Origin of the sequence: Segeticoccus rhizosphaerae (assembly GCF_005222685.1) — a bacterium.
GTDB lineage: Bacteria > Actinomycetota > Actinomycetes > Actinomycetales > Dermatophilaceae > Segeticoccus > Segeticoccus rhizosphaerae.
Genome location: NZ_SWMA01000001.1, coordinates 1 through 230,686, shown reverse-complemented (window position 1 = coordinate 230,686; position 230,686 = coordinate 1). Strand labels below are relative to the sequence as shown.

Sequence of the window (230,686 nt, the reverse complement as noted above, 5' to 3'; positions counted from 1 at the left end):
GCCCGGGCCGCGGTGAGGGCGATGGTCGTGGACGATCCGCACTCCTACGAACGCCGCTGGCGCAGTGTGACCTGGCGTCACGCCGCCCTGACCCACTCCTTGCTCGCCGCCTCCCGGGTGGGGCCGGTGCGCCGTCGCCTCGTGCCCTGGGCGCAGGCCCGCCCCGGGGCCTTCGCCTGGGCGGTCAACAGCCTGGCCGCCCCAAGTGCTCCGCCCGCGACGGTCACCACGACCTGATTCGTGCTATAGGCTCCCTGCGTAGTTGCAGTGCTTGCACGTCCCGTCCGGCTGAGTCAGGCCAGTCCTGCCCAGACGGCGTTCCCTCGGGAGGCGGCGCACGATCACCGCGACGCGCGGGCCCCACTCCGGGGGTCCGTCCGAACGCTTCACGAAGGAAACAGATTCATGGCAACAGGCACGGTCAAGTGGTTCAACGCCGAGAAGGGCTTCGGCTTCATCGCTCCCGAGGACGGGTCGGCTGACGTCTTCGCGCACTACTCCGCGATCCAGTCCAGCGGCTACCGCTCGCTCGACGAGAACCAGAAGGTGGAGTTCGACATCACCCAGGGCCCGAAGGGCCCGCAGGCGGAGAACATCCGCCCGCTCTGATCCTCGGCGCCCGCCACGGGCACTGACTCAGCATCGAACGCCCCGGCCACCACGGCCGGGGCGTTCGTGCGTCGGTCACCAGAGCAGTCCGTGCTGGGCCAGGTCCGCCTCCACCTGCAGGCGGTCGATCGAGCGCAACGGCGAAGCCTGGGGCATCGGCAGCTCCAAGGCGGTGCAGCAGCACCGCAGCGTGTCGTCGTAGGCGAGACCCACGGCCTGGAGTCGGTGCGCCTTCGCGGGGAGGTTCGAGCGCTCGATGCGCCGGTAGTCGCGCTCCAGTCGCCGCAGGTCGTCCACCAGCCGCTCCAGACTGGGGCCCACCACCGGGGGGTCCGGCTCCCGGCGCAGCAGGCGGAGCGCACGACCAGACGGGCGGGGAGGATGACGCAGCAGGCGGTCGGCCAGCCAGAAGGTCAGGGCAGGCGCGACACAGCACAACGCGTAGAGCACCAGCACCGGCATGATTCCTCCACGGTCCGCACGGCACCTCCATCGTCCCACCCCGGCGCGGGGAAGGCGAGGGCGTTTCGCGCGGGGAGGCCCTCAGCTGCCGAGGGCGCGCTGACCGGATCCGGCGGCGGCCATCGTGTCGATGACCACGTCGATCGGGGTCGTCTTCGCCAGCAGCCTGACCTGCTGGCCGTCGGCGGCGTGCTGCACATCGCTCGACTGCTCGGCGGTGAAGAGCAGTACCGCCGGTGACGGCTTCAGCGCGATCAGGTGCGGCAGCACCTCCAGCCCGTCCATCACCGGAAGGTCCACATCGAGCAGGACCACGTCCAGCACATGGTCCCGCGCCGCCGCCAGCGCCTGCTCACCGTCGCTGGCCACGAGGGTGTGCCCGAACCGGGAATCTCCTTCGAGCAGGCTCCATAGCACCCGTCGCAGGGGCTCGTGGTCGTCGACGATGAGGGCCACCAGTGCGTCCTCGGAGCGCCGGTAGGCCGGTGTCTCCTCGCGGCGCCCCGGGACCGGTTCAGGGTTGAACTGCCGGCGCCCTCTCAACACGAGCGTGAGGGCGAAGGTCACGATCACGGCGAGGAGGATCCATCCTCCAAGCACGTAGACCCACGTCATCCGATTCTCTCCTGGCGATCACGGTGTCGATCATCATGGTGTCGAGCCCTGTCGAGCCCTGTCGAGCCCTGTTGAACCCTGTCGAGCCCTCTCGAGCACGGTGGAGCACGGCAGTGACCATGACGGTTCCCTCTGCGGTCCCGCGTGAGGGTACCGCCATTGTCCTCCTCGGCGCTCCTTCGCCCCAGCGCGGCTTCAGCCGTGTCGAGCAGGCTCGGGCCCGAGCGGGCGGGGCACCTTCGCCGGGCGGCACACGTTGCCTCACCAGCCGGCCCTGACGGACCACCCCGGCGCGCACCCCACTCCCGCCCCCCGTCCGCGAAGGAGCGACCACCATGGAACAGCCGGGCACGAGCCTGCAGCGCAGACAGGGGGTCGACCTGGTCCCCGGCGAGCGCCTCGGGGACATCCTCGAGCTCCTTGACGACCTGTCCGTGATCAACCGCGCCAGCGAGGGACTGCTGCAGCAGGTGCAGTCCCTGACCGGACTGCGCCTGGGTGAGCTGCAGAGCCTGCTGTCGGTCTCCCAGGGTGCCGAGCACGTCCGAGCCGTCGCGGCGGCGACCGGGCAGGTCGACGAGGCCGCGACCGCCACCATCGAGTCCCTCGTGGGACGCGGTCTCGTGGCGCGGCACCGCCACCCGAGTGCCCCGGCGGGCGCCGCCCCGCAGCTGCTCCACGTCACCGACCTCGGCGGCGCCGCGCTGCAACAGGCCGAGGGCATCCAAGTGCGGGTGCTCGAGGCCGTCGTCCTCGCCCTCGGACAGCGGCAGACCAGCCAGCTGCGCACCAGCATCCAGGCACTGGCAGCGGTCATGGACGGCGGCCAGGAGACGCCGCGGCCGAGCCTCGAGGCAGTTCCGGCTGCCACCGACGACACTGACGACACTGACGACGCGGCGGACCTGGTGGAGACGGCGGATCCGGGGCCGGCCGACTGGCCACCAGACATCCGCACCTGCTGAGCAGGGGCGGCCGGGTCACACTCGCTCAGCCCTCGTCGACGTCTCCCGCCTCGTCCCGTTCGTCCCGGTCGGCCCACTCCAGCAGGCTGTCCAGCGCGTATGCCGTGTCGTCGATGTCGGCGTGCAGGTCGCCGCGCCGCGCGAACCGCTCCGGCACCGTCGCGATGGTGAGTTCACGCGGCTGCACGTCGTCCACCTCGTCCCAGGTGATCGGCGTCGAGACCGTGGCGTCGGGAAACCCACGCACCGAGTAGGCGGCGGCGATCGTGTGGTCCCGGGCGTTCTGGTTGTAGTCGACGAACAGCTTGCGCGGGTCCCTGTCCTTGCGCCACCAGGTCGTCGTGACGTCGTCGGGCGCCCGGCGCTCCACCTCCCTGGCGAAGGCGAGCGCGGCGCGACGCACGTCGTCGAATCCCCACCGCGGCTCGATGCGCACGTAGACGTGCATCCCCGACCCTCCGGAGGTCTTCGGCCACCCCACGATCCCGAGTTCGTCGAGCACCTCGTGCACGACGTGCGCGACCCGTCGGACCGTGTCGAACTCGCAGTCGGGCATCGGGTCGAGGTCGATCCGCCACTCGTCGGGGCGCTCGGTGTCGTCCCGCCGGGAGTTCCACGGATGGAACTCGACCGTGGACATCTGCACGGCCCAGATGACGCTGGCGAGCTCCGTGACGCACAGCTCGTCGGCATACCGGTCGTAGCGGGGGAAGTGGAGGCGGACGGTCTCCACCCAGTCCGGGGCACCACGAGGCAGCCGCTTCTGGTGGACCTTCTCCCCCTCGATGCCCTCGGGGAAGCGGTGCATCATGCAGGGGCGATCACGCAGCGCGCGCACGATGCCGTCGCCCACGGCGAGGTAGTAGCGCGCGAGGTCGAGCTTCGTGGCGCCGAGGGCGGGGAAGTAGACCCGCTCCGGGTTGGAGATCCGCACGGTGCGCTCCCCGACCTCGAGCTCGATCGCCGGAGACGACCCTGTCCTGGCTGCCATGGCACCCAACCTACGCGGCCATGTGCATGACCTCCCAGAGGTGACCGTCGGGGTCCTGGAAGCTCCACCCGTACATCGTGCCGTCCTCCATCGGGTCCTGGGAGGAGCGCCCTCCGGCCTCGAGCGCGGTGGCGACGAGCCGATCGACCTCGTCGCGGCTCTGTGCCGAGATGCAGAGGATGACCTCACCCCGTGAGTCGGGCTGGGCCACCGGCGCAGGGGTGAACGTCGCGAAGAAGTCGCGGGCCAGCAGCATGACGTAGGCCTCGTCGCTGACGACCATGCAGGCAGCCCGGTCGTCGGTGAACGCGGTGTTGAACTCGAAACCCAGGCGGGAGAAGAAGTCGATGGACCTCGTCAGGTTCGACACGGGGAGGTTGACGAAGATTGTGCGAGCCATGGCTGGGGCACCCTCTCGGTGTAGTGGCGTCACCCCACCACGTTCGATGGGGTCCGGTGCCCATACAGACCGCTCCGGCACGGGAAGTCATCGTCCCCCTGGTCATCCGCGAGAACCCCCGGTCGGAAGCGATGAGTTCTGGTGGCCGGAGGAGTCCACCAACCAGAGCACGAGCCGTAGAGTGGACGAGGACCCAGGAGGCCCACGTGAGCCAGACCACGAGCACGCCACCCCAGAGCACGGACACGCCACCGGTGGATCTTGACGAGTTCCCTCGGCTGGCCGACCCCTACCGCCGCGAGCTGACCGCGCACTGCTACCGGATGCTGGGCTCGGTCCACGACGCCGAGGACCTGGTGCAGGAGACCTATCTGCGGGCGTGGCGGTCCTACCACAAGTTCGAGGGACGCTCCTCGATGCGCACCTGGCTCTACCGGATCGCCACCAACGTCTGCCTGACCGCGCTCGAGGGCCGCGCGAAGCGGCCCCTGCCCACCGGGCTGGGTGCGCCCGGCAGCGATGCCGCGGACCCGCTCGTCGAGCGTGCCGAGGTGCCGTGGCTGGAGCCGGCACCGGAGTCCGTGGTCGGGAGCATCTCGGCCGACCCGGCCGAGGTGGCCGCCTCCCGCGAGACGATCCGGCTGGCCTTCATCGCGGCCCTGCAGTACCTCCCGCCCCGGCAGCGCGCCGTGCTGGTCCTGCGCGATGTCCTCAGGTGGCGGGCCGCCGAGGTGGCCGAGGCCATCGGCACCACGACGGTCGCGGTCAACAGCACCCTGCAGCGGGCCCGCAAGCAGCTGGCCGATGCCTCGCCGCGCGAGGAGGCCCTCGCCGAACCCACCTCACCGGAGCAGCGGGAGCTGCTCGACCGCTACGTCACCGCGTTCTGGGAGAAGGACGTCGACGCCATCGTCGCGATGTTCACCGACGACGCCGTGTGGGAGATGCCGCCGTTCACCGGCTGGTACCAGGGCGCCGAAAACATCGGCCGGCTGATCGGCGGCCAGTGCCCCGGCCAGCGCGAGGACATGCCGATGGTCGCGACGACCGCGAACGGCCAGCCCGCCTTCGGCCTCTACATGCGGACGCAGGACGGCACGTTCGCGCCGTTCCACCTGCAGGTCCTGACCCTCACCAAGGACGGGGTCAGTCACGTGGCTGCGTTCTTCGACACGTCGCTCTTCGCCACGTTCGGCCTCCCGGACCGTCTGCCGGCGGGGACGCGTCCGGGCGCCTGAGCCACGTGCCCACCGGTCGGACCGCCTCGCTGGAGGCGGCCCTCGCCCTGCTCGAGCGGTCCATCGGCTACACGCGCGGCTCCTTGGCGCTCGTGACACCGCGGCTGCTGGACCGGCCCACACCCTGCTCCGACTGGGACCTGCTGGCCCTGCTGCGTCACATGGACGACTCGTTGCAGGCCCTGCTCGAGGCCACGGACCGGGGGTATGTCGCCCTGTCACCACCGGGAGACGGCGAGCCGGTCGGCCTGCTGCTGGAACGGATCCGGACGCGGGCCTGCTCGGTGCTCGGAGGATGGACCCACCAAGACGGCGCGGCCCTGGTGTCCATCGCCGGTTCTCCCCTGTCGGCAGCACTGACGGCGACCGCCGGGGCGCTGGAGGTCGCGGTGCACGGTTGGGACGTCGCCACCGCCTGCGGCCACGACGCCCCCCTGCCCTCCGCGCTCGCCGAGGAACTGCTCGACCTGGCTCCCCGACTGGTCACCGACGCGGACCGTCCGGCTCGGTTCGCCCCGCCGGTGACGCCCTCCGGGTCACCGAGCGACCGGCTGCTGGGATTCCTCGGGCGCAGGAGCCCCCCGGAGCCGGGCGGGCGGTTGGGCGACGCGCCGACCTGAGTCACGTCATACGGGCCCCGACTCGGCGAACTCCTTGGGCCGGCCCCTGCCGCGGGAGTCGACGATGTCACGGATCTCGTCGGTGGCGAAGCCGCTGCGCACGCCCCAGTAGTAGGCCGTCAGGCCGAGGGCCATCTCGAGGAGGGTGCCCCACGGGAACGCCAGCGGAGGGTTGTCGAGGGGACCGTAGAAGCCGTAGTAGGAGATCGGGACGGTCCCGAGCAACAGCCACAGCAGCCAGGCCGAACGCTCGATGTGCAGGCGTCCCTCGGCGTTGGAGAGGGCCCACATGATGACGCAGAACGCCACCAACGCGACGGTGAAGGCGATGAAGTAGGTCCAGAAGGACCAGCCGCCCTTGCTCTGGCCACCCGAAGCCGTCAGGACCCAGCCGCCCTCCCGGGCGATCCAGATCCAGGCCGCCATGAAGACCGCGCCCAGCACGGCCGCGGGAGTCGGCGCCATCCAACCGTGCTTCCACGCGTAGTACCACGCGAACAGCGGCAGCCCGATGAACGTCGCGGTGAACACGTTGGCGAGGGTGGAGAAGCCGGCCCAGTAGAGGATGAGGACTGCGGCGAGGTAGCCGACCGGCGACCAGAAACCGGCCGCCTTGAGGAAGAACGGACGCGGCAGCTCGGGTGCCGTCTTGCGCATCACGGGGAGGCCGACGCCACCCATGACGTAGGTGAGCACTGCTGCGGCGCTGATGAATCCGACCAGCTGGTACCAGCTGGGCGCCGGCACGAAGAAGACACAACCGACCACGGTCGACACGATGAGCGCGATCCACGGGATGCCGAACTTGTTGTTGTTCTGGAACATCGGGGGGATGTTGCGGTGGACGGCCAGCCCGTATCCCGTGCGGGTGGCGGTGCCGAGATAGACCCACCCGGTCGCCAGCGGTGACACCGCGGCGTCGATCAACAGCAGCGTGCCGAGCGCGGTCAGGGCGGCCAGGTTCGCGGAGTCGAGCGCGTGGAAGAACGGTCCGTCGGCCCACGACCCGGTCTCGAGCAGGTTCCAGTCGCCGGGAGACAGCCCCATGCTGGCCCAGCGGATCGCGCCGATGAAGGCGACCTGCAGGAGGGTGTAGATCACCATGGGTATGACGATCGACCCGAAGGTGGCGAGCGGCACGTTGCGTTGCGGGTTGCGCACCTCGCCGCCGTAGTCGAGGGCCTGGCGGAATCCCAGCAGGGAGAAGATGATTCCGCTGGAGGCGATGGCGTGGAAGATGGGCGCCACCCCCATCGGCGCGAAGCCACCGAACGCATGGAAGTTGCTGCTGTCGAGGATGTAGAACAGGCCGAGGAAGGTCAGGGTCGGCAGGACGAGCTTCCAGATGGTCACCCACCGGTTCGACTCGGACAGGAACTTGGCACCGAAGTAGTTGAGGATGAAGAACAGGATCATCAACAGGATCCCGAACACGATCCCGTTGGGCCAGGCGAGGATGTCGACGCCGTTCTGTTTGGTCAGGAAGTTCATCGACGGCCACTTGCCACCCAGGTAGGTGATGACCGCGATGGCCTCGATCGGCGGGATCGTCACGGCCGACAGCCAGTAGGCCCATCCGATGATCCACCCGGCGAAGGAGCCGTGGGTCAGGTAGGTGTAGCGCACGATGGCGCCCGAGCGGGGCAGCATCGAGCCGATCTCGGCGTAGGCGAGGGCGATCAGACCGACCAGGAAGGAGGCGATGATCCAGGCGAGGATCGCGGCCGGCCCCGCCACACCGGCGGCCGAGAGCACGGCGAACAACCAGCCCGACCCGATCTGGGCGCTCACGCCGAGCAGCAACAGCTGCGTGAACGACATCGTGCGCTTCAGCCCCAGGTCGGCTGACTCGAACTGACCCAGACCTGCATCTTCTTCTACATCTGCCATCCCCCCAGAGTGCTCCTCGTCACACTCCGCTGCAGCGGACACGCGTCACAGATTTTCACGGCGAGTTTCAGACAAGTGCACAACGACCTGCGACACTGCTGCACGGAGGTTGCTCTCCGGATGGGCGGCGAAGGACGGTATGAGGCCCGAGTTCCAGGACATCGTGGACGACGTCTCCCGCATCCTCGGCGGCCCGGCCACGCTCGAGGACCGCGACTTCAACCTCATCGCCTTCTGCTCGCAGCATGCCGCCCAGATCGACCAGATCCGACAGCAGTCCATCCTGGAGCGGCACTCGACTGACGCGGTGCGAGCGCTGTTCGAGCAGTTCGGGATCGCCACCAGCGAGCAGCCGGTGCGGGTGCCGGCGATGCCCGAGTCGGGCGTGCTGCCCCGGCTGTGCCTGCCGGCCCGGTGGAACGGCGTCACCTACGGCTACGTGTGGCTGCTCGACGAGAACCCGGACCACGACGCGGCGCAGGAGCAGAGCGCCCTCGCCCTGGCCGAGCGGGCCGGCGCCCTGCTGGCGCAGCAGGTGCGGGTCCGGGAGGAGCTCGACTTCAAGCTCCAGGACGTGTTGTCGCCCGAACCGGAGATCGCCGAGATCGCGGCGGCGGACATCGACGACCGGGGCATCATCGCCCGCGGCGTGCCGGTGGCGGCGGTCGAGCTCCGGCTGGCCACGCAGGGGGCCGCCCAGCCCGTCCCGATGAACCTGTGGAGCCTGCCCCGATCGGTGCTGGCCTGGGCCGGCGACGAGCACACCACGCTCGTGGTGCCGCTGCACGGCCAGGACCTCGGACCCGCGCGCGCCGTCGCCGAACGGGCGAGGGAGCTGTATGCCGAGCGCCTGCCGCCGGGTGCCCAGGTCGACGTCGTCGCCGGCATCGGCGCGCCGCGGCCGGACCTCAGCGAGGCGCGCGGCAGCTGGCAGGAGGCCCGGCTGGCCAGCCAGGCCGCCCAGTCCGTCTCGGCGCTGCGCCCGGTGGCGGTGTGGCCGGAGCTCGGCGTCTACCGGTTGCTCGCGTGCGGTCCCCAGGCAGCCCTGTCCAGCGCCGTCCTCGACCACTCCGTGCATCGCCTGCTCGACTGCGGGGACGACGACCTGGTCCACACGGCAGCGACCTACCTGGACACCGGCGGCAACGTGCACGCGGTGGCGGAGGCGCTGCGGATCCACCGGCAGACCGTCTATCACCGGTTGCAGCGGATCGAGCAGGTGACCGGCCTGACGCTGTCCCGGGGGCAGGACCGGCTCGTGCTCCACCTGGGCCTGACGATGGCGCCGCTCATCGGGGGTCCGGGCGGACCCAACGGGCACGGCGCGGGGCGGTGATCCGGCGGGGCCCGGGCGGGAGCAACGCCGGTCTGGCGCGCTCCCACCCCGGGTGGGTCAGTCCGGTAGGCCCACCTTGTCGACCCTGCGGTGGTAGTACATCCCGGCCAGGCCACCGAGCAGGGCGCCGATGAGGCTCGCCAGCGCGAGGATGATCAGCACGATGATGCCGCCCGTGGTCAGCGTGCCCTGGTCGACCGGCCAGCGCGGGAAGCTGTTGAGCGTGCTGAGGATGTCGTACTTCGGTCCCCAGAGGGCGGCCGCCCCCGCGACGATCGCAGCGATCACGATCGCCCAGAGCCAGACCACCAGGCCCTGCCGGATCCCGTTGAACCGGGCCATCCTGCCGGCCACGTAGCCGCCGACGTAGTAGGACACGACGATGATGACCAGCAGCGCGATGCCACCGGCGAGCCCGATCGAGCCCAGGTTGTCCGAGGCCTGGCGGGTCACTTCGTCGAGGTTGGCGTCCGTGACCCCGATCTGTGCGCCGACGGCCGCCACGAGGGCGGTCAGCAGCACCGCGAGCCCGGTGGCGGCGAGCCAGCCGAAGAAGCCGGCACCGATCTTGACCCCGCCGAAGTCCTCCTTCTGCCGCGCGATGACGCTGTGCCGGTCCGGCACCGCCGGACGTTCGGTGTATCCCGCGGCGGTGCGGCCGGAGTAGCCGACGTCACGCTCGTCGGCGGCGGCTCGGGTGTCCACGGGCCGGGTGTCGTCCCGCCGGACGTCGTCGCGCGAGAGCTCGGCGCGTCGGGCTTCCTCACCTCGACGGTCCGTGTCACGTGCTCCTGGGGCAGGCACGGCCTGGGTGTCGGCCGAACGGCTGCCGGAAGCCCCGGTCTCCTCCACCGGCGCGTCCGCGGCCTGGTCGTAGGCCTCGTGCCGTCCTCTTCCCGCCGGTGCGGTGGCCGTCGCGCGATCTCCCTCGCCGTATGCCGTGCGCTCGGCCGGAGCCGTGCCGGGCACGTTTCCCCGCCCCGTGAGCCGCTCGCCGAGCGTGCGGTGGTCCTGCTCGTTCAGAGGGCGCCCCGTGGGCAGGTCGGTCGATCCTTCGCCCTCCGGACGATTGGCGCCGGTGTTGGTGCTCATCGGTCCTCCCTAGCTTGGTCCCGAGCGTTCGGTCCTCACCGTATGCACCGATTACCCCCAAACAGGCATCACATGCCCACCGGATCTCGGCGCCGCCTCGAAGACACTCTCTGACAAGGGCGAAATTCTCCGGGTCACCGCGCTGTTGTCTGGCGTATGCGAGCTATCACCTATGACCATTACGGCGACCCCGACGTCCTGCAGCTGACCGACCAGCCCGAGCCGAAGGTCGGCCCCGGTGAAGTGCGGATCAGGGTGCGCAGCGCCGGGGTCAACCCGGTCGACTGGAAGCTGATGGCGGGCTACCTCGACCCGATGATGGAGGTGCTCTACCCCGTCGTTCCCGGCTGGGACGTCGCTGGGGTTGTCGAGTCGGTCGGGTTGGACACCCCGGAGTTCGCGCCCGGTGACGAGGTGATCGCCTACGTGCGCAAGGACTTCGTGCACGGGGGCACCTTCGCCGACTACGTCACGGCACCGGTCAGGACGGTCGCCGCCAAGCCCGCGGCGCTGGACTGGGACCAAGCGGCCGGGCTCCCGCTGGCGGGACTCACGGCATACCAGCTGTTGACGCGTCTCGGCGTGGGCGAGGGCGAGACGGTCCTCATCCACGCCGCGGCCGGCGGCGTGGGCGCCCTCGCCACCCAGATCGCTCGTACGTTCGGCGCGAGGGTCATCGGCACGGCCTCCGACTCCAACCACGACTACCTGCGCGGCCTCGGCGCCGAACCCGTGGCCTACGGCGACGGACTGGCCGACCGGGTGCGGGCGCTCGCGCCGAAGGGGGTCGACGTGGTCGTCGACTTCGTCGGCGACGTGCTCGACGTCACCCGCGCCGTGCTGCGGCCCGGCGGGCGCCACGGCTCGGTGGCCGACCACTCGGTGGGCGAGGCCGGCGGTCTCGTCTTCTGGGCCCGTCCGAGCGCCTCCGACCTGCAGGAGCTGGCCAGATTGGCCGACTCCGGGGAGCTCGAAGTCACCGTGGCCGAGACCTTCCCGCTCGAGGAGGCCGCCGCGGCCCTGAACCGGAGCAAGGTGGGCCACGGTCGGGGCAAGATCGTCGTGCGGGTCAGCCGCGACGAATGAGCGGCTCCAGCGACTCGACCGACTCGAGGCGTCCGTCGCGCAGCACATAGCGGGACACGCCCCGAGCGGGCGCGCTCGCGTGCAGCGAGAGTGCGACTCGGTGGCCGGCGTTGACGAGTTCGTGGACGTGCGAACCCCCGAAGGCCCTGCCCTCGTGGCCGAGCCGTTCCTCGTGCACGCCCCCGAACCAGCTGTGCTCGGTGAGCTCACCACGCACGACGAGGTGCGCGCCGTGTGCCCCACGGTGGTCGTGCCAGCCGCTCCCCGCGCCCACCGGCCAGCTGACGAGCCAGACCTGCAGGTATGGCGTCTCGACGAGTTCGCGGCGCTGGCGCCGGTCGGCGCGCAGGTCGAGCAACTCGGGCAGCTCCGGGTCGCTCCCGAACAGGTGCAGGGTGCGCAGCAGCTGCGCCCCGGAGAAGTGGTCGACGCCTGGGGTGCGACCGGTCAGGGTGGTCATGCTGATACCTCGTTCATGGGGGTGGGCCTTCGGGTGCTGGGGCGCGGTGTGGGCGCCGGGCGTGCGGGTGCGTGGGTCTCAGGCACACCAGCGGAGCAGGAGGCAGCGGCGCATGGCATGCATGCGCGGCGTTCGCTGCGTCGAGCCCGAAGACATACCAGCAGTGGAACACATGGGCCCTGTCGAGGTCCACGTGAAAGGGGCCGTGTCTCGCACCGCGGACGGGTCCGGCCACCACGCCCTTGCATCGCACGATCGCGCGTTGCTTAACGAATCGCGCGTTGCCTTGACGACCTGCCGGGGAGAGGATGGGCGCACCGGGACGCCCCCGGCCACCACCGCGCGACCCGAGGAGACCCATGATCTTCATCACCGCGAAGTTCCGCGTCCGTCCCGAGGACGCCGATCGCTGGCCCGAGATCTCCGGCGAGTTCACCCGAGCGACCCGCGCCGAGCAGGGGTGCCTCTGGTTCGACTGGTCGCGCAGCCTGCGGGACGACACGGAATACGTGCTGGTGGAGGCGTTTCGGGACGGTGACGCCGGTGCCGCCCACGTGCAGTCCGAGCACTTCAAGAAGGCCCAGCAGACCCTGCCGCAGCACCTCGTGGCCACGCCCAAGGTCATCAACGCCTCGCTCGAGCAGGACGACTGGTCCGAGCTCGGCGAGATGAAGGTCGGGGACTAACCGGTCGCCTCGCCCTTCGCGAGCCCCGCCGGCTTGCCCGTGGGCGGGCTGGGGCGCCAGCCAGGTGGCGCGAACAGGTAGCCGAGCCGGTCGTGCCAGTTCTCGGCGTAGTGCACGTCGCGGAACGCCGCGGCGAACTCGCCGTACTGCAGGCGCAACGGATTGTGCGTGTTCACCGGCTTGGTGACGCCATAGCGTGGTGCCTCCACCTCCTCGGCGTAGCTGCCGAACAGCCGGTCCCAGATGATCAGGATGCCGCCGTAGTTGCGGTCCAGGTAGCCCGGGTTGACCGCGTGGTGCACGCGGTGGTGGGACGGGGTGTTGAACACGAGCTCGATCGGCTGCCACAGCTTCGGGATCGTCTCGGTGTGGACCCAGAACTGGTAGATCAGGTTGACCGAGAAGCAGAAGAAGATCATCCATGGCGAGACCCCCAACAGGGGCAACGGGATCCAGAAGATCAGCTCCCCCCAGGGGTTCCACTTCTGGCGCAGGGCCACGGAGTAGTTGAAGTACTCCGAGCTGTGGTGCGCCTGGTGAGCCGCCCACAGGATCCGGATCCGGTGCGAGCTGCGGTGATAGCTGTACCAGAGCAGGTCGACGGCAAGGATCGTGCCGACCCAGGTGCTCCAGTGGTGCGGGTCCAGCCGCATCGGCGTCAGGACAAACAGGACGGCGTAGAGGAGCAGCGCGGCGAACCTGGCGCCGAGGTTGACCACCATGGAGCCGACGCCCATGACCAGGTTGGTCCACGTGTCGCGCCGCTCGTAGCCCCGCCGCTGCGGGCCCTCGCCGTTGTCGAGGAAGCGCAGCGCCACCAGCTCGATCGCGATGAACAGCAGGAAGAACGGGACCGCGTAGGAGACCGGGTCACGCAGCTCGTCGGTGAAGGCCATCTCGGCGCTCCTTCCTGCGGACTCTGGCGCATCGGAGCCGAAGGACTACCCACCAGTAACGCTACGCCGCGATCGGGGCCCGGGGGAAGGGAACGAGCAGGTTTGAATCGCAACTCGCGCTGGCACACACGGGGTGTTCGGCCGGACACGCCGCCATGCCCACCTCGCGAGCCGGAGCAGTGCCAGCGTGGGTTGCGAAACTGGACGGCGCTGGCGCTCGCCGGTCAGACGGCTTCGACGCGAGTAGGCTCTGGCTGGTGGTCTACGACGAGGACTTGGCCGACCGCATCCGAGAGGTGATCGGTCGCGAGCCGGACCTGGCGGAGAAACGGATGTTCGGTGGGTTGGCCTTCCTCATCGGCGGCCACCTGGCAGTCGCCGCCAACCACGAAGGGGCGGGGTCCGGCCAAGCCAGCTTCGTCGCCGGTGCCCGTGTGCCCGTGTGCCCGTGTGCGGGCATGGTCGTCACAGTCAGGTGTCAGCCCTCGTCCGAAAGGACGATCGCGCGCTCGACCCGGCGGTCGGGCACCAGCCACAGGACGGCGACGGCCGTGTAGATGGCCAGACCGAGCCACGGGGTCACCCACGACAGGCCGATGCCAGCGAGGTAGAGGGCGGGCGAGAGCTTGCCCTTGAGGTCCCGGCCGAGCATCCCGCGCACCGCCGACTCGCTTCCCTCGGCCCGCAGGACGGTCGTCTGCATGACGTACCACGCGACCGCGCACAGCAGCAGGTCGATGCCGTAGACCACCACGGGCACGGTCGCGAATTCGGTGCTGTCCATCCACGCGGTCGTGAACGGGATGAGCGAGAGCCAGAAGAGCAGGTGCAGGTTGGCCCACAGCACGACTCCGTCGATCCGCCGGACCAGATGGAAGAAGTGGTGGTGGTTGTTCCAGTAGATGCCGATGTAGACGAAGCTCAACAGGTAGGTGAGCAGGCTCGTCGCCACCGCGCCGAGGCCGTGGAAGGTGGCCGCCTCCGGCGCCTTGAGCTCGAGCACCATGATCGTGATGAGGATGGCGAGCACCCCGTCGCTGAAGGCCTCGATCCGGTTGGTCCTCATCGCCGGTCTCCGTCCGGACGGGGCTGTTCCTCGACTGCCCGTGCCTGCGCAGGCCGGGGCGTGCACAGCGTAGACCCGCTCAGGAGGGCGCTCAGGTCAGCGGACCACCAACCCGCTTGGCCACCGACGGCGCCACCGGCACGGACTCGGGATTCCCCGGGTGCGCGCGGGGACTGCCGAACCGGGACTCGATCGGCAGCTCGCCCTGCCAGACGCCGGCCGTGGGCTCGGTGGCCGGTGGCCCGCTGCGCGCCTTGGCGGTCCAGTTGTCGTCACCGATCTGCAGCGACAGCACCAACGTCGCCGCGAGCTCCTTGGGCAGGTGGCGGCGCACCTCCTCGCGGCGGCCGGGCAGCAGCCGGTCGCTGAGAGCGTCCAGCGCAGCGATCGCCTCGTCCCCCTTCAGCACCGTCGCCACACCGTTGACGACGGCGGAGCGGTAGTTGGCGCTGGAGTCGAAGAGGCTGTCGGCGTAGACCAGCCCGTCAAGGTGGATCACGCTCAGTGCGACCGGGCTGCCCGCAGCGGCGGCGCGCAGGGCCCCGGCACCGGTGGACCCGTGCACGATGATGCGGTCACCGTCGCGTCCGGCCATCACGGGGACCACCAGGGGCGCGCCGTCCTGCACGGTGGAGAGGGTGGCGGCGAAGGAGTCGTCGAGGATCGCGTCGAGGGCCCGGCGCTCGGCGCTGGCTCGTTCGGGATGGCGTCGGATGGCGGTCATGGGCACCAGCGTGCGCGCCCATAGTGGCCTCGTTCACGAACCAGTATTGACAGATTCAGCAGACCACTATCCAATGGGCGGGGTGCCTCGCCCCGCCATCGGTGTCCACCTCCGACTCGACCTCGACCCGGAGGTGCGCCCGATCCGGCGCCGGGTGGCCGAGGGGGTCCTCGCCGCCATCGCCGCGGGTCGGCTGCACGACGGCGACGCACTGCCCTCGACCCGCACCGTCGCCCGGACGCACGGGCTCCCTCGCTCCGCCGTGGTGGAGGCCTACGACGAGCTCGTGGGCGCCACGATCCTCGCGTCGCGGCACGGCAGCGGCACGGTGGTCTCGGCGGGCGCGACCCACCTCGTGCGCCACGGAGCACGCAGCGGGGTGCGACCGCCGTCCCCGCGGCAGGAGCGGCGCGCCGCCACGGGGTCCGGTGCCAGCCCAACGCTCGACCTGCGGCCGGGCACGCCCGACACCAGCCTGATCCGGGCCGCCGGCTGGAACCGGGCCTGGCGCGCCGCGATCGTCCCGAGCGGCACGAGCGCCCCGGAGGAGCAGGAGTCCGGTGAGGCGCTGCGGCTCGCGCTGGTGGACCATATCCGCCGGTTCCGCGGGATCTCCACGACTCCCGACCGCATCGGGCTGCATCCGACCGTGCGCTCCGCCGTCACCGACCTGGCGCACCGTGGCGGCCTGGTGGGCGCCAGCGTCGTGATGGAGGACCCGGGCTATCCCGCGGCCCGGGAAGGCTTGCGGCGAAGCGGCGCCGACGTCCGGCCCGTACCCGTTGACGATCAAGGGCTACTGGTGGCCCGGGTGCGCGACACCGATGCCGCGGTCTACGTCACGCCGGCGCACCAGTACCCGACCGGCTCCGCGATGAGCCTGCCCCGTCGGGTGGCGCTGGTGCAGTGGGCGCTCGACCACGACGGACTGGTCATCGAGGACGACTACGACGGCGAGTTCCGCTACGACGCAGACCCGGTGCCAGCGCTCGCGTCGTTGCACGGCGGCGGCGAGCGCGTGGCCTACATCGGCACCTCGTCCAAGATCCTCACCCCGGAGCTGCGCATCGCCTGGACTGTCCTGCCCCCGCACCTGGCGAGCCCGGCACCGTCCGTCGAGCGGGTCCGCCCGCTGGTGTCCGGATTCGCCGTCCGCGCCCTCACCCACCTGCTCGTGCACGGCGAGGTCGGTCGCCACCACGCTCGGGCCATGCGCACGTATGCCGCCCGCCGGGCGATGCTGATCCGGCACCTTCGCGAGCTGGCGCCCTTGGTGGAGGTGACCGGCGTCAGCGCCGGATTGCACGTGCTGGCGCGTCTGCCCGCGTTTGTCGACGACGCGGAGGTCGCGGCCGCGCTGGGCGCCTCGGGCTATCTGGTCGCGCCGCTCTCCGACTACGCCGTTCGCCCACAGCCGCCAGGTCTGGTGATCGGCTACGCCATGTTGCCCGAGAGCCGGGCCCGCGACTTCGTCCGCGCCCTGGCCTCCGCCCTCCCGTGACCGCCGCCGGTTGCGGCGCGAGAGTGGGGGCGGCCCCCCAGCGCCTTCCGTAGAAGGGTGTCCGTGTTCGTCAGAGGGGTCTTCAGTGTTCGTCGCCGAATTGGGCCACGGCCGTGGTGATCTCGGCCCTGCTCTTCTTCGCGGCAACCAGAAGGTGCAGGAGGACCCGCGCCTTGTAGGGGTGCAGGAACCCGCCACTGACCAGGCCACGGGAGAGCAGGTCGCGCTCCGAGCCCGGGGCGCCGTAGGTGTGTGCCAGCACCGGTCCTGCGCCGGTGCGCGAACTCAGCACGACCGGCATCTGGGCAGCCAGGTCACCGAGCAACGGGGCCATGGCACCTGGGACGTGGCCGACGCCGAACCCGGCGACGACCAGCCCGTCATACCGATCCTCGGCGCCGGCGAGCGCCGAGCCATCGTCGTCGAACACCGCAGTGTGCAACCCGATCCTCGTCGCCCGCAGGGACTCCCGGGACCAACCGATGACCGGCCGGCTCGCAGTCGCGGGAACGAGGAACCGTGCCTCCCCCTCGACCACGTGCCCGACCGGACCGGTGTCGGGGGAGGCGAAGGTCGCCGTGCTCGTGCTGTGCGTCTTGCGGACCCGGACGGCCGCGTGGATCTCGTCGTTGAAGGCGACCAGCGCACCGCGGCCCCTGGCTGCCGGGGAAGCAGCGACCCGCACCGCCGCCAGGAGGTTGGCCGATCCGTCCGCTCCGGGCAGGGTCGGGTTGCGCATGGCGCCGGTGACGACGAGGGGAAGCTCGTGACTCCAGACGGCATCGATGAGGAAGGAGCTCTCCTCGAGCGTGTCGGTCCCTTGGGTCAGCACGATCCCGGTCGCCCCCGCCGTGACCGCCTCGTCTGCCGCGGCCACCACGTCGAGGACGTCGTCGAACGTGAGGTCGGCGCTTGGCACCCGGCGCAGGTCGCGCACCTGCACCTGCACGTCGTCGCCGAAGCCGTTCAGTCCCGAGACCAGCTCCTGCCCGCCCAGCCGGGCCACCGCTCCCCCGGCGCCGCCGGACATCGAGATGGTGCCGCCGAGGGTGAAGAGGACCACGCGCGCATCAGTCACGCGGTCACCGTAGTGCCCAGGGGCCGAACGGTCAGGCGGCGACGAAGACGACCTTGCAGGCGAAGTCGTTCAGCAGGTAGGGACGGGCCAAGGTCCGGCCGCGCTCGTCGACCATGGTGATGGCCTGCCCCGACGGAAGCAGCCTGCCGCCGCCCGTGGTGTAGATGCTGATCTCGTCGAAGTAGACCACCCCGAATCCGGCCAGGGGGTGCGCCGGCTGGTTGAGGTCGTCGCGTGTCACACCCATGTCGACGGTGACCGCCGGGGGATATCCCGTGTCCACGGTGAAGTTCATCGTCTGTGCCGTGGTCTCGTTGGCGAGGAAGTAATGGGCCGTGCCCGGTGGCTTGGTGTCGAGGCACAGCGAGCCACTGAGGACGTCGCCGGGCCGGACCGAGAGACCCACCTGCCCGACTCCTTGTGCCCACAGCTGGCTGGTGACGTTCTGCGCGGAGTCCACCGTCATCTCGACGTGGACGTCCAGGAAGCCCAGCCCCACGAAGGTGTGGAAGCGGTTGAGACCCAACGCACTGGCGCTGAAGTGCAGGTCCGGCACGGTCCAGGTCACGAACAATGCGGTGAAGGGTGCCGAGAGGCTGGTCAGGCTGTAGCCGCAGGACTCGATCGGCGCCGGTCCCAGCGCGGGCACCGGCGCCGGCCGAGAACCGGCCTCGGTGGGGCGCTCGTCGATGGCCGTGTCCGCGCGAGGCTCAGTGTGCCCCTGCCCGGCAGTGGCGGTATCCGCACGGGGCTCGACGTGCTCGAAACCGCGGTAGCGGCGTGCCTGCCGGTCCCAGAGGGCAGCCATCCCCGGCTGGGTCTGCGGGTCGGGGCGCAGCGGCAGCCCGTGCCGGTGCAGGTCCGCCGTGCTTGCCGCGAACGGGTCGAACTCCTTCGGGGGAGCTGGGCGGAGCCGAAGGCCCTTGCGGTCGGAGGTCTGCTGTTCAGCCATGGCGTGCTCCCGAGAAACGACCCGGGTCCGGCGACCCGGAATCTTCTCACGGTAGGCCCGGCACCGCCGTCCCGCAGGCGTTTGGCGCAGTCTCCGACTGAGCGGACGGCATACCCGCGCAAAGTCGCTTGCCCGGGGAGACCCGGATCTGGTCGGGTGGTGCCATGGACGGCCTGCCCGAGTTGCTCGTCGCCGACGCCGCCGCGTGGCGGTCCTGGCTGGACGAGCACCACGCCACCTCGCCAGGTGTGTGGCTGGTCCTGCACAAGAAGGGCGGCCGGGTGACGAGCCTGACGTACGCCGAGGCGCTCGACGAGGCGCTGTGCTACGGCTGGATCGACGGCCAGGTTGCGAGACGGGACGAGGAGAGCCACCTCCAACGGATGACTCGTCGAGGGCCGAGGAGCATGTGGTCTGCACGCAACGTCCGCCACATCGACCGGCTCGAACAGGAGGGTCGGATGCAACCGGCCGGCCGGGCCGCGGTGGAGGCGGCGAAGGCCGACGGGCGCTGGGAGCGTGCCTACGCCGGGCCGGCAGACGCGCAGGTCCCCGCCGATCTCGCCGCGGCGATCGCGGCAGATCCGCAGGCCCAGGCGATGTTCGACGTGCTGACCGCCACCAATCGCTTCGCGTTGATCCACCGGGTCAACTCCGTCAAGCGAGCCGAGACACGCGCACGCAAGATCGCCGGGTTCGTGGAGATGCTGGCCCGGCACGAGACGCCCCATCCGCAGAAGCGTCGGCCCGACTGAGCCCGACAGGACCGCCAAGCGGGGCTGTCGTCACATCTCCTCGTGCGTGTCCGGGTCACCGTCGAAAAGCCGGCCGTCGGGACGACCGAGTCCCGTGATGGCCGCCATCTCGGCGTCGTTCAGCTCGAAGCCGAACACGTCGAGGTTTTCTCGCTGACGCTCCGGGCTCGACGACTTGGGCAGCGGGATCGCCCCCAGCTGCACGTGCCACCGCAGGACGACCTGCGCGGGTGTCACGTCGTGGGCCTGCGCGGCCTCCACCACGGCCGGCTCGCCGAACGGCGCGTTGCGCTTGCCGATCGGGCTCCACGACTCGGTCTGGATGCCCAGCGAGGCGCCCACGATCCGCATCTCCTGCTGGGGGAAGTACGGGTGCAGCTCGATCTGGTTCACGGCAGGGGTGACCCCGGTCGCCTCGATGACGTCCTCGAGGTGCTTGCGGGTGAAGTTGCTGACCCCGATGGAGCGGACGAGGCCTCGCCCTTGCAGGTCCACCAGCGCCTCCCACGCCTCGACGTACTTGCCGACGCTCGGGTTGGGCCAGTGGATGAGCACGAGGTCGACGTAGTCGAGCCCCATCCTGTCCAAGGAGTCCTCGACCGACTTCGTGGCGAGCGCCCTCTCGTGGTGCCGACCGGGGATCTTGGTCGTGATCTGGACGTCCTCGCGCGGCACACCGGACCGGCGCAGGGCCTCTCCGACCTCTTCTTCGTTGCCGTAGTTGACCGCGCTGTCGATCAGGCGGTAACCCACCTCGAGAGCGCTTCGCATCACCTCGATGCCTTCGTCGCCGGTGACCTGAGACGTGCCGAAGCCGATGGCGGGCAGGGTGTTTCCGTCATTGAGTGTGTGCCGTGCAATCTCGGGAGACATGGCCCCAAGGTACGCTGCCCGACCCTGCCCGGCGATCCGACGGCGCAACCCGGACCGCGTCCGGAGACTGCCTCAGCGGGTGAGCAGCGCTGCCACGACCTCGCGGAACGCCGCGGTGTGCCGATCGATGTCCTCTCGGCTGGTGTCGGGGCACATGAGCGCCATGTTGTGGAAAGGGGTCATCAGGATGCCGCGGTTGCACATGGCCAGGTGCAGGTAGGCGTCCAGCTCCTCGTCGGCGGCCGCAGCCGACTCCTCCCCGCTGCGGGGCGCCGGTGCAGCGAAGCGGTATTCGGCCCGCGCCCCGACCTGAGCGACCGACCAGGGCAGGCCCAGCTCGTCGATCGTCTCCTGGACCCCCACGACGAAGGCATCGGCCAGCCCGATCATCCGCTCGAACGCCTCCGGCGTGAGCACCTCGTCCAGGGTGGCCCGCATGGCCGCGGTGGACAGGGCATTGCCCGCGAGGGTGCCACCGACCCCACCGACGTCGACGATGTCGGCATCACCAGCATCGGTGTGACGCGTGACCGCAGCAGCCACGGACGCACTGAGCCCGTAGGCGCCGCAGGGAATCCCGCCGCCGATCGACTTGCCGACCACGAGGATGTCAGGTTCGAGGCCCCAGGCTCGCGTGGCGCCGCCCCAGCCGGCCGAGAAGGTGTGCGTCTCGTCGATCATGAGCAGCGCGCCATACCTCGTCGCGAGCTCGCGGACACCTTCGAGGAAGCCTGGCTCCGGGAGCACGATGCCGATGTTGGTGAGCGCCGGCTCGGTCAGGACCGCGGCGACGTCGCCGTGCGCCAGCTCGCGCTCCACGGAGGCCAGGTCGTTCCACGTGGCAGCCCGCGTCGTCAGCTCCAGCGGGACCGGCGGCCCCACGTTGCCGGGGCGGCTCTCGGTCTTGCCGTCCGGCCCCGGCAGGGCAAACGCCTCGTCGACCGAGCCGTGGTAGCAGTGGCCGAACACCAGGATCTTCGGCCGCCCGGTCGTCAGCCGGGCAAGGCGGACTGCCCACCGGTTGGCGTCGGTGGTCGACAAGGTGAAGGACCACAACGGCATACCGAAGCGCCTGGTCAGCTCTGCGCCGACCCACTGCGCGTCCCCGGTCGGCAGCATCGTGGTGATCCCACCGAGCTCCGCCAGGCGGCGCTTTACCCCCGCGGTCGTCGCGACCGGGGAGTGGCCCGCCATGGCACCGGTGTCGCCGAGGGCGAAGTCCACGTAGGTGTGCCCGTCCACGTCGGCGATCCGGTTGCCGCGCGCCGAGTCGAGGTAGAGCGGGAATCCGCCTGACCACATGTTCATCCACGTCATCGGAACGCGCCCGAACAGGTTGGTGGCTCCGGCATACAACTTCTCGCTGCGCGGGTTCCGGGCGACATAGGTGCCCTGCTCGACCTGGAGGACCCGCGCCAACCGTCCGCGGTCAAGCATGCTCATGCGGAGACGCTAGCGCCCCGAGGAGACCGCGGGACAGACGCTGCCCACCCCGTGAACACCGCGACGCGGGAAAGGACGGGGCAACTCGGGCTCAGCGGGGCTCGAGACCGATCGAACGCTGGAAGGGCTCGAGACCGTGCACCTCGAGCGGGTACTCGCAACGAACGAGGTCGTCGGGGCGCAGCACCAGGCCCTGCAGCAGCGCCAGCTCGCCCTCCCGTCGCTGCCTCCGCATCATGCCGTTCTCGCGATAGCCGACCTTGCGACTGACGGCCAGGGAGGCGGGGTTGTCGACGAAGGCTGCCGAAGTCACCTCGACGCCCTCCAGGTGGTCGAAGACGAACGCGCAGATGACCTGGCGCATCACCGTGCCGATGCCCCGGCCCTGGAAGCGCTGCCCGAGCCAGGAGCCGGTCTCACCGGTGCGGGTCACGAGGTAGTTCGTGGTGTCGAAGCCCTGGCTGCCGACCAGCTCGCCCTCGTGCCAGACACCCAGATGCAGGGACCAGGCCCGCGGGGAGAACGTCGCCCTGGCCCGCCAGTGGAACTGGGCGGTGTTGCGCGCCAGCTCTCCCCGTGGCGCTTGGCTCCAGGGAAAGTAGAACGGCATCTGGTCCGCGGGGTGGATGCCCTCCTCGGCCAGCGCGCACAGGACAGGCAGGTCATCGTCGGTGAGGCCGCGCAGCTCCGTCGGGCCCGCGGTGATCCGCAGCCCGAGCGAGGGGAGGAGGTCGACGACGGTGCCCATGGGGGCGAGTGTGTCGGAGGCTCGGCCGCCGCGCCAGCACGAATTCTCGCCGGCGTACCCGTCACGTCGGTCGCGCATCGACGTCGCGGCCCCGAGCCAGGAGTCGTTGTCGGTGGTCGGTCATAGAGTCGCGCGCGTGAGCTTGGACTACACGAAGACGGCACGGCGGCACGGCTGGAGCCAGGTCCCCGCAGGCGTCGTGCGCGCACTCGGGCAGGCGCTCGACAGTGCGGTGATCCATGCCTCACCGCCGGTCGGGGCGGGCTTCGGCGGTCAGTATGCCGGGGACGTGCGGCTCGCGGACGGGCGTCGGGTCTTCGTCAAGGCGGCTCCGCCCTGGATCGCCTACCAGGCGTCGTGCCTCGAGCTCGAGGCGGCCGTGTTGCGCCGGCTGCCTTCGTCGGTGCCCCACTGCCGACCCCTTGCCCGCGTCTCGCGCGACGGCTGGGCGCTGCTCGCCCTGGAGCACGTGGACGGGACGATGCCCGGGTTCCCGTGGAGCCTCGAGCACCTGGACGCGGTCTACGCGTCCTGTCTCGCACTCTCCCGGGTCCGTGCGCCGACGACCTACACCGAGCGGCCGTGGGGTCCCTACTTCCACCGCGGCGACCGCCACGGCGCGGACATCCGCGAGATCCGCAGCGGCTCGTGCCGGCGTCCCGCCGCGCACGGCGACAACCCGTGGCTGGACGCGATGGTCTCGGCCCATGGTGCCGAGCTGGCTGATCTCGCCGATGCGAGCCGGACGATCACCGGCCCCCACCTGCTGCACCAGGACGTCCGGCCCGACAACATCCTTGTCGACCGGCGCGGCCGGGCGCGTCTGGTCGACTGGAACTGGGTATGTCTCGGGCCAGCATGGGTCGATTTCGTCGGCCTGTTGCCGATGGCGCACCGTCAAGGTCTCGACGTCACGCCGTGGCTCGAAGCGCGACTCTTCACCGGGGCCACCGACGACGTGATCGACGCGGTCCTCGCTGCCATCGCGGTGAAGATGCTCGGTGGTCAGCACGAGCCGCTGCCGCCCGGGATGCCCGAGACGTTGTGGCAGCACAAGCTGCTGCAGGCCCACGATGCGGTGCTGCTGCTCGCCGACCGTCGCGGGTGGAAGGTCCGATCGATGGAACGTGGCCCCGGTGCGACCAGGCCGGAAGCCACAGCCGACTCGACCGACCGGCGATCTGTGGAGCCCGCCACCGCTCCGGCCTGACATTCATACCCGGACACACGCGTCCTTGTGCCCCGCATGCCGCGTGCCCACGGGGCCTCGGAGCCTCGGAGCCTCGGAGCCTCGGAGGATGCGCCGGCCCGCCTTCCCTGGCTGGCCGAACGGCACCCCGTCGGCCGGCGGACATAGGTGCGTCCCCGCCCTGAGGGGGCGGGGTGGGGGCGGGGTGGTCAGGGTTGCCAGCCGTAGTGGCCGTCGTGTTCGACGGGTCTCAGGTCGCGGTCGTGGACGATGGTGTGGTGCCGCGGGCACAGCAGGTAGAGGTTGTCCAGGTCGGTGTCTCCGTCGCGGGACCACCAGACCCCGTGATGGGCGGCGCACCACTGCGCGGGCATGGAGCAGCCTTGGTAGGTGCAGCCCTTCTGGGTCAGCCACAACGCGCGGCGTTGCGCGGGGGTGGCCAACCGGACCTGCCGGCCCATGTCCAGCACTTCCCCGTCGCTCCCGAGCAGGGTCGGGATCAGGTCGGCCTGGCACGCCAACCGGCGCACCGCCCGCACGCTCAGCTGTTCCCCGGTCATCGTGCGCCCCAGCCCGCGCAGCTCACCGACCAGCTGCTCCCACGAGATCGTGATCACCACCTTCGCGTTGCCGGTGGTGGCCGCCTGCCCGGGCGAGGTCATGCCTCGCTGAACAATGGCCATCAACGCATCTGAGCGCCGCTGCTGCGGCGACCGCGGGTCCGGCCCGTCACCGTCCGGCGCCGGCTTGGCCAGCGGTCCGATCGCGGCCCGCACGAACGCCGCGCCCTCGGAGTCCAGCCGCCACACGAACTCCGCCAGTCCCCCGGCGACCGCCCGCTCGGACAACCCCCGACCCCGGCGCTGCCTCTCCTCGAAGTCGTCACTGTCCTGCTCGGGCCGGGCGCACTCCACCAGGTAGCGCAACACCTGCCGCAGCTGCCGCTCGGTCCCGCTCATCGCGACCGGCAGGATGATCTCTTGGTCGGCCACATACTCCTCGAACGTCAGGAACGGCTCGACCTGCTCCAGCGCCCGCAGCACCCGGTCCGCCTTGCGCACCGGCACCTCCCCCGCCCGCACCGCCGCGGCCAACGGGGCATGCTTGGCCTCCTCGCACGCCTTGGCCACCCGCACCACCTGGTGCGCCGCAGCCGAGTCCAACCCGGGGCTGTGCGCGGCCACGTAGTCCGCGCCCGAGGAGTGCTCCTCCCGTTCCGGCGTCGCCCGGCCGGCCGCATCGCCCACCACCGCCACCATCAGCCGCTCCGCGTCCCGGCGCACCGCGGCCAACCCCTCCAACACCATCCCCAGCTCGTCCTGCTGCAGCCGCCACGACGGCTCCCCCACGGCGGTCGCCAACGCGGCCGCCGCCGCGACCACCCCACCCAACACCGGACGCCCCTCACTCTGGGCAACGGGCGCCGCCGATTCTGCCGGGTCAGCGTGGTCCGCGCCTGCCGCCGTACGCCCGCCAGACAGCGTCCCGGCAGCGGCCGTCTCGGGCGGCTGCGGGTACGCCTCCGCAGCGGACTGGGCTTCGAACATGTATCCAGACTACCCGTCCCAACCGACAACCGGGATACTTATCAACAACGAATCCTCATATTTATCAGTCGAATTCGCCCTACGCTTATCCACATCTCCTTCCGCGAACGCCCCGCTGTCCACACACCCCGAGCCCTCTTCACAACACCGGCGCCGTCGTCCAGCAGAGGAGGCACGGTTGGCCTTCGCTCACCGTCAGAGTCGAGATAGGCACCGCAAACCGAGACGGCTAGCTCAGGTCTGTGGCGACCCGATGTTGACCATCCAGCCGATGCCGAACTGGTCCACGCACATGCCGAATTCGTCGCCCCACACCTGCTTCTCCAACGGCACCGTCACCGTGCCACCGGCGGACAGCTTCTCCCAGTAGCTCCGCAGCTGGTCGGCGTCGTCCCCACTCAGGCTCACCGAGATGTTGGTGCCGGCGTGGTGCTCCATGCCTTCGGGGGTGTCGGCTCCCATGATCGTGTAGCCCGCCTCGGTCTCGAGCATGCCGTGCATGATCTTGTCCTTGTCGGCGTCCGAGGTCTGCGGTCCACCGGCCTCGCCGAAGGTGTTGAGCGCGAGGGTGCCACCGAAGACACTCTCGTAGAACTCCATCGCCTGGCGGGCATTGTCGGTGAAGCCGATGTAGGGGTTGAGTCGAGAGGCCATCGCGTGCTCCTGTCGTCGAGTGTCGGACCTCCCAGACTAGTTCCGCAGCCGAGACCCGCACCATGGATTTCTGGCCGGGGCCATCGGCACCATGGATTTCTGGCCCGGGCCATCGGGCGAGGGGTCGACAGGGGGTCGACGCCCGGCAAAATGCCGGTAAGACCAGCCTGACCGAGCGGCTGCTGCACACGGCCGGGGTCATTGACGAAGTCGGCAGCATCGATGACACCGCCGCGCAGGTGCACGTGCTGAGCAAGCGGCTACCGACCCTCACCCACAGCGAGGGCGTGCTGGTGAGCCGGTTCGCTTGGCACCGGCCCGTCCACCGCACCACGCCGACCCGCTTGTGAGGGCCCCGACTCCTGCCGCCCGGCTTGACCCGCCGACGACCAGAGCAGCCGGATCGCCACCAGGCCCAGCACCAAGGACCCCGCCCCTGCCGGGTCCTTGAGGAAGACGAGCCAGTAGCCCAGCGCCGGAGGCGCCGCCACGACGCCGCCGATGATGTCGGACCTGTGCACGATGAACGGGTCGGGCGTCTCGTTGGCGTCGCCCTTGGTGACGACCGTGCCGTCATCCTTGGTGTCGACCAGGCGGTGGGTGATGACGCCACCGTCGTGCCGGAACGAGACGGTCTGGCCGACGTGGTAGTCACCCTCGTGCACGAGCACCGCGCTGCGCGGCGTGATGGTCGGGGTCATCGATCCGGTCCGCACGGCATACAAGGCGTATGGCGCCCGCAGACCGATGAACAGCACCGCACCCAGGCAGACCGCCAGCAGCAGCCAACCCGCCACGGACCACACCGAACCGCGCGATCGAGCCATCGTCTCCTCCACTGTGCCGCGGCGAACAGGTCTGTGACGGCCGGTTGGCCGTCACAGCGGGTGAGGCCGGGTCGGCGGCCCCACCCGCGGACGGGGTCAGGCTCCGGGAGCCTGACCCGGCTGGGTGGCCACGATCTGGTAGGGCAGCCCGCTGTTCGTGGGGGCATCCACCGGGTAGCGGTTGAAGTTCGTGCCCTGGGAGTCGTTGTTGAGCCGCCCGTCGTAGGCGAAGGTGAAGTCCATCCGGCCGCTGCCGCCGGGGGCGAGGTTCGACGCGAGCTTGTACTGCGTCCCGAGCGGGCAGGCGTCCGGGCGTCCGTCGGGTGCCGCGGTGTAACAGGTGACCCCGTGGAGCAGGTTGTCGGACGCGAAGACCTGACCGGCACTGGTGGAGGAGATCTTGAGGTGTCCGTAGGAGCCGAGGTCGTTGAGGGCGTACAGAGCGATGTCGTTCGGGAAGACGACCCAGATGTCCTGGTTGCCTGTGCCGGTGTTCTTGTAGGTGGCCTTGACGGTCTGCGCCTCACCCGGCATCAGGTTGGTGAAGTTGACGTTGAGCAGGTCTGCCCCCGTGCCGCCTCCGGTCTCCACCTTGACGGTGCCGATGGTGCCGCTGATGGCTCCGTTCGCGGTGTCGCTGAAGTAGGCGCCGGTGGTGCCGGACGCTGCGACGGCGAGCCCGCCGGCGACCGCCAGGGTCGCCGTGGCTGCCGCGAGTCGTGCTTTGACGCTGGTGTTCATGGTGCTCCCTCGTGTTCGTCTGCCCTGGCTGGGCGTTGGGAACGTTAGGGATTCGGTGCGTTCGCGTCTGGCGTTTGACACACTCGTCGGCTCTGCCGTGCGTGGGTGTATCCCCAAGAGGGGACGAGATGTCGCCGCCGCTGCGACATTGTTATGTGTTGCACGAGATCTCCGAACAATGAGGCGCTGCAGCCGAGCCGATGCTTGCATCGCCCCTGTGACCGCCACCATCGAGCAACGAGGCATCGACCAGCGACGACTCGGGCCAGACCGTCCTGCCTTGTCCACCCGCGAGCGGGACGTGCTGTGCCTCTACGTGTCCGGCCTGCCGTCGAAGTCCGTCGCACGGCGACTCGGCATCAAGGAGGGCTCGGTGAAGGAGTACCTCAAGCGGGTGCGTCGCAAGTACGCGCTCCTCAGCCGGTCGGCCGGCACCAAGCTGGAGCTCTACCACCGTGCTTGCGAGGACGGCCTGGTTCCGTCGGCGCTGCCCGTCTGGCACGGGGACAGCCGACCCGGCGCCGGGACGGACAGAGACCGACCGCAGTGACCGCGTGCCACCCGCCGCGGCCTCAAGCCGTTCAGTCCCGCACGGCGGAGCCGGTGCTCTGCCACCACCGTGCGGTCGTGCGCCACCGGGACGTGGCGGCATCGTCCTTGGCCCACACCTCCAGGATCGGATGTCCCGACATCCCCGCGGCGTAGGAGACCGTGCCGGCGAGCGCCGGGTCGTCCCGCCCGATGCGAGTCAGGTCGGCGCCGGTGGGGAGGGCGCCGGCATGGCTCAGCGCGAGCAGCGCAGCGCGCTGGCGGTCACGGTCAGGATCTTCCAGCCACGGCACGAGAGCCGGCGCCTGCGCCGGCGTGGCGACATAGGTCAGCAGCGTCAACGCACGTGAGCGAAGTGGCCGGCAGGCGTCGCTCGTCGCTATGACGAGTGCACCGTCGGCCGCCGCCTGCCGGTGAGGGCTCATCATCAACAGCAGTCCGGCGTGACGCTGTCGCTCGATGAACCAGCTGGACAGAGCTTCCTGCGCCAGCCGGAGGTACATCCCATCTGCCGGCAGACCACGTTCGAGGCTCGCTGCCTCGAACGCGACCAGCACACGACGAGAGGCCTCCCGATCGTCCACGAGGCGTTGAGGGCGGCCAGCACCCGGCGCCAGCGGGCCCGCGGGGTTCCTCGGTTGAGCTGTCCCGGCCCTATCGGACCAGGCCAGCCGCGAGCCGATCATCTGCGAGATCGCCACTCCCTGGCCGTCTTGCTCCGCAGCAGCGAGCTCGTCCAGGGTGCGCGCAAGGCGTCTGGCCTCCCCCGAGGGCAGCAGGCCGGTGGTCACCAGGTTGAGGACTGCGTGAGTCGCACCGACCCGCACGGTCCGTGCGCCCTCACGAAGGTGGCCGAGGAGCAGGCGCGTGGTCTCGACGTCGCCGACCTCGCCGAGCAGGGCGACCAGGTCGGCGACCCCCTGCGCCCCGGGTTCCCGCACGACGGCGTTGGTGCACCGGGTGACCAGTGCGGTCAGCCGGGGCGTGGCGATCAGCCGGGTGAGCGCATCGATCCGCGTGGTGTAGGCGGGTCCGACGCCACGCATGGTCTCCCGCAGGAGCCGCAGCACCAGCTCCTCCATCAGGGAGGTCGGCAGGACGACCCCCGCCTCGCCCGACATCAGCTCGGCCAGGTCGAGCCAGTCGCCACCGCTGGGCTCGTGGCCGAGCCGGGAGTAGACGGCGTCCACCCTGGTCTGCGTGGCCGAGGGCGATGCTCCTCTCACTGCGCGAGTGCGCTGGCCCGGGCAGGCGAGCACCCTCCGCAACGAGGAGTGCGCAGCACGCAAGGAACCGTAGGCGAGGCCGAGCTCCTCGGCATAGGCCATCAGGACGGGTTTGGGCACGACGACCCGACCGTTCTCCCAAGCGGAGACGCGGGCCGCGTCGGCCGTCAGTCCTCTCGCTCGCAGACGGGCCGCGAAGAGGCTCTGCGAACGAACCTCGCGGTCGTGGTGTCGCAGGCGGCTGCTGCGCAGGAGCCAGGCGACCCTGCTGCCCACATCGACGACCGGCGCGTCGAACGGGGTGGTGTCGAGTGGCAACGCCGCTGGCCGACCACGTCTTGGACCCATCCGTCCACCTCCGTCCCACGATGTATGGGGCCATGATGCAGGAAGGGACTGACGGTCAGCCTCGCGGGCGCGCCCAGCCCCACCCCCACGAGCGGACCGTCTAATCTTGCTGAGGTGCTGCGTCGGTGGATTGCTTGGTGTGCCGTCGCCGCCATCGTCGTTCTGGGGACCTCCTTCGGCATCTCCCTGAACACCCGCCACCATCCGTCGGTCGCGATCAAGCCCTCCGGGCAGGTGGTGTTCATCTCGGTCCCCGCACTCAAGTGGGACTCCACCACCCACAAGGAACATCCGCAGGTCTACGCCATGACGCGCCGTGGCGCCGTGGGAGGGGTCCTGGTGCGCAACTACCGCGGGCACAGTTGCAGCAAGAACTCCTGGCTGACCGTCTCGGCCGTGGCACGCACCGGAGTCTTTCCGGGGCCGGACGCGACGGAGCCGGGTGAGGAGCCTGGGCCGTGCCCACCGATTCCCCGGCCGCTGCAGGAAGGCCCCTCGGCATACTTCCCGACGTGGGCCGATATTCGTCGGGCCACCCACAACGTCAACCCCAAGGTCGATCTCGGCCTCCTGGGCTCATCGTTCGACCTCTCCGACAAGTGCATCATGGCGGCCGGCCCCGCCGCCGCCATCGGCGCTGCCAACCGCACCGGCACGGTGCGCCACTACGTCGCCGACCCCCGCCAGGTGGACTTCAATGCCTGCGCCCTCACCCTGGTCAGCCTCGGTACGCCCAGCGCGGAGCTGCTTCCCTCCCTCCTGAAGCGCATCCCCGACAACGCCACCGTCATCGTGGCCGGGATTGCGGACGACAGGTCGCCCGAGCACCTGCGGGGCGCAGTGATCACAGGACCGGGAATCCCGCACGGCCGGCTCACGTCGCTGAACACCCGTCAGCCGGGAGTGGTGACCACCGCCGATCTTGCGCGACTCCTTCTGCTCCAGGCCCCGAACGTCGGACCGCCGAAAACAGAGGCGAGGCAGCCCCTCGTCCTGCCGACGACAGACGTGGACGGCCCCTTCGACTCCGTGAAAGACCTGGGGAAGCAACTTTCGGTTGAGTACTCCGTAGCTCAAACCTTCTTCCTGAGATCCCTGACCATCGCGGGCCTCATCCTCGCTGTCGGTGTCTTCGCGGTGGTGGTTTACCGACGATGGGCCCACCGCAACAGTGTGTCGGTGCAGCGGTCACGGCCACTGCGTGGCCTGGGCGCCTGGATCGCGGGGGCCATGTCGTCGATCCCCGCATCGACCTTCCTGGTCGGCCTGGTCCCGTGGTGGGACGCGCCACATCCGGGTCTCGCGCTCACGGCCGGGGTCCTCGCCATCGCCGTGACCATTTCTGCCATCGGCTACTTCGGGCCGTGGCGGCGGTGGCGCCCCGGGCCGATGTGCGTGATCCTCGGCATCACCGCCCTGACCGTCGCACTCGACGTCGTCCACGGCTCCCGTCTGCAGTTCACCTCCATGCTGGGGCTCCAGCCCGTCTACGGCGGCAGGTTCTACGGCGTGGGCAACGTCGGATTCGCCATGATGGCGACCGCCGCCCTGGTGTTCGCCGCCATCCTGGCCGGACATGCCCGCGTTGCCGGGCACGCGAGCGGTGCGGGCCACCGGTGGTTGGCCGCCCTGACGGTCCTGATCGTGGGAGTTCCCGTCATCATCGTCGACGGCTACCCGGAGTGGGGGGCGGACGGCGGCGGACCTGCCGCCCTGCTGCCGGCCTTCGCCTACCTCGCCATGAACGCGGGAGGCCTCAAGGTCACATGGCAACGGGTGGCCGTCATCGGCAGCTCGACCGCGGGCATCGTCGCTCTGGTGGCGTTCGCCGACTACCTACGTCCGCCGAGCTACCGCACCCACCTCGGCGAGTTCGTGGCGGGCCTCCTTGAAGACGGTCGATGGGGTGGCGTGGGGCAGATCGTCGAGGGCAACTGGAAGCTGCTGACGTCAGCCTGGTACGTGCCGTTGAGCCCCCTTCTCCTGGTCCTCGCGATCGCGCTCCTCGTCGCGCCGCCGCTGCGGTGGTTGCGCCCCGTCCAACGGCTCTGGGAGAGCGTGCCGTTCCTCGGCCACGGCTTGGCTGCGGCCACCATCTGCTGGACCCTCGGCTTCTTCGCCAACGACTCCGGCGCAGGCATCCCGCCGATCGGGCTGTTCGTCCTCGCGCCGTTGTTGTTCGCCCTCGGGATCCGCTCCGGGGGCTCGCCGGCTGACCGGGCGGCCGAAGGCCCGGCTGGCGGTGTCCGGGACGTGGCGCTGGCCCGCCGCTCGCCCCTGGACGGCCTGCTGCACCGGAGACGGCGTGGCAGAGTGGACCCCTGACACCGAGGAGGTGGTCGATGGCGTCAGAGGAAGAGGCGCACTCGGGCGGTGGTGACAGCCTGCTCACGGTCGTGGTCGCCCTGGTCGCCAACGCGCTCATCGCCGCAGCGAAGAGCCTCGTGGCCGTCATGACCGGCTCCGCCTCCATGGTCGCCGAGGCCGCGCACTCCTGGTCGGACACGGGCAACGAGGTCTTCCTGCTGGTCGCCGAGAAGAAGTCGGCGAAGCCTGCCGACGAGGCCCATCCGCTGGGTCACGGTCGCGAGGCCTACGTCTGGTCGATGTTCGCGGCCTTCGGCCTCTTCATGGTGGGCGCCGTGGTCTCCATCGGTCACGGCATACAGCAGCTCATCGGCGGCCACGAAGGTGAGACCTCCTACGTGTGGGCCTACGTCGTGCTGGCCATCTCCTTCATCCTCGAGGGAGTCTCCTTCCTGCAGGCCCTGCGGCAGACGAGGGGTGCGGCCGGCTCGGTGGGCCTGCACCCGCTGCGCTACGTCACCGCGACATCCAATCCCACGCTGCGAGCCGTCTTCGCGGAGGACGGTGCGGCCCTGATCGGAGTCGTTCTCGCGGCCCTCGGCATCGGGCTGCACCAAGCCACCGGCAACGCGATGTATGACGCGCTGGGCTCCATCGCCGTGGGGTTGCTGCTGGCGGCCGTGGCCATGTTCCTCATCGGTCGCAACCGAGACTTCCTCACGGGTCAGGCCGCCAGCCGGCGGGTTCGGAACCAGGCGCTCAGAGCGCTTATGGCCATGGACGAGGTCGACCACGTCACCTTCCTGCACCTGGAGTACGTCGGGCCGGGGCGGCTCTTCCTCGTGGCCGCGGTCGACCTGACCGGCAACCCGCCCGAGGACCAGCTGGCCACGCTGATGCAGACGGTCGAATCACGACTGGCGCGCCGCGACATGGTCGAGCGCGCGGTGCTCACGCTCTCCGCTCCGGGCGAACCGTCGCTGGAGCCAAGCAGTTCCGAGGAATCGAGGCCGCTTCGTTGCCTTGGGTAACGTTTCGGCAAGGACTTTCGGGCACCCTCGACAGAGGCGGCAGGCTGTGCCAGTCTCTGCCCAGCAACCCGCCCGGGCTGCTACCGCGATGTATTCGTCGCCGCAGAGTGTGTAGTCGGGGGACTCGTCTGCCGTCAGGCAGTGGTCGATGGTGCTCATCGTGGTGTGACTCGACCCTGGAGGAACTCGTGAGACGACGCGCACCCAGCGTCCTGATCGGACTGGTCACATCGGCTGCCGCAGTGACGGCCCTGTCCATCCCTGCGGCAGCAGCGAGTCCGGCCCCGCAGGTGGCTTCGCCCGATCACCAGACCAACGCCCAGCACAAGCTGGACGACCGCCCGGCGGCCCCGATCCAGAAGCAACGGGCCGAGCAGCGAAAGGCTGCCGAGCTGGTGGCCAGCGGCAAGGCGAAGGTCCAGAAGAAGAACGGCGTCGACGTCGTCAAGGTGGCCCCCGGACAGTGGGCCCAGTACGGCGTGCAGGAATCGACCGACATCCTGACGTTCCTGGTCGACTTCGGGGACGGGACGGGCTACAGCAGCCCGACAGGCAACACGTGTGACATGAACCCCAAGGGGGGTCCGGTCCACAACAACATCCCGAAGCCGGACCGCAGCATGGACAACACGACGTACTGGGAGCCCGACTTCAACCGCGAGCACTACCTGGACATGTTCTACAAGGGCCTGCCCGACCAGGGCGGCGAGTCCTTCAAGGGCTTCTACCAGGAGCTGTCCAGCGGTCGGTTCGAGATCGGCGGCGACGTCAGCGACTGGGTGAAGATCCCGGACGGTGAGGCGTGCTTCGGCGAGAACGAGTCCAACGATGACATGACCGCCTTCACCCAGCAGGCGGCCGACGCGTGGGTCGCCGACCAGGAGGCGAAGGGCAAGTCCGACGCCGACGTCGCGGACTACCTGGCGCAGTTCGACCAGTGGGATCGCTACGACTACGACGGTGACGGCAACTACAACGAGCCGGACGGCTACATCGACCACTTCCAGTCGATCCGCGCCGGTGAGGACGAGTCCGCCGGCGCACCCTCGTGGGCCATCTGGGCACACCGTTGGTACGTCGGTGTCAAGGACATCGGCAGCACCGGCCCGGACGCCAACAAGCTGGGTGGTGTGCAGATCGGCAACACCGGCTACTGGATCGGTGACTACACCACCGAGCCGGAGAACGGTGGCCTCGGTGTCTTTGCCCACGAGTTCGCGCACGACCTCGGGCTGCCGGACGAGTACGACACGGCGGGCGGCGACAACGGCACCGGCTTCTGGACGCTGATGAGCTCCGGGTCGTGGATGGGCCACGGCAAGGACTCGATCGGCACCACCCCGAGCCACATGAACGCGTGGGACAAGCTGCAGCTCGGCTGGTTGGACTACGACGTCGCCAGGGCCGGCACCAAGTCTTCACACACGCTCGGTGTCGCCGAGCACGCCACGAAGAAGGCCCAGGCGCTCGTGGTGCTGCTGCCGGACAAGTCGGTGACCACCAACCTGGGCGCCACTGCCCCGGAGGGCGAGAAGTACCTCTACTCCGGCACCGGTGACGACCGCACGGCCGACGCGACCAGCCCCTCGTTCACCGTCCCGGTGGGCGGCGGGCTCACCGCCAAGGTCAACTACGACCTCGAGCTCGACTGGGACTACGGCTACCTGATGGTCTCCACCGACGGCGGTGCGAGCTTCACCCCGGTGGCGACCAACCGGTCGACGTCGACCAACCCCAACGGCAACAACCACGGCTACGGCATCACCGGCACCAGCGGCAAGCAGTGGGTCGACCTGACCGCCGACCTGAGCGACTACGCCGGCCAGGACGTGCAGGTGCGGTTCGAGACGGTCAACGACGCCGCCGCGCACAACCTCGGCCTGTTGGTCGACGACGTGCACGTGGGTGACGCCCTGTCGGCCGGTTTCGAGGGCGATGACTCCGGTTGGACGCTGGACAAGTTCATCACCACCACCGGTGAATACACCAAGCAGTTCAAGAACTACTACGTCGCCGAGAACCGGCAGTACGTGGGCTACGACACCACGCTGGCGCAGGGCCCGTACAACTTCGGGTTCGGTGCCAGCAAGCCCAACTGGGTGGAGCACTTCCCCTACCAGAACGGCCTGCTCGTCTGGTACTGGGACACCGCCTACGGTGACAACAACACCTCTCAGCACCCGGGACACGGCCTGATTCTGCCGGTCGACTCACACCCCCAGGCGCTGAAGTGGAGTGACACCGGCGACGTGCTGCGCAACCGGTTCCAGCCGTTCGACGCGACCTTCGGCCTGGAGGCCACCGACCCGGTGACCTTCCACCAGGAGTACTGCGCCGACCGGGCCGACGACGGTTCCTGCGCCGAGGTCAAGACGCAGACCGCGGACGTGCCGTCTCGTGCCGGCGTTGCAGTGTTCGACGACTCCGACCCGATGGCCTACTACGACGCGGACAACCCCCAGGGCAGCGTGCAGGTCCGTGGCTCCGGCATGAAGCTGCAGGTCGTCGGCACCAACCAGAACGGGATGATGAACGTCAACCTCAAGTGACTTCAGCCCGGCCGCGCCGGGCACCCCGACAACTTCATAGCAACACGGGACCTTCCCGGCCGGACGAGCTTCGGGCTCGACCGGCCGGGAAGGCTCTTGTTGGGGCCGTGGTGCCGCCGAGCTCTACCCGTGGGCAACCGCGTGCAGGTCCCCTGAGGTCGCGATGGCTCGCAGCCGGGCGTCGGCCCGGTCGGCCACAGGGTTCTGCCCGCGGCGTCCGGCCAGCTCGACCAGGGCCAGCAGGTCGGCGGCACGTGCCCGCTCCAGCAGTCTTCCGGCACCACCCGGCTCGTCCAGCCCGTCGAGGTGACCTGCCACCTCGAGGTAGCCCTCCACGACGCCTCCCACCAGATCGGGGTCTCGGTCGAACCGCAGCAGGTTGCCCAGGTCCGCGAACGGCATACCGGCGTGGGCGAACTCCCAGTCGAGCAGGCCGGTCAGCGCCCCCGTCTCCGGGTCGATGAGTAGGTTCTTGGGGTTGAAGTCGCTGTGCACGAGGCAGACCCTCTCAGTCTCGTCCAGCACGTCCTGCGCACGCTCGGCGACTGCCTGCAAGCGGCGGTAGTCGTCGTCCGACCACTCCGCGATGGCCGACGAGTCACGCTGGTGGGACACGAAATCCAGCAGGTCGACGCCCTCCTTCCAGGGCTCGATGGTCAGGTCACCGTCGACGAACTGCCCGCGGCGGCGCATCGGCATCTGGGCGAGACGACCGAGGGTTCGGCCCAGCTCCTGACCCACGGTGGTGCGGCCTCGCTGGTCGAGCCGTGGCAGCAGCAGGTCGAGCCGCTCCCCGGGCAGGAACGAGGTGACCAGCAGGCCCGGCTCGTCGGCGCCCGGGTCGGGCCGCCGCATGTCGAGCACCTCGGGCACGGGCAACAGACCTCGCACCAGCCGCAGCACCGCGGCATCGGTCTCGACAGCAGCGATCCCGCGACGCGCACCGCGCTGGGCGTAGATCCGCACGACCGTGCGCTCCCCGTCCGCTTCTGCCACGAACGTCTCGCCGCTGTAACCGCCGTCGAGGGGCTGCATTCCGAAGCCGTGCATGGGGGCCATCCTGACAGTCGGATCAAACCCTGGTCAGGGGTGGGCAGGACTCCTACGGTGAGGTCATGACCACCGTTCCCCGCACCGTTCCGCTGGCACCCGAGCTCGAGGTCTCGCAGTGGTTCGGTGAGCCGACGCCGCTGGAGTCGTTGCGAGGGCGCGTGGTGCTCATCGAGGCGTTCCAGATGCTGTGTCCCGGCTGCATCCGCTACGGCCTGCCGCAGGCACAGAAGGTGCGTCGGATGTTCCCGCGGGTGGCGGTGGTCGGGCTGCACACCGTCTTCGAGCACCACGAGGTGACGGGTCCGGACGCCCTCGAGGTCTTCCTCCACGAGTTCGGTATCCACTTCCCCGTGGCCGTGGACCGGCAGGACGACCACACTCTGCCCGCGACCATGCGCCGCTACGGCCTCGAAGGCACCCCCACGACCCTGGTGATCGACAAGACGGGGCGGCTCCGGTTCGTGCACCTCGGCCAGGTCGACGACCTGGCACTCGGGGTGCTGCTGGGTCAGCTGCTCACCGAGGAGCCGGCGCCGGACGGCCCCCCGCCGGACTGAGCCGCGTCATCGGTTCCGGTTCACCGCGCCCCCGGACCTGACGACCGTGGAGGTCCGAGCTTCGGGGCTACGCTGAGGGCATGCCCCGGTCCAGGTGGTCCTTCCGCTCACGGGCCTCGATCCTGTCCATCTGCTCGACCGGCTCGATCCTGTCGATCGGGAGTGTCGGCTCCGTGCTGTCGATCGGCTCCATCGGCTCCTTCGCGTCGATCGGCTCGATCGGCTCCTCCATGAGCATGCTGTCGGCGCTGTCCAACATGTCCCGCGGGTCTGCCATGTCGCACCAGTCCGACCTGTCGGTGATGTCGGCCCAGTCGCAGCGTGCGGTCAAGGGCTACCGCACCTCCGGTCGGCGGTGACGAGCGCTCCCGGGTCACTGCTCGAGCCGGCCACCTCGATCCGCAGCACCCTGCGGACGACCCGGTGATCGAAGCACGGTCCGGTCCCCGGACCACGGCGTCAGCGGTCGAAAGCGTTGGCGGCGGGACCCCCGGGTGACCTACGCTCCTGACATGTGCCACGCGCAGCGGACGACGACGCCGGACCCCTCCGGCGCCGCCAGGCTGCACTGAATGCACTGACTGCACCCTTCCGCCCCGGAGCTCGGCTCCGGGGCCTTGTCGTCCCCTGGCCGGCTCCTCACCACGCCAGGAGACCGACATGAACCACTCCAACCCCATCGCCCTGGATCACCGCGACCTGGGCCAGGACATGGGGATCTTCGCCGGCGACCCGCTCATCGGGTCCGGGCTGCCGCTCTGGCTCCCGGCCGGCGCCATCATCCGGGCGGAGCTGGAACGCCTCGCCCGGGAGATCGCCAGGGCCGACGGCTGCCAGGGCGTCTACTCCCCGGTGCTCGGCAAGCGCGCCCTCTTCGAACGGTCGGGCCACTGGGCGAAGTTCAGCGATGACATCTTCCCGCCCATGCCGGTCGGTGGAGACGAGCTGGTGCTGCGGCCGGCAAACTGCCCGCACCACGCCCTCATCTACGCGGCCTCCCGCCACTCCTACCGCGAGCTGCCGATCCGCCTGCACGAGCTCGCGCCGATGTTCCGCGCCGAACGCTCCGGTGTCGTGGCCGGCCTGAGCCGGGTCCGGCAGATCAACCTCGACGACACCCACGTCTTCGCTCGACCCGACCAGATCGCCGGGGAGGCAGCCCGCGCCCTGCGCTCGGCACTGCGCGCCCAGGAGACTCTCGGTCTCCCCGTCGGCTACGTGCGACTCTCCAGAGGCGGGGACGACCCGGCATACCTCGGCTCTGCCGAGCAGTGGGAGCAGGCGGAGCAGGCGCTGCGCGAGGCAGCCCGCGCCGTCGGGCTCGCCGACCGCGGGCTCGAACTGCTCGAAGCCGAGGGCGAGGCCGCGTTCTACGGGCCCAAGCTCGACCTGCAGGTCCGCGACGGGCGTGGGCACGAGGAGACCATCGCCACCGTCCAGCTCGACTTCAACCAACCCGAGCGTTTCGACCTGTCCTACGACGCCGCAGACGGTTCCCGCCAGCGCGTCGTCATGATCCACCGTGGCACCGTGGGGGCGATGGAACGCGTCGTGGCTTCGCTGCTCGAGCGCTACCAGGGCCGCCTCCCGCTCTGGCTCGCACCGGTCCAGCTGTGCGTCCTGCCCGTCGGTCCGCAGCAGGACGAGGCTGCCCGGATGCTGTATGACGAGCTGGTCGCCGCCGGTCTTCGCCCCCGTCTCGAGGTCGACGGCTCGCTCGGCGCGCGGATCAGGGCCAGCCGGGGGCGGCGCGACTGCCTCATCGCGGTCCTCGGCGCGACAGAGGTGGAGTCCGGCTCGGTGCAGGTCATCGACGTCGCCGCGGGCTTCAGGGGCCCGGTCGATCGCGCTGACCTCGTGCCGCAGTTGCGGCGCGCGCACGAAAGCCGGTGCCAGACTGTGTGTCGAGATCTGCGCGGTGGTTCCGACGTCCCGGGTGAGAGGCCGTCCGGCCCCTCCTGAACCTCGAAGGAGAACACCATGAAGTACGTCATCCTGATCCACTCCAACCCCCAGCCGTGGGGCCACCCCACCGGCGACTTCATCGCCGAGCAGAAGGCGCTGCCCACCGAGCAGCGAGAGGCACTCGAAGCGGGCTTCGAGAAGGTGATGAGCGAGATGTCCGAGCGCGGCGAGCTGGTCAGCGCCGAGGCCCTCGGTGACCCGGCGAACGCTCGCCTCTACCGGTGGGCGGACGGCGACCCCCTCGTCACGGACGGGCCCTACGCCGAGGCGAAGGAGCACTTGGCCGGCTTCTTCCTCATCGACGTCGGGGACCAGGCGCGCGCCGAGGCGATCGCGGCGAAGTTCTCCGGCCCGGGCGAGACGATCGAGCTGCGGCCCACCATGTGGCCGGGTGGCGACGACCAGTGAACCCGCAGCTCCTCGAGGACGTGTGGCGACGCGAGTCGTCGCACGTGCTCGGGGCGCTGCTGCGCCGGCACGGTGACTTCGGGGACTGCGAGGACGCCGCGCAGGAGGCGCTGGCGGCGGCCGCGCAGCAGTGGCCGCGGGACGGCATACCGGACAACCCACGGGGATGGCTGGTGCGGGTGGCTTCCCGTCGCCTGATCGATCACGCTCGGGCCGCCCGCGCGCGGGTGGCCCGCGAGCAGGCCGCCGCGGTGGCGCAGCCGCGCGACGCCGAGCAGGCTCCGCCCGCCGACGCCGACCGCGCCCCCGGGACGGACGACACGCTGCAGCTCTTCCTGCTGTGCTGCCACCCGGCGTTGAGCCGACCGTCCCAGGTCGCCCTGACCCTGCGCGCCGTCGCCGGCCTGAGCACCGCGCAGATCGCGAGCGCCTTCCTGGTGCCCGAGGCCACGCTGGCCCAGCGGGTGAGCCGGGCCAAGGCGACCCTCCGCTCGGCGGGCGCGCGCTTCGAGGCACCGGCCGAGCCTGACGTCCCCGGTCGCGTGGCCGCGGTGCTGGACGTCCTCCACCTGGTCTTCAACGAGGGGCACACCCGCAGTGGAGGCGACACGCTGCTCGACCGCACCTTGGCCCTGGAGGCGATCCGGCTCACCCGACGACTGCGCGGGCTGCTGCCCGACCACGACGAGGTCGCGGGTGCGCTCGCGCTGATGCTGCTCACGCACGCTCGCGCCGATGCTCGGACCGACGACCGCGGTGACCTCGTGCCCATGGCGGAGCAGGACCGCGCCCGGTGGGACCGGGCGTTGATCACCGAAGGTGTGGCCCTCCTCGAGGAAGTGCTGCCACGAGGACACGTCGGCCGCTATCAGCTGCAGGCGTCGATCGCCGCCGTGCATGCCGAGGCAACGAGCGCCGAGGAGACCGACTGGCTGCAGATCAGCCTGCTCTACGAGATGCTCGAAAAGGTCGCACCCAGTCCCGCGGTCGTACTCAATCGTGCTGTTGCAGAAGGGATGTCGCTCGGGCCAACCCAAGGGCTCGCCCTCATCGAGCCCTTGTTGGCCGATCCCGCGATGCGGCGCCACCACCGCACGTATGCCGTGCAGGCCCACCTGCTGGAGATGGCCGGCAGGCCTGATGAGGCGGTCTCGGCCTACCGCAGGGCCGCGCAGCTGACCGGGAGCCAGCCCGAGCAGCGCTACCTCAATCGTCGCGCGGCCCGGGTGCAACGCCAAGGGATCTCGCCACCAGGTGAGCGCCGCTCAGTCGAACAACTGTGAGTCGAGGCGCCCTCCACTCCGCGCTCGGGGATGCCGCACGGGCGCCATCGCCCGGGTGAGCTCCCGCGCCGTGCCGATCGCGGAGTCGAGGCGTACGCTCACCAGAATGGATGTGGGACTGCACCTCGCGAACTTCACCTGGTCGGGCGGTCCGCACCGCTTGGTCGACGACCTCCGCAGGACCGCCAAACTGGCCGAGGACGTGGGCTTCCGCAAGCTCTCGGTGATGGATCACGTCTGGCAGATCGGGCCGGTGGGGCCCCGCGAACACGAGATGCTCGAGGCCTACACCACGCTGGGCTACCTCGCGGCGGTCACCGAGCGCATCGAGCTGCTTGCCTGGGTCACGGCCGCCGTCTACCGCGAGCCGGGCCTGCTGGCCAAGGAGGTCACCACCCTCGACGTGCTCTCACGTGGTCGGGCCTGGCTCGGCATCGGCGCCGCCTGGAACGAGGAGGAGTGCCAGGGCCTCGGGCTGCCCTTCCCCCCGACTGCAGAGCGGTTCGAGCGGCTCGAGGAGACGGTGCAGATCTGTCTGCAGATGTGGAGCGACAGCGAGGAGCCGTATGACGGCACTCACTACCAGCTCGGTCGCACCCTGAACTCGCCGCAGGCCGTGCAACGGCCGCACCCACCGATCCTCATCGGCGGTGGTGGTGAGAAGAAGACGCTGCGGCTGGTCGCGCAGTACGCCCAAGCCTGCAACCTGTTCGACGACCCGTCGTTGGAGCACAAGCTGGACGTGCTGCGCGGCCACTGCGAGGACGTGGGCCGTGACTACGACGACATCGCCAAGACGGTGATGCTGCCGATCGATCCGGGCCAGCACGGTGAGCACGTCGACGCCGTCCTCGCGCACCTGCAGGACCTCGCGGCGCTCGGGGTGAGCCACGTGCACAGCCGGGTTGGCGACGGGTCGGACCCGTCCTGGCTCGAGCTCTTCGGCGAGCGGATCATCCCCGAGGCCGCGCGGCTCTGACCAAGCCTTCCCGCCGCCCGTGCGAGCGAGTCGTCCAGAAGTGTCACAGCCGGGGCTGCTGTCTTGTCATGTGGGGGTAACGGTCAATCTCACGAGATGGGAGTCAGTGATGAGGATCTTGGTCGCCGGGGCGACAGGTGCGATCGGGCGGCAGCTCGTGCCCCGACTGGTCACGGCAGGACACGAGGTGCACGGCATGACGCGCAGCGAGTCGAAGCAGGACCTCCTGCGCGGGCTCGGAGCGGTGCCGGTGGTCGCGGACGCGCTGGATCCCGACCAGGTCGCGGAGGCGGTCGGCCGGGCGCGTCCGGAGGTGATCGTGCACGAGCTGACCGCCATCGGCGGGTTGGACCTGCGTCAGATGGACCGCAGCTTCGCGGCGACCAACAGGCTGCGCACGGAGGGCACGGACAACCTGCTGTCGGCGGGGCAGGCGGTGGGCGTGCGACGGTTCGTGGCACAGAGCTACTTCGCGGCCTACGCGCGCACCGGCGGTCCGGTCAAGAACGAGGACGACGCGGTCGACCCGTCGCCGGCGCGCGAGATGCGTGAGACCGTGGCGGCGATCCTGCACCTCGAGGAGGCCGTCCTCGGCGCGCAGTGGACGGAGGGAATCGTGCTGCGCTATGGCGGTTTCTACGGGCCCGGCACGTCCCTCGCACCCGGCGGCGACCAGACCGAGATGGTGCGCAAGCGGAGGTTCCCGCTGGTCGGCGACGGTGCCGGCGTGTGGTCGTTCATCCACGTCGCGGACGCCGCAGACGCGACCGCAGCTGCCGTCGAGCGCGGCACCCGCGGCATCTACAACATCGTCGACGACGAACCGGCTCCGGTCGCCGAGTGGTTGCCGGCCCTGGCGCAGACCCTGGGCGCCAAGGCGCCGATGCGCGTGCCACGGTTCGTCGGGCGCCTGTTCGCGGGCGAGACGGGCGTGGTGATGATGACCGAGCTCCGCGGCGCCTCCAACGCCAAGGCCAAGCGCGAGCTCGTATGGCGTCCGGCGCACCCGAGCTGGCGGCAGGGGTTCGCGGCGTGACCGAGCGGGAGCAGTTGCTCGACGAGCTGCGGCCGGTCGCCTTTGCGATCGCCTACCGGATGCTCGGCAGCGTGACCGAGGCGGAGGACGTGGTGCAGGAGGCGCTGCTGCGGGTGCACCAGGCCCTTGATGCCGGGGAGCAGATCGCCTCCCCTCGAGCGTTCGTGGCCACGGTGAGCACCCGGCTCTCGATCAACGAGCTGCGATCTGCCCGCGCACGCCGCGAACGCTACGTCGGCGACTGGCTCCCGGAGCCGATCATCACCGACCGCGGGGATGACCCCGCGACGCACGCCGAGCGGGCCGACTCGTTGTCGCTCGCCGTGCTGGTGCTGCTGGAGAGCCTCTCTCCCGAGCAGCGAGCCGTGCTGTTGCTGCGCGACGTCTTCGACTACGACTACCCGGAGATCGCGGCGATCGTCGGCAAGAACGAGGACAACGTGCGCCAGCTCGCCACCCGCGCCCGACGCCACGTCAGGATGGGCAGACCGCGGTTCCAGACCACGCGAGAGCAACGTGACGAGCTGGCCCGGCGCTTCTTCGCGGCCGCCGAGCAGGGCGACCTCGCCGGCCTCGAGTCGCTGCTGGCGCACGACGTGTCACTGACCGGTGACGGCGGCGGCAAGGCTCCTGCGCTGGCACGGTCGCAACGCGGGCGCAGCCGCGTCGCACGCACGGTCGTCAACTGGATGCGTCTCGCACAGGGTCTGCCCCAGGTGTCGTCGCGCCTGGTCGACGTCAACGGCGGTCCGGGCGCGATCTACCTCGACGGCGAGCAGCGGCTGATCACCGTGTTGGCGCTCGAGGTCACCGATGGCCAGATCACCGGCATCAGCGCGATCGCCAACCCCGACAAGCTGGCGCACCTGGGGCCGGTCGCCGACCTCGGAGCGCTCCTGCGCTCTCGGGGATGACCTGGACGCACGGGCCGCTCGGAACGTCCCCGGGACGGAGAACGCGTGCCCCCGACCTCTCGAGTGCTTCCTGGGGGCCGTCCGCACGCGCGGCGAAATTGGCGGGCGTCCCGGCGCCGCCGATGGCTACCGTGGTGGTGTGAGCACTGTCGATCCCCAGATCCAAGCCATGCCGGTTCCCGCCCGCAGGCTGATGCTGGTCCATGCCCATCCCGACGACGAGTCGAGCCAGACCGGTGCCACGATGGCGCACTATGCGGCCGCGGGGGCCGCCGTCACCCTCGTCACCTGCACCCTCGGGGAGCTCGGTGAGGTGGTGGTCCCCGAGCTCGCCCACTTGCACGCCGATCGGGACGACGCCCTCGCACCGTGCCGGCTGGAGGAGCTCACCAAGGCGATGGCCGAGCTCGGTGTGACCGACTTCGTCCGGCTGGGCGGGGACGGCCGCTGGCGCGACTCGGGAATGGCCTACGACGAGAAGCGCGGGGTGGTCCCGGCGAAGGACGTGCATGACGAGTCCTTCTGGCGCGCAGACCTGCTGGAGGCTGCCAATGAGCTGGTCACCGTGATCCGCGACCGTCGCCCCCAGGTGCTGATCACCTATGACGAGAACGGCCACTACGGGCATCCCGACCACATCCAGGCGCACCGCGTCGCGATGTATGCCGTGTCGCTGGCCGGGATCCCCTCCTACCGGAAGGACCTGGGCACCCCGTGGCAGGTGCAGCGGACGCTGTGGACGGCGATGTCCGAGAGCATGGTCCGCACCATGATCACCCAGGCGCGGGCGGCCGGTGAGTCCGACGAGTTCTTCGACTCGTTCGACCTCGACTCCGACGAGCCGCCGATGATGAGCGTCCGCGACTCCGACATCGCGGTGCGCATCGACGGATACCCTTATGCCGCACGACGTTTCGCGGCGCTGCGCGCGCATGCCACCCAGATCCCGGCCGACGAGTTCTTCTTCAAGCTCCAGGACGCACCCCCGGGGCCGATGTGGGAGGAGTGCTTCCGCTTGGCGGGCGGCCTCCCGTTCGACGGCCCCGAGGCCGACGACGTCTTCGCCGGCCTCGGGGTCTGACTCGTGTCCCACCACCTCACCACCTACCGACTGGCGCCCGCGGTGAACAACGACCGCGCGGAGGAGAAGTGAGTCACATCCGCCCGACTGGTGGAAGAGACTGGCGCGGCTGGGTGTTGACGTGTGTGACGGGATGCCGACTCGAGACCGGCCCCGTCCGTCCGGGCAAACCGGAGCCGCCACGCCGATCGTTGTTGAGGAGGAACAGTGAAGTCGCAGACGCGCCACGCAGGAGCCAAGACCGTCACCACGCGGTTCCAGCGTTGGTTGGAGCAGAACCGTGCCTACGGTGAGGTCATCGAGCGCTACGCCCACCCCGGCAAGAAGGGCTGAGGCAGTCGCTCACGGGCTGGGATGATCAGCCGAAATCACCGGGTCGCTCGATCGAGCGGCCCGGTTCTTCGTGCCGCGACGCCGCACCGTGACTCAGTCGCCGGCGAGGTCGAGTCCGAGCCATCGCGCAAGGCGGTCGAGCTCTGCGGCGACCTCGGTCGACATCGCGGCCGTGAAGGGCACGTCCTCGTGGATGGCTCCGACCCGCAGCACGCCGGCCCGTCGGTCGGCGGTCGCATCGACCTTCCCGACGAGCCGGTCACCGTGCAGCACCGGCATCGCCCAGTATCCCCAACGCCGTTTGGCGACAGGCTTGTACATCTCGAGCTGGTAGTCGAACTCGAAGAGGTCGGCCATCCTTTCGCGGTCGAAGACCAGCCGGTCCAGCGGCGAGAGCAGGACGGTCCGGCCCCGGAACGAGCCATCGAGGTATGACGGGTCGAGCCGCCACTGCCCCTTGGTTCCCTCCACCACGGCGGGCTCGCCGACCGGGCCGAGGTCGTGCGGCTCGCGCGGCGTCTTGACGCCACGGACCCGCGCCAGCCCGAGCGAATGCAGCTGCCGGCTGCTGCGGATCCGCATCGCCTCTTCCAGCGGCACGGTGGGGCCGTCCGGGTAGACCCGCTCGGCCAGGTCCCACAGCGGGTCGCGCCCGTCCCGGCCGGCGAGTGCCACCTCACCACGGCGGACCAGCTGGTGCAGCAGCACCCTCAGGCTGCGGTTGTTGTTCCAGCCGCTGGACTCCCACGGCACCAAGGTCGCGTCCGGGAGGGCCGAGGTCGGTAGCGGACCGTCGTCATACAGGATGGCGAGGATCTCGCGACGCGCATCGTCGTTGACCGCCACCCAGTCGCGCGTCTCCTCCTGCCACGGTTGCATCGGTCCGGTCCCGCGCCAGAGCTCCATCTCGGCGCGGTGGAGCGGGAGGTCATCAACGGGTTGCAGTCCGGCTTCCAGCTCCACGAGTCTCCCGGCCGAGACGGCTTCATCGAGGTCGCCGACCCGATAGGCGTTCCCGAGCCGGCTCCACGCGACCAGCTCGGCGCTGGGCACGACTGCGGCGGTCGGCTCGACCTGGATGAGGGTGAGGTGGCGCAGCACGTCGAGCAGCTCCCGCGGCCGTGGTGCCGAGAGCAGCTGTGCGCGCACCGCGATCCGGCGTGCCCGGGCGCGGGTGAGCCGGTGCACCGGCCGCTCCCTCACGACGAGCGGGTGGCCTCGTCGAGGACGGCCGCGAGCTCGGCCGGCCGGGTGATCATGGGCCAGTGCCCCGAATCGAGGTCGACGTAGGAGAGGTGCTCCACGCGGCTCAGCTCGGGCAGGTCTCCGGCGGCGATCCACTCCTTGGCCTCGTCCGGGCCGAACTCGGGGCAGACCAGCTGCACCGGGACGGCATAACGGCCCTCATCGGTCAACCGGACCACTCCCTTCGACACGCCTTCGGGCACCGGGACCGCGCCGGACGCGAGCCGCGCCTTCGCCGCGTCGTCCAGGTCGGCTGAGTCGGGACCTTCGAACTTCTCCCAGCCCGGGAACGGCATGACCCCGTCGGTGGTCTCGAAGAAGTCGGCGTAGGCCTCCCCGTCGGCGTTGGGAAAGCCACCGATGAGGGACAGTCCGGAGACCGCGGCAACGCGTTGGTCGGCGGCGATCCACGCGAGGGTGCAGGCGGCCGAGTGGCCAACGACCAACGGGCGGTCGCTGGCGTCGACGGCCGCGACCATGGCGGCCACCTGGTCGTCCAGGGTCGCGCTCGTCGAGCCGTCGTCGGCCCCGGGGAGCGACACCGCGACGGGGTGGTGCCCCCGGCGTTCGAGCTCGGCGGTCACGTCGGCCCAGATCGACTCGCGTAGCCACAGTCCGGCGATCAGGATGATGTCCATGCCGCCGAGAGTACGACGCGTCCCGGACACTCCACTTCCTCATCGATCGTCGCGCTCGAGCCAGAGTGTTGCAGCGTCACCCTCCGTCGAGGGCGGCGACGAGGGATCGCACGGTCGGCGCCGGTATGCCGTGGGCGTCGGCCGCGCGCAGCACCGCACCACCGATCGCGTCGAGCTCGAGCGGTCGACCGTTTTCGAGGTCACGCAGCATCGAGGACTTGCCGTCGGCCCGGAACGCGTCCACGAGAGCGAGGATCGCGTCGGCGTCGGACGGCCCACCGGACGCGCCGCTCACGGCTGCGATCTGCCGTGCGGTGGCGACCAGCTCGTCGTGGTGAGCGGTGCGCACCTCGCCCACGGTCGCCCGGTGGCGGGTGGTGAGCAGCGCGGTCGTGGCGAGGAAGGACAGCTTGGACCAGAGGATCGTGGTCTCGTCGGCGTCCGTGACCACCTCGAATCCCGCGGCGGACAGGTCATCGGCAACGGGACGGATCCGGCCCGCAGGGGTCGTGTCGCTGGCCAGTGAGACGCGCGCGAAGGGGCTGTCCTGCTCGATGGTCCCTGGCGACACCCGCGTCGACTCGACGTGGATGACGCCGGCCACGACGCTCCCCGGGTCGTACGCCCGGCGGAGCATCGCGACGTGGTCGATCCCGTTGAGCAGCGGGATCACGAGGGCGTTCCCGACGGCCGGGCGCGGCAGGCGGGTCAGGGCCTCGCGCAGCGAGGTGGCCTTGGTCGCGACGAAGCAGGCGTCCACGGAGCGGTCCAGCACCGTGGCCGCGTCGACAGCAGCCGTGAAGTCACCGAAGATCCCGCTTCGGACGCGGATCCCGTCCTCCCTCAGATGCTCCACGGTCTCCTCGCGGGCGAGGCAGACCACCTCGTGGCCGTGTCGGGCCAGGACCGCCGCGAGCAGTCCACCGACACCTCCGGGACCCAGCACGGCATACGACGTCATGGGCCCACCATGCTCCGACCACGCGCTGCCGGCAAGGTCGTCGGACGGCGCCGCGTGGCGCTTGGCGCCGGAGGGCCGGGCGGCTCGGCGCACTACGATGCCGTCATGACGACCGACCCTGCCACGTTGCCCCCGTTCCACCTGGCGATCCCGGTGCATGACATCGAGGCCGCCCGCCACTTCTACGGCGAGGTGCTGGGCTTCGCTCGAGGTCGGTCGGACGAGCGGTGGACCGACTGGAACATGGCGGGACACCAGGTGGTCACCCACCAGGTCGACGGGCACCGGGCTCCCGTCGCCGGCACCAACCCGGTCGACGGGCATGACGTGCCCGTGCCGCACTTCGGGCTGGTGCTCGACGTCGCACGGTTCCGTGACCTGGCCGATCGGCTGACCGAGCAGGGCACCGACTTCGTCATTGCTCCCTATGTGAGGTTCGAGGGCACGCCGGGCGAGCAGTGGACCATGTTCTTCCTCGACCCGTCGGGAAACGCCATGGAGTTCAAGGCCTTCCAGGATCCCGCCCAGCTCTTCGCTGTCTGAGGCGGCGCCGTTTCCGGCGGCGCGTCGGTGACCAGCGCCCGAACGCCATCGATGCCGTTCAGGACGGCATGGTCAACGCATCGCCGAGCACGGTCCGAGAGTGCAGCACGGTGTTGCCCTCGCGGATGCTGTCAACCAGCCCACACTCACGCAGCACCGCGAGGTGACGCCGCAGCCCCGGCCAGTGTGGCGCGAGCGCAGCCTCCCAGAACTCCTGCGCGGCCTCGGCGATCCGGTCGATGGCGACGGCCGGCCGCGCGAGCATGTCCTCGAGGGCAGGATCCTTGATGGCCCGCTGATCGGCGCGGACGTAGTCCCAGAGGCTGCCGTAGCAGCGGGCGTCCCGGCCTAGGCTGCTGCCATGGTCGCTCGCACCCCTATCGGCGTGGCTGCCTTGGTGCGCGACGGCTACGTGCTTCTGGCCCATCGCCATCCATCACGGCAGTGGTACCCCGACTGCTGGGACCTCGTCGGCGGGCATGTCGAGCCGGGCGAGCAGCCTGTCGAAGCCGTCGTCCGGGAATGTCTCGAAGAGCTCGGCGTCGATGTCCACGATCCCCAGCCCATCCCGATGCCCTTCAGTGATCCCACGCTCGACCTGCACGCGTTTCTCGTCACGCGCTGGGATGGCGAGCCACACAACGTCGCACCCGAGGAGCACGACGACCTCCGATGGTTCCAGCCGTGCGAGCTCGCCGACCTCACGATGGCCGACGCGGGCGCCCTGCCCGGCATCTTCGGCGCGATCGAGGCCGCAACCCGGTAGTGACGCCGCTCCGGTGGCTCCACGGGTGAGCGTCTCTGCTCAGAAGCTGCTGGCCATGTTGGTGAAGCGCGAGTAGTGCCCCTGAAAGGCAACCACGATCGTGTCGGTGGGGCCATTGCGGTGCTTGGCGACGATCAGGTCGGCCTCCCCCTCCCGCGGAGACTCCTTCTCATACAACGAATCTCGGTGAATCAGGATGACCATGTCGGCATCTTGCTCGATGCTGCCAGATTCGCGAAGGTCGCTCATTTGGGGCTTCTTGTCGGTGCGCTGCTCACTGCCACGGTTGAGCTGCGAGATCGCGATGACCGGCACCTCGAGCTCCTTGGCGAGCAGCTTGAGCGCACGGGAGAACTCAGAGACCTCCTGCTGGCGGGACTCGACCCGCTTGCCCGAGCTCATCAGCTGCAGGTAGTCGATGATCACCAGCTTGAGGTTGTTGCGCTGCTTGAGCCGTCGGCACTTGGCCCGGATCTCCATCAGCGACATGTTGGGCGAGTCGTCGATGAACAGCGGTGCGTCCGACACCTCACCCATGGTGCGGGCCAGCCGCGTCCAGTCCTCGTCGCGCATCGTGCCCTTGCGCATGTGCTGCAGCTGGATCTGCGCCTCGGCAGACAGCAGCCGCATGGTGATCTCGGTCCGGCTCATCTCCAGGCTGAAGACGACGGTCGCCATCTTGTGCTTGATGGCGGCCGACCGGGCCACATCCAGTCCCAGAGTCGACTTGCCGACGGCCGGTCTCGCCGCGACAACGATCATCTGACCGGGGTGCAGGCCGTTGGTCAGGGCGTCGAGGTCGGTGAACCCGGTGGGCACCCCGATCATCTCCCCCGCAGAGCCGGACGCGTGCTCGATCTCGTCGACGGTCGCCTCGATGACGTCGCCGAGGATCGCGTAGTCCTCGCCACCGCGCTTGTCCGCGACGGCGTAGACCTCCGCCTGCGCCGCGTTGACGATGTCCTCCACGTCACCGCCGCCGGTGCCGTAACCCATCTGCACGATCCGGGTGCCGGCGTCGACCAACCGCCGCAGCACGGCACGCTCGGCCACGATCTGTGCGTAGTAGCCGGCGTTGGCCGCGGTCGGCACTGACGAGATCAGCTGGTGCAGGTAGGCCTGCCCACCGACCCGCGACAGGTCGCCCCGCTTGGTCAGCTCGTCCGCGACGGTGATCGCGTCGGCAGGCTCACCCCGCCCGTAGAGGTCGAGGATCGCGTCGAAGATCAGCTCGTGCGCGGGTCGGTAGAAGTCGACGCCCTTGAGCACCTCGATGCAGTCGGCGATCGCGTCCTTGGACAGCAGCATGCCGCCGACCACGCTCTGCTCCGCGTGCACGTCCTGCGGCGGCACCATGCCCTGGTCACGGTCGGACGGTCCGTCGTAGGTCTGTGACTCCAGCTCCGCGATCGACACACGCACCCCTTTCACCGAGGACCCAGCGGCTCACAGCGCAACCCGCACGCCACGACCGAGACCGCGAACAACCGTTCGAGGACAGCACAGCACCCCGCACCGACAGTCACCGTCGAGGTATGTCGACACGGCCGTTTCGCAGGCGAGTCACCCACGCTAGGACCCCGGTGCCTTCCGGGCCAACGCGCGTCGGCGTGTCGTCCTCGGGGCCCTGTGGACAGGCGTGTGGACAAGGTGTGCACCACGCCGTGGATGGCTGTGCACGGCCTGTGGACAACGCGGTGGACAAGGGTGAGGGCGGTCGGCCGGCACCCGGTGTGGCGTGCGTCGACGTCATCCACCGCCTGTGGACAACAGAAAGTTGCCGGTGGCCCGGCGCGTCTCGGGCCGCCGTCGGCTGACCGGAAGCCAAGCCAGAAGTCAGGACAGGCGGACGCCCGAAGTGGGCGAACAGGGCCGGCCGGTACGCGCGGGTTAGGAGGTGGCGATCCCCGCCACGGGCTCCTCATCGGGCCCCGCGTCCCCGCGAGTCGAGGCCCCCGGTGCCAGCCCGGACCCCACCTGGTCCGCAAGCATGAAGTGCCGGCTGCGCGGCATACCACTGCGTCCCCTGGCGAGCGGCTTCACGGCCAGCACCTGGTTGATCCCGATCCGGTTGTCCTCGAACGCCAGGGCCGACCCGGCCATGTAGAGGCGCCACACCCGCGCCCGGCCGGCGCTGGTGAGCTTGACCGCGCGGTCCCAGTCGCCCTCGAGGTTCTTGACCCACTCGCGCAGGGTTAGGGCGTAGTGCTCGCGCAACGACTCCACGTCGCGCACCTCGAAGCCGGCCTCCTGGATCGCGGCGACCATCACGCCGATCGGCTCGAGCTCGCCGTCGGGGAAGACGTAGCGCTCGATGAAGGACGTCTTGGATGCGGTCTCGGCTCGCGGCCCGGGCCGGCGGGCGATCGCGTGGTTGAGCAGCCGCCCGCCCGGTCGCAGCAGCGCATAGAGGTCCTTGGTGTAGGTCGGCAGCATGGCAAGGCCCACGTGCTCGGCCATGCCGATGCTGGCGATCGCGTCGTAGGGTCCGTCCTCGACGTCGCGGTAGTCCTGCACCCGGATCTCGACCTTGTCCTGCAGTCCCTCCTGCCGCACCCGCTCCCGGGCGAAGGCGGCCTGCTCGTGGGAGAGGGTGACGCCGACGGCCTGCACGCCATACTTCTTGGCGGCGTTGATCACGAACGTGCCCCAGCCGCAGCCCACGTCGAGCACGCGCATGCCCTCCTCGAGGCCGAGCTTGCGGGCGACGAGGTCGCACTTGCCGATCTGGGCGTCGGCGAGGTCGTAGTCCACGCTCGGTCCCTCGGGCCAGTAGCCGCAGGAGTAGACCATCGAGGATCCGAGCACGATGGAGTAGAACTCGTTGCCGACGTCGTAGTGGTGGGCGATGGCCTCGGCGTCGCGCTTCTTGGAGTGCAGGCCGCCGTGCAGCCGTGACTCCTCGGCCGGCGGCTTCGGCGGTGGCCCGACCACGCCGAGGCGCACTGCCGCCCGCATGATCTGCCGCTTGACGTCGCGGTCGACGACGATGCTCGGGCCCTCCTCGGACCCGGCAAACTTGTCGAGCGCCTGGAGTGTCTCCAGCAGGTCACCCTCGACCTCGATGTCCCCCGCCACGTAGGCACGGGCGAACCCGAGCTCGTTGGGAGCCCACATCAGCCGCCGCAGTGCCTTGCGCCGCTTGAACACCACCTGTGCCGGGGCGTCCGGAGGGCCGAACTCACTGCCGTCCCAGCAGGTCACGTGGATCGTGTCGTGGCTGCCGAGCGTGGAACCCACCAACGGCTTGATGACCTCAGCGACGGTCATGCATGCATCACCTCTCCGGACTCGCGCGAGTGAACTCGTGTTCACCTCAAGGCTACGCCCGACCCTGACCCCCTCGCAGGTCGGTTCTCTCGCGGCGGAAACCACCGTCGGCGGTGGGACGTCGGGCCGGCGCCGGCCGTCGCCTACCCTGCACGGGTGAGCGACCGCGCCAGTCCCCCGGGCCACGGCGACGACGAGGGGCGAGAATGGAGCGGCGCGACCCCGCCGCCGAGGAGCCGCGGCCAAGGACACAGCGGCGACCGGGGGCGTCGGGGAGCGCAACCACAGTCCCAGCACCGCGAGATCCTGCGCCTCGCGGTCCCGGCGTTCCTCGCCCTCGTCGCCGAACCGATGTTCCTGCTGGCCGACTCGGCGATCATCGGCCACCTCGGCACGACCCAGCTGGCGGGCCTCGGGGTGGCGTCGGCTGCCCTCGTCACGGCGGCCAACATCTTCGTCTTCCTGGCCTACGGCACCACCTCGATCGTGGCTCGCCAGATCGGTGCCGGCTCCGAGCGGACCGCCGTCACCGCAGGCATCGCGGGGGTGTGGCTGGCGGTGGGTCTCGGCCTCGTCACGGCGGTGGTGGTCGCGCTCGCCGCCACCCCGATCGCCCACCTCTTCGGCGCCAGTCCCGAGGCGCTCGAGCACGCGGTGAGCTACCTGCGGGTGTCCGCGATCGGCATACCGGGCATGCTCGTGGTCCTCGCGGTGACCGGGGTGCTGCGCGGGATGCAGGACACCCGGACGCCGTTGGTCGCGTCGGTGGTGGGGTTCGGTTCCAACATCGTGCTCAACGTGCTGTTCGTCTACGGGCTGGGCCTGGGCATCGCCGGTTCCGCGCTCGGCACGGTCATCGCCCAAACCGGTATGGCGACCGGCCTGGTCATCGTCGTCACGAGCCACGCACGTGCGATCGACGCTTCCCTGCACCCGCACCCCGGCCGGGTGCTGCATGCGGCACGGGAGGGTGTGCCACTACTCGTGCGGACCCTCGCGCTGCGGGCCGTGATCGTGGTGACCACCTGGGTGGCGGCCGGGCTCGGCGACGTGCCCCTCGCGGCCCACACCGTCGCCATGACCGTGTGGAGCTTCCTCACCTTCGCCCTGGACGCGCTCGCCATCGCCGGGCAGGCGCTCACCGGCAAGGCCCTGGGCGCCGGTGACGTGGCAGGGGCCCGGTCGGCGACGCGGACCATGGTCTGGTGGGGAGTGTGGGGCGGCCTCGCCCTGGGCCTGCTCGTGCTGGCCGGGCACACCGTCGTGCCAGACCTTTTCACCACCGACCGGGCTGTGCAGTCGGCTCTGTCTGCGGCGCTGGTCGTGGTCGCCCTGTCCCAGCCGATCTCCGGCGTGGTCTTCGTCCTCGACGGCGTCCTCATCGGGGCCGGAGACGGCCGGTGGCTCGCGGTGGCGCAGGTGGTCATGCTCGTGCTCTACCTGCCTCTGGTCCTGTGGGTGCACGCGTCGACCGGCTCCCTGCTCGCGGGCGCCGATCAGGTTGCGGCCGAAGCGCACGCGCTGGTCGTCTTGTGGTGGGTCTTCGTGGGTTTCATGGTGATTCGCGGGATCCTGCTGGGTTGGCGAGCCAGGGGTGACAGCTGGCTCGTGACCGGCGCGACCCGCTGAGCGGCTTGATCGGCACGCCGTTCGACCAGCACGCCGTCATTCGGGAGTGACGGTGGTGCCGGCATGTCCGGCGGCCATCGCCACGGCGTCCTCGAGCCGGCCGATCGCCGCCGTCATCCCGGTGTGCTCGACGAATCGGCAGACAGCATCGACCTTTGGCCCCATCGACCCGGCCGGAAACCCTTCTGCCCGAAGCTGTTCGGCGGTGGCGTGCGCGATCGGCGCCTGCTCGTCGGTGCCGAAGCCGTGCATGACCGCAGGCACGTCGGTGAGCACCAGCAACTGGTCGGCGTGCAGCGACTCCGCCAGCAGGGCCGCGGTCAGGTCCTTGTCGACGACGGCCTCGACACCGCGCAGCCAGCCGTCCTCGCCACGCACCACCGGCACCCCGCCGCCGCCCGCGCAGATCACCAGCGTGCCGGCGTCCATCAGCTGTCGCACCAGCTCGGACTCGATCACCGCCAGCGGTCGCGGCGACGCCACCACCCGGCGCCACTTCTCGCCGTCGGGCCGGACCTGCCACCCGAGGCGGTCCGCCAGCTGCTTGGCCTCAAGCTCGTCATACACCTCCCCCACGAACTTGGTGGGATCGTCGAACGCGGGGTCGTCCCTGCGGACCAGGGTCTGGTTGATGATGCTCGCGATCGGCCGGCCCGGCAACGCGTTCTCCAACGACTGCAACAACCAGTAGCCGATCAGCCCCTGGGTGAGCGCGCCGAGCGCATCGAACGGGTAGGGCGCGGTGAGCCGATGGTCGGCCGCGCTCTCCATCGCCAGCACCCCGACCTGCGGTCCGTTGCCGTGGGTGATGACCAGGTCGTGGTCGCGGGCCAAGGGCACCAGGGCGTTGACTGCGCGCACGATGTTGTCCAGCTGGGCATCGGCGTCGGGGACCTGTCCCCGGCGCAGCAGCGCGTTGCCCCCGAGCGCCACCACGATCCGCTTGCCCACCGCGCCAGTATGCCGAGTCGCGGCTCCCACGGTCCTGGCATCGCAGGTCACGGGTCGGACAAGGTCGGTCGCCGGTGCACCATCCCGGCGCCCACCGTCGCAGCTCGTCGGGAAGCAGACTGGGCTGGATGAGGGCAGGTCAGGAGCGGCGCAGGTAGAAGGCGAGGGCGGCAGCGTAGGACACCCCGCCGAACGCCGCGAGGCCGCCGAACACCCAGACCCCGCTGTCCCACTGGAGGAACAGCGAGACGAAGAAGCCGGCGAGCACGGCCAGCAGCATGAGGTTGCCCATCGCCACGGTCGCCCGGGCGTTGATCGCCTGCTGTCGCTCGTCGACGCCCTCGCCGGCGAGGATGGTCTCCTCCTCGGTGCGGCCGCGTCGCCAGGTCAGCCACCCGGCATACGTGAGCATGATGGCCAGTCCGAAGACGCCGAACCACACCTGGCCGGTGACGACCCCCACGGCCAGGTAGGCGAGCCCGCCCACCAGGCACACCGCCATCACGCCCCGGTAGCCGCGACGACGCTGTTCACTGTTGGTCATCGAAGATCTCCTCCACCGTCAGGTCGAACTGCCGCGCGATGCGCAGAGCGAGCTTGAGCGACGGGTCGTAGCGCCCGGTCTCGATCGCGATGACGGTCTGGCGCGACACGTCCAGGTGCTCGCCCAGGGCCGCCTGGGACAGACCGAGGCTCTGCCTCAGCTCCCGCACCCGGTTCTGCATGTGTGAAGGGTGCTTGACACCAAGGACAAATGTCAAGCACCCTTGACTGTATTAAGCACACTTGACACTGTGCAGCTCGGGCGGCCACGCCCGATCCCGTCTCGAGGGAGGTCCCATGAACATCCTGGCCACCGCCTGCGCCCGACTGCGACTGCCGCTGTTGCTGGCCGGCGCCGTGCTCACCCTCTCGCCTCGCCTCGGCCACGTCGTCACGCTCGGCTGGCACCCGCCGGTCTGGCTGGGCGTCGGCACCGTGCTCGCGGGGTTCGCGCTGTATGCGCGTCTGGTGCCGCGCCGCGGCAGGGCACACCCCGTGCTGACTCCCGTCCGGGGGCACTGGCTCGCGCTCCACAGCCCGGCCGACCATGTCCCCAGCCACGGGGTCGTCGCCTACGGGCAGAGCCACGCCGTCGACCTCGTGCACGTGCCCACCTCCGGCGCAGACGCAGGGCGCTCGCCCAGCGAACGGCGTTGGCGATCCTGGCACCCGAGGCCGGAGACGTTCAGCGGGTTCGGCGAGCCGGTGGTCGCAGTCGCCGACGGTGAGGTGGTCGCCGTCTCCGACTGGCAACCCGACGCCCGGGCCTGGTTCGGCCCGGTCGGGCTGGCGGTGTTCATGCTGCTCGGCGCGATCCGCGAGCTCGGAGGCTCCCGCTTCGTCCTGGGCAACCGCGTCGTCATCCGCATCGCCCCGGACACCTATGCGGTCGTCGCGCACCTGCGTCGGCACAGTGCGCGGGTGCGCAGAGGTGACCGCGTCCTGGCCGGCCAGCAGATAGCGGAGGTCGGCAACACCGGCAACTCGACCGAACCGCACGTGCATGTCCAGCTGCAGGACCATCCGTGGCCGTGGTTCGCGGCCGGTTTGCCGATGACCTTCATCCGCCCCGACGGGACGACCGGGATGCCGGCTGCCCGGGAGCCCGTGCCGCAGGCGGAGCCTGCCGCCCCTCCGCGGACCCGCCCAGTCGCGACGGCACGTTGAACGGCGTCACCACCTGCACGGGGGCCGGCCAGGAGGTCGGCGCCCCGGGCAGGAGGTGGTGGAAGCGCAGCACCTGCTCGCAGGCCAGCCGCAGGTCGCTCCGCAGGTCGTGGTGCAACACCGCGGAGAGCCCGCCGGCTCGCAGCAGCCAGGCGTTGTCCTCGTCGAGGTCGTGTGCCAGATAGGCGTGCGGGTGGACGCCGGCACGGTCCAGCTCGCCCCGGATGCCGAGGTTTCCGCCGCCGATCGAGTAGACCGCGGCCAGGTCGCGTCGCTCGCGCAACAGCTCTCGGACCAGACCGGTCATCCCCTCGTCCAGCCCGTCCGCGTCGGAGAGCACGATGACCTCACGCGTCGGGTCCACCCGGGCCAGCGTGGCCTCGAATCCGGCGAGCCGCTCCTGCTCGCCGAAGAAGGTGGAGCGGGACAACGTCACCAGCACGGCGCCGCGCCGTCGGCCGAGCCACTGCTGAAGCAGGTATGCCGCGGTGTCACCCGCGGCGGCGTTGTCGAGCCCCACGTATGCCGTCCGCCTGCTCGCCTGCAGGTCGGTCACCAAGGTCACCACCGGGATGCGGCGCTCGACCAGGCGATTCACGGCCTCGACCACGCCGGGGTCGTCCGGCGCCTTGAGGAGGAGTCCCTGGCAGTCCGGGCCACGCGTGCTCAGACGGTCGAGGATGTCGACCAGATCAGCCGCGGCCCCCCTCTCGCGCAGGTGGAAGCGCGCACGTACCGTGGCCGGCCGTAGACCCGGCAGCTCCTGCTCGAGAGCCTTCCGCACCGCAGCGCTGAAGCGGCTCGGCGCCAGCATCACCAGGTCCAGCAGGAGGGTGCGACCGGCCAACCGCAACTGGGTCTGCTGCCGGTCCAGTTCCAACAGCGCCTGCTCGACCTGGGACACCGCCCGAGCGCTCACGCCGGCCCGCCCGTGCAGCACGCGGTCGACGGTGGCGGCGCTGACACCGGCTTGTTGTGCGATGTCCGCGACGCGGTGCGGCCCATGGGGGCCACGGCGACCTCTGGCCATCCCCTGATCGTAGGGTCTGAGACAACACCGGCTCCGCTCGTCATGAGGGTTTTTTGAGGTCATTTCGGCGGTCTCCCGACGTGGTTCTCGCTGCATGCTGGGAGCAGATCCCCGTGTGCATCCGCAGCATCTCGTCAGGAGGACCCGTGACCACCCCCTCACCCGCCGCCATCGCCGGTCGGCTCCGCGCCGAAGACTGCCACCTCGAGGACCTGCTCGCGGTGCTCGCCGAGCCGACCGAACTGTCCGACTACCCCCATGCCTCGCGCGTCGATCAAGGGGTCGTCGTCTACGCGTCTGACCGCTTGCGCGGTGTGATCACCGATCCGGCCCGTCGCACGGAAGTCGAGGGCGAGGTCGCGCGAGCGCTGTCCGACGGACCCGGCATTGTGGTGTTCGAGGGCGCCTTCGCTCCGGAGGTGGTGGACCGCACCACCTCGGCCTTCCAGCAGCTCATCACCGATCAGAACGCCTCGGGTGTCCGGGCCGGCGACCACTTCGCCAAGCCGGGGGCGAACGACCGGGTCTGGAACGCACTGGAGAAGCTGGCGGTCGCCGATCCCGAGTCGTTCGTCGACTACTACGCCAACGACCTGCTCGCTCTCGCTGCCTCCGCCTGGCTCGGCCCGGCATACCAGGTCACCTCGCAGGTCAACGTCGTCAACCCGGGCGGCGCGGGACAGACGGTCCACCGCGACTACCATCTGGGGTTCCAGTCGCCCGAGGTGTCAGCCGCCTACCCCGCGCACGTCCACGCCCTGTCGCCGGTGCTGACCCTCCAGGGCGCCGTCGCACACTGCGACATGCCGGTCGAGACGGGACCCACGCTCTACCTGCCGCATTCGCAGAAGTACTCGCACGGCTACCTGGCCTACTGGCTTCCGGAGTTCCAGGACTACTTCGTCCAGCACCATGTGCAGCTCCCACTCACCAAGGGCGACGCGGTGTTCTTCAATCCTGCGCTGTTCCACGCCGCCGGGTCGAACCACTCGGCCGGCGTGCACCGGATGGCCAACCTGCTGCAGGTCTCGTCGGCCTTCGGACGCGCCATGGAGACCGTCGACCGCACGCGCGTAGTGTTGTCCGTCTATCCGGCCTTGTTGGCCCGCAAGGCAATCGGTGCCAGCCGCCGCGACCTCGCCAACGCGGTGGCTGCCAGCGCCGAGGGCTACGCCTTCCCTACCAACCTCGATCGAGACCAGCCGGTCGATGGTATGTCGCCCCGCACCCAGGCGCAGACCGTCCTGGACGCGCTGGACGCCTCCGCCTCACCGGAGGAGCTCGGTGGTCAACTCGCTCAGCAGGCTTGGCGGACGCGCAGCAACTGACGCCGCGTCGGCTCGAATCATGCTGGACAAGCAGTGGATCCGCGCACGATGAGCGCCGGAGCGACGACGACGGTCTCACCCGCCGCGCTCCGGGATCCGGCCGCCGCCCCGTCTAGCCGAGCAGCCAACGCGTCCATGGTGGCCGTGGCCAGCGCCGCCGGGTCCTGGCTGACCGAGGTGAGATCCACCGTCGCCAGACGCGCCAGCGGGCTGTCGTCGTATCCCACCAGGGACAGGTCGCCGGGCACGTCCACACCATGGCGGAGCGCAGCATTCAACACACCCACGGCACACCGGTCGTTGAAGGTCACCACCGCGCTCGGGCGACGAGTCCGAGGCTTCCCGAGCAGGTCCTGCCCGGCGCCCATCCCGGAGGCTTCGTGGTCACCACCGGCCCGCACGTCGACGGCGGCCCCCAGCCCGTGTCTGCGCATGGCCTCCCGGTAACCGCGCCGTCGCGCAGTGGCGATCGGCCCACGCGGTCCGTCGACGTAGGCGATCGCCTCGTGCCCGAGCCCGACCAGGTGGTCCACCGCCGCTGCCATGCCCGGGCGGTCCGCCGCCAGCACACCGTCGAAGCCGTCTCCTGCCGGCCGGCCCACCGCCGCCACCGGGCAGAGTCTGGCCAGCGCCCTCAGCTGGCTCTCGGGCATCGTGGGGCCCAGCAGAGCCAGGCCCTCGCAACGGAAGTCCACCAGCGTCTCCACGGCTCGGCGCTCTCCACGAGCCGAGGTCACGGTCGACAGGACGAGGTCGTAGCCGTGCCGCGTGGCCTCCGCGTCCAACTGGTCGACGAGCTCGGCGTGGAACGTGCTGCTCACGTCGAGCAGCACGCCGACCAGCCGGCTGCGGTGACTGGCCAGCACACTGGCAGTGCGGTCGGGGCGGTATCCGAGTGTCTCCGCCGCGAGCCGCACCGCCTCGCGGGCGCCGGCACTCGGTCCCGGACGGTCGCGCAGGACCAGCGACGCCGTCGCGGTCGACACCCCCGCCCGGGTGGCCACGTCGGCCAGGCGAGCACGCGGCATACACGCCCTCCTCTCCTGCTCCGGCACCTATGTCCGGACAAAGCCTTGACACCCGGACGGACACGGTCCACGCTTTCTTAAAGCGCTTTATACCAGATCACGTGCGCGGGTGACACGAGGAGAGCATGGACATGACGCAGCAACGCATCGGTGTCGCGGTCATCGGAGCCGGCATGGCCGGCCGCGCGCACTGCGCCGGATACCGAACAGCACCCACGCTGTTCGATCCTCGGTTACCACCCATTCACTACGCAGCGGTCATCGATGCCAACGAGGCCGTCGCCCGCGACGCAGCGATGCGCTATGGCTTCGAGCGATCCGGCACCGACTGGCGGGAGCTGCTCGAGGCCGACGATGTCGACGTGGTCAGCGTCGTCGTCGCCAACCACCTGCACCGGGAGATCGCCGAGTCCCTGCTCGATGCCGGCAAGCACGTGCTCTGCGAGAAGCCGCTTGCTGCGACCCTGGACGACGCACGGGCGATGGTCGACGCCGCGGAGAAGCACCGTGACCAGGTGGCCGCCACCGGCTTCGTCTACCGCCGCCAGCCGGCCGTGGCCGCGGCGCGAGACCTACTCACCCAGCGACTGGGCGAGGCATCGCACTTCAACGGACGCTACTGGTGCGACTATGCCCTCGACCCCCGGGCTCCGATGACGTGGCGCTACAAGGGAGGGGCGGGCACTGGTGCGCTCGCCGACATCGGGAGCCACCTGATCGACACCGCCGAGTTCATCTGCGGCCCGATCGCCACTGTCGGCGGCGCTGCTCTCGCCACGCGCGTCACCGAACGAGCCGTTCCGGTCGGCACGACCTACGGCCATGCCCGCGCCGAGCTCAGCGACGTGCTGGAACCAGTGGAGAATGATGACGTCGCCACCTTCACCGCCACCTTCGCGTCCGGAGCGGTCGGCACCTTCTCGATCTCCCGCATCGCCCCAGGACACGCGAACTCACTCGCATTCGACCTGATGGCGTCGAGGGGCTCGCTGAGCTGGGACATGGACCGGCCCGCGGAGTTCTCGGTCCTCAGTGACCTCGCGGACGACGGCTTCGACGGGCCACGGACCGTGCTCGTGGGGCCGGCTCACCCCTACGTACGCGGCGGCCTGCCGATGGACTTCCCGGGCGTGTCCTACGGGGTCGGTGACCTGTTCGGCTACCAGGCTCGGGCACTGCTCGAGCAGGTCGCCGGCATCGACGGTTTGCCGCGCTGTGCGCCCTTCGCCGACGGCGTTCGAGACCTGACCGTCATCGACGCGGTGCGGCGCTCCGCCGTCACCGGCGGCGCCGCCGTCGACGTCCCGGCCTGACCAGCATCCTCACTTCGTCGAAAGGAACTTCGCCATGCACCTCGGCGCCTACACCGCCTGCCTGCACCACCTGCCGTTGCCCGAGGCGCTCGCCACGCTGCGCGAGCTCGCCCTCACGAGCGCCGAGATCAACTCCGGCGGCTTCATCGGGACGCCGCACCTGCCCGTCGGGGAGCTTCGGGCCAGCGAGGAGGCACGGCAGGACTACCTCGGCACCTTCGCCGATGCGGGCATCACCCTCACCGCTCTGAACTGCAACGGCAACCCGCTGCATGCTGACCCGGAGGTGCGTTCCAAGCACAGCCAGGACGTGCTCGACTCGATCGAGCTCGCCGCGCTGCTCGGCGTGAAGCGTGTCGTCACGATGTCCGGCCTGCCGGGTGTGGATGCGCACGCCTCCTTGCCCAGCTGGACGGTATTGCCGTGGGAGAGCTCCTCGCTCGATGCGCGTGACTACCAGTGGAACGAGGTCGCGATTCCCTGGTGGAAGCAGGTCCAGGCCCGCGCGGCCGACGCCGACGTCAAGGTGGCGATCGAGATGCACCCGCACAACCTGGTCTACAACCCCGGCACCCTCGAGCGGCTGGTCACCGAAGTCGACGCCACCCACATCGGCGCCGAGATGGACCCGAGCCACCTGTTCTGGCAGGGCATCGACCCGGTCCTCGCCGTGCGCTCTCTCGGCGAGCTCGTCGTCAACGCGGCCGCCAAGGACACCCGCATCAACGAGGCAGCGAAGGTCAACGGGGTCCTCGACGACCGGTTCACCCGGGTCGCACCGGACGATCCCGCCTACCTCCCTCTCGGCGGCCGCTACTCGCTGAGTCGCTGGCCGGAGCAGTCGTCGTGGGACTTTGTCGCCGTGGGACGCGGCCACGACACGGCATACTGGACCGAGTTCCTGCGTGCGCTGAAAGAGGTGGATCCTGACATGGCCGTCAACATCGAGCACGAGGACCAGGAGCTCGACCAGATGGAGGGCCTGCGCACGGCCGCGAGGACGCTGCTCGACGCCGAGACCGCCCTGTGACCGACGGCTCCTCGGGTGGTCGGCCAGCACCGGCGGAATCGCTGCGGATCGGGATCCTCGGTGCCGCCCGGATCGCCGAGTTGTCCATCGTCAAGCCGGCGGCTGCCACCGGGCACCGGTTGTATGCCGTCGCCGCACGTGACGAGAGCCGGGCGAAGGAGTTTGCCGACCGGCACGGGGTGGAGCGCGTCCACGCCTGCTACGCGGACGTGCTCGCTGACCCCGAGGTCGAGGCGGTCTACAACCCGCTGGCAAACGGGTTGCACGGGCCGTGGAACCAGCGCTCCCTGGACGCCGGCAAGCACGTGCTCAGCGAGAAGCCCTCCGCCGCCAACGCGGCCGAGGCGCGGCTCGTGCGGACCGCCGCGCAGCGAGCGGGCACGGTCTTCATGGAGGCCTTCCACTACCCCTACCACCCGCTCTTCGAGCGGGTCTGCGAGCTGATCGACGCTGGCGCCGTCGGCGAGCTGCGCCACCTCGAGGCGGTATTGCGGATGCCCGCCCCCGACAAGGCCGACCCGCGCTGGCGGCTCGACCTGGCCGGCGGATCCACCATGGACCTCGGCTGCTACAGCCTGTCCTGCCTGCACCTGCTCGGGCAGAGGTATGCCGGTGGGTCACCTCGTGTCCTGTCGGGTCGAGCCCGGGAACGGCCCGGCCTGGACGGGGTGGACGAGTGTCTCTTTGCGGACCTCGAGTTCCCTTCCGGGGTGACGGGTGTCGCCGGCAGCGACATGGCAGCGAGCGAGTGGGACTTCCACCTGACCGTCACCGGAAGCACCGGGGAGATCCACGTCCCCGACTTCCCGCGCCCGCACCTCGACGACTCGCTCGTCCTGCGCGCTGCCGACGGTGAGCGCGTCGAGCACCTGGGCCGGCGATCCAGCTACACCTACCAGCTCGAGGCCTTCGCGGCCGCGGTGCGCACAGGGACACCGGTCATCACCGACGCCGAGTTTTCGGTGCGGTCCATGGAGCTCGTCGATGCGGCCTACGCCGCGGCCGGCCTGCCCCCACGTCGACCGACCCCGGTGTGACACCCTCCGGGCGGACCTCCGTGGCAATACCGTCGCCCACACCGACCGAGACGTCACGAACATTCACCACGGCGCTGGTCGCACGAGGCACGAGACCGAGCAGGAGAGAGGAACCGAGATGGGACTGCTGGACGAGAAGGTCGTGCTCGTCGTGGGCGGCACAACCGGCGTAGGTGCCGGGGTGGCTCGCGCGGCTGCGCGCGAGGGTGCCATCGTCGTCGTGAGCGGCCGCCGCGTGGAGCCCGGCGAGGCGCTCGTCGGTGAGCTCCAAGCCGCCGGCGCCGAGGCGGCATACGTGCAGGGCGACGTGGGTGACCCTGCGAGTGCCCGCGCCATGGTGCAGCAGGTGATCGAGCGCTTCGGACGCACCGACTGTCTGGTCAACTCCGCCGGCCTGACCTCGCGGGGGACGTTGCTGGACACCACGCCCGAGCTGTTCGACCAGCACGTGGCGGTCAACCTGCGCGGCCCGTTCTTCACCATGCAGGCTGCCGTGGCCGACATGGTGCGCCGCGGCGCGCCGGGCACCATCGTCAACGTCATCTCGTCCTCGGAGCTGGGTGGCCAGCCGTACCTCGCGCCCTACGTCGCTGCCAAGGCCGGGCTGGCGGGGCTGACCCGCAACGTGGCCCACGCGCACCGGTGGGACCGGATCCGCATCAACGGCCTGGACATCGGGTGGACCGAGACCGAGGGTGAGGACGCGACCCAACGTCAGTTCCACGGCGCCGGGGACGACTGGGTCGAACGGGCGAACAACTCGCTCCCGATGGGCAAACTCGGTCAGGTCGACGAGATCGCCGACTTCGTGGTCTTCCTGCTCTCCGCGCGAAGCGGGGTCGTGACCGGATCGGTGATCGACTGGGACCAGAACGTCGCCGGCTGCCACGACTGACACGCTTGGTCGGTGGGCTGTCGCGTCAGGGACCCACCACCCTCCAAGGGCTCGGTGCCGAGTGGTCAGCCAGGGGACTCGAAGGTGGGTGGCGTCGACCAGCGCGAGAGATAGTCGGTCATGGTCTCGCGCATGAAGACACTCGACTCCCTGGCCCGGTCCTCCCAGGCGAACACGCTCGAGCTCATCACCCCGTCGAAGCCGACCTTCTCCAAGGTGGAGAAGAACTCGTTGAAGTCGACCTCGCCCTGGCCGATGTCGAGGTGCTGGTGCACGGTGACCTTGGCCCCCGGAGGGTTGACGATGTAGCGCTGCCCGGAGCTCGCGGTGTGCGAGAAGCTGTCGGCGACGTGCACCATGGTCAACAGGTCTCCGGCACGCTCCATGATGCCTGCGCAGTCGTCGCCCTGGTGGAAGGTGTGCGGGGCGCAGTACAGGAAGGACACGAGGGGGCTGTTGATGCCCCGGACCAGGTCCACGGCCCGTATGCCGTCCTCCTCCCAGTCATAGGGGTGCGGCTCCAGCGCCAGCCGGATTCCCTCCTGCTCGAAGACCGGCAGCAGCTCCTCCATCGACCGCCAGAACTGCCCCTCGCAGCGCACCACGTCCTGGTTGCTGCCGTTGAACTCGCTGTTCATCGTGTCGACCCCGAGGTCGCTGGTGATCTGGATCGCGCGCTTCCAGTAGCGCACTGCTGCCTGGCGATCGTCCTCGTCGGGGCCGCTCCACCGGTAGAGCGGCAGCACCGAGGAGATGCCGACTCCCGCTGCCCGCAGCGCCGTCCGGAACTTCTCCACCGTGCCGTCATCCACCCGCGGGTGGTTGTAGAAAGGGGTGAAGTCCTCGCGGGGGGACAGCTCGATCCACTCGTAGCCGAGGCCGGCGACGACGCCCGGCAGCTCGAGCAGGGGGACGTCGCGCAGCATGTAGGGGTCGAGGGCGAGCTTCACGGGGCCACCGGCCGTTGCGGCAGCTCCACGGTCACGGGCTGGCCCTTGGCGAGCGACTCCATTCCGGCGGTGCAGACCACGGTCGCGGCGTAGCCGTCCCAGGACGTCGGGCCCACGACCTCGCCCCGACGTGAGGCGTCCACCCAGGCCTGGACCTCGAGGTCGTAGGCGCGCTCGAAGCGGACCCGGAAGTCGGCCGGAATGCTGCCGCCCCAGCTGCCCCCGCCTTCACCGTTGCCTGTGCTGTAGAGGCCACTCCAGTTGGCACCGGCGATGACCGAGCCGCGCTCGCCCACCGCCTCGCAGCGCACCTCGTAGCCGACCTGGTTCTTGACGAACAGCTCGGAGGTGACGATCGCTCCACCCGCCATGGTGAAGAGCGCCACCTGCGGGTCGACGACGCCCTCGGGCTGCGCACCCGTGGGCGTCGGTGAGAGGACAGTGATCTCGGCGATCTCCTCATCGAAGAGAAACCGGGCGACATCCACCTCGTGCACCATCGAGTCCCGCACGATCATCTCCGAGCGGAAGCCCTGGGGCACGTCCTTGTTGCGGTGAGTGTTGTGCACGAGCAGCAGCCGTCCGATCGCGCCGGAGTCGACGGCCCGCTTCAGCTGCACGTATTCCGGGTCGAACCTGCGCATGAACCCCACCTGCACCAGGGGTCGCCCGCCCCTGGCCTCTGCCTCGACCAGGCGCAGAGACGAGTCCGAGTCCATGGTCAATGGCTTCTCGCACAGGACCGGCTTGCCGTGGTCGAGGCAGGCGAGCACCTGCTCCTCGTGGACGAACCCCGGGGACGCGATGATCACCGCGTCGACCTGGTCGTCGGCGACCAGCGCCAGCGGGTCGGCGATCGCCCGCACACCATCGAACCGCCCGGCCAGGTCGGCCGCCCGATCCTCGTCCGGATCCGACACCGCCACAAGGCTGGCACCGGCGATCCGGCGCTCGATCCGTTCGGCATGGTCGGCGCCCATCATCCCGACGCCGACCACCCCGACGCGCAGGGCTTGCACCGCCATCTAGCTCTCCTTCGCAGGATTGACATCAGCTGGCTCATCGGAGGCCTGCTCCTCGGCATCGGGTGCGCGCACCTTGCCGTGACCCACCTTGCTCGGCGTGACGATCCTGCCCGGATCAGCGCCGCGCAGCTCGTGACTGAGCTCCGCCAGCTCCTGGCCACCGGCCATCTCAGCGGTGAGCTGGTCGAGACTGAGCTCGTCCCGAGGGGCGTCGAGCGCGACACGGCCCAGCTTGAGGATGATGAAGTGGTTGCCCACGAGATAGGCGTGGTGTGGGTTGTGGGTGATGAAGATGACCCCCAGACCGGCGTCTCGGGCCTTGACGATGTACTTCAGCACCACTCCCGACTGCTTGACTCCCAGTGCAGCGGTCGGCTCGTCGAGGATGATGACGCGGGCGCCGAAGTAGATGGCACGGGCGATCGCCACGCACTGGCGCTGCCCGCCGGAGAGTCCGGCGACCGGCCGGTCCAGGTCGGGGATCTCGATCCCCATCTTGGTCAGCTCCTCGTTGCAGATCCGCTTCATCTGCCCGATGTCCAGGCTGATGCCCTTGCGGATCTCGTTGCCGAGGAAGAAGTTGCGCCACACCGACATCAACGGCGCCAGGGCGAGGTCCTGGTAGACCGTGGCGATGCCGGTGTTCTGCGCGACCCGGGGCGAGCCGAAGCGGCGCGCGATCCCGTTGACCTTCATCACGCCGTCGGTGTAGTCGTGCAGACCCGAGACGATCTTGATCAGGGTGGACTTGCCCGCCCCGTTGTCGCCGAGGACGCACGTCACCTCCCCCTGACGCACGCGCATGTTGATGTCGCGCAGGGCCCGGACGTTGCCGTAGCTCTTGCCGACGTCCTCCATTTCGAGGATCGGCGTGCCGTCGTCAGAGGAGGAGGGCTCCTGCCGGTTCTCCGTGAGAGTGCTCATCGTTGATCAGCCTTCTTCTTGACATAGACGTTGGCGACGCAGGCGAACAACAACATCGCGCCCAGGAACGTCTTGAACCAGTCGGGGTTCCACCCGGCATACGAGATGCCGAGTTGGGTCATGCCGAAGATCAGCGCACCGAGCGAGGCACCGACCACGGAGCCGTAGCCTCCGGAGAGCAGGCAGCCGCCGATGACGGCGGCGATGATGTAGATGAACTCGTTGCCGATGCCCGCTCCCGACTGCACGTTGTTGTAGTTGAACAGCATGTGCATCCCAGTCAGCCAGGCCCCGAATCCGACGCCCATGAACAGGAGGACCTTCGTGCGGGTGACCGGGACGCCGACGGCGCGCGCGGCAGCGGCATCGCCGCCAGCCGCGAAGATCCAGTTGCCTGCGCGGGTCCGCAGCAACAGGTAGCCACCGACGATGGTGAACAGCACCCAGTACAAGACGGTGATGCTCAGGTCCACCGGGCCGATCTTCAGGCTGGAGGCGAACACCGCCTTGGCGCTGTTCCATCCCTGCATGTCGCTGATCGTGTTGGACGAGACGCCACCGGTGACAAGCCTGGTGACGGCCAGGTTGACGCCTTGGAGCACGAAGAACGTGCCCAGGGTGACCAGGAAGCTGGGCAACCCGGTCGCGTGCAGCAGCCAGCCGTTGAAGGCACCGATGGCGAGCGAGATCAGCAGTGCGAGGAAGACCCCGAGCCACACGTTGAGCCCGAAGTTCCAGCTCAACAGCGCCGCCGCGAGACCAGACGTCGTGACGGCGACGCCCGCGGAGAGGTCGAACTCGCCACCGATCATGAGCAGTGCAACCGGCACAGCCATCAGGCCGATGGTCGAGCTGCCGTAGAGGATCGTCCCGATGTTGTCGACGCTCCGGAAGGCCGGTGCAGCCGCGAGGAAGATGACGGCGATGATGATGACCCCGAGCAAGGCGCCGATCTCCGGACGCGACAGCAGGGTCGCCGTGACGGACCGGTGCGTGACCCGGTCGTCAGTGGATGGCGGTGCGACGACGGCCATGACCACTCACCGGGTACCCTTCTCGGCGTACTTGGCGACCTTGGCGATGTTGCTCTTGTCGATGAACGAGGGACCAGTCAGCACCGCCTGCCCACCGCCGATGGTGTTGCCGTTGGTGTTGTACAGCCACAGGGCGTCGACGGCCAAGTACCCCTGCAGGTAGGGCTGCTGGTCGACCGCCCACTGAACGTCGCCGCTCTGGATCGCACCGACGAGTTCCTTGTTGGTGTCGAACGTGGCCACCTTGGCCTTGCTGCTGCCTTGGCTCAGCGCCTTGACCGCGTCGAGCGCGATCGGGGCCCCGAGCGTCATGACCGTGTCGATGGACTTGTCTTGGGTCAGCCGAGCGTTCAGGGTGCTCGTCACCGCGCTGTTGTCCGCCCCGTTGACGTAGACCCGCTTGACCTTGCCAGAGCCGGCCAGTCCCGCGATGACGCCGTCGCAGCGATCCTCGAGCTGCTGCTGCCCCTGATCCTGGATCACACAGAGCACGTTCTTGGCGCCCTCCTTCTTCAGCCGTTCTCCGGCCGCACGGCCGGAGACCTTCTCGTTCTGGCCGAAGTAGCCCAGCGCACCGAGGCTGAACGCATCGTCCCCACCGGCGTTGAACATGGTGACGGGGATGCCGGCGTTGACGGCCTTCTTGATCGTGGGCCCGATGGCGCCGGTATTCGGGTCGGTGACCGCGATCCCGTCGACCTTCTTGTCGATTGCCGCCTGGATCAGCTGAGCCTGCTTGGACGCGTCGTTGCTGTTGGAGTACTGCAGGTCGACGTTGTCCTTCTGGGCGGCGGCTTCTCCACCCTTGCGGATGATGTCCCAGAAGGTGTCGCCGGGCTGCTGGTGGGTGATCATCGCGATGGTCATCCGTGGGGTGTTCGCCTTGCCAGCGGCAGCTCCGGTGTCTCCGGTGGCCTGTGGCTTGCCTCCGGAAGAGCTGCACGCAGCCAGGCTGAGCGCAACCGTGACGCCCAGTGCGGCCGCAGCCGCGCGGTTGGAGCGGATCATGGTGTCCTGCCTTTCGATACAGGCACCGCCGTGAGCGGCGATGTCACTGGAGGGGATGGGTTGAGTTGCGTCATCGGAGTGGCCCACAAGCCTGGAGCGTCTTGAGTGTTCGGGTCGCGATCGGGAGGGGCTGGTCAGGCTCGCAGGGATACATGTCCTGCTCGACGATGGCGACGACCTCACGGTCGAGATCGGCCACCGCCTCGAGGACGGCCCCCAGGTCGGGTATGCCGCGCGGGGGCTCGCACATCGCACCGAGGCGCACTGCCTCACCGAAGCCGATGCCGTCGGCGTGCACGCGCTCCACCACGGCCGGGTCGATCTGCTTGAGGTGCACGTAGCCGATCCGGTCGGGGTGGCTACGGATGAGCTCCAGGTTGTCCCCGCCGCAGTAGGACACGTGGCCGGTGTCGAGGCAGAGGCTCACCAGGTCGGGGTCGGTCTCGGCGAGGAACCGCTCGATGTGAGGTTGGGTGTCGACGTGGCTGTCGGCGTGCGGGTGGAACTGGATCTGCAGCCCGAACTCGTCCCGGATGGCGCCTGCCAGCCGATTCATCTGCTGCGCGTATGACGCCCACTCGCGATCGCTGAGCGTCGCCTCCTCGATCACGTCACCGGTGGCCGGGTCGCGCCAGAAGTCGGGGATGACCACGAGGTGCTCGGCGCCCATCGCCGCGGTGAGCCGAGCGGCGGCCGCGACGGCTGCCCAGGTCGAGTGCCAAGACTCGGTCCGGTGCAGGTGCTCGAAGATCGTGCCGGCGGTCATGGTCAACCCGCGTCGTCCGAGCTCGTCGCGCAGTCGCTCGGGCTCGGTGGGCAGGTAGCCATAGGGCCCGAGCTCGATCCGCATGTAGCCGGCCTCGACGGCCTCGTCGAGGAAACGCTGCCACGGCGTCTGCAACGGGTCGTCCGCATACCAGACGCCCCAGCTGTCCGGGGCGGTGCCGATGAAGGCCGGTGTCGTCATCTCAGACTCCCCCTCCGGGGTCCTTGCTGTCCGTGGGCCGCAGGTAGCCACGCTGACTGGCCTTGTGCTCGGCATATTCGACATAGGCGTCCCGGGTGGAGTCGAGCTCGGACACCTGGCTGACGGGCACGTCCCACCAGGCCTTCGAATCAGGAGCGTAGACCAGCGGATCGGTCTCGACGTGGATGACGACCGGCCCGCCGTCCGGCGGCGCCGCCTTGGCCTCGGCGACGGCATCCTCCAGCTCCTTGCGGGAGTGCACCTCGATGACGTGGGCGCCGAGGCTGCGGGCGTTGGCGGCCAGGTCGACCGGCAGGTGGTCCCCGTCGAGCCGCCCGTCATCGGTGCGGAAGCGGTACTGCGTCCCGAACCGCTGCGACCCCAACGACTCCGACAGGGAACCGATCGAGTGGAAGCCGTGGTTCTGGACCAGGACCACGATGACCTTGACCCGCTCCTGCACGGCGGTCACGAGCTCGGTGGGCATCATCAGGTAGCCACCGTCGCCGACCATGGCGAAGACGTCGCGCGACTCGTCGGACAGTCGGATCCCCAGCGCGGCCGGGACCTCGTATCCCATGCAGGAGTATCCGTATTCGACGTGGTAACCCTTGCGGTCCCGCACCCGCCACAGCTTGTGCAGGTCGCCGGGCATCGAACCGGCCGCACACAAGACGACGTCGCGAGGATCGCTGTGCTCGTTGATGACACCGATGACCTCGCCCTGGGTCAGCAGGCCGGGCGCGAGCGCGTCGGTGACCTCATCGGACGGGTGGTAGGCCCGCTCCACCTGCTCGTCCCACTCCTGCCAGAGCGACGCCTGCTCCTGCCGGTATGCCGGGTCGACGACGTATCCGTCCAGGGCTGCGGTGAGTTCCGTGAGGGCTTCGCGCGCGTCGCCGACGACGGTGAGGCCAGCGTGCTTGGCCGCGTCGAAGTCCGCGATGTTGAGGTTGACGAAGCGGACTCCCTCGTCCTGGAAGACCGTTCGCGACGCGGTCGTGAAATCGGCGTAGCGGGTCCCCACCCCGATTACCACGTCGGCGCGGGCGGCGATCGCGTTGGCAGCGGTGGTGCCGGTCGAACCGACCGCTCCCAGCTGCTGAGGGTGGCCGTGGGGGAGCGATCCCTTGCCTGCCTGGCTCTCACCGACCGGGATCCCGGTCGCGTCCACCAACTGCGCCAGGGCCGCCTCGGCCCGTGAGTAGTGGACTCCGCCACCGGCCACGATCATCGGGCGCCGGGCGGTGCGGACGATCTCCGCCGCCTCGTCGATGCGGGCCCGTTCCGCAGGCGGCCGTGCGACGTGCCAGGTGCGCTCGGTGAACAGCTCGACGGGCCAGTCATGCGCCTCGGCCTGCACATCCTGGGGCAGAGCGAGGGTGACCGCGCCGGACTCGACAGGATCCGTGAGCACCCGCATGGCCGACAAGAGCGCCGACGGGAGCTGCTCCGGCCGGACGACCCGGTCGAAGTGGCGCGAGAGCGGACGGAACGCGTCGTTGACGGTGACGTCCCCGCCATACGTCGTCTCCAGCTCCTGCAGCACCGGCGCCGAGACGCGCGTGGCGAAGGTGTCGGACGGGAGCAGCAGCACGGGGATCCGGTTGACCGTGGCAAGCGCCGCACCGGTCAGCATGTTGGTGGAGCCCGGGCCGATGGAGGCCGTGCAGGCCCAGGTCTGCAACCGGTCCTTCTGTCGCGCGTAGGCGACCGCGCTGTGCACCATCGCCTGCTCGTTGCGGGCGAGGACGTAGGGCAGCTCGGGGTGCCCGCCGGCCGCGAGCTCCTGCTGCAGGAGCGCCTGCCCGATCCCCGCGACGTTGCCGTGGCCGAAGATGCCGAAGGCACCGGCGAAGAGACGCTGGCGTTCCCCGTCGCGTTCGGACCACTGGGCCGCGAGGAAGCGCACCGTGGCCTGGGCGACGGTGAGCCGCACGGTGCCGGGGCCGGTCATCGAGTCCCCCCGAACGGCAGTCTCGGGTCGACCTGTTGGGACGTCCAGGTGTCACGGACCCAGCCGTGCGCGGGGTCGTCGCAGATCAGCCACGCGCGCTCGGCGCCGGGGCCGGCCATCACGTTGAGGTAGTAGAGGTCGTAGCCCGGCGGTGCCATCGAGGGCCCGTGCCAGCCGTGCGGGACGAGCACGACGTCGCCGCTGCGCACCTCAGCCAGCACGTCGATCGGCCGGTCGGCGGTCCCGTAGACCCGGTGGTAGGCAACCGCACGCGGTGCTCTGCCCTCCGTGGTCCCGGCGCTGTGGTCACCACCATTTCCACCGGGCCGGCCCGCATGGTCACTCGGGCCACCGCGCTGGGTCTGCAGCTCGAAGTAGTAGATCTCCTCGAGTGCGGTCTCCTCGCCGGGCCGCTCCTCGTCGTGCTTGTGCGGCGGGTAGGACGACCAGTTGCCTGCCGGCGTGATCACCTCGCAGGCGATGATCGAGTCCGCGTCGAGCACGGCAGGCACACCGAAGTTGCGCACCTCCCGCGAGGCGACTCCTGCACCTCGCAGCTCTATCGGGACATCGGCAACAGGCAGGTGCCGCGGGGGCTTCGGCGCAGAACCTGGCGTGACCTGGGCGAGCGCCAGAGCGACGCGAGCCCGACCACCGCCGGCTGCGGCCAGCTCGAGCCGCGAGTCACGACCGACGTAGGCCACGTCGGTGGCTCCGGCGAAGACGCTCTCACGGCCTGCGAGCACGATCTCGTGCCCCCCGGCAGCATCGTCGACCCGCACTGCCACCGACCCGGACAGCGGCACCACGATCACTTCCCGCTCTCCCGTGTCGAGCGCCCGCGAGTCGTCTCCGCTCAGCGTGGCGACCTGCAGACCGGTGTGTTGCCAGCCCTCGCGGGCATCGGTGACCTCGACCTCCCAGCCGACGGACCCGCTGGTCCCGGCCGGCAGCACCCATGAGGCGTTGTCGCGGGCGGCGGCACTCACGGCCGTGCTCCCGTGTGCACCAGCTTGGTCGCGATGTCGACCGCCGCCCCGACGTCACCGCCGGGCGGGTAGAGCAGCGCCCGTCCCACGACCAGTCCGCGCGCTGCCGGGAGCGACAGCGCCCTCGCCCAGGCGGCGTAGGTGTCCGCGGGGTCGCCGGCGGGGTCGCCACCCAGCAACAGCGTGGGCAGCGTCGTGGCGTCGAGGACCCGCTCGAGCTCGTCGACGACCGGCAGCTTCAGCCAGGTGTGGGCACTGGTGGCCCCGAGGCCGCTCGCGATGTGGACCGACTTGATGGTGTTGTCGGGGTCGAGCAGGTTGGTCACGCGCTCGTCGGTGCGCACCGAGAGGAACGGCTCGATCATCGCCATCAGCCCACGCGCCGCAAGGGCGTTGACGGCGTGCGCCGTGGCCTCGAGCGTCGAGACGGTGCCGGGATCGTCGAGGCAGATGCGGGTGAGCGTCTTGCCTCCGTCCAGACCGGCCGCCTCGATCGCCTCGGCGGTGTATGCCGTGAAGCGGTCGTCCAACTCGAACGAGGCACCCTGCAGCCCACCGCGATTCATCGACCCGATCACGACCTTGCCCTCCAGCGCACCCATCAGGAGCAGGTCGTCCAGGACGTCCGGCGTGCCGAGGACGCCGTCCACGCCCGGACGACCCAGTGCGGTGGCCAACCGGTCGAGCAGGTCGGTGCGGCTGCCCATGGCCAACGCGTTGCCGCGCACACCGAGGGAGCCGCGGGCCGGGTGGTCGGCGGCCACCAGCAGCAGTTGGCCGTCGTCACCGACGAGTGGTCGCCGCCTGCGGCCTGCCCAGGCCTCGGTGATGCGGTGGGGCTCACGGGCGCGCACCTCGGTGATCTTCGCGGCATCCATCATGAGCCCTCTCCCCTCCGCTGCAGTCCGTGTCCGGCGAGGACCTGCGAGACCTCGGCGAGGTCGGGCATCGCCGTGGAGCACTCGAGCCGGGAGGCGACGATCGCGCCGGCGACGTTGGCGAACTCCAGGGTCCGGCGCAGTTCCCAGCCGGACAGGAGCCCGTGCACGAGCGCTCCCCCGAACGCGTCACCTGCTCCCAGGCCGTTCACCACGTCGACGGGAAACGGTGGCACCTCGACCCGCTCGTCGCGCGTCTTCGCGAGGACACCCTTCGGGCCCTGCTTGACGATGGCCAGGTGAACTCCTCGGTCCAGCAACGCGTCGGCCGCACGCTCGGGCTCCGTCTCGCCGACCGCGACCTCGCACTCCTCGCTGTTGCCGACCGCGACGGTGATGTGTTCGAGGGCCTTGGACACCTGGGCGCTGGCCTCGTCCGGGTGGGGCCAGAACATCGGCCGGTAGTCGAGGTCCAGCACCGTGTGCTCCCGTCGCCCGCGCGCCTCCCAGGCTGCGAAGTGGGCGGATCGGCTCGGTTCCTGGGACAGGCCGGTGACGGTGGCCCAGAAGATGGAAGCGGCGCGAATCGCTTCCAGCGGAAGGGTTTCCGGCTCGATCATCAGGTCGGGTGCGATCGGGTAGCGGTAGAAGTAGAGGGGGAAGTTGTCGGGCGGGAAGATCTCGCAGAACGTCACCGGTGTCGGGGGTCCGTCCGCGCCGATGCTGGTGATGTATGCCGGGTCGACGCCGAGGCGCGCGGCCTCCTGGCGCACGTATCGGCCGAAGGGATCGGGTGCGACGCGGGTGATGAGCGCGACGTCCCGGCCGTAGCGGGCGGCGCCGACCGCCACGTTGGTCGCGCTGCCCCCGAGGAACTTGCGGAAGGTTCGCACGTCCTCGAGGCCCACCCCGTGGTCGACGGGGTAGATGTCGACGCCGGTGCGGCCCATCGTGATCAGGTCGTGAGCCATCAGCCGGTCGCCGCCTCAGCCAGCGCCTTGAGGTGCGCGATGGAGGCCCGGCTGTCCGCCATCGGATCAGGCGACCTAGGCAACCCGGACGACCCGGATGACCCAGCGGGGTCTTCGAGCAGCACGGTGTCCTGCTCGAGGACGTACCACCCGGCATACCCGCTCTTCTCCAGGGAGGTGACGATGGCGCCAACGTCGATGTCCCCCTTGCCGAGCGGGACGTACATGCCACCGGCCACCGCGTCGGTGTAGCTGACCGAACCGTCCTGGACGCGCCGCGCCCAGGACAGCAGGACGTCCTTGAGGTGGACGTGGGGAATGCGGTCGGGATGGGAGGCTGCCAGAGCGACCGGGTCGCCACCGCCGATCAGCAGGTGGCCGGTGTCGAGGCAGATGCCGATCGACGAGCCGTCCAGCACCCGCTGTGTCTCGACGCCGCTCTCGACCATGGTGCCGACATGAGGGTGGAGCGCGGCGGTCAGGCCGTGGCGCGAGGCCAACTCGGCGATCCGGTCGAGGTTGCCGAGCAACCGGGACCATCCTGCGTCGTCGAGGACCGGCCTCGCGTCATAGCCGACAGCCCCGGTGGCAGCCGCGAGGACCAGTGTCCCCGCGTGCGCGGCGACCAGCCCGTCGACCGCGGCCTGCACCTGGGGCAACGGGTCGTGGTCCGCCTCGTGCAGCACCACCGGCACGAACTGCCCCACCGCCGCGAGACCGTAGCGTTCCAGCGTCGCCGCCTTGTCGGCGGGTGCGTCGGGCAGGAACCCGTCAGGGCCGAACTCCGTTGCGGTGATGCCGATCTCACCCATCTGAGTGAGGACGGCGTCGAGCCCGAGCTGGTAACCCCAGCCGGGCACCTCACAGACGCCCCAGGAGATCGGGGCGGCGGCGATGCGCTCGGTGAGAGGTGTGTTCACGGTGCGTTCTTGATCTCGGTGAGGGCAACGGGGCGGCGTTCGGCCCGGGACAGCTCGCAGGCCTCCGCTGTGCGGAAGGCCTGCAATGCGTCGGCGACCGTGCACGGGCTGGGCACAGCCCCTGCGGCCAGCCGGATGAACTCGGTGAGCTCGGCGCGGTAGGCCGGGAGGAATCGCTCCATGAACGACCACTTCTGGGGTCCGCGCGGGAAGTCGACACCTGGCTCTGCGGAGCGCAGGGCGAGCGAGTCGTCGAGGCCGACTCCGATGGCACCCTTCTCGCCCAGGACCTCCAGGCGCACGTCGTGCCCCGCGCCGTTGTAGCGGGTCGAGGACACCAGCACCATGGTGTCGTCCTCGAGGGTCAGCACGGCGGCCCCGGTGTCCACGTCGCCGGCCTCGGCGAAATAGGCCTCGCCCTTGTTGCCACCGGTGGCATACACAGACTTGACCTCGACGCCCAGGACAAAGCGCAGGATGTCGAAGTCGTGGATGTTGCAGTCGCGGAAGATCCCACCGCTGGTGGGGATGTAGCCGGCGTGCGGTGGTGACTGGTCGTGCGTGTTGGCCCGGACCGTGTGGATGAAGCCGAGCTCGCCCGACCGGACGGCCTCCCGAGCCCGCAGGTAGCCGACGTCGAACCGCCGCTGGAAACCCACGTGCACCGGCACGTCGCTGGTCGCCACGAGGTCAGCCAACTCGATCGTCTCCGCGAGGGTGGCGGCCACCGGCTTCTCGCAGAACGTCGGCACGCCTGCCGCGACGCCCTGCCGAAGCAACGGAGCGTGCCCCAGGGTGCCCGTGGTGATCACGAAGGCGTCGATCCCGGAGGCGAGCATGGTCTCGACATCCGGGGCCAGACCCAACCCCTGGGACTCGGCCACCCGCCGGGCTGCGGCGCCGTCGACGTCGGTCACCACCACCTCGTCCACGGCGTCGAGAGCGTGCAGCGTCTCCGCGTGGAAGGCGCCGATCCGCCCGGCTCCAGCCAACCCGACTCGCATGGTGCATTCTCCTGCTCTGCTGCGTCGCGTGGTCCCCATCACTCTGGCCGACCCCCATCCACCTGTCAATACTTTGTCCTAACATTCTGATGTCCCTATGACAGGACGGTTTGGCGTATTCTCTGGGTCATGTCGGCCCAGCTTCTTGCGGTGCAGATCGATCGGGCCTCGCCTGTGCCGCTCTACCACCAGCTCGCCGAACAGCTCAGCGCCGCAGTCGCCGACGGCACGCTCCAGCCGGGGGACCCGTTCGAGAACGAGGTCGCCCTCAGCGCCCGGCTCCAGCTGTCTCGGCCCACGGTGCGTCGGGCGATCCGCGAGCTCGTCGACCAGGGCCTCCTGGTCCGCCGCCGCGGGGTCGGGACGCACGTGGCGGGGCGCATGGTCCACCGCCGGCTGAAGCTCAGCAGCCTGTATGACGACCTGGCCCGAGAGGGGCGCGACCCTCGCACCACGATCCTCGAGCACGAGATCAGGGAGGACGAGCGGGCCGCGATCGCGCTCGACCTCCCTCCGGACACCCCCTTGCTGTCCATCGTGCGGCTCCGCTCGGCGGGTGACTCACCCCTGGCGATCCTGCACAACTGGCTGCCACCGGCCTACTCGGACCTCACCCGGGAGGACCTCGAGACGTCCGGGCTGTATGCCCTGCTGCGTGATCGCGGCGGTCGCCCCGTCGTCGCCCACCAGAGCGTGGGCGCCCGGATGCCCACGGCCACCGAGCGCCGGCACCTGAAGATCCGGGGCAGTCACCCGCTGCTGACCATGACGCGCAGTGCGTTCGACGCGGGCGGCAACGCGGTCGAGTTCGGCGACCACTGCTATCGCGCCCAGGACTACACCGTCGACCTCATGGTCGACGAGCGCTGAGGCGTCTGGAACCCCGCCGGCGACCCCATGCAGAGGCGAGACCACGCGCCTTGCCGCGCCTCCGCCATACCCTCTCCACCATTGAGGAGGGCCGGCCATGGCGCGCCACGGGGAGACGCCCTGGTACGACCTGGGCGTCTCCCCGGTGAGTCCTGCTGCTACTTGACGGACTCGTTGTACTGCTTGATGGCCGGCAGCAGCGCGTTGGCCGCGTCGGTCATCGACTTCTTCGCGTCGGCGCCGTTGATCGCCTTCTCCAGGCCGTCCTCGGACAGCTTGCGCGACTGGGGCATGACGCCGAGCAGGCAGCCCTGGGTGGCCTTGGACAGCTTGGTCTGCTCGAGCTGCTTGACGGCCACGTCGAACTGCGGGTACTGCTTGCGCCACTTGACGTCCATCGGCTCCTGCAGCGCCTTCTTCGACGCCGGGAAGTAGCCGGTGCCGGTGTGCCAGATCGCCTGGTTCTTGGGCTCCGCGAGGAACTTCACGAACTCCCAGGAGGCCTCCTTCTCGGCGTCGCTGTGGCCGACACCGTCGATCCACAGCGAGGCGCCGCCGATGATCGGGCCGCCGTCACCCGGCTTCAGCTTGGGGTAGAAGCCGACGCCCAGCTCGAAGTTGCCGGCCTTGGCGGCCTCGGTGAAGGAGCCGACCTGACCGGTGGACTCCAAGGTGATCGCGGTCTGGCCCGAGCTGAAGGCCTTCTGCGCCTGGGACGTGTCGCGGCCGGTGTTGGCGGCCAGCCCGTCCTTGACCATCTTCTGCCACCAGCTCACGATCTTGACCGTGTCTGGCGAGTCGAACATCACCTTGGTGGCCTTGCCGTCGCGGCCGTTGCCGTTGTCGCAGTAGAGCTGGTTGTCGGTGGCGATGAACTGCTCGAGCAGCCAGCCGTAGATGGCGGCACCGAAACCGTACGGCGCCGGGCCACCGTTCTTCTTCGACAGCTTCTCGGCGTCCTTGCGGATCTCCGCGAGGGTGGTCGGCGGCTTGTTGGGGTCGAGCCCGGCCTTCTTGAAGAGCGTCTTGTTGTAGTAGAGCACCGGCATCGAGGTGTTGAACGGCATCGAGTACAGCTTGCCGTCGATCGAGTAGTAGCCGGTGATGTTGGGCTGCAGGTCGCTGACGTCGAGCTTGTCGCGGTCGATGAACTGCTGCATCGGCACCGTCTGCTTGGCGTCGATCATGAACCGCGTGCCGATGTCGTAGATCTGCACCAGGTCGGGCGTCGACTTGGACTGGATCGACGCCTTGTACTTGGCGATGCCGTCGTCGTACTTGCCCACGTAGGTGGGCTCGACCTGGATCTTGCCCTTGTTCTGCTTGTTGAAGTCCTTGACCAGCTTGTTCAGGACCTCGGCGTTCGTGCCGTCCATCGAGTGCCAGAAGCTGACCTTCTGCACCTTGCCGGTCTCGAGCGCGCCGGTCTGCGGGGCGCTCACCTCGTCGCCTGAGCCGCCTCCGTCGCCGCCGCAGGCGCTGAGCAGCAACGACACGCTGGCCGCGCCGCTGATGAGGGCCACGCCGAGCCGGCGCCTCGTGCTGTGTGTCCGGATCACTGTTGTCTCCTTGGGGTTGGGCCGGTCGGCCTTCGGTGGTCGCTCACTTGACGGCGCCTGCGGTCAGGCCCCGCACGATGAACCGCTGGCCGAAGACGACCAGCAGCAGGGTCGGCAGGAGGGCCAGCACGACACCGGCGAGGACCATGCCTGGGTCCTGGGTGTCGGAGGACTGCAGCTGGCCGATGCCGATCTGGATGGTCTGGTGCTCCGAGCGGGTCGTGATCAGCAGCGGCCAGAAGTACTGGTTCCACGCGGACAGGGCGCAGTAGATCGACAGCGCGGCCAGCGTCGGCTTGGACAGCGGCGTGAGGATCGACCACAGGAACCGCAGGTGTCCCGCCCCGTCCACCCGGGCGGCGTCGCGCAACTCGGTCGGGAAGGCGAGGAACGACTGCCGCAGCAGGAAGGTCCCGAACCCGGAGGCGAGGAACGGCAGCGCCAGCCCGGCGATCGTGTCGGAGAGGCCGAGTCCGGTGACGAACAGGTAGTTGGGGATGATGATCGACTCGTAGGGGATCATCATCGTCGCGAGAAAGACCCCGAACCAGAAGTTGCGCGCGCGCAGGGGAAGGAAGACGAACGCGTATGCCGCGAGCACACTGGTCAGTACCTGACCGATGGTGATGGCAGCCGTCTGCATGATGCTGTTGAGGTACTGCCGGCCGAGCGGGACGATGTCGAGCGCGTTGCTGTAGTTCTGCGGGTGAATGCCGTGCTTCGGCCACAACGCCGGTGGGTAGGAGTTGGTGTCCTGGGTGTTCATGAAGCTGCCGATGATCCCGTAGTAGACGGGGAACAGCACGATCAGGAACAGCACGATGATGCCGACGTAGGTGAGGGGCCCCGCACCCCTGCCGACACCGCGGGAGTGACGGCGCCGACGCGCGGGCCGGTCGGTCCGTGGAGTCTGGGCGGCTGTGGTGGTCATCGGTAGAACACCCTCCGCTCGAGCACCCCGAACTGGATCGCGGTGATCACCAGCACCACCAGCAGCAGCACCATCGCCTGCGCCGACGCGTAGCCGAAGTTGGAGTTGTTGTAGGCGAAGGCCTGCTCGTAGATCGAGTAGACCAGGGTCGTCGTGTTGTTCTCCGGCCCGCCCTTGGTGAGGATGTAGATCTGCCCGAAGCTCTGCAGCGAGTGGATCGTCCCCGTGACGATGAGGAAGAACAGCTGCGGGGTGATCAGGGGGATGACGACCGACCGCTGCAGCCGCAGGCCGGTGGCGCCGTCGAGCCGGGCTGCTTCGAGGACGTCCTCGGGCATCGCCCCGAGTCCGGCGCTGAGGATCAGCAGGTTGTAGCCGAGCTGCATCCACACCGTTGCGAGGGAGACCGAGATGAGCGCCATGTCGGGGTCGGTCAACCATCCGAAGGGGCCGATCCCGACATACGACAACAGGCCGTTGATCACGCCGGAGGCGGGGTTGTAGAGCACGCCGAAGATGACCGACGCGGTCGCCACCGAGAAGGCGAACGGGAGCGCGAAGGCTGAGCGGAAGAACCGCAGTCCGCGGATCCTCTCCTGCAGCAGCAGCGCGATGGCGAGGGCGATCAGGATGCTGGGCAGGACGGTCAGCAGCGTGAATCCGGCGGTGACGCCGATGACCTTGGCGAACGCCGGGTCGGAGAACATGTGCCGGTAGTGCTCGAGGCCGACGAAGCCGCCGGGGCGCCCGATGATGTCGGTGCCCTGCATCGAGATGATGATCGACTTGACCAGCGGCCAGAACATGAAGACGCCGAAGACCGCGAGAGCCGGCAGCAGGTAGAGCATGGCCATCGCCGCGGCGCCGCGAGGGCGGCGCGACCTGCGGGGTGCTGCTGGCCTGGCTTCCTCGGTCAGCACGGTCGTCTGGGTCACGCGGGACGTGGTCCCTCGTCACGGCGGCAGCCTGCCGCACCACACATGACCCACATGTTTACGCATGATGCTGCATCAGGGTTCCGCTGTGAACCTGCGACACCCCGCAGCCGGAGAATTTTCACCATCGTTACGTGGGGGGTGTGGCCAGCAGACACCGAGGGCGCGACACCCGGCATACCGGGTGTCGCGCCCTTGCGTGATGGGTCGGCGCGTGACCGCCGTCATGCGACGGCCGGTGGTGCGTTTCCTCAGCCGGCGACGACCTCGAGGCCGACCTTGGCCTGCACCTCGGGGTGCACGCGGACCAGGACCTGGTGGGCTCCGGTGGTCTTGATCGGGTTGGGAACCTCGATCTTGCGGCGGTCGAGCTGTGGGCCGCCGGCGGCCTTGACCGCGGCCGCGATCTCGGCCGTCGTCACGGCGCCGAAGAGTCGACCGCTCGCGCCGGCCTTCGCCTCGACCGTCACCGTGCGGGCCTCGAGGTCGCCCTTGATCTGCTGGGCCTCCTCGAGGGTGGCGACGGCGCGGGTCTCGCGGGCCTTCTGGATCGCGGCGACCTGCTTCTCGCCACCCTTGGTCCACGGCGTGGCGAGGCTGCGGGGGACGAGGTAGTTGCGGGCGTAGCCGTCCTTGACCTCGACGACGTCACCGGCGGTGCCGAGACCCGACACCTCGTGAGTGAGGATCAGTTTCATCATGCATCCTTTAATGAGTCCGCGACGGGGTCCCCGCCAAGTATCGGAGCGAGGAACGAGCGGAGAACTTGGTGGGGTGATTACCGAGCCGAGGACGAGTAGGGCAGCAGCGCCATCTCGCGGGCGTTCTTGACCGCGGTGGCGATCAGCCGCTGCTCCTGGACGGACACGCCGGTCACCCGGCGAGCGCGGATCTTGCCGCGGTCGGAGATGAACTTGCGCAGCAGCGCGGTGTCCTTGTAGTCGATGTTCTCGACCTTCGCCGCCTTCAGCGGGTTGGCCTTCTTCTTGGGCTTGCGCACAACGGGCTTGGCCATCGTGGTGCTCTCCTTAGTGGGAAAGAGCCCGAGCGTGGTGCTCGGGATAGCGAGTTGAGTTGGTGTGGAGTTGACGAAGCCCCTAGAAGGGCGGCTCGTCATACGAGGGACCCGAGCCCCAGCCGCCCGGCTGGCCGCCCTGCTGACCACCTTGGGCCGGCGCACTCTGGCCGCCGCCGGAGGGGCCGGTGGCCCACGGGTCGCTGGACTGCTGGCCACCGGACTGCTGGCCACCGGACTGCTGGCCCTGCTGGCCGCCGAAGCCGCCGGACTGTTGCCCGCCGAAGCCGCCGCCACCACCGCGCTGGGTCTTGTTGACCTTGGCCGTGGCGTACTTGAGGGAGGGACCGACCTCGTCGGCCTCCATCTCGACCACGGTCCGCTGCTGGCCGTCCTTCTCGTAGGACCGCTGCTTCAGCCGCCCCGAGACGATGACGCGGGCGCCGCGCTGGAGCGACTCGGCGACGTTCTCGGCCGCGTCACGCCAGATGGAGCAGCGCATGAACAGCGTCTCGCCGTCCTTCCACTCGTTGCTCTGCCGGTCGAACATGCGCGGCGTCGAGGCAACGGTGAAGTTGGCCACGGCCGCGCCGGACGGGGTGAACCGCAGCTCGGGGTCGGCCGTGAGGTTGCCGATGATCGTGATGACGGTGTCGCCAGCCATATCGAGTCCCTACTTGAGTCAGGCGCCGAGGCGCAGGAGCTTGGTCCGCAGGACGGACTCGTTGAGCCCGAGCTGGCGGTCCAGTTCTTTGGCGGTGGCCGACTCGGCCGACATGTTGATGACGGCGTAGATGCCCTCGGACTTCTTCTTGATGTCGTACGCCAACCGGCGACGACCCCAGAGGTCCACGTTGTCCACGGTCCCGCCGTCCTTGGTGACGACGGAGAGGAACTTGTCGAGCGACGGCTGGATCGTGCGCTCCTCGAGATCGGGGTCGAGGATGATCATGAGCTCGTACTGACGCATGCGTTAACCCACCTCCTTTGGTCTTGGCGGTCACGGTCTCTCCGTGACAGGAGGGTTGCAGCGTCCCACCACGGCATACTGTGCCATCTGTCGGTGACAGCCCGTCCGGGCCGTCCACAGGCAGGCGGTCAGGGGTGCCGGGGCGAACCGGATGAGGATACCCGCCGGCCACCCGCCATACGAAATCCGACGCCTTCTCCGCTCCTGTCGTGGGGCGCGAGCTCGACCGGGGTGGGGGGCTCACCGGGACCGGCGAAGGGGTCGAAGCGCAGGATCGTCCCGCCGGGGTGCAGGCGTGCGTCGGACCGATACCACTCGCCGAGGCGGCTCCTGGCCGTGTTCAGGCCCGCCGTCCTCCCCTGGCTCCCCGCCGGGTCCCCGACTCCTTCGGCTGCGTCCGCGGCCACCAGCAGTGCCGCGACCTCGTCGGTCATGGCCAGCACCGCGTCCTCGATCGGCGCGTCCGGCCCGGACATCGCGCCCCAGACGTCCCAGAGCAGCAGCTCGTCGCCCTGCAGGTGGGCGAGCTCGCGCAGCACGTAGTCCTGCAGGAACCACGGTCCCTCCGGGACCACGCCCGGTCCGGCGCCGAACCTGGTCACGTCGAGGTCGCCGGACCGCCAGGCCAGCCACGCCTCGGCCGCGGTCATGAAGGGCGACTGCGGCCCCGTCGGCAGGTCCATCGGACCCGCCACCAGCCCGTCGGCCTCGGTCACCTCGGGGTCGAACCGCCGCCACCGGCCACCGGACGGGCCCTGCTCCCATGCCTCGACCACGAAGTGGTCATGCCAGTAGTCGTCCGCGAAGTAGCCCGCGAAGCCGATCCGTCCGCGCGCCGGGACCCCGTGCTGACGCAGCACGGCGCGCGGCATACGGGCCGGGATCGCTGTATGCCGTGTGCTCGGCCCACCGGGAGGGTGTCGCCCGGGTGGACGGGATGGTTCGAGGGGTCTTGGTCGCTTGCGGGTTTCCAGTCGTCGTCACGTCGGACAGCGTGGGCCCTGCCCCAGGGTCAAGGTCCAGCGTCGGGCTCGAAGGGCTGGACGATCTCGACGACCGGTCCGGCGCCCGGCCGGTCGTCCCACTCGACCGGGTAGACCTCGCGGGGCGGGCCGACCGCGGTGCCGCGCTCGGCCGTCCACCGTTCGACCGCATCGAAGGCGTGCAGGATGTGCGGGTAGCGGCACCCCGCCGCCGGGAGCGGGGTGAACGACTCGCGGTGCGACCGTTCCACCCGCAGCGCGACCTCCCGGCCGGGCGAGGCGAAGCCCCCGTAGGGGACACACACCTCGATCGGACCGTCGTCGTCCGGGGTGACCGCTCCGTGGTAGATCACCCACCACTCCACGCCCCGCGTCGCGCCACTGCCGTCGAGGTGCGACCGCAGATGATCTCGCAGCCGCCCCATGGTGGGGACCAGGTCCGCCTGGGTCACGTGCGCGGTGCTGGTGGCGACCAACCGGTCGGGGACCGACCGCGCGGTGACCTCGTGCTCCGGTGCGGCCTCCTCCAGCAAGGAGGACCGCAGGTAGTCCACGAGGCCGCGGCGCTCGGCGACGACCGATTCCTGCTCGCGCCACCACTCCATCAGTGCCGTCACGGCCTCGGCCGGGGCGGCTGGCCCGGTCGACGGCTCGGGCTCGGTCGACGGCTCGGGCTCGGCCGGGCCGAGCACGGCACCGATCCGGGCCAGCGGCATGCCGGCGCGCCGCAGCAGGCCGATCCGCCGCGCGCGCAGCACCTGCCCCGGCCGGTAGTGGCGGTAGCCGCTGGTGGGATCGACGTGAGCCGGGCGCAGCAGCCCCGACTCGGCATACAGGCGCAGGGCCTTCGGCGACAGTCCGGTGGCGCGCGCGAAGGAGCTGATCGTCATCGACGGGTGATCGCCCTCGCCCCCGGTCATCGTGACGCCTCGGGCGCTCGCTGGAAGCGACGGGGTGGGTATGCCGTGGGGCCGCGCCAGACCTGGTAGCCGAGCCAGGCGACGGCCACGATCCGGGCGACCAGGAAGATCGCGTAGTCCCGGCCGGGAAGGGCGCGGTTGGCGTCGAAGGCCTGCGCGGCATACAGCCAGGTCGCGAGGAACGCCGTCACCTCCACCGAGGCCCAGATCAGGTGGTCCCGCCAGCGCAACCCGCACAGCGCGATGAGGGGGAGCAGCCACAGCACCGACTGGAGGGTGACCGACTTGCCGGTCACGAGGACGATGGCGACCATCACGAAGGACACCTGCGCGACGGTGGGACGGCGTCCGGGGCCCATCGCGAAGGTCGCACCCACCGCGACGGCGGCGATCCAGCCCAGCACCGCGAGCATGGTAACGACGGTCACCGGCAGCTCCCGGCCGAAGAGCGTGGGGATCAGCCACGGGGAGCCGTAGCTGACCGCGCCGTCCCACCAGCTGACGTAGGCCGAGAAGACCGGGTCGGTGCGCCCTGAGCCGGGACTGGCGACGACCAGCGGTACGAGGACGACCAGGAGTGTGACGACCGCCGCCAGGGCCAGCCTGGCGAAGCGCTGCACGTGGCCGTCCCGCCAGGCCACGATGCCGATGGCCAGGATGATGACCAGCGGGTAGGTGCGGGCCAGCGCGGCGAGCGCCAGCGCCACCCCGGCCAGTGCCGGCGAACGCCTGCTCCAGGCCAGCAGACCCAACGAGGCCAGCAGCACGCCCAGCAGGTCGAGCGATACCAGCCCGGCGGTCACCAGGACGGGGCTCAGCGCGACGTGCGCGGCGCGCCACGGGGTTTCCGGCACGGTGGCTGCGGTGACCACGACCAGCAGGATGAGCAGGATGGTGACGGCGACGGCAGCGAGCGCAAAAAACCACTGCTGGTGGACGGAGCCGGTCCGCCCCGACGGCACGAGCAGGCCGATGAACCACGTGGCGAAGCCGGTGACGACCGGCTCACCCGGCGAGGCACCGCTGGATAGGTAGGGGGTCGCGTGCGAGCCGACCCCGGGGAGGCTGAGCGGCAGGTCGGAGTAGCACATGTGCCAGTACTGGTCGGGGTCCTTCCAGCCGTAGAGGAGGCAGTGCGCCTTCTCGGCGACCCCCAGGCTGATGAACACACTCGACAGCGCGGCGAGCACGGCCGCGGCCGGCTGCCAGGTCCGCGACACGCGCGCGAAGCTTCCCAGCGGACCGCCGACGAGCTCGGTGGCCGCGGCCACGACCCGGTCCTGCCGCGACGGGGCCAGACCCGGATCGGTCGAGGGCATGTGGGCAGACTACGGCGCTGGGACGAGCGCGTCGTCCGGCACCGCCTTCTCCTCGCCGGCGGGAGACGTGGTGCTCGGCTCGGGGGACAGCGGAGCCGGTGGCGGCTCGGTCCGCGTGTGGTCGCGGCTGCCCGCGTCCCCACCGCGGGCGGTGCTGGTCGTGCTCGGCTCCGACGTGCTCGACGCGGTCGCTGTGTTCGGCGCAGAGTTGGACGTCGGAGGCGGCGGCGCGGTCTCGGTCGAGGTCGACGACGAGCTCGACGAGGTGGCCGCGGTGGTCGCCGTCGACGTCACGGTGGTCGTCACCTCCGTGGTGGTCGGCGCCTCCGAGGTGGACGCGGTGGTCGGCGCCGTCGTGGGCACCTTGTCGTCGTTGACGCCGGCTCGCGGCGGGAACTGCTCGACCTTCTCGCCCTTGAGCGCCCCGATCATGAAGTCGGTCCAGATGCTCGTCGGGTAGGTGCTGCCGGTGAGCCCCCCGAAGCCGCCGATCTCCTGCATCGGCTTCGGGGTGCCGTTGACGTCGTTGTACATGCCGACCGCTGCCGTCAGCTGCGGCGTGAACCCGTTGAACCACACCGACAGGTTGGCGCTGGAGGTGCCGGTCTTGCCGGCCGCGGGACGGCCGAGCCGCTGGGCGGTGCGGCCGCTGCCCTGCTGGATGACCTGCTCCATCGCGTTGGTCGTGTCGGCCATGACGTCCTTGTCGAAGACCCCCTGGGTCTGCGGCTTGGCCCGGTAGTCGATGGCACCGTCGACCGACTTCACGCTGCTGACCAGGTATGGCGTGCCTCGTTTGCCCTGCGCGGCGATCGTCGCGTAGGCGGTCGCCATGTTGGTCACGGTGGGCGACGCGGTGCCAAGGATGTTGGCGGCGTTGGGCAGCAGGCCGGGCGTGTCCTTCGGCAGGCCGGCGTCGATGGCTGCCTGCATGGTCTTGTCGGGGCCGACCTGGAGGTTGAGCTGGACGAAGACGGTGTTGACCGAGTGCGCCGTGGCGGTCACCAGGTTGATGTCGCCGAACTGCTCGTTCTGGAAGTTGGTGACCTTGCCCCGGGGGTTGCTCGCGCTCTCGAACTCCGGGAAGTACTGCGGGCTGTAACCCGGGAAGCGGTCGTGGGTGCTGATGTCACCCTGCAGACCGGCGATCAGACCGAACGGCTTGAACGTCGAACCCGCCTGCATGTGGGCTTGCGTGGCCGCGTTGAACTGGCTCTTGGAGTAGTCCTTCCCGCCATACATCGCCACGATCGCGCCATCACCCGGCTTGATCGCGGTCAGCCCGACGCGCAGGTGCTCGGTGTTCTTGCCGGTCGGCATGTCCTTGTCGACCGCAGCGACGGCGGCCTCCTGTGCCTGCTTGTCGATGGTCGTCGTGACCCGCAACCCGCCGCGGTCGATGTCGGCGTCGCTCAGCTTGAGCTTGTTCTTGAGCTCGTTGCGCACCTCGGCGGTGATATAGCCCTTCGGGCCCGCGTCCCCCGAGCGCTGCGGCTTCTTGACGTCCGGGAAGTGGGCACGCGCCTTCTGCTGCGGCGTGATCCAGCCTTCGGACGCCATACCGTTGATGACGTACTGCCAGCGCGCCTTGGCGTCGGCGGCAGCCTTCGGGCCGTTGGCCGGGTCGTAGTAGGTCGGCCCGCGGACGACGCCTGCAAGGAACGCGCTCTCGTTGAGGTCGAGCTGCGAGGCGTTCTTGTGGAAGTAGGCCTGGGCGGCGAACTGGATGCCGTAGGCGCCGCGACCGTAGTAGATGGTGTTGAGGTAGTTGGCCAGGATCGTGTCCTTGGACTGCTGCCGGTCCACCTTGATCGAGATGATCGCCTCACGCCACTTGCGCGAGATCGTCTGGTCGGAGCTGAGGAAGTAGTTCTTGACGTACTGCTGGGTGATCGTCGAGCCGCCCTGGGTCGAGCCGCCGGTGAGGTTGTTCCACAGCGCCCGGGCCATGCCGGTCGGCGAGATGCCCCTGTTCTCGTAGAAGCTGCGGTCCTCGGCGGCCAGGATCGCCTTCTGCATGGTGTCGGGGATCTGTGTGATCGGCACCGACTCGCGGGCGCCGCCGGCCGCGCTGATCCGGTCCATCACGGTCTTGCCGTCGGAGTAGTAGACGATCGAGCTCTGGGCGTTGGCCAGCTGGTTGGGGGTGGGGACGTCGATGACCAGGTAGCTCACCACGAAGGCGCCGATGCCGAGGACGATCAGCGTCAGCAGACCCCACAGGGATCCGAGAAGGGCCTTGCGCTTCTTCGAGCGCTTCTGGCCCTTCTTGGTGGCCGACGGCTTGCTCGAGCTGGGGTTCACGGGCCTACTTCCGGACGGGTGAGCGGTTCAGCAGGGATCGGGAGCGGGTCCCCTGCCGCCAGTATGTCGGCGTTCAGTATGCCGTTGCGGGACCCGCCGCGGCGTGAGCGGACTGGCGCACGCGGTCGTCACCGTCTACCATCGTGCTTAGCGATATATCGATCCGATATATCGCCGTGGTCCCTGGTCACGATCAATCCAACGACGGACGGGCGGGTGAGTTCCGGTGAGGCAACCCCACAAAGTTCTCCGCTGCGCTCCGATACTTCGCGGGGACCCCGCGTGAGCAGGCGCAGTGCCATCCTCGAGCTCGCCGTCCTCGGGCTGCTGCACGACGCCCCGATGCACGGCTACGAGCTGCGCAAGCAGCTGTCCTCCGTGCTCGGTGCGTTCCGCGTCGTCTCCTACGGCACGCTCTACCCGTGCCTGCGTTCGCTGCTCGAGCGCGGCTGGATCGCCGAGGCCGGCTCCGCCGGGCCGGGCGCGGCGCAGTCCGATAAGTCAGCGGGGCTCGGAGCTGGTGGCGGCCGCGGCAAGCGGGCGCGGATCGTCTACGAGCTGACGCCCGAGGGCAAGGACCAGTTCCAGGAGCTGCTGACTCGCTCGGGTCCGTCGGCCTGGGAGGACGGCACGTTCGACGTGCACTTCGCGTTCTTCGGGCGCACCGACACCGACGTGCGGCTGCGCATCCTCGAAGGTCGGCGCAGCCGGCTCGAGGAGCGCCTCGACGACCTGCGGGCCTCCAGCCGGCAGCGTCGCGAGCGCGCCGACGCCTACACCGCCGAGCTGCAGAGGCACGGCTTCGATTCCACCGAACGAGAGGTCCGTTGGCTCACCGAGCTGATCGAGACCGAGCGTTCGGCACACGCTGCGGGCGCCTCCGCCGCGGACCCTGCCGGCTCGCCGGCGACCACCCGGGCGACCGACCGTCATACGTCGGAAGCCAACTCACCTGATTCCCACCTCAAGGAGTAACCCATGGGTTCCATCCGCGTCGCCATCGTCGGCGTCGGCAACTGCGCCAGCTCGCTGGTGCAGGGCGTCGTGTACTACAAGGACGCCGCGCCGGGCACGGACGTCCCCGGCCTCATGCACGTGACGTTCGGCGACTACCACGTCAGCGACGTCGAGTTCGTGGCGGCCTTCGACGTGGACGCCAAGAAGGTCGGCTTCGACCTGTCCGAGGCCATCACCGCCTCGGAGAACAACACGATCAAGATCGCCGACGTGCCGCCGACCGGTGTCACCGTGCAGCGGGGCGTGACCAAGGACGGTCTCGGCAAGTACTACTCGGAGACCATCGAGGAGTCCGACGCCGAGCCGGTCGACATCGTGCAGACGTTGAAGGACAACAAGGTCGACGTGCTCGTGTCCTACCTGCCGGTGGGCTCGGAGCAGGCCGACAAGTTCTATGCGCAGTGCGCGATCGACGCTGGTGTGGCCTTCGTCAACGCGCTGCCGGTCTTCATCGCATCCGACCCGGAGTGGGCGGCGAAGTTCGAGAAGGCGGGCATCCCGATCATCGGGGACGACATCAAGAGCCAGGTCGGCGCCACGATCACCCACCGGGTGATGGCCAAGCTGTTCGAGGACCGCGGCGTGGTGCTCGACCGCACCTACCAGCTCAACGTCGGCGGCAACATGGACTTCAAGAACATGCTCGAGCGCGAGCGGTTGGAGTCCAAGAAGGTCTCCAAGACCCAGAGCGTCACCTCCAACCTGCACGGTCCGCTGGGTGGGAAGAAGAGTGACCGCAACGTCCACATCGGCCCGTCCGACTACGTCGCGTGGCTCGACGACCGCAAGTGGGCCTACGTCCGGCTCGAGGGCCGCGCGTTCGGCGACGTGCCGCTCAACCTGGAGTACAAGCTCGAGGTCTGGGACTCCCCCAACAGCGCCGGCATCATCATCGACGCGATCCGGGCGGCCAAGATCGGCCTCGACCGCGGCATCGGCGGCCCGCTGCTCTCCCCGGCGGCCTACCTGATGAAGTCCCCGCCGGAGCAGCGCCCCGACGACATCGGCCGGGCGCAGGTGGAGGCATTCATCCAGGGCTCCGTCGAGCGCTGACGAAGCGCGACCTCAGGCTCGAGCGCTGAGGCTCCAGCCAGCACAGCGAGCGCAGGTGAGGGGCGGGGCCATCCGGCCCCGCCCCTCACCCATCCTTGGGTGGCGAACGTCAAGCCACGCTGGCGAACTCACCAGAATCCACCCGTATGACGCCTGGTCGCCAATGTTCGCCAGCGTGAGCCGACGCCTCATTGACCATGCTCGCGCTTCTTGGCGGCAGGGTCGCTCCGCTCAATCCTCGCCGTCCGGCGTCGCCGCTCAGGGCAGCCCTGCCGGCACTGGGACCGCCTCACCCCGCTGTTGAGCTGCGAGGCCCCGAAGGCACCAGAGCACGTACTCGGGGCGGTGCATGACCTTCTCCCACGTAAAGCGCAGCACGATCCATCCGCGCACGACCAGGTCGTCGTAGCGTTCGCAGTCCGCGTCATGCTCGGACCGCCCGGCATGGAACTCGTAGCTGTCCGCCTCCAGGACCACCCGCGTCCGACGATCTCCGAGGTCGACCATCGCGAAGAAGCCCGGTTGAGCGATCTGGAGCTGTGGCGTGAACCGAAAGTGCGGGACCTCCAGGGCGATCGACCGTAGGACCGACTCGAAGGGGTTCGCCGCCCGATGATCGGCGGTCGTCGCAACCTTGCGCGCTTTGGCGGAACCACGTCCACGAAGCTCGCTGGCTTCCTGGACGAGGACCCGCTTGCGAACAAGTCCGGAGCGCAGTGCTGAGTCGGCCACCGCGAGGGCGACGTCAAACGGCAGATCCATGGCGCAGTCGAGCACCGTCCGCGTCGGCTCCGTAACGCCGTCGACCACGTCCCGCTCCGCAAGATCCCTCCAGTGCGGTCTCACCTCGCGCTGGTCCTCACTCCTGACCGTTCGGTGGCGTCCCACTGTGACCTGCGCTCGCGACGGCACGAACTTGACCTTCCAGCCCCAGTGCATCGCGGCGCTCAGGTGCGACAACGTGGCCGACATCTGGTGTGCCCGGGCCAGGTGATCGCTCGCGGTCGGCAGGGCATAGCGACCGCGCCGCGTGCGAACGATGCTGCCTGCCCGGACGGCAGCCGCGATCTGCCGATCTGTGGCGACCACCAGGAGCTGCGGCCGGCCGCAGATGCCACCCTCGCGCGCGAGGACCTCGATCAGTTGCACCCCAGCAACTTGCCCGACGGCGGCGAGGTCGCGCAGAAGTTGTCCACATCCCTGGCCCACGCCTCCCTACGCCGACTGGCGGCGCTAGACCGGCACACGGCGTCAAGCCGCGCTGGCAAACCAGGGCGAGCCAGCGCCATACAGGCTCCATCGATCACCTTTGCCAGCGCGGCTTGACGCCTCGGAAGGTGGCAGGCGCAGCGGGGACGGGGTGCCAGCGCGACTTGCGATGTGTCACCCCCCGCGCGCCCGTTGGCGCACGGGTGATCAGTGGAGGTCGGGCGCGGGCTCGGTGGGGCGGCGGCGCAGCAGGCGCCAGGCGGACAGGGCAGCCCCGCCGGCCAGCGCGATGTCGGTGACGATGAAGACCATCCGCGAGACGACTGCGATGCCGAGCGCCTCCCCCGACGCCATCACGCCGGCGAGCGCGCTGACGATGATCGCCTCCCGGACACCGGCCCCCGACGGCGCGACGACGATGACCAGGCCGGCTCCCATCGCGAGGGCGAATCCGCCCAGGCAGCGCAGGAACCCGTCCCACCCCGTCGCTCCAACAGCGTCGGCCAGCAGCCACAGGGAGACTCCGTAGCACAGCCAGGTCGCCAGCAGCCACCCGAACGCCTCGCCCACCCCGCGCCACGACAGCGCACGCGGCAGGGGCGCCCGCCGCAACGCCCGCAGCAGGAGGTTGACGAGGCGGGTCAGCACCCACGGGAGCGAACAGGCCAGCGCAACCGGCACCAGCGCCAGCAGGAACCACGTGTATGACGAGTCCGCCGCGGCCAGCGCCGGGAGCCCGATCACACCGACGGTCAGCGCGCTCGAGATGGTCAGGCCGATCCAGCACAGGGACGCCGTGAAGGTCCGTGCGCGCGGAACTCCGGAGCGAGTGGCGAGCTCCATCTGCACCACGACCGACCAGACGCTGCCGGGGAGGTACTTGCCGAGCTGGCCGACCAGGAAGATGCGGCCCGCATCGACCACCCGGAGGGGGTGTCCCTCGTCGGCGAGCAGCGCCCGCCACGACAGCATCGCGGTCACGCTGCCGACCAGCACGGCGACGGTCGACAGGGCGAGGCCGGAGACCGGGATGGCGCGAATCGCGACACGCACCTCGGCCCACTGCGTCACGATCGCGTAGACAAGGGCCGCGACGACCAGGACCGCCAGCACCGGACGGAGGACCTTGACCAGTCGCGACAGGCTCGGCCTCACCCATCCACCACGTCGACTCGGCACCGCAGCTGCGGCATGTCCCTCCTCGGTGTCCGCGTGTTTGTAGCGTAGTGGCCATGACCCACGCCCCCCACACCGTCGTCATCGGCGGCGGCATCGTCGGTCTGGCCGTGTCCGAGCGGCTGACCCGCGACCACCCCGGTCGGCACGTCACGGTGCTGGAGAAGGAGGACGGGTGGGCGCGGCACCAGACCGGGCGCAACAGCGGGGTGATCCACTCCGGGCTCTACTACGCCCCCGGCTCACGCAAGGCCGTGATGTGCCGGGCGGGTGCGGCGTCGATGGTGCGGTTCGCGCGTGAGGAGAAGATCGCCCACGAGATCTGCGGCAAGCTCGTGGTTGCGGCCTCCGACGACGAGCTGCCCGGGTTGCGGCGGCTCGCCGAGCGGGGTCGGGCCAACGGCATCGAGGTGCACGAGCTCACGCCGCGCCAAGCCAGGGAGCACGAGCCGCACGTGAATGCCGTTGCGGCGCTGCATGTCCCGAGCACCGGAATCATCGACTACAGCGCGGTCTGCCAGGCCCTCGTCACCCGGTTGGAGCAGGCGGGCGCCACCCTCACCCGGGGTGCGGAGGCCCTCGGCGCCACCCGCACCGGCGACCGGCTGCGCCTGGCCACATCCGTCGGCACCCTGGAGGCGGACGCGGTGGTCAACTGCGCGGGGTTGCAGAGCGACCTGGTCGCGCGGCGGCTGGGAGCCGACCCGAGTGCCCGGATCGTGCCGTTCCGCGGTGAGTACTTCGAGCTGCGGCCCGACCGGCGCCACCTCGTCCGGGCGCTCATCTACCCGGTGCCCGACCCGAGCTTCCCGTTCCTCGGCGTGCACCTGACGCGTGGGGTGGACGGCGGGGTCCACGCCGGCCCCAACGCGGTGCTCGCCTTCGCACGCGAGGGCTACGGCTGGCGGCGGATCGTGCCCCGCGAACTGGCGCAGACCCTGGGCTTTCCGGGCTTCTGGCGGCTCGCTGCCCATCACGCACGACCGGGAGCCGCCGAGATGGCCCGGTCGGCGTCGCGTCACCTGTTCGCCGAGAGCCTGCGCCGGCTGGTGCCGGAGGTCCGCGACGACGACCTCGTCCCCGCCACGCCGGGCGTGCGCGCCCAGGCGCTCCGCCGCGACGGATCGCTGGTGGACGACTTCCTCATCGAACGGTCACCCGGCGTGGTCAACGTGCTCAACGCGCCGTCACCCGCAGCAACGAGCGCCTTCGAGATCGCCGACCACGTCGTCGGGCTGCTGCCGGCGGACTGAGCCGGGCACGCGTCATACGAGCCGGTATGCCGGGTGGGCGGTCGCGGGCGGTGCGGATCCTGCAGGCCCGGGGGTGGGTTCCGGTGGACCGGGCTCTGCGGGCCCCGGGGGACCGGGAGGAACCGGCTCGGGTCGGCCGGGCTCGCCTGGACCAGGTGGCGTGGGCGCGGGCGGCGTTGGCTGGGGTGGGCGGGGCTCGCCCGGCCCGGGGGGTGTGGGCGCGGGCGGAGTCGGCTCCGGCGGACCGGGCGGGGTCGGCTCTGGAGGGCGCGGCTCGCCCGGCCCCGGCGTCGGCGGGCCCGGGGGTGCGGGATCGGGCGGTTCGGGGAGGGTGCCGACGGCGCCGCCGGCTCGTCCCTCCTGCTCAGCGAGCCCTTGCACACCGACACCTGGCGCACTCACCCCAGAAGGGTAGCGAGGATCGCGGCTCCACGGCACCCCTCGAGGGTCGCCCGGTGACGTCAGCCTGTGCGCACCGAGACTGGGTGGCGTCGTATCCTACGGAGCCGACGCTCCATAGACCGTCGCACTTCGTCCCAGCGCAGAAAGCAGCCGTGCCATGCCCGTGTTCCGCAAGGACGGACGAAAGATCCTGTTCGTGCACGTGCCGAAGACCGGCGGTTCCACCATCGAGCGGGTCTTCAAGAACAGTGGCTACGTCACGACCTACCTCGACGGCCGGATGGGTCGGGACAACATGAACCACCTCCGCCGGAGCACACCGCAGCACATGGAGGCGGAGCTGCTGCGGATGTTGTTTCGGATCGACCGTTTCGACCTCGTGTTCATGATGGTGCGCGACCCCGTGCGCCGGTTGCAGTCGGAGTACCTGTGGCGCACCCGCCGCAGGGAGGTCGGGGTGGACGGGGCACGCGTGGAGGCGTGGGCACAGCAGAACTTCGCGAAATGCAAGGTCGACCCGCACCTGCACGACAACCACATTCGGCCCCAGGCGGACTTCTACCTGCAGGAGGCCGAGGTGCACTACTTCGAGGACGGCCTCAGCGCCATCGTCGAAAAGCTCGACCAGACCCACGACCTCGGGTTGACGCGCGACGTCCCACGGGTGAGAGAGGGCGCGCACAGCGCCGGTTACTCCAGCAAGGACGTCGAGATCACGCCGTCGCTGCTGACGCAGATCCAGGAGTTCTACCGGGCCGACTACGAGCGGTTCGGCTATACCGCCTGACCGCCGAGCAGCGTCCCGGGGTGGACTCAGTCAGCGACCCCACGCAGACCCTCGAGTGCGCGCGGCACGTCGTTGACCACGACCCCGTCGACCCCCGCCTCGAAGAGGTCTCGCGCGTCCTCGAGGTCGGGGCACCAGCACATGACCTCGAGCCCGGCACGGTGCGCCACGTCCACGGCGTAGTCGTTGGAGACCTGCGGCAGCTTCGGTTCCACGCTCCGGCGCAGGAATGACCCCACCTGGGCGCTGACCACCTCGACGTGGAGCTGCGCCGCCGCCGCGATGGCCTTGCGCAGCGGGAAGGTGAACCACGTCAGAAGGCCCAAGGGCACCTCGGGCGCGCGTTCGCGCACCAGGAGGACGACCGAGGCGTCGAAGGACGAGAGCAGGAACGGCCGCTCCCGCGAGATCTGCCTGGCCAACGGCGCGACCATCGCGGCCGTGGTCTGGTCGGGTGGCCGCAGGGCGTCCTCGAGGCAGCTCTTGACGTCGAGGTTGACGCCGATGTTGTCCGGCAGCTCCTCGAGCAGCTCCTCGATGGTCAGCACCCCGAGCTCGCGCGCCTGCGCCAGGGTGAGCTGTTCGAGGAAGGACCCGTCGTGCAGGCTCGGGTTGTGCCCGACCACCAGCGCGTTGTCGAGGGTGCGGCGCACATCGGTCTCGATCCAGCGCAACCCCTCCTTCACGGCCCCGCGGAACGAGTCGGGTGTGTTTTCCGCGTGGCCGTCGACCACGCCAGCACCGAGCCCGCGATGTCCGAGGATGGTCGGCCGTCCGCCGAAGATGCTCATCACCCTCACGCTAACAAGGACTGGCCCGCGATGTGGGATTCCCCAGGAGGTTCAGGTGAGCGACGCGACATACGCCTGGCACTGCGCATGATCGGGCAGCAGACCCTCGCTCCGTGCCGCCGCGAGGGTGGGCGCTGCGCCGTCCTTGTCCGAGAGGACCGGCTCGAGGCCGTCCGGTAGGCGCAGCCCGATCTCCGGGTCGAGGGGGTGTATGCCGTGTTCGCGCCCGGGGTTGTATGTGGCCGTGCACAGGTACATCACCGTGGAGTCGTCCTCCAGGGCACAGATCGCGTGGCCGAGACCCTCGGAGAGGTAGATGGCCCGGCGGTCCCTGGTGTCGAGCAGCACCGAGTCCCACTCCCCGAACGTGGGGGAGCCGACCCTGATGTCGATGACGAAGTCGATGAACGACCCCGACAGTGCCGTGACGTACTTGGCCTGCGAGGGCGGGACATCCGCGAAGTGGATGCCGCGCACCGTCCCGCGCGACGACACCGAGACGTTGGTCTGGATGATGTCCGGGCGGTGGCCGATCACCTCGGCGAGGCGGTCGCCGCGGAAGGACTCGAGGAACACGCCCCGCCCGTCGGGGAACTGCCTCGGGGTGATCTCGTGGGCACCCTCGATGCGCAGCGGTCGGATGTCCATCACGGCACCTCCGTGTCGCCCAGGAGGCTCAGCATGTAGGTGCCGTAGCCGCTCTTGACCAAAGACCGGCCCAGAGCAGCGAACTCGTCGTCGTCCAGCCAGTGGTTGCGCCAGGCGATCTCCTCCACACAACCGATCTTCTGGCCCTGCCTGGCCTCGACGACGGCCACGAACTGGCTCGCGTCCAACAGGCCCTGGAAGGTGCCGGTGTCGAACCAGGCCGTGCCCCGGGGCAGGGTCGTGACGGTCAGGGTGCCCTGCTCCAGGTAGGCCTGGTTGACGCCGGTGATCTCCAGCTCGCCGCGCTCGCTCGGCTTCAGGTTGCGCGCGATCTCGACCACCGAGTTGTCGTAGAAGTAGAGCCCCGGCACGGCATAGCGCGACTTCGGCCGCGCGGGCTTCTCCTCGATCGACCGCACCGTGCCGTCGAGGTCGAACTCCACGACGCCGTAGGCGCGCGGCTCGGAGACGTGCTGGGCGAAGATGTGACCGCCCCTTACGTCGGTGTTGGCGCGGAGCGAGGTGCCGAGGCCGGGACCGTGGAAGATGTTGTCTCCCAGGACCAGCGCGACAGTGTCGTCGCCGATGAACTCCGCGCCGATGATGAAGGCCTGCGCCAGCCCGTCCGGGCTCGGCTGGATGGCATACTCCAGGCTCATCCCCCACGTCGAGCCGTCGCCGAGCAGCTGCCGGAACGCAGCCGAGTCGTGGGGCGTCGTGATGACCAGCACCTCGCGGACGCCGGCCATCATGAGTGTCGACAGCGGGTAGTAGACCATCGGCTTGTCATAGACCGGCATCAGCTGCTTGCTGATCGCCTTGGTGATCGGGTGCAGGCGCGTGCCGGAGCCCCCTGCCAGGATGATGCCCTTCATGGGTGCGACCCTATCGGCCGGTTGGCTGACGACCCGGGTGATCCGAACGGGTCGACTAGCCTCGCTCCCATGAAGGTCCTCGTCACCGGCGCGGCCGGGTTCATCGGCAGCAACTTCGTCATTCGGTCCCGGCAGGTGCGACCCGACTGGCAGCTCACCGTGCTCGACGCGATGACGTATGCCGCGAACCTCTCCTCGTTGGACCCGGTCATCGACGACATCGATGTGGTGAAGGGCTCGGTCAGCGACCCCGCCGTGGTGGACGAGCTGGTGGCCGCGCACGACCTGGTCGTCCACTTCGCCGCGGACTCGCACAACGACAACTCGCTCGAGGACCCGTGGCCCTTCATCGAGACCAACATCGTCGGCACCTACCAACTGATCCAGGCGGTGCGACGGCACGACAAGCGGATCCACCACGTCTCCACCGACGAGGTCTACGGCGACCTCGCCCTCGACGACCCGGCCCGGTTCACCGAGGAGACGCCGGTCAACCCGTCGAGCCCCTACTCCGCGTCCAAGGCCAGCGCCGACCTGCTGGTCCGTGCCTGGATCCGCTCGTTCGGCCTCCAGGCGACCCTGTCCAACTGCTCCAACAACTACGGCCCCCGCCAGCACGTGGAGAAGTTCATCCCCCGGCAGATCACAGGCATCCTCGACGGCGTCAAGCCGAAGCTGTATGGCGAGGGCACCAACGTGCGTGACTGGATCCACGTCGACGACCACAACGACGCCGTGATCGCCATCCTCGAGCAGGGACGGCTCGGCGAAACCTATCTGATCGGCGCCGACGGCGAGATGAACAACCGCGACATGATTGCGCTCATCCTCGAGCTCATGGACAAGCCCGCCGACTGGTTCGACCACGTCCCGGACCGCCCCGGCCACGACCTGCGCTATGCCATCGACTCCACCAAGCTCCGCCGCGAGACCGATTGGCAACCCACCCACCCGGACGTCCGTTCTGGGCTCGAGGACACCATCGCCTGGTACCGCGACAACCAGGACTGGTGGCGCACGGCCAAGGTGGTCGCCGAGGCGCGCTACGAACGGCTGGGCCGCTGATGAGCTGGCTGGTCACCGGTGCCGGCGGCATGCTCGGGCAGGACGTCGTGGCTGCCGCCCGGTCCGCCGGGCACGATGTCACCGCGGCCGCCCGCCTCGACCTCGACGTCACCGACCCGGACGCCTGCCTGGCTGAGGTGTCCTCGCACGACGTCGTGGTCAACACCGCCGCCTGGACCGCGGTGGACGACGCGGAGAGCCACGAACCGGACGCCTTCGCCATCAACGCGATCGGGGCCGGCAACCTCGCCCGCGCGTGCGAGCGCGCCGGAGCCAGGCTCGTGCAGGTCTCCACCGACTACGTCTTCGCCGGAGACGCCACCAGCCCGTATGCCGAGGACGCGCCTCTGGCTCCACGCTCCGCCTACGGACGGACGAAGGCCGCCGGGGAGTGGGCCGTGCGGGCGCTGTGCCCCGACTCACTGGTGGTCCGCACCGCCTGGCTCTACGGCGAGCACGGTGGCAACTTCGTCAAGACGATGGCCCGGCTCGCCGGCGATCATGACACCCTCGACGTCGTGGACGACCAGGAAGGGCAACCCACCTGGACCGTCGACGTGGCGGACGCGATCCTGCGGCTCGTCGAGGCGGAGGCACCCCCCGGCGCCTACCACGCGACGTCCTCCGGATCGACCACGTGGTTCGAGTTCACCCGCGCGATCTTCACCGGCCTCGGTCTCGACCCCGACCGGGTCCGCCCCACCACCACCGCCGCCTTCCCGCGTCCGGCGCCGCGACCGGCATACAGCGTGCTGGGCCACGACGCCTGGCAACGCGTCGGTCGGGCGCCCGTCCGCGACTGGCGCGACGCGCTGACGGAAGCGCTCCCGCGCGTCGTGCCCACGTGAGTGCCGAGGCGGGACGCGGATGACAGAATGCCCGGCGTGAACACGGCCGACGGCAACACTGTCCAGCTGGCGCCGTCCGCCGGCGAGCTCGACGACCTCGAGCTGCTGACGACCGGGGCCCTCGCCCCGCTCCGCGGATTCGGGACACCGGAGACGGGCGTGATCCTCACCACGTCCCGCGACCTGGCCTCGACGCTGTCGCGCGGCACGACCGTCGAGCTGGTCGATCCCGAAGGGGTGCCGCTCGCCTCCCTCGAGATCCAGGACACCTTCGAGGAGGACGCAGCCACCGTCGGCCTCGTCGGAGCGGTGCGGGGACTCACCCGTCGTGAGGGGCGGGTCTTCGACCACCTCTACCTTGCCCCTGAGCAGCTCCGGACGGGGCTCCCGCCCGAGACCATCACGGTGCCCAGCGCGCGGCCGTTGACCGAGCAGGACATCGACCACATCACCGGGGCCGCAGCCGGGCGGCCGGTGCTGCTGCTCGCGCTGGTCGGCGAGGGGCGCCCCGAGGGTCTGTCCGCCACCGGCCTGATCCGGGCCAGTCTCGCGGCCGCCGGCCTGATCGGGAACGCGCGCGTCGTCGCGGTGCCACTCGCCCGGCGTGACCGGGCGGGGGGCGACGGCGCGGTGCAGGACCGCGTCGTCCGGGCCTACGCCCCGGCCGAGGTCCTCGAGACGGTCGGTGAGGGACCCCTGCCGGCCACGATCGAGGCGGTGGTGCGGTCCGACCGCCCGACCGGCACCGCCCGCGGGATGGTGCTGTTCTTCACCGGGCTGTCCGGCAGCGGCAAGTCGACCGTGGCCCGGGGCGTGCGCGACCGGCTCGTCGCCGAGGGCCACCGCACCGTGACGCTGCTCGATGGTGACGTCGTGCGGCGCAACCTGTCGGCGGGCCTGACGTTCTCGCGGGAGGACCGCGAGACCAACATCCGCCGGATCGGGTGGGTCGCCGCGGAGATCGCCCGCCACGGAGGCGCGGCCATCTGCAGCCCGATCGCCCCGTTCGCCTCCACCCGGGCCGCCGTGCGTCGGATGGTCGATGCGACCGGTGGCGCCTTCGTCCTCGTCCACGTCGCCACGCCACTGCAGGAGTGCGAGCGGCGGGACCGCAAGGGCCTCTACGCGAAGGCGCGGCGGGGCGACATACCGGACTTCACCGGTATCTCCTCGCCCTACGAGGAGCCCGATGATGCCGACCTGCGGGTCGACACCACCGGGCGGACGGTCGACGAGGTGGTCGATGACGTGCTCGGGCTGCTGGCTGAAGACGGCCTGGTCGACCTCGACGCCGACCCGACCGAGAGCCCGGCGGGCCGGGGTGGGCGATGAGTGACCTGCTGACCACGACCGCGCTCTCGCTGCTGGTGGTCAGCTTCCTGGTCGGCATCGTCATCGGGCTGACGGGGATGGGCGGTGGTGCCCTGATGACCCCGGCGCTGATCCTGCTCGGCGTGCCGCCCTCGGCTGCCGTGGCCAACGACCTCGTCTCGGCCGCGTTCAACAAGAGCGTCGGGGCCGCGGTGCACTGGAAGGGTGGCTCACCTCATCTGAAGCTGGCCGCCTGGTTGATCGCCGGCTCGGTACCGACAGCCTTCGCCGGCGCGTTCATCATCAAGGCCGTGGCGGCCGGCGAGGCACAGGAGCAGTTCATCAAGCTCGCCATCGGCGTCACCCTGCTGATCACGGCATCGACCTACGCCCTGCGGATGTACCTGCAGATGGTGAAGAACCTGCACGAGGGCGGCGAGCACGCCGGCCGGCCGGAGCCTCCGGTCAAGCCGCTCCCCACCTTCCTGATCGGGGCCACCGGCGGGCTGCTGGTGGGCCTGACCTCGGTCGGCTCGGGATCACTCATCATGGTGGCGCTCGTGCTGCTCTATCCCCGCATGTCGCCGCGGCGCCTGGTCGGGACGGATCTGGTGCAGGCCATCCCGTTGGTCGTGTCGGCGGCCATCAGCCACGTCATCGTCTCGGGGGTCGACTGGGCGGTGCTCATCCCGTTGATCGTCGGGGGGATGCCCGGCACCTTCCTCGGCGCCAAGCTGGCCAGCTGGGTCTCCCAGTCGGTGATCCGGCGAGGCATCGTGATGGTGCTGTCCCTGACCGGACTCTCGATGCTGCAGGTCCCGCCGGAGTGGGTGGGCATGATCGGTGCCGGCATGTTGATCCTCGGTCCGGTCATCTGGGGCGGCGTTCGCAAGCTGCACGGTCTCGCACCCTTCGAGTCGCTCCCGGTCGCGGCCCCGTCCCACGACGAGCCGACTTCCCCGACTCGTCCGTCGGAGCGAACCTGAGCGTGTGTAGAGTTGCGGCCATCCACGAGGAGGGAACCACCTGACGATGGCTGTGCACACTGACTACCGGATGAGCCAGCTCGACGAGCTCGAGTCGGAGTCGATCCACATCTTCCGCGAGGTGGCGGCGGAGTTCCGCAAGCCGGTGCTGCTCTTTTCCGGCGGCAAGGACTCGATCGTCATGCTGCGCTTGGCGGAGAAGGCCTTCTACCCGGCGCGCGTCCCCTTCCCGGTGATGCAGGTCGACACCGGCTTCGACTTCCCCGAGGTCATCGAGACCCGTGACCGATGGGTCTACCGCCTAGGCGTGCGCATGATCATCGCCTCGGTCGACGATGCCATCGCGAACGGTGTCGTCGTCGACGACGGCAAGACGAGCCGCAACCGCCTGCAGATCGGCACCCTGCTGGACGCGATCGAGCGTGAAGGCTTCACGGCCGCGTTCGGTGGCGGACGCCGCGACGAGGAGAAGGCCCGGGCGAAGGAGCGCGTCTACTCCCACCGCGACGACTTCGGCCAGTGGGACCCCAAGAACCAGCGCCCCGAGCTGTGGAACCTCTACAACGGCAAGCTGCACGAGGGCGAGCACATGCGGGTCTTCCCGCTGTCCAACTGGACCGAGCTCGACATCTGGCACTACATCGGCCGCGAGGGCATCGAGGTGCCGTCCATCTACTTCGCCCACGAGCGCGAGGTCATCGCCCGCGACGGCATGTTGCTGTCCGCCTCCGACGCGGTGCAGCCCAAGAAGGGTGAGTCGATCACCAAGGAGATGGTGCGCTTCCGCACCGTCGGTGACATGACCCTGACCGGCTGCGTGAAGTCGGAGGCCGCGACCGTCGACGAGATCATCGACGAGATCGCGGTCGCCACGGTCACCGAGCGGGGTGCCACCCGCGGCGACGACCGCTTCTCCGAGGCCGCAATGGAAGACCGCAAGCGAGAGGGCTACTTCTAAACCATGGATCTGCTCCGTTTTGCCACAGCCGGGTCGGTCGACGACGGCAAGTCCACCCTCATCGGGCGCCTGCTGCTCGACTCGAAGGCGATCTTCGAGGACCAGATGAGTGCGGTCGAGACGACCAGCAAGTCGCGCGGCTACGACTACACCGACCTGGCGCTGCTCACCGACGGACTCCGGTCCGAGCGGGAGCAGGGAATCACGATCGACGTGGCCTACCGCTACTTCGCCACCCCCAAGCGCAAGTTCATCATCGCCGACACGCCCGGGCACATCCAGTACACCCGCAACATGGTGACCGGTGCGTCCACGGCGGACCTGGGCCTGGTGCTCGTCGACGCGCGCAACGGCCTGACCGAGCAGTCCCGTCGCCACGCGGTGCTGCTGTCGCTCCTACGCGTCCCCCACCTGGTCCTCGCGGTGAACAAGATGGACCTCGTCGACTACGACGAGGACGTCTTCAACAAGATCGCCAAGGAGTTCGGCTCGTTCGCGACCAAGCTGGCGATCCCCGACCTGACCATCATCCCGATGTCCGCGCTCAAGGGTGACAACGTGGTCACCCGCTCCGAGAACATGCCCTGGTATGCCGGCACGTCGCTGATCCACCACCTCGAGAACGTCCACGTGGCCTCCGACCGCGACATGATCGACTCGCGCTTCCCGGTGCAGTACGTCATCCGGCCCAAGTCGGACGAGTTCCACGACTACCGCGGGTATGCCGGGCAGGTCGCCGGAGGCGTGCTCAAGCCTGGTGACGAGGTGCAGGTCCTCCCCAGCGGGATGACGAGCAGGATCAAGGCCATCGACGTCTTCGACAAGGAGGTCTCCGAGGCCTATCCGCCCATGTCGGTCACCGTCCGGCTCGAGGACGACCTCGACGTCTCCCGCGGCGACATGATCTGCCGGCCGAAGAACTCCCCCACGCCCAGCCAGAACATCGACGCGATGGTCTGCTGGATGACCAACGAGCCCCTGCGACCGCGGCAGAAGCTGGCGATCAAGCACACGACCCGCACGGGGAAGGTCTTGATCAAGAGCATCCAGTACCGCCTGGACATCAACACGCTCCACCGCGACATGGAGACCGGCGAGCTGGGCCTCAACGAGATCGGTCGGGTCCAGTTCCGCAGCGCGGTCCCGCTGCTGTGCGATCCTTACGACAAGAACCGCACCACCGGTGCGTTCATCCTGATCGACGAGGCCACCGGGAACACCGTCGGCGCCGGCATGATCAACGACGCCAACTGAATCGCTCGCCACGACTCCCCTCCGCAAGAGGAACGCGCGGGGGCCTGGCTAGCGCCGATATGCCTTCAGCGCTCTCCTGGCGACACGGCGTCCCCGACGCACGGTCTTGCCGCCCAGTGCCCTCGCGGCTGTCAGGAGGTCTCCCGCCTTCGGGACGGTGCGCGGCGCCGCGGCTGGCACCGGCGCGGCGACCGGCGGTTCGGGCACCCGCTCTGCCTCCTCGACCGCCTTGCGCCGGGCCTCCTCCTCCTGAGCCTTCTTGTGTTCGGCTGCCACCAGCTTGCGCGTCTGACGCCGGGCCACCCGGACCGCCCCGTTGATGTCGTCGGCGGCCACGGCCATGCACTCGGCGTGAGACTTGGCGTAACGCTCCGTCACCTCGTCGAGCCGTGCCACGGCTGTCGGGTCCTGCAGGGTGGGGTCGGATCCGTCGGCGAGCGCCAGCCACGTCTCCTCACCCTGATCCCGCAGCCAGGTGGGTAGATCGAGGTCATCCCACGTCGCCTTGACACGGTAGAGCGCAGGGTCGATGAAGTCATCGATCGGGTGGTGCTCACCGCCGGTGATCGAGCCGTCATACGGCAGGTCCAGGGTGTCCTGGACCATGCGCATCGTGGTCCGCCAGTCCTGGATGAGCTCCGAGTACTGCACGAACGCCCGGCGATGGGGACGCGAGGTGCGCTCGTTTGCCAACGTGGCGTTGATCCACCCGGCCAGGTGCGTCGTGCCCTGTGCTGCCCTCCGCGCCGGATCCTGGTCCTTCATGTAATGGGTCAGCCGGCTGTCCACCGACTCGGCGGGATGCCGCAGCATGGTGATGAATCGCAGGTCCGCGCCGGCGGACTGCGCGGCATCCACCCACAAGTCACGAAACCAGAAGGCTCGAGGGTCTTTGATCACCAGTCGTGGGTGCACGAAGGCCTCATCGACCCAGGCCTTGAGCTCCGCGCGGATCCTGGGGCGGGCGCCGACCTCGGTCGCCTTGTCCAGCGCCTCCGGTCGCGCATCCATCAGGAAGACGTCGGCGGCAGCCAACAACCTGGCGTGGAAGTTGACCACCCACCGGGGTTCGAAGTGCCCACGGGGATTTGCCTGGTTGCCCTGGACCTCAGGCAGGGGCACGTGGAAGCCGAGCTGCTTGAGCGCGCCCGCAACCGAACTGGTGCCGCTGCGCCCAGCTCCCGTGACGATGACCATGGTGCGGCGGTCGCCACCACCGGGCGTGTCATTGGACATCAATTCCTCCGTCCCTGGGCCGGGCCCGCGCGGAGGCGCGGCCGGACAGAACTGGTGAGCATGCTTGCCTTGCCGTTGAACCGGCCGTCATCGCAGGGTCCTGGTGAACAGTTGCTCCCACGAGTCCAGGACGGTGTCCGGATGGTACCTCCTGGCGGAACGCACGCCGGACGTCGCCATCGTGGACCGGAGCCCCTCGTGAGTCATCAACTCACGGAGACGCTCTGCGAGCTCGTCCACCGAGTTCTTCGGGACGACGAACCCGTCGATGTTGTCGGAGACGATCTCCCGGACCCCGGGTGAGGAGTCATAGGTCACGCTCGGAACTCGCATCGACATCGCCTCCGCCAGCACCATGGGCAACCCCTCGTACTGCGAGCTGAGCACGTGCAGCTTCGCTCGGGAGAGGACACGGCCGACGTCAGCGGTGGGGCCCATCAAGCGCGCGGAGGCGCCGATCCGGAGGTCGTCGATGAGGTCCTGGAGGTCAGCGCGGTCCGGACCGCCGCCGTAGAGCTCGAAGCGCCACTCAGGGAACTCCGGGGCGATGGTGGCCCACGCGCGCAGCGCGTGGTCGATGGTCTTGGGCTTGTGGTAGCGGGCCAGCGAGACCAGCAGGTTCTCGCGCGGCCCTCCCGGGTGCTCGTCGAAACGAGGCAACGGGTTCGGAATCGCCGTCGTGTTGTTGAAGTCCTGCTGCTGGAACAAGCGGGCGTCCGTGTCCGTGAGGAGGACGAACTTGTCGATGTCACGGTAACGACGAAACAGCCTGCGGTAGTCGCCCGTCGTGTGAGCTGCGGCATACGAGCTGTGGTACTGCCCGATGAGCCGAGTACCGGCCGCCATGACGTCTGCGAGGCCCAGGTCGGCAAGGTGTTCCATGACCCACACCTGCATGCAGATCACGATGCCCTCGGTGTAGTGCCCCAGCGTCTTCTGGAGGCTCTCGACCGCCTCCTGGCGGCGCTGCTCCCGCTTCTGCCGCCAGGCGATCATGGCCGGGCCCCTCTTCGCTCCCCCGGGGGCGGGATCGTCCATCTCGTCGGACAGGAACCCGGTGTGGTAGGGCCGCCCGGCCAACGAGACACGCTCGCCGGCGGTCGGCCTGATCCCCATGAGCGAGACGTCGTAACCTCGACGGCTGAATCCCCTGGCGAGTTCGTCCGCCACGCGCTCCACTCCGCCGACCCCGTCGATGTGGTTGGACATCAGGAGCAGTGGTGGCTTGCTCGGCACGATCAGTCCCTCCCCAGGAGGGCGAGCGCAGCGCGCCGCGAGGCCATCCCGTCCTCGCGGCCGCAATAGCGGTCGATGAACTTCTCGAGGTCCTGGTCATATCGGTGCTGGTCGGCCAAGGCGTCACGCACTGCGTGGACCAGCTCGTCCGTCGTCTGCACGAAGGGACCGGGGCCAACGTCCTTGAGGTCGAAGTAGACCCCTCTCTTGCCGAGGTACTCCTCGTAGTCGTAGGTGTAGTAGACGATCGGTTTGCGCAGCAAGGCGTAGTCGAACATCACGGACGAGTAGTCGGTGACCAGGACGTCGGCCGCGACGTAGAGATCGTTGACGTCCTCGACTCCGGAGACGTCGAGGACGCTCGTGCGCACGCCGCCGGGCACATGGATCCGGTTGAGGTAGTGAGGTCGCAGCAGCAGCACCCAGTCAGGGCCCAGGCCTTCGACGAACTGTCGGATGTTGAAGGGCAGGCTGATCGGCCGACGGTTCTGGTCCGTCCGGAAGGTGGGCGCGTAGAGCACCACCTTCTTGTCTGTCGGGATGTCGAGCCGGCGCAGGACGTCGGTGCGGTCGATGGCCCCGGTGACCAGCGGATCATTCCGGGGGGTGCCGTAGCGCACCAGCTCACCGCGGAACTGGAACGCGGGGACGAAGACGTCCTCGAAGTAGGGGCACGGCACCACGAGCTGGTCCCACGCGCCCACTCCCCGGTCGCCGCTGGCCGCCTCTGCGGTCAGCTGAGCCGAGTCACCGACGTCGATCCCCATCTTCTTCAGGGGTATGCCGTGCCAGGTCTGGAGATAGCGCTGGCCCGCTCGCTTGCGGAAGTAGCCCGGGAAGGTCTGGTTGTCCACGAGGAAGCTCGCCCGTGCCAACGCCAACAGGTAGTGGTAGGTCCCACGCTGGACCACTCGGTCCCCCGGAGAGGGCGCCCGGTGGCCACGCGGCAGGACCCAGGTGCGCTGCAGGTCGGGGCGGATCTCGCGCAGCGCCTCGCCGACGTACTTGGGGCTGTCACCGTGAATGGTGCCGAGGTGCGCCTCCAGCACCACGCTGCGGGGGTCCAGCGGCAGCCGCCGCATCGCGTCGTAGATCGGGGAGCGCAGTCGCGCGGAGTCGACCCGCTTCCAACGCTGGACGACCTTCTTGCGCAGGAAGGGCTTCAGCCGCCGTTCCAGCCTGCGCCCGATGCGCAGCCGGACCCAGCCGCGCAGCACGGTGCGCAGGGCGAACCGGCCGTTCCAGGTGCGGTAGGCCTGCAGTCGGTCGGAGAAGACCCGACCACCCGGGCCACGCACCGGCGCCGAGACCTCCGCGTCGCCGCAGCGCCACTGGACGACCTGTCGCAGCGGTGCCGCGTCGTCGATCCGGACCTCGACGCAGAGGTCCCACAGCACCCGGTGGTCGATCCTGAACACCTGGGAGTCCAGCGGCAGCTCCGCGCTCCACTCGACCCATTCGCCGCGTTCCCCCTCCGCCGAACACGTGGCCATGGCCACCTGCACGGCCTCGGACGGCGCGTCCCGCCGCACGAGCGAGAGCGACAGCGTCCAGTCATCGCCGGCGGCCAGCTTCCCGAGTCCGTCGAACGTCATACCGCGCACGCGCAGCCCTCTGCTGGACCGGCGCACCTCCCGGACCTCGTGCAGCATGTCGAAGGACGCCGCCGGGGCCCGGACGAGCGTGCTACCGGTGACGTCCGCGAGGGCGTTCTCCCAGGAGTCGGGAGCCAAACGTGGGTCCGGGCCGGGGGGCCCCTGGGCGCTGGACCAGAACCAGCGGTCACCGTGCCGGGAGATGCGGCCGCCGAGGACGTTCTGCCGGTCGAAGAGCATGGCTCCCCGGACGCCGTCAGCATCGTGGCGCAGCGCCATGGCGCACGCCACGCGCAGGCCGGTGGGCAGCTCGTCGTAGCGGTCCCGGGGGATCGACCGCAGGTAGGGGTCGGCGAGGTCCAGCACCTCGTGGGTCACGGCGGGGTCGCCCCCGATGGAGTCCTCGAGGTAGAGCCGCAGGTCGTGGGTCAGGAACTTCAGGTCCTTGACCCGGCGCAGGTCCTCGTTGACGTTGGCCCGGGCGAACGCGTCGATCCGCCGGTTGGCCTCCAGGCGGTGGCGGAAGTTGTCGATCCGGTGCCGGTTGCGGGTGATGGACTGCTGGCCGTGGGACGGATAGATCCGCCAGATGTAGACCGTCTCGGGGATGATCGCGATGGAGGTCGCGCAGCTGTACGCCTGATAGGTGAACAACTGGTCCTCGTAGTGGATGTCCACCGGAAACCGGAGCTCGTGCTCATCGAGGAAGCTGCGGCGGTAGAGCTTGTTCACCGAGATCGTGTCGGAGATGAGCTGCGGGGACTCCTGCAGGCCGCCGACGACCCGTCGCTCCCGGAAGAGCTCGGGATACCACTGCGTCGCGCTCTTGGTGTCCATGTTCTGTCGACGCGCCAGGCCCATGGCGAAGTCCGCGCCGGTGTCCTCGATCGCCTCGAGGAGGTTCTTGCAGGCATGCGTCTCATAGCGGTCGTCGCTGTCGAGGAACATGACGTAGGGGGCTCGCGCCACCTGGATGCCGGCGTTGCGCGGTGCGCCGCAACCACCGCTGTTCTCCGGGAGTCGCGTGTAGCGCACCCGAGAGTCCCGGCTCATCAACTGGCGGGCAACCTCCGGCGTGCCGTCGGTCGAGCAGTCGTCGGCGATGATCACCTCGAGGCTGCGCAGGGTCTGACGAAGCACGGAGTCCACCGCAACCGGGAGCCGCTCGGCATCGTTGTAGACGATCACCACGACACTGACTGCGGGGCTGGCTTCCCCCGACTCACTCATCCGACCTCCGCTGGTTGGTCTGCCAGCACGACACTGTACTTGCTCGGTCCCCTCATCCGACGGAGGCAAGAAGGCCCGCCGGGAACGCGCTCCCAGTGAGTTAATCTGCGGGCGTGTCCCCAGTCACGCTCGCTCTCCGCAGAGTGGCCAAGGCCTGGCCCATCGAGTGGCGCGCCTACTGGCGCACCCGTCCGGTCCAGCCTGACACCGTCCTCTACGAGGCCTACTCGGGCAGCGGCGTCCTGTGCAATCCCGAGGCCATCTTCCGGGCGCTGCTCGCCGACCCGGAGCAGCAGCACCTGAATCATGTGTGGGCGGTGTCACATCCGCGAGCACACCGCGAAGCGTTGCGTGAGCTTGCTGCCCACCCGCGCGTGCGTTTCGTCCGGCACGGCTCCCTGGCCTACCACCGTGTGCTCGCCACGGCCGGCTACCTGATCAACAACGCCACCTTTCCGGCAGAGTTCGCGAAGCGACCCGGTCAGGTCTACGTCAACACCTGGCACGGCACGCCGCTCAAGCGGATGGGGTATGACGCACTCGACCGGGTGGGCACGCGCAACATCATCCGCAACCTGGCCAGCGCCGACTTCGTGCTCTCCGGCAGTCGCTTCATGACCGAGCAGCTCTACGAGTCGGCGTTTCGGCTGCACAACGTGTTCGAGGGACAGGTGATCGAGGAGGGGACGCCCAGGACCGACCTGCAGGAGCCGGCCGAGGCGGTTGCTCCCAGCGCGCGCCGCGAGCTGAGGGATGCGGGGTTGGATCTGGCCGAGGGCGAGCACGTGGTCCTCTACGCCCCGACCTGGCACGGCGAGTCCTTCCTGCGGCCCCAGGACGACGTGGCCAGCCTGCGGCGGCGCGTCCAGGAGATCCAGGCCGGCCTGCCGCCCGGGCACCGGGTCCTGCTCAAGGTGCACCAGCAGGTCCACCGGCACGCTGCCGGCCTGGCCGGCTTCCGCGACGTCCTCGTGCCGAACGACATCCCGACCAACCGCGTGCTGGCCTGCACCGACGTGCTGGTCACCGACTACTCCAGCATCTTCTTCGACTTCCTTTCCACCGGCCGACCCATCGTCTTCCACACGCCCGACCTGGACGACTACACCGAAGGCCGCGGCCTCTATCTGCCGCTCGAGGAGTGGCCCGGCCCGGTGACCCGATCCACGCGCGAGCTCACCGAGGCGATCCGCCTCCTGGGCAGCGGAGAAGGCAACGACCCGCAGGTGACGCACGCCTCGGCCTACCACAAGGCGGCGGAACGATTCGCGTCACGCGACGACGGGCGGGTGAGCGAGCGCGTGGTCGACGTCGTCTTCGGTGGTGGAGCAGCAAGGCACCACGTCACGCGGATCCGGCACGACAGCCGCCCGAAGATCTTGATGTACCTCGGCGGCCTGCGTCCCAACGGCATCACCGCCTCCGCGGTGAACCTCCTGCGGCTGCTCGACCCTGAGCGGGTGGACGTCTCCGTCTTCTACAGCCACCAGCCGACGGCCGAGCAGAGGCAGACCGCAGAGCTTCTGCCGATGTCCGTCCGCCTCTTCCCGAGTGTCGGGTCCATGACCAGCAGCAAACGCGACCGCCGCCACCGGGTGAGCCTGCTGCGGCGCGGAATCCAGGCGCCGGGCCTTGACCTGTCCGTGGCGCAACGGATGTTCCAGGAGGAGTGGCGGCGTTGTTTCGGCGAGATCCGCTTCGACCACATCATCGACTTCAGCGGCTATGCACCGGTCTGGGCCTACCTGTCCCTGCAGGGGCCCGCCAAGAGCCACTCGATCTGGCTGCACAGTGACATGAGGTCTGACCAGGCACGGGAGGTGGGGGGCGCGAGGCCACACGCCGAGAACCTTGGCGCGGTGACCTCCCTCTACGGCTCGTTCGACCACCTGGTGTCGGTCTCGGAGTTGCTGAACGAGGTCAACCGACGCAACCTGAGTGGCATGGCCGCACCCGAGAAGTTCACCTGGGTGCCCAACGTCATCGATGCCGACCGGATCAGGCGCCTTGCGTCGGAGGCGGTGGAGGACCGCCCAGGCCTTGCCGGCGCGCAAGACCGGATCTTCGTGAGCGTCGGGAGGCTGTCGCCGGAGAAGAACCACGTGAGGCTCATCCGGGCGTTCCAGCAGGTCCACCAGGATCACCCGGAGGCGCGTCTCCTGATCGTCGGCGACGGGCCGCTTCGTGCTCAGCTGGCCGCTCTGGTCGACGAGCTCGGGCTGAGCTCCAGCGTCGCCTTCACCGGCAGGGTCGACAATCCCTACGCCATGATGCACACCGCGTGCGCTCTCATCGTCTCCAGCGACTACGAGGGCCACTCCGTGGTCACTCTCGAAGCCAGGGTCCTGGACCTCCCGGTGGTGAGCACCGATTACCCCTCCGTCCGCGGGGTCCTCCCCGAAGGCGTGGGGGTGGTCGTTCCGCCCAGCGCCGACGGAGTGGCCGAAGGGATGCGACGTGCTCTCGAGGGCACGGTCCCTCACCCATCCTTCGACGCGGACCAGCACAACAGCGACGCCCTCGACCGCTTCCGCACGGTCATCTGCGGCGTCACCGAGGCGCGCAAACATGACTGATCCCAAGACCGCACGAAGGCTGGTCATCGTCACTGGCGCCGGCCGCAGCGGCACCAGCATGGTGGCCGGCGCCCTCACGCGGCTCGGCTACACCGTGCCGCCGCCAGTCATGGGCGCCACCGAGGCCAATCCGCGGGGACACTACGAGCCGCTCTGGGTGATCAACTTCCACAAGCGTCATCTGCGCCGTGCGAGCGTCAACACGATGGACTCCCGTCCCGACGCGCCGTCGCTCGTCGACAAGGTCTGCAAGGGGCGCAGGCCCCAGGCCACGCTGACGACCTGGCTCGAGAAGGCGTTCGAGCAGCCGCACCTCGTCATCAAGGACCCCCGCGCCTTCTGGTTCCGTGATCTGTGGGTAGGGGCAGCGCGTTCCGTCGGCGTCGAGCCCACCTTCTTGACCATGCTCCGTCACCCCGCCGAGGTCGTCGGCAGCCGCACCACCTACTACGGCGGCAAGAACGCGCGACAACGAGCCGACCGTGAGATCAGCCTGGTCGCAGGATGGTTCAATGCCACCACCGTCAACGAGCACACCTCGCGCGGCCATCGCCGGACCTTTGCCCTGTATGACGAGTTGCTCACCGACTGGCGTGGCACGCTCCTTCGCATCTCGGACACCCTCGACCTCGGTCTCGACGAGCGCGTTCTCCGCAGCACCGAGCCGCACGCGGTCGACGACTTCATCGACCCCGGCCTGCACCGGATACGGGCCGACTGGACGAACGTGTCCGCCCCTCAACAGCTGGTCGACCTGGCCGAGGGGGCCTGGCAGATCCTGGCCGGGCACGCGTCGGGGTCCACTGACCTCGATGCAGCCGCGCTGACCGAGCTGGACCGGCTGCGAGCCACCTACGGCACGATGTACAAGGACGCGGTCGCGCTCTCCCATGACGAGATCCAGCGTCGGGTCCGGGCTGCCGAAAGGCGTATCCGCAAGGAGATCGAGGCCGGGGAGGTCTCCACACCGGGACAGGGCCGTGCCACCTCCGCCGCGGAGGAGACCGGGCTCGGGTCGCTCGGGCGGGGAGTTGTCAGAGCGACGCGCGCCGAGGTCGCGGCGTGGCGGCGCTCCCGTCGTCGGTGACCACTTCTCGCGATGTACGCTGCATCGACGCAGGACGGGTCACGTCCTCGGAGGGAGACAGCCTGATGCCAGACGAGAAGGACGATACCGTCCTGCAGGCGGGCGACGCTGGCTACTGGGACGCGTACTACGCGCGCGCGAGTGGACCGGGCCTGCCCTCGCAGTTCGCCACCTTCGTGGCGGGCGAGCTGGACCGACATCACCGCATCGTCGAGTTCGGCTGTGGAAACGGTCGGGACGCCATGTTCTTCGCTGCCCAGGGGCACCAGGTCGTGGGGATCGACGCCGCCGAACCAGCGATCAAGCGCTGTCACGAGAACGCCCAGTCCCTCGGGCACGATGCCGACTTCGTCGCGGCACGCATCGACGACCCCGAGCTCGCCGACAAGGTCCCGCCGGCCGACGGGGCGACCGTCGTCTACGCGCGCTTCTTCCTGCACGCCATCACCGAGCAGGAGGAACGGGCTTTCTTCCGTTGTGCCCGCGCCCTGACGAAGCCCGGCGACCTCATGGCGGTCGAATTCCGCACCACGCGCGACCGGACGGGCGAGAAGGTGACCGAGCGACACTTCCGCCGGTTCCTCGAACCTGTCACCTTCCAGCTTGACGCGTTCGAGCACGGATTCCGGACCACCTACTCGGTCGAGGGATTCGGGTTCGCGAAGTACAAGCAGGACGACGCCCACGTGGCCCGTTGCCTCCTCGTGCGCCAAGGCTGAGCCCGTGGATCCCGCACGTCTGGTGACGGAGATCCAAGGCGTCAGGGCAGCCTTTCCAGACCTCGACTTCCTCGCTCCGCAGGGAGTCCTGCGTGTGCCCGTGGACCACGACGGCGCCGTCAGGCTTCGACTCCAGGTGCCTGGTCAGACGTACTTCCACCTGCACGCCATCGAGGTGGCGGCCGATGACGAGAACTGGCGGTCACACGCCTCGTGGAGGAGTAGTAGCGCCTGGACCGGGACCACCGGGACGGCCGCTGCTGCGCTGTTCGAGGCCGACGGGCACCATGACGCAGCCTTCCACACCGAGTTGGAGACCGCTCCCTGGGTCGAGGTGTCGTTCGATCGGCCCGTTGGGATCCGTCACGTGACCGTGCACAACGTCACGAGCCCCAATGCGTCGCGGGCACGCGGTATGCAGATGCTCGTGGCTGGGGCCGATGGATCGTGGCAGAAGGTCTACGACGGACGGGCCCGAGTCCAGCTGCTGCGCAGCGTCCTCGCCCAACAGGCTCTCTATCGCCTCCACCCCGTCTCCGATGAGACTGCTGACCTCGCCGCGATCGTCGTGGACATGGGCGTCGGCGCCTACAAACGAGCATCCAACGCGCTTCAGCACCTCCCGTGGATCACCGATGCCGAGCGCGCGGCCGTCCGTGGAGCGGTCAACCACGGGATCCTGGGAGCCCGCAGCCTGGAGTGGACCATCCACGGGGTGAAGCGGTCGTTCCGCTACTGGTCCGAGGACGAGAAGCGGAACTACGTGGGCACGGCCGTCGAGGTGGCCCACCGGCTCCGTCAGCTCACGCCGCACGTCTGCTTCGGCTTCGGCGCCGTGCTGGCGGTGGTTCGCGACGGTGACCTCATCCCGCACGACGACGACCTCGACCTCATCGTGGCCTTCGAGCCCCACGAGGCGGCCACCCTCGCCCAGGCGAATCAGCGGATCAGCGCCTTCCTCTCCAGCGCGGGTTACACCGCCACCGGAAGACATCTCGCCCATCGTCAGGTGGCGAGGCCCGGCCAGGGCAAGAAGCTGGACGTCTTCGTCGGGATCTTCGAGGGGGACACGATCTCGTGGTACCCCGGCACCCGCGGCTCGCTCCACCGGGAGACGATGTTTCCGACCTCCGAGGGACCCATGCTCGGCCACGCGTGCCCCCTTCCACGCAACCCCCTGCAGTACCTCGAAACCGTCTACGGCCCAGGGTGGCGCAACCCCGACCCTGCCTTCCGGCACCAGTGGTCGGGCGCGGGTTACGAGGACATCGCGGGAGAGCAGGCGACCGGTCAGTAGGAGTGCGGCGTGGCCAAAGTCGCAGCCACTCGGTCGAGATCGAAGTCTTCGCCCAACCAGCTGAACATGCCCTCGAGGACTGTGGGGTCAGCGACGTAGTCGTTGTAGTGCACGTGGTAGGCGTCGTCTCCCAGCACGGCTGCCAGGTCGAGCAGCTTGGCTTCCCGGGCACGGATCTGCTCCAGGGCATTGGGACGCTTGGCCCACCACTTGCTCCGGCTCACCTGGTCGTTGTCCCTGGTGTTGATGAGGAACCGCGATCCCGGAAACGCCTGCTGAAGAAAGGCCACGAACTGAGGCACCCGCGGGTCGTTCCAGCGGATCTCCTTGACGCCGGTGACTCGCGTGTCGGGCTCCGGACGCAGGATCGTCTTGAGCGCCACTGAACGCAGCTGCGCGAGGGCGACCTCGTCGGGATACCCGTCGATCCCGAAGTAGGGATGGGCCGACGTGAGGTGGCGCCCCTTCAACAGATCCCGCCGCTCGGTCGCCAGCTGGTGATAGCGGAAGAGGTGGAACAGGGCACTGTCGTTCTCTCCGCGAATGAGGTAGCCGGGCGTGGCGTTGAGGATCCCCTGGAGCAGGGTCGATCCGGAACGGCCGTAGGTGGCGATGAAGACGTAGCGCAGCTGGTTCCACCGGCTCGTGTCGGCCTCGAGGAGCACCTCGTACTGTCGGCGCAGCGCGTCGCGCTCCCTCCCCAGCCGCTCAGCCCGTTTGCGGAGGGCCTTGCACTCGGCCCGGGTGGCATCGCGGTCCTCGAGCACCCGTCGCAGCGAAGGCACCATGAGCGCGGCGCGGGACGTCAGCGAGCGGCTCATGGCCGAGGAACCTCCGCAGTTCGGATCGCTGCAGGACAACAGCGAAGATGGTCGACTCCCTCGAGGGTGCCACACTCTCGCCTTCCCATGCTGGCACTCGATGATCCATGGCGGGGCGCGACCTCCGTGAGCCGCCGCCACGGCGACTCCCGCCGAGACGGATAGGCTGACCGACGAGGAGTTCCGAGCCTTCGGGAAGACACGACAGGAGTACTCCGTGCTGCGCCATGAACTCTTGAGCAGGCTGCACGAGCTGCTGAGGCCGCGCACCTACCTGGAGATCGGCGTCCAGACGGGCCGCAGCATCACGCTGTCGCGAACCTCGACGATCGGCGTCGACCCTGCCTTCTCGGTCATCAACGAGATCTCCTGTGACCTTCAGCTGGTGCGGTCCACCAGCGACGAGTTCTTCGCGAGGAAGGCGCCGTTGGCGCACTTCCCCGAGCCGGTCATCGACCTGGCCTTCATCGATGGGATGCACCTGTCGGAGTACGCCCTGCGTGACCTCATCAACGTGGAACGGCACACCCACCCGGCGAGCGTCATCGTGCTGGACGACATGTTGCCCCGGCACGTCGACGAGGCCGGCCGCGGGCGTGAGGCCGCCAAGAAGCGGCGGGCCTGGGCAGGCGACGTCTACAAGGTCGTGTCGACGGTGCGCGCCCTGCGGCCCGACCTCGTGTGCCTGGAGATGGACACCGCTCCGACCGGCACGCTCGTGCTCCTCGCTCCGGACGCCTCGTCGAACGCGCTGATCGATGCGTATGACGATGTCGTCGAGGAGTATGTCGTCCCGGATCCCCAGACCGTGCCGGAGGAGGTGCTGCGGCGCACCCGTGCCATGGACCCCGCGCATTTCCTCGCAGCACCGGTCTGGCCCGACCTCCGACGGCTGCGCCAACTGCCAGCGGGACGGGCGGCCCCCGAAGTGCGACGGGTGCTGGCCTCGGCAGGCCTGCGCACACCGGACTGAACGCTGGGCGCAGCGCGGTGTTCAGCCGAGCACTCGGCGCGCCGTCGCGCGGAGTGCCTTGCGGCAGCGTGCGGCCTGTGCCGGCGGCAGCACACCGAGCGCCCGCTCGACCTGCCGACCGGCGCGACGCATCCAATCGGGGTGACCGGGAGCCTTGGGTGGTTGCGCGACGTGCCCGCTTCCTGCCGAGGCCGATCCGCGGGGCGCGGAGCCGGTCAGGAGCGCTACGGGCCGGGTCGTGCTCGTGAGCAGGCGTGCCTGCACTCGCTGGAAGCGTTCACCCTGGCCGAGGCTGACGGCGATGCTCCAGGTACCGGACGGCAGACGGTCGGCCGGCAGCCCTGCCTCGACGCGGATCCCGCCTATGGCGCCGGTGACCGTGGCGTCACCCGTCACGGCGCTCTGTGCGCGCTGAAGACGCACCCGGGCCCGTTGTCCATCGCTCGTCCCCGCCCCGGGCAGGTGCAGCACGAGACGCACCTGGTCAGCAGAGCGCCGCGCATAGCTGGAGGTCACCTCCACCACGACAGCCTGGTCCTTGGGCCCGGGGCCGTTGCCGCCGGTCGAGGTCGCCTCACGGTCGTTCATCTCCGCCTCCTGGTCGATGAGGGTCTGGTGGTCGACGTCGAGCGCGACCCGCCCGCTCGGCGTGGTGAAAGGCACGACGCTGTGGGTCGCCCGCGACCCTCTGCTCAAGGGCCGCCGCTGGGGCGCCCCGGGGAGGCTCTGCAGCGGTGCCTGCCTCCGCCACGGTGAGCAGGTCACCCGCACGAAGACGTCGTAGACGGCGGGCTCCAACGGTTGCCCGCCGGCAACGGTCTCGGGGTCGAGCTCGAAGACCGTCTCGAAGGTGAAGGGAAGGATGCCGGGTGCTTCCTCCGTCATCTGCTCTGCGTCCCCGCTGATCAGGTGGACGTCGTGGGAACGGCGATTGCGCAGGGCGAGCTCGATGCGCCGCCGGCCGTGGACCGCGCTGAAGTCGAGGACGTCGTGGGACACCGGCGAGCCGAGCTCGATCGGAGGCCGCCACCAGGTCCGCCCACCGTCGACCTGGAACTCCAACGGTGAGCCGTCTCCGTAGCACAGGCCGGTGATGGCTCGCACCCGAAACGTGTCGTCGACGACCTCGATCTCGACCAGCTCCTGGTGGACCCCGATGGTCGACTCGACGGCTCCCAGCGCGACCAGGCCCTCGAAGTCACCGGCCCGAAGGAGCTGGGAACGCGCCCGGGCCATGCCGTGCAGGTGGATGTCCACCGAGGGCGGGAAGCGCTCCTGCGCCAGCTCCCGCAGCGCATCGAAGTGCTTGCGCAACTCCGCGGGCGTCCGGTGCGGCACCGACCGGGTCAGCCAGCCGAGCCCCTTGCTGTCGTAGTAGAAGGCCAGCAGCCGGTCCCGGAGATCCCCCGGCTCGGTGTAGCGCTCGATGACGTCGAGGGTGTCCCGCAGGTAGACGTAGAAGTCGGCCCACTCGTAGGCCCGCGCTCCCGCGTTGCCGCGGTCTGCGCGCCGGTGCCAGTAGTAGACGGGGTAGTCCGACAGCACCGAGATCACGTCGGCGCAGAAGAACGCCTCCAGGACGAAGGGGTGGTCCTCCATTCGCCGCGGCCCCTCGAAGAACCTGATGTGGTGTTCGTTCAGGAACTCCCGCCGGAACATCTTGTGTGGCGTCATGATGCCCACCAGCGGGTCCTTCCCGAAGGTGGCTCGAGGACGGTTCTTGTCAAAGAGGGGCGCCACGTGCCAGGCACCGCCCTTGCGCACCTCCTTGCCCACGACGACGTCCGACCCGTTCGCCACCGCATAGGCGTACAGCCGCTCCAACGCCTCCGTGCCCAACTCGTCGTCGTGGTCGACGAGCTGGACGTACTCACCCTCGGCCGCGTCGATGCCGATGTTGCGTGGTCTGCCCGACCATCCGGAGCCCGGGGTGTGGATCACCCTGACATTCGGTGTGGACGCGGCCAACCGGTCCAGCTTGCCCGGGGTGTCGTCGGTCGACCCGTCATCCACGAAGATCGTCTCGAAGTCCGAGGCCGGCATCGTCTGCTCTGCCAACGACCGGATCAGCGGGTCGATGTGTCCGCCGGGGTTGAAGACCGGCACGACGACGCTCACCTTCACCTTCGCTGGTTGCGCCGGACCGGCCTCCGCCCCGCTCACGTGCGGGCTCCGATGGCGGAGTAGAACTCCGCGATGACTTCGGCGTTGTAGGCGGCGGCGTCGAAGGGCTTGGTGGGCACCTCACCGGCCAGCGCACTGCGCATGCCCGCGGCCAGGGCTTGTGTGTCTCGGCTGACCACCAGACCGGCTCCTTCCGGCAGCGCGCCGTTGATCGAGGGGAAGTCCGTGCTGACGATGGGCAGGCCAAGAACCCTGGCCTCGAGGAAGACCATCGGATGTCCCTCGTAGTCGCTCGAGAGCACGAAGCAGTCGCACTGCGCCATGATGGCGTACGGGTTGGCCTGCTGGCCGGCGATCGTCACGACCTCGGAGAGGCCGAGACGATCAACTCGCGTCTTGAGCCCGTCGAGCATCGGGCCCCCTCCCACGATCACGAGTCTGGCCAGAGGGTGTTCCTGGCGCACCAGGTCGAAGGCTTCGATCAGACGGTCGTCGTTCTTCTCCGGGGAGAGCCGCCCCACGGTGACGAAGGTGAAAGCCCCGGGTTCCCCACGCGCGAATCGATCGACGATCTGCAGGCGCTCCACCTCGGCCACCAGACCCTCGATCCCGTAACGCTGTGCCAGTGCCGACATCGCTTCCGACAGGGTGTTGGGCAGGACGACAGCCGGCGGCCGGCCGTGGTCGACGGCATCCACGCCCCGCCCGAGCCGCAGGATCTGCTCGACGTTGATGCTGTTGCGTGCCCAGGTGTGCTTCTCCTTCGCGACGACGTCCGACAAGTTCGTCGCGTTCATCCGGCACAGCGCCGGGGACACGGACACCAGGTGGTCAAACGCGGGATACATCGAGAAGACCGCACGGAGGTTGGCCTCGTGGGGACGATGACCGTCGACTTCTCGCATCTGGTCGGATCTCAGATCGGAGTGCAGCCAGATGGAACGCGACCGGGCCGGCGCCTGGAGGAGCAGGAAGGCCCAGTACGACGCGTAGCCGCTGTAGTCGATGACATGGTCGAAGCGCGCCTCCCCGAAACAGCGCCGCCACTCCTGGCCGAAGACGGCTCTCATGGAGTCGAGGTCCAGCCGTGGAGCATCGACACCGATCGTCTGGAGGCGTCGGCGGTTCCAGCGGTCCTTCTTGCTGGGGACGATGCCCCCGACACGCGGGAAGACTCTCACGCGCGGGTCGATCCTCGCCTCGTTGTGTCGGCGCTCGAGGTCGTCGGGTTCGGCATAAAAGGCCGTGACGTCGAAGCGGTCGTGGTCGATGTTCGCCAGCAGGTTGAGCGCCGATGCCGTGATGCCGTTGAACCGCAGTCCTCCGAGGTAGATCACGATCGACTCCCGACCGTCGGGGCTCAGCGGTGCGACATCATGTCGAGCGCTTCCCCTGAACACGACATCGATCACCCGCTTCGCGCTCGACCCGTCGTCGCCGGCGGCGAAGCGCTGTCGGGCGCAGGCGTAGACCTCTCGGTGGGTGACTTCGGGATCTGGTGTCTCGTGGGTTCCGACCGCCCGGATGAGGCGGATGAGCTCCGGGACGGTCCGCGCTGTCGGTCCCGGGAGCTGCTCCACGTCCAGGTAGATGCCGCGCTCCCCGAACCGCCCCGGGTCGGGGGTGAAGAAGATGACGGGCCGTCCGGTTGCCAGGAAGTCGAAGAAGGCGCTCGAGTAGTCGGTCACCAGGACATCGGTGAGGCCGAGGACCTGGTTGGTGGGGATCTCGTTGGGGACCAGGATGTCTGCGAGGTCCGGATGCTCGAGGGCGAAGCCATAGACCTGTTGATGCACCTTGAGCAGGACCTGGTGTCCCGTCGGTAGTCCGGCCCTGACGGCCCGAACCTGTTCTCCGAGGAGAGCCACATCGTTGGTAGGGGCGTGGAAGGAGGTCCCGCGCCAGGTGGGGACGAAGAGGACCAGTCGGTCCGTCTCCCCGACCTCGAGACCGGAGTCCCTCAGCCGCTGGCGGAGGTTGGCTGATTCCAGGTCGGTGAGGAACTGCTCGTCGACCCGCGGAAAACCTTCGGTGACGATGCGGCCGCGAAAGAGGTTGGTCAGGCGGAAGCCGTCCTGATACATCCGCTGGGTCATGAACGGGCCTGAGGAGAGCAGGAAATCGGCCATCAGAAGGTTGCGCACGACGTTGGTCGCCCCCCGGCCCCCCTCGGGCGAGTCGTAGCCCATGGTCTTGAGCGGTGTGCCGTGCCAGGTGTTCAGGTAGACCTGGCCCTCCCGCTTGCAGAACTCCCACGGGAACGTGGCGTTGTTGATGAGGTACTTGCTGGTCGCCAGAGCCCTGAAGTACGCGGCCGAGTGACGCCGGACAAAGGTGACGCTGCCGTCGTGGGCAAACCGGGCCGTGGTCGAGCGGTAGCGCTCAGGGTCGGACAGGACCCAGACGTGCTTGAGGTGTGCGAAGCCCGGATCCGACCGTAGCTCCCGGAAGATGGCCTCCGGGTTGCACAGCATGCCGTTGCCCGCGAAGGACTCATACAGGACCGTGTCGTCCTGGATCGGTCGCGAGCGCCAGAAGTTCTGCCACTCGAAGGTTCCCGTCTTGCGCACCTTTCGAACAAAGCGCCGAACGCGAACCCGGGTCGGGGACGGAATGTGCATGGTGCCCTCTCCGCATCTTCGTTCCAACCTAACCGCGAGGGCCGGCATCCACCACCGAGCTCTCAGGCCGTTCCAAGGCAGCAGCACCGTCCCGAACACGCACGCGGCCCGCCTGACGACGCGTCGACCTGATCCCGCGAATGTCGGGCGGCCTTAGACTCCGTGATGGCGCCACGACAGTGGGTGCAGTCGAGCCGGTGAGGAGCAAGTGCGTGACCCCGAAGATCCCTGCCCCGAAAGGCCTGCGGAGGGTGAGCCGCAAGTTGCGGAAGACCGGGCAGTTCGAGTGGCGGCTCTTCTGGCGCGCCCGGCCGCTCGAGGAGACGCACGTCCTCTACGAGTCGTTCGCCGGAAACGGGGTGCTGTGCAACCCGGAGGCGATCTTCCGTGGTCTGCTCGAGGACAGCCGGTATGCCCATCTCCACCACATCTGGGTCATCAGTGACGATGAGGCCGCCGGCGCGACCATGAGGGAGTTTGCGCGGCACCCCAGGGTCCGCTTCGTCCAGCAGGGCTCGCCGTCGTACCACCGTGCCCTGGCAACCGCGAAGTACCTGGTCAACAACGCGACCTTCCCGCCGGACTTCGGCAAGCGCGAGGGTCAGGTCTACGTGAACACCTGGCACGGCACGCCGCTCAAGACCATGGGGTATGACGAGCCGGAGGGCGGCCCCAACGCGCGCAACGTCATACGCAACCTCCTCAGCGCCGACTACCTGCTCGCCTCCAGCCCGTTCATGGCCGAGCAGATGTACGAGTCGTCCTACCGACTCACGAACGTCTTCAGCGGCGAGATCGTCACCGAGGGCGCACCGCGGGTGGACCGGCAGCACCTGGACGCGTCGGAGCGACTCCGCGTCCTGGCCCGGCTGCGCGCTTCGGGGATCCCCCTCGAACAGGGCCAGAAGATCGTTCTGTATGCGCCCACCTGGCGGGGGCAGTCATTCCACTCACCGAGCAATGACGCCGCCGCCCTGGGGCAACGGGTGCGCCGCCTACGGGCACAGCTGCCGCCCGACCACATCGTGCTGCTCAAGGTGCACCAGCAGGCCTATGGCTTCGCGCTCGAGCAACCGGACCTGAGGGACACCCTGGTGCCGAACGAGATACCCACCAATGTGGTGCTCGGGGTGACGGACGTGCTCGTCAACGACTACTCGAGCGTCTTCTTCGACTTCTTGTCCACCGGCCGTCCCATCATCTTCTTCACCCCGGACCTCAGGGACTACGAGGGCTACCGCGGGCTCTACCTGGCGCCGGACGAGCTCCCCGGGCCCGTGGTGTCACGGATCCCCGAGTTGGCGCGGCTCGTCGTCGCAGCCGGGTCAGGGGACCCGGAGGATCCGCTCGTCTCACACCGCGAGGCCTACGACACGGTGCGCGGCCGCTTCGCGCCGAAGGACGACGGACACGCGACGGAGCGGGTCATCGACATCATCTTCGGCGGAAAGCGTCGGGGGTATGACGTGCGGCCCGCCCGTCACGACGGACGACGACGGATCCTGATCTATCTCGGTGGGATGCGTTCGAACGGCATCACCACGTCTGCGATCAACCTGCTCAACAACATCGACCACGACCGCTTCGATGTCACGGCCTTCTACACCTACAGCCGCAATGCCGACCAGGCCAGGAATGCCGCCGCGATCCATCCTCGGGTCAGGGTCATCCCGAGGGTGGGTGGCATGACGCCCAGCAAGCGACACAAGCGAGACCGCAACCGGCTTCTCGAGTTGGGGATGAACGCTCCCGGACTGGACGTCCCCGGCGTCACAGCCCTCTTTCGCGACGAGTGGCGGCGTTGCTTCGGGGAGGCATCCTTCGACCACATCATCGACTTCAGCGGCTATGCAGCCTTCTGGTCCTTCCTCCTGCTGCAGGGAGAGGCCGCGAGCCACTCCATCTGGCTGCACAACGACCTCAAGGCCGATCAGGAGCGAGAGGTCGACGGCCGTCGTGCGCACGAGGCCAACCTCCGAGGCGTCTTCTCCACGTATGCCGGCTACGACCACCTGGTCTCGGTGTCCAAGGCACTGATGGAGATCAATGCCAGGAAGCTCACAGAGGTGGATGACCCGGAGAAGCACACGTATGCGCGGAACACGATCAACGATCGGCGCATCACCACCATGGCGCACGGCTTGGACGGTGGCTCCAGAGACCGCGACGACAGCGCCACCATCCCGGTCACGCCGCTCCCGACCGCGGTCGCCGAGCTTGCGCGGTCCTACGGTTTGGACGCCATAGAGGCCGAGGTCCAGCGGCGTCGCACGGTCGATACGGTGCTGCCGGAAGCCCCCGGTGTCACGACGTTCGTGACCGTGGGTCGGCTCTCCCCGGAGAAGAACCATGCCCGACTGATCCGTGCGTTCGACGCCGTCCACCAGGAGCACCCCGCGACCAGACTGGTCATCGTGGGCAGCGGCCCTCTCCAGGAGGAGCTCCAGTCGCTCGCCCTCGGGCTCGGCCTCGCCCGCGCCGTCATCCTGGCCGGCCACCAGAACAATCCCTTCGCCATCCTGGCCGAGTCGGACTGCTTCGTGCTCTCCAGCGATTACGAGGGACAACCGATGGTGATCCTCGAAGCGCTCGTGTTGGGGCTTCCTGTCGTCTCGACAGACTTCGCCTCGGTCGGCGGTGCCCTGCCCGAGAACGTCGGGCTGGTGGTGGACCGATCGGTGGAGGCTCTGGCCGGCGGGATGCGACGTGCACTGGCCGGTGAGGTGCCCAAGCGCGCCTTCGACGCCACGGCATACAACCAGGAGGCGGTCGAAGAGTTCTACCGGGCCATCGGGGTCCCGGCCGCCCACTTCGACCGCGGCGAGCCTGCCACCTCATCCGGCGATCAGTCCGCGACGCGGTAGGTGGGCCATGGGGACCGTCGATGTCAGCGTGGTCATGGCGTCCTACAACACGGGGGCACGGATCGAGTGGACGCTGTCCGAGCTGCAGCGGCAGTCGCTGGACCCGTCCGAGTTCGAGGTCGTGGTCATCGACGACGGCTCGACCGACGACACCTTCGACCGGCTGCAGAGGTTGGCCGGCGTCTATCCCAACCTGGTCGTAGACCGGATCCCGGGCTCGGGTTGGCCGGGACGTCCCCGCAACGTCGGGGTGCAGCGCGCGTCGGGTGACTACGTGCTCTTCATGGACCACGACGACGCCATGTTCCCGGAAGCCCTCGAGCGGCTCGTCGCGTTCGCCCGGGACGTGGACGCAGACGTGGTCATCCCGAAGGAGGTCGTCGACGGGTGGAAGACGCCGGGGTGGGCCACCTGGCGTGAGAACGTCCCGCGCGTCACCCACTGGGACGCGGAGGTGGTCGCCTGCCTCACACCGCACAAGCTCTATCGCCGGGAGTACCTCCTCGAGCACGACATCCGGTTCCCCGAGGGGCGGATCCGGCTGGAGGACTTCGACTTCAATGCCCAGGCCTTCGTCCGCACCGAGAAGGTCGCCATCTTCGCTGCGTACCCCTGCTACACGTGGATCATCGGCACCGGGAACAGCCACAAGGCCGGGTATGACGTGCAGGTCTACTGGGATTCCTTCGAACGGTCTCTCCAGCCGATCGTGCGTGAGCTGCCGCCCGGCACCAAGCGGGACACCCTGCTGGCCCGGTGGTACCGCAGCCGGATCCTGGAGCGGCTCAACCCGCAGCTGCTCGGCTTCAGCGACTCCTATCGCGGCACCCTCGCCGAGAAGTTCAGCGGGCTGTTGCACTACTTCCCACCCGGCATCGACGCCGCGCTCACCCCGGCCGACCGGATGCGCTCGGTCCTGTTGCGCCGTGGCGACTGGGAGGCCCTGGCCGGGCTCGCCGAGCTCGATCGAGGCATCCGGCCCGCAGTCAGCGAGACCCGGGTGTCCTGGGAGGGCGACCGGTGGGTGCTCGTCTGCCGCGGGCATGTCGAGGGAGCCTCGGGGCCGGTGCGCGTGGCACGCGTGGACGGCCGGGTGCACCGGGTCGTGCCCGACCACCTGGGGTTGTCACCGGAGGAGACCGACCTGACCGATGCCCTGGCCGCGAGCCGCTCCGACCTGATCGTCCACCGCCGACAGGACCTGGTCGACTGGAACCTCCCCACGGAGGGCGGACTGGACGTCGACGGGGATCGGCTGACGTTCAGCCTCCGGGCTGAGCTCGACCCCGCGACTGCGGCCTTCGGCGAGCCGCTCGACGACGGCATCTGGGATCTGGTCATCCGCATCCTCGGTCTCGGCTGGCCGCTCAAGGCACGGCTCGCCGCCCCGAAGCCGGTCTCCGACCTCGCCATCGGGGACGGACGGCAGGCGCTGCTCTACACCACCGTGGGTGGCACGGTCGCCGTGGACACCAGGTCGGAGGCACGCGCGTTGCTGGACCACGCCCGGCCCGACCGCAAGGGCCTGGTGGTGACGAGCGAGGAGAAACAGGTCGCGATCCGCTGGCCGCTGCCCCACGTGCACGTCCCGGCCGGTGCGCGCTCGAGCCTGTCCGGCGAGGTGCTGGTCGACGACCACGCCCACCCGGCCCGGGTCATCGCCAATGCGGCCGGGGCCACCCTGCTGGCCTTCGTCGAGGTGCCCGAGGACGATGAGGTCCACGCGGTGCGGGCCCGGTTCGGGATCCGGGCCAGCCGACCGTTGGCGGGTCTGCGGCGAGGGGCGGACGGAGTGCGGGTCGTGCGGGCATCTCGACCGCCGTCGGAACCGCCGAACACGCCTGAGGCCGTGCATACCGGCCGCGGACGTGCCGCTCTGCGGGCGACAGCGATCTCGGCCAAAAGAAGAACGGCCAAGGGCCTGCGGACGGCTCGCGCGCGTTGGGCGCGCCGCAACTGATCCTCGCCTCAGGCTCCGCGCTGGTAGCCGAAGCGGTCGTAGTCCTCGCTGTAGAACGCCTCGACCCGACGCTGCAACTGTCCGGACACCGTGAACTCGCTGCTGGAGACCCCGCTCTCCTTCTTGCGCTCCAGGACGCGAGGGACCTCGCCGCCGAAGTCGGTGCCGAGGCGCCGTCCGAGGTCGGTCATGACGCGCTCCATGCCGTCCTCGAGCCGATAGACGGTGCACCCGGGCAGGTAGAAGTCAGACTGCGGTCGGAGGTGGTTGTCCAGGTGGAACGGGTCTTTCGCGTAGGCGCTGAACGCCTTCTCGGCCCACTGCTCGACCGCCTCGGAGTCGGTCGCCACGTCCTCGTGGCGCCTCGCGTAGCCGTATTCGGAGCGGAAGCGCGTCAGCGGGTGCCGGGTCACCATGAAGACGACGTCGAACAGGTCGATCCGGAAGACCTCCTGGAGGATCGACGCGTGCATGTGCTGTGGCGAGCAGCGCCGTAGGCGGTTGAGCGATCCCTTGCCCAGGCGTGGGTCGCGGTAGTGGACGGTGTAGCCAGCGTCGCCGAACACTCGCTCAATGCTCGAACCACCGGCCTTGGGAACGTGGATGAACAGAACGCTCCGACCGTCTTTCCTGAAGACTGGCACCGCACGGGCCTCCTCGTCGTAGAGCCGTCGGTCAGCGAAGATAGCCGGTCGCGTCGACCAGCACGTGCACCGCTCCACGGGAGTGGTTCACGATCGTCACGGTCCCGTCCGACCGCACCCTGGTGATCCCCAGGTGCGCCAACGTCTGCCCCTTGGCGAAGTTCAACGTCGACCGACCATCCGACCCCGCCCCGACATACAACAACCCATTCGCCCTCGGACCGGTCACCGTCACGTTCAACGCCGCCGCCGTCGCACCCGCCGGCACCGGCGAACCAGACACCCCGGCCACCTTGACCCGCACGCTCTCACCCGCACCCAACGCCGTCCGCCGCGGATTCGCCGCCTCCCCGGACCGCGTGTCCAACACCCGCACCGGCTCCACCACCTGGTAGCTGCCGCCCGAGGTCGACCGGGTGAAATAGCCGGTCGCGTCGACCAGCACGTGCACCGCTCCACGGGAGTGGTTCACGATCGTCACGGTCCCGTCCGACCGCACCCTGGTGATCCCCAGGTGCGCCAACGTCTGCCCCTTGGCGAAGTTCAACGTCGACCGACCATCCGACCCCGCCCCGACATACAACAACCCATTCGCCCTCGGACCGGTCACCGTCACGTTCAACGCCGCCGCCGTCGCACCCGCCGGCACCGGCGAACCAGAAACCCCGGCCACCTTGACCCGCACGCTCTCACCCGCACCCAACGCCGTCCGCCGCGGATTCGCCGTCTCCCCGGACCGCGTGTCCAACACCCGCACCGGCTCCACCACGTGGAACAAGCCCCAGGCGGAGGGCCGCGCGGCGTTGGACGGCTGCGAGGCCGGACCGGTCCCCACGACGTTGGTCGCGCGCACGGTGAACGTGTAGGTGGTGTCGTTGGTCAGACCCGACACCACGGCGGACCTCGCGGAACCGGAGACACGCGCGGTCGCCCCACCCGGGGACGCGGTCACGGTGTAGCCGGTGATCGCGCTGCCGTTGGACGGGGCGGCAGACCAGCTCACGGTCGCGCGAGCGTTGCCGGCGACGGCGGAGACCGAGGTCGGTGTGCCCGGGACGGTCGCCACCAGCTCGAAGCGCATGGCGTCCACGCCGATCCTGTCCGTCGTCGGCCCCGGGCCGTCATCGGCCACGTGCACGGTGACGGAGCTGCCGGAGCGGGCCAGGTAGGTGCCGAGCGAGGTGTACCGCTCGACGCCGTCCGAGGTGACCGCCCCTTGGTCGACGACCTTGTCGGTCACGCCCTGCGCATCGGTCACGGTGTAGTGGGCCTGGGCCGTCGCATTCGTCTTCGGGATGCTTGCCGAGACGCGGTAGAGCCCACGCGACAGCCTCGGCGACCAGGTGGCACCGTTGTACTCGGTGCCGTCGCTGCTCGGATGGGTCCAGTAGGACATCGCCTGGCGCCCGTAGGGGTCGTTCTTGCGCCAGTAGTTCATCTTGCCGGTGAAGACGAAGGACGTGCTTCCGGGGCCATACGTGCGAGTGCCGTAACTGACCGGCACGGCCCGGCCGGCGACGGCGCCGTCGAGCCAATTGGCGTCGATGTTGATCGTCGAGCCGCCCCAGCTCTGGGTCAGCGTGTTGTACTGGTGCAGCCGCTGGTGCCTCGACCAGTACCCGTCACGAAAGTCCGGGTAGGAGGCCGAGTCGGAGGTGGTCTGCAGGCCGTTCCAGTGCGCGAACCACACATCGTCCGGCGGTGCGAAACCGCTGGACCCGACCGCGTTGGACATGTCCACCATGAGCGACCCGCTGCCGCCGTAGACCCCGGAGCCGTAGCCGAGCCGGTGCAGCTCGTTGGTCCACGCCGTGACGAAGGTGAGCACCGTTGCGGTGCATGCCGCGTCACCGCGGGCGTAGCCCTCCATGTTGTAGTAGATCGGAGTGCCCGGGCCGAGGCCGAAGTACTGTGCCCGAGTGACCGCATCCGCGGCATTGGCCTTGCCCTGCGCCGCCGCCTGGGCCGGGTCGATGTGGGCGAGGTTGTCCTGGATGACGCAGGGCGCCTGCGGGCCCACCCACAGGGGCATCAGGCCCCAGCCCATCCCTTTGACCTGGTCCACCCAGGCGGCGGAGAGGTTGCCGTCGGGGCAGGCGCGCATCGACCCGCCGAGGTAGATGCCGACCGAGCGGTAGGGGGAGGACAGCCAGTCGTCCATGACGGCGGTCGAGGGGGCAGCGCAGGTGTCGAACCCCATACCGCCCGCGGTGGACTGCGCCGGTGCGGTCGCCGTGGAGAGGCTCGCGGTGCGTGCCAGGTCGCGGCTGGTGCCCTCGGCCGACGCGCGGTCGGACGTGGACGGCTGCGCCGACGGCGCGGTGGAGGTGGGCGACGCACTCGAGAGCACGCGGTCGACCACGGTCGGGTCGGCAGCCCACGAGACCTCGGCCTCGACTCCTCGGCCGGTGAACGAGACGTGTTTGACGTGTCCGCCGGCGTCCGAGCGGACGACCGCGTCGAGGCCGCCGACCTTCGCGGAGGACCGGGGCAGCGACCGGGCCTGCGGGCTGGCGGGACGGAGCCAGACGGTGTCGGACCGGCCGATCGCCCGAGCAGGGCAGTCCTGGTCTGCACCGGGAGCGCCCACGTAGACGGCGTTGCGGTCCAACCGCACACAGGTGTCGGGGGCGGACGTCAGGTCGTGGACCGGCCAGGTCGAGGGCACCTCGACCTGGATGCCCCGGTAGCTCACCGTCCGGAGCTCCGGGTGGTCCACGCCGGAGCCGGCGACGGAGCTCGTGGTGGCGGAGTAGGCGGGAGCAAGCGCGGCCGGGTTGAGCGACAGCGCCATCACCAACACGCCGAGCCACGCGAGCCGGGCACGGAACCGGCGAGCCATGCGATCCCTCTTTCACGTACGGTCGTCCATCACGATCTGGGTCAGCCCCCGACGAGCGAGCCAAGCATGGCACGGGACGCATGGCATTCGGTGCCGCCGCCGCCGGCGAATTCGTCGTGAGGCCGAGGACGGCGCAGAGGTCAGGTGCCGGCCAGCTCCCGGATCCGCGCGAGCGTCTCCGGCGGAGTCGTCCGCTCGCCGAGCTGATTGAGCTTGCCCGTGCCGTGGTAGTCGCTTGACCCGGTGACGAGGAGTCCGAGCCGACTCGCCAGCGCGTCGCCGTGCGCGACCGCCTCGGCCGAATGGTCGCGGTGGTGCACCTCCAGCCCGCCCAGACCGGCCGCCGCCATCTCCTCGATCACCTCGTCGCCCACCGTCCGTCCCCGCGCCGCCGCAAACGGGTGCGCCATCACCGGCACGCCCCCCGCTTCACGGACCAACCGCACCGCCTCGACGACGTGGGGTGCGTAGTGGGAGACGAAGTATGGCGAGTCGTCCCGCAGGTAGGAGGCGAACGCCACGTCCCGGTCGGCCACGATCCCCGTCGCCACCAACGCGTCCGCGATGTGCGGCCGACCGATCGTCGAGCCGTCGCGCGCCTGGGCGAGCACCTCGTCATACGTGATCGGCACGTCCCGGGCGAGGCGCTCGACGATCCGTTGCGCGCGGGTCTCACGGCTGACCCGTGTCTTCTCCAGCTCTGCGAGCAGGCCCGGGTGCGTGGGGTCGATCAGGTAGCCGAGCAGGTGGATGCTCGTCCCCCGGTGCGCGCAGGAGATCTCGATGCCGCGGACCAGCCCGAGGCCGAGTCGCTCGGCCTCCGCCGACGCCTCGGCCCAGCCCGCCGTGGTGTCGTGGTCGGTGATCGCCACCACGTCCAGGCCAGCCCGTCGAGCCGCCCGCACCAGCTCCGCCGGGCTGTCCGTGCCGTCGCTCGCGGTGGAGTGGGTGTGCAGGTCGATGCGCATGGCCCAAGGCTAGGTGGGCCCGGTCTCACCCCGTCGGCGTGCCGCCCGGACAACTCCCTGCCCGTAGAGTCGGCGTCATGACGCAGCGGATCGCCTCGGACCTGGTGGCCAACGTCGCCCTCGTGCACGTCCGGGTCGGCAGCTCGGTGCAGGCCGGTGACGAGGTGGCGCTGCTGGAGTCGATGAAGATGGAGATCCCCGTCGTGGCCGAGGAGCCCGGCACCGTCACCGACGTGCGGGTGACCCCCGGCGACGTGGTCCAGGAGGGCGACGTCCTGGTCGTCATCGACTGAGCCGATCTCTCTGGCGACCGGGGGGATCGGGGCCGTGACATGCCGGTGCCGGGCCGGCATACCTCTGCAGGCAGCCGACCCGGCACCGACCGGACGCGCGCCGCTCAGCCGCCGCTGGGCGCCCCGTAGACCTCGATCTCACTGGAGTCGAGGAACTGCACACCCGGCCCACCCTGCGGGTCGAGCATCGTGTACTTCACGTACTGCACCCCCGCCGCGCCGGCGGTCGGCGTCACGGAGTTGAGCTTGCCGAGGTTGTCCGCGCCGAAGGTGCCCTGCGCGGCCATCGTCCACGTCGTGCCGTCGGGCGAGGTCTCGACCGTGTAGCCGGCCGTGGCCGCCTCCGGCCCGTCACCACAGGTGTTGGACGGGTCGATCGCCACCGTGCTGATGTCGACCGCCTGCGGCAGCTTGATCACGACGTACTGCCCACCGTCGGCCGCGTCACTGCCCCAGCCCTGGCCGAGCGACTGGTCGATGATCGACGACGGACCACAGCCGTATGGCGTGTAGTCCGGCCCGGTGAAATCGGTCACCGTGGCGCCACCGGCCGAAGCCGCCCAGTCACGCACGAGCGACCAGTCCTTGGTCGTCGAGCCGCGGCCGACCGACAGCGTCGTCACCTGGGAGTCGTAGCCAGCCCCACCGACGAAGACGTCGGGATAGGTGCCGGGGATGATCCCCTCGATGGTGTAGGTGCCATCCGCAGCTGTCGTGGCGGCGTAGTCGCCCGGGAACCCGGAGTTGTGACCGCCGAAGGCCACCGTGGCCCCGGCGACCGGATCGTCGGTCGACTGGTCGGTGACCGTGCCGGTGACGGTGCCGCGCGGGGTGTCCGCCGCCGGCGGCGTGTTGAAGTCCTCCACCGGGTGCAGGTCGTTGCCGTCGACGGTGCCGGCGAAGAAGCCCATCCCGCGATGCGCGAAGACCTTCCAGACCTTCTTCACGTGCTGGCCGCCGTAGATCGCCTCGTCCGCCTGGAGGATGGAGTTGCGCATGTCCAGGTATGACGGGTAGGTCGGCGAGAGCTCCATGGCGCGGGTCACGAGCGACTCGGCCAGCTTGGGCCCGACCGCGGTGCGCAGGTCCCACAGGCTCTGGGTCCAGATCTCGCCAGCCCGGTGGACGCGCCCGTCTGTGTACAGGGCTTCGAAGTCGCCGTAGGTGTAGCCGCCGGGACCGGTGCTCTCGATGCCCGGGCAGGCCGGCGAGGTGGAGCCGACCTTGCAGTCAGTGGCCTCGCTGCGGATGCCCTTGCCGGCACCGACGTAGTAGCCCGTTTGAATGTCGCCGGCCCCTTTCCTGTCCTTGATGTGGCCCTGGTTGACCAGGTAGTCCAGCGCGTACCAGTCGCTCCAGGCCTCACCCATCGAGCCGCCTTGGTGGGAGTCGAGCGCCGGGTTGTTGTTGGCGTCGGTCACCAGCCGGTGGGACAGGCCGTGGGTGTACTCGTGGTAGACGATGTCCGCCTCGTCCGAGCCCATCGTCGGGATGAACTGGTCGATGTAGTGCGGCGCGCTCCACAGGTACATCTGCATGGTCGGCGAGATGCCGTCCGGCGGGGTGGCGAAGTTGGCGTTGTCGATGTGGCGCAGGTCGGGCAGGCCGGCCGCGGTGTCCGCACCGTCCAGCGACTCGTTGTGCACCGAGTCGCCGCCCTTGCCCTGGCCGCTGGAGTTGACCTGCTGGAAGTTGCCTGCGGCCTCGGTGAAGCCGATCGGCGCCTTCTCCAGGTAGTCGTGCCAGGTGTTGACGAAGTAGAAGTTCTGCACCGCGGTGCGGGACTCGTTGTCCTGCCAGGAGAACGGCGTCTCGGGCAGCCAGGTGCAGGCCCACGTCGCACACCGGTCGACGTCCTTGGGCGGGGACGTCCTCACCAGCGGGAAGATGTAGCCCTTCCTGCCGGTCGGCGCGATCTCCTCGCCCGAGTCGGCGACGTTGTTGTCGTTGACGTCGCTGTAGGAGTGGACGTTGTTGCCGAACAGGACGACCGACCCCCGCGGCAGCCAACCCCTCTTGTTGAGGTTGACCCGGTGCGTCTTGCCGCCGGAGCCCGGGGCGCCTGGATACCAGTCGAAGACCCTGGCCACCTGCTTCTTGGCCCTCACCTGCTTCGCCGCTTTGCGCGTGTTCGGTCCGTTCTTGGCCGGGACCTCCGTCCGCGCCTGGCCGACAGCCGAATCCACGAGGTCGGAGCTCAGGAAGTCGCGGTAGAGCACCCGGCCGCTCTCGGCATCGATCACGGCAAGCGTCGGCTGGGACGCCGACATGGTCACCGTCTGGATCGCCCGGCGGGTGCCGCCCGGAGTCTGGAAGAGGACCTCCTTGCCACTGTCGCCCTTGGCCGGCGCCACATCTGCCTCGCCGACGTCCTTCTTGGCCGCGCGGATCGCCTCGTTGACGCTGAGGCCACCCCGCACCGAGGCGGGCGAGTGCAGCCCGGCGACGGGCGAGCCCGTCACGTTGATCAGCCGGCCGTCCTTGGTGACGTTCGCCTTGAGGCCGTTGCCGAACAGCGGGACGCCGTCGACCTTCTGGACGAAGGACAGGTGGCGGATGCCCGCGATGTCGACGTAGTCGCGCGCCAGCTCGAGGTGGTCGAGGTCGCTCGTGCTCAGCTTGAAGACGGCCGCGTGGTCACGGACGTAGGACAGCGCGATGCTGGCGGCGGACGACGCCGACGGGCCGGTGAGCAGGCCGTCGAGCCGGCTGACCTGCCGCGGCGTGCCGGTGAGCGGGTCGATGTCGATGACCGACTGGGTGCCGAGCTGCTGGGACAGCTCGCGGACCGCGGGCCTCGCCTGCAGCAGTGCCGACTTGCGGGTGTTGGCCTTCCTGGCCGCCCTGCTCGTGCCCTGCCGGACGTCGATCGTGGACTGCTGCTCCGCCTTGTCCGCGGAGTGGCCCTTGCCCGAAGGCGAGGAGGTATGGGTCGTGCTGCGAGGGCTGGATGGGCCACCGGTCGCGAACGCGGGCTGGAACGCCAGCAGGCCGGTGGTGCAGGCAGTCGCTATCGCCAGGGTCGTGCCGACCCTTGAGCGTCGAGACATGCTTCTTCCCTTCGGGGAATGGACAGGAACTTCCCGATCCTGCTCCCCGAAACCCCAGCCGACAACTGTTGCCGACGTGTTTGCACCAGGGGTAAGGAATGCTCAGCACGCCGCTGGACAAACCTTGACCAAATTCAGTCGTGCGCTTGACCTTCCGCCCCTGCGCCTGCCCACCAGATCCCCCGCGACCGAGCCGGGCGGTGCTTCCACAGCGAGTGCATGCAGAGTTCATGAACATTCGGTACCCTGTCACCATGAGCACCGAGATTCTTCAGGTCCGCGACGTCCCGTCGCAGGACGCCCAAGCGCTGCGTGCACGCGCGGCGGCTCGCAACATGTCGCTGTCGAGTTACCTGCGGGAACTGATCCACGAGGACACGTCTCGTCCGGCCATGACGGAGGTGCTGGCGCGGATCGCTTCTCGGAGCGCCGTGGAGGCAAGCGGCGAAGACATCCGATCATTCATCGACGAAGATCGTCGGTGAGATGACGGTTGTCGTCGATGCCTCGATCGTCGTTCGCCTCGTGCAAAACCGGCGTGGCGATGCCGAACTGCGTGAGAGGTTCGTCGGACAACGGCACGTCCACGCGCCGGCGCTCATCGATGCCGAGGTGACGTCGGCGATACGGGGCCTTTTGCTGACGTCCAAACCGTCGATCCGAATCACCGACGAACGCGCCGAGCAGATGGTCGATGACTTCAGGGATCTGCCCATCGTCCGCTATCCGATGCAGCCCCACCAGCGGCGGGTGCTGGCGCTGCGTGGCAACTACACGGCATACGACGCGTTCTACCTTGCTCTGGCCGAGTCCCTGGACATGCCGCTGCTCACCGACGACCGAAAGTTCGCCAAGTCGCCCGGGTCCACCGCCGTGATCGAGACCTGGCTGTAGCCAAACCGATCTAAGGAGGACCAGCCGGAGCTCAGCGCTGGCCGTTGAGGTAGCGCTGCAGGGCTGCGACCGTGCGCGCGTTCAGTGAGCTCGATCCGTCGTGGCTGATGCCGAGGAAGCTCTGCAGCGCCGCCTGCGAGTTGGGTCCCCACACCCCGTCGACGCCCGTCCCGATGACTCGCTGCAGGCACTCGCGGGTGTTGCTGTCCCAGCTGCCCGTCCTCGTGGAGAGCAGGTAGACCTGCAGCGCGCTGGCCGTGGCTGCGTCCATGCGCCCGTTCACGGTGAGCGGCGCATACCACCTGAGCAGCCCGAGGGACTGTTTCGCCTGCAGCACCCGCAGCGCCGACTGGTTGACCCGGGCGCGGAACGCCGAGTTGCTCTCCGCCTTGGCCACCACCGCGTTGACCATGCTCGGCAGCGTCGTCGTGTTGCCCGTCAGCACGAGGTCCCCTCCCGCGTCGAGGAACTCGATCGCCCGGGTGGCCGGGCTCCACGCCTGCACCTGCTTGGCATTGCCGAGGTCGTCGCTGACGATGACCCCCGTGAAGCCCAGCTTGTCCCGCAGCAGGTCGGTGACGATGGTGTGCGAGAAGGCCGCCGGGTGGTTCGGGTCGATGTGCTCGTAGTAGGCGGTCGACACCATCACGAACTTGCTGTGGTCGGCGATCGCCGTCTTGAAGGGATTGAGCCAGGTGGAGCTGGAGTAGGTCGTGCGGTCCACCACGCCGGAGTGGGTGTCGGTGTTGTAGCGCACCCGACCGAGCGTCGGGAAGTGCTTGGCCGTCGTGCCCACCCCGCGCGAGCGCATGCCCAGCAGGAACCAGCCGCCCTTGCTCGCCACCACACTCGGCGTGTGGCCGAACTCCCGCTGGTAGTAGCCGATCGGCTGGTTGTAGGGCGCGAACGAGCTCGACACGACGTCCATGACCGGCGCCAGGTTGACGTTGACCCCGGCGCTGCGCAGCTGCCAGGCCCACGCCCGCGCCGACCGGTAGAGCGTCGAGTCCGACCAGGTGCCCTGGGTGAGCGCCGTCGGCATCCGGGAGAAGCCCGGGCCCTGCAGGACCTGCACGTAGCCGCCCTCCTGGTCGGTGGAGACCAGGAGGTTCGCCGCGGCGTCGGTCTGGTGCGTCGAGAGCCGCTGCAGCCCGTCACTGACCTTGCGGGTCGCGGTGACGCCGGCCGTGCTGCGTCCGGTGAGGATCACGTTGCCGACGTGGTAGGTGGTCAACGCCGACCTCGTCGCGCTGCTGACCCCCGTGGCGGCGCCGCCCACCATGAAGAGCTGGCCCACCCGCTGCTGCAGGGTCATCCGGCTCAAGAGGGCAGAGGCCGAACGGTTGTGGATGCCGACCGGCGAGGCGTCTGCGGCCGACTGTGGGACCGCGCCGATCGCCGGTGCCGCGGTCAGTGCCGCCGCCAGGACTCCTGCTGCCACGAGCTTGCCCATGGTCGTTCTCCATCGTGCTCATGGAGGACGGCACCGCGGTCGCGGATCCGCAGCTGGTGTCGTTCCCCGAATGCTGTTTGACTCACCGTATGACGTGTGGGAGAGCCATTCGGTTGGTCTTCGGCAATTCGAGTCACCCGGGGCGAGCGGCAGGTCTGGCCGACCTTCGCCAGCGCGGGTTGCCATGCTGCGCCGGGTGCGTGCTCAGTTCAGGCCGCGTCTCAACCCGCCGGAAGCGGTCCGAGCTGAGCAAAGCCGCCCGCGACGAGCACCGACGTGCTGCCTGTATGCCGGGCTGGTCGGCCCGGGCGGCACACTGACGGTCAGCGACCGCCGAGGCTCACGTCGACGCTGGTGCGGGTCCGGCTCGAGCGGTGCCCGCCGGAGCGGGCGGCTGCCGCGGCATACCCCTTGTCGATCAGCGGCAGGACGGCCGACCAGTCGTAGCCCGGCAGGGTGGCGCGGTTGTGCCGCAGGATGGTCTCCCGCGCGGCGTCGTCGCGGCACAGTCGGGCGATCTGCTCGGCCATGGCCCGGTCGGAGTCGACCAGGTGCCCCTCGATGCCGTCGGTGATGATGTCGGCCACGCCGGTGGAGCGCTTGGCCACCACCGCGAGGCCGGCTGTGCGCGCCTCGAGCACCGCGATGCCGAAGGACTCGAGGTTGGCAGGCGCCAGGTAGATGTCGGCCGACCGGTAGAGGTCGTGGATCGCGGGCCGTTCGAGCGAGCCGGGCAGCTCGACCCAGTGCCGCATCCCGGTGGCGTCGAGGCGCAGCTGCATGGCCGCGCGCCAGGTGCCGTCGCCCACGATGACGGCGCGCAGCGGGATCTCGTCGGGCACCAGCCTCCGGACCAGGCGCAGCATCCCCAGCAGCGCGAAGGGCCGCTTGCGGCGGACCAGGCGCATCGCGCTGACGAGCGTGACCGCCTCGCGCGGCTCGACCCGCGGCTGCGGCGTCCAGGCGCTGGTCTCGATGGCATTGGGCAGGATGAGGATCGGCTGCGAGGGACCAAGGGCCTTGCCCAGCGGTCCGGCGGCAGCCTCGCTGACGGCGGCCCACTGGATCGGGAGGGTGTCCCAGTCGCGGGCGAGCGCCGTGGCCCGGAAGAACGCACCCGCTCCGGACCACATCGAGTGCACGGTCACCAGGGCCGGCACGCCCGCCTTCGCCGCCGCCTCGGCGGTCCGGGCCGCGAGCACCGACATGGTCGACACGTGGGCGTGCACGACGTCGATCTCGGCGAGCAGAGCCGGGTCGGGGCCGTGACCGTGGACGACGCGGACGCCGGGCACCATCGCGTCGGTGCTGGCCCGGGTGCGCGTCAGCACGCTCACCTCGTGGCCGGCCGCCGCCTGCCGGGTCGAAAGGTCGTGGACCAGGATCTCCACGCCGCCGAGGGTCGGCAGGAAGGTGTCCGTGACGTGCAGAATCCTCATGCGTTAACGGTCCCACGCCGGGCGCGGGAGAGCAGCCACCCGCCGAGCCACAAACCGCCGACCGGGATCTCGAGCAGGAAAGTGAAACCGCGGTAGATCAGCACACCTGCGGCGACGGTCAGCGGGTCGCCGCCGAGGGCGACCAGCGTCGCGACGGTGGCCGCCTCCGCGATGCCCGCGCCTCCGGGGGTGAGCATCGCGAGGGTGAGGAAGCGCTCGACGGCAAAGCCGGCGAGCACCGCCGAGAAGCCCAGGTCGGCGCCGACCACGTGCAGACTCAGCCACATCAGCACGGCCTGCAACACGACATACGACGCCATGCCTGCGGTCAGCTGCGGCCAGCGCGCGCGCACGATGCTGCGGGTGTGGTCCCGCGCGGAGACAACCGCGTCCTCGAGTCCATCCGCTCGGGAGGCGAGGCGGGTGGGCAGCACGCGGTGCGCCATACGGGCCACTCCTCGGGCGAGCACCCGGGAGACGGTGTCGCTGGCCAGGCCCACCACACCGACGACGACCACGAGCAGGAGGAAGACCACGGCCACGACGGCGGCCACGTTGAGCGCGTGGCCGGCAACCCCGCCGACGAGGAAGAGCACGGTGACGGCCACGATCGGCAGCACCAGCTTGGCCAGCACGTCCCAGACGTTGGTGACCAGCGTGAAGACGGCGAAGGCCGAGTCCTTGAACGACCAGGCCCGCACCATCACCAGGTTGGTGGCGACGCCCAGGGCTCCACCCAGCGGCGCCACGTTGGACACGGCGCTGCCGGTCAGGTTGAGGGTCAGCGCCCGCCGCCAGGTCAGCCCGGGCAGGGCCCCCGTCAGGACGAAGGAGTGGGCGACCAGGCCGGCGATCCACAGTCCGGCCAGCACCGCGATCTCCGGCCAGGTGACCACGCGCATCGTGTCGGAGATGGCCGACCAGGTGGCACCGGTGATCTTGGGGATCCCCCACCAGAGCAGGGCGACGGCGAGCGCGGACGCGGCGAGGCCGCGCACGACACCCGGGCTGCGGATGCGCTGCGTGGCGATGACCACTTGCCTCGCCTCCTCGCGTCCGTCGGCACGGCTGTTGCAGTGTGGGTGGGAACCATGTTGCTCCCGCGAGTCTGAGAGGAACCCGAGAAAACCCGCACACAAGGGTATCCCGCGGGGGCGCCTCGTGCGCGGGCATACTCTGCGATCATGCCCCGCTCCGCCGTCGTTGCCCTGGCCGCTGCTCTGCTCCTCGCCGGCTGCGGCGGGGGCGGCGCGCCCACCTCGGGGCCGACCGACTGCGTCCCCCCGGTCGTCGGGCACCGCGGCGAGCCGGCGGTCGCACCCGAGGAGACGATCGCCTCGTTCACGGCCGCCATCGAGGACGGGGCGAAGACGATCGAGGGCGATGTGCACTTCACCAGGGACGGCCAGCCGGTCATGCTGCACGACGACACCGTCGACCGCACCACCGACGGCACCGGCCGCGTCTCGGGCAAGACCCTCGCGCAGGTCGAGTCGCTGGACGCGGGCGGGTGGATGGGCAACGAGTGGAAGGGGGTGCGGGTCCCGACGCTCGAGGCGTTCCTGCACCTGGCCAAGACCCAGGACGTGCACGTCATCGTCGAGCTGAAGCAGCCGGGCGCGACCAAGGCCCAGGTGCGGACGTTCCTGTCCGACATCACCAGGGCCGGGATGGCGAAGCGCACCATCGTCGAGTCGTTTTACGCGGGCAACCTCAAGACGGTGCACGGGCTCAACCCGTCGATGCAGACCGCCCTGGTCACGAGCACGCCGGTGACGCCGACGGAGGCGAGGTCGCTCGGCGACGCGCTGCTGCCCCGGCTGTCCATCGCGACGCCCGCCCGGGTCAAGGCCTGGCAGGGGGCGGGAGTCAAGGTCTACCCGTGGACGGCCGACACGGAGGCGCAGTGGGCCGAGGCGGCGAAGGCCAAGGTGGACGGCGTGCTGACCAACCGCACAACGGACTACGTCGCGTGGGCCCGGGAGCGGTGCCAGCAGGACTGAAAGAGCGGCGTATGCCGTGCCCGCGGTTGGTCGACCTCGGCTCCACGCCTGCGCGCAACCTGGTGGCATGGGCGGGCCTGCGAGGGCGCCGGATCTGCAGCATTAGGCTCTGCCCATGCTGGAGGAATTCGGGGAGGGCGGACGCGCGGACGGTCAGGGGCCTGCTGGTGGGGAGCCGCCGAAGCGCCGTCACCGCGGACGCCGCATCGCCATCGTCGGCTTTGCCCTGGTCGTGCTGCTGGTCGTCGGGGTGGTGGCCGGCTATGGAGCGTTCCTCAACCACACGGTCAACAAGAACGTCCAGCGCGAGGCGCTGCTGCCGACCCCCAGCCCGGGTGAGTCCGTGCCGACCCGCGCGGCCGAGGCAGGCAAGTCGCAGAACATCCTGCTCATCGGCAGTGACGAGCGGCCGGGGCAGAGCCGGCAGCGCTCGGACGTGATCATCCTCGTGCACCTCACCTCCGACCGCCGCAAGGTCTACCTCGTGCACTTCCCGCGGGACCTTTACGTCGACATCCCCGGCCACGGGAAGAACAAGATCAACGCGTCGTATGCCTTCGGCGGGGCACCGTTGCTGGTCAAGACCGTGCAGGGCCTCGTCGATGTGCCGATCGACCACGTCGCGCACATCGGCTTCGAGGGCTTCAAGCGGATGACCGACGCCGTCGGCGGGGTCAACGTGTATGCCGAGGAGCCCAGCCACGGTCCCGCCGGCGACATCCACAAGGGCATGAACCACCTGAACGGTGCGCAGGCGCTGGCCTTCGTGCGCGAGCGCCACCAGCTGTCCGAGGGTGACATCTCCCGCGGGCGCCGCCAGCAGGCCTTCCTCAAGGCCCTCCTGCTCGAGGCCCTCAGCAAGAGCACGCTGACCAACCCGGTCAAGTTCGCCCACTTCGTCGACGCGGCCACCAAGAACCTCACGGTGGACAACTCCTTCAGCACCGGCGACCTCCGCTCGGAGGCCCTCAGCCTGCGCCACGTGCGGGGCAACGACGTCGTCTTCATCACCGCGCCCTTCACCGGCTTCGGCACGAGCCCGGACGGCCAGTCCATCGACATCGTCGACAAGATCGGCATGAACGATCTCGGCTTCGCGTTGCGCACCGACGACTTCTCGACCTATCCCGTCGGCGACCAGGTCCCCTGATCCGGCGCCGGAGCCGCCGCCAAAAGCGTGTCCCATAGGCTTCTGGCGTGAATTCTCCCGGCCGCATCCTGATCGTGTGCACCGGCAACGTATGCCGTTCGCCGTTCATCGAGCGCATCCTCCGGTCACGGCTGGTGGCCTCGTCCGCGGCTGCGCCACCGACCGTGGTCAGCGCGGGCACCGGCGCCCTGGTCGGCCGGCCCATGGACGAGCGCGCCGCAGCGCGCCTGGTCGACGCGGGAGGGAGCGCCGAGGGCTTCGTGGCGCAGCAGCTCACCAAGGAGCTGGTCGCCTCGGCGCAGCTCGTGCTGACCGCGACCCGTCGGCACCGGGCCGACGTCGCGACCTTGCACCCCAAGGCACTGGGCTATGCGTTCACCTTCCGCGACTTCGCCGACCTGGCGTCGCAGATCGATCCCCCAGGGCTGGACGACGCGACCCCGGCAGCGGCCCGGGTGCAGGCGGTGGTCGAGCGGGTTGCGGCCCGCCGGGGCGTCAACCCGCCGCTGACAGCCGCCGAGGCCGATATCGTCGACCCGTTCCGCCGAGGAGATGAGGTGTTCGTGCAGATGTCACACCAAGTGCTCGCCGGGCTTCCCGCCGTGGTCAGGGCGCTGTCGTGCTGAGCCGCCTGCACCTCACCAAGCGTGGTGCCACCCTGGGTCTCGTTGCGCTGGGCATCGCCGACGTCGTGCTGATCGCCCTCGCGCTGCAGGCGGGAGCAGGCACGGGCGGAACTCCGCAGCCGCTGCCGCGAAGCACGGCCACCGTCACCCCCTCATCGGGCACGGGCACCCCGTCACCGGGCGACTCAACCTCCGCCGGCCCCACCTCCACGTCGAGCGCCATGACGAGCCGGGGCGCCGGGGCGCCGGCCGCGGACGCCGCACCCAGCGGTCGGCTGCTGCTGGCCGCGGTGGACGCCGACCATGCGTGGCGCGTTCACGGCGGCAGCTGTGACACCGGCGGCGCCACCATCGAGCGCACCTCCGACGGGGGCAGGACGTGGACGCGGGTGAGTTCGCCACTGCGGATGATCACGCGTCTGTCGGCCAGTGACGCCGACACGGCCTTCATCGACGGGGCCGGGCGGGACTGCACACCGCAGGAGCGTCGCACCGACGACGGCGGCGGCACCTGGGCGCCGGGCGACCCCTCCACGAGCTGGTATGTCGTGCCGCAGCACCCGCGCTCGGTCAACGGTCCCGCGGTGGGCACCTCGGAGCCCTGCGAGAGTGGCCCGGTGCAGGATCTGGTGGCCGTCCGTGACGGCGCTCGGGTGTTGTGCACGGACGGCACCATCCGGGCCACCTACAGCTACGGCCGGGAGTGGGTCGACACCGGCAAGGTGGCCAAGGGCACGGGCCTGGACGCCGTCCCCGACAGCAGCCAGCTCTATGCCACCAGAGTCGGCCAGGATGGCTGCTCCGGGATCGAGGTGGTGCGGGTAAGTGATACCAACGATGTGGTTGCTTGCATCGACACTGAGGCCGACCCGTCGGCGGCAGCATTCTCGCTGACCCCTGAAGGAGTCTGGCTCGCAGCCGGCGACACGGTCTGGCGCTCCAACGACCGCCAGACCTGGCAGAAGACCGTGCGGGCGTCTTGACCAACCCGGGAATCGCAGAGTCACAGCGGACCGGTCGGGTCCGGAGCGGATCGGTGGTTGGGCTCGTCAGACCTCGGCGACCTGCCGTGCACGTTTCCCCTCCGGCGGCACTCGCGGTAGCGAGGCTTCCGGGGCGTAACCGTCGCGGTAGTAGGAGTAGGAGCCCGGCCCCACACGCGGCAACTGGTTAAGCACGAGGCACATCAGGCACTCCTTGGCCTTTGCCGGTGGTGCGTCGCTGCCGGGGATCGTGGTGGTGACGTCTTGGATGGTCAACCCAGTCAGTTCGGACAGCAGCAGCCCGGTCGGGACAGCGGTCACAAGCAGGGCGTGGTCCCGGCGTCCGTACCAGGTCGCGCGGTCCGGCGCCGTGAGCACGGCGTCGGTCTCGGGGCCGGTCAGGTACGACACGATGGCGCGGTCATGACGGCATTTGCCGGATCGCGAGCACCTGGCTGGCGGTGTGGGTCGGCCGGGGGTTGAGCGGTAACGCGTAGCGGTATAAGTAGTGGATCGCGGCCAGGCGCGCGATGCGGGTCGCGCTGCTGTTGTTCCGCTGGGTGTCGAGATGGTCCAAGAACGCGCCGACGGTGATTGCGTCGAGGTCATCGTGTCAAGGGACATTGGCACTTCCATTTGAGCGGACAGCCCTGCAACGTGACAAATTCAGGTCGCAGCCAAGTTCGGCGCCTCGCGCGCCAAGAAGGAAGGTGGCGGCGGCGCTTGCAGCCGACGCTGGGAATGGTGGTTCGATCAATATCAACTGCAACGGGCCTACGTCGATGGCGCGGGGACCGCGCAAGCAGAAACTGCGCTGACCGCTGGACAGACCGCCAAGGCAGTTCTTGTCAGGCTCGGCACCAAGTCGATCCGCCAAGGCCCGGTGATCGTCGCGTGATCCTAGCCCTCGACCTCTGCCTCGCTAGCGACGATGCGGTGACGCACGGCCTCCCCGCCAGCGCCTTTTCGGCCGATGATCAACGAACATCGGGTCGCCATGTCCTCGGCGGTCTTGTGGCGGAAGCGGGCAGCGGGCCGGAACGCTTGCATCCGCTCCGCATCGCCATCGACACTCCGGCTTTCGATGTAGGTAGCGGCGACGCCGCTGTGCCGCAGGAGATTGAGCCAATCGGATTCTCGCAGGCGGTTCTGGCTCGTGAAGCGCCCCGATATGAAGCTGCGGAAGAACCATTCAGGGTATTTTAGGTATTCGAGCGCCCATCGGCCGTTGCCGACATGGGCGAGGGTGTTGATATCGCGCTGGTCGATGCGGTGGAAGGTCGCGCCTGTGTCCTTCAGCAAGGACAGCGCTCGGCCCAGCACGCGGGCAACATCGCCAATTGGCAGTCTTTGGAGAACGGATTCGGTGTAGAGCAGATCGACCGGTTCGATGGAATCGGGGCAGGCGTTGTGAGTAATACGATAATCCACGCCGGCACGGGCGAGAATATCTCGAATGGCTCCACCTCCAGTGCAAGCCGCTTCCAGGGCTACAAGGTTCGTGGCGAAGTCAGGGCAGTGCTTGCGCGCCTCGGCTTCGACAGCGGCGAGATTGTCGCGGATCAACTTTACGGAATGGCGGAAGCTATCCGGTTCGAGCCATTGATGGTGATCAAAGGTCGTCACCTGTGCGCCACACACCACGAACAGGGCCACGTCGCCACCTCGCCAGCCCGTGCCGAGCTCGAGGACACGCGCGCCACCGAGCCGCAGCCCGGCGTGCTCTCGAATAAGAGCAAGGTTACGAAGCGATCGCTGGATGCGGTAGAGCGCGGCGGTCGGACGATCCTCTATGCGGCCTTGCACAAGCCTTGCGACAGCGAGGTTCGCCTTCACGCCGAGTCCGCCAGGAATCAAGCCGACGGCGTTCTGGACACCAAGCTTGATCCAGTAGTTGCCAGCGGTTCGGCGGAAAAAGCTGCGCCGAGCCGGTGCGACTGCGGTGTGTTCCATCGCCGTAATCTGCCAGCATTTCCTCCCCAGAGGCAAGCGGCATGATAGATCCGCAACACATCTCCGACGCACCGAAGCGCCTCTGCGGCACCCTCACCTTCCTGTTCGTGTCACCGCGCTGGCCGTATCACGAGCGACACAGGCCGCTCCGGACTGAGCAGTCGCGAGATCACCCGCCAGCCTCGCACGCTGCGCTCGGCGGCCATCGCGATCAACGGCACCACGCAGACCTTCGGCCCCGGCATCCCCGCCGACGAAAAATTCGCTCGTCGAGGCGATCCACCGCCCGAACTCACGCCGTAGGGAAATGGACAGTCTCAGGGGAGATCCGCCCCAGTGCGGAGCTGGGCCTTGGCCGGTTCAGGGCCCGCCACCATGGCTGCGGAAAATATCTCTTGTTCTGACTGTCAAACTCCGACGGCGGAAATGGTCGCGCTCGATTCCTTGCGGAGAATGGCGGGAACGAACTTGGCCGCGCAAGTGTCTACGTTCTTCCGCTTGTCCCTTTCGTTAGGCGCACAAGCCCGTCCGGACAGCATATCGACCAGCATCTGAGTGGCTGCGCCCCGCGGCTGGACCCTTCGCCGTAGCCTCTGTTCGGGTTCAAAGCGCGGGAGAAGAAGCCCGCTGACTCTTGTTGAGTTGCGGTTCGGGCGTCACTCGCGTCGACGAGGTGTCCGGGGCATATCCGTCGCGGTAGTAGGAGTAGGAGTCGGGGCCCTTGCGCGGCAACTTGTTGAGCACGAGGCCCAACAGGCGCCCCTTGACCTGCTCGAGGGACTGCAGCGACTTGTGCAGCTGCTCACGGGCGGTGGTGCCGGCGCCGACGATCACCACGACCCCGTCCGCGAGTGTGCTCAGCACCGCGGCATCGGTGACAGGAAGCAGCGGAGGTGCGTCGATGATGACGTAGTCAAATCGCTTCTCGAGCTCGCGCAAGGTATCCCGCATCGCCGGCGACCCCAGCAACTCGCTCGGGTTGGGCGGGATCGGCCCGGCACCCAGCACGCTGACGTGGGTGTCGGCGAAGGACTGGAGCACGTCGTCGAGCTCGGCCTGGCCAATTAGGACGCTAGTGAGTCCGACCGCGCCCTCCATGCCCATGTAGCTAAGGAGCCTCGGGCGACGGAGGTCCCCCTCAACGGCGCAGACCTTCGCACCGCTTGCCGCCAGCGTGATGGCCAGATTCGCGGTCGTCGTCGTCTTGCCCTCGTCGGGCACCGATGAGGTGAAGACGATGGACTTCGGGTGATTGGCCGCGTCCACGAACTGCAAGTTGGTGCGCAGCGATCGGAATGCCTCTGCACGAGGGGAGTGCGGATCTGTCTGGACAATCAATGGACGGTCAGCCGCGTCCGGATCGTAGGCGATCCCGCCTATGACCGTCGCGTCGGTGACCTGCTCACAGTCCTTCTCCCCCTTGATTCTCGTGTCGAGCATCTCCCGGAGGACGGCAACTCCAGCACCGAGTAGGAGTCCGAGCACCAAGCCCAACGCAAGGTTCCGGGCCGGCTTCGGGCTTACAGGTGACGTAGGGACTGTAGGCTCGGCGATCACGCTGACCTTCACCGGGCTTCGCTGATCAGAACCCACGGTCTCCAAGTCGGCGACGGTCTTCGTGAACTGCTTTCCAATGGCGTCCGCGACCTCGGTGGCCTGTCGAGGATCGTGGCTCGTCACGGCTACCTGGATGAGCACGCTGTCGGGCGGCACCGTGGCATCCACGCGATCGGCCAATTGGTCCGCCGTCGAGTCCAACCCGAGGTGCTCGATCACCGGGTTGAGCACCTTGGGCGACTTGATCACGTCCGCATATGACGTCACCCGGTTCTGGGTGAAGCTGCTGCCCTGCAGAAGGTCGGTGCTGGTGTCTCCGCCCGCCGTCGACACAAACAAACGCGTTGAAGCTTGATAGGACTTCGGAGTGGCGACACTCGCGACAGCAGCGAGGCCCAAAAGGACCATGACTGTTGCGAGGATCGCCCTCCAGCGCTTGCGAAAGATCCGAATATAGTCCTGCAGTTCCACGGAGGCTCTTCCTGTATGTGGATTTGGCAAAGTGCCCGGTCAGTGCCTACACAGACTACTGTCTACGACACCCAGGAGGCGGCACTGCGATCCCGCCCCCGGAGAAGCCGACCCCTAGGACAGTCGCGTGGCACTGATGCTCAGACTTTCCAGACCTTCGATCACCTCCCTGAAGGAGATGGCGCCGGGGAAGGCTGCATGTCAACGTAGGTGAACCATGCTGTCTCCCGTACGCTCCACGCGCCCCTCTATCCGCTCCCCGGATCGCACATAAAGAAGCGCAAATATTAGACAGACATATGGCGTCGCCACCGAGATATTGGTAACGCACAGATACGCCGCGGTGGCAAGTACAAAGGCACGGCCAACTATCCCACGAATCGCAATAAGCAAAAATGGCACAGCCAAAAAGCCGAACACATACACCAATACTGACATCAAGTTTGACAAGCCCTCTATATAGGGATCCGCTCTCTCTGTAATGAAGCTCCATCCGACGAATAGCCGATCCGCATCACCATATAGGTGAGGCAGAAACGAGTCCTTCATTGCTAGATAGAGAGGGCCCACAGACCGTACAAGCCGATTTGCGGCACTAACGTCGTCAAGGAGCGCCGATGGACCAAGGCGCACTATTTCTAGCACTCGATAGAGGCGGCTATCTGAACTGATTACCTGCGAGATCAAGAAACCTGAAAGACCGGCAATCGCGACAAACGCTGCAATATGCTTGAGGCGCAACCTGGAACATGAAAACAATGCACCTACAATGAGCAATGGCGCGATGCCGGTTATTGCCCCAGACGATAAAACTATCGCAATCGCGATCGCCACCCATGCCTTGCCATGCTGGTCCCACAGAAAATACGTAAACAGCACAAGGCCAACAATCGCGAGATAGGAGGGTTCGCTGGCAAATGAATGCAGGCCCCGGGTGTCCGACGCTCGAGCATTTGCCAAAAAAAGGTCCACCCAGCGACGTCCGCCGACGACTTCCACCAGACATCCAAGCGCATAGATCACCGAGGCAATCTTCATACAACGATCAACGAGCTTACGATCCTCATGGAGCAGGAAGATGGTAAATACCGGAACGAATGCGATTCCAAGAGCGTAAGGAACATACCCTAGAAGGAAAAGAGGTAAACCATAGACCAAAGACAATGCAAATGCCCAGAGAGCGCGCCTATCGGCATAACAAGCTGACGACCGGCTCCAGATGTAAAGCCCGAAGAATGCGATAAGAAAATGCGGCTGAACGTCGCTGGTCAGTGGTGAAGTGCGAATATAGGGCAGGAGTGCCGACAAAATCGTCGCATATGATGCCAGGCGCTGAACATCTCCCCCAATCGTACGTGCCCGGAATAACGGCTTTCCTTCAAGAGACGTTCTCACTGGCGAGCCTGTGTCAGCATGACGTTCACCTTCAAGTGACCCAACTCCAAATCAACCGTGATCCTCTGTATTGCCGTTACGCCGAGGCACACCCGCCCGCAGCCACAGCTATAAGTCCTGCAACGTAGCAAGGTCCCTTCGAACTCGGTGCTGCCGATAGGTCAACGCAGCAAGAAGGATTATAAGGCCACCGGCCTCTGCCATGCCAAAGCTGACGGCGATCGCCTTCACGTCACCGAATAGACGAAGTGCGACCCACAACGAACCTATCTTGAAACACACCTTTGCTGCAGCGATCCCAACGAATAGGCGTTGCCCTCCCAACAATATCAGCGCCTGGACCAGCAGCAGATTCGCAACAACGAAGCCTAGAGCCAACAACTGGAACTCGAAAACTATGGCAGTCATCGATGTGGCTTCTTGACCAAACGCGCCACGCGCATAGATTAGTCGGATGAAAGGAGTGGCAAATGCAGCGCAGGTTATTCCCACGATCATCGCGCCAGTTGAGATCACGAACATTGATTTCCAGAAACGCGCGGGAATACGACCCTCATCGCGGATTGCGCGCCCCATCGCCGGGGCGATTACGAGATTCGCTGATGTTCCAATAAACGCGGCCATCGCCATGATGACCGAGTAACTGTACTCAATCGATGCAAGAGCGCCGCCCTGCAGCGTACTGCTTACCATTCTATCGATGACCCTGCCCCCTGAGGACAGCAGCTGCGCCGCGAAAATTGTCAGGAGGGCGGCTGACACCGGCAGGACCATTGTCACTTTGGGAGGTTTCCACAGAGCGTGAGCGAGTCGGCGTCTACCGTTTCTGCCGAACAACCAGACGAAAGCACCGAGAACTATCGCGCCTGATAAGGCCGCCGCCCAGGACGCGGTCAGCGCCGACGGCGCAAACGCAGATGAGAGTGCAAGGAAAAGGCCAACAAATGCAGTATTTCGCAAGAAGGTGCCGACGGCGCTCGGCCAAATCCTCCCTTCGAGGCTCATAGATGCCCGAAGCGGGTAGCTAAGAAGAAGCAGGAACGTCATCATCCAGCAGATGCGTCCGGTGAATATCAGGGTATGACGAGACTCCGCGGGGAATCCTGGTGCCAATACTGAGGCCTGGAATGGCATTGTTAATATACCGACCGTGGCGATGAAAGCCGCCAGCGCTATGATGGACCAGTAAGCGAGTCGAAATCCTTCAATCTTCTTGTGGCGTAGCAAGATAGGAATAAGCCCGGAGATCAGCGACACGGCGACAGCTTCGGACGTAATCGAGGGGATTGCATATGCCACTCGAAAAACCTCTACGTCCTGGTTGGTTCCGAAGACGTAGGCCAGCACGAGTTCGCGAAGAAAACCGGTCAGAAGACCCAGCAAAACAAGAGTGGGGACCAAAATGCCCACTGCCTGCAGTCGACGACCCCATCCCGGCCTACCCTGAGGCTGCCCAGATGCGTCTGCTTGCAGCGCCGTCTCAGGTAACGGCGAAGAATTTTCCATCAATACCCTTCAGGGCTGTTCCGGAAATTGGAATCACCTCTTGCGGACGTGTAATTATGGGCAATGAGAGGAGCCCAAACTGGAAGTATTTTGTTGAGAGATAATCCTTCGCGAAGTTTGCGATTGGTGTGACAGTGTCGTCCGCTGGGTCGACATAATAGAGAATGGCCTCCGGAGTCGTTTGACTGACACACATCTCCGCTGCGGTCGCAAAAAGCCACCCTTGGCGACACGGGGCAGAGTAGAACACGGGGCCGTTCACCTTCGCCAAGCTGATTGACATGCCCGAGCGGCGGTCGTACCTCTTGATTGCGTTAACCTGATATTGAGCATCGGTGCCAAAATAGATCGAATCAGAAGTGAACTGTGGGCTAATCATTCTCCAGTCCTCGCCGCCCTCTCCCACCGCGGCGCATTCGGTAAAGTCTGCTGAAAAGCTAAGAAGTTTACATTCGTCGCCAACGTCCCCGGTCGCAATCACAACACGGGCGGCATAAGGATCCCAGTTTACTGAGTGGATGTGTCGGATATCGCCCTCGGCAAAACTATGGGCGATCTCAATCTTGCTTTCACCAGCAGGTAAACGAAATACGTGTATCCTCCCACGTTCCGCGTTATCCAAATACTCGCCGAATAGTACACTGCCATCAGGCATGACGGCCATGCCATTCCTGAGGAGCCTCGACTTGCGCGGGCGATTATCAATAAGCTTGACCGCTCCACCTTCTATGACCCCCACCTCAGTGGCAAAACTAAAAAATATGCGGTCCGACTGGTCTAGGGGTACGACGTTGTAGACGTTTTGACGAGCCAGTCGTCGTCCTAGTCGTACTTGTCCAAGCATCCGCCGGACCCCGGACCAGGGAACGGCTCCAATCAACTCCAGGCGACCGTCAGGGTCATCGCTTCTATATATTCGGTTCCCCTTGGACCAGTACACTCCCTCCGGACCGAGATATTCACATGCTTCAACATCTGCCTTGGCGTAGGCAACCATCTTCGGCCGTTGACTACCCATGAAAGCCCTTGGTTATGCGGTCGCCGAATCTTGCCTCGATGGCTGCTACCTCATGTGCATCCAGGCCGGTGGCCCAGGCGCCGATCTTTCCCTTGTGCTTCGAGACGTGTTGGGGATGTAACATGAGTTCCTTATCCGCGAACTGTACCTGTCTGCCAAGCAGTCGATTGGCGCGGCGCCGCCAATGCTCTAGTGGGACTCGTCGTGACCGCGACTTCTGGAAGGCGGCGTCGATATTCAGTTCTGCGACCAGGGCGTCGACAGTATCCGCCGTTAGCTTCACGCCCACGAAGTCTGCAACCTCTTGAACGGCGCGCCGTAGGTCTGTCAACAGCACCTCATAGTCCTGCGTCAGAACCCTGCCGCGTGGACCATTGGTTAACCAAGACTCAACAGTTAGAGCGTCACCGACGCGCGCAAGCGCTCGTGATAGCGAGAAGTTGAACTTCAATTTCATCGAATACACCACGTCCCGAATATCGCGGCAGACATAGACGAACTCGAATCGCGGGTCGCTCTCGGCCCGTTCGCGAATCACGTCAGGCAAGAAATGAGATTTCAGGACATAGTATTGATCATCTGAGGCCATCGCAGTCAGCGAGGTCACTTCGCGGTCCCACTCTGCAGCAGGACGCCAATCCAAGCGGACACCTGCATTCGCTGATACCAAGACTTTCCAGACTATGTTGAACTGTAATGTCGAGCCTGATCGCGGCATCCCGCAACAAACGATTATCACACAATACTCTCTTCTGTCATTCAGACACCGGGAGTGGCAGCCCAGCGACGCTTTTACATTTGCCACCATATTGAAAAGGCGCTGTTCTTACGGATCCTCTCACTTGAAGTCCCAAAGAGTTCCGCGCAGTGCTGACCATGCCCGGTGTCGTCGATGGGTTGACGCTATGAACCGCACCACGCGGTTGCTAGTGTCGTGGATCTCGTAGCCAGCGGGGTGCGAAGAGGCCACGGGGCCATCTTCAATCGCCATCATCACGCCTTGAACAACGTTGTCATTGTCGAGCCCGGTCATGATGATCGATCCCGCGTCAAGGGCCTCGGGCCGTTCAATGGAGTCACGCAACGTAATCGCTGGAAAGCCTAGGATCGAGGATTCCTCCGAGATTGTACCCGAGTCAGAGAGTACACAGGCCGCGTTGATCTGGAGCTTGTTGTAATCGTGGAAGCCGAACGGCTCCATCCACCTAACGTCTGACGACTTGTGGTCGGCGCCGAGGGCCTCGAGGCGCTTCCGGGTCCGGGGGTGGGTCGAGACGATCACCGGTAGCTGCCACTTCTTGTGGACCGCGAGGAGGCAGTCCACCAGCATCCGCAGCCGTTCCGGGGCGTCGACGTTCTCCTCACGATGGGCCGAGACCAGCAGATACTTTTGCGGTTCCAGACCCAGACGCCTGACCGCGTCGGAGGCATCGATCCGTGCCCTAAAGTGCTCCAGCACCTCGCGCATCGGGGATCCGGTCATCAGGATCCGGCGAGGGTGCAGGCCTTCTGCCAGCAGGTTGCGACGAGCATGCTCGGTGTAGACCAGGTTGAAGTCGGCGACATGGTCCACCATGCGACGGTTAGTCTCCTCGGGGACGTTCTCGTCAAAGCAGCGGTTGCCGGCCTCCATGTGATAGACGGGAACCCGCATCCGCTTCGCCATCACGGCAGCGATGCAACTGTTGGTATCGCCGAGCACCAGAACCGCGTCGGGCTTCTCCGCCGTGAGCACTTTCTCTGTCTCGATCAGAATCTCCCCCAGCACTTGGCCGAGGGAGGACGTGGCCACGTCGAGGTAGTGGTCCGGTGCCCGCAGATCCAGGTCCTCGAAGAAAACCTGGTTGAGGTTGTGGTCGTAGTTCTGGCCCGTGTGCACTAGGACGTGGTCAACGGTCTTGTCGAGTCGATCGATCACTCGGGAAAGCCGGATAACCTCGGGCCTCGTACCTACTATTGTCATCACCTTGGTCATGGTCTGGCCTCTTCGCGCTCGACCCGCTCTGGGTACTGGTCAGAATTCTCGAGATCGAGTAGTTGGTCTGCCCAAAAGACCATCACGAGATTCTGTTGCCCGACGTTGGTGACGTTGTGCACCCACATAGTTGGCATGTCGACGAACCCTGGGCGGTCACCGCTCAACCGGAACCTCACAATGCCATCGTGGCCGATTCGGCGCAGCGCTATCTCGGCTTCGCCCGACGCCACGAAGAAGCGCTCGATTTTGCTGAGGTGGTAGTGATCGCCGCGCATCTTTCCTGGCTTGGTGGTCGATACGAACGCCATCCCGGTTCCGCCGTGTGTCCGGAATGCTTCGGAAAGGTGACCCCGCTCGTCACTGTGCAGGGTTGGGTGGATCGGAAAGTGCTGAGGGAACAGGAATGATCGGTAAGTGTTGAAGAGGTCCACCGAGAACTTGTCCGGAAGGGGCGGGATATGACCGATCGCATAGATGTCGCGGAATTGCACCAGTTGTGTGAGCACGTCACTCACCCGGTGGGAGCTGCCACCAGGGCGGTAAGCGTGGTTCTCAGTCCGCTTGGCAGCATTGATCAGTGCATCGGCTGCATCTTGAGCATGCAGCAGGGGTATAACACTGTCGGTATGAATCTCAGGCTGGCCACCCGTGGCTAGCACGTGGCAGAACGTCGCAACAAATGAGTTGTAATTAGGGCGACCGTGTTCGCCGAAGAGGTTGGGAAGCGCGACATCAGCCATGGTCCCTGCGACCGATCGCGACGCCTTTGCAAGGACCTCGGCCCCCTTTGCCTTGCCGCGACCGTAAGGATTGTCCTGCTCCGACTGGATCGAGTTGCCATAGACCAGGTGCACCGGCTGGCCGCGCAGCCCGATCGCCTCGGCCAGTGTCTGAGCAATCTGCACATTACCCTGCTCTACGGCCTCACGTGAGCCGGCGCGGTTTACTCCGGCGAGATGGATGATCGTGTCTGCCTTCCCGAGCGCGGCCCGCAGGGTTCCTGCATCCCTGAAGTCGGCGCGGCCTAGCCTGATTGGATCAGTATTGTGCTCGGCCAGCAGCCGGACCATCGTGTGCCAGCCGAGGAAGCCGTGACCACCCGTGATGGCAATCTGCCCGATTCTCTCCGCCGTGGTCATGCCGGTTCCTCCCAAGCGTGAACGACGTCGATCACCCTGCGAATCTGCAGGTCAGACATCGAGCTGAACGCGGGCAGTGAGACAGCGCGTGAGAACTGGGAGGACGCGACAGGAAAGTCTGCTTCCTCGTAACCGTAGGTCTCCCTGTAGTAGCTGTGCAGATGCAATGGGATGAAGTGGACGCTGGACCCCACACCTTCCGCAGTCAGGTGAGCGATCAGGCTGTCCCTGGATGCCTCGTCCCGCGCGCGAACGATGTACAGATGCCACGCGCTCGCAACGCCGCTCGGAACGGTCGGCAGCTCGAGCCGAGTGTCGGCGAATGCCTTGTTGTAGCGCTCCGCAATCGCCGCCCGCTTGTCACGCATCACCACTGCCCGATCAAGTTGCACCAACCCGAGGGCCGCTGCGATGTCAGTTAGGTTGTACTTGTATCCGGGCGCGACGATGTCATAGCGCCAGTTGCCGCCCGACTCGTACCGTTTCCAGGCCGCGCGACTCAGTCCGTGCAGGCTCATGCTTCGCGCCCGCTCTGCGAGAGACTCGTCTGGGGTGACGAGCATTCCACCTTCGCCCGTCGTGATCGTCTTAGTCGCGTAGAACGAGAAGCAGACCGCGCCACGGATGTCGTCCGGCATCGAGCCAACCACATTCCCCGCTCTGCTCGCCGGGAACGCGTGAGCTGCGTCTTCCACGACCGCCAGGGAGAATTTGCGCGCGAGGTCCCAGAGCCGGTCCATATCCACCGGAACACCAGCGATATGGACCGGCATCACGGCCCGGCCTCGGCCGGGGAACACCGCTCGGTCCTGCTCGAGTTGTCGTTCGAGAAGATCAAGGTCGATATTGAGTGTGTCGCGCTCAACGTCGACGAACACGGGGGTGGCGCCAAGGTAGCGCACCACCTCTGCTGTCGCAGCAAAGGTGTACGGCGGCATGTACACCCGATCGCCACTGGTGACGCCGAGAGCTTCAAGGGCCAGATGCAGTGCTGCCGTACAAGAGTTGACCGCGACCGCGTGCCTACCGCCAACCGCAGTAGCGAAACCTCCCTCGAAGCGCCTCACCTTCGGGCCCGTCGTCACCCAGTTTGACCGCAGGGTGTCAACAACCTCGGAGATCTCACGCTCTGTGATATCGGGAAGCGCAAAGGGTACGGGATTGGTGTCCTTGACGTCAGGGACTGTCATAGCCGAGCTCCTTCAGCAGGTCACCGATTTCACGCCCGAGCAGCACTCGCTGTTCCTCGTTCAATTTTCCTCGCGCCGAATGCGTGGCCGCTGGTTTGACCATCTTCGCAGCCCGGCCCAAACTCTCCTCATCGACGGGAAGCCCCAGTTGCCTGACCAACGATGCCAATGTAGCGGCCGGATCCATGAGCAAGTCCTCGAACCTAACTTCGACGACTTGGTTCGGCAACCTGGCCAATCCCTGACTCGCCGAGGTCACCGAGAATCGCCACTGCCTGGCGCAGACAGCCCACACTCCGACCTCCGTCAGGTCGCGGTCGATGCCCGGATATCGCGGGCCCCATGTCCCGGCCGTCCCACCCAATCGCCAACGACGCCAGGTTTGTGCAACAAGAAACTTGCGCCCGTAGGTCGGGATCATCCGCACCGGGAAGTGGCGGGTCTTCGCGCATAGGTAGCGCAGATTCCCCGGAGCGTGCCATTCGCGCCACGTGGACTCCGTCACGTTCACGCCGTCACGGACGATATGCACAAATGTTGCATCCGGCAAGATCTTAGCGACATACGGGACTCGCAGAGTGTTCCCTACAGTCTTTTCGATCACGAGACCATTGGGTCCGACGTACCTGCCGATGAAGCGCCGAACTAACCGGACAGTCTTTGGCTTCACACTTCGCGTGTCCAAGGCATCATCGGGAGAGCGCTCATTGCCGTACCGCCACACGTATCCGATGTCGTACGGCACGCTGCCAGCGCTGGTGGCCACTGCAAGGCTGTCCCGGAGAATTTTCGTCCCACTACGCGCCGCGCCGATGACAATCACCGGCTTCACCTCACGCCCCATCGTCAGCGCACTCCTTCGAGAATGCGTTGCGCTTCTTTCTCCTCGTTTGCAAGAGTCCGCCGGAACATGGAGTCGAATCCCACAATGCTCAGCAGAGTGCGCAGGACGATTTGTACGTCATAACGCGCTGTACGAGAGCGCACATACACGAGGTCCATCGCGATCTTGCGTGGCAGCAATGTCGACAGGTAGACAGCTTCCGCTTCGGCGGAGTCGGCTGGGAGGGCAGCCTCGTCCGCGAAGTAGCGCAGACTTCCCGGGCTCGTCAGTCCTGGAAGGACAGTGAGTGACTCCCACATCATCGCGTCATAGTGGTCCCGGACAATAGAGACGTCCTCTGGCCGGGGGCCGACCAGCGCCATCTCTCCTCGAGCAACGTTGACAAGTTGGGGAACCTCGTCAAGTTTGCACCGACGCAGCAGGCTGCCAACCATGAACACCCGCGGATCGTCTGCCCCCGTGATCCGTGCTGAGCCGCCGGTGCCGAGGCGCATCGTTCGCAGCTTGAACATCGTGAATGGAGAACCGTCCATTCCAGCTCTTTGAGCTCGGTAAAGTACCGGTCCCGCTGATGAAATCTTGATTCCGATCGCTGCAGCCGCCAGAAACGGTGAGGCGACCACCAGCCCGAGAACTGCCAGCGTGCGATCGACCACGTGCTTCATAAGGTGGCCACCTCCTCGAAAAGTGCGATCCATCGCTTGAGTTGCACTTCGGGTGAAAAGTTGTCTACGTAAACTGTTCTCGCACGCTCGCGGGCTCCATCGAGCGACCGCCGGTCGATGATTAGCTCCTGAAGCTGTGACGCGAGCAACCCCGTCGCACGTTGGTCCACGGTGAGGCCGATCCGGTTCTCCCGCACCATACTTGCGAGTTCGCTGTCCTCGTCTACGAGCGCGAGAATCGGACAGCCTTGCCTGAGATACGTCATCGTCTTGCTCGGGTAGGCCGCAGTAATCACCCCCGGATGGAGTGAGACAATGCCCAAATCAGCCCGGCTGACGAATGATGCGACAACGGGCGCAGGCTGGTATCCGTGCATGACGATGTTGCAACGATCGTCCGCAAGAACCGCGATCGCCTGCTTCATGGGGCCGTCCCCGAAGAAGTGCCAAGTAATCCTTGACTCGTCCTTCGTTTTATGGATCAGATTGACGAGCGCCTCGAGTCCTTGGAATCTGCCCAGATTGCCTGCGAAAACGAGGTTCAGTGCCTTCGAAGACTGTTCCTCCTCCGTAGCCTTCTCCGCGAGAGTGCCAATCTCCCATGGATCGAAGTTGTTAAGGATGGCAATTCGTTCAGAGGAAACGCCACGGGCTTCCGAGGTTCGTTTCATGTCGTCAGACAGAACCACGAGCCGGTCCGCCCTCCGGTCAGTTCGACGGTCAACTTGGCGCAGAATCCAGTTGACGGGGGTCGCCGACTGCTGGCCCGTCGCCTGGACCACCTCTGGGTAGATATCTTGCTTGTGATAGATGAAGCGGGCTCCGTGCTGGCGAGCAAGCAGGGAACACAACGACGCGATCAGCACTGGGGGCGTCGTAGCTGCCATGACGACCTCGGCATCCCGAAACGTCCTTCGTGCCAGCATCAGGTGCAGGGCGAACATCACTAGGTTGAGCAGTTTGCGTCCCATCGACTTGCGGTCATCGACGACCGGCCATCGAACGACCTCGACCCCATCAATGTTCTCGCGCGCGGGTGCGCAATCCACCACCTGGCGGTTGTACGACGGTTGACAGGTCAGCACGGTGACATCGTGCCCTGCAGCCGCCAACGCTTTGGCAACCGACAACAGGATAGTCGCGTACGGTGGCGTGTCCGGATAAAAATAGCGATGGACCAGAACGATTCTCAATGGCGTCTGCATTCACTCAGCCGTCGACGAGCGCTTGGAAGTCGGGCAGTCCGCTCAGCACCTTCTTGACTTCTTCGACCTCCAGCCTCTCGGTGTTATGCGAGTGGTAGTCCTCGCGGGCGATGCTCTCTGGCACTTCCCCCTCCACGAAGTACTCACGATAATTGAGATCGCGGCCGTCTAGGCTGACGCGAAAGAACTCGCCCTGATCCTGCGCTCTGGACAGTTCCTCGACTGTCGCGAGGGTCTCGTACAGCTTCTCGCCGTGCCGGGTCCCGATTACCTCAATGCGCGGTTCGTAACCAGCCATTTCGGCGACCGCCGTGGCGAGCACGCCGACAGTGCAGGCGGGCGCCTTTCGAATGAACAGATCACCAGAATTGGCGTGCTCGAAGGCGTGTTCCACGAGCAGGACGGCCTCGTCCAGAGACATCAAGAATCGGGTCATCTCCGGGTCGGTCACGGTCATTGCCTTACCGCTTCGCAACTGGCGAATGAACAGCGGGATCACCGACCCGCGCGAGCACAGCACATTGCCGTAACGGACCGTCGACACGGTAGTCCCGGAGTCCGGGTTCGTGCGGGCGAACGCCTGCGCGGTCTTCTCCATCAACGCCTTCGACATGCCCATGGCGTTGACCGGGTAGGCGGCTTTGTCCGTACCGAGGCAGACGAGAGACCGCACGCCATGTGCCCCCGCAGACTCGATCACGTTGGAGCTGCCGATGACATTGGTTCGGACCGCCTCCATCGGAAAGAACTCGCATGACGGTACCTGCTTGAGCGCGGCCGCGTGGAAGACGATGTCTACGTCCCTCATCGCCCGGTCGACGCTGGCCCGGTCACGAACGTCGCCGAGGTAGAACTTCACCCGGGAGTCGTTAATGGCCACTCGCATGTCGTGCTGCTTCAGCTCGTCCCGACTTAGGACACGGATCTCTTCGAGCCCTGCTGCCAGCAGCCGTCGGACCATGGTGCCGCCGAACGAGCCGGTGCCACCCGTGACTAAGGCAGTTCGGGAACTGACTGGGGAACTCACGCGTTAACCGCTTCCTGCGCCGTCGCGTGACAGCGCTGACAGAGTGTTGGAATGGTAGTGCTCGTTGACTTCCGCTCCGGGCGGTGGCCGGGACATCAGCCGATCACCCGCAACGCACTGGGAACTTGGTCACTGCCCTGCGCGCTGGCGCGCATCCACTCCGCAGCGGCTGCATGGCCGTCGTGCCGGGATCTCCGGACAGTGGCGGGGTCGATGTAGGGCACGGCGACACTCGACACCAGCGGGTGAGAGGTGGGCTGTCGGGTCGCGCCGGGGTAGAAGAGCTCCTCTGCGAGCTTTTCGCCCGGACGGAGTCCGGTGAACAAGATCTCGACGTCGGTGCGACCGGACAACCGGATCAACGTCCGCGCGACGTCGACGATCTTCACCTGCTCGCCCATCTCCAGGACCATGACCTCGCCCGCGGAGCCGATAACGCCTGCCTGGAGCACCAACTGGCACGCCTCGGGGATGAGCATGAAGAAGCGCTCGACGTCGGGGTGGGTCACGGTGACCGGTCCACCGCGTTCGATCTGGGAGGTGAATGCCGGCACGACCGAGCCGCGCGAGCCGAGCACATTGCCGAACCGCACGCTCACGAACCGTGCCGACTCGTGACGCGCGAAGTCGGCCACGATCCGCTCGGCAACGCGCTTGCTGTAGCCGAGGACGCAGCTCGGGTTGGCCGCCTTGTCGGTGGAGACGTTGACGAACGTCTCCACCCCGGCCGCTTCGGCCGCCTCGGCCACGTTGAGGGTGCCAAGCACGTTGGTCTTCCAAGCCTCCAGCGGATAGCGCTCGAGCAGGGGCAGGTGTTTGAGGGCGGCCGCGTGGAAAACGACCTGGGGCCTGTGCTGGTCGAAGATCCGGTGCAAGGCCTCGGGGTCGCGGATGTCAGCCAATAGCATGTCGTCCCCGTCGAGCAGGCCGTGGCCCGCGAGGGTCAGCTGAGTCGCGTGCAGCGCGGACTCGTCGCGGTCGAGCAGCAGCAGCTTGCCGGGGCCGAAAGCGGCGATCTGTCGGCAGAGCTCGGAGCCGATCGATCCACCGGCTCCGGTCACCAGCACCCGCTTGCCCTCGAGCAGCTGGGCGATGGCCGTCTGGTCGAGCTCGACCGGACGGCGCCCGAGCAGGTCCTCCAGGTTGATGTCGCGCAGGTCCTGGGCCGTCGGTCTGCCGTCGAAGATGTCGCCGAGGCGAGGCAGCACCAAGCTGCGCAAACCCAGCTGGTCGGCTCGCTCGACAAGGTCCCGGATCAACGCCGCATCCGCGTTGGGCATCGCAAGCGCCAAGTCGGTTGCGTCATAGCGCGTGGCCACGTCAGCCAGACTGGCGCGAGTGCCGCGCACGCGGACGCCGTCGATCCGCAGCCGGCTCTTGGCCCTGTCGTCGTCCAACATGGCCACCGGCCGAAACCCGGACTCCGGTTCGCGCAGCATGCTGCGGGTGAGTCTGCGACCGGCGTTGCCGGCGCCGAAAACGATGACGCGCCGCTCACTCACTCGACGCGCAACGCGTCGCGTGTTGGCCGCCCGGACAGCAAACCTCAACGCAAACATGGCGAGCAGCGCGAGAGCGCTGCCCGTCACCGGCACGCTCCGCGGCACCAGGATCGGGTTGGCGAGCATGGCCCAGAGGAACAGGCCGCTGCCCACGAGGAAGACGGTCTTGGCCACGTCGGCGATCTCCTCGAAGGAGCCTCGCTGGTGGCCGACAACATAAGGACCGACAAGGCCACCGAGGACCACCTGGCCGACCATGGCGGCGAGCGCAAACCGTACGGTGCCATGCACGAGCACCTTCGAGGGGTCGAAGTCGAACCGCAGCCAACAGGCGAGCAGCACCGCGCCGGCCCAGATCAGGGAGTCGAAGGAGGCCCACGTCCATCGGACGAAGCGGTCGCGCCGTCGCCAATTTTCCTGAGCCACCACCACCTCCAACGTGCGTACGGCCGGACACAGGCTATAGGCACGTAAGACGTCGACTGGACGTCGAGTAAGGGAATTGGCACGGGTCAAGCATCGCCTGATGGATTCCTTAACAAAGAATTACTGCTTCGTTGACCGCGCTTGACCATCGGGTCCTGTCGCTGCGGCCCTACCTCGGTCGCTCGGCCCACCAGGCGAGCAGCTCTTCCCGTGCCCTCTCCTTGCCGATCAGGCCCTGGTCGAGCCGGACCGACAGCAGGAACTTGTAGGCCCTGCCCAGCACCGGTCCCGGCTCGATGCCGAGGGCTTCGGCGATCTCGTTGCCGTTGAGCTCGGGGCGCACGGCCGCCAGCGACTCCTGCTCCTGGAGCCGCTCGACCCGCTCCTCGAGGTCGTCGTAGGTGCGCGCCAGTCGCGCGGCCTTGCGGACGTTGCGCGTGGTGCAGTCCGACCGGGTCAGCCGGTGCAGCCGCGGCAGCAACGGTCCGGCGTCCGTCACGTAACGACGCACCGCCGAGTCGGTCCACTCCCCTGTGCCGTAGCCGTGGAAGCGCAGGTGCAGCTCGACCAGCCGGCTGACGTCGCGCACGGTCTCCTTGTCGAACCGCAGTGCCCGCAGCCGCTTGCGGGTCAGCTTGGCCCCGACCACCTCGTGGTGGTGGAAGCTCACTCCGCCACCGGACTCGAAGCGGCGGGTGGCCGGCTTGCCGATGTCGTGCAGCAGTGCCGCGAGTCGCAGCACCAGGTCGGGGCCGGGCACCGACTCGGGTGGCCCACCAGCGGGCCCCTCGAGGGCGATCGCCTGCTCCAGCACGATGAGCGAGTGCTCGTAGACGTCCTTGTGCCGGTGGTGCTCGTCGATCTCGAGCCGCAGCGCGGGCAGCTCGGGCAGCATCACGTCGGCCAGGCCGGTCCGCACCAGCAGATCCAGCCCGGGCCGCGGCGACGGCGCCAGCAGCAGCTTGACCAGCTCGTCGCGGATCCGCTCGGCCGAGACGATCGAGAGGCTCCCGGACATCTCCGCCATGGCCCGGGCCACCCCGGGGTCGACTGCCACCCCGAGCTGCGCGACGAACCGCGCCGCCCGCATCATCCGCAGCGGGTCATCGCCGAAGGACTCCTCCGGGGCACCGGGCGTGCGCAGTCGGCGCGCGGCCAGGTCGGTCAGCCCGTCGTGCGGGTCGACGAACTCGAGGTCGGGCAGGCGCAGCGCCATCGCGTTGACCGTGAAGTCGCGGCGGACCAGGTCGTCCTCGAGGCTGTCACCGAAGGCGACCTCCGGCTTGCGCGAGGTCCGGTCGTAGGCGTCGGTGCGGTAGGTCGTCACCTCGACCGTCACGCCACCGTGCCGTGCGCCGATCGTGCCGAACGCGCGGCCCACCTCCCAGTGGGCGTCGGCCCATCCACGCAGCAGCGCCAGGGACTCGTCCGGCGTCGCATCGGTGGTGAAGTCCAGGTCGGGCGAGGTCCGCCCCAGGAACGCATCGCGCACCGGGCCGCCCACCAGCGCCAGCTCGTGGCCACCGGCGGCAAACCGCTCGCCTAGCTCGGTCAGCAGCGGCAGGACCGGCGCGAGGTGGCGCACGGCCTCCTGCAGCAGGGCACTCGGGGGCGCGGGGGTGGGCACGAGAGACAAGACTAGGTGACCGGCCGGCATACGAGCTCAGCGCTTGTGGTCGCGCTCCTCCGCGGCAGGGTCACCGTCGCCGCTGGTCGTGCTGCTCAGGGCGGGCACAGCGGTCAGGCCGTAGCGTGAACCTGCCATGACCGCACCCCACGAAGAGCACCCCACGAAGTCCTCGCTCGTGCCTCACTCGGTACTTCGCAGGGACCCCGCTCACCGCTCCGCTCCGATACTTCGCGAGGGCCCCGCATGACCAACTTCCTCGACGGCATCCTGTCCGCGCCGACCTGGGCGATCCTGCTCGTCGTGGGGGCGGTGGTCTTCGCCGAGGACGCGCTCTTCGTCGGCTTCGTCATCCCGGGCGAGACCGCCGCGATCCTGGGTGGGGTCGCCGCCAGCCAGGGCCATGTGCCGCTGGCCGCCGTGCTGGCCGTTGTCATCGTCGCGGCGATCGTGGGCGACAGCGTGGGATATGAGGTGGGGAAGCACTTCGGGCCGCGGTTGCTCGATCTCAAGATCTTCGCGAAGCGCCGGGACCGCCTGCAGGACGCCCAGGACTTCCTCGCCCGGCGCGGGGGGGTGGCGGTCTTCCTCGGGCGGTGGGTCGCCTTCTTCCGTGCCGTCATGCCCGCGCTCGCCGGCACTGCGCAGATGCCCTACCGCCGCTTCCTTGCCTTCAACGCGGCCGGCGGGATCGTCTGGGGCGCGGTCGTGGTGACCCTCGGCTACCTCGCCGGCAACTCGTATGCGCGGATCGAGAAGACGGTGGGCCGCACCGCCGCGCTGGTGGTGCTCGGCCTGGTGGTGGTCGGCGTGATCGCGTGGCGGGTCCGTGAGCACCGCCGCCGCTCGTAGGATCGCCTCGGCGAAGCGAGGCGGGCGATGACGACGTCGAAGTGGGGTGGGCGGCTGGCCCGCGTGTTGGCGGGAGTGCGGGCCCGGTCGACCGTCGCTGCGGTCGTCACCGTCGCGGCCGCGCTGCTCGCGGGAGCCCTCCTGCTCTCGCTGCTGCTGCGGCACGCGCTGACCACGACGGTCGAGGGCGACGCTCGTGCCCAGGCCGCGCAGGTGGTCCGGCAAGTGGAGTCGGACAGGCTGTTGGCGCTGCCGGACACGCTCGCCGACGAGAACCGGCGCGGGCAGAGCGTGCAGGTCCTCGGCCCGGCCGGCCACGTGGTCGCTGCGTCGTCCGTGCCCGCCAGCGCGCAGCCGCTGACGAGGGCCCGCCCGGCGCCCGGCACGGTCGTCGTCCGCGAGCGCCCGTCGCTCCCCAGCCTCGGCGAGGGCCACGATCCCTACCTGGTCGTGGCCCGCGGGATCACCCGGGACGGCGCCGACTACACCGTCGTGGTCGCCGCGCCGCTCAAGCAGCGCGAGGAGGCGGTGGAGACGGTGCTGTTCTACCTCTTCGCCGGCATCCCCCTGCTGCTGCTGTTGGTCGGCGGCGCCACGTGGGTGCTGGTCGGCCGGGCGCTGCGGCCGGTCGAGCGCATCCGCTCCCGGGTGCGCAGCATCACCGCGGCGCGCCTGGACGAGAGGGTGCCGGTGCCCCGCTCCGGGGACGAGGTGGCCCGTCTCGCCGAGACCATGAACGAGATGCTCGACCGCCTCGACCGGGCCCACGGCGAGCAACGCCGGTTCCTCGCCGACGCGAGCCACGAGCTGCGCTCGCCGCTCTCCACGGTGATCGTGGGGCTGGAGGTCGCCGCCGCCGACCCGAGTGGGCAGGTATGGCGTGAGACGCACCCCACGATGCATGCCGAGGCCGAGCGGATGAGCGAGCTGGTCCACGACCTGCTGCTGCTCGCCGAGGCCGACGACACCGGCCTGCGGCTCGACCGGGTCGATGTGGACCTGGACGACCTGGTCGACGCGGAGGCGCGCCGCCTCCGAGCCCTGCACGGGGTCGAGGTCCGGGCCCAGATCGCCCCCGTCCGGGTCCGCGGCGACGCCCGCAAGCTCGGCCAGCTGATCCGCAACCTCGCCGACAACGCCGTCCGGGAGGCCCGCGATCGGGTCCGGCTGGCGGTCACCGTCGAGGACGACGAGGCGTTGCTGGTCATCGAGGACGACGGGGACGGCATACCCCCGCAGGACCGGGAGCGGGTGTTCGACCGCTTCGTCCGGCTCGACGCCAGCCGCGAGCGTGGGCAAGGAGGCACCGGCCTCGGGCTGGCCATCGTCGCCGAGGTCGCGCGGGCGCACGGCGGGACCGTGCGGGTGGTCGAGTCGCCGCTCGGCGGCGCGCGGTTCGAGGTGCGGCTCCCCCGGGTGCGGTGAACCGGATCCGGTGAACCGCGTGTGGTGAGCCGGCGGGACTCAGCGGCCTCCAAGCGGCATACGCCGACACTGGCGACAGGTCGGCATACCGGCCTCGCGCATCTCGGGAGGGTTGATGAGCCTGCTCGGCACGTCGTTGATCGTCCTGCTCGCCGTGTTGGCGGTGCTCTTCCCCGTCGCCACCTACCTGCTCTGGTCCCGGGTGCGGGGGCCACGCGCGGTGCGTGCGGGGTCGCGGGTGGCGCTGCTCGTCGGGGGGCAGCTCACCACGCTCGTGCTCGTCGCGGCCCTGGCCAACGACTACGGCGACTTCTACACCTCCTGGTCCGACCTGTTCGGCGGCGGCCAGGTCAACATCAACCAGGCGACCGTGCTGCACGCCGGCGGCCCGCAGGTCAGCCGGAGCGTGCATCGCCACCGGCCCGGGGATCCGGCGGTCCACGGGGTCAGGCTGGACGTGAACAAGGCCGACGCCCACGACCTGCGGGTGGTCGGCGACACCAGCTTCTCCACGCGCTCGCAGTGGGCCGTCCGCGGCCGGGTCGAGGCGGTCCTGCTCTCCGGACCGCAGTCGGGCCTGTCCACGGACGGCTACGTCTACCTGCCGCCGCAGTACTTCCGGCACCGGTATGCCCACCACCGCTTTCCCGCGGTCGAGGTCCTGACCGGCTACCCGGGCTCGGCCCAGGGCGAGGTGGCCTCGCACCAGGACTACCCGGGACACGCCCTGCAGGCCGTGCGGGCCCACAAGGCGGCGCCGATGGTCTACGTGTTCCTCCGCTCCGCGGTGGTGCCGGTGCGCGACACCGAGTGCACCGACATCCCCGGCGGCCCGCAGGTCGAGACCTACCTGGCCCAGGACGTGCCCACCGTGCTGCAGTCGGCCCTGCGGGTCCGGCCGGACGACTGGGGGCTGATGGGCGACTCCACCGGCGGCTACTGCGCCACCAAGATCCTGATGCACCACCCGGAGACCTTCCGGGCCGGCGTTTCGCTGTCCGGCTACTACCACGCGATCCACGACCCGACCACGGGCAACCTGTGGGCCGGCCGGAAGTCGCTCAAGCACTTCAACGACCCGGAGTGGCTCGCGCAGCACGAGGCCCCGCCGCCGGTCTCGCTGATGGTCACGATCAGCAAGCAGGAGAGGACCTACCGCGACACGGTGCGGTTCCTCCACCTGGTCCGGCCGCCCATGCGGGTCACGGCGGTCATCCTGCCGACCGGCGGGCACAACTTCGTCACCTGGGGGGCCGAGGTGCCCGGCGCGCTGGCCTTCCTGTCCCAGCACCTGTCCGCCGGCTCCTGAGCGCCGGCGGGGTACCGCGAGCCCGGGGTCCGGCGTGGCTCAGCGACCGGTGTCGGCGTCCTGGTCCGGCAGCGAGCCGCTGCGCACCAGCTCCGCGGCGACCTCACGCAGCTTGGTGTCGGTGTCATGGCTGAGCCTGGTCAGGACCAGGAACGCCTGCTCGGGCGTGATCTTGTAGCGCTCGGCCAGGATGCCCTTGGCCACTCCGATCACGTCGCGGGTGGCGACCGCCTCGCGCAGCTGGTCCTGCTTCTGGGCGTCCGCGACCGCGATCGCCGCGTGCGCCGCGAAGAGCAGGCCGACGTGCTCGGACTCGTCGTCGAAGGCGTCCGCCTTGGTCGAGAACAGGTTCAGCGCGCCCAGGTTGTCCCCCTCGACATACAGCTGGAACGCGAGCATGCTCAGCGCCCCCGTCTCGGCGGCTCGCGCGGCGAACGCGGGCCACCGCACGGCGGTCCGCAGGTCATTGATCCGCACCGTCTGGTGCTCGAAGGCCGCGTCCAGGCACGGGCCCTGCCCCGTCTCGGTCTGCAGCGCGTCCACCTGCTCCGGCAGCGAACCGGTCGCGTGGTGGCTGTCGACGAACCTCCGCGAGGTCACCACGCTGACCGAGCCCTCCTCGGCGCCGGGGACCAGCTGCACGGCCGCCGACACCATGGCGTCCAGCGTCGCGGACGTGTCGGTCTCGTGCTGCAACTCCCTGGCCAGCTGACCGAGTCGCACGGCCAGCAGGTCACGGTCCGTCATCGACCTGCTCGACTCGGCCGAGGGCTCCCCCGGGGGCTGGCGTGCGTTCTCTCGCTCACCGGGCACCACCCTTCCCTGGCTCGTCCCCGACCGGGAGCAACAGTAGCCAAGGCGGACGCTTCACGAGTGGGACTCGATCGGGCTGGTCGCAGCGAGGAGTGCCTTGGCGATCACCTCGTGACCTGCCGCGTCCGGATGGTCACCGTCGGGCGCGAGCAGCGGGGTCGGGTCGCGATCACCGGTGGGGCTCTTGAACGGCGCATAGAGGCGCACGCAGGTCGCACCGGCCGCCGTGGCCACCTGCGCGATCTGTGCGTTGAGAGCCCGGGTGAGCCGGTCACTCCACCGCAGGTATGCCGTGCCGTGCTCCTGGCGCCCCACCTCGCCATCGACGAACACGTTCCAGTAGCCGGTGACCAGCACCTGCTGCGGCGCACTGCCGCGCAGCGCCTCGATCTGCCGGACGATGGCACCGACCCGCCGGCCGACCGCCGCGACCGCCCCGTCATAACAGGTGTTGTCGCAGTCGGAGCCGAGCCAGCGCGGCAGCAGGGGGCCGAGGTCGTTGGCGCCGATCGTCACCAGCACCACGTCGGCCGACGCGACATCTCGCCGGGTCGCGGCGTCGCTTCGCAGGTCGTGCAACAGGTCGACGCTCGTGCTGCCGCCCTTGCCCAGGTTGATCGGCCGGGCGGGGCCGCCCTTGGCGGGTGGCAGCTGCGCGGCATACCTCTGCACGAACGTCTCGCAGTCGCAGCCGTAGCCCGAGGTCACCGAGTCACCGAGGCCCACGACGACCGGCGGGCCCGCCGGCGTCGCCGCGGGGGCCGACGGGGTGGTCGCGGACGTCGTCCTGGTGGTCGTGCTGCGGGTCGGCGGCGAGGACGGGGCGGACCGTGAGCTGGGCGGTGTCGACGACGTGACCGATGACGACGGCGCGGAGGCAGCCGAGCCGGCCGGCCCGCAGCCGGTCAGCACCAGCAGGAGGGCGACCGCCCCGAGCAGGGCCGGACGCAGCGCTGCCACGGGGTGGACGATCTGCACCCGCGGGACGGTACGCCGACAACCTGCGCCGCGCGCCTCGCAGACGTGCGCTTCTCAGCCTGCTCTCACCTCGCGGCTGACACGCTGGCGAGCGGTGGTCCGGTTCCCACCCTGCTCTTTGTGGAGGTGACGCGGTGACGACCAACATGGCCACGGTGCCCGGGGGGTTGGCCCGGCTCTGGGGGCGCCGCACCGCGTGGGCGCCGGCCCAGCTGGCCCGGGTCACCGCCGTGGTGGGCCTGCTGATGATCGCCACCGAGGCGATCCCGCACAACAACCGGCCGGTGGAGCTCGACCTGCTCATGGGCGTGCTGCCGCCCTTCGCGCCGCACGCCACCCGGCCACTGACCATCGCCGCCGGCACGACGCTGCTGCTGCTCGCGGGCGGACTGCGGCGTCGCAAGCGGCGGGCCTGGCTGGTCGTCATGGCGATCACCGTCGGCGTCACCGTGCTGCATCTGTTGCGCACCCGCGAGCCGGAGGTGATCCTGCTCGGGGTTGGCCTGCTCACCCTCTTGTGGAGCACCCGCAAGGCCTTCACCGGCGTCGCCGATCCCCGCTCCAGACGGCACACGCTGACCGTGCTGGTGGCGTCGACGGTGATGGCCGCCCTGGTGGGGCTCGCGGTCGTCCTGCTGGATCCTGACGGGCGGACCGGACCGGACGGTGCGCTCGCCGTGCTCCAGCAGGTCGCCTACGGGTTGGTGGGCCTGCGCGGGCCGATCCGGTTCGTCGACGGGCAGCAGGCGATGTATGAGGGGACGACCCTCGCGCTGCTCGGCGCCGTCGCCGTCGTGACCACCCTGGCCAGCCTCCTGCGGGCGCCGTCCGGCCCGGCCGCCCTCACCGAGCGCGACGAAGCCCGGTTGCGTGAGCTGCTCGGGACCCGGTGCGGTGACGACTCCCTCGGCTACTTCAGCCTGCGCCGCGACAAGTCGGTCGTCTTCTCCCCGACCGGGAAGGCGGCGGTCTGTTACCGCGTCGTCTCCGGCGTGAGCCTCGCCGCGGGCGACCCGGTCGGTGACCCGGAGGCCTGGCCGGGTGCCATCGAGGCGTGGCTGCTGGAGGCCCGGTGCTACGCCTGGGTGACCGGCGTCCTCGGCGCGAGCGAGCGCGGTGCGCAGGCCTACCGCCGGCACGGTCTGCGTGTGCTCGAGCTCGGCGACGAGGCCGTGGTCGAGGTCGACCGGTTCAGCCTGAGCGGCCGGTCGATGCGGGGGGTCCGGCAGGCGGTCGGGCGGGCCCGCCGCCTGGGATACACCACCACGGTCTCGGCGGTGTCGGTGCTGTCCGACGAGGAGCTCCAGGACGCCCGCGCCGGAGCCGCCCGGTGGCGCGAGGGCGGCCGCGAACGCGGCTTCGCGATGGCTCTCGGCCGGCTCGGTGACCCGGGCGACCCGGAGTGCGTCCTGGTCCGCTGCCGGGACGCCGATGGCCGGTTGTGCGCCCTCCTGCACCTCGTGCCGTGGGGCGACGACGGGCTCTCCCTCGACCTGATGCGCCGGTCACCCCAGTGTGACAACGGCGTCGTCGAGCTCATGGTGCACGACCTGGTGGCCGCTGCACCACGGCGCGGCGTCACGCGGATCTCGTTGAACTTCGCGGTGTTCCGGTCGGTCTTCGAACGCGGCGACCGGCTCGGCGCCGGCCCGGTCATCAAGGCCTGCCGCCGGTTGCTGGTCTTCGCGTCCCGCTTCTGGCAACTGGAGTCCCTCTACCGCTCCAACGCGAAGTACCAGCCGCTGTGGGTGCCGCGGTTCATCTGCTTCGAGGCCAGCCGTGATTTGGCCCAGATCAGCATGGCGGCGATGGAGGCCGAGGCGTTCATCGTGCGCCCGCGGCTCCTGCGATGGGGCGCGGCGCGACGTCTGCCGGAGCCGACCAGGGAACGCGTGCCGCTGCTCGAGGATGGGCGCTGAGGTGCTCTGGGCGCTGCCGATGGCCGTGGTCGGGGCCGCGGGCTACGGCACCGGGTCGGCGTTGCAGGCACGGGCCGCGCGCCGCGCCCACGGGGCGGCGGTGCTGCACCACCCGGCATACCTGCTGGGGTTGGCGTGCGACGGGCTGGCGTGGCTGGCCTCCCTGGTGGCGATGCGCGGGCTGCCGCTCTTCGTGGTGCAGGCGGTGCTGACCGCGTCGCTGGCCGTCACCATCCTGCTCGCCCCGCTCGTGGCCGGCACGCGGCTGCGTCGTCGAGAGCTCGGCTGGGTCGGGGTGGTAGTGGGCGCCCTCGTCGTCGTGTGCGCCGGCTCGGGACCCTCGCCCTCGCTGCCTGCGCCGTCGTGGTTCCTGCCCGCCGCGCTGACCGCCCTCGCGCTGCTCACGCTGGTCGGCGCGGCGACCTATCCGCGCGGGGGGTGGCTGCCACTCGCGCTGCTGGCCGGCGCGAGCTTCTCCGGGGTGGCCCTGTGCGTGCGGGTCCTGCCGACGGGCGGTCCGTGGCCGCGGCTGGCCGGGCAGCCGCTCGCCTGGACCGTGCTCGGATTCGCGGTGCTCGGCACGGTGCTCTATGCGCTGTCGCTCGAGCGTGGCCCGGTCGGCCCCGCGACCGTGGTGCTGTGGCTGACCGAGCTGATCGTCGCCGGGGTGAGTGGCGCGCTGCTGCTGGGCGACCGGACCCGACCGGGCTGGCTGCTGCCCACCCTCGCCGCCCTGGTCGTGGCCGCCGCGGCCTCGGCCGTCCTGGCCGATGCCGGGCACCTGCAGGGCGGCCCGGTTGGTGCCTCGGAAGAACTCCGTCAAGAGTGACCGCTGGTGCCCGGCACGGGTGGCTCAGTCACGTTCCTGGTGGCAGCAGGAGGTGGAAAGTGGTCCGACCCGGCCTGCTGTCCACGGTGACGGTGCCTTGGTGCGCGTGGGCGACGGCCGCGACGATGGCCAGGCCGAGACCGGTGCCTCCGGTCGCGCGTGAGCTGTCGCCTCGGGCGAAGCGCTCGAACAGGGTGGGTAGGACGGCTGCGGGGATGCCCGGCCCGTTGTCGGTCACCGCGACCTCGACGGGGTCGGTCTGCACGTCGGTCTGCCCGCCCGCTGTGTGGCGGCTGACCCGGACGGTCACGGTCGTTCCGGCCGGGGTGTGGGTGCTGGCGTTGGCGAGCAGGTTGGCGAGGACCTGGTGGAGCCGGTACTGGTCACCACGGATCGTGACGGACTCCTCGGGAAGGTCGAGGGTCCAACGGTGGTCCGGGGCGGCGGCTCGGGCGTCGTTGGTGGTGTCGATGGCCAGCCGGGTCAGGTCGACCGGTTCTCGGGCAAGGGGACGGCCCGCGTCGAGCCGTGCGAGCAGCAGGAGGTCGTCGACCAGGGTGCCCATGCGGGTCGAGGCGGCCTCGACGCGGTGCAGCGCGTGGTCGACCGGGTCGGTGAGCGTGCCGGGGCTGCGGCGGGCCAGCTCGGTGTGGCTTCGGATCGTCGCCAGTGGGGTGCGCAGCTCGTGGCTGGCGTCGGCGACGAATCGTCGGAGCCGGTCCTCGGTGGCGTGCCGAGCTGCCAGGGAGGCCTCGACGTGGTCGAGCAGCTGGTTGAACGCCGCGCCGAGCTGTCCCACCTCGGTGCCCGGGTTCTGGGGAGGGACGCGGTCGGGTAGGGCGATCTGGCCGCTGGCCAGGGGCAGTTCGGAGACGGCGGTGGCGGTGGCGGCGACCCGGTGCAGTGGGCGCAGCGAGAGCCGGACGAACGTGGCCCCTGTGAGGCCGGTGACGAGCAGCACGACGGCGAAGACGACGGCCTCCACCACCTCGAGTCGTTCGAGGGTGTCGTGGACCGGGCGCAGGGGGAGGCCGGTGAGCTGCACGTCGTCATCTCGGCCAGGGACGGCCCGGACGCGGTAGTCGCCGAGGGCGTCGAGGTGCAGGGTGCGGGACGTCCCGTCGGGCGGGGTCCGCGCCAGGGCGGAGCGATCGGCCCTGGTCAGGCTGGCGGTGTCGTCCTGGTCGTGGTCGCCGTCGCCGTGCACGATGGCGGCCTGGGCGATCGTTCCGCCGACCAGGTGCACCCCTAGCGTGCCGACGGATTGGCCGGGCACGTCGGACAACCCTTCGCCGGGCTCGTCCCGGCCGGGCGTCCCGGTGCCAGCGGTGTTTTCGCTGTGCTCGAGACTGACCGCGAACCGGCTGCCGGCAGCGGTGAGCTGCTGGTCGAGCCGGCCGAGCAGGAACCCGCGCAGGGCCAGGGTGGTCGCCAGGCCCACCACGGTGCAGGCGAGCAGCAGCAGCAGGAGCAGGCCGGCAGTCAGCCGGGTGCGCAGGGGCCGGCGAGCCAGCCATCCCCCTGGTGACACCGATGACCTCCGCCCGCGACGGTCGGTGGGGGGCGTCATCCCGGTGGTTTCAGCACATAACCCACGCCACGCACGGTGTGGATCAGGGGGTCCCGACCGGCATCGATCTTCTTGCGCAGGTAGCTGATGTAGAGCTCGACCACGTGCGCCTGCCCGCCGAAGTCGTAGTCCCAGACCCGGTCCAGGATCTGCGCCTTGGACAGCACTCGGCGCGGGTTGCGCAGCAGGTATCGCAGCAGCTCGAACTCGGTCGCGGTCAGGTCGATCAGCTCGCCCGCGCGGTGCACCTCACGGGCTTCCTCGTCCATGGTCAGGTCCGCCACGGCCAGACCCGCCCGGCCGCGGGTGCGGGCCAGGCCGGCCCGGCGCAGCAACCCGCGGAGCCGCGCGAGGACCTCCTCCAGGCTGAACGGCTTGGTGACGTAGTCGTCCCCACCGGCGGTGATCCCGGCGATGCGGTCCTCGACCGAGTCGCGCGCGGTGAGGAAGAGCACGCAGACCGTCGGCTGTGCGGCGCGTAGCCGGTGCAACACCTCCAGACCGTCGAGGTCGGGCAGCATCAGGTCGAGCACGACCGCGTCGGGAGCGAACTCCTGCGCGGTGCGGACCGCGGCGGAACCGTCCCCCGCGGTCCGCACCGCCCAGCCCTCGGAGCGCAGCACGCTGGCCAGCACCTCGGCCAGGCTCGGCTCGTCATCTACGACCAGCACCCGCACCGGGGTGCCGTCGAGCCGCAACAGCCGCACGGGAGGATCCGGCGCCGCCCTCCTCGTGGGCGCGGACGCACCAGCCTTCATCGGGATCCTCTCGGGACGGCGCACGTGCAAGCCATTGTCCCTGCTGCCTTCTGAGTTTCCTCTGAGTTACCTCTGGGGTTCGTCTGGGCTTCGGCTGCGCGGGCGGGCCCGCGAAACTCACGGCCCGGCCAGAGCCTCTTCAGAGGGTTTACAGAAATCGCGCACCGATGCTGGGGACGTGGCCCGCGGCGCGGGGCCTGACCGGCCCGCGGACCGCACGCAGCAGATGCCTCGACCTTGGGAGCCGTTGTGACCATGACCCTCGATGACCGTGTGACCGGCACGAGACGTCCATGGGGAGTGCCGCGCCGAGGACCGACCCGGGGCGCACGCCCAACCTGGGTGCTGGGCCTGATCTGGGGTGGCGCCGCGGGGATGCTCGGCCTGTGGTGGCACGACACGCCGACGGTAGCCGGGCTCGGGGGCTGGCTGACCGGCGCGGGGCGGATCACGGGGCTGCTGGCCGGCTACGGGGTCGTGGTGCTGGTGGCGCTGATGGCGCGCATACCCTGGCTGGAGCGGGGGGTCGGTGCCGACCGGCTGGCCCGGTGGCACGCGATGGGTGGCCGCTACACGGTGAGCCTCGTCGTGGCCCACGGACTGCTGATCACGTGGGGTTACGCGGTCACCGCCCACACGAACGTGGTCAGCCAGGCGGCGACGCTGCTGCTGAGCTACCCGGACGTGCTGATGGCGACGGTGGCCGGCCTGCTGCTGGTGGGCGTGGGGGTCGTGTCGGCGCGCGCCGCCCGGACGCGAATGCGGTACGAAACCTGGTACTACCTGCACTTCTACACCTACCTCGCGGTGGCGCTGGCCTTCAGCCACCAGTTCGCCACCGGCGCCGACTTCGTGACAAACCTGCCCGCGCGCGTCGCGTGGTCGACGATGTACGTCGCCGTCGCCGCGGCGCTGGTGTGGTATCGGCTGGTCACCCCACTGCGGCAGGCCGCGCGGCACCGGCTGCGCGTCGCCGCGGTCCACCACGAGGCGCCCGGTGTGGTGTCGGTGGTGATCACCGGCCGGCGGCTGACCGAGCTGGCTGCCGAACCGGGCCAGTTCTTCCGGTGGCGGTTCCTCACCCGCGACCTGTGGTGGTCGGCCAACCCGTATTCACTGTCTGCGCCGCCTCGCCCGACGGCGCTGCGGATCACCGTGAAGGCGCTCGGTGACCACAGCCGATCGCTGGCCCACCTGAAGATCGGCACCCGGGTGCTCACCGAAGGCCCCTACGGCGCGTTCACCGAGGACCGGCGCCGCCGGCGCCAGGTGTTGCTGATCGCCGGCGGCGCCGGGATCACCCCGCTGCGAGCGCTGTTCGAGACGCTGCCGGCCGCCCCCGGCGAGCTCACCCTGCTCTACCGCGCCAACCACGACACCGAGGTCGTCTTTCGCCGCGAGCTCGACCAGATCGCCGCGTTCCGCGGCGCACGGGTGCACTACCTGATCGGCCTGCACACCCGGTTGACGCAGGACCCCTTGTCCGCCCCCGCGCTGACTTCGCTCGTCCCGGGCCTGCGCCACCACGACGTCTACCTGTGCGGCCCGCAGGGCATGACCCGTGCCGCCACGGCGGGGCTGCGCGGTGCCGGAGTCCCCCGCCGGCACATCCACCACGAGTCGTTCGAGCTGTGAGCGGGAGATCATCGTGAAGCGCTTCATCCTCGCCCTCGCCGCCACCGTCACCGGACTGGTGCTGCTGCTCGGGTTCAAGACCCACCTCACAGGGACCCTCGGCGCACCGGCAGCCAGGGTCACTGCCTCCTCAACCCGGTCCAGCGCCACCGCGAAGCCCGAATCCAAGCCTGCCTCTACTCATGCCTCCAGGGCCACACGACGGCACGGCGCCAGTCGCGGCCCCGGCGCGAAGGCGACCAGCACCACGACGCCGACCACCCGGACCATCACCGGCGGCACCGCCGACACCCCCTACGGGCCGGTGCAGGTCCGGGTCAGGCTGACCGGCGCCAAGATCACCGGCGTGAGCCCGCTGCAGCTGCCCCACGACGAGCAACGCAGCCAGCAGATCGCCAGCTATGCCGTGCCGCTGCTGACCCGGGAGACCCTGGCCGCCCAAAGCGCCCACATCGACATGGTCTCGGGCGCCACCTACACCAGCGAGGGATACACGGCCTCGCTGCAGAACGCCCTCGACCATGCCGGCCGCCGATGACTGACGACACCCGCCCCCACCCCGGTCCACGGATCCATCGCATCGAACACTGCATGGGCACCGTGTTCTCCCTGGACGTCCGCGACCCCGCTCCGGGCGTCGAAGCCGCGGTCGGACAAGTCGTCGACTGGCTGCACCGGGTGGACGCCACCTTCTCCACCTACCGGCCCGACAGCCCGATCAGCCGGCTCGGCCGGGGCGAGACATCCCTGGACGACGGCCCGGACGAGGTCGCCGAGGTCCTCGCCCTGTGCGCGGACGCCACAGCCGTCAGCGACGGCTACTTCACCACCACGCCGGGCGGCGCGCTCGACCCCTCCGGGCTGGTCAAGGGCTGGGCGATCGAGCGCGCGAGCGCGCTGCTTCGCGCCGCCGGCTCGACCCGGCACGCCATCAACGGCGGCGGCGACCTCCAGCTCGCCGGCGAACCCGCACCGGGGCGCCCGTGGCGGATCGGCATCGCCGACCCGCTGCACCCCCGGCTGCTCGCCACCATCGTCACCGGGAGCGAGATGGCGGTCGCGACCTCCGGCACCGCCGAGCGAGGCGCCCACGTGCTCAACCCGCACACCGGACGACCCGCCGCCGACCTGGCCAGCATCACCCTGGTCGGCAGGCACCTCACCGCGGTCGACGCCTACGCCACCGCTGCCCTGGCCATGGGGCGCCGCGCCCGCGACTGGGTCGAACGGATGCCGGACATCGAGGCCTTCGCGGTCACCCCCACCGGCGGCACGTGGCAGACCCGCGGCTTCCCCGCTGCCGCGCCGGTGGTCGACCTGAACGCCTTTGCACCGGGTAGAGGAACCACGATGCCGATGGCCCCGGGGCCCGCGTGACCGCGGCCAGCGCCCTCGCCGACGCGCTCGCCCACGCGACCGGCCGCGCACACCGCGACGACCCGGCGCTGCCCGGCACCGGTGGACCGGCAGGCAACGCCCAGCTCACCGCCTGGATCGGGCTCGTCCTCCTCGTCGCGTTCCTCGCAGAACTCGTCACCCTGCTCGACGTCACCGCCCTGATCAGCTGGCACATCGCGATCGGAGTCCTGCTCGTCCCACCGGCCCTGGTCAAGACCGCGACCACCGGCTGGCGGATCCTGCGCTACTACACCGGCAACCGCCCCTACCTGCAGGCCGGCCCGCCGCCGCTGCTGCTGCGCCTGCTCGGCCCACTCGTCGTGGTGACCACGCTCGCCCTGCTCGGCACCGGCCTGGCCCTCATCCCCCTCGGACCCGACTCGACGCGCGCGTCACTCCTCGCGTTCGCCGGCGTGCGCGTCACCCCGCTCACCCTCCACCAGGGCGCCTTCATCGCCTGGGCTGTCGCCACCGGGCTGCACGTCATCGCGCGGGTAGTGCCAGCCGCCCGCCTCGCCCTCGCACCGCCCGGTCAGAGCCGGGTCGCAGGAGTGACCAGCCGGACGCTGACCCTGCTCGGCACCGTGCTCATCGGGGCGGTCGCCGCCCTTCTGGTCCTGGCGCTGGTCCACAGCTGGACCGTCAGGTGACCCGGTCGGGCAGGTCGGGTCGAGACGGCTCAGCCGCCCTCCTCGTCGAGGCGGTAACCCATGCCGCGCAACGTCTGGATCGCGTGCCGGTCGTAGGGCACGTCGATCTTCTGGCGCAGGTAGCGGATGTAGACCTCGACGATGTTGGGGTCACCGTCGAACGCCGGGTCCCAGACGCCGGACAGGATCTCCGCCTTGGTGACCACGTCGCCGCGGTGGTGCATCAGGAACTCGAGCAGGCCGAACTCGCGTGGCGTCAGGACGATCTCCTCCTCGCCGCGGTGCGCCCGTCTCCGGTTCGGGTCCAGGGTCAGGTCACCGGCTCGGAGCACGACGGGACGCTCCGGCGCACCCCGCCGGATCAGCGCTCGCATCCGGGCCACGAGGACGATGAAGCTGAACGGTTTGGTGAGGTAGTCGTCGGCGCCGAGCTCGAACGCGTCGGTCTGGTCGTACTCACCGTCCTTGGCCGTGAGCATCAGCACCGGCGTCCACACCTTCTGCTCACGCAGCTTCCGCAGCACCGCGTAGCCGTTGAGCTGGGGCAGCATGATGTCGAGCACGATGACGTCGAAGGCGTTCTCGGTCGCCATCCAGAGCCCGTCGACCCCGTTGTGGGCGACGTCGACGGCGAAGCCCTGACCGGACAGGCCACGCCGCACGGTCTCGGCCAGGTTCGGCTCGTCCTCGACCAGCAGCACGCGCACGGCCCACGCCCTTCCCGACTCGTCACCACGCCCGGGCTCGCCCGGGTCGCTCCCCCAGTATCGACGCCGCGGACTGAGACGGCGCTGAATCTTCCTGCCGCGGCTCCTCCGCGGCAGGTTTCGCTCCGCTGCACATTTTCGCCGCTGTCGTCGCCGCGGCCCGTTCCCACGCTCAGCGCCGGCACAGCAAGCGCCACGAAGACTGGCCCTCGTGCACCGGATGCGGCGTGCCGACCTGCTGGCAGCGGATCCCCGCTGGGCCCGGTCGGCGCTGGTGACCCTGCTGGTCACCACGGCCGTCGCCTACTCCTACCGGCTGTCGGCCGGCGGCTGGGCCAACGAGTACTACGCGGCCGCCGTGCAGGCCGGCAGCGTCAGCTGGAAGGCGTTCTTCTACGGCGCCTCCGACGCCCCCGGCTCGATCACAGTCGACAAGCCCCCGCTGGCCCTGTGGGTGATGGGTCTGTCGGCCAGAGCCTTCGGCCTGAGCGCGTGGAGCCTGCTGCTGCCTCAGGTCGCAATGGGCGTGGCCACCGTGGGAGTGCTCTTCGCGGCTGTGCGCCTGCGGGCAGGGGCAGGGGCCGGCCTGCTCGCCGGCGCGGTCGTCGCGACCACGCCGGTGGCGGTGCTGATGTTCCGGTTCGACAACCCGGACGCCCTGCTCACGCTGCTGCTCGCGCTCGGCGGCTACGCCACCCTGCGCGCGGTGGAGCGCGCCAACCCCCACCTGCTCGCGCTCGCCGGTGCCCTGGTCGGCCTCGGATTCCTCACCAAGCTCGGCCAGGCGCTGCTGGTCGTCCCTGCCTTCGCGCTCACCTACCTGCTCTGCGCGCCGGCCCGGCTGCCACGGCGGCTGCTGCACCTGCTGTATGCCCTGGTCGCCATGGTCGGTAGCGCGGGTTGGTGGATCGCGGTGGTGGCAGCCGTGCCGGCCGCCGACCGGCCCTGGATCGGCAGCTCGACCGCCAACTCAGTGCTGCAGGTGGCCTTCGGCTACAACGGTGTCGGCCGGCTGAGCGGCCGGGAGGGCGTGCTCTCCAACCCCTCGGGGATCGAGCACTACGGCCCGCTGCGCCTGTTCGAGCCGTGGATCGCGAGCCAAGGGACCTGGCTGCTCCCCTGCGCCCTCGTGCTCCTGCTGACCGGCCTGCTGCTGCGCGGCCGGGCGCCACGCACCGACCCGCACCGCGCGGCCTACCTGATGTGGGGCACCTGGCTGGTGGTCGGAGCCGCCGTGCTCAGCCTGATGAACGGCATCTTCCACTCCTACTACACCCTCGTGCTGGTGCCACCGATCGCGGCGCTCGTGGCCACCGGCGCCCGGGACGCCTGGCGCGGCCGTGACCGCCTCGGCGCGCGGCTGGCGCTGGCCACCTGCGTCGTCGGCACCACGCTGCTCACCGCGGTGGTCCTCGCCCGAACTCCCGGATGGCTGCCCTGGCTGCGGTATGCCGTGCTGCCCGTCGGGCTCGCCGGCGCGGCGATGCTGCTCACGCTCCGTGGCCCGCGCACCGACCAGCCCGTCCGCGGGCACCGGGGCAGGGTGGCAGCCTGTCTGGGGCTCGTGGCGGTCCTGGCCGGGCCCACGGCATACGGGGTGGCCACCCTCGAGCCCCCGCACACGGGGCCGACACCCGCGGCGGGCCCTCATCCGACCGGCGTCTTCGGGCGGCCCCCGGCCTCCGTGTCGGGATCCGCGCCGGTGTCCGTCACCGCCCCTGCACCGCCCCCGCCCGTGGTGGTTCGCGCCCTCACCCGCGGAGCCGGCCGCTACACCTGGGCGGCGGCCACCGTCGGCTCGGTCGACGCGGCCGGGCTGCAGCTGGCGGGTGGCGTGCCGGTGATGCCGGTCGGGGGCTACTACGGGACCGACCCGAGCCCCACCCTGGCGCGGTTCAAAGCCGACGTCGCCGCGCACCGCATCCACTTCTTCACCGACGGACGGCGGCCGGCCAGCAGCCGGACGAGCTCAGCCGACCTGATCCGCGCCTGGGTGCACGCGACCTTCCCCGCCCGCGCCATCGGCGGCCGGACCTTCTACGACCTGACCGGCGGCTGACGCCCGAGGACACCCCCGGTCCCCCACACCTGAGTCCGGCCACGTCGGCGCGCCGCTCGGCCTCCGCCGACCGCGAGGGCGTCTCCCGGCCGAAGGTTGTCTGGCTACAGTGACGGAATGGACCGCCCCGCCCCCCGACCGACGCGGCCGCCTCGCCGGCTGCCGTCCGTCGAGGAGACCTCCGCGGGCGGCGTGGTCATCGACGTGCACCAGGGTCTGGCGAGGATCGCGATCATCGCCCGGCGCAACCGGGCCGGACGGGTCGAGTGGTGCCTGCCCAAGGGACACGTCGAGGCAGGCGAGACGCTCGAGCAGACCGCCGCGCGTGAGGTCGCGGAGGAGACCGGCATCCAGGGCCGGGTCCTGATCACGCTCGGCACCATCGACTACTGGTTCTCCACGCACGACCGGCGGATCCACAAGATGGTCCACCACTACCTGCTCGAGGCCACGGGCGGCGAGCTCACCATCGAGAACGACCCGGACCACGAGGCCATCGACGCCGCATGGTTCCCGCTCGACCAGGTGCACGAACAGCTCACCTTCCCCAACGAACGGCGGATCGCCCAGGCGGCCTGGCAGCGCCTCGCGGGCCACGCGTGAGCGCCCCCGCGCCCGCGTCCGCCTGCTCGGTGGGCCGGCGGTCTGTCTGCCGTGTCACCGCCACCCGCATGGGCTTTGCCGCGGCCGTGCTCGCCCTGCTCGCCGTGCTCGGTCTGCCGCCCTCCGGGGTGGCACCGGCCGCGGCGACCTCGCCACGGGCGAGCCCGGCCCAGGCCCCCGCCACCGCACCAGCCGCGAAGTCCACCGCCCGCGTCCGGGTCGAGCTCGAGTCCGTGACCCCTGGAGTCGCCCGGCCGGGCGCGAGGATCACCGTGCGAGGCACCCTGCGCAACCTCGGCACGGACCGCATCGACGCCCCGGTCGTCCGGCTGCACCGCACCACGACCGGGCTCGACACCCGCGGTGCGGTCGCCTCCTGGGCAAACGGCTCGAGCCAGATCGGCCCCGGTGTCCAGATCGCCCAGCGGGTCCTCAAGACGCCGTTGATGCCGCGCGCGACTCTCCCCTTCACGATCACCGTCCCCAAGGACGCCATCCAGACCGGCTACCGCTTCACCACGCTCGGGCTGACCCTCGAGGTGCACCGTGGCAAGGGCGTGGACGCCGCCACTGTGGGGAGGCTGCGGACCTTCCTGCCCTGGGACAGCGCTCCCGCCTCCGACCACCACCCGATCGAGATCGGCTGGGTCGTGCCGCTCACCCTGCCCGCCGAACCGGAGCTGTTCGGTCCCGAGTCGGACGAACGCGCCGCCGCGTGGGAGCGCGCCCTCGGCACGGGGTCGCGGATCGACCAGCTGATCACGGCGACGACTGACGAGCCGGTCACCTGGGCGATCGACCCCACTGCCGTGGAGGCTCCGCCGTCCCAGAACGAGTTCCAGTCGCCCACAGCGCCGCCCACCACGACCACCGCGCCGACCTCCACCGGCAGCTCCTCACCCACCACGTCGGGCACGTCGACCGGCTCACCGACGACCAGTCCCTCGTCGACCGCAGGCACCAGCAGCACGTCCGAGCAGCAGTCGACGAGCGGCTCGTCGTCGAGCAGCAGCTCGTCGACCACGACCTCAACCACGGGCAACAGCTCGGGCCCGAGCAGCTCGGGGGCCACCACGGCGCCCAGCTCGCCCCCCTCGACGACCCCCGGGCCGGCACCCACCACCCCGCCACCGCCGTCCGAGGCCGACCTGCTCAGCGACCAGCTCGCGGACCGGCTGCGGACCGCCGGTGGCACCCACCCGCTGTGGGCACTGCCCTACGGCGACCCCGACCTCAGCGCACTCCTGCACCTCGACCCCCGCGGCGCGACCCTGCGGGCGGCCCTGGCCACCAAGACCCCGAAGTCGCTCGGCAAGCGGACCCGGTCGGGCATCGCCTGGCCGATCGACCCCCGCCTGGGCGACAAGACGGTCGCGACCCTGCGGGGCGCGTGGCGGGGCCACGGTGGCCTCGCTGCCGCAGTGATCTCCGCGCGGGCGCTGGACGGCTCATCGGGCTACACCGGCTCGGCCCCCCGCAAGTCGGCCCAGGGCCTGCCGCTGCTTGCCTACGACGACCGGTTGAGCGGGATCTTCAGCGCGATGGACGACCCGGCCGCCGGAGGTGCCGCGGTGCAGCGCTTCCTCGCCGAGACGCTCGCCGTCTACCAGGAGCGGCCGGCCAACAGCCGATCGCTGCTGGTCGTGCCACCCCGAACCTTCCAGGGCGACCCGACCGTGCTGCGCCAGCTGTTCGCCGGGGTGGACCGGGCCCCGTGGCTGCGGGCCACCTCGACCGACACTCTGCTGCGCCAGGCCGAGAAGGCCCCGAAGGTGAAGGACCGCACCCTGACCGGAAAGTCGGCGCCCTCCGCGCCCGGCTCCCTCACGGCATACCCCTCGGCGCACGCCTCACCGCTCACGACCAAGCGGCTCCTGGCCCTCACCGAACTGCGGGCCACGACGGCCGGCGTGAGCGGCGTGCTCGACCCGGGTGACGGCTACCAGTCGATCTGGTCGGCGGCCACCGACCAGCTGCTGTCCAGCCGGTGGCGCACCCGTCCGGGAGCGTGGCGCACCCTCGAGGTGCGGGTCGTGGACGCCAACCAAGCCATCACGAAGGGCGTGAGTGTCGTCTCGAGCACCTTCAACTTCTTCGCCGACGAGGGGTCCCTGCAGCTGACCGTGGTCAACGACCTCGACGTCAGCGTGCGCAACGTCCACCTCACCCTCGCGCCGCGCAACCCGCGGCTGCGCATCATCGCGCAGCCGACGCCGCTGCGGATCGGCCCGCACAGCCGGACCACGGTCAAGGTCAAGGTCAACGCGATCTCCGCGGGACTGGTCCCGGTGGACGCCTACCTGTCCGCCCCCAACGGCACCACGCTCGGGTCGGGGACCTCCGTCACCGTGCGGGTGCAGCCCACCAGCACCTGGATCTACTGGGTCCTCGGTATCGTGGCCGGGCTCATCCTCGTGATCGGTCTCTACCGCGCCCTACGACGAGGGGGCCAGCGACCGACCGACCCCAGCGCGGCCGAGCACATACAGGAGATCCCCGACCCATGAGCCAGACCAACGCGCCGTCGAGCATCGCGCGCTCGAGCGCCGGCATGGCGGCAGGAACGCTGGTCTCCAGGCTGCTCGGCCTGATCCGGGTGCTGATGCAGGCGGCGGCGATCGGGCTGACCGGTGCGAGCGCCGACGCCTGGACCAACGCCAACACGCTGCCCAACATCATCTACCTGCTGCTGGCCGGCGGCATGCTCAACGCCGTCCTCGTCCCGCAGCTGACCAAGGCGATGACCCAGCGCGACGGGGGTCGCGACTACTCCGACCGGCTGCTCACCCTGGCCGCGATCGGGCTGGTCGTCGTGACGGTGGTCTTCACCGCCGGATCGACCCTGCTCGTGCGGTTCTACGCGCCGAGCTTCCACGGCGACCAGCTGCAGCTCGCCTTCGCGTTCGCCATCATCTGCATGCCGCAGATCCTGTTCTACGGCCTCTACACGCTGCTCGGCCAGATCCTCAACTCGCGTGACAAGTTCGCCGCCTTCATGTGGGCCCCGGCGCTCGCCAACGTGGTCGGCATCGTCGGGCTGGCGGCGTTCCTGGCGCTCTTCCCGCACGAGGCGGCGCCGGCCGACTGGACGCCGAGCATGATCTGGCTGCTCGGCGGCAGCGCCACCCTGGGCATCGTCCTGCAGGCGCTCGTCCTGCTCTATCCGGTGTGGCGCACCGGCTTCCGCTGGCGGCCGCGCTGGGGCTTCCGGGGTGTCGGACTGCGCACCGCCTCCCGGGTGGCGATGTGGACCTTCGGGATCATCGCGGTCTCCCAAGTGGGCATCTGGGTCACCTCGGTCGTGGTCAACCACGCGTCCACCTCCGGCGCGAAGGGCACCGCCGGCCGGTTCGCCTACGAGCAGGCGTCGCTGCTGTTCGTGCTGCCGCACTCGCTGATCACGCTGTCCCTCGTCACCGCCCTGTTCCCCCGGATGTCCCGCGCGGCGCACGCCCGCAACCTGCCGGCGCTGCGCTCCGACCTGCGGCACGGGCTGCGACTGATCGGGGTCGCGATGATTCCGGTCAGCCTCGGCATGCTGCTGCTCGGCCCCGCCATCGCCTCCACCCTGTTCTTCAGCAACGCGGCCAGCGACACCCGAGCACTCGCCTACGTGATGATGGCGATGGTCTGCGGGCTCGTCCCGTATGCCGTGCTGACCCTCACCTGGCGCGCGTTCTACGCGTTCGAGGACGCCAAGACCCCGTTCCGGTTGCAGATCGTGATCACCGCCGTCTCGGTGTGCGGGACCCTGCTGTCGCTGCTGCTGCCGCCGGACCGGGTGGCGGTCGGCGCCGGCCTGTCGCAGGCCGTGGGTCAGCTGGCCGCCTGCGTGGTCGCCGTGGTCTGGATCCGGCGCCGCCTCGAGGGGCTCTCGCTGTTCGTCGTGGTGCGCACCTACGTGCGCCTGGGGATCGCCGGGCTGCTCGGTGCCGGCGCGGCATACCTCGTGCACCTGGGTCTCGCGCAGGTGCTGACCGGACGGATCGGCTCCCTGCTGACCCTGGTCCTCGGCGGTGGCGTGCTGCTGGTCATCTACATCGTGGTCGCCAAGCGGTTGCGGGTGACCGAGGTCGACGAGCTGCTCGGCTCGATCACCCGCAAGCTCCGCAGCCTGCGCTGACCTTGCCCTGACCTTGCGCTGACCGCACAGCAGCGAGCCTGCCCACGCCGCCGTGGCAGGGCGCACAGGCACCCAGCCCTTAGTATTGGCCGCGCAGCAGCAGTCGTACGCTCGCGTGCCCGCGGGACCAGCACAGGAACAGGAGCAGTGGTGCAAGGCATCAGCCCGGACACGGTTCTCGCGGACCGCTACTCCCTCACCACGCGTCTGGCCGGACGCGACGACCTCGAGCACTGGGCGGCGCGCGACCGCACGCTCGAGCGTGAGGTCGCCGTCACGGTTTTCCCCAGCTCCGGGGAGCACTCCGCCGCCGCGCTGGACGGTGCCCGGCGAGCCGCCGGCATCGAGGACTCGCGACTGGTGCGGATCCTCGACGTCGGCGAGCAGGCCGGAGTCTCCTACATCGTCGAGGAGAGCCTGCGCGACGCCACCTCCCTGGCCGAGCTGGTCCGCGAGCGGGCGCTCCCGACCGAGGAGGTGCGCCGCATCGTCGGCGAGACCGCCTCGGCGCTCGAGGTCGCCCGGCAGCGCGGACTGCACCACCTGCGGCTGACCCCGCACGCGGTGCTCGTGACCAAGGAGGGCCGGATCCGGGTCAGCGGGATCGCGGTCGCAGGCGCGCTCGAGGGCCTCGACGACGTGCCCTCCGACGAGGCCTCGCGCGACGACGCGACCGCCCTGGTCGGCCTGATCTACGCCGGCCTGACCGGCACCTGGCCGCTCGAGCCGGAGGTGCCCGGTGTGCCGTCCGCCGTGCGGCACGCCGGCGGCGTCGCCGAGCCCGCCGAGATGGCCCTGCGCCAGGGCTCGGTGCCCGGCGACCTCAACACGCTGTGCCGGCTGACCCTCGGCGAGGACGCCGGACCGCTCACGCCGGGCGACCTCGCCGGACAGATCGCGCCCTGGTCCCCCGAGCCGGTGCACGGCACCAGCCAGGCCGTCGGGTGGTCCGGAGGCGTCACGGGTGCGGCCGCTGGGGGCGCCGCAGCGGGAGCGGCCGCGGCCGGGGCCTCGCGCTCCGGTGAGGCCGCGCGGGGGAACCGCTCGGATGAGACCCAGCGGATCGACACGTCGCGATCGGCCGCACGGAGGGACGATCACGGGCGCGACGACGCTGACGGCGACGTTGACGGCGATGAAGGCGACTTCTACGGTGACGGCGACGACGAGCTCGAGTCGCCGGTGCCCCTTCTGCCCGGCACCGTCGCGGCCGAGCCGTCCGGCGACCAGGCCAAGATCGCGCTGGCGCTCGTCGCGGCCTTCGTGGTCGTCGCCGTGCTGCTCGCCTACTGCGGCGTGGCCGGACTCGGCAACAACGACAACAAGGCCCCGGCTGCCGGCAGCACGACGTCGCAGACGACCTCGTCGCAGAGCCCGACCCCGACCGACAGCGGGACCCAGACCGAGACCGCCAAGCCCACCAAGAAGACTCCGCCCGCCAAGACGCTGAAGATCACCTCGGGCTCGATCATGTCCGGAGCCTCCAGCCTCAAGGAACCGCAGGACGTCAGCCCGGCCTATGACGGCAACCCCGACACCTCATGGATGTCGCACGGCTGGAACCAGGCCGACTTCGGCGGCCTCAAGGGCGGGGTCGGCCTCGTCTTCGACCTCGGGGCGAGCAAGGAGGTCAGCGAGGCGGACCTCGACCTGCCCCTGCCCGAGGGGCTGACCGTCTACGTCGGCGACCAGCCGACCACCGACGGCGCCACCCGGCTCGGCAGCTCGTCGGGCAAGGACGGCACGGTGAAGGTCAAGGCCTCGGGCGACTCGCCGCCCAAGGGGCGCTACGTCATCGTCTACATCACCAAGCTGGTCAAGGACACGGCATACCACCACGGCGGGCTCTCCGAAATCACGGTCAAGGGACGCTGACCGACCGTGGTCCGGGGGCCGGATCTGCCGCAGCTGACCGACCGCGAGCTGCTCGCGGCGCACTGTGCCGGTGACGGGGAGGCCTTCGGCGAGCTGTTCCGCCGGCACAGGGACCGGATGTGGGCGGTTGCCCTGCGCATCACGCGTGACCCCGAGCTCGCCGCGGACGCCGTGCAGGACGGGTTCATCTCGGCCTTCCGGCGGGCGGAGTCGTTCAGGGGCGAGGCAGCCGTCACGACCTGGCTGCACCGCATCATCGTCAACGCCTGCCTCGACCGGTTGCGCCGGACCAAGCCGACCAGCGCGCTGCCGGTCTACGAGTTGGCCGACGCGCACGACCACCACCACAGCGTGGAGGTGCGGCTCGACGTGCAGCGGGCGCTGGCGCAGCTGCCGGAGGGGCAGCGGATGGCGCTCACCCTCGTCGACATGCACGGCATGTCGGTCGCCGAGGCAGCGGACACGCTCCAGGTGGCCGAGGGGACCATCAAGTCACGATGCGCCCGGGGGCGTGCCGCGATGGCCGAGCTGCTGACCGCGGCCGACCGGGCCGGTGCCGCGACGATGGGCGTCCGGCCGTCGCCGGGGGAACCTTCGCCTCCGCCGTGACGTCCTACCCCTGATCGGGCTTTGCGCCCCGTCCCCATCGACCAGATCCTCGACCGCGTTCGCCACCGGAGGTCTTCGTGATCACACCTCGCCACCCGCAGGGTGCCTCGTCCCCGGACGAGGACCCCACCGGGGTGCGCGCGTTGCTGTCATCGTTGCCCGAGCCGGGACCGATGCCCCCCGAGCTGGTCGCCCGCATCACCGCCAGCCTCGAGCGGGAGCAGCAGGAAAGGGCCCACCAGACCGACGCGCCGGGCGCTCCCGCCAACGTCGCGCCCCTGGTGGGCCGACCCTCCCCCGGCTCCTCGGCTCCTCGACACGGGTCACTCGGGCCGTCGCGGCTGCGCCGGGTCGTCGCCCTCGGTGGCGCCGCCGCGGCCGTGGTGGCCGTCGCTGCGGTCGGCACGGTGATCGCCCTCGACCAGCGCCCCGGGGTGCCGGCCTCCGCCTCGGCGTCGAGCGCCTCCCGGCCCGCCTCGCCGGCCGATTCCCGGCAGGAGGGCTCGGGCGCCCTGGCGAACGCCGCCCCGGTCTACTTCGAGGCGTCGGGCAAGGGCTACACCAGCGCCGGCTTTGCACAGCAGGCCCGGGCGATGCAGGCGGCCAACCACACTCCGTTGCGCTCGGACGCGCTGCAGGCCCCACAGGTGCAGGAGCTCGGCCCCCCGATGAACCTCTCGCAGTGCATCCAGACGCTCGGTGCCTCGCTGCCGTCGCGCCCCGACAAGGTGTGGGTCGACCTGGGCACCTTCGACGGATCACCCGCGCTGATCGTCGTGGTCACCACCGACGGGAAGAGCACGGCCTGGGCGGTGGGCCGCACCTGCCGTGCCGGCCAGCCCTCGGTCCTCGACGGCCCTACCACCCTCGCCTGACCACCAGAGCAGCCACGTCGGCGAGGGAACAATGCTGGCCTAGGATCGGTTCCAGCACACGAGCCCGTATGCACGTCCGGTCGCCTCATCCGCCCCGCTGCGGTCGCGATCGGCCGGCGAAGGAACACGGGTGAGCACACGTCATACCAACGAAGGGGTCTCCCGCGTGAGCGCCAGCACCGAGCACACCGAGGGCACGCAGAATCGGGTGCGGAACCTCATCATCATCGGCTCCGGACCGGCCGGCTACACCGCTGCCGTCTATGCCGCGCGCGCCAACCTCGAGCCGCTCATCTTCGAGGGCTCGGTCACCGCAGGCGGCGCGCTGATGAACACGACCGACGTGGAGAACTTCCCCGGGTTCCAGGACGGCATCATGGGCCCCGACCTGATGCTGAACATGCGCGCGCAGGCCGAGCGCTTCGGCGCCGAGCTGGTGCGCGACGACGTGGAGTCGGTCGACCTGACCGGCGAGGTCAAGACCGTGGTCGACGGCTCCGGCAACACCCACCGCGCCCGCGCCGTCGTGCTGGCCATGGGTTCGGCCTACCGCGAGCTCGGGCTGCCCGACGAGAAGCGTCTCGCCGGTCGCGGCGTCTCGTGGTGCGCGACCTGTGACGGAGCGTTCTTCCGCGACCAGGACATCGTGGTCGTCGGCGGCGGCGACTCGGCCGTGGAGGAGGCGACCTTCCTGACGCGCTTCGGCAAGTCGGTCACCATCGTGCACCGCCGCGACGAGCTGCGCGCCAGCAAGATCATGGCAGACCGTGCGTTCGCCAACGACAAGATCAGCTTCGTCTGGAACGCGCAGGTCGAGGGCATCGTCGGCGACGACAAGGTCAGCGGCGTGACGCTGCGCGACACCGTCACCGACGAGCGCAGCGAGCTCCCCGCGAGTGGTCTGTTCATCGCGATCGGCCACGACCCGCGCAACGAGCTGATCCGCGGCGTCGTCGACCTCGACGACGAGGGCTACGTGCTCGTCGACGGGCGCAGCACCCGCACCAACGTCGAGGGCGTCTTCGCCTGCGGCGACCTGGTCGACCACACCTACCGCCAGGCCGTGACGGCCGCGGGCACCGGCTGCTCGGCCGCGCTCGACGCCGAGCGCTACCTCGCCGCCCTCGACGAGGGGGCCGAACGAGCCCGGGGCGGCGCGGCCGACTCCTCCGACCGCGGCCACGCGGTCGCCCCCGAGCCGGCCACCGAGACCTCCAGCCACGCCACTGTCGGTGTCGGCTGAGACCATGGGCTGAGCACCTCGTCAGCCCGGCACACCACCCGAACACCCCGAACCACCGAGCTCATCGAAGAAGGAAGGAAGCCCCGACATGGGAGCACCCAAGGAGACCACGGACGCGAACTTCGAGGCCGACGTCCTGCAGAACGACAAGACCGTCCTCGTCGACTTCTGGGCGCCGTGGTGCGGCCCGTGCCGCGCGGTCGCCCCGATCCTCGAGGAGCTCGCGCAGGAGCACGCGGACAAGATCGAGGTCATCAAGCTCAACACTGACGAGAACCCGGCGATCACCGCGAAGTACGGCATCACCGGCATCCCGACGATGAACGTCTACCAGGGCGGCGAGGTCGTCAAGACCCTTGTCGGCGCCCTGCCCAAGCCGAGGCTGGTCAAGGAGCTCGACGACTACCTGAGCTGAGTCCGGGAGCCGCCCCGCGGCGCCCTTCGAGCGATGACGCGCCCCTCCTGCGGGAGGGGCGCGTCGTCGTCTCCGGGGCGGGCCGGTCCGACGTGGTTTCGCGTGAAACACCACACATCGTGAGACGGGTCCCCGGTGCGCCCCCGACCTCGTGCGACACTCATCGGCGGAACGTGCGACGGAAGGGCGGCGCGATGACCGCGAGGACACAGGATGCGGTGCTGGGGGCGGGGACGAGCTCCCCGAGGGTGGGCGCAGCCGTGCCCGGCTCGCGGCTCGACCCCTGGAAGCAGTCGTATGCCGCCCGCACCGCGGGGATGACCGCGTCCGAGATCCGCGCGCTGTTCGCCGTCGCGTCCCGGCCCGAGGTGGTCTCGCTCGCCGGCGGCATGCCCTACCTGTCCGCGCTGCCGATGGATGCCGTTGCCGGCACCTTGGCGCACCTGGTCGCCACCCGGGGGCAGCAGGCGCTGCAGTACGGCTCCGGGCAGGGCGACCCCGCCCTGCGTGAGCAGATCCTCGAGGTGATGGCGCTCGAGGGCATCAGCGCCCACCCCGACGACGTGGTCGTGACGACCGGTTCGCAGCAGGCGCTCGACCTGGTCACCCGCATCTTCATCGACCCCGGCGACGTCGTGCTCGCGGAGGCACCCAGCTACGTCGGCGCGCTCGGGGTGTTCGCCTCCTACCAGGCCGAGGTCTCGCACGTCGCGAGCGACGACGACGGCCTGGTGCCCGCGGCCCTCGAGGAGCGGATCGTCGCGCTGCGGCAGGCGGGCAAACGGGTCAAGCTGCTCTACACCGTGCCCAACTTCCACAACCCGGCCGGGACCACCCTGTCCGAGGAGCGGCGGCCCGAGGTGCTGGAGATCTGCGAGCGGCACGGCATCCTCGTGCTCGAGGACAACCCCTACGGCCTGCTCGGCTTCGACCGCGATCCCTACCCCGCGATGCGGGCGTCCGCGCCGGATGGTGTGGTCTACCTCGGGTCCTTCTCCAAGACCTTCGCCCCGGGCCTGCGGGTCGGCTGGGCGGTGGCACCGCACGCGGTGCGGGAGAAGCTGGTGCTCGCGAGCGAGTCGGCGATCCTGTGCCCGAGCGCCCTGGCGCAGATGGCGGTCTCGAGCTACCTCACCGACTCCGACTGGCAGGCCCAGATCAAGGTCTACCGCGAGCTCTACCGCGAGCGACGCGACGCCATGCTCGACTCGCTCGAGGCCCAGCTGCCCGAGGCGCACTGGACCCATCCGGACGGCGGCTTCTACGTGTGGCTGACCCTGCCGGAGGGGCTGGATGCGAAGGCGATGCTGCCGCGGGCGGTCACCGAGCGCGTGGCCTACGTGCCCGGCACGGCCTTCTTCGCCGACGGCACGGGCCACCGGCACCTGCGGCTGTCCTACTGCTACCCCGAGCCGGACCGCATCCGCGAGGGCGTGCGCCGGCTTGCTGCCGTGGTGCGCGGTGAGCTCGAGCTGCACGACACGTTCGGCTCGGCGAGTGGTAGGCCGTCGACGACGTCGCCACGCCCCGCCCGGGTGGAGTTCCCCTCACCAGAGCAACCTTGATGCTCCCGGTGAGATATCGCGCGGTCATGATCGTCGCGCGCTAACCCGTCCGACAAGGCTGCGAGGAGCCGCATGCGACATGTCCTGATCCTGGCCGGCGGGCTGAGCCACGAGCGCGACGTCTCGCTGCGCTCGGGCCGGCGTGTGGCCGACCTGTTGCGGCGCAGCGATGTGGACGTGCAGGTCCACGACCTCGACGTCGACCTCCTCGGCTCGATCACCCAGACCCGGCCCGAGGTGGTGTGGCCGCTCCTGCACGGTGCCGCTGGCGAGGATGGCGCCATCCGAGATGTGTTGGAAACGTTGGCCATTCCGTATGTCGGGAGCTCACCACAGGCGTGCCGGCTCACGTGGGACAAGCCGGTCGCCAAGGCGCTGCTCGCTCGAGCCGGAGTGGCGACACCGCCCAGCGTGGCGATGTCGCACGACACCTTCCGCGAGCTGGGCGCAGCCGCCGTGCTCGACGCCGTCGTGGCGCGGATCGGCCTCCCGCTCGTGGTGAAACCGGCCCGGGGTGGCTCGGCACTGGGCCTCAGCGTGGTCCGCACCCGGGAGGATTTGCCGACCGCGATGGTGAACGCGTATGCGTATGGTGATATCGCACTCATCGAGCATTGTGTCGGCGGTGTTGAGGTCGCGGTGTCGGTCGTCGAGGGCCCGGACGGGGAGCCGATGGCGCTCCCGGCGGTCGAGATCGTCCCGGACGGTGGTCTCTACTCCTACGGCGCTCGCTACACCGCGGGGGAGACGGAGTTCTTCACGCCGGCCAGACTGAGTGATCGCGCGACAGCCGCCGCGACAGCGGCGGCGCTCACCGCCTACCGGACCCTCGGGCACCGCCACCTGTCCCGGATCGACCTGATCGTGGACGACCACGACACGCCGTGGTTCCTCGAGGGCAACGTGGCACCCGGGATGACCGAGACCTCGCTGCTGCCCCTGGCCGCCGAGGCGGGCGACGAAGCTGCGGACGCGCTCTACCTGAGGCTGATCGAGCGGGCCCTGCTCGGGGACGTCCTGCGGCCTGGTGGTGCGGGCAACCGCGGCGCAGGACGTCCGGCCGCAGGACCGGGCCCGGCGGCCGGCTCAGGACTGTAGGTCGGGGACCGCCACCTCGTCGTCGGGCGTGAGCAGGCTGACGATCCGGTTCAGGTCGTCCACCGAGGCGAACTCCACCGTGAGCTTGCCCTTGCGTTTGCCCAGCGCGATGTTGACGCGGGTGTCGAACCGGTCGGAGAGGGCAGCGGCGAGGTCGTCCAGCTGGGGGTGGCGGTTGCCGGCACGCGGCGCCCGACGCCTCGGTTCGGCATCACCGCCGAGCGTGACGATCTCCTCGACGCTGCGGACGCTGAGCCCCTCGGCCACGATGCGCTGGGCGAGCCGCTCCATCGCGGCGCCGTCACCGAGCGCGAGCAGTGCGCGCGCGTGCCCGGCGCTGAGCACGCCGGCGGCTACGCGGCGGGCCACCAGCGGGGGGAGCTTCAGCAGGCGCAGCGTGTTGGAGATCTGCGGACGGGACCGACCGATCCGGGACGCGAGCTCGTCGTGCGTGCAGCCGAAGTCGTCCAGCAGCTGCTGGTAGGCCGCGGCCTCCTCCAGCGCGTTCAGGTTGCTGCGGTGCAGGTTCTCCAGCAGCGCGTCGCGCAACAGGTCGTCGTCGTGGGTGTCCTTGATGACCGCCGGGATGGTCTCCCGACCCGCCGCCTGGCTGGCCCGCCAGCGCCGTTCGCCCATGATCAGCTCGTAGGTCGCCGCGCCGTCCGCACCGTCGCCGGAAGCGGACGTGTCGCTGGCCGCCGAGCCCGACCCACCCGCGGTGGAGGTGGCGTCGCGGCCCACCACGGTCCGGACGACCACGGGTTGCAGGACCCCGATCTCGCGGATGCTGTGCGTGAGCTCGGCCAGGTCGTCCTCGTCGAAGACCTCACGGGGTTGTCGCGGGTTGGGCCGGATCTGGTCGAGCGGGATCTCGGCGAACCGCGCTCCAGGCACCGGGGTCAGGCCGTCGTCGGTCGCCTCGGCCGCCTCACGAGGGTGGATTCCCGTGAAACCGTCATCGCCGGACGCGCCAGTGGGCTCGTCCGAGTCGCCCTCGTTTCCCGTGAAACCCTCACGGTCCGACGACTGCCCCTTCGCCAATTCCTGGGCTTCGTCGCTGTTTCCCGTGAAACCATCCACGCCTGAACCGCTCGACGTGCGCTCAGCCGAGTCCTCCCCCGAGGGCCGGTCGTGCCGGCCGGTGAGGGCCCCGTTGTCACCGCCACCGTGGTGGGCGTCCGGTCGGTTGTCCTTGAAGAACACGTCGGTCGGTCGGGCGCTTCCTGCTGGTGGAGCACTGGGGATCAGGGCACCCAAACCACGACCCAGGGCACGACGCTTCTCACTCACAAGGACCTCGACCTCTTCGATGAAATCCGGGTCGCGACGATGACGTCAGCCATGACGGTTCACGCAGTCGCGAGCGTCGGGAAACCGGCGACCCGGAAGGACGGCCCCACGGTACCCGGTGACTGCCCTCCGCCCGGGCTCACCCCTCGGCGAGTCCGCGCAACGGCTCCAGAGCCTCGGCATCGCCCTCAGGGTCGAGCTGCCGCCTCGGTGTCACCGCTGGTCTTCGCTGCGCCACGGTGGGCGATCTCGCTCGCGGCCTCGAGGTAGGACAGGGCTCCACTGCTGGACGGGTCATAGGTCAGCACGGTCTGTCCGTGGCTCGGAGCCTCCGAGATGCGCACCGAACGGGGCACCGTCGTGCGCAGGACCTGGTCGGGGAAGTGCTCGCGCACGTCGTCGGCGACCTGTGAGGACAGCCGGGTCCGACCGTCATACATGGTCAACAGGATGGTCGAGAGGAACAGGTCAGGATTGAGGTGACTGCGGATCAGCTCGATGTTCTTGAGCAGCTGGGAGAGGCCCTCGAGGGCGTAGTACTCGCACTGGATGGGGATGAAGACCTCGTCCGCGGCCACGAAGGCGTTGACCGTGAGCAAGCCCAGGCTCGGCGGGCAGTCGATGAGCACGTAGTCGAAGCCTGCCTCGGGGTCCTCCTCGGCCGCGGCTTCCTTGAGGTAGGCCTCCAGAGCCCGGCGCATCCGGGTCTCCCGCGCCACGAGCGACACGAGCTCGATCTCGGCTCCTGCCAGGTCGATCGTGGCGGGCGCGCAGAACAGGCCGGGCACGTCGGGGCATTCCTGGATGACCTCGGCCAGGGGGCGGCTGTCGACCAGCACGTCGTAGATGCTGGGGACCTCGGCGTGGTGGTCGATGCCGAGGGCCGTGCTGGCATTCCCCTGCGGATCGATGTCCACCACGAGAACACGAAGTCCGGCCTGGGCCATGGCCGCCGCGACATTGACCGCCGTGGTGGTCTTGCCGACGCCACCCTTCTGGTTGGCCACGGTCAGGACCCGGCACTGCGCCGGCCGCGGCAGTGGCTTGCCCACGAGGGTGGCGCGCCGCCGCACATCCTGCGCCAGCTGGCGGGCCAACGGGGTCTCCTCCTCCGGAATGGCGTCCGGCCTCATCACCCGGCCCACTGCGGAAGAGTCCACGGCAGGCAGGGGCTCCGCCCGGGGGGTCGGCCCCGAGGTTTCACGGGAAACATCGTGATCTCGCGCCGTCTCTTGGGCCTCCTCCACCACAGGAGCCTCAACAGCCACAGCTGACACATCCGGCTGAGGGCTGGCCGTTGCTTCGGGTGTGGCCTCGTCGCTAGCCAGGTCGTGCGCCAGCCGTGGTGCGGAGGGCCACCCGAGCGGGGTGGGTGAGGGAGCAGGTGACTCCATCCGTGGCCACCCGAGCTCCTGGCCGGCTTGCCTCTGCGTCACTGGTGGTTTCTCCTCATCTCGGGCGGAACGGCGTGGTGGACCTCGTGGCGAAGGCATCGGCGCTGCGGCTCATCGCACCGGTTCCCGGTTCCCCCGGACCGCTTGGTGCGGCCACCCGACAGATGTCGCTGTGCAGCGGCCCTTCCACGCGAGCAGGCCTGCGGGTCAGCCTAACGTCGGGACCGACGGTGGGAGCGGCGGCCGCCCGGCCGGGTGCGTCCCGCCGTCCCATCCCGGACCGTTCGCTCCGGGCGCACCGGCTGGTCGACGAGCAACCGCACGACCGTCGTCACCGGGTCGAGCAGGCCGGCGCCGTAGGTTTCGACGACCTCCTCCACGGAGCCGAGGCGGCGCACCGCGTCCCGGTCGCGAGCAAGCTCCTCCGGAGCACTGCTGCCCTTCAGCGCCAGCATCACGCCTCCGGCATCGACGAGCGGCAGGCACCAGCGCGCCAGTTCGGCGAGTGGCGCCACCGCGCGAGCAGTGACCACCGGCGCCACGAGGTCGCCCCACATCTCCTCCGCGCGGCCGCGGTGCACCGTGACGTCGGACAGCTCCAGCTGGCGCACGGCGTCCTCGAGCCAGGTGGTCCTGCGCAGCATCGGCTCGACGAGGTGCAGCTGCAGGTCGGGGCGCACGATGGCGAGGACCAGTCCGGGGAGACCGGCGCCGGACCCCACGTCGATGACCGAGGCGCCGTGCGGGATGGCCTCGTGCACGACTGCGCAGTTGAGCAGGTGTCGTTCCCAGAGGCGAGGAACCTCACGTGGCCCCATCAGCCCGTGTGTCGCGCCGGTGTCGGCCAAGAGCTCGGCATACCGCTGGGCCAGCTCCAGCCGGTCCCCGAAGACCGCCTCGGCGATGACCGGAGCGGGCACTGAGGTCTCGGCCCTGGACGGTGAGGTCTCCCGGGCACCGTCCCGTGGGCCGGCGCCCTCCCGTGGGTGGTCCGCGCCTCCCGTCGGCTGCGGCCCGTGGGCAGTCATCGATTCACGTGAAACGTCCGTGGGCCGTCAGCGTGGGAGGATGACGACGCAACGGTGCGGCTCGACACCCTCCGACTCCGAGGACAGTCCGGAGGCCAGCACCTCGTCGTGCACCACCTTGCGCTCGAACGCCGTCATCGGATCGAGGGTGGTGCGTTCACCCGAGCTCTTGACCTGCTCGATCGCCGTGCGTGCCGTCTCGACCAGTGCGGCACGGCGCTCGGCCCGGTAGCCGGCCACGTCCAGCATCAGCCGACTGCGTTCCCCGGTCGCCGCCTGGACCGCCAGGCGTGTCAGCTCCTGCAGCGCTTCCAGCACCTTGGCGTGGTCACCCACCAGGCGTCGAGGCACGCGCCCCTCCTCGGAGTCGACGATCGCGACCGCGGCACGGTCGCCGTCGACGTCCACGTCGAGGTCGCCGTCCAGGTCCGCGATGTCGAGCAGCTGCTCCAGGAAGTCTGCGGCGACCTCGCCCTCGCGCTCGAGCCGCGCCACGAGCGATCCGTTCTCGACCTGATCGTCCGACGTGTCGGCCGCGTCCGCGGTCGTCTCATCCTCCGCCGCGTCACCCGATCCGCTCGCTCCCGTCAATGCCGCCTGCGAGCCTGCGGTCGCGCTCTCCTCGGCGGCCTCGGTCACCGACGAGACCTCCGCCCCCGTGCTCTCCCCCGCACCGCCGGTCTGCGCAGCCGGCGTCTCCGTGCCAGATTCCGTGCCGGATGCGGTGCCGGGATCGGTGCCGGCTCCGGTGCCAGCCACCTGCGGGGTGGGCTGCTCCTGGGTGGTCGCGGACTGTTCGCTCATGGTGGCTCCTGCTGCTGCGTGTGGGCCCGGGCGCGCCCGGGCGGGTACGAGGACTGTGGTTACCGGCGGGTAGCCGGCCGGTGCCGACTACCGGGGACGCCCCGCGGAAGGGGCCCCCTTCTTCTTGCGCTTCTTCTTGCCGCCCTGGCCGGGCGGCGTGGACGTGGCGCCGGACGTGTTGGGGCTCGACGACTTCGCGCCGCTCGAGCTCGAGTTGTTCTTCGCGCCGGAGGAGGAGGAGGTGGTGGTTGGCGTCGGCTTCTTCGCACCGGGGGACTTCACCGGCGTGGGGCGCTTGGGCGTCTTCGCGCCGCTGGCTCGCGTCGCGCCGTCACCGTCCGTGCTGCTGTCGGATCCGCTCACCTGCTCGCCGGCACTGCTGTCCGCAGCCCTGCCCGTCGCGCCGGCACCGCCCACCGCCTTCCGACGGTCCTTGCGCTTGGGCTGGACCCGCTGCCCCGAGACCGGGCCGACCGGCTCGGGCGCGACCTCCTCCTCGTCCTCCTTGTGCAGACCCGGCAGGCTCAGGCGGGTGTGCACCTTGCCCTGCTTCACCCGGCGCTCCTCCAGGGCGCGCTCGGCCGGGGAGCCCGGGGCCGGCATACGGCGGATCACATAGAACTGCTGGCCCATCGACCAGACGTTGGTGGCCAACCAGTAGAGCAGCACACCGACGGGGAAGTTGATGCCGGTCACCGCGAAGAACACCGGCAGCAGGTAGAGCATGTACTTCTGCATGTTCGCCGCGGGGTTGTCCAGCGCGGCGGCGGGCATGTTCTTGCGCATCAGCTGGTGCTGTGTGGTGAAGGTCGTCGCCGACATCAGGATGATCAGCACCGCGGTGAGGATGCGGACGTTGATGTTGTCCGGGGATCCGAGGAACGTCGACGACAGGGAGGCGCCGAACAGCGTCGAGGACTCGGCCGAGCTGGCGAGCGCCTTGCTCATCGGGCCGATCGGTGCGTGCGTCCCCTGGGCGATCGAGTGCAGGTCGTTGAGCACGCGGAACAGCGCGAAGAAGATCGGTGACTGCAGCAGGATCGGCAGGCACGAGGAGAACGGGTTGGTGCCGGTCCGCTTGTAGAGATCCATCGTCTCCTGGCTCATCGCCTTGCGAGAGTCGGGATCGGACTTGCCCTTGTACTTCTTCTGGATCTTCTGCATCTCCGGCTGGATCAGCTGCATCCGCCGAGAGGCGTGGATCTGTTTGACGAACAGCGGGATCAGGATGATCCGGATGACGATCGTCAGCCCGATGATGGAGAACGCCCAGGTCCACCCGGAGTCGGCCGGCATGCCGATGAAGCTCAGCGCCTTGTGGAAGCCGACCATGAGGGCGGCGACCGCCCACATGATGGGCTTGAGAACTGTTTCCTCGAGGGTCTGCATGCGGTCCTTCGGGTCTGGTCAGTCGGGCACGACCGGCCGGGCGATGGGTACTAGTGGTCTTCGGGGCGTCGGTCGGAGCTCGACAGCGAGTCGGATCCCTTTGGTGGCGGAACGTGGTCGACGCCGCCGGGGTTCCACGGGTTGCAGCGCAGGAGCCGCCAGACCGCCAACCGCGAACCCCGCAGTATGCCGTGTGTCTGCAGCGCGGTCACGGCGTACGCCGAGCAGGAGGGATAGAAGCGGCAGCTCGGCGGGCTGAGCGGGGACAGGACGAGCTGGTAGGCGCGGATCAGCCAGATGAGTGGCTCCGCCAGCAGGCGCCCCGGGCTCCAGCGCGGTGCAGCGGCGTGGGGGTGCGTGCTCACGGGGTGCCTCCGGGAGTCGGGAGGCGGCGCAGCACGGCGGGTAGCACCCGGTCGAGTGCGGCGGCCAGCTCAGGCGTGTTCGCCGAGGCGGCCGCAGGTTTGGCCCGCACGACGATGTCCGTGCCGAGGGGAAGCGAGTCGAGCCGTGGGCTCACCAGGGCGCGCAGCACCCGCTTGACCCGGTTGCGCACGACGGCGCCACCGACCGCCTTGGAGACGACGAAGCCGACGCGGGGCGGTAGTCCCGCCCGTGCGTCGCTCGCACCCGCATGCACCACGATCAACCGGCTGCCCTGCCGGGGTCCACGCACGGTCGCCGCGAAGTCACTGCCCGAACGAAGGCGGTGAGGCGCCGGCAACACGGCTCGGTCCCTGGCTTCGTCCCTGGGTCAGGCGGACAGCTTCGCGCGGCCCTTGCCGCGGCGCGAAGCCAGGATGGCGCGGCCGGCGCGCGTGCGCATACGCAGGCGGAAACCGTGCGTCCTGGCCCGACGGCGGTTGTTCGGCTGGAAGGTGCGCTTGCTCACGAGGTACTCCGTTACCGCAGGTCCACGTGAGGGCGCCTGCTTCAGAAGGGGTGGTGCGGGTCGAGTGCTCCGACGACGGCCGGCCGCAATCGGAAGCCCGCGGGCCCGGTCACCACGGCAGTGGAACCGCGCATCGGTCGCGGGCATGCGAAAACGGCCCATCGCCTCGGGCCACCGACAACGGTACGCGAGCGCCAGTCACAGGGTCAAACGCGAGGCCCTCGTCCTGACCCCCTCCCATGAGTTTGCTAGAACTTTGCTCGGTCGATGTCGAGCCGACACGCCGCGGACATGTGCAATGATCTGACCCATTCCGGTGGCGGACAGCCGGCCGCGGGCCCCCAAGCGGTTGCTCGCGGACCGGGGACGTTGTGAGCGCCCGAGGTCTCACCTCTTCTATGCACAGGCTGTGGATAAAGGTGTGGATCAAGGCCCTAGGATGAACGTTCGTCGTCGGCGCAGGCGCATCCCGCGACGCCGACGACCGCACTGCACGACGACCTGGGCACGTCCCAGAGGAAGTGGGGCTGGGGCGTGACTGGACGTGAGTGACGGCAGAGCGAGCGACGGCGCAGCGCAGGTCGACTTCGCGGACGTATGGCGCACCGCTCTCGCCTCCCTCGACGAAGCCGGCATCCCCGCCCGCGACCGTGCCTATCTGCGCCTCACCCGCCTGGTGGGCCTGCTGGACGAGACGGCCCTGCTCGCGGTGCCCTACGAGCACACCAAGGAAATGCTCGAGAGCGGCCTGCGCGAACCGGTCACCTCGGCGCTGCGCGGCCAGCTCGAGCACGACGTCCGGCTGGCCGTGACCGTCGACCCCGGGCTGCGGGCCGACGTCGAGCTGACCACCGAGGCCACCGACGCGGGCATCGGCGAGGGCGAGCTGGACGCCGAGGAGGACCTCGGCCCGTTCGCCGCCCGCCGGATGGACAACCACGCGCCGAGCCGGCCGAGGATCGCCGACCGTGAGCAGAACGAGGTCGAGGCAGCCCGGCTCAACCCGAAGTACACCTTCGACACCTTCGTCATCGGCTCGAGCAACCGGTTCGCCCACGCGGCCGCCGTGGCGGTGGCCGAGGCGCCAGCCCGTGCCTACAACCCGCTGTTCGTCTACGGCGACTCCGGACTGGGCAAGACCCACCTGCTGCACGCGATCGGTCACTACGCCCGCAACCTGTTCCCCCACGTGCGGGTGCGCTACGTGAACTCCGAGGAGTTCACCAACGACTTCATCAACTCGATCCGTGACGACAAGGCGTCCGCCTTCCAGCGCCGCTACCGCGACGTGGACGTGCTGCTGATCGACGACATCCAGTTCCTGCAGGGCAAGGAGCAGACGCAGGAGGAGTTCTTCCACACGTTCAACACGCTGCACAACTCGGAGAAGCAGGTCGTCATCACCTCCGACCAGCCGCCGAAGAAGCTGTCCGGCTTCGCCGAGCGGATGCGCAGCCGGTTCGAGTGGGGGCTGCTGACCGACGTCCAGCCCCCCGACCTCGAGACCCGCATCGCGATCCTGCGCAAGAAGGCGATCCAGGAGCGGATGGACATCCCCGACGAGGTGCTTGAGCTGATCGCCAGCAAGATCACCACGAACATCCGCGAGCTCGAGGGCGCCCTGATCCGGGTGACCGCCTTCGCGTCCCTGTCCGGCCAGCCGATCGACGTGACCCTGGCCAGCTACGTGCTCAAGGACATCATCCCGAACGGCGACGGTGGCCAGATCACCGGCGCGACGATCATGGCCCAGACCGCCACCTACTTCCACATCAGCATCGAGGACCTGTGCGGCCAGTCCCGGTCGCGCACCCTGGTGACCGCCCGACAGATCGCGATGTATCTCTGCCGCGAGCTGACCGACCTGTCCCTCCCCAAGATCGGGCAGCTCTTCGGCGGACGCGACCACACCACGGTGATGCACGCGGACCGCAAGATCCGCCAGCTCATCGGCGAGCGGCGCCCCATCTTCGACCAGATCACCGATCTCACCGGCCAGATCCGCAAGGCCGCCCGCTGAGGCTTGGTCGTGCTTGGTCGTCCTTGGTCGTCCTTGGTCGTCCATGGCCGCGCTCCACACAGGTTCCACAGCCCCGTCCACAGCCCAACGGCCCCCCGAAGCGCCGGTCACGCCGTGCGCGAGCCGCACACCGTGACCGGCGGTTGTCCCCAACCTGTGGATAACTCTGTGGGTATCCACGGTGTGGACCCTGCTCGGTCTCCGGAGGCCGGCGGGTCCCGCGACCGAGCACCCGTCCCTCCCCTGTGGACAACTCTGTGGATCACCGGTGCACAACTGCCCGTCCACGGGGGAGAACCCTCCTTCTGCACGACACCGCGTTGTGGACGACGGCCGACCGTCCCCAGCGGCCCGACGTTGTCCACCACCGGTGTCCACCCGGCATACACAGGGTGAACGTGGCACTGACCTGCGCCGTTGGTGGTTGTCCACAGGATCCACAGCCCCGATGACCACGACGAGATTCCTCTACCGGAGATTCCGCCCCACGTACCTGGGGATCAGCGGCCACCCACCCGGAGGACGCCGAGATCACCGACCGGAGCCTGCCTGCCACCACGCAGCCCAAGGTTGGCGCGGCCCCGCTGTGCGACTAGTGTCAGCACCCCACCTGTGTGCCGGTCGCGACGCCTGCCGCGCCCGACCGGCACCGGTGCCTGGTTTGTCTTGGCGGCTGGTCAAGACCCGTGACGTTGTTCTGATGTGGTCGAAGGGCGGATTCCGGTGAAGTTTCGGGTTGAACGCGATGTCCTCGCCGATGCCGTGACGTGGGTGGCCCGCGGGCTGAGTCCTCGTCCGCCCGTCCCGGTCCTCGCGGGTGTGCTGCTCGAGGCCCACGACGACGGCACGCTGACCCTGTCGGCCTTCGACTACGAGGTCTCCGCACGCGTGACGGTGGCCGCCGAGGTCTCCGAGGCCGGCACCGCCCTGGTGCTCGGCCGGCTGCTCGCCGACATCTCGCGCAACCTGCCGGACCGGCCGATCGACATCGCCACCGAGGGCAACAAGGTCCAGGTCACCTGCGGCTCGAGCCGGTTCAGCCTGCTGCTCATGCCGAGCGACGACTACCCCACGCTGCCGACCTCGCCGGAGGCCAGCGGCACCATCGCGGGAGACGTGTTCACCCAGGCGGTCGGCCAGGTGAGCATCGCGGCCGACCGCGGCGACACCCTGCCGATCCTGACCGGTGTGCGCGTCGAGGTCGAGGGCGACAAGGTCACCCTGCTGGCCACCGACCGCTACCGCCTCGCGATGCGGGAGCTGAACTGGAGCCCCTCGGCGAGCGACGCGAGCCACGTGGCGCTGGTGCCGGCGCGCAACCTGTCCGACACGGCCAAGTCGCTGGGCGCCTCCGGCAAGGTCGAGATCGCACTCGGCGCGTCGGCCGGCGGCGAGGGCCTGATCGGGTTCGAGGCCGGCCAACGGCGAGCCACGACCCGCCTGCTCGACGGCGAGTACCCCAAGGTCACCTCGATCTTCCCCACCAGCGTCGACTCGGTGTGCGTGATCTCGACGCCCGGCCTGATCGAGGCGGTCAAGCGGGTCGCCCTGGTCGCCGAGCGCAACACGCCCGTGCGGCTGCGCTTCACCGACGGCCAGGTGATCATCGAGGCGGGCACCGGCGACGACGCGCAGGCCAGCGAGGCGGTCGAGGCGACCCTGACCGGGCCCGAGCTCGAGATCGCGTTCAACCCGCAGTTCCTGCTCGACGGCCTCGGCGCGCTGGGCACGGCATACGCCCGGCTCTCCTTCACCCAGCCCAGCCGCCCCGCGGTCATCTCTGGCCAGGACGAGGCCGATGGTGAGGCCGACGAGAGCTACCGCTACGTGCTGATGCCCGTCCGCTTCGCGAGCTGAGGGGATCCACCGTGACCAGGAAGGCAGGTATGCCGGTCGGCTGACCGACGCACCAGGCGCCCCGAACCACCCATCGCCAACCCGCAAGGAGTCATCATGCAGCTCGGTCTGATCGGTCTCGGCAAGATGGGCGGCAACATGCGGGAGCGGCTGCGGGGGGCCGGCCACGAGGTGGTGGGCTACGACCGCAACCCCGAGGTCAGCGACGCCACGAGCCTGCAGGACATGGTCGAGAAGCTGGAGGCGCCCCGCACCGTCTGGGTGATGGTGCCGGCGGGCGACCCGACCCGCGAGACCGTGGCACAGCTGGGCGACCTGCTCACCGAGGGCGACCTGGTGATCGACGGCGGCAACAGCAGGTTCACCGACGACTTCGCCAACGCGGAGCTGTTGCAGGGCAAGGGCATCGGCTACGTCGACTGCGGGGTCAGCGGCGGCATCTGGGGCCTCGAGAACGGCTACGGCCTGATGTGCGGTGGCGACCGCGAGCTCGTCGAGCGGGCGATGCCGATCTTCGACGCGCTGCGGCCCGAAGGCCCCCGGGAAGAGGGGTTCGTCCACGCCGGCGAGGTGGGAGCCGGTCACTACGCGAAGATGGTGCACAACGGCATCGAGTACGGCCTGATGCACGCGTATGCCGAGGGGTTCGAGCTGCTCGAGGCCAAGGACATCGTCAAGGACGTGCAGGGCTGCTTCAAGGCCTGGACCCGGGGCACCGTGGTGCGCTCCTGGCTGCTCGACCTGATGGTCAAGGCGCTCGAGGAGACCCCCGACCTCAAGGGAGTCAGTGAATACACCACCGACTCCGGCGAGGGGCGCTGGACGCTGGAGGAGGGGATCGCCAACGCCGTGCCCATGCCGGTGCTCGCCGCCTCGCTGTTCGCCCGGTTCTCCTCCCGCCAGGAGAACTCGCCGACCATGCAGGCGGTCTCGGCACTGCGGGGCCAGTTCGGCGGCCACGCGGTGCGAATGCTCGGCGACGAGCACGCCGAGGTCAGCCCCGCGGCCGAGCCCAAGAAGGACGAGGGGGCCCCGCGCCCCGGCGCCCGCGACGACTCCGGTGCCGGCAAGGACGTCGCCGGCGCCGGGCCGTCCTCGGGCACGGGAGAGGTCGGCGGCGACGGTCCGACCTCGGGCACCGGCTCGACCCACTGACCGCCAGCCCCTCCACGTCGATCCCGCCCATGTCGACATGTACCTGAAGCACCTCACCGTCGGCGACTTCCGTAGCTATCCCACCGCTGAGCTGCCGCTCGCACCGGGCGTCACGACGCTGGTGGGGCTCAACGGGCACGGCAAGACCAACCTCGTGGAGGCCGTCGGCTACCTGGCCACCCTGGCGAGTCACCGGGTCTCCACCGACGCGCCACTCGTCCGCCACGGCGCGGACAAGGCCGTGGTCCGCGGCCTGGTCGTGCGCGACGAGCGCGAGACCCTGATCGAGCTGGAGATCACGCCGGGCCGGGCCAACCGCGCCCGGCTGGGCCGCTCTCCCGTGGCGCGGCCGCGCGATGTGCTCGGTTCACTGCGCACGGTGCTCTTCGCCCCTGAGGACCTGGCCCTGGTCAAGGGGGATCCTTCCGAGCGGCGGCGGTTCCTCGACGACCTGCTCGTGGCCCGGCAGCCACGGTGGGCCGGCGTCCGCTCCGACTACGACAAGGTCCTCAAACAACGCGGCGCGCTGCTGAAGTCGGCCCAGCCGGTGCTCCGCAGGGGCGGCTCCCGGCGCCGGCCGCCGGACGCCGAATCGGTGGAGGACGCGCGCGCCAGCGCACTGCACACCCTCGACATCTGGAACGCCCAGCTCGCGGCGGTCGGCTCCTCGTTGCTCTACGCGCGGTTGCGGCTGCTGCACGACCTGGTGCCCTACCTCTCGGCGGCCTACGACGAGGTGAGCGCCGGCCGGGCGGGCGCGCACGCGGCATACAAGTCGTCGGTGCGGGAGGAGCTGGCCGCCAAGATCGCCGCGGGAGAGGTCCCGACCCAGCAGGAGCTGCACGACGAGCTGCTCGCCTCGTTCGACCAGGTGCGCGACCAGGAGTTCGAGCGCGGCGTGACGCTGGTCGGGCCGCACCGCGACGACATGGTGCTCACTCTCGGCGAGCTCCCCGCCAAGGGCTACGCCAGCCACGGCGAGTCCTGGTCGTTCGCGCTCGGACTGCGCCTGGCCGCCTACCAGCTGCTGCGGCACGACCTCGGCACCGACCCGGTGCTCATCCTCGACGACGTCTTCGCCGAGCTCGACGTGGGCCGGCGCGAGCGGCTCGCCGCGCTGGTGGCCGACGGCGAACAGGTGCTCATCACGGCCGCCGTCGAGGCCGACGTGCCCACGTCGTTGGCCGATACTGGGCGGACGTTCGACGTGACCATGGGAGAGGTGAGCCTGCGTGCCTGAGCCGGGTGAGCCGGAACAGCCCGACCCGATGGCGGCGGCCGCGGAGGCGCTGGCCCGGGCCCGGCGCGCCGCCCGGGCGCGCGGGCTGCGACCGGGGAGCAAACCGCTTCCCCGGCGGCGCTCCCCCGACCAGGCCACCACGGGCAGGACGGGTGGGCGAGACGGCAGGGACCCGGCGCTGCTCGGCGACCAGCTCGACCGGCTGCTGCTCGACCGCGGCTGGAACGCCGACGTGGCGGCCGGCTCGGTCATGGGCCGCTGGCCCTCGATCGTCGGGGCCGACGTCGCGGCGCACTGCGCGCCGGTGACCTTCGAGGACGGCATACTCACGGTGCGCTGCGACTCGACCGCCTGGGCGACCAACCTGCGGTTGATGTCGGCGACCCTGATGGGCCGGATCGAGCAGGAGGCCGGTGAGGGCGTCGTGACCGAGCTGCGGGTGCACGGGCCGAGCGCTCCGTCGTGGAAGCGCGGCCCCCGGCGGACGCCCGGTCCCGGGCCGCGAGACACCTACGGCTGAACGGCGGTATGGCGCGCTCGCGCCCCGTCTCGTGTGTCGGGACACAGGACTACCCCGGATCGTGCCGGATTTTGCCGTTTCCGGGCCTCCAGTGGCCGGTTCGCACTGCCTGGGGCGGTAGGATGGAGGAGTACAGACGGCCTTGCCGCCGCGCCGCGTGCGTGCCCCTCCCGGGTGTCCGGCGCGTTCGACACAGGCCGTTCTCCGTGTCCGCGATCCGCCGTGAGACGCGCCGCAACGCCAAAGGAGCACCGTGTCCGAGGTCAGCCCTGACGACAACTTTGAGCACGCAGAAACCCCCGACCTGTCGGTGACCCCGCCCGTCGGGGGGACGGGGGACCAGACCGAAGGTGCGGACGAGATCCCGCAGACCCCGGCGCACGAGGTGACGCGGGAGGCCCAGACCGGCAGCCTCGCCAGCGCGCCGGCCTATGACGCCAACGCGATCCAGGTGCTCGAGGGCCTCGAGGCGGTCCGCAAGCGACCGGGCATGTACATCGGGTCCACCGGCGAGCGTGGCCTGCACCACCTGGTGACCGAGATCGTCGACAACTCCGTGGACGAGGCGCTGGCCGGGTATGCCGATCACGTCGACATCACGCTGCTCGCCGACGGCGGCGTGCGGGTGCGCGACAACGGCCGCGGCATCCCCACCGACATCCACCCGATCGAGAAGGTCTCCGCGGTCGAGCTCGTGCTCACCCAGTTGCACGCGGGCGGCAAGTTCGGCGGTGGCGGCTACAAGGTCTCCGGCGGCCTGCACGGCGTCGGGTCCTCGGTGGTCAACGCGCTGTCCAGTCGGCTCGAGGCCGAGATCCGGCAGAAGGGCCACCGGTTCACCATGGACTTCGAGCTCGGGGTGCCGACCGCGCCCCTGCAGGACCGCGGTGAGCTCGACGACCCTGGCGAGACCGGCACCACGATCACCTTCTGGGCCAGCCCGGAGATCTTCGAGACCACGACCTACGACTTCGAGACGCTGCGGTCGCGCTTCCAGCAGTACGCGTTCCTCAACAAGGGCCTGACCATCACGCTGACCGACGAGCGCCCGGTCGCGGCGCCGGTCGCCGACGACCCGGACGCTCTCGAGGAGGACGTGGACGAGGCCGAGGAGTCCACGCCCGACAAGCCGCGCACCGTGTCCTACCGGTATGACGAGGGGCTGGTCGACTACGTCAAGCACCTCAACTCCTCCAAGCGCAGCGAGGCCGTCAACGCGGAGATCATCGACTTCGAGACCGAGGACACCGAGCGGGTCATGTCGCTCGAGATCGCGATGCAGTGGACCTCGGCCTACTCCGAGTCGATCCACACCTACGCCAACACGATCAACACGCACGAGGGCGGCACCCACGAGGAAGGCTTCCGCGCGGCGCTGACCAAGCTGGTCAACGACTTCGCCCGCCGGCAGAACCTGCTCAAGGACAAGGACGACAACCTCACCGGTGACGACGTCCGCGAGGGCCTGACCGCGGTCATCTCGGTCAAGCTCGGTGAGCCCCAGTTCGAGGGTCAGACCAAGACCAAGCTCGGCAACTCCGAGGTCAAGGGCTTCGTGCAGCGCGCCGTGACCGACGAGTTCGGGCACTGGCTCGAGGCCCACCCCGGTGAGGGCAAGGAGATCGTGCGCAAGGCGATCCAGGCCGCCGCTGCCCGGCTCGCTGCCCGCAAGGCGCGCGAGGCGACCCGACGCAAGGGCCTGCTCGAGACCGGCGGCCTGCCCGGCAAGCTGCGTGACTGCCAGAGCAACGACCCGACCATCTCCGAGGTCTTCATCGTCGAGGGCGACTCCGCCGGCGGCTCGGCGGTGCGCGGTCGCAACCCGCACAACCAGGCGATCCTGCCGATCCGCGGCAAGATCCTCAACGTCGAAAAGGCGCGGATCGACAAGATCCTCGCCAACAACGAGGTCCAGGCGCTCATCTCGGGTTTCGGCACGGGCATCGGTGAGGACTTCGACATCACCAAGGCGCGCTACCACAAGATCGTGATCATGGCCGACGCCGACGTCGACGGCATGCACATCCGAACCCTCTTGCTGACGCTGCTCTTCCGGTTCATGCGGCCGCTGATCGAGGCGGGCTACGTCTACCTCGCCCAGCCACCGCTCTACCGTCTGAAGTGGAGCAACGCGCCGCACGAGTTCGCCTACAGCGACCGCGAGCGCGACGCCCTGGTGCAACGCGGTATGTCGGCCGGTCACCGCCTGCCCAAGGACGCCGGCATCCAGCGCTACAAGGGCCTCGGCGAGATGGACTACCAGGAGCTGTGGGACACCACGATGAACCCGGAGCACCGGATCCTGTTGCAGGTGACCCTCGACGACGCGGCTGCCGCCGACGAGATGTTCTCGGTGCTCATGGGTGAGGACGTCGAGAGCCGGCGGCAGTTCATCCAGCGCAACGCACGGGACGTCCGCTTCCTGGACATCTGATGAGCGGCGCCCGAGGCCACGGCACAGGGGGCGCCGCCACACGACATACGAATTTGACTGGAAGACAAGGGAACTCGAGTGACTGACCAGACTCCCCCGATCGAGCACGACCGCACCGAGGCCGTTGACATCAACACCGAGATGCAACGCAGCTACATCGACTACGCGATGACGGTGATCGTGAGCCGGGCGCTGCCGGACGTGCGCGACGGGCTCAAGCCGGTGCACCGCCGCGTCGTCTACGCGATGTATGACGGTGGCTACCGCCCCGACCGCGGCTACAACAAGTGCTCGCGCGTCGTCGGTGAAGTGATGGGTCAGTATCACCCGCACGGTGATTCGTCGATCTACGACGCGTTGGTGCGGCTGGTGCAGGACTGGTCGCTGCGCTACCCGCTCGTCGACGGGCAGGGCAACTTCGGTTCGCCGGGCAACGACGGTGCCGCGGCGCCGCGATACACCGAGTGCCGGATGACACCGCTCGCGCTCGAGCTGGTGCGCGACATCGAGCGCAACACCGTTGACTTCAAGGACAACTACGACGGCAAGACGCAGGAGCCGGTCGTCCTGCCGAGCCGGTTCCCCAACCTGCTGGTCAACGGGTCGGCGGGCATCGCGGTCGGCATGGCCACGCAGATCCCGCCGCACAACCTGCGCGAGGTGTCCGCGGCGGCGCAGTGGCTGCTGGAGCACCCGGAGGCGACCCGCGAGGAGCTGCTCGCCGCGGTGATGGAGCGGGTCCCCGGACCCGACTTCCCCACGGGCGCCTTGATTCTCGGTCGCAAGGGCATCGAAGAGGCCTACCGCACCGGACGCGGGTCGATCACCATGCGCGCGGTGGTCGAGGTCGAGGAGATCCAGGGCCGGCAGTGCCTGGTGGTCACCGAGCTCCCCTACCAGGTCAACCCGGACACGCTGGCACAGAAGATCGCCGAGCTGGTCAAGGACGGTCGCCTCGCGGGGATCGCGGACCTGCGCGACGAGACCTCGGGACGCACCGGTCAGCGCCTCGTGATCGTGCTCAAGCGCGACGCGGTGGCCAAGGTCGTGCTCAACAACCTCTACAAGCACACCCAGCTGCAGCAGACCTTCGGGGCCAACATGCTGGCCCTGGTCGACGGGGTGCCGCGCACGCTGCCGATCTCGGCGTTCATCCGCCACTGGGTCGAGCACCAGGTCGACGTCATCGTGCGGCGGACCACCTTCCTGCTCAAGGAGGCCGAGGAGGCCATCCACATCCTGCGCGGGCTGCTCGCGGCCCTCGACGCACTGGACGAGGTCATCGCCCTGATCCGGGCCTCCGCGACGGTGGAGGTCGCGCGCGACGGCCTGATCGAGCTGCTCGACATCGACGAGATCCAGGCCCGCGCCATCCTCGACATGCAGCTGCGGCGGCTCGCGGCCCTGGAGCGGCAGAAGCTGATCGAGCGGCACGACGAGCTGCAGCGCCAGATCGACGAGTACACCGCGATCCTCGCAAGCCCGCAGCGGCAGCGGCAGATCATCAGCGAGGAGCTGGGGGTCATCGTCGACAAGTACGGCGACGAGCGACGCACCCGGATCGTGCCCTTCGACGGTGACATGTCGATGGAGGACCTCATCCCCGAGCGGGACGTCGTCGTCACCATCACCCGGGGCGGCTACGCCAAGCGCACCCTGGTCGACCTCTACCGCTCCCAGCGGCGCGGCGGCAAGGGCGTCAAGGGTGCCTCGCTGCGCGGCGACGACATCGTCGACCACTTCTTCACCACGACCACCCACCACTGGCTGCTCTTCTTCACCAACCTGGGCCGGGTCTACCGCGCCAAGTCCTACGAGCTGCCGGAGGCGGCCCGCGACTCCAAGGGGCAGCACGTCGCCAACCTGATGGCCTTCCAGCCGGGTGAGCAGATCGCCCAGGTGCTCGCCGTCAAGGACTACGAGAGCTCGCCCTACCTGGTGCTGGCGACCGAGCGCGGCCTGGTCAAGAAGACGCGCCTCGCCGACTACGACTCACCGCGCAGTGGCGGCCTGATCGCGGTGAACCTGCGCGACGGTGACGAGCTCGTGGGTGCCGGGCTGGCTTCCGCGGACGATGACCTCATGCTGGTCTCGGTCAAGGGCCAGTCGGTGCGCTTCCCGGCCGACGACGCGACGCTGCGACCCATGGGCCGCGCGACGAGCGGCGTCACCGGGATGAAGTTCCGTGAGGGCGACCGGCTGCTGTCGATGAACGTGATCGAGCAGGGCACCGATCCCTCCGTCTTCGTGGTCTTCGAGAACGGCTTGGCCAAGCGCACGCTCGCGTCGTCCTACCGCGTGCAGGGGCGCGGGGGTCTTGGCATCAAGGTGGCGAAGGCGTCCGACAAGGGTGGCCACCTGGTCGGCGCCCTCACGGTGGACGAGGACGACGAGGTCATGGTCGTGATGGAGCGCGGCAAGATCGTGCGCTCGCGGGTCGACGAGGTGCACCTCACCGGCCGGGACACGAGCGGTGTGCGGTTCGCGACCCCGGACAAGAGGGACTCCATCGTCGCCGTCGCCCGCCAGGCGGCACGTCTGGTCGAGCTCGAGGAGGAGGCTCCCGACGGCGACGTGGCCGATGGCGTGGTCGCGGCCGATGCCGAGGTGACGACCGAGGCTGCGGACGTTGCTGCGACGGACGGCGCCACGGACGAGGCACCGGACGGCGCCACGGGCGCGGGTGGCACAGTGGACGTCGCCGATGCCGTACCGTCAGAGCAGGCGCAAGACGCGTCGGCCGACGACCAGGCGGACCGGGACGAGCAGGGCGGCGACGCGGGAGGTAGCCAGTGAGCACCAACGAGCAGGGCAAGCGGCCCTCGGGTCGGCTCGCGCCCCAGACCAGGGCCGCCACGACCCAGCAGCTCCCGCGGCAGAGCGGTTCGGGCCAGGGGACCGGCGGCACCGGCAACCGCAACTCCGCACCCGGCCGGGCACCGTCCGGCGCGCGGCCCGCCGGCGCCCGCCCCCGGGTCGGGCGATCCGCTCCGCGCCGGGTCAAGCTGACCGTCTCGCGGGTGGACCCCTGGTCGGTCATGAAGATCTCGTTCCTCATCTCGGTCGCCCTCGGCATCGCCGGGGTGATCCTGATGGCCGTGATCTGGACCCTGCTGTCCGGCATGGGCGTGTTCGCCGACGTCAACGGCATCGTCCACGACCTGACCCAGGGCGAGACCAACCCGAGCACCTTCGACCTGATGGACTACATCGGCTTCGGCCGCGTCGTGTCGCTCTCGGTCGTCATCGGGGTGATCGACATCATCCTGTTGACCGCCATCGCGACGCTCGGCGCCTTCCTCTACAACATCTGCGCCTCCCTCGTGGGCGGTCTGCAGATGACCCTCTCGGACGACTGACCGCCGCCGACCGGCCATCCGGCGCACGCGGCATACCCGATCGGCCGGCCCCACCGGTTGCGTCCGGGACGGCCGTTTTGATCGCATCCGCGCCGGTGGGGTAACCTCGTCCAGCGCGGTGGGCGCGACGATCCGGTCGCGTCGGCTGCGCAGTCGCAGACGGTGCACGGGCCTATAGCTCAGACGGTTAGAGCGCTTCCCTGATAAGGAAGAGGCCGGAGGTTCAAGTCCTCCTAGGCCCACCATCTCTGCTCGTCCTGACTCAGGGAGTCCGTCATGGTCAAGAAGCTCGTGCTGCTGCTGGCAACCGCTGCCGGCGCCGCGTTCGTGCAGAAGAAGATGAAGGACCAGCAGGCCGAGCAGGACCTCTGGGCCGCGGCGACCGACCGCGTGCCGCCGCGCGACTGAGGCGACTGAGCAAGCACAACTGAACAACCCCTCGGGGGCGTGGCGCAATTGGTAGCGCACCTGCTTTGCAAGCAGGGGGTTGTCGGTTCGAGTCCGATCGCCTCCACCCGAGTGACGAGCCCCCGCGCAGGGATGACCCTACGCATGGACCTGCCGGTGTGCCGGGTGCCTCAATCGCGCTCCGGCCGCAGCCGACGCCGGGTGGCCTCGGTCAGCCTCTTCCGCAGCACGTGTGCAAGGTGCCGTGTGGGCACGCCGTCCAGGGTGGGCGTCGGTGGTGGCCAGCCGGTGCGCACCTCGCCGAAGTCGGGCCCGCGCCGCATCGAGCCGGACAGCGCGCCCACAACCAGGTGCACCATGAGGCGAAGCTGCACCGGTCCGGGCAGCTTCGCCTTGGGCGTGGGTGCCGCCCGCTGCGCCAGGTGCCCCAAGTCACCGACGACCCGGACACCACTGGCCGCGATCTGCTCGACGGCCTCGGCGCCGAACTGGGCAGAGCGGTCGAGGGCCCATCCCGGCGTGCTGATCGGCCCTTCGCCGGGCCCGGGCTCGCGCTCGGTGAGGATGCGGCGGAAGGCACCGTCGCGGATCACCTGCTGGTAGTCCGCCCACGGCACCTCGTGTCGCGCCACGTGCCCGTTGACCCGGCGCAGCAGCTCGCACTCCAGCGCGGACATCGACCGGTTGGCACGGTCTCCCGGCGGGCGGGTGAGGAAGTCCTCCTCGAGGCCGAGCAGCCGCTCGAACACGTGGTAGAGCCAGGTGTGGTCCCGCTCGTCCAGCACCGCAGCCGTCAGGCGCTCCGGGCCCACGACGCCGGCCCACCGGTCAATCAGCGAACCGTGGTCGTGCCGGGTCCAGAACGCCTGCTCCGCACGTGCCTCTGGTGAGTCGGTGAGGACCTGCTTCAGCCACTGCTCGTAGTGGCGCCTGCGCCCGCTCTTGAGCGTCTGCTGCCACGACGAGGGGAGGATCCGCGCGAGCGGCCGCAGGGTGACGACGACGTGCACCCTGTCGCCGCCGAGCGCCGAGCAGACCTGCTCCGCCTGCGTGGCGCCGGCGACGTCGAAGAACTCGCTGCTGAGCACGACCCGACCACGCGTCCGCCGCACCCGCGACGCGAGCCGCTCCCACTCCTGCTCCGGGAAGGTTCCTCCCCCACGGCCCCTGAACCCGAAGCCGAGGCCCAGCGCCGCCATCGCTTCCCGGGAGTGCTGGTTGCCCCGCCCCGGATAGGCGATGTCGCGCTCGGCCAGCCGGTCTCGCGACGCCGCCAGGGCCGCCTGGATCGCGGTCGTGCCCGTCTTGTGCGGGCCGATGTGTAGCAGCACCGCGTCCCGCGGCAGTGGCTCCAGATCTGCTGGTGTCGTCCCGTTCACACCGCGAAGCAAAGCACATGGGGTATGCCGTGACATCGAGCGGCGGGGCGCGTCGCACCTCCTGCTCCGCTCGACCTGCGCGGCCCGGCGCCCGGCTATAGCATCGAAAGGCTCATCTCGTTGCTGCCGGTCGAGACCACCACGTCCCGGTCGACCTGGCCTCTGGAGAACCCATGAGAACACCCTCGTCCCAACCCCTGTCCGCTTCCTCGTCGCGACGGCCTCCCACGTCGGGCGGTCGGCGTCGGCTGCGTGCCGCCGCCCTGCTCGGCGCCAGCGCGTTGACGGCTGCCCTTGCCGTGGCTCCCGTTGCCGCACACGCGGATCCGGGCAAGCAGACGACCGACGACACGTGGGCCACGCCCTGGGCGCAACGCGCGCCGGACAGCGCGTTCACCCCTGCGGCGGACGCCACCGGCACCCCTGCCTGCTCGCTCCCCGACGGGCGAGTCTCCACCTTCGTCCACTGCTACACACCCGCACTGATGCGCGCGGCATACGGCGTCAACCACCTCACCGACCAGGGTGAGGGACAGACGATCGTCCTGGTCGACTCCTACGGCAGCCCGACGGCGATCCAGGACGTCAACCACTTCGCAGCGACCTTCGGGATGCCGACGCCGAACGTCGACCAGGTCTTCCCGCTGGGCGACCCCGGATTCCTCTCGGGCGGTGGCAGTTCCACCGGCAACGGATCGGGCACCTCCGGCCCGGTCTCTGCCGAGGGGTGGGCCGGCGAGGCCAACCTTGACGTCCAGTGGGCCTACAGCATCGCCCCCAAGGCACACATCGTGCTGGTGGCGACCCCTGTTGCCGAGACGCAGGGAGTGCAGGGTCTGCCGAACATGATGAAGGCGATCGACTGGGCCATCAAGAAGTACCCCTCCGGCACGGTGTTCTCGATGTCACTGGGCACCGACGAGTCCGCCTTCGCTGGCAAGTCGCCCGCCAGCCAGTTCGCGCGCTTCGACCAGACCTTCCAGCGCGGCCTCGCCAAGGGCGACACCTTCTTCGCCGCCTCCGGCGACAGCGGGACGGTCGGATCGACCCGCCCACACCACCAGGGGGCGACCAGTCCGGTGCCCCAGGTCAGCTACCCCAACGTCTCGCCCTACGTCACCTCGGTCGGTGGCACCCAGCTGCAGTACAAATGGACGTGGAACCCGACCGGCGAGGACCGGCCGTTCACCGCGACCGGCTACAACCCGCCGTACTGGGCCTACACCCAGGGCGGGGACAGCGAGGCGGTCGGTGACGAGCCAGCCTTCGAGTTCGGTACGGGCGGCGGCCTGAGCACGGTGTATCCGCGGCCCTCCTGGCAGGACAGCGTGGCGTCAGTGGTCGGCGACCACCGTGGCGTGCCCGACGTGGCGTGGAACATGGCGCTCAACGGCGGCACGATGGTCTACCACAGCTTCTTCCCCAAGACGAACGGCGTGGGCTGGTCCATCTATGGCGGTACCTCGGCGTCGACGCCGCAGATGGCGGCGCTCGTGGCGATCGCCAACCAGGCGCGCGCCCAGGCGGGCAAGGGCCCGGTGGGCAACCTCAACGCGATGATCTACAGCCCGAGCTTCGGCCGGTCGGCGGCCTTCCGCGACATCGTCCCGGAGACCTACGGCACCGTCCCGAGCGGTGTCCGGGACGACAACCAGATGTGGACGATCGACGCGTTCGGCATCCTGCAGCGCGGTCCGGTGCCCGGCATGCCGACGACCTCGGGCTACGACCTGACGACCGGTTTCGGCACGCCCAAGGCGAAGGGCTTCGTCAACCAGCTCGTCCAGCACTGAGGGTCCCGGGTCAGGGCTCGCCCCTGACCGACCGGCCCTTTGTGCCCCGAGACCGCTTTCGCGGGCCCGATCAGGCCCGCGAAAGCGGTCTGGCGCAGAGAAACCAGTGTTTGAGCGAGAGGCTCAGATGACGCTGCGGTAGCGGATCACGCCGCTGAAGATGCGCCGCTTCTGGGTCGGGATGCCCGGCTTGCCCGAGTCGTACATCATGCCGCCGCCGGCGTAGATGCCGACGTGGCCCGTGCCGATGAAGACCAGGTCACCCGGCTGCGGGTTGCTCGTGGGCGCGAAGTGGGTCAGCTGGGCGTAGGTGGTCCGGGGCGCCGAGATGCCGACCTTGCCCAGGACGAACTGCACGTAGCCCGAGCAGTCGAAGCCGGTGGAGGGAGAGGTCCCGCCCCACTGGTACATGATCCCGGTGTAGGCCGCGGCGGTGTCGATGACCCGGTCGCGCACCGACGTGCGGTCGGTGTCGCGCGAGGGTGCGTCGGAGGTGCGGGAGGTGCTCGCCGCGGGGTCCAGCCTCATCGCCGCCGCGGTCTTGGGACCGACGACCCCGTCCCGGAGCAGGCCGTGGCTACCCTGCCAGGACTTCACCGCGGACAGCGTCTTGGGGCCGAAGACGCCGTCGGCGTAGGCGCCGACGACGCGCTGGATGTCCTTGACCACCGCTCCGCGTGCGCCGTACCGCACGTTCTGCCAGGCGCCGTAGCCGGACGTGCTGACCGGGGCGGTGGACCCGCCGGAGCTGCCGCTCGACAGCCGCATCTTGGCGGCGGTCTTGGGACCGATGATGCCGTCCACGACCAGGCCGTGGCTGCCCTGCCACCGCTTGACGGCCGCCAGCGTCTTCGGACCGAAGATCCCGTCGGCGTAGGCGCCGACGATCCGCTGGATCTGCTTGACCACAGCGCCCCGGGCGCCGTAGCGCACCGTCTGCCAGACGGACGGCGTCGTCGGCACCGCCGTGGCGATGTGGACCGCCGTGGCCACGTGCGCGGCGGCGGCCACCGGTGCCGCATTCGGGGTGGGAGCGGCGGCGGGGGTCGGTGCCGCGGTGGCAGCGGGTGCACCGAAGGCTGCTCCGGTGAACATGGCCCCCACGGTCGCCAGTCCGAGTCGTCTGCTCTGCTTCTTCACGTATCTGCTCTTCCGCGTGTAGTCCGGCCCCGAGGCAACCCGAGGGAGGCTAGCAGCGCGTAGCGCGCAGGGATAGGCCGAAGCGTGAATTATTTTCGCCGTTTACGGCGCGCCTGCTTGCCATACCACGTATGCTGTGCCGTTTTGCCCACCGGGTGGCAGTGAAGATCCTCGGTCGGTCGTGCCCGACCTCAGGTGAGCTCGGCGAGGTACTGCGGCAGCATGGCCCGCCACGTCTCCCAGTCGTGCTTCCAGTCCGGGCCCCAGTTGTCGACGCGGTTGGGGATCCCCTTGTCGCCCAAGGCACCGGCCATCGCCCAGGACTCGCCGACGTCCTCCCACTCACCTTCGCCCGACGCGAGGATGATCATCCGCTGGCGCAGCTGGGTGAGCGTCCCCCCGCCCAGGCCGGGCAGGAACTGCAGTGGGGAGGAGAAGTAGAGGTCGTAGGACCACTCCGGGTAGAACTGCTCGATCCGGTAGGTGCCGCTCATACCGATCGCGCGGGTGAACACGTCCGGGTAGCGGCACAGCATCGCCACGGCGTTGAAGGCCCCGATCGACGCGCCTGCCGCGATGATCGGCTGGCCGCCGTGGCAGTCGGCGTGGATGGCCGGCACGACCTCCTCACGGACGCACTCGTGGAACAGGCTGAGAAACTTCGCCCGGTAGGCCGGGCTGCCCTCCTTGGTCAGCATCAGCCGCCCGGCGAGGCTGTCCACCGAATAGAGCTTGATCCGGCCGGCGTCGATCAGTTCCATGCACGCGCCGACCACGCCCATCCGCTCGACCTCCTCGGCATCGCCGCCGGCGGTCGGGAAGACCAGCACCGGGATGCCGAACGTGCCCCATCGGGCCATCGCGATGTCACGGTCGAGCCGCGGTGAGTGCCAGTGCTCGGTGGCCTTCATCCCCCACTCATACACCAGATCCGTGCGGGGCGGGCCCCACCGCGCCGCGGGCTACTCGTAGACGAACTTCTGCGGTCCCGGGTAGACCCACGACAACCCGTCCCGCAGCCGGTCGCGCCAGTCCTCCCAGCTGTGGCCGTCGCGGGCCTCGACGTAGCGCACCGTCATCCCGGCCTGCTCGAAGACGGGGACCATGGAGCGGTTGGGCGTGATCAGCGGTTCGTAGATGCCACAGGACATGAAGATCCGGTCGGCGACGCGGCGCGGCCGGGCGCGGTAGCGGTTCATGAACTTCACCACCGGGTCGAACGCCGGACCGCCGCCGTGGTCGGTGCCGATGTCGGTGAAGACGAACGAACCGGACTGCAGCAGAAGCGATCCGAAGGTCTCCGGGTATCGGTAGGCGGTCGTCAGCGACGCCACCGCACCGAAGCTCGAGCCCATCAGCGCCCGGCCCGGGGGGGTCCCGATCAGGGGCAGCTCGGCCTCCAGGTGGGGCAGCAGCTCGGTCGCGAGGTGCCGGGCGTGCGCGGCCGAGTTCGCATACTCCCGCAGCCGATCGCCCGGGTCGGAGAAGACGACCACGGTCTCGGCGAGGTCGAGTCGGTGGATCAGGTTGTCCAGCACCGTCTTCATCGACGCGAAGTTCAGGTAGTCGTGGCCGTCGTGGACGATCAGCACGGGATAGCGAGCCGTGTGCCGGTAGCGGGCCGGCAGGTATGCCGCGCACGTCACCTGCCGCCGCAGCGCCTTGCTCGGGATCGTGAAGTCGATCAGCTCGCCCTCGCGGGCGTCCGGGTCGTGCCGGGTCCACTCCGGGGTGACGTAACCATGGGCCTGGCAGACCGAGCTCGAGCCCACCGGGCTGTGGGCCACGTTGGGGTTGAGCGGGTCGTTGATCTGCTCGACCGCCTCGCCCCGTCGGACCTCGAGCTGGTACTCGACGCGCGACCCCTCGGGTAGCTCGATCCCGACGTACCAGAGGCTGGTGCCCTCGATCCGCCGCATCGGCACCCGTTGCGGCTGCCCGACGATGCGGTGCCGCACGTGCACCTCGTCGGTGTCCCCAGCCTGGTCACGGTAGAGGAAGGTGCAGTGCGGGCCCTCGATGACGGGCACCTGGTGCTCGGCGAGGAACCGGTCGACGGCGGCTTCGTCGAGGGAAGGACGGTGCCGCAAACGGTTGATCGCCAGCTTGTCGCGCACCGGCACCCGGGGGGTGCGGTCGGCCGGGTTGGGCACGGTGATGCTCATGTCCGAACCTCGCGCTCCTCGGCGGCTGGGGCCACTTCGCTCCATCCTCGCCGCTGGTCGTCGCCGCTCATACTAGATCTCCCTTCGCCACGATCGATCCCTGGCGGTCGAAGACCGTCGCGTCGGCGGGCAGCTCACCGTCCGGACCGAGGTCGACGCGGGCACCGTCGTCGAGCAGGAGACACGTGGAGGGGGCGAACCGCCTGGCCAGGATGGCCATCCGGGCGGCGTCCTCGGTGTGCAGTCGGCGGCGAGCGTGTGGCAGCGGCACGATCCCGGGCACCAGCCCGATGCCGGCGTCGTAGACCTCGGCGGAGGTCGGGCCGTGTGCCACCCGGTCGTGGAAGAGGACCACCCGGTCGGTGAGGGCCATGGCACCGGCAGACCAAGCCAGCACCGGCAGCTCATCGACCTCGGCTCCGACGTTGAACAGGTGCAGCACCTCGAGCAGCACTCCCACGTGGCCACCGGTGAGGACGAGGGCTCCCGCGTCCGCGAGCATCCCGGCGACGGCGGCGCGGTGCTCGACGATCGCAGCGCGTTCGTGCGGCGGGTGGCGGGCGTAGAAGTCGGCATGGATCGCCCGCACCTTGTCGAGGTGTCGTTCGTCGATCTTGCGCAGCACCCACTCCGCCTCGGCGACGGCCGCCTCGCGCACCTGCTCCGATCGGATCGGCTGCCGGTCGAGATCCAGCACGGCCTGCAGGGCGTGGTCGAGTCCCAGCAGGTAGAGGTCCTGGGTCTCCTGCAGGACGTCGCGGTGCTGACGTGCGGCCGCGGCATACTCCGGGTCGCGTTCGAGCACGTCCTGCCACCGAGTCCACAGGGTCAGGTTGCGGCTGCGTCCCCCGAGCTGACGGTCGAGCTCGTCGTCGTCGGACTCGCGCTCCTGCCAGCCGGCGTTGATCGTCGCGAAGGGTCCCTCGAGGCCGAGCTGGTCCACCACGGCTGACAACCGCGGGCGGCGCTGCGGCCCGAGCAGGGTGACCGATCCGCGCAGGGTCTCACCGGGTGTGCCGGGCTGGTCGTGCTCGGTCATCTGGCGTAGACGTGCACGGTCTTGCCCACGTCGTCGAGCATCCCGCGAAGCACGTCGTAGTCGGGGTGGCGCATGCGCACCCACGCGTTGGCCATGTATCCCGCCTCGACCGGCTGGGTCGGCGTGCCCGGGTCCGGGAGGTGCGAGTCGATGACCCACTGGCCGTAGCGGCCCTGGATCTCGTCGAGCCCGAAGTAGCCGCCGATCTGGCCGTCCCGGTCGGGGCGCAGCGCGATGATGCCGCTGGAGTAGCGCCGCGAGGGCGCGTCACCGGTGTGCCCGTGCACGATGGCGTTCGCCCAGGAGCGGTAGATGTCGATGTCGTTGCCCGCGGAGTAGAGGTCCCAGCAACCCACACCGGGGGGCCGGGCGCCGATCTCGGAGAACCGCAGCCCCTTGGGGCTCGCGAACCACTCCATGTGCGTGGCCGACGTGCCGATCCCGAGCGCCTCGATCACTCGCGCGCCCATCTCACGCACGGCGCCGTAACCCTCGGCCTCGTCGATCCGGTTGGTGCTGACGAACATCGGTGAGATCCAGCGGGTGCGCATCGCCTCGAGGACGCCCGGGTAGTAGTGGCAGGCGAAGTCCATCTCGACGTGGCCGCCGACGGCGATGGTGTCGTAGAAGCCCTCGTGGCCCTCGATGAACTCCTCGACCGCGATCGATCCGGTGCCCTCCGCGCCATACCTCGCGAGCGCCGCATCGAGGTCGGTGTCGTTGTCCACGCGAGTGGTTCCTGCGGCGCCGGCGCCGGCCCGCGGCTTCAGGATGAGGGGGTAACCCACCCGCGCGGCGAAGTCCTTGACCTCGTCGGCCGAGTCGGCGCCGGTCGAGGCGGCGGTCGGCACCCCCGCCTCGCGCAGCGCCTGCTTCATCGACGGCTTGTCGCGGCACAGCCAGGTGGTGTGCACCGACGTGCCCGGTATGCCGGTCGCCTCCCTCGCCTGCGCGGCGGCCATGGTGTGCGCCTCGATCGTCGCCTCGAGGGCATCCACCCAGACCTGGTCCTGGATCCAGCGCACCGCGTCGGTGAGCGCGGCGACGTCGGTGACCGAGCCGATCTGGTGGTAGCGCGACATCCACCCGCGCAGCTCGTCGTCGAGGTAGTCGCCCGGCGTCTCGCCGATGCCGATGACGTTGGCGCCGACGGCAGCGAGCGCTCGCACGAACTCGCGCTGGTTGCTCGGGAAGTGCGGTTCGACGAAGATGATGTTCACGGGCCGAGCCTACTGATGCCTGCGCTCCGGGGCCTGCACGAACGCCGCATGGAGTCGGGCCCAGCCGTCAGGTGCTGTCGCCGCCCGCGTTGTCACCATGGCCCGGCAGCGTGGCCCGGTGGGCCCGCCAACGTTCGAGCAGGATCGGCATCTCCTTGCCCACGAACGCGAAGAACTCACGCGTCTCGTCGAGCCGGCGCCCCGCCGCGGTGTCCAGCCCGAGGGTCGAGGCGCCCTCGGCCATGGCGCGTTGCCAACCGTCGATGACGCCGTCCTTGTGCCCCAGCGCTTCGTACCAGACGTCGTCGCCGAGCGAGAAGACATCGCGCCGCGACCCGGGCTCGCGGGACCGCCGGATCATGTCCACCTGCTCGAGATAGCGCATTGCCCCCGAGACCGCGGCGGGGCTGGCCTGGAGCACCTCGCCGACCTCCGCGGCCGTCATCCGGGCGTCGTCGCTGGTGAGCACCGCGACGAAGGCGCGGGCCGCCATCCGCTGCATCCCGGCCGCGACCAGCTCCCCGCTGACACGCTCGATGACCGCTGCCCGGGCCTCGTGCTGGTCTCGTCGGGTCACGACGGCATCCTCTCGTGCCTTCACGACTGTCGCAAACTTCGGTAGTTTTTCAAAGTTCACAACTTCCTGAAATTAGAGTAGCGTCCTGTCCATGAGGACCGCAACAGCCAGCGCGGCCGTCGCCCCGGCGACGGGCACGGCCGCCATCGAGGTCTCGGGCCTCTCCAAGACGTTCGGGGCCACCCGAGCCCTCGACGACCTCGACCTCGAGGTCGCGACGGGCGAGGTCCACGGCTTCCTCGGCCCCAACGGCGCCGGCAAGTCCACCACCATCCGGGTCCTGCTCGGCCTGCTGCGTACCGACTCCGGCACCGTCCGGCTGCTCGACGGGGATCCGTGGCGTGAGGCCGCCGCCCTGCACCGTCGGCTCGCCTACGTCCCCGGCGACGTCAACCTCTGGCCGAACCTGTCCGGCGGCGAGGTCATCGACCTGCTAGGGCGGCTGCGCGGCGGGCTGGACGAGACCCGCCGGGCCGACCTGCTCGAACGTTTCGAGCTCGACCCGACCAAGAAGGGCCGCACCTACTCCAAGGGCAACCGGCAGAAGGTGGCGCTCGTGGCAGCCCTCGCGTCCGATGTCGAGCTGCTCATCCTCGACGAACCGACCTCGGGGCTGGATCCGCTGATGGAGAAGGTGTTCGAGGACTGCATCCAGGCCGAGCGCGCCCGCGGCCGGACGGTGCTGCTCTCGAGCCACATCCTCTCCGAGGTCGAGGCGCTGTGCGATCGGGTGAGCATCATCAAGGACGGTCACGTGGTCGAGGCCGGCACCCTGGCCGAGCTGCGGCACCTCACCCGGACCCGGGTGGAGACGACTCTGCGCGGACCCGTCCCCGATGACCTCGCGAGCGTCCCGGGCGTGCACGACCTGGTCGTCGACGGCTCCCGTCTGGTCTGCGACGTCGACACCACGTGGCTGGACGACCTGCTGCGCCGGCTCACTGCCGTCGGGGTGGAGACGTTGACTAGCTCGCCGCCGACCCTGGAGGAGCTCTTCCTGCGGCACTACGCCACCGACCTGACGGCTGCTTCGGCACAGACCCCGACATGAGTCACCCCACGAAGTTCTCCGCTCCGCTCCGATACTTCGCGGGGACCCCGACATGAGCACGGTGACGGCGCGGCGCCGGGCCTCTCGCCAGGAGGCCCGTTCACGGACCGGTGCCCGGGGGCGGGGCTCCGCACTGTCGGGCACCGGCACCATGCTGCGGCTGGTGCTCCGCCGCGACCGGATCATGCTGCCGGCCTGGATCCTGATCTTCGTGGCGAGCGCCTACGGCTCGGCATCGGCGACGGTCGGGCTCTACCCGTCGGTGGCGTCGCGTGTCTCGGCCGCGACGACGTCCAACGCGACGCCGGCCATCGTGGCCCTCTACGGCAAGGTCCTCGATCCCTCTAGCGTCGGTGGCCTGGCCACCATCAAGCTGACGGTCCTCGGCGCCGTCCTGGTCGCGGTGCTGATGATCCTCACCGTGGTCCGACACACCCGCGCCGAGGAGGAGGCCGGCCGGATCGAGCTGATGCGCGCCGGCGTGCTCGGCCGGGCCGCACCGCTCGCCGCCGCGCTGGTGGTCGCCGTGGGCGCCAGCGTCGTGCTGGGGCTGCTGACCGCCCTCGGCCTCGTGGCTGGTGGGCTCGACGTCGCCGGTTCGTTCGCCTTCGGGCTGTTGTGGGCGCTGGTCGGTATGTCGTTCGCGGCCGTGGCCGCGCTGCTCGCCCAGGTCACCGAGAGCACCCGCACGGCCACCGGTCTCGCGATGTCGGCGCTGGCCGTCGCGTTCGTCCTGCGCGCGCTGGGTGACAGCGCGCCGGAGGGCTCGTGGCGCGGTGGGCTGTCCTGGCTGTCGCCGCTGGGCTGGGGCCAGCAGCTGCGGCCCTTCGGCGACGAGCGCTGGTGGGTTGCGGTCGTGCCGCTCGCCTTCACTGCACTGGTCGCCGGGGGCGCCCACGCCCTCGTGGGTCGGCGCGACCTCGGCGGCGGGCTGGTCCGGCCGCGCCCGGGACCCGCCCGGGCCGCTCCCCGACTGCGCAGTCCGCTGGTGCTCGCCTGGCGGCTGCAGCGGGGTGGCTTCGCCGGCTGGCTGACCGGGTTCGTGCTGCTCGGGCTGATCCTCGGGGGGATGGCCTCGAGCGTCGGCGGGATGCTCGAGAGCGACGCCGCCCGCGACATGATCACCACGATGGGTGGGGTGGACGGGCTCACCGACGCCTTCCTCGGCACCGAGGTGGGGGTGGCCGGCCTGCTGGCCGCTGCCTACGGCATCTCGGCGACGTTGCGGTTGCGCTCGGAGGAGACGGCGCTGCGCGCCGAACCGGTGCTCGCCACGTCGGTGACGCGCACGGCATACGCGGCGAGCCACCTGGTGATCGCCTTCCTCGGCAGCGCGGTGTTGCTCGTCGGCATGGGCGTCGGGGCGGGCCTCACGCACGGAGCCGGCAGCGGCGACGTCGGCGGCGGGGTGGCGAGTCTGCTCGGCGCGGCCCTCGTGCGGCTGCCCGCGGTATGGCTGCTGGTCGGCGTCGCCGTGGCGCTCCACGGCCTGGCGCCGCGGTTGGTCCTGGGCGCCTGGGTGGCCCTGGTGGCCTCGATGTTGCTGGGCGAGTTCGGCGCCGTCCTGGGCCTGCCGGAGTCGGCGCAGCAGCTCTCGCCGTTCACGCACATCCCGTCGCTGCCCGGCGGTGAGATGGCCTGGATCCCGGTGGTGGTGCTGACGGTGATCGCGGTCGCGCTCACCGCTGCCGGGATCGCCGGCTACCGCCGCCGCGACCTCGCCTGACCCGCGAGGAATCATCGCGAGGTTTCGGCCCCCAGGAGGGCGCGGAACCTCACGATGATTCCTCACGCGGTGGGGGCGTGGTGGGTGCGCTGCGGCTGGGGGAGTGCGAAGGGGCGGCACCCGTGACGGGTACCGCCCCTTCGTAGTGCTGCGAGCGGTCAGGCGCGCGACTCGGGAGAGTCTCCCTCGCCGGGGGTCGCGTCGGAGGCGGTGTCGGCGGGAGCGTCGGCAGCGGTCCCCGCGGTGCCGGTGGTCGTCGTGGACGCGCCGGTCAGGTTGGGGTCGACCGGACGGATCCCCGCGTCGCTCGGGCTGTCACCGGGCGACGGCGTGGTCGGCTCCGAGAGCGGCGTCGCCCACGGGTCCTCCTTCGGCTCCTTCTTCTTCATGAAGGCAGCGGCGGCAGCGGCTCCCGCTGCCAACAGACCGAGGAAGATCAAGAAGCCACCCTGCTTGCGGCGCTTCTTGCGCTTGCTGGGCCTGCCGGCAGCCTCGCTCACCGCTTCGACGGCCGACTGGCTCTGGGCGGCGGCCTCCCTGCTCGCGGTGGCGACCGCTTCCTGGATCTTGGGCAGCAGGTCCTCGACGATCCGGTCACGAGCAGCGTCGATCTTCGGTCCGAGCTGGTCCACCGCGGACTCGATCTTGGGTCCGGCCGACTCGAAGCTCCGTTCGAGGCCCTTCTCCACCCGGGGCTTGGCCCACGCCTTCGCGTGCTCGGCACGAGGCTTGCTCCACTCGAGGGCGGCCTCGGCGTGCGGCTTGGTCCAGTCGCGCGCGGCTTCGGCCCGGGGCTTGCTCCATTTGTATGCGGCCTTGGCCCGGGGCTGCCCCCACGAACGGGCCGACTCCGCGGCCGGGACGACCCGATCACGCAGCGCCGACGTCACGGAGCTCGCGCTGGCGGCAGCCTGCTCCTGCGCCTTCTCGGTCTTGCTCTTCTGACGGAACACGAGTCCTCCTGATTGATGATCTCGTCGGTCCTTACCCATCTTGCACTGTCTCAGCCACCCACGACCACCTGGTCCCCCGTGCCCCGCCGTCGGCGCGGACCGGTCCCGTGCCCGATGCAGGGGCGGCACCGCGGCCCGTGAAAGGATGGCGCCATGAATGCCACCCTTCACACGAACCACGGCGACATCAACGTCGAGCTGTTCCCCCAGGCCGCTCCCAAGACCGTCGAGAACTTCGTCGGTCTCGCCACCGGCGAGAAGGACTACCGCGACGACGCCGGCCGCACCAACCCGACGCCGTTCTACGACGGGTTGACCTTCCACCGGATCATCCCCGGCTTCATGATCCAGGGCGGCTGCCCCAAGGGCATCGGCACCGGCGGACCGGGCTACGCCTTCGATGACGAGATCAGCCCCGACAAGGACTTCACGTCGCCCTACATGCTCGCCATGGCCAACGCCGGCAAGCAGAGGGGCCGGGGGACCAACGGGTCGCAGTTCTTCATCACCGTGGGCGCCACCACCTGGTTGCAGGGCAAGCACACCATCTTCGGCGAGGTCGCCGACGGCCCGAGCCGCGAGGTGGTCGACAAGATCGCCGCCGTCGCGACCGGCGCGCAGGACCGGCCGGTGGAGCCGGTCGTCATCAACAGCATCACCGTCGACCAGGGCTGAGCCAGCCCTCCGCATCCGGCGGGCCACCGCTCACCGCCGGATCACCCACCCACCCGGATGCCGGAGACTAACCGCATGACCAACCCCGCGGCGCCCCAGCAGGCCCCGACCTGCCCTCGGCATCCCGACCGCGTGTCCTACGTCTCCTGCCAGCGGTGCGGCCGGCCGACGTGTCCCGAGTGCCAGCGACCGGCCGCAGTCGGCATCCAGTGCGTCGACTGTGTCCGGGAGGGCCAGCGCGGCACTCGTATGGCGCGCACGCAGTTCGGCGGCCGGGTCACCGACGGCGACCCGATCGTCACCAAGGTGATCATCGGGATCTGCGTCGCGGTGTGGATCGGCCAGCTGGTCTGGCCGCGCGTCACGGCCGAGATGCAGTTTGTCCCGGTGCTCGGCGACACCGAGCCGTGGCGGTTCCTCACGGCGGCGTTCGTGCACGCGCCGTCGGTGCAGGACTTCTGGCACATCGGCTTCAACATGTACGCCCTGTGGATCATCGGGCAGTACCTCGAGCCGCTGCTCGGGCGCACGCGCTACGTCGCCATCTACCTGATCAGCACCGTCGGCGGCTCGGTCGGCTACGAGCTGCTCGCCTCGACCCCGAACAGCATCGCCGACTACGCCCGCACCGGGTGGTTCACCCCGACCGTCGGCGCCTCGGGGGCCATCTTCGGGCTCTTCCTGGTGCTGTTCATCCTCAACCGGCACCTGGGACGGGCGACCGGCGGCATCCTGGTGCTGCTGGTGATCAACGCGGTGATCGGCTTCACCATCCCGAGCGTCGCGTGGCAGGCGCACCTCGGCGGCGCGGTCACCGGCGCCCTGTGCGCTCTCGTGGTCACGGCGGCGGCCTCCCCGGGCCGCCGGGTCTGGCAGTGGGCCGGGCTCACCGGGGTCCTCGCGCTGGTGGTCGTGCTGGCGATGGTGCGCTACGCGACCGTGCAGCTGCCCTTCGTGGTCGTGCACTGACCTGCGGCCGCTGACCGCGAGTTACACCGTTGTGGTTTGTCCCCAGCCTGGGGACAAACCTGTGGACAACTCCGTTTCACGGGTCTGGTGGGCACCGACGGTTGCCGGTTTCGCAACTCGCGCTGGCACTACCCGTGCGCGCGAGGGGCTGTGACGGCGTGTCGCGGTCACCTCGCCGGCCTGTGCCAGCGTGGGTTGCGGATTCACCGGGTGTCGGTGAGCGGACGCCGTGCCGGGAGCGGACGGCATACGGGCTGAAGCGGACCGGAAGAGCCCGGTCAGCGCCAGCGGGTGGTCATGAAGAAGCCGGCCATCAGCAGGGCGAAGCCGATCAGCAGGTTCCAGTTGTTCAGGCTGCCGATGGGGAAGGATCCCTGGGTGATGTAGAAGACGACGATCCAGACCAGCCCGATGACCATGAGGCCGACCATGACCGGGAGGAACCACGGCGGGTTGGGCCCGAGGGCCTTGGCCTTGCGGGCGGCAGCCGACTCGGCCTGGGCCCGGCGTTTGCTGGACTGCTCGGCCTTCGGCCGGCGCTTGGACTCGGGCACCGGGTGCTCCTTGCTCGACGTAGAGTTGTCCCTAGCGTAAGGGGTCCGCGTGCGGGAGGGCGGCACCACCCGGTCGCCGACGCGGCCGCAGCGACGACAGCGGCGAAGATGGAGCGGAGCGATCCTGCCGCCGAGGAGTGCGGCAGGAGGGACGGCGGAGTGGGTATGGCGACGGGGCGAGGCGGCAGGGGCCGGATCGGGCCGTGGCGCGCCCTGCTCCCGGTCGTCTGGGTCGTCGCCGGGGTGCTCTTCGGCACCAGCGCCAGCGTCTCCCAGGGCACCGACCTGCGACCGGGGCCGGCCGACCTCGCCGACGTGATCCGCGGACAGACGCAGCGGGTCGAGGCGCAGGCCAAGGCCGTGCAGCAGCTACGCGACCAGGTCGATGCGCTGACCGCCGAGGCCGCTCCGGGCAACCGCAGCGTCAAGAAGCTGCAGAACCAGATCGACGACCTCGCCCCGACGGTGGGCACCGAGGCGGTCACCGGCCCCGGCATCTCGGTGACGCTCGACGACGCCCACCGTGACGCGGCGTCGCTGCCGGAGGGCTACACAGCCGACGACATCGTGGTGCACCAGCAGGACGTGCAGGGGGTCGTGAACGCGCTGTGGTCCGGTGGTGCCGAGGCGATGATGCTGATGGACCAGCGCGTCATCGCCACCAGTGCGGTGCGCTGCGTCGGCAACACCCTGATCCTGCAGGGCCGGGTCTACTCGCCGCCCTTCACGATCAAGGCGATCGGTGACGTGCAGGGCATGCAGCAGGCCCTCGACACCAGCCAGAGCGTGTCGATCTACCGCGAGTATGTCGACCTGCTGGGCCTTGGCTACCAGGTCGACCAGTCCCACCTGACCTTCCCGGCCTACGAGGGCTCGCTCGAGCTGGGCCACGCGCAGGCGGCTCGATGAGTCACCCCACGAAGTTCTCCGCTGCCCTGCCACCCCACGAAGTTCTCCGCTGTCCTGCGCTCCGATACTTCGCGGGGACCCCGACATGACGCAGGTGCGGCGGGCTGCCGGTGTCCTCGGCGAGCTGCTGATCACGGCCGGTGTGCTGGTGCTGCTCTTCGTCGTGTGGCAGCTGTGGTGGACCGACGTCACGGCCGGCCGGGAGCAGGCGCGGACCGTCACCTCCCTCGAGCAGCAGTTCGACCGGTCCGGGCTGCCCGACCGGCCCGTGGTCGCGTCGGGTGCGACCGGGTCGGCACCGTCGACCTCCGCCCCGGCCCCGACGGCCCGGAAGGACCCGCTGGTCACATTCTCGGGTGTCCCGAAGGGCAAGGCCTTCGCCATCATCCGCGTCCCCCGCTACGGGTCCGACTACGCCCGGCCGATCCTGCAGGGCACCGGCACCGACATCCTGCAGCAGGGGGTCGGCCACTACGTCGGGACGGCGATGCCCGGCCAGGTCGGCAACTTCGCGATCGCGGGCCACCGGACGACCTACGGGCGTCCCTTCCACGACATCGACAAGCTGCAGCGGGGAGACGTGGTGATCATCGAGACCAAGCAGGACTACTTCGTCTACCGGGTGCGACGCCACACCATCGTCCGGCCGTGGCAGACCGACGTGATCGCGCCGGTGCCGCAGCACACCGGTGAGCAGCCGAGCGCGCGATGGCTGACCATGACCTCCTGCCACCCCAAGTACAGCGCCGCCTATCGCTACATCAGCTTTGCCAAGCTCGCCGAGAAGGTGCCCCGCGGCAAGGGCCTGCCCAAGTCGCTGCTGGAGGTGAAGGGCTGATGTATGCCGCGTTGTGGCGCCTGGTGCCCGGTCCGTGGCCGGTCAAGCTGCTCGCCATGGTCCTGCTGGCAGCCGTGGTGGTGGCGATCTGCTTCGTCTGGGTCTTCCCCGCCGTGGCGCCCCTGATGCCGTTCAACGGCAACACGGTGGGACAGTGAGCAGGTGACCAGGGTTCTCGTCGTCGACAACTACGACAGCTTCGTGTTCACCATCGTCGGCTACCTGCAGCAGCTCGGTGCGCAGTGCGAGGTGCTGCGCAACGATGCGGTCGGGCCGGCCGATGCGGCCGAGTTCGACGGGGTCCTGGTGTCGCCTGGCCCGGGCACTCCCGAGGAGGCCGGGGTGTCCATCGCGATGATCGAGGGGTGCGCCGAGCGGGCCCAGCCGATGCTGGGGGTCTGCCTCGGGCACCAGGCGCTCGGCGTCGTCTTCGGCGCGACCGTGGGCCGGGCGCCCGAGCTGCTGCACGGCAAGACCTCGACCGTGGAGCACGACGGCACCGGCGTGCTCGCCGGGCTGGAGTCACCCTTCACGGCGACGCGCTACCACTCGCTGACGATCGAGCCCGCGACCCTGGCGAGCCCGCTGCTGGTCAACGGCCGCACGGCGTCGGGCGTGGTCATGGCGGTGCGGCACGAGTCACTGCCGCTGCACGGCGTGCAGTTCCACCCCGAGAGCGTGCTGACCCACGGCGGGCACCGCATGCTGGCCAACTGGCTGGTGACCTGTGGCCTCCCGGACGCGGTCGAACGCTCCGCCGGGCTGACCCCGCTGGTGCACGACGCGGCCGGTATGGCGCGACTCACCGGATCATCCCCAGCCTGACTCGCAGGCAGGTCAGCCCTGCGGGACGTGCGGCTTGACCGGTGGGGGCCCGCCGCCGTTGCCCCCGCCGCCGTTGCCCTTGCCGGTCGTCCTGGAGGCCGTGGCGGTGCTCGACGTCGGTGAACTGGAGGTCGTGGTGGCCGTGGAGCTGGTCTGGGTGGGGGGCGACGTGGTGGTCGACGACGGCGGGGTGACCGTCACGGTCGCCGTCGTCGGCGGCGCCTGGGACACGAGCAGGCTGATCTCGGTGCCGACGGCAACCTTCTTGCCCTCGTGGTCCTGCCGGATGACCTCGTCCGGGTTGATGTCCTGCTCGATCTGGTAGCTCACACTGGCCTTCAACCGCAATGCCGCCAGGATGTTGCGGGCCTCGGCCTCCGTCTTGCCGACGACGCTCGGCACCGTGACCTTGCCACTCGCGACCTTGAGCAGCACCGTCGACTTGGCCGGCACCGCACCGGGACCAGGATCGGTCTCGACGACCTTGCCCTTGGCCATCGTGGGGTCGTCGTCGGTGAACTCCGACTTGGTCTTGAGCCCCAAGCCGGTGAGGACCGACTTGGCATAGGACTGCGACTGGCCGCGCAGGTCGGGGATGGTCACGCTGTCCGGACCCGTCGACACGACGATCGTGACGTCGGCGCCCTGGTCGAGCATCGTGTTGACCTTGGGGTTCTGGTCCACCACCTGTCCCTCGGCAGCGGAGTTGGCCTTGTGCTTCACCACCGGATGCAACTCCGCCCCGGTGAGCGCCGACTTGGCCTGCGCCTCGGTCCGGCCGATCACATAGGGCACTGAGACCTGGGGAGGTGTGTCGTCCTTGTTGTTGTTCATCAGGGTCATCCCGGCGTAGGCGATGACACCGAGCACGGCCAGGGCCGCGAGGGCCAGCACGACGTAGACGCCCCGGTGGCGTGGCTCGTCGCCGTGCAGGGGGATCTCCGCGGTGTCGTCCGGGTGCGCCGGAGGGCGCGGGGGCCGTGCGTCCGCGGCGCCGCCGGCACCCGAGGTCGCCGCCCTCCTTGCCGGCAGTGGCGCCGGAATCGGCCTGGGCATGGGCCTTTTCGGGATCCTGTCGATCATCC

The 230,686-nt window shown here is 69.4% G+C and carries 209 protein-coding genes and 2 tRNA genes (1 of these 211 cut by a window edge); 99 read left to right on the top strand and 112 right to left on the bottom strand.

From position 1 onward, the window contains the following. Both FCN22_RS01060 and cspE read left to right on the top strand, forming a co-directional pair. Positions 1-237 carry the 3' end of an NAD(P)/FAD-dependent oxidoreductase gene (locus FCN22_RS01060; RefSeq protein ID WP_137119671.1) on the top strand. Its footprint begins 885 nt before the window's first position, so the window shows 237 of its 1,122 coding nt (coding positions 886-1,122); the start codon falls outside the window, past its left edge; its stop codon occupies positions 235-237. 168 nt (positions 238-405) lie between these two features. Then, positions 406-609 carry a transcription antiterminator/RNA stability regulator CspE gene (gene cspE, locus FCN22_RS01055; protein ID WP_137119670.1) on the top strand — a complete coding sequence of 68 codons (204 nt, stop codon included), beginning with the start codon at positions 406-408 and terminating at the stop codon, positions 607-609. Between the two features lie 75 nt (positions 610-684). Here cspE and FCN22_RS01050 read toward each other — a convergent pair whose 3' ends face one another. Then, positions 685-1,071 (bottom strand): hypothetical protein, encoded by a 387-nt coding sequence (locus FCN22_RS01050; protein WP_137119669.1) that lies wholly within the window; start codon positions 1,069-1,071, stop codon positions 685-687. Positions 1,072-1,152: 81 nt separating this feature from the next. Beyond that, complete coding sequence (locus FCN22_RS01045) at positions 1,153-1,686, bottom strand: response regulator (protein WP_137119668.1); 534 nt, start codon at positions 1,684-1,686, stop codon at positions 1,153-1,155. A 335-nt stretch (positions 1,687-2,021) separates the two neighbouring features. On the opposite strand from FCN22_RS01045, the gene FCN22_RS01040 reads away from it, so the two are divergent. Then, entirely contained in the window at positions 2,022-2,651 is a 630-nt protein-coding gene (locus tag FCN22_RS01040; RefSeq protein WP_137119667.1) for a winged helix DNA-binding protein, read from the top strand. 25 nt (positions 2,652-2,676) lie between these two features. Here the strand turns inward: FCN22_RS01040 and ligD are convergent, their stop codons facing one another. Both ligD and FCN22_RS01030 read right to left on the bottom strand, forming a co-directional pair. Then, positions 2,677-3,642: a non-homologous end-joining DNA ligase gene (gene ligD / locus FCN22_RS01035; protein ID WP_137119666.1), complete on the bottom strand. Its 966-nt coding sequence runs from the start codon at positions 3,640-3,642 to the stop codon at positions 2,677-2,679. 10 nt (positions 3,643-3,652) lie between these two features. Continuing rightward, positions 3,653-4,042 carry a VOC family protein gene (locus FCN22_RS01030; RefSeq protein WP_137119665.1) on the bottom strand — a complete coding sequence of 130 codons (390 nt, stop codon included), beginning with the start codon at positions 4,040-4,042 and terminating at the stop codon, positions 3,653-3,655. Positions 4,043-4,248: 206 nt separating this feature from the next. On the opposite strand from FCN22_RS01030, the gene FCN22_RS01025 reads away from it, so the two are divergent. Further along, positions 4,249-5,280 (top strand): sigma-70 family RNA polymerase sigma factor, encoded by a 1,032-nt coding sequence (locus FCN22_RS01025; RefSeq protein WP_274381525.1) that lies wholly within the window; start codon positions 4,249-4,251, stop codon positions 5,278-5,280. A 5-nt stretch (positions 5,281-5,285) separates the two neighbouring features. Next, positions 5,286-5,900: a TIGR03086 family metal-binding protein gene (locus tag FCN22_RS01020; RefSeq protein WP_137119664.1), complete on the top strand. Its 615-nt coding sequence runs from the start codon at positions 5,286-5,288 to the stop codon at positions 5,898-5,900. Between the two features lie 6 nt (positions 5,901-5,906). On the opposite strand, the gene FCN22_RS01015 is transcribed toward FCN22_RS01020, so the two are convergent. Beyond that, entirely contained in the window at positions 5,907-7,790 is a 1,884-nt protein-coding gene (locus FCN22_RS01015) for an APC family permease (RefSeq protein WP_137119663.1), read from the bottom strand. Positions 7,791-7,929: 139 nt separating this feature from the next. Here FCN22_RS01015 and FCN22_RS01010 point away from each other — a divergent pair, with 139 nt between their 5' ends. After that, positions 7,930-9,126: a PucR family transcriptional regulator gene (locus tag FCN22_RS01010; RefSeq protein ID WP_137119662.1), complete on the top strand. Its 1,197-nt coding sequence runs from the start codon at positions 7,930-7,932 to the stop codon at positions 9,124-9,126. Positions 9,127-9,183: 57 nt separating this feature from the next. On the opposite strand, the gene FCN22_RS01005 is transcribed toward FCN22_RS01010, so the two are convergent. Next, a complete protein-coding gene (locus tag FCN22_RS01005; protein ID WP_137119661.1) occupies positions 9,184-10,218 on the bottom strand; it encodes a hypothetical protein in 1,035 nt (344 codons plus the stop codon). Between the two features lie 156 nt (positions 10,219-10,374). Between FCN22_RS01005 and FCN22_RS01000 the strand changes: the two genes are divergently transcribed. Then, positions 10,375-11,304, top strand: coding sequence for an NADP-dependent oxidoreductase (locus tag FCN22_RS01000; RefSeq protein WP_137119660.1), 930 nt, complete (start codon positions 10,375-10,377; stop codon positions 11,302-11,304). On the opposite strand, the gene FCN22_RS00995 is transcribed toward FCN22_RS01000, so the two are convergent. After that, positions 11,288-11,764 carry a cupin domain-containing protein gene (locus FCN22_RS00995; RefSeq protein ID WP_137119659.1) on the bottom strand — a complete coding sequence of 159 codons (477 nt, stop codon included), beginning with the start codon at positions 11,762-11,764 and terminating at the stop codon, positions 11,288-11,290. The genes FCN22_RS01000 and FCN22_RS00995 overlap by 17 nt on opposite strands. Positions 11,765-12,123: 359 nt before the next feature. Here FCN22_RS00995 and FCN22_RS00990 point away from each other — a divergent pair, with 359 nt between their 5' ends. Then, positions 12,124-12,450 (top strand): putative quinol monooxygenase, encoded by a 327-nt coding sequence (locus FCN22_RS00990; RefSeq protein WP_137119658.1) that lies wholly within the window; start codon positions 12,124-12,126, stop codon positions 12,448-12,450. Here the strand turns inward: FCN22_RS00990 and FCN22_RS00985 are convergent. The 3 genes from FCN22_RS00985 to FCN22_RS00970 all read right to left on the bottom strand — a co-directional run bounded on the left by FCN22_RS00985 (position 12,447) and on the right by FCN22_RS00970 (position 15,136). Continuing rightward, on the bottom strand, positions 12,447-13,346 hold the full coding sequence (locus tag FCN22_RS00985) for a sterol desaturase family protein (protein WP_137119657.1): 900 nt from the start codon (positions 13,344-13,346) through the stop codon (positions 12,447-12,449). The two genes, FCN22_RS00990 and FCN22_RS00985, sit on opposite strands and share 4 nt — an antisense overlap. Positions 13,347-13,824: 478 nt before the next feature. Next, complete coding sequence (locus tag FCN22_RS00975; RefSeq protein ID WP_137119656.1) at positions 13,825-14,412, bottom strand: TMEM175 family protein; 588 nt, start codon at positions 14,410-14,412, stop codon at positions 13,825-13,827. 91 nt (positions 14,413-14,503) lie between these two features. Continuing rightward, a complete protein-coding gene (locus tag FCN22_RS00970; RefSeq protein ID WP_137119655.1) occupies positions 14,504-15,136 on the bottom strand; it encodes a pyridoxamine 5'-phosphate oxidase family protein in 633 nt (210 codons plus the stop codon). 82 nt (positions 15,137-15,218) lie between these two features. Between FCN22_RS00970 and pdxR the strand changes: the two genes are divergently transcribed. Further along, a complete protein-coding gene (gene pdxR, locus FCN22_RS00965) occupies positions 15,219-16,637 on the top strand; it encodes a MocR-like pyridoxine biosynthesis transcription factor PdxR (RefSeq protein ID WP_162308093.1) in 1,419 nt (472 codons plus the stop codon). An 82-nt stretch (positions 16,638-16,719) separates the two neighbouring features. Here the strand turns inward: pdxR and FCN22_RS00960 are convergent, their stop codons facing one another. Further along, positions 16,720-17,715 carry an asparaginase gene (locus FCN22_RS00960; RefSeq protein WP_202911328.1) on the bottom strand — a complete coding sequence of 332 codons (996 nt, stop codon included), beginning with the start codon at positions 17,713-17,715 and terminating at the stop codon, positions 16,720-16,722. 31 nt (positions 17,716-17,746) lie between these two features. Further along, entirely contained in the window at positions 17,747-18,667 is a 921-nt protein-coding gene (locus tag FCN22_RS00955) for a G1 family glutamic endopeptidase (RefSeq protein WP_137119653.1), read from the bottom strand. Positions 18,668-18,831: 164 nt separating this feature from the next. On the opposite strand from FCN22_RS00955, the gene FCN22_RS00950 reads away from it, so the two are divergent. Further along, complete coding sequence (locus FCN22_RS00950; RefSeq protein ID WP_137119652.1) at positions 18,832-19,422, top strand: YdeI/OmpD-associated family protein; 591 nt, start codon at positions 18,832-18,834, stop codon at positions 19,420-19,422. Positions 19,423-19,452: 30 nt separating this feature from the next. On the opposite strand, the gene FCN22_RS00945 is transcribed toward FCN22_RS00950, so the two are convergent. The 3 genes from FCN22_RS00945 to FCN22_RS00935 all read right to left on the bottom strand — a co-directional run bounded on the left by FCN22_RS00945 (position 19,453) and on the right by FCN22_RS00935 (position 22,486). Beyond that, a complete protein-coding gene (locus tag FCN22_RS00945) occupies positions 19,453-20,295 on the bottom strand; it encodes an aldo/keto reductase (protein WP_137119651.1) in 843 nt (280 codons plus the stop codon). 72 nt (positions 20,296-20,367) lie between these two features. Then, complete coding sequence (locus FCN22_RS00940) at positions 20,368-21,738, bottom strand: transaminase (RefSeq protein ID WP_137119650.1); 1,371 nt, start codon at positions 21,736-21,738, stop codon at positions 20,368-20,370. Between the two features lie 91 nt (positions 21,739-21,829). Beyond that, a complete protein-coding gene (locus tag FCN22_RS00935) occupies positions 21,830-22,486 on the bottom strand; it encodes a GNAT family N-acetyltransferase (protein WP_137119649.1) in 657 nt (218 codons plus the stop codon). Positions 22,487-22,622: 136 nt separating this feature from the next. On the opposite strand from FCN22_RS00935, the gene FCN22_RS00930 reads away from it, so the two are divergent. Continuing rightward, entirely contained in the window at positions 22,623-23,696 is a 1,074-nt protein-coding gene (locus FCN22_RS00930; protein ID WP_162308092.1) for a phosphotransferase family protein, read from the top strand. A gap of 188 nt (positions 23,697-23,884) precedes the next feature. Here the strand turns inward: FCN22_RS00930 and FCN22_RS00925 are convergent, their stop codons facing one another. From FCN22_RS00925 to FCN22_RS00905, 4 genes are all read right to left on the bottom strand, one after another. Beyond that, complete coding sequence (locus tag FCN22_RS00925) at positions 23,885-25,222, bottom strand: HNH endonuclease (RefSeq protein WP_137119647.1); 1,338 nt, start codon at positions 25,220-25,222, stop codon at positions 23,885-23,887. Between the two features lie 234 nt (positions 25,223-25,456). After that, entirely contained in the window at positions 25,457-25,876 is a 420-nt protein-coding gene (locus tag FCN22_RS00920) for a VOC family protein (protein ID WP_137119646.1), read from the bottom strand. Positions 25,877-26,136: 260 nt separating this feature from the next. Then, complete coding sequence (locus FCN22_RS00910; RefSeq protein ID WP_137119644.1) at positions 26,137-26,703, bottom strand: signal peptidase I; 567 nt, start codon at positions 26,701-26,703, stop codon at positions 26,137-26,139. Positions 26,704-26,799: 96 nt separating this feature from the next. Next, entirely contained in the window at positions 26,800-27,444 is a 645-nt protein-coding gene (locus FCN22_RS00905) for a hypothetical protein (protein WP_137119643.1), read from the bottom strand. A 217-nt stretch (positions 27,445-27,661) separates the two neighbouring features. Here FCN22_RS00905 and FCN22_RS21525 point away from each other — a divergent pair, with 217 nt between their 5' ends. Continuing rightward, positions 27,662-27,994: a response regulator transcription factor gene (locus FCN22_RS21525; protein WP_162308091.1), complete on the top strand. Its 333-nt coding sequence runs from the start codon at positions 27,662-27,664 to the stop codon at positions 27,992-27,994. A 31-nt stretch (positions 27,995-28,025) separates the two neighbouring features. On the opposite strand, the gene FCN22_RS00895 is transcribed toward FCN22_RS21525, so the two are convergent. After that, a complete protein-coding gene (locus FCN22_RS00895) occupies positions 28,026-29,567 on the bottom strand; it encodes a hypothetical protein (protein ID WP_137119641.1) in 1,542 nt (513 codons plus the stop codon). Positions 29,568-29,681: 114 nt separating this feature from the next. Between FCN22_RS00895 and FCN22_RS00890 the strand changes: the two genes are divergently transcribed. From FCN22_RS00890 to FCN22_RS00880, 3 genes are all read left to right on the top strand, one after another. Further along, a complete protein-coding gene (locus tag FCN22_RS00890; protein WP_137119640.1) occupies positions 29,682-31,892 on the top strand; it encodes a hypothetical protein in 2,211 nt (736 codons plus the stop codon). A 17-nt stretch (positions 31,893-31,909) separates the two neighbouring features. Beyond that, positions 31,910-32,905, top strand: coding sequence for a cation diffusion facilitator family transporter (locus tag FCN22_RS00885; RefSeq protein WP_137119639.1), 996 nt, complete (start codon positions 31,910-31,912; stop codon positions 32,903-32,905). 188 nt (positions 32,906-33,093) lie between these two features. Then, positions 33,094-35,454, top strand: a complete 2,361-nt coding sequence (locus FCN22_RS00880) for an immune inhibitor A domain-containing protein (RefSeq protein WP_238384434.1) — start codon at positions 33,094-33,096, stop codon at positions 35,452-35,454. 123 nt (positions 35,455-35,577) lie between these two features. Here FCN22_RS00880 and FCN22_RS00875 read toward each other — a convergent pair whose 3' ends face one another. After that, on the bottom strand, positions 35,578-36,504 hold the full coding sequence (locus FCN22_RS00875) for a phosphotransferase family protein (protein WP_137119638.1): 927 nt from the start codon (positions 36,502-36,504) through the stop codon (positions 35,578-35,580). 65 nt (positions 36,505-36,569) lie between these two features. Here FCN22_RS00875 and FCN22_RS00870 point away from each other — a divergent pair, with 65 nt between their 5' ends. The 10 genes from FCN22_RS00870 to FCN22_RS22460 all read left to right on the top strand — a co-directional run bounded on the left by FCN22_RS00870 (position 36,570) and on the right by FCN22_RS22460 (position 45,063). Continuing rightward, positions 36,570-37,064, top strand: a complete 495-nt coding sequence (locus tag FCN22_RS00870) for a TlpA family protein disulfide reductase (protein WP_137119637.1) — start codon at positions 36,570-36,572, stop codon at positions 37,062-37,064. Between the two features lie 80 nt (positions 37,065-37,144). Next, positions 37,145-37,423, top strand: a complete 279-nt coding sequence (locus FCN22_RS00865; protein WP_137119636.1) for a hypothetical protein — start codon at positions 37,145-37,147, stop codon at positions 37,421-37,423. Positions 37,424-37,724: 301 nt separating this feature from the next. Continuing rightward, positions 37,725-39,026 (top strand): aminoacyl--tRNA ligase-related protein, encoded by a 1,302-nt coding sequence (locus FCN22_RS00860; RefSeq protein WP_137119635.1) that lies wholly within the window; start codon positions 37,725-37,727, stop codon positions 39,024-39,026. 18 nt (positions 39,027-39,044) lie between these two features. Next, positions 39,045-39,437 carry a YciI family protein gene (locus tag FCN22_RS00855; RefSeq protein WP_137119634.1) on the top strand — a complete coding sequence of 131 codons (393 nt, stop codon included), beginning with the start codon at positions 39,045-39,047 and terminating at the stop codon, positions 39,435-39,437. Continuing rightward, positions 39,434-40,720: an RNA polymerase sigma factor gene (locus FCN22_RS00850; protein ID WP_137119633.1), complete on the top strand. Its 1,287-nt coding sequence runs from the start codon at positions 39,434-39,436 to the stop codon at positions 40,718-40,720. Before FCN22_RS00855 ends, FCN22_RS00850 begins: the two co-directional genes overlap by 4 nt. A 106-nt stretch (positions 40,721-40,826) precedes the next feature. Then, positions 40,827-41,699 (top strand): LLM class F420-dependent oxidoreductase, encoded by an 873-nt coding sequence (locus FCN22_RS00845; protein WP_137119632.1) that lies wholly within the window; start codon positions 40,827-40,829, stop codon positions 41,697-41,699. Positions 41,700-41,808: 109 nt separating this feature from the next. Continuing rightward, a complete protein-coding gene (locus tag FCN22_RS00840) occupies positions 41,809-42,735 on the top strand; it encodes an NAD-dependent epimerase/dehydratase family protein (protein ID WP_137119631.1) in 927 nt (308 codons plus the stop codon). Further along, positions 42,732-43,649 carry an RNA polymerase sigma factor SigJ gene (gene sigJ / locus FCN22_RS00835; RefSeq protein ID WP_238384433.1) on the top strand — a complete coding sequence of 306 codons (918 nt, stop codon included), beginning with the start codon at positions 42,732-42,734 and terminating at the stop codon, positions 43,647-43,649. The genes FCN22_RS00840 and sigJ overlap by 4 nt, the downstream gene beginning before the upstream one ends. A 139-nt stretch (positions 43,650-43,788) precedes the next feature. Then, on the top strand, positions 43,789-44,730 hold the full coding sequence (gene mshB / locus FCN22_RS00830; RefSeq protein WP_202911327.1) for an N-acetyl-1-D-myo-inositol-2-amino-2-deoxy-alpha-D-glucopyranoside deacetylase: 942 nt from the start codon (positions 43,789-43,791) through the stop codon (positions 44,728-44,730). A 207-nt stretch (positions 44,731-44,937) separates the two neighbouring features. Then, complete coding sequence (locus FCN22_RS22460) at positions 44,938-45,063, top strand: hypothetical protein (RefSeq protein WP_274381524.1); 126 nt, start codon at positions 44,938-44,940, stop codon at positions 45,061-45,063. Between the two features lie 93 nt (positions 45,064-45,156). Here the strand turns inward: FCN22_RS22460 and FCN22_RS00825 are convergent, their stop codons facing one another. The 3 genes from FCN22_RS00825 to FCN22_RS00815 form a co-directional block, all read right to left on the bottom strand. Beyond that, on the bottom strand, positions 45,157-46,251 hold the full coding sequence (locus tag FCN22_RS00825; protein ID WP_137119629.1) for a DNA glycosylase AlkZ-like family protein: 1,095 nt from the start codon (positions 46,249-46,251) through the stop codon (positions 45,157-45,159). Between the two features lie 11 nt (positions 46,252-46,262). After that, on the bottom strand, positions 46,263-46,946 hold the full coding sequence (locus FCN22_RS00820) for an alpha/beta fold hydrolase (RefSeq protein ID WP_137119628.1): 684 nt from the start codon (positions 46,944-46,946) through the stop codon (positions 46,263-46,265). Positions 46,947-47,022: 76 nt separating this feature from the next. Further along, positions 47,023-47,907: a ketopantoate reductase family protein gene (locus FCN22_RS00815; protein WP_137119627.1), complete on the bottom strand. Its 885-nt coding sequence runs from the start codon at positions 47,905-47,907 to the stop codon at positions 47,023-47,025. A 105-nt stretch (positions 47,908-48,012) separates the two neighbouring features. On the opposite strand from FCN22_RS00815, the gene FCN22_RS00810 reads away from it, so the two are divergent. After that, entirely contained in the window at positions 48,013-48,450 is a 438-nt protein-coding gene (locus FCN22_RS00810) for a VOC family protein (RefSeq protein ID WP_137119626.1), read from the top strand. 58 nt (positions 48,451-48,508) lie between these two features. On the opposite strand, the gene FCN22_RS21520 is transcribed toward FCN22_RS00810, so the two are convergent. After that, positions 48,509-48,877: a helix-turn-helix domain-containing protein gene (locus FCN22_RS21520; RefSeq protein ID WP_162308078.1), complete on the bottom strand. Its 369-nt coding sequence runs from the start codon at positions 48,875-48,877 to the stop codon at positions 48,509-48,511. Between FCN22_RS21520 and FCN22_RS00800 the strand changes: the two genes are divergently transcribed. Then, the gene (locus FCN22_RS00800; RefSeq protein ID WP_238384432.1) at positions 48,848-49,216 is read left to right on the top strand and encodes an NUDIX domain-containing protein; all 369 of its coding nucleotides are present in this window, start codon (positions 48,848-48,850) and stop codon (positions 49,214-49,216) included. The two genes, FCN22_RS21520 and FCN22_RS00800, sit on opposite strands and share 30 nt — an antisense overlap. A 39-nt stretch (positions 49,217-49,255) precedes the next feature. On the opposite strand, the gene dnaB is transcribed toward FCN22_RS00800, so the two are convergent. Beyond that, positions 49,256-50,632 (bottom strand): replicative DNA helicase, encoded by a 1,377-nt coding sequence (gene dnaB / locus FCN22_RS00795; RefSeq protein WP_373681271.1) that lies wholly within the window; start codon positions 50,630-50,632, stop codon positions 49,256-49,258. A gap of 474 nt (positions 50,633-51,106) precedes the next feature. Then, positions 51,107-52,486, bottom strand: coding sequence for a class I SAM-dependent methyltransferase (locus FCN22_RS00790; protein WP_137119623.1), 1,380 nt, complete (start codon positions 52,484-52,486; stop codon positions 51,107-51,109). 303 nt (positions 52,487-52,789) lie between these two features. On the opposite strand from FCN22_RS00790, the gene FCN22_RS00785 reads away from it, so the two are divergent. Then, positions 52,790-54,115 carry an MATE family efflux transporter gene (locus tag FCN22_RS00785; RefSeq protein WP_238384446.1) on the top strand — a complete coding sequence of 442 codons (1,326 nt, stop codon included), beginning with the start codon at positions 52,790-52,792 and terminating at the stop codon, positions 54,113-54,115. A gap of 36 nt (positions 54,116-54,151) precedes the next feature. Here the strand turns inward: FCN22_RS00785 and FCN22_RS00780 are convergent, their stop codons facing one another. From FCN22_RS00780 to FCN22_RS00770, 3 genes are all read right to left on the bottom strand, one after another. Further along, a complete protein-coding gene (locus tag FCN22_RS00780) occupies positions 54,152-55,066 on the bottom strand; it encodes a carbamate kinase (RefSeq protein WP_137119621.1) in 915 nt (304 codons plus the stop codon). A 139-nt stretch (positions 55,067-55,205) separates the two neighbouring features. Next, on the bottom strand, positions 55,206-55,610 hold the full coding sequence (locus tag FCN22_RS21515) for a hypothetical protein (protein WP_162308090.1): 405 nt from the start codon (positions 55,608-55,610) through the stop codon (positions 55,206-55,208). After that, positions 55,597-55,791 carry a helix-turn-helix transcriptional regulator gene (locus FCN22_RS00770; protein WP_137119620.1) on the bottom strand — a complete coding sequence of 65 codons (195 nt, stop codon included), beginning with the start codon at positions 55,789-55,791 and terminating at the stop codon, positions 55,597-55,599. The genes FCN22_RS21515 and FCN22_RS00770 overlap by 14 nt, the downstream gene beginning before the upstream one ends. Before the next feature lie 115 nt (positions 55,792-55,906). Here FCN22_RS00770 and FCN22_RS00765 point away from each other — a divergent pair, with 115 nt between their 5' ends. Then, entirely contained in the window at positions 55,907-56,776 is an 870-nt protein-coding gene (locus FCN22_RS00765; protein ID WP_137119619.1) for a M23 family metallopeptidase, read from the top strand. Here FCN22_RS00765 and FCN22_RS00760 read toward each other — a convergent pair. Continuing rightward, entirely contained in the window at positions 56,670-57,806 is a 1,137-nt protein-coding gene (locus FCN22_RS00760; protein WP_137119618.1) for a LacI family DNA-binding transcriptional regulator, read from the bottom strand. The genes FCN22_RS00765 and FCN22_RS00760 overlap by 107 nt on opposite strands. Before the next feature lie 146 nt (positions 57,807-57,952). Here FCN22_RS00760 and FCN22_RS00755 point away from each other — a divergent pair, with 146 nt between their 5' ends. Next, a complete protein-coding gene (locus FCN22_RS00755; protein ID WP_137119617.1) occupies positions 57,953-59,134 on the top strand; it encodes a phytanoyl-CoA dioxygenase family protein in 1,182 nt (393 codons plus the stop codon). 17 nt (positions 59,135-59,151) lie between these two features. Here FCN22_RS00755 and FCN22_RS00750 read toward each other — a convergent pair whose 3' ends face one another. Beyond that, the gene (locus FCN22_RS00750; protein ID WP_137119616.1) at positions 59,152-60,162 is read right to left on the bottom strand and encodes a LacI family DNA-binding transcriptional regulator; all 1,011 of its coding nucleotides are present in this window, start codon (positions 60,160-60,162) and stop codon (positions 59,152-59,154) included. A 131-nt stretch (positions 60,163-60,293) separates the two neighbouring features. Here FCN22_RS00750 and FCN22_RS00745 point away from each other — a divergent pair, with 131 nt between their 5' ends. The 4 genes from FCN22_RS00745 to FCN22_RS00730 all read left to right on the top strand — a co-directional run bounded on the left by FCN22_RS00745 (position 60,294) and on the right by FCN22_RS00730 (position 64,437). After that, complete coding sequence (locus tag FCN22_RS00745) at positions 60,294-61,475, top strand: Gfo/Idh/MocA family protein (RefSeq protein WP_137119615.1); 1,182 nt, start codon at positions 60,294-60,296, stop codon at positions 61,473-61,475. Positions 61,476-61,509: 34 nt separating this feature from the next. Next, a complete protein-coding gene (locus FCN22_RS00740; protein WP_137119614.1) occupies positions 61,510-62,505 on the top strand; it encodes a sugar phosphate isomerase/epimerase family protein in 996 nt (331 codons plus the stop codon). After that, positions 62,502-63,542, top strand: a complete 1,041-nt coding sequence (locus FCN22_RS00735) for a Gfo/Idh/MocA family protein (protein WP_202911326.1) — start codon at positions 62,502-62,504, stop codon at positions 63,540-63,542. The genes FCN22_RS00740 and FCN22_RS00735 overlap by 4 nt, the downstream gene beginning before the upstream one ends. A 118-nt stretch (positions 63,543-63,660) precedes the next feature. Beyond that, positions 63,661-64,437, top strand: a complete 777-nt coding sequence (locus FCN22_RS00730; RefSeq protein WP_137119613.1) for an SDR family oxidoreductase — start codon at positions 63,661-63,663, stop codon at positions 64,435-64,437. Positions 64,438-64,502: 65 nt separating this feature from the next. On the opposite strand, the gene FCN22_RS00725 is transcribed toward FCN22_RS00730, so the two are convergent. From FCN22_RS00725 to FCN22_RS00670, 12 genes are all read right to left on the bottom strand, one after another. Further along, on the bottom strand, positions 64,503-65,387 hold the full coding sequence (locus FCN22_RS00725; protein ID WP_137119612.1) for a sugar phosphate isomerase/epimerase family protein: 885 nt from the start codon (positions 65,385-65,387) through the stop codon (positions 64,503-64,505). After that, complete coding sequence (locus tag FCN22_RS00720) at positions 65,384-66,412, bottom strand: Gfo/Idh/MocA family protein (protein WP_137119611.1); 1,029 nt, start codon at positions 66,410-66,412, stop codon at positions 65,384-65,386. The genes FCN22_RS00725 and FCN22_RS00720 overlap by 4 nt, the downstream gene beginning before the upstream one ends. Continuing rightward, on the bottom strand, positions 66,413-67,336 hold the full coding sequence (locus FCN22_RS00715) for an ATP-binding cassette domain-containing protein (RefSeq protein ID WP_137119610.1): 924 nt from the start codon (positions 67,334-67,336) through the stop codon (positions 66,413-66,415). Beyond that, entirely contained in the window at positions 67,333-68,370 is a 1,038-nt protein-coding gene (locus FCN22_RS00710) for an ABC transporter permease (protein ID WP_137119609.1), read from the bottom strand. Before FCN22_RS00710 ends, FCN22_RS00715 begins: the two co-directional genes overlap by 4 nt. 6 nt (positions 68,371-68,376) lie before the next feature. Further along, positions 68,377-69,378, bottom strand: coding sequence for a sugar ABC transporter substrate-binding protein (locus FCN22_RS00705; protein ID WP_137119608.1), 1,002 nt, complete (start codon positions 69,376-69,378; stop codon positions 68,377-68,379). Between the two features lie 70 nt (positions 69,379-69,448). Further along, the gene (locus tag FCN22_RS00700; RefSeq protein WP_137119607.1) at positions 69,449-70,345 is read right to left on the bottom strand and encodes a TIM barrel protein; all 897 of its coding nucleotides are present in this window, start codon (positions 70,343-70,345) and stop codon (positions 69,449-69,451) included. Position 70,346: 1 nt separating this feature from the next. After that, entirely contained in the window at positions 70,347-72,302 is a 1,956-nt protein-coding gene (gene iolD, locus FCN22_RS00695; RefSeq protein WP_137119606.1) for a 3D-(3,5/4)-trihydroxycyclohexane-1,2-dione acylhydrolase (decyclizing), read from the bottom strand. Beyond that, positions 72,299-73,291, bottom strand: coding sequence for a 5-deoxy-glucuronate isomerase (locus tag FCN22_RS00690; RefSeq protein ID WP_137119605.1), 993 nt, complete (start codon positions 73,289-73,291; stop codon positions 72,299-72,301). Before FCN22_RS00690 ends, iolD begins: the two co-directional genes overlap by 4 nt. After that, positions 73,288-74,169, bottom strand: coding sequence for a Cgl0159 family (beta/alpha)8-fold protein (locus FCN22_RS00685; protein WP_137119758.1), 882 nt, complete (start codon positions 74,167-74,169; stop codon positions 73,288-73,290). Before FCN22_RS00685 ends, FCN22_RS00690 begins: the two co-directional genes overlap by 4 nt. After that, on the bottom strand, positions 74,169-75,140 hold the full coding sequence (gene iolC / locus FCN22_RS00680; RefSeq protein ID WP_137119604.1) for a 5-dehydro-2-deoxygluconokinase: 972 nt from the start codon (positions 75,138-75,140) through the stop codon (positions 74,169-74,171). The genes FCN22_RS00685 and iolC overlap by 1 nt, the downstream gene beginning before the upstream one ends. After that, complete coding sequence (locus tag FCN22_RS00675) at positions 75,140-76,060, bottom strand: TIM barrel protein (protein WP_137119603.1); 921 nt, start codon at positions 76,058-76,060, stop codon at positions 75,140-75,142. Before FCN22_RS00675 ends, iolC begins: the two co-directional genes overlap by 1 nt. Further along, entirely contained in the window at positions 76,057-77,064 is a 1,008-nt protein-coding gene (locus FCN22_RS00670) for a Gfo/Idh/MocA family protein (RefSeq protein WP_137119602.1), read from the bottom strand. Before FCN22_RS00670 ends, FCN22_RS00675 begins: the two co-directional genes overlap by 4 nt. A 129-nt stretch (positions 77,065-77,193) precedes the next feature. Between FCN22_RS00670 and FCN22_RS00665 the strand changes: the two genes are divergently transcribed. After that, on the top strand, positions 77,194-77,934 hold the full coding sequence (locus FCN22_RS00665; protein WP_137119601.1) for a GntR family transcriptional regulator: 741 nt from the start codon (positions 77,194-77,196) through the stop codon (positions 77,932-77,934). 158 nt (positions 77,935-78,092) lie between these two features. On the opposite strand, the gene FCN22_RS00660 is transcribed toward FCN22_RS00665, so the two are convergent. The 11 genes from FCN22_RS00660 to FCN22_RS00610 form a co-directional block, all read right to left on the bottom strand. Continuing rightward, complete coding sequence (locus tag FCN22_RS00660; protein WP_238384431.1) at positions 78,093-79,493, bottom strand: ABC transporter substrate-binding protein; 1,401 nt, start codon at positions 79,491-79,493, stop codon at positions 78,093-78,095. Between the two features lie 43 nt (positions 79,494-79,536). Further along, a complete protein-coding gene (locus FCN22_RS00655) occupies positions 79,537-80,424 on the bottom strand; it encodes a carbohydrate ABC transporter permease (RefSeq protein WP_137119600.1) in 888 nt (295 codons plus the stop codon). After that, positions 80,421-81,359: a carbohydrate ABC transporter permease gene (locus FCN22_RS00650; protein WP_238384430.1), complete on the bottom strand. Its 939-nt coding sequence runs from the start codon at positions 81,357-81,359 to the stop codon at positions 80,421-80,423. Before FCN22_RS00650 ends, FCN22_RS00655 begins: the two co-directional genes overlap by 4 nt. 251 nt (positions 81,360-81,610) lie before the next feature. After that, the gene (rplI, locus tag FCN22_RS00645; RefSeq protein WP_202911325.1) at positions 81,611-82,060 is read right to left on the bottom strand and encodes a 50S ribosomal protein L9; all 450 of its coding nucleotides are present in this window, start codon (positions 82,058-82,060) and stop codon (positions 81,611-81,613) included. A 77-nt stretch (positions 82,061-82,137) separates the two neighbouring features. Continuing rightward, the gene (rpsR, locus tag FCN22_RS00640; protein ID WP_013494395.1) at positions 82,138-82,374 is read right to left on the bottom strand and encodes a 30S ribosomal protein S18; all 237 of its coding nucleotides are present in this window, start codon (positions 82,372-82,374) and stop codon (positions 82,138-82,140) included. 82 nt (positions 82,375-82,456) lie between these two features. Continuing rightward, positions 82,457-83,038: a single-stranded DNA-binding protein gene (locus tag FCN22_RS00635; RefSeq protein WP_137119598.1), complete on the bottom strand. Its 582-nt coding sequence runs from the start codon at positions 83,036-83,038 to the stop codon at positions 82,457-82,459. 18 nt (positions 83,039-83,056) lie between these two features. Beyond that, positions 83,057-83,344, bottom strand: coding sequence for a 30S ribosomal protein S6 (gene rpsF / locus FCN22_RS00630; protein ID WP_137119597.1), 288 nt, complete (start codon positions 83,342-83,344; stop codon positions 83,057-83,059). Between the two features lie 128 nt (positions 83,345-83,472). Continuing rightward, a complete protein-coding gene (locus FCN22_RS00625) occupies positions 83,473-84,204 on the bottom strand; it encodes a transglutaminase-like domain-containing protein (RefSeq protein WP_137119596.1) in 732 nt (243 codons plus the stop codon). A gap of 152 nt (positions 84,205-84,356) precedes the next feature. After that, positions 84,357-85,217, bottom strand: coding sequence for a MerR family transcriptional regulator (locus tag FCN22_RS00620; protein WP_162308089.1), 861 nt, complete (start codon positions 85,215-85,217; stop codon positions 84,357-84,359). 26 nt (positions 85,218-85,243) lie between these two features. Continuing rightward, positions 85,244-86,566, bottom strand: coding sequence for a glycosyltransferase family protein (locus FCN22_RS00615; protein ID WP_137119594.1), 1,323 nt, complete (start codon positions 86,564-86,566; stop codon positions 85,244-85,246). A gap of 9 nt (positions 86,567-86,575) precedes the next feature. Then, on the bottom strand, positions 86,576-88,870 hold the full coding sequence (locus FCN22_RS00610) for a transglycosylase domain-containing protein (protein WP_137119593.1): 2,295 nt from the start codon (positions 88,868-88,870) through the stop codon (positions 86,576-86,578). A gap of 282 nt (positions 88,871-89,152) precedes the next feature. Between FCN22_RS00610 and FCN22_RS00605 the strand changes: the two genes are divergently transcribed. Both FCN22_RS00605 and FCN22_RS00600 read left to right on the top strand, forming a co-directional pair. Further along, positions 89,153-89,845, top strand: a complete 693-nt coding sequence (locus FCN22_RS00605; RefSeq protein WP_137119592.1) for a PadR family transcriptional regulator — start codon at positions 89,153-89,155, stop codon at positions 89,843-89,845. A 3-nt stretch (positions 89,846-89,848) separates the two neighbouring features. Further along, positions 89,849-90,940, top strand: a complete 1,092-nt coding sequence (locus FCN22_RS00600; protein ID WP_137119591.1) for an inositol-3-phosphate synthase — start codon at positions 89,849-89,851, stop codon at positions 90,938-90,940. Positions 90,941-91,198: 258 nt separating this feature from the next. On the opposite strand, the gene FCN22_RS00595 is transcribed toward FCN22_RS00600, so the two are convergent. Both FCN22_RS00595 and FCN22_RS00590 read right to left on the bottom strand, forming a co-directional pair. Next, positions 91,199-92,089 (bottom strand): DUF559 domain-containing protein, encoded by an 891-nt coding sequence (locus tag FCN22_RS00595; protein ID WP_137119590.1) that lies wholly within the window; start codon positions 92,087-92,089, stop codon positions 91,199-91,201. 267 nt (positions 92,090-92,356) lie between these two features. After that, positions 92,357-93,304: a lysylphosphatidylglycerol synthase transmembrane domain-containing protein gene (locus FCN22_RS00590; RefSeq protein ID WP_162308088.1), complete on the bottom strand. Its 948-nt coding sequence runs from the start codon at positions 93,302-93,304 to the stop codon at positions 92,357-92,359. Positions 93,305-93,381: 77 nt separating this feature from the next. Here FCN22_RS00590 and lhgD point away from each other — a divergent pair, with 77 nt between their 5' ends. Both lhgD and FCN22_RS00575 read left to right on the top strand, forming a co-directional pair. Beyond that, a complete protein-coding gene (gene lhgD / locus FCN22_RS00585) occupies positions 93,382-94,578 on the top strand; it encodes an L-2-hydroxyglutarate dehydrogenase (protein ID WP_137119588.1) in 1,197 nt (398 codons plus the stop codon). Positions 94,579-95,137: 559 nt separating this feature from the next. Further along, positions 95,138-95,767 (top strand): sulfotransferase family 2 domain-containing protein, encoded by a 630-nt coding sequence (locus tag FCN22_RS00575; protein WP_137119586.1) that lies wholly within the window; start codon positions 95,138-95,140, stop codon positions 95,765-95,767. Positions 95,768-95,793: 26 nt separating this feature from the next. Here the strand turns inward: FCN22_RS00575 and FCN22_RS00570 are convergent, their stop codons facing one another. From FCN22_RS00570 to rfbA, 3 genes are read right to left on the bottom strand one after another with little or no spacing between them, the layout of a single operon-like run. Next, entirely contained in the window at positions 95,794-96,558 is a 765-nt protein-coding gene (locus FCN22_RS00570; protein WP_137119585.1) for a glycerophosphodiester phosphodiesterase, read from the bottom strand. Between the two features lie 51 nt (positions 96,559-96,609). Continuing rightward, positions 96,610-97,206, bottom strand: a complete 597-nt coding sequence (locus FCN22_RS00565) for a dTDP-4-dehydrorhamnose 3,5-epimerase family protein (protein ID WP_137119584.1) — start codon at positions 97,204-97,206, stop codon at positions 96,610-96,612. Then, positions 97,206-98,081 (bottom strand): glucose-1-phosphate thymidylyltransferase RfbA, encoded by an 876-nt coding sequence (rfbA, locus tag FCN22_RS00560; RefSeq protein ID WP_137119583.1) that lies wholly within the window; start codon positions 98,079-98,081, stop codon positions 97,206-97,208. The genes FCN22_RS00565 and rfbA overlap by 1 nt, the downstream gene beginning before the upstream one ends. 69 nt (positions 98,082-98,150) lie before the next feature. Between rfbA and rfbB the strand changes: the two genes are divergently transcribed. From rfbB to FCN22_RS00530, 6 genes are read left to right on the top strand one after another with little or no spacing between them, the layout of a single operon-like run. Next, positions 98,151-99,146, top strand: coding sequence for a dTDP-glucose 4,6-dehydratase (gene rfbB / locus FCN22_RS00555; protein WP_137119582.1), 996 nt, complete (start codon positions 98,151-98,153; stop codon positions 99,144-99,146). Beyond that, positions 99,146-99,994 (top strand): dTDP-4-dehydrorhamnose reductase, encoded by an 849-nt coding sequence (gene rfbD, locus FCN22_RS00550; RefSeq protein ID WP_137119581.1) that lies wholly within the window; start codon positions 99,146-99,148, stop codon positions 99,992-99,994. The genes rfbB and rfbD overlap by 1 nt, the downstream gene beginning before the upstream one ends. Before the next feature lie 36 nt (positions 99,995-100,030). Then, positions 100,031-101,326 (top strand): adenylyl-sulfate kinase, encoded by a 1,296-nt coding sequence (cysC, locus tag FCN22_RS00545; RefSeq protein ID WP_238384429.1) that lies wholly within the window; start codon positions 100,031-100,033, stop codon positions 101,324-101,326. Continuing rightward, complete coding sequence (locus tag FCN22_RS00540) at positions 101,323-102,291, top strand: sulfite exporter TauE/SafE family protein (protein WP_137119579.1); 969 nt, start codon at positions 101,323-101,325, stop codon at positions 102,289-102,291. Before cysC ends, FCN22_RS00540 begins: the two co-directional genes overlap by 4 nt. 46 nt (positions 102,292-102,337) lie before the next feature. Further along, on the top strand, positions 102,338-103,249 hold the full coding sequence (gene cysD / locus FCN22_RS00535; RefSeq protein ID WP_137119578.1) for a sulfate adenylyltransferase subunit CysD: 912 nt from the start codon (positions 102,338-102,340) through the stop codon (positions 103,247-103,249). A 3-nt stretch (positions 103,250-103,252) separates the two neighbouring features. Then, the gene (locus FCN22_RS00530; RefSeq protein ID WP_137119577.1) at positions 103,253-104,503 is read left to right on the top strand and encodes a sulfate adenylyltransferase subunit 1; all 1,251 of its coding nucleotides are present in this window, start codon (positions 103,253-103,255) and stop codon (positions 104,501-104,503) included. A 48-nt stretch (positions 104,504-104,551) separates the two neighbouring features. On the opposite strand, the gene FCN22_RS00525 is transcribed toward FCN22_RS00530, so the two are convergent. The 3 genes from FCN22_RS00525 to FCN22_RS00515 all read right to left on the bottom strand — a co-directional run bounded on the left by FCN22_RS00525 (position 104,552) and on the right by FCN22_RS00515 (position 109,800). Beyond that, positions 104,552-105,739 carry a sulfotransferase family protein gene (locus tag FCN22_RS00525; protein WP_137119576.1) on the bottom strand — a complete coding sequence of 396 codons (1,188 nt, stop codon included), beginning with the start codon at positions 105,737-105,739 and terminating at the stop codon, positions 104,552-104,554. Positions 105,740-105,826: 87 nt separating this feature from the next. Next, positions 105,827-106,975, bottom strand: coding sequence for a glycosyltransferase (locus tag FCN22_RS00520; protein WP_137119575.1), 1,149 nt, complete (start codon positions 106,973-106,975; stop codon positions 105,827-105,829). 2 nt (positions 106,976-106,977) lie between these two features. Then, on the bottom strand, positions 106,978-109,800 hold the full coding sequence (locus FCN22_RS00515) for a bifunctional glycosyltransferase/CDP-glycerol:glycerophosphate glycerophosphotransferase (protein WP_137119574.1): 2,823 nt from the start codon (positions 109,798-109,800) through the stop codon (positions 106,978-106,980). A 113-nt stretch (positions 109,801-109,913) separates the two neighbouring features. Here FCN22_RS00515 and FCN22_RS00510 point away from each other — a divergent pair, with 113 nt between their 5' ends. The 4 genes from FCN22_RS00510 to FCN22_RS00495 all read left to right on the top strand — a co-directional run bounded on the left by FCN22_RS00510 (position 109,914) and on the right by FCN22_RS00495 (position 115,479). After that, entirely contained in the window at positions 109,914-112,376 is a 2,463-nt protein-coding gene (locus FCN22_RS00510; protein WP_137119573.1) for a glycosyltransferase, read from the top strand. After that, on the top strand, positions 112,369-113,463 hold the full coding sequence (locus tag FCN22_RS00505) for a sulfotransferase family protein (RefSeq protein WP_137119572.1): 1,095 nt from the start codon (positions 112,369-112,371) through the stop codon (positions 113,461-113,463). Before FCN22_RS00510 ends, FCN22_RS00505 begins: the two co-directional genes overlap by 8 nt. 65 nt (positions 113,464-113,528) lie before the next feature. Then, entirely contained in the window at positions 113,529-114,182 is a 654-nt protein-coding gene (locus FCN22_RS00500) for a class I SAM-dependent methyltransferase (protein WP_137119571.1), read from the top strand. 4 nt (positions 114,183-114,186) lie between these two features. Then, entirely contained in the window at positions 114,187-115,479 is a 1,293-nt protein-coding gene (locus tag FCN22_RS00495) for a LicD family protein (RefSeq protein WP_137119570.1), read from the top strand. Here the strand turns inward: FCN22_RS00495 and FCN22_RS00490 are convergent. After that, positions 115,473-116,300, bottom strand: coding sequence for a sulfotransferase (locus FCN22_RS00490; protein ID WP_137119569.1), 828 nt, complete (start codon positions 116,298-116,300; stop codon positions 115,473-115,475). The genes FCN22_RS00495 and FCN22_RS00490 overlap by 7 nt on opposite strands. Positions 116,301-116,517: 217 nt before the next feature. Between FCN22_RS00490 and FCN22_RS00485 the strand changes: the two genes are divergently transcribed. Continuing rightward, positions 116,518-117,273, top strand: a complete 756-nt coding sequence (locus FCN22_RS00485) for a class I SAM-dependent methyltransferase (RefSeq protein ID WP_202911324.1) — start codon at positions 116,518-116,520, stop codon at positions 117,271-117,273. Between the two features lie 21 nt (positions 117,274-117,294). Here the strand turns inward: FCN22_RS00485 and FCN22_RS00480 are convergent, their stop codons facing one another. Together FCN22_RS00480 and FCN22_RS00475 are read right to left on the bottom strand one after the other, a co-directional pair. Next, entirely contained in the window at positions 117,295-119,391 is a 2,097-nt protein-coding gene (locus FCN22_RS00480; protein ID WP_162308087.1) for a glycosyltransferase family 2 protein, read from the bottom strand. A gap of 41 nt (positions 119,392-119,432) precedes the next feature. Beyond that, positions 119,433-121,967 carry a glycosyltransferase gene (locus FCN22_RS00475; protein WP_162308086.1) on the bottom strand — a complete coding sequence of 845 codons (2,535 nt, stop codon included), beginning with the start codon at positions 121,965-121,967 and terminating at the stop codon, positions 119,433-119,435. Positions 121,968-122,230: 263 nt separating this feature from the next. Here FCN22_RS00475 and FCN22_RS00470 point away from each other — a divergent pair, with 263 nt between their 5' ends. Together FCN22_RS00470 and FCN22_RS00465 are read left to right on the top strand one after the other, a co-directional pair. Beyond that, on the top strand, positions 122,231-124,882 hold the full coding sequence (locus FCN22_RS00470; protein ID WP_162308085.1) for a glycosyltransferase: 2,652 nt from the start codon (positions 122,231-122,233) through the stop codon (positions 124,880-124,882). A 7-nt stretch (positions 124,883-124,889) separates the two neighbouring features. Next, positions 124,890-126,842, top strand: a complete 1,953-nt coding sequence (locus FCN22_RS00465; RefSeq protein WP_137119565.1) for a glycosyltransferase family 2 protein — start codon at positions 124,890-124,892, stop codon at positions 126,840-126,842. Positions 126,843-126,850: 8 nt separating this feature from the next. Here the strand turns inward: FCN22_RS00465 and FCN22_RS00460 are convergent, their stop codons facing one another. From FCN22_RS00460 to FCN22_RS00450, 3 genes are all read right to left on the bottom strand, one after another. Beyond that, entirely contained in the window at positions 126,851-127,486 is a 636-nt protein-coding gene (locus FCN22_RS00460) for a sulfotransferase family 2 domain-containing protein (RefSeq protein ID WP_162308084.1), read from the bottom strand. Positions 127,487-127,517: 31 nt separating this feature from the next. Next, entirely contained in the window at positions 127,518-130,328 is a 2,811-nt protein-coding gene (locus FCN22_RS00455) for a glycoside hydrolase domain-containing protein (protein ID WP_137119563.1), read from the bottom strand. Positions 130,329-130,468: 140 nt separating this feature from the next. After that, positions 130,469-131,296, bottom strand: a complete 828-nt coding sequence (locus tag FCN22_RS00450) for a PHP domain-containing protein (protein WP_137119562.1) — start codon at positions 131,294-131,296, stop codon at positions 130,469-130,471. A gap of 77 nt (positions 131,297-131,373) precedes the next feature. Between FCN22_RS00450 and FCN22_RS00445 the strand changes: the two genes are divergently transcribed. Continuing rightward, complete coding sequence (locus FCN22_RS00445) at positions 131,374-131,589, top strand: biotin/lipoyl-binding carrier protein (RefSeq protein ID WP_137119561.1); 216 nt, start codon at positions 131,374-131,376, stop codon at positions 131,587-131,589. Between the two features lie 104 nt (positions 131,590-131,693). Here the strand turns inward: FCN22_RS00445 and FCN22_RS00440 are convergent, their stop codons facing one another. Beyond that, positions 131,694-134,639, bottom strand: a complete 2,946-nt coding sequence (locus tag FCN22_RS00440) for a M36 family metallopeptidase (RefSeq protein WP_137119560.1) — start codon at positions 134,637-134,639, stop codon at positions 131,694-131,696. A 254-nt stretch (positions 134,640-134,893) separates the two neighbouring features. On the opposite strand from FCN22_RS00440, the gene FCN22_RS00435 reads away from it, so the two are divergent. Then, a complete protein-coding gene (locus FCN22_RS00435) occupies positions 134,894-135,124 on the top strand; it encodes a hypothetical protein (RefSeq protein WP_137119559.1) in 231 nt (76 codons plus the stop codon). Between the two features lies 1 nt (position 135,125). Next, entirely contained in the window at positions 135,126-135,533 is a 408-nt protein-coding gene (locus FCN22_RS00430) for a type II toxin-antitoxin system VapC family toxin (RefSeq protein WP_137119558.1), read from the top strand. 31 nt (positions 135,534-135,564) lie between these two features. On the opposite strand, the gene FCN22_RS00425 is transcribed toward FCN22_RS00430, so the two are convergent. The 3 genes from FCN22_RS00425 to FCN22_RS00415 all read right to left on the bottom strand — a co-directional run bounded on the left by FCN22_RS00425 (position 135,565) and on the right by FCN22_RS00415 (position 139,462). Next, entirely contained in the window at positions 135,565-136,986 is a 1,422-nt protein-coding gene (locus tag FCN22_RS00425) for a glycoside hydrolase family 3 N-terminal domain-containing protein (RefSeq protein ID WP_137119557.1), read from the bottom strand. Between the two features lie 323 nt (positions 136,987-137,309). Beyond that, positions 137,310-138,425 (bottom strand): glycosyltransferase family 4 protein, encoded by a 1,116-nt coding sequence (locus tag FCN22_RS00420; protein ID WP_137119556.1) that lies wholly within the window; start codon positions 138,423-138,425, stop codon positions 137,310-137,312. Beyond that, positions 138,422-139,462: a lysylphosphatidylglycerol synthase domain-containing protein gene (locus FCN22_RS00415; protein WP_162308083.1), complete on the bottom strand. Its 1,041-nt coding sequence runs from the start codon at positions 139,460-139,462 to the stop codon at positions 138,422-138,424. The genes FCN22_RS00420 and FCN22_RS00415 overlap by 4 nt, the downstream gene beginning before the upstream one ends. Before the next feature lie 147 nt (positions 139,463-139,609). On the opposite strand from FCN22_RS00415, the gene FCN22_RS00410 reads away from it, so the two are divergent. The 4 genes from FCN22_RS00410 (at position 139,610) to FCN22_RS00395 (ending at position 143,187) form a co-directional block, all read left to right on the top strand. Then, on the top strand, positions 139,610-140,428 hold the full coding sequence (locus FCN22_RS00410; protein WP_137119554.1) for a glycerophosphodiester phosphodiesterase: 819 nt from the start codon (positions 139,610-139,612) through the stop codon (positions 140,426-140,428). 115 nt (positions 140,429-140,543) lie between these two features. Continuing rightward, positions 140,544-141,578 carry an LCP family protein gene (locus FCN22_RS00405; RefSeq protein WP_137119553.1) on the top strand — a complete coding sequence of 345 codons (1,035 nt, stop codon included), beginning with the start codon at positions 140,544-140,546 and terminating at the stop codon, positions 141,576-141,578. Positions 141,579-141,625: 47 nt separating this feature from the next. After that, a complete protein-coding gene (locus FCN22_RS00400) occupies positions 141,626-142,204 on the top strand; it encodes an arsenate reductase/protein-tyrosine-phosphatase family protein (protein WP_137119552.1) in 579 nt (192 codons plus the stop codon). Beyond that, the gene (locus FCN22_RS00395) at positions 142,198-143,187 is read left to right on the top strand and encodes a WD40/YVTN/BNR-like repeat-containing protein (RefSeq protein ID WP_137119551.1); all 990 of its coding nucleotides are present in this window, start codon (positions 142,198-142,200) and stop codon (positions 143,185-143,187) included. Before FCN22_RS00400 ends, FCN22_RS00395 begins: the two co-directional genes overlap by 7 nt. Positions 143,188-143,253: 66 nt before the next feature. Here FCN22_RS00395 and FCN22_RS00390 read toward each other — a convergent pair whose 3' ends face one another. From FCN22_RS00390 to FCN22_RS00315, 16 genes are all read right to left on the bottom strand, one after another. Beyond that, positions 143,254-143,598 (bottom strand): site-specific integrase, encoded by a 345-nt coding sequence (locus FCN22_RS00390; RefSeq protein ID WP_137119550.1) that lies wholly within the window; start codon positions 143,596-143,598, stop codon positions 143,254-143,256. A 489-nt stretch (positions 143,599-144,087) separates the two neighbouring features. Next, positions 144,088-145,140, bottom strand: coding sequence for a hypothetical protein (locus FCN22_RS00385; protein ID WP_137119549.1), 1,053 nt, complete (start codon positions 145,138-145,140; stop codon positions 144,088-144,090). Positions 145,141-145,743: 603 nt separating this feature from the next. Then, the gene (locus FCN22_RS00380) at positions 145,744-147,168 is read right to left on the bottom strand and encodes a tyrosine-protein kinase domain-containing protein (protein WP_137119548.1); all 1,425 of its coding nucleotides are present in this window, start codon (positions 147,166-147,168) and stop codon (positions 145,744-145,746) included. 201 nt (positions 147,169-147,369) lie between these two features. Next, complete coding sequence (locus FCN22_RS00375; protein ID WP_137119547.1) at positions 147,370-148,563, bottom strand: hypothetical protein; 1,194 nt, start codon at positions 148,561-148,563, stop codon at positions 147,370-147,372. Between the two features lie 108 nt (positions 148,564-148,671). Beyond that, positions 148,672-149,973, bottom strand: a complete 1,302-nt coding sequence (locus FCN22_RS00370) for a lipid II flippase MurJ (protein ID WP_162308082.1) — start codon at positions 149,971-149,973, stop codon at positions 148,672-148,674. A 70-nt stretch (positions 149,974-150,043) separates the two neighbouring features. Next, positions 150,044-150,724, bottom strand: a complete 681-nt coding sequence (locus FCN22_RS00365) for a hypothetical protein (protein ID WP_137119545.1) — start codon at positions 150,722-150,724, stop codon at positions 150,044-150,046. Between the two features lie 355 nt (positions 150,725-151,079). Next, the gene (locus FCN22_RS00360) at positions 151,080-151,694 is read right to left on the bottom strand and encodes a sulfotransferase domain-containing protein (RefSeq protein WP_162308081.1); all 615 of its coding nucleotides are present in this window, start codon (positions 151,692-151,694) and stop codon (positions 151,080-151,082) included. Between the two features lie 231 nt (positions 151,695-151,925). After that, entirely contained in the window at positions 151,926-153,062 is a 1,137-nt protein-coding gene (gene wecB, locus FCN22_RS00355; protein WP_137119543.1) for a non-hydrolyzing UDP-N-acetylglucosamine 2-epimerase, read from the bottom strand. Next, positions 153,059-154,204 (bottom strand): polysaccharide biosynthesis C-terminal domain-containing protein, encoded by a 1,146-nt coding sequence (locus tag FCN22_RS00350; RefSeq protein ID WP_137119542.1) that lies wholly within the window; start codon positions 154,202-154,204, stop codon positions 153,059-153,061. Before FCN22_RS00350 ends, wecB begins: the two co-directional genes overlap by 4 nt. Beyond that, complete coding sequence (locus FCN22_RS00345) at positions 154,201-155,394, bottom strand: DegT/DnrJ/EryC1/StrS family aminotransferase (protein ID WP_137119541.1); 1,194 nt, start codon at positions 155,392-155,394, stop codon at positions 154,201-154,203. Before FCN22_RS00345 ends, FCN22_RS00350 begins: the two co-directional genes overlap by 4 nt. After that, positions 155,381-156,238, bottom strand: coding sequence for a sulfotransferase family protein (locus FCN22_RS00340; RefSeq protein ID WP_137119540.1), 858 nt, complete (start codon positions 156,236-156,238; stop codon positions 155,381-155,383). Before FCN22_RS00340 ends, FCN22_RS00345 begins: the two co-directional genes overlap by 14 nt. A 2-nt stretch (positions 156,239-156,240) precedes the next feature. Continuing rightward, positions 156,241-156,903 carry a sugar transferase gene (locus FCN22_RS00335; protein ID WP_238384428.1) on the bottom strand — a complete coding sequence of 221 codons (663 nt, stop codon included), beginning with the start codon at positions 156,901-156,903 and terminating at the stop codon, positions 156,241-156,243. Next, positions 156,900-158,108, bottom strand: coding sequence for a glycosyltransferase family 4 protein (locus FCN22_RS00330; protein ID WP_137119538.1), 1,209 nt, complete (start codon positions 158,106-158,108; stop codon positions 156,900-156,902). The genes FCN22_RS00335 and FCN22_RS00330 overlap by 4 nt, the downstream gene beginning before the upstream one ends. 4 nt (positions 158,109-158,112) lie before the next feature. Beyond that, positions 158,113-159,135, bottom strand: coding sequence for a polysaccharide biosynthesis protein (locus tag FCN22_RS00325; RefSeq protein WP_137119537.1), 1,023 nt, complete (start codon positions 159,133-159,135; stop codon positions 158,113-158,115). 95 nt (positions 159,136-159,230) lie between these two features. Next, positions 159,231-161,063, bottom strand: coding sequence for a polysaccharide biosynthesis protein (locus FCN22_RS00320; protein WP_238384427.1), 1,833 nt, complete (start codon positions 161,061-161,063; stop codon positions 159,231-159,233). A gap of 169 nt (positions 161,064-161,232) precedes the next feature. Beyond that, entirely contained in the window at positions 161,233-162,720 is a 1,488-nt protein-coding gene (locus FCN22_RS00315; protein WP_137119536.1) for a CCA tRNA nucleotidyltransferase, read from the bottom strand. Between the two features lie 216 nt (positions 162,721-162,936). Between FCN22_RS00315 and FCN22_RS00310 the strand changes: the two genes are divergently transcribed. The 3 genes from FCN22_RS00310 to FCN22_RS00300 all read left to right on the top strand — a co-directional run bounded on the left by FCN22_RS00310 (position 162,937) and on the right by FCN22_RS00300 (position 166,276). After that, positions 162,937-163,542, top strand: a complete 606-nt coding sequence (locus FCN22_RS00310) for a DedA family protein (RefSeq protein WP_137119535.1) — start codon at positions 162,937-162,939, stop codon at positions 163,540-163,542. A 27-nt stretch (positions 163,543-163,569) separates the two neighbouring features. Then, a complete protein-coding gene (locus tag FCN22_RS00305) occupies positions 163,570-164,967 on the top strand; it encodes a sensor histidine kinase (RefSeq protein WP_137119534.1) in 1,398 nt (465 codons plus the stop codon). 115 nt (positions 164,968-165,082) lie between these two features. Beyond that, entirely contained in the window at positions 165,083-166,276 is a 1,194-nt protein-coding gene (locus FCN22_RS00300; RefSeq protein ID WP_137119533.1) for an alpha/beta hydrolase, read from the top strand. Between the two features lie 39 nt (positions 166,277-166,315). On the opposite strand, the gene FCN22_RS00295 is transcribed toward FCN22_RS00300, so the two are convergent. Together FCN22_RS00295 and FCN22_RS00290 are read right to left on the bottom strand one after the other, a co-directional pair. Then, positions 166,316-167,023 (bottom strand): GAF and ANTAR domain-containing protein, encoded by a 708-nt coding sequence (locus tag FCN22_RS00295; protein ID WP_137119532.1) that lies wholly within the window; start codon positions 167,021-167,023, stop codon positions 166,316-166,318. A gap of 120 nt (positions 167,024-167,143) precedes the next feature. Further along, on the bottom strand, positions 167,144-168,067 hold the full coding sequence (locus FCN22_RS00290; RefSeq protein ID WP_137119531.1) for an SGNH/GDSL hydrolase family protein: 924 nt from the start codon (positions 168,065-168,067) through the stop codon (positions 167,144-167,146). A 134-nt stretch (positions 168,068-168,201) separates the two neighbouring features. Here FCN22_RS00290 and FCN22_RS00285 point away from each other — a divergent pair, with 134 nt between their 5' ends. Together FCN22_RS00285 and FCN22_RS00280 are read left to right on the top strand one after the other, a co-directional pair. Continuing rightward, positions 168,202-169,986 (top strand): phosphatidylglycerol lysyltransferase domain-containing protein, encoded by a 1,785-nt coding sequence (locus FCN22_RS00285; RefSeq protein ID WP_137119530.1) that lies wholly within the window; start codon positions 168,202-168,204, stop codon positions 169,984-169,986. Beyond that, entirely contained in the window at positions 169,976-170,815 is an 840-nt protein-coding gene (locus tag FCN22_RS00280) for a hypothetical protein (protein ID WP_202911323.1), read from the top strand. Before FCN22_RS00285 ends, FCN22_RS00280 begins: the two co-directional genes overlap by 11 nt. Positions 170,816-170,843: 28 nt before the next feature. Here the strand turns inward: FCN22_RS00280 and FCN22_RS00275 are convergent, their stop codons facing one another. Continuing rightward, the gene (locus tag FCN22_RS00275; RefSeq protein WP_238384425.1) at positions 170,844-172,346 is read right to left on the bottom strand and encodes a HAMP domain-containing sensor histidine kinase; all 1,503 of its coding nucleotides are present in this window, start codon (positions 172,344-172,346) and stop codon (positions 170,844-170,846) included. Between the two features lie 35 nt (positions 172,347-172,381). Continuing rightward, a complete protein-coding gene (locus FCN22_RS00270) occupies positions 172,382-173,143 on the bottom strand; it encodes a response regulator transcription factor (protein ID WP_137119528.1) in 762 nt (253 codons plus the stop codon). Positions 173,144-173,398: 255 nt separating this feature from the next. On the opposite strand from FCN22_RS00270, the gene FCN22_RS00265 reads away from it, so the two are divergent. From FCN22_RS00265 to FCN22_RS00250, 4 genes are read left to right on the top strand one after another with little or no spacing between them, the layout of a single operon-like run. Then, entirely contained in the window at positions 173,399-174,778 is a 1,380-nt protein-coding gene (locus FCN22_RS00265) for a ferredoxin reductase family protein (RefSeq protein WP_137119527.1), read from the top strand. Positions 174,779-174,791: 13 nt separating this feature from the next. Next, complete coding sequence (locus FCN22_RS00260) at positions 174,792-175,316, top strand: FMN-binding protein (protein WP_137119526.1); 525 nt, start codon at positions 174,792-174,794, stop codon at positions 175,314-175,316. Further along, complete coding sequence (locus FCN22_RS00255; protein WP_202911322.1) at positions 175,313-176,155, top strand: FAD:protein FMN transferase; 843 nt, start codon at positions 175,313-175,315, stop codon at positions 176,153-176,155. Before FCN22_RS00260 ends, FCN22_RS00255 begins: the two co-directional genes overlap by 4 nt. Continuing rightward, positions 176,152-176,826 (top strand): hypothetical protein, encoded by a 675-nt coding sequence (locus FCN22_RS00250; protein ID WP_137119525.1) that lies wholly within the window; start codon positions 176,152-176,154, stop codon positions 176,824-176,826. The genes FCN22_RS00255 and FCN22_RS00250 overlap by 4 nt, the downstream gene beginning before the upstream one ends. Positions 176,827-176,855: 29 nt before the next feature. Here the strand turns inward: FCN22_RS00250 and FCN22_RS00245 are convergent, their stop codons facing one another. Further along, positions 176,856-177,533, bottom strand: a complete 678-nt coding sequence (locus FCN22_RS00245) for a response regulator transcription factor (RefSeq protein ID WP_137119524.1) — start codon at positions 177,531-177,533, stop codon at positions 176,856-176,858. A 220-nt stretch (positions 177,534-177,753) separates the two neighbouring features. Between FCN22_RS00245 and FCN22_RS00240 the strand changes: the two genes are divergently transcribed. The 11 genes from FCN22_RS00240 (at position 177,754) to FCN22_RS00185 (ending at position 191,998) form a co-directional block, all read left to right on the top strand. After that, positions 177,754-179,592 carry an ArnT family glycosyltransferase gene (locus FCN22_RS00240; protein ID WP_137119751.1) on the top strand — a complete coding sequence of 613 codons (1,839 nt, stop codon included), beginning with the start codon at positions 177,754-177,756 and terminating at the stop codon, positions 179,590-179,592. Positions 179,593-179,709: 117 nt separating this feature from the next. Further along, positions 179,710-180,195 (top strand): NUDIX hydrolase, encoded by a 486-nt coding sequence (locus FCN22_RS00235; protein ID WP_137119523.1) that lies wholly within the window; start codon positions 179,710-179,712, stop codon positions 180,193-180,195. Between the two features lie 68 nt (positions 180,196-180,263). Continuing rightward, the gene (locus tag FCN22_RS21510; RefSeq protein ID WP_162308080.1) at positions 180,264-182,702 is read left to right on the top strand and encodes a DUF6049 family protein; all 2,439 of its coding nucleotides are present in this window, start codon (positions 180,264-180,266) and stop codon (positions 182,700-182,702) included. Continuing rightward, on the top strand, positions 182,699-184,318 hold the full coding sequence (murJ, locus tag FCN22_RS00220; RefSeq protein ID WP_137119520.1) for a murein biosynthesis integral membrane protein MurJ: 1,620 nt from the start codon (positions 182,699-182,701) through the stop codon (positions 184,316-184,318). Before FCN22_RS21510 ends, murJ begins: the two co-directional genes overlap by 4 nt. Positions 184,319-184,468: 150 nt before the next feature. Beyond that, complete coding sequence (locus tag FCN22_RS00215) at positions 184,469-186,193, top strand: protein kinase family protein (RefSeq protein ID WP_137119519.1); 1,725 nt, start codon at positions 184,469-184,471, stop codon at positions 186,191-186,193. A gap of 6 nt (positions 186,194-186,199) precedes the next feature. Next, a complete protein-coding gene (gene sigM, locus FCN22_RS00210; protein ID WP_137119518.1) occupies positions 186,200-186,802 on the top strand; it encodes an RNA polymerase sigma factor SigM in 603 nt (200 codons plus the stop codon). Between the two features lie 77 nt (positions 186,803-186,879). Continuing rightward, the gene (locus FCN22_RS00205; RefSeq protein ID WP_137119517.1) at positions 186,880-187,677 is read left to right on the top strand and encodes an RsmA family anti-sigma factor; all 798 of its coding nucleotides are present in this window, start codon (positions 186,880-186,882) and stop codon (positions 187,675-187,677) included. A gap of 166 nt (positions 187,678-187,843) precedes the next feature. After that, positions 187,844-188,920, top strand: coding sequence for a thioredoxin-disulfide reductase (gene trxB / locus FCN22_RS00200; protein WP_238384445.1), 1,077 nt, complete (start codon positions 187,844-187,846; stop codon positions 188,918-188,920). An 88-nt stretch (positions 188,921-189,008) separates the two neighbouring features. After that, the gene (gene trxA, locus FCN22_RS00195; RefSeq protein WP_137119516.1) at positions 189,009-189,335 is read left to right on the top strand and encodes a thioredoxin; all 327 of its coding nucleotides are present in this window, start codon (positions 189,009-189,011) and stop codon (positions 189,333-189,335) included. A 194-nt stretch (positions 189,336-189,529) separates the two neighbouring features. Beyond that, a complete protein-coding gene (locus FCN22_RS00190; protein ID WP_137119515.1) occupies positions 189,530-190,900 on the top strand; it encodes an aminotransferase-like domain-containing protein in 1,371 nt (456 codons plus the stop codon). A 72-nt stretch (positions 190,901-190,972) separates the two neighbouring features. Continuing rightward, positions 190,973-191,998: a D-alanine--D-alanine ligase family protein gene (locus FCN22_RS00185; protein ID WP_137119514.1), complete on the top strand. Its 1,026-nt coding sequence runs from the start codon at positions 190,973-190,975 to the stop codon at positions 191,996-191,998. Here the strand turns inward: FCN22_RS00185 and FCN22_RS00180 are convergent. The 8 genes from FCN22_RS00180 to rpmH all read right to left on the bottom strand — a co-directional run bounded on the left by FCN22_RS00180 (position 191,987) and on the right by rpmH (position 198,795). Continuing rightward, positions 191,987-193,288: a ParB/RepB/Spo0J family partition protein gene (locus FCN22_RS00180; protein ID WP_137119513.1), complete on the bottom strand. Its 1,302-nt coding sequence runs from the start codon at positions 193,286-193,288 to the stop codon at positions 191,987-191,989. The two genes, FCN22_RS00185 and FCN22_RS00180, sit on opposite strands and share 12 nt — an antisense overlap. 188 nt (positions 193,289-193,476) lie before the next feature. Next, positions 193,477-194,682: an AAA family ATPase gene (locus FCN22_RS00175; RefSeq protein ID WP_137119749.1), complete on the bottom strand. Its 1,206-nt coding sequence runs from the start codon at positions 194,680-194,682 to the stop codon at positions 193,477-193,479. A gap of 212 nt (positions 194,683-194,894) precedes the next feature. Then, positions 194,895-195,710: a 16S rRNA (guanine(527)-N(7))-methyltransferase RsmG gene (gene rsmG, locus FCN22_RS00170; RefSeq protein WP_137119512.1), complete on the bottom strand. Its 816-nt coding sequence runs from the start codon at positions 195,708-195,710 to the stop codon at positions 194,895-194,897. Between the two features lie 27 nt (positions 195,711-195,737). Then, positions 195,738-196,514, bottom strand: a complete 777-nt coding sequence (locus FCN22_RS00165) for a R3H domain-containing nucleic acid-binding protein (protein ID WP_373681268.1) — start codon at positions 196,512-196,514, stop codon at positions 195,738-195,740. An 87-nt stretch (positions 196,515-196,601) separates the two neighbouring features. Beyond that, positions 196,602-197,903, bottom strand: a complete 1,302-nt coding sequence (gene yidC / locus FCN22_RS00160) for a membrane protein insertase YidC (RefSeq protein WP_137119511.1) — start codon at positions 197,901-197,903, stop codon at positions 196,602-196,604. Between the two features lie 50 nt (positions 197,904-197,953). Next, positions 197,954-198,268 carry a membrane protein insertion efficiency factor YidD gene (yidD, locus tag FCN22_RS00155; RefSeq protein ID WP_137119510.1) on the bottom strand — a complete coding sequence of 105 codons (315 nt, stop codon included), beginning with the start codon at positions 198,266-198,268 and terminating at the stop codon, positions 197,954-197,956. Continuing rightward, positions 198,265-198,630 carry a ribonuclease P protein component gene (gene rnpA / locus FCN22_RS00150; RefSeq protein WP_137119509.1) on the bottom strand — a complete coding sequence of 122 codons (366 nt, stop codon included), beginning with the start codon at positions 198,628-198,630 and terminating at the stop codon, positions 198,265-198,267. The genes yidD and rnpA overlap by 4 nt, the downstream gene beginning before the upstream one ends. Before the next feature lie 27 nt (positions 198,631-198,657). Next, the gene (gene rpmH / locus FCN22_RS00145) at positions 198,658-198,795 is read right to left on the bottom strand and encodes a 50S ribosomal protein L34 (protein WP_137119508.1); all 138 of its coding nucleotides are present in this window, start codon (positions 198,793-198,795) and stop codon (positions 198,658-198,660) included. 544 nt (positions 198,796-199,339) lie between these two features. On the opposite strand from rpmH, the gene dnaA reads away from it, so the two are divergent. The 11 genes from dnaA to FCN22_RS00095 all read left to right on the top strand — a co-directional run bounded on the left by dnaA (position 199,340) and on the right by FCN22_RS00095 (position 211,894). Continuing rightward, complete coding sequence (gene dnaA / locus FCN22_RS00140) at positions 199,340-200,815, top strand: chromosomal replication initiator protein DnaA (protein ID WP_137119507.1); 1,476 nt, start codon at positions 199,340-199,342, stop codon at positions 200,813-200,815. A 723-nt stretch (positions 200,816-201,538) separates the two neighbouring features. Beyond that, a complete protein-coding gene (gene dnaN, locus FCN22_RS00135) occupies positions 201,539-202,672 on the top strand; it encodes a DNA polymerase III subunit beta (RefSeq protein WP_137119506.1) in 1,134 nt (377 codons plus the stop codon). 96 nt (positions 202,673-202,768) lie between these two features. After that, positions 202,769-203,827: a phosphogluconate dehydrogenase (NAD(+)-dependent, decarboxylating) gene (gene gnd, locus FCN22_RS00130; RefSeq protein ID WP_137119505.1), complete on the top strand. Its 1,059-nt coding sequence runs from the start codon at positions 202,769-202,771 to the stop codon at positions 203,825-203,827. 37 nt (positions 203,828-203,864) lie between these two features. Beyond that, a complete protein-coding gene (gene recF, locus FCN22_RS00125) occupies positions 203,865-205,067 on the top strand; it encodes a DNA replication/repair protein RecF (RefSeq protein ID WP_137119504.1) in 1,203 nt (400 codons plus the stop codon). Beyond that, entirely contained in the window at positions 205,060-205,587 is a 528-nt protein-coding gene (locus tag FCN22_RS00120; protein WP_373681267.1) for a DciA family protein, read from the top strand. Before recF ends, FCN22_RS00120 begins: the two co-directional genes overlap by 8 nt. 385 nt (positions 205,588-205,972) lie before the next feature. Continuing rightward, entirely contained in the window at positions 205,973-208,021 is a 2,049-nt protein-coding gene (gyrB, locus tag FCN22_RS00115; RefSeq protein WP_238384442.1) for a DNA topoisomerase (ATP-hydrolyzing) subunit B, read from the top strand. A gap of 141 nt (positions 208,022-208,162) precedes the next feature. Beyond that, positions 208,163-210,817 (top strand): DNA gyrase subunit A, encoded by a 2,655-nt coding sequence (gyrA, locus tag FCN22_RS00110; RefSeq protein WP_238384441.1) that lies wholly within the window; start codon positions 208,163-208,165, stop codon positions 210,815-210,817. After that, positions 210,814-211,380 carry a DUF3566 domain-containing protein gene (locus FCN22_RS00105; protein WP_137119502.1) on the top strand — a complete coding sequence of 189 codons (567 nt, stop codon included), beginning with the start codon at positions 210,814-210,816 and terminating at the stop codon, positions 211,378-211,380. The genes gyrA and FCN22_RS00105 overlap by 4 nt, the downstream gene beginning before the upstream one ends. 168 nt (positions 211,381-211,548) lie before the next feature. Then, positions 211,549-211,625: transfer RNA gene (locus FCN22_RS00100), tRNA-Ile, on the top strand. 31 nt (positions 211,626-211,656) lie between these two features. After that, the gene (locus FCN22_RS22025) at positions 211,657-211,788 is read left to right on the top strand and encodes a DLW-39 family protein (protein ID WP_238384423.1); all 132 of its coding nucleotides are present in this window, start codon (positions 211,657-211,659) and stop codon (positions 211,786-211,788) included. A gap of 33 nt (positions 211,789-211,821) precedes the next feature. After that, positions 211,822-211,894, top strand: a tRNA-Ala gene (locus FCN22_RS00095). A 64-nt stretch (positions 211,895-211,958) separates the two neighbouring features. Here FCN22_RS00095 and FCN22_RS00090 read toward each other — a convergent pair. Then, positions 211,959-213,167 (bottom strand): hypothetical protein, encoded by a 1,209-nt coding sequence (locus FCN22_RS00090; RefSeq protein ID WP_137119501.1) that lies wholly within the window; start codon positions 213,165-213,167, stop codon positions 211,959-211,961. Between the two features lie 173 nt (positions 213,168-213,340). Between FCN22_RS00090 and FCN22_RS00085 the strand changes: the two genes are divergently transcribed. After that, the gene (locus FCN22_RS00085) at positions 213,341-214,960 is read left to right on the top strand and encodes a S53 family peptidase (RefSeq protein ID WP_137119500.1); all 1,620 of its coding nucleotides are present in this window, start codon (positions 213,341-213,343) and stop codon (positions 214,958-214,960) included. A gap of 123 nt (positions 214,961-215,083) precedes the next feature. Here FCN22_RS00085 and FCN22_RS22455 read toward each other — a convergent pair whose 3' ends face one another. The 6 genes from FCN22_RS22455 to FCN22_RS00055 form a co-directional block, all read right to left on the bottom strand. After that, on the bottom strand, positions 215,084-216,100 hold the full coding sequence (locus FCN22_RS22455) for a C40 family peptidase (RefSeq protein ID WP_137119499.1): 1,017 nt from the start codon (positions 216,098-216,100) through the stop codon (positions 215,084-215,086). A 191-nt stretch (positions 216,101-216,291) separates the two neighbouring features. Beyond that, entirely contained in the window at positions 216,292-217,011 is a 720-nt protein-coding gene (locus FCN22_RS00075; protein WP_137119498.1) for an esterase family protein, read from the bottom strand. Between the two features lie 51 nt (positions 217,012-217,062). Then, positions 217,063-218,265: an alpha/beta hydrolase-fold protein gene (locus tag FCN22_RS00070; RefSeq protein WP_137119497.1), complete on the bottom strand. Its 1,203-nt coding sequence runs from the start codon at positions 218,263-218,265 to the stop codon at positions 217,063-217,065. Positions 218,266-218,332: 67 nt separating this feature from the next. Further along, positions 218,333-219,304: a type 1 glutamine amidotransferase family protein gene (locus FCN22_RS00065; RefSeq protein ID WP_137119496.1), complete on the bottom strand. Its 972-nt coding sequence runs from the start codon at positions 219,302-219,304 to the stop codon at positions 218,333-218,335. Next, positions 219,301-220,524, bottom strand: coding sequence for an ATP-grasp domain-containing protein (locus FCN22_RS00060; protein WP_137119495.1), 1,224 nt, complete (start codon positions 220,522-220,524; stop codon positions 219,301-219,303). The genes FCN22_RS00065 and FCN22_RS00060 overlap by 4 nt, the downstream gene beginning before the upstream one ends. Positions 220,525-220,591: 67 nt before the next feature. After that, a complete protein-coding gene (locus FCN22_RS00055) occupies positions 220,592-221,101 on the bottom strand; it encodes a GbsR/MarR family transcriptional regulator (protein WP_137119494.1) in 510 nt (169 codons plus the stop codon). A gap of 91 nt (positions 221,102-221,192) precedes the next feature. Between FCN22_RS00055 and FCN22_RS00050 the strand changes: the two genes are divergently transcribed. Both FCN22_RS00050 and FCN22_RS00045 read left to right on the top strand, forming a co-directional pair. Further along, positions 221,193-222,152 carry an ABC transporter ATP-binding protein gene (locus FCN22_RS00050; RefSeq protein ID WP_137119493.1) on the top strand — a complete coding sequence of 320 codons (960 nt, stop codon included), beginning with the start codon at positions 221,193-221,195 and terminating at the stop codon, positions 222,150-222,152. 52 nt (positions 222,153-222,204) lie between these two features. Continuing rightward, entirely contained in the window at positions 222,205-223,878 is a 1,674-nt protein-coding gene (locus FCN22_RS00045) for an ABC transporter permease (protein WP_137119492.1), read from the top strand. Positions 223,879-224,036: 158 nt separating this feature from the next. Here FCN22_RS00045 and FCN22_RS00040 read toward each other — a convergent pair whose 3' ends face one another. After that, positions 224,037-224,831 carry a hypothetical protein gene (locus FCN22_RS00040; protein WP_137119491.1) on the bottom strand — a complete coding sequence of 265 codons (795 nt, stop codon included), beginning with the start codon at positions 224,829-224,831 and terminating at the stop codon, positions 224,037-224,039. Positions 224,832-224,984: 153 nt separating this feature from the next. On the opposite strand from FCN22_RS00040, the gene FCN22_RS00035 reads away from it, so the two are divergent. After that, a complete protein-coding gene (locus tag FCN22_RS00035; RefSeq protein ID WP_137119490.1) occupies positions 224,985-225,506 on the top strand; it encodes a peptidylprolyl isomerase in 522 nt (173 codons plus the stop codon). Positions 225,507-225,581: 75 nt separating this feature from the next. Next, the gene (locus FCN22_RS00030; protein ID WP_137119489.1) at positions 225,582-226,475 is read left to right on the top strand and encodes a rhomboid family intramembrane serine protease; all 894 of its coding nucleotides are present in this window, start codon (positions 225,582-225,584) and stop codon (positions 226,473-226,475) included. 278 nt (positions 226,476-226,753) lie between these two features. On the opposite strand, the gene FCN22_RS00025 is transcribed toward FCN22_RS00030, so the two are convergent. Further along, positions 226,754-227,029 carry a cell division protein CrgA gene (locus FCN22_RS00025; protein WP_137119488.1) on the bottom strand — a complete coding sequence of 92 codons (276 nt, stop codon included), beginning with the start codon at positions 227,027-227,029 and terminating at the stop codon, positions 226,754-226,756. Positions 227,030-227,194: 165 nt separating this feature from the next. Here FCN22_RS00025 and FCN22_RS00020 point away from each other — a divergent pair, with 165 nt between their 5' ends. The 4 genes from FCN22_RS00020 to FCN22_RS00010 all read left to right on the top strand — a co-directional run bounded on the left by FCN22_RS00020 (position 227,195) and on the right by FCN22_RS00010 (position 229,601). Further along, positions 227,195-227,938 (top strand): DUF881 domain-containing protein, encoded by a 744-nt coding sequence (locus tag FCN22_RS00020; RefSeq protein WP_137119487.1) that lies wholly within the window; start codon positions 227,195-227,197, stop codon positions 227,936-227,938. Positions 227,939-228,023: 85 nt separating this feature from the next. After that, entirely contained in the window at positions 228,024-228,776 is a 753-nt protein-coding gene (locus tag FCN22_RS00015) for a class E sortase (RefSeq protein WP_137119486.1), read from the top strand. Continuing rightward, the gene (locus FCN22_RS21745) at positions 228,776-228,934 is read left to right on the top strand and encodes a hypothetical protein (protein ID WP_202911319.1); all 159 of its coding nucleotides are present in this window, start codon (positions 228,776-228,778) and stop codon (positions 228,932-228,934) included. The genes FCN22_RS00015 and FCN22_RS21745 overlap by 1 nt, the downstream gene beginning before the upstream one ends. 4 nt (positions 228,935-228,938) lie before the next feature. Beyond that, positions 228,939-229,601: an aminodeoxychorismate/anthranilate synthase component II gene (locus FCN22_RS00010; protein ID WP_137119485.1), complete on the top strand. Its 663-nt coding sequence runs from the start codon at positions 228,939-228,941 to the stop codon at positions 229,599-229,601. Between the two features lie 12 nt (positions 229,602-229,613). On the opposite strand, the gene FCN22_RS00005 is transcribed toward FCN22_RS00010, so the two are convergent. Further along, positions 229,614-230,686 (bottom strand): PASTA domain-containing protein (locus FCN22_RS00005; RefSeq protein WP_137119484.1); only part of this gene is annotated, 1,073 nt, incomplete at its 5' end.

What these genes read in the sequence shown, in the direction of transcription:
- cspE (WP_137119670.1), top strand. Translation starts at nt 406, where the DNA reads ATGGCAACAGGCACGGTCAAGTGGTTCAACGCCGAGAAGGGCTTCGGC.
- FCN22_RS01050 (WP_137119669.1), bottom strand. Translation starts at nt 1,071, where the DNA reads ATGCCGGTGCTGGTGCTCTACGCGTTGTGCTGTGTCGCGCCTGCCCTG.
- FCN22_RS01045 (WP_137119668.1), bottom strand. Translation starts at nt 1,686, where the DNA reads ATGACGTGGGTCTACGTGCTTGGAGGATGGATCCTCCTCGCCGTGATC.
- FCN22_RS01040 (WP_137119667.1), top strand. Translation starts at nt 2,022, where the DNA reads ATGGAACAGCCGGGCACGAGCCTGCAGCGCAGACAGGGGGTCGACCTG.
- ligD (WP_137119666.1), bottom strand. Translation starts at nt 3,642, where the DNA reads ATGGCAGCCAGGACAGGGTCGTCTCCGGCGATCGAGCTCGAGGTCGGG.
- FCN22_RS01030 (WP_137119665.1), bottom strand. Translation starts at nt 4,042, where the DNA reads ATGGCTCGCACAATCTTCGTCAACCTCCCCGTGTCGAACCTGACGAGG.
- FCN22_RS01015 (WP_137119663.1), bottom strand. Translation starts at nt 7,790, where the DNA reads ATGGCAGATGTAGAAGAAGATGCAGGTCTGGGTCAGTTCGAGTCAGCC.
- FCN22_RS01010 (WP_137119662.1), top strand. Translation starts at nt 7,930, where the DNA reads ATGAGGCCCGAGTTCCAGGACATCGTGGACGACGTCTCCCGCATCCTC.
- FCN22_RS01005 (WP_137119661.1), bottom strand. Translation starts at nt 10,218, where the DNA reads ATGAGCACCAACACCGGCGCCAATCGTCCGGAGGGCGAAGGATCGACC.
- FCN22_RS01000 (WP_137119660.1), top strand. Translation starts at nt 10,375, where the DNA reads ATGCGAGCTATCACCTATGACCATTACGGCGACCCCGACGTCCTGCAG.
- FCN22_RS00995 (WP_137119659.1), bottom strand. Translation starts at nt 11,764, where the DNA reads ATGACCACCCTGACCGGTCGCACCCCAGGCGTCGACCACTTCTCCGGG.
- FCN22_RS00990 (WP_137119658.1), top strand. Translation starts at nt 12,124, where the DNA reads ATGATCTTCATCACCGCGAAGTTCCGCGTCCGTCCCGAGGACGCCGAT.
- FCN22_RS00985 (WP_137119657.1), bottom strand. Translation starts at nt 13,346, where the DNA reads ATGGCCTTCACCGACGAGCTGCGTGACCCGGTCTCCTACGCGGTCCCG.
- FCN22_RS00975 (WP_137119656.1), bottom strand. Translation starts at nt 14,412, where the DNA reads ATGAGGACCAACCGGATCGAGGCCTTCAGCGACGGGGTGCTCGCCATC.
- FCN22_RS00970 (WP_137119655.1), bottom strand. Translation starts at nt 15,136, where the DNA reads ATGACCGCCATCCGACGCCATCCCGAACGAGCCAGCGCCGAGCGCCGG.
- FCN22_RS00955 (WP_137119653.1), bottom strand. Translation starts at nt 18,667, where the DNA reads ATGGCTGAACAGCAGACCTCCGACCGCAAGGGCCTTCGGCTCCGCCCA.
- FCN22_RS00950 (WP_137119652.1), top strand. Translation starts at nt 18,832, where the DNA reads ATGGACGGCCTGCCCGAGTTGCTCGTCGCCGACGCCGCCGCGTGGCGG.
- FCN22_RS00945 (WP_137119651.1), bottom strand. Translation starts at nt 20,295, where the DNA reads ATGTCTCCCGAGATTGCACGGCACACACTCAATGACGGAAACACCCTG.
- FCN22_RS00940 (WP_137119650.1), bottom strand. Translation starts at nt 21,738, where the DNA reads ATGAGCATGCTTGACCGCGGACGGTTGGCGCGGGTCCTCCAGGTCGAG.
- FCN22_RS00935 (WP_137119649.1), bottom strand. Translation starts at nt 22,486, where the DNA reads ATGGGCACCGTCGTCGACCTCCTCCCCTCGCTCGGGCTGCGGATCACC.
- FCN22_RS00925 (WP_137119647.1), bottom strand. Translation starts at nt 25,222, where the DNA reads ATGTTCGAAGCCCAGTCCGCTGCGGAGGCGTACCCGCAGCCGCCCGAG.
- FCN22_RS00920 (WP_137119646.1), bottom strand. Translation starts at nt 25,876, where the DNA reads ATGGCCTCTCGACTCAACCCCTACATCGGCTTCACCGACAATGCCCGC.
- FCN22_RS00910 (WP_137119644.1), bottom strand. Translation starts at nt 26,703, where the DNA reads ATGGCTCGATCGCGCGGTTCGGTGTGGTCCGTGGCGGGTTGGCTGCTG.
- FCN22_RS00905 (WP_137119643.1), bottom strand. Translation starts at nt 27,444, where the DNA reads ATGAACACCAGCGTCAAAGCACGACTCGCGGCAGCCACGGCGACCCTG.
- FCN22_RS00895 (WP_137119641.1), bottom strand. Translation starts at nt 29,567, where the DNA reads ATGGGTCCAAGACGTGGTCGGCCAGCGGCGTTGCCACTCGACACCACC.
- FCN22_RS00885 (WP_137119639.1), top strand. Translation starts at nt 31,910, where the DNA reads ATGGCGTCAGAGGAAGAGGCGCACTCGGGCGGTGGTGACAGCCTGCTC.
- FCN22_RS00875 (WP_137119638.1), bottom strand. Translation starts at nt 36,504, where the DNA reads ATGCACGGCTTCGGAATGCAGCCCCTCGACGGCGGTTACAGCGGCGAG.
- FCN22_RS00870 (WP_137119637.1), top strand. Translation starts at nt 36,570, where the DNA reads ATGACCACCGTTCCCCGCACCGTTCCGCTGGCACCCGAGCTCGAGGTC.
- FCN22_RS00865 (WP_137119636.1), top strand. Translation starts at nt 37,145, where the DNA reads ATGCCCCGGTCCAGGTGGTCCTTCCGCTCACGGGCCTCGATCCTGTCC.
- FCN22_RS00860 (WP_137119635.1), top strand. Translation starts at nt 37,725, where the DNA reads ATGAACCACTCCAACCCCATCGCCCTGGATCACCGCGACCTGGGCCAG.
- FCN22_RS00855 (WP_137119634.1), top strand. Translation starts at nt 39,045, where the DNA reads ATGAAGTACGTCATCCTGATCCACTCCAACCCCCAGCCGTGGGGCCAC.
- FCN22_RS00845 (WP_137119632.1), top strand. Translation starts at nt 40,827, where the DNA reads ATGGATGTGGGACTGCACCTCGCGAACTTCACCTGGTCGGGCGGTCCG.
- FCN22_RS00840 (WP_137119631.1), top strand. Translation starts at nt 41,809, where the DNA reads ATGAGGATCTTGGTCGCCGGGGCGACAGGTGCGATCGGGCGGCAGCTC.
- FCN22_RS00820 (WP_137119628.1), bottom strand. Translation starts at nt 46,946, where the DNA reads ATGGACATCATCCTGATCGCCGGACTGTGGCTACGCGAGTCGATCTGG.
- FCN22_RS00815 (WP_137119627.1), bottom strand. Translation starts at nt 47,907, where the DNA reads ATGACGTCGTATGCCGTGCTGGGTCCCGGAGGTGTCGGTGGACTGCTC.
- FCN22_RS00810 (WP_137119626.1), top strand. Translation starts at nt 48,013, where the DNA reads ATGACGACCGACCCTGCCACGTTGCCCCCGTTCCACCTGGCGATCCCG.
- FCN22_RS21520 (WP_162308078.1), bottom strand. Translation starts at nt 48,877, where the DNA reads ATGGGCCAGAAGCACGTAGCCGTCGCGCACCAAGGCAGCCACGCCGAT.
- FCN22_RS00790 (WP_137119623.1), bottom strand. Translation starts at nt 52,486, where the DNA reads ATGACCGTCGCTGAGGTCATCAAGCCGTTGGTGGGTTCCACGCTCGGC.
- FCN22_RS21515 (WP_162308090.1), bottom strand. Translation starts at nt 55,610, where the DNA reads ATGACCAACAGTGAACAGCGTCGTCGCGGCTACCGGGGCGTGATGGCG.
- FCN22_RS00770 (WP_137119620.1), bottom strand. Translation starts at nt 55,791, where the DNA reads ATGCAGAACCGGGTGCGGGAGCTGAGGCAGAGCCTCGGTCTGTCCCAG.
- FCN22_RS00765 (WP_137119619.1), top strand. Translation starts at nt 55,907, where the DNA reads ATGAACATCCTGGCCACCGCCTGCGCCCGACTGCGACTGCCGCTGTTG.
- FCN22_RS00760 (WP_137119618.1), bottom strand. Translation starts at nt 57,806, where the DNA reads ATGGCCAGAGGTCGCCGTGGCCCCCATGGGCCGCACCGCGTCGCGGAC.
- FCN22_RS00750 (WP_137119616.1), bottom strand. Translation starts at nt 60,162, where the DNA reads ATGCCGCGTGCTCGCCTGGCCGACGTGGCCACCCGGGCGGGGGTGTCG.
- FCN22_RS00745 (WP_137119615.1), top strand. Translation starts at nt 60,294, where the DNA reads ATGACGCAGCAACGCATCGGTGTCGCGGTCATCGGAGCCGGCATGGCC.
- FCN22_RS00740 (WP_137119614.1), top strand. Translation starts at nt 61,510, where the DNA reads ATGCACCTCGGCGCCTACACCGCCTGCCTGCACCACCTGCCGTTGCCC.
- FCN22_RS00730 (WP_137119613.1), top strand. Translation starts at nt 63,661, where the DNA reads ATGGGACTGCTGGACGAGAAGGTCGTGCTCGTCGTGGGCGGCACAACC.
- FCN22_RS00720 (WP_137119611.1), bottom strand. Translation starts at nt 66,412, where the DNA reads ATGGCGGTGCAAGCCCTGCGCGTCGGGGTGGTCGGCGTCGGGATGATG.
- FCN22_RS00715 (WP_137119610.1), bottom strand. Translation starts at nt 67,336, where the DNA reads ATGAGCACTCTCACGGAGAACCGGCAGGAGCCCTCCTCCTCTGACGAC.
- FCN22_RS00710 (WP_137119609.1), bottom strand. Translation starts at nt 68,370, where the DNA reads ATGGCCGTCGTCGCACCGCCATCCACTGACGACCGGGTCACGCACCGG.
- FCN22_RS00705 (WP_137119608.1), bottom strand. Translation starts at nt 69,378, where the DNA reads ATGATCCGCTCCAACCGCGCGGCTGCGGCCGCACTGGGCGTCACGGTT.
- FCN22_RS00700 (WP_137119607.1), bottom strand. Translation starts at nt 70,345, where the DNA reads ATGACGACACCGGCCTTCATCGGCACCGCCCCGGACAGCTGGGGCGTC.
- iolD (WP_137119606.1), bottom strand. Translation starts at nt 72,302, where the DNA reads ATGACCGGCCCCGGCACCGTGCGGCTCACCGTCGCCCAGGCCACGGTG.
- FCN22_RS00685 (WP_137119758.1), bottom strand. Translation starts at nt 74,169, where the DNA reads ATGGATGCCGCGAAGATCACCGAGGTGCGCGCCCGTGAGCCCCACCGC.
- iolC (WP_137119604.1), bottom strand. Translation starts at nt 75,140, where the DNA reads ATGGCTCACGACCTGATCACGATGGGCCGCACCGGCGTCGACATCTAC.
- FCN22_RS00670 (WP_137119602.1), bottom strand. Translation starts at nt 77,064, where the DNA reads ATGCGAGTCGGGTTGGCTGGAGCCGGGCGGATCGGCGCCTTCCACGCG.
- FCN22_RS00665 (WP_137119601.1), top strand. Translation starts at nt 77,194, where the DNA reads ATGTCGGCCCAGCTTCTTGCGGTGCAGATCGATCGGGCCTCGCCTGTG.
- FCN22_RS00655 (WP_137119600.1), bottom strand. Translation starts at nt 80,424, where the DNA reads ATGACCACCACAGCCGCCCAGACTCCACGGACCGACCGGCCCGCGCGT.
- rplI (WP_202911325.1), bottom strand. Translation starts at nt 82,060, where the DNA reads ATGATGAAACTGATCCTCACTCACGAGGTGTCGGGTCTCGGCACCGCC.
- rpsR (WP_013494395.1), bottom strand. Translation starts at nt 82,374, where the DNA reads ATGGCCAAGCCCGTTGTGCGCAAGCCCAAGAAGAAGGCCAACCCGCTG.
- FCN22_RS00635 (WP_137119598.1), bottom strand. Translation starts at nt 83,038, where the DNA reads ATGGCTGGCGACACCGTCATCACGATCATCGGCAACCTCACGGCCGAC.
- rpsF (WP_137119597.1), bottom strand. Translation starts at nt 83,344, where the DNA reads ATGCGTCAGTACGAGCTCATGATCATCCTCGACCCCGATCTCGAGGAG.
- FCN22_RS00620 (WP_162308089.1), bottom strand. Translation starts at nt 85,217, where the DNA reads ATGACGATCAGCTCCTTCGCGCGCGCCACCGGACTGTCGCCGAAGGCC.
- FCN22_RS00615 (WP_137119594.1), bottom strand. Translation starts at nt 86,566, where the DNA reads ATGCCCTCGACCGATCCGGGTCTGGCCCCGTCGCGGCAGGACCGGGTC.
- FCN22_RS00600 (WP_137119591.1), top strand. Translation starts at nt 89,849, where the DNA reads ATGGGTTCCATCCGCGTCGCCATCGTCGGCGTCGGCAACTGCGCCAGC.
- lhgD (WP_137119588.1), top strand. Translation starts at nt 93,382, where the DNA reads ATGACCCACGCCCCCCACACCGTCGTCATCGGCGGCGGCATCGTCGGT.
- FCN22_RS00575 (WP_137119586.1), top strand. Translation starts at nt 95,138, where the DNA reads ATGCCCGTGTTCCGCAAGGACGGACGAAAGATCCTGTTCGTGCACGTG.
- FCN22_RS00570 (WP_137119585.1), bottom strand. Translation starts at nt 96,558, where the DNA reads ATGAGCATCTTCGGCGGACGGCCGACCATCCTCGGACATCGCGGGCTC.
- FCN22_RS00565 (WP_137119584.1), bottom strand. Translation starts at nt 97,206, where the DNA reads ATGGACATCCGACCGCTGCGCATCGAGGGTGCCCACGAGATCACCCCG.
- rfbA (WP_137119583.1), bottom strand. Translation starts at nt 98,081, where the DNA reads ATGAAGGGCATCATCCTGGCAGGGGGCTCCGGCACGCGCCTGCACCCG.
- rfbB (WP_137119582.1), top strand. Translation starts at nt 98,151, where the DNA reads ATGAAGGTCCTCGTCACCGGCGCGGCCGGGTTCATCGGCAGCAACTTC.
- rfbD (WP_137119581.1), top strand. Translation starts at nt 99,146, where the DNA reads ATGAGCTGGCTGGTCACCGGTGCCGGCGGCATGCTCGGGCAGGACGTC.
- FCN22_RS00540 (WP_137119579.1), top strand. Translation starts at nt 101,323, where the DNA reads ATGAGTGACCTGCTGACCACGACCGCGCTCTCGCTGCTGGTGGTCAGC.
- cysD (WP_137119578.1), top strand. Translation starts at nt 102,338, where the DNA reads ATGGCTGTGCACACTGACTACCGGATGAGCCAGCTCGACGAGCTCGAG.
- FCN22_RS00530 (WP_137119577.1), top strand. Translation starts at nt 103,253, where the DNA reads ATGGATCTGCTCCGTTTTGCCACAGCCGGGTCGGTCGACGACGGCAAG.
- FCN22_RS00525 (WP_137119576.1), bottom strand. Translation starts at nt 105,739, where the DNA reads ATGTCCAATGACACGCCCGGTGGTGGCGACCGCCGCACCATGGTCATC.
- FCN22_RS00515 (WP_137119574.1), bottom strand. Translation starts at nt 109,800, where the DNA reads ATGAGTGAGTCGGGGGAAGCCAGCCCCGCAGTCAGTGTCGTGGTGATC.
- FCN22_RS00505 (WP_137119572.1), top strand. Translation starts at nt 112,369, where the DNA reads ATGACTGATCCCAAGACCGCACGAAGGCTGGTCATCGTCACTGGCGCC.
- FCN22_RS00500 (WP_137119571.1), top strand. Translation starts at nt 113,529, where the DNA reads ATGCCAGACGAGAAGGACGATACCGTCCTGCAGGCGGGCGACGCTGGC.
- FCN22_RS00490 (WP_137119569.1), bottom strand. Translation starts at nt 116,300, where the DNA reads ATGAGCCGCTCGCTGACGTCCCGCGCCGCGCTCATGGTGCCTTCGCTG.
- FCN22_RS00465 (WP_137119565.1), top strand. Translation starts at nt 124,890, where the DNA reads ATGGGGACCGTCGATGTCAGCGTGGTCATGGCGTCCTACAACACGGGG.
- FCN22_RS00455 (WP_137119563.1), bottom strand. Translation starts at nt 130,328, where the DNA reads ATGGCTCGCCGGTTCCGTGCCCGGCTCGCGTGGCTCGGCGTGTTGGTG.
- FCN22_RS00450 (WP_137119562.1), bottom strand. Translation starts at nt 131,296, where the DNA reads ATGCGCATCGACCTGCACACCCACTCCACCGCGAGCGACGGCACGGAC.
- FCN22_RS00445 (WP_137119561.1), top strand. Translation starts at nt 131,374, where the DNA reads ATGACGCAGCGGATCGCCTCGGACCTGGTGGCCAACGTCGCCCTCGTG.
- FCN22_RS00440 (WP_137119560.1), bottom strand. Translation starts at nt 134,639, where the DNA reads ATGTCTCGACGCTCAAGGGTCGGCACGACCCTGGCGATAGCGACTGCC.
- FCN22_RS00435 (WP_137119559.1), top strand. Translation starts at nt 134,894, where the DNA reads ATGAGCACCGAGATTCTTCAGGTCCGCGACGTCCCGTCGCAGGACGCC.
- FCN22_RS00430 (WP_137119558.1), top strand. Translation starts at nt 135,126, where the DNA reads ATGACGGTTGTCGTCGATGCCTCGATCGTCGTTCGCCTCGTGCAAAAC.
- FCN22_RS00425 (WP_137119557.1), bottom strand. Translation starts at nt 136,986, where the DNA reads ATGGGCAAGCTCGTGGCAGCAGGAGTCCTGGCGGCGGCACTGACCGCG.
- FCN22_RS00420 (WP_137119556.1), bottom strand. Translation starts at nt 138,425, where the DNA reads ATGAGGATTCTGCACGTCACGGACACCTTCCTGCCGACCCTCGGCGGC.
- FCN22_RS00410 (WP_137119554.1), top strand. Translation starts at nt 139,610, where the DNA reads ATGCCCCGCTCCGCCGTCGTTGCCCTGGCCGCTGCTCTGCTCCTCGCC.
- FCN22_RS00405 (WP_137119553.1), top strand. Translation starts at nt 140,544, where the DNA reads ATGCTGGAGGAATTCGGGGAGGGCGGACGCGCGGACGGTCAGGGGCCT.
- FCN22_RS00385 (WP_137119549.1), bottom strand. Translation starts at nt 145,140, where the DNA reads ATGGAACACACCGCAGTCGCACCGGCTCGGCGCAGCTTTTTCCGCCGA.
- FCN22_RS00365 (WP_137119545.1), bottom strand. Translation starts at nt 150,724, where the DNA reads ATGCCTGATGGCAGTGTACTATTCGGCGAGTATTTGGATAACGCGGAA.
- wecB (WP_137119543.1), bottom strand. Translation starts at nt 153,062, where the DNA reads ATGACCAAGGTGATGACAATAGTAGGTACGAGGCCCGAGGTTATCCGG.
- FCN22_RS00350 (WP_137119542.1), bottom strand. Translation starts at nt 154,204, where the DNA reads ATGACCACGGCGGAGAGAATCGGGCAGATTGCCATCACGGGTGGTCAC.
- FCN22_RS00345 (WP_137119541.1), bottom strand. Translation starts at nt 155,394, where the DNA reads ATGACAGTCCCTGACGTCAAGGACACCAATCCCGTACCCTTTGCGCTT.
- FCN22_RS00340 (WP_137119540.1), bottom strand. Translation starts at nt 156,238, where the DNA reads ATGGGGCGTGAGGTGAAGCCGGTGATTGTCATCGGCGCGGCGCGTAGT.
- FCN22_RS00335 (WP_238384428.1), bottom strand. Translation starts at nt 156,903, where the DNA reads ATGAAGCACGTGGTCGATCGCACGCTGGCAGTTCTCGGGCTGGTGGTC.
- FCN22_RS00330 (WP_137119538.1), bottom strand. Translation starts at nt 158,108, where the DNA reads ATGCAGACGCCATTGAGAATCGTTCTGGTCCATCGCTATTTTTATCCG.
- FCN22_RS00315 (WP_137119536.1), bottom strand. Translation starts at nt 162,720, where the DNA reads ATGCCGGCCGGTCACCTAGTCTTGTCTCTCGTGCCCACCCCCGCGCCC.
- FCN22_RS00310 (WP_137119535.1), top strand. Translation starts at nt 162,937, where the DNA reads ATGACCAACTTCCTCGACGGCATCCTGTCCGCGCCGACCTGGGCGATC.
- FCN22_RS00305 (WP_137119534.1), top strand. Translation starts at nt 163,570, where the DNA reads ATGACGACGTCGAAGTGGGGTGGGCGGCTGGCCCGCGTGTTGGCGGGA.
- FCN22_RS00300 (WP_137119533.1), top strand. Translation starts at nt 165,083, where the DNA reads ATGAGCCTGCTCGGCACGTCGTTGATCGTCCTGCTCGCCGTGTTGGCG.
- FCN22_RS00295 (WP_137119532.1), bottom strand. Translation starts at nt 167,023, where the DNA reads ATGACGGACCGTGACCTGCTGGCCGTGCGACTCGGTCAGCTGGCCAGG.
- FCN22_RS00280 (WP_202911323.1), top strand. Translation starts at nt 169,976, where the DNA reads ATGGGCGCTGAGGTGCTCTGGGCGCTGCCGATGGCCGTGGTCGGGGCC.
- FCN22_RS00270 (WP_137119528.1), bottom strand. Translation starts at nt 173,143, where the DNA reads ATGAAGGCTGGTGCGTCCGCGCCCACGAGGAGGGCGGCGCCGGATCCT.
- FCN22_RS00265 (WP_137119527.1), top strand. Translation starts at nt 173,399, where the DNA reads ATGACCCTCGATGACCGTGTGACCGGCACGAGACGTCCATGGGGAGTG.
- FCN22_RS00255 (WP_202911322.1), top strand. Translation starts at nt 175,313, where the DNA reads ATGACTGACGACACCCGCCCCCACCCCGGTCCACGGATCCATCGCATC.
- FCN22_RS00240 (WP_137119751.1), top strand. Translation starts at nt 177,754, where the DNA reads ATGCGGCGTGCCGACCTGCTGGCAGCGGATCCCCGCTGGGCCCGGTCG.
- FCN22_RS00235 (WP_137119523.1), top strand. Translation starts at nt 179,710, where the DNA reads ATGGACCGCCCCGCCCCCCGACCGACGCGGCCGCCTCGCCGGCTGCCG.
- FCN22_RS21510 (WP_162308080.1), top strand. Translation starts at nt 180,264, where the DNA reads ATGGGCTTTGCCGCGGCCGTGCTCGCCCTGCTCGCCGTGCTCGGTCTG.
- murJ (WP_137119520.1), top strand. Translation starts at nt 182,699, where the DNA reads ATGAGCCAGACCAACGCGCCGTCGAGCATCGCGCGCTCGAGCGCCGGC.
- trxA (WP_137119516.1), top strand. Translation starts at nt 189,009, where the DNA reads ATGGGAGCACCCAAGGAGACCACGGACGCGAACTTCGAGGCCGACGTC.
- FCN22_RS00190 (WP_137119515.1), top strand. Translation starts at nt 189,530, where the DNA reads ATGACCGCGAGGACACAGGATGCGGTGCTGGGGGCGGGGACGAGCTCC.
- FCN22_RS00185 (WP_137119514.1), top strand. Translation starts at nt 190,973, where the DNA reads ATGCGACATGTCCTGATCCTGGCCGGCGGGCTGAGCCACGAGCGCGAC.
- FCN22_RS00175 (WP_137119749.1), bottom strand. Translation starts at nt 194,682, where the DNA reads ATGGAGTCACCTGCTCCCTCACCCACCCCGCTCGGGTGGCCCTCCGCA.
- rsmG (WP_137119512.1), bottom strand. Translation starts at nt 195,710, where the DNA reads ATGACTGCCCACGGGCCGCAGCCGACGGGAGGCGCGGACCACCCACGG.
- FCN22_RS00165 (WP_373681268.1), bottom strand. Translation starts at nt 196,514, where the DNA reads ATGAGCGAACAGTCCGCGACCACCCAGGAGCAGCCCACCCCGCAGGTG.
- yidC (WP_137119511.1), bottom strand. Translation starts at nt 197,903, where the DNA reads ATGCAGACCCTCGAGGAAACAGTTCTCAAGCCCATCATGTGGGCGGTC.
- gnd (WP_137119505.1), top strand. Translation starts at nt 202,769, where the DNA reads ATGCAGCTCGGTCTGATCGGTCTCGGCAAGATGGGCGGCAACATGCGG.
- recF (WP_137119504.1), top strand. Translation starts at nt 203,865, where the DNA reads ATGTACCTGAAGCACCTCACCGTCGGCGACTTCCGTAGCTATCCCACC.
- gyrA (WP_238384441.1), top strand. Translation starts at nt 208,163, where the DNA reads ATGCAACGCAGCTACATCGACTACGCGATGACGGTGATCGTGAGCCGG.
- FCN22_RS22025 (WP_238384423.1), top strand. Translation starts at nt 211,657, where the DNA reads ATGGTCAAGAAGCTCGTGCTGCTGCTGGCAACCGCTGCCGGCGCCGCG.
- FCN22_RS00085 (WP_137119500.1), top strand. Translation starts at nt 213,341, where the DNA reads ATGAGAACACCCTCGTCCCAACCCCTGTCCGCTTCCTCGTCGCGACGG.
- FCN22_RS00075 (WP_137119498.1), bottom strand. Translation starts at nt 217,011, where the DNA reads ATGAAGGCCACCGAGCACTGGCACTCACCGCGGCTCGACCGTGACATC.
- FCN22_RS00070 (WP_137119497.1), bottom strand. Translation starts at nt 218,265, where the DNA reads ATGAGCATCACCGTGCCCAACCCGGCCGACCGCACCCCCCGGGTGCCG.
- FCN22_RS00065 (WP_137119496.1), bottom strand. Translation starts at nt 219,304, where the DNA reads ATGACCGAGCACGACCAGCCCGGCACACCCGGTGAGACCCTGCGCGGA.
- FCN22_RS00050 (WP_137119493.1), top strand. Translation starts at nt 221,193, where the DNA reads ATGAGGACCGCAACAGCCAGCGCGGCCGTCGCCCCGGCGACGGGCACG.
- FCN22_RS00045 (WP_137119492.1), top strand. Translation starts at nt 222,205, where the DNA reads ATGAGCACGGTGACGGCGCGGCGCCGGGCCTCTCGCCAGGAGGCCCGT.
- FCN22_RS00035 (WP_137119490.1), top strand. Translation starts at nt 224,985, where the DNA reads ATGAATGCCACCCTTCACACGAACCACGGCGACATCAACGTCGAGCTG.
- FCN22_RS00030 (WP_137119489.1), top strand. Translation starts at nt 225,582, where the DNA reads ATGACCAACCCCGCGGCGCCCCAGCAGGCCCCGACCTGCCCTCGGCAT.
- FCN22_RS00020 (WP_137119487.1), top strand. Translation starts at nt 227,195, where the DNA reads ATGGCGACGGGGCGAGGCGGCAGGGGCCGGATCGGGCCGTGGCGCGCC.
- FCN22_RS00015 (WP_137119486.1), top strand. Translation starts at nt 228,024, where the DNA reads ATGACGCAGGTGCGGCGGGCTGCCGGTGTCCTCGGCGAGCTGCTGATC.
- FCN22_RS21745 (WP_202911319.1), top strand. Translation starts at nt 228,776, where the DNA reads ATGTATGCCGCGTTGTGGCGCCTGGTGCCCGGTCCGTGGCCGGTCAAG.